This window comes from Propionicimonas sp., assembly GCF_049840635.1.
GTDB lineage: Bacteria > Actinomycetota > Actinomycetes > Propionibacteriales > Propionibacteriaceae > Propionicimonas.
The window spans coordinates 1,372,549-1,603,234 of the sequence record NZ_JASGKL010000005.1 but is presented as its reverse complement, the minus strand read 5'-3'; the positions used below and the strand labels follow the sequence as shown (position 1 = coordinate 1,603,234).

General features: G+C 71.6%; 198 protein-coding genes, 3 tRNA genes and 1 pseudogene (2 of these 202 running past the window's edge). 106 read left to right on the top strand and 96 right to left on the bottom strand.

The window, feature by feature from the left end; translation table 11 throughout:
* The 8 genes from QM779_RS13115 to QM779_RS13080 form a co-directional block, all read right to left on the bottom strand.
* Positions 1-59, bottom strand: partial view of a class II aldolase/adducin family protein gene (locus QM779_RS13115; RefSeq protein WP_428535919.1) — the beginning only. Its footprint begins 625 nt before the window's first position; the window shows 59 of its 684 coding nt (coding positions 1-59); its start codon is at positions 57-59; its stop codon lies off the left edge, out of view.
* Positions 52-558, bottom strand: coding sequence for a hypothetical protein (locus QM779_RS13110; RefSeq protein ID WP_428535917.1), 507 nt, complete (start codon positions 556-558; stop codon positions 52-54). The genes QM779_RS13115 and QM779_RS13110 overlap by 8 nt, the downstream gene beginning before the upstream one ends.
* Positions 551-1,930 carry a PTS galactitol transporter subunit IIC gene (locus tag QM779_RS13105; protein WP_428535915.1) on the bottom strand — a complete coding sequence of 460 codons (1,380 nt, stop codon included), beginning with the start codon at positions 1,928-1,930 and terminating at the stop codon, positions 551-553. The genes QM779_RS13110 and QM779_RS13105 overlap by 8 nt, the downstream gene beginning before the upstream one ends.
* 115 nt (positions 1,931-2,045) lie before the next feature.
* Positions 2,046-2,330: a PTS sugar transporter subunit IIB gene (locus QM779_RS13100; protein WP_428535913.1), complete on the bottom strand. Its 285-nt coding sequence runs from the start codon at positions 2,328-2,330 to the stop codon at positions 2,046-2,048.
* A 44-nt stretch (positions 2,331-2,374) separates the two neighbouring features.
* A complete protein-coding gene (locus tag QM779_RS13095) occupies positions 2,375-2,830 on the bottom strand; it encodes a PTS sugar transporter subunit IIA (protein WP_428535911.1) in 456 nt (151 codons plus the stop codon).
* Complete coding sequence (locus tag QM779_RS13090) at positions 2,817-3,704, bottom strand: GntR family transcriptional regulator (protein ID WP_428535909.1); 888 nt, start codon at positions 3,702-3,704, stop codon at positions 2,817-2,819. The genes QM779_RS13095 and QM779_RS13090 overlap by 14 nt, the downstream gene beginning before the upstream one ends.
* 493 nt (positions 3,705-4,197) lie before the next feature.
* A complete protein-coding gene (locus QM779_RS13085) occupies positions 4,198-4,347 on the bottom strand; it encodes a GPGG-motif small membrane protein (protein ID WP_415153692.1) in 150 nt (49 codons plus the stop codon).
* 24 nt (positions 4,348-4,371) lie between these two features.
* Positions 4,372-4,545 carry a CsbD family protein gene (locus tag QM779_RS13080; protein ID WP_428535907.1) on the bottom strand — a complete coding sequence of 58 codons (174 nt, stop codon included), beginning with the start codon at positions 4,543-4,545 and terminating at the stop codon, positions 4,372-4,374.
* A gap of 83 nt (positions 4,546-4,628) precedes the next feature.
* On the opposite strand from QM779_RS13080, the gene QM779_RS13075 reads away from it, so the two are divergent.
* Positions 4,629-7,346 (top strand): ATP-binding protein, encoded by a 2,718-nt coding sequence (locus tag QM779_RS13075; RefSeq protein ID WP_428535905.1) that lies wholly within the window; start codon positions 4,629-4,631, stop codon positions 7,344-7,346.
* 129 nt (positions 7,347-7,475) lie between these two features.
* On the opposite strand, the gene QM779_RS13070 is transcribed toward QM779_RS13075, so the two are convergent.
* The 3 genes from QM779_RS13070 to QM779_RS13060 form a co-directional block, all read right to left on the bottom strand.
* On the bottom strand, positions 7,476-8,282 hold the full coding sequence (locus QM779_RS13070; RefSeq protein ID WP_428535903.1) for a sigma-70 family RNA polymerase sigma factor: 807 nt from the start codon (positions 8,280-8,282) through the stop codon (positions 7,476-7,478).
* A gap of 294 nt (positions 8,283-8,576) precedes the next feature.
* Positions 8,577-9,080: a DNA starvation/stationary phase protection protein Dps gene (gene dps, locus QM779_RS13065; protein ID WP_428535901.1), complete on the bottom strand. Its 504-nt coding sequence runs from the start codon at positions 9,078-9,080 to the stop codon at positions 8,577-8,579.
* Between the two features lie 122 nt (positions 9,081-9,202).
* Entirely contained in the window at positions 9,203-9,697 is a 495-nt protein-coding gene (locus tag QM779_RS13060; RefSeq protein ID WP_428535899.1) for a DUF456 domain-containing protein, read from the bottom strand.
* Between the two features lie 257 nt (positions 9,698-9,954).
* On the opposite strand from QM779_RS13060, the gene cobT reads away from it, so the two are divergent.
* Positions 9,955-11,001, top strand: coding sequence for a nicotinate-nucleotide--dimethylbenzimidazole phosphoribosyltransferase (cobT, locus tag QM779_RS13055; RefSeq protein WP_428535897.1), 1,047 nt, complete (start codon positions 9,955-9,957; stop codon positions 10,999-11,001).
* Positions 10,998-11,777: an adenosylcobinamide-GDP ribazoletransferase gene (locus QM779_RS13050; protein ID WP_428535895.1), complete on the top strand. Its 780-nt coding sequence runs from the start codon at positions 10,998-11,000 to the stop codon at positions 11,775-11,777. Before cobT ends, QM779_RS13050 begins: the two co-directional genes overlap by 4 nt.
* Positions 11,778-11,927: 150 nt before the next feature.
* Here QM779_RS13050 and QM779_RS13045 read toward each other — a convergent pair whose 3' ends face one another.
* Both QM779_RS13045 and QM779_RS13040 read right to left on the bottom strand, forming a co-directional pair.
* On the bottom strand, positions 11,928-12,710 hold the full coding sequence (locus tag QM779_RS13045; protein WP_428535893.1) for a class I SAM-dependent methyltransferase: 783 nt from the start codon (positions 12,708-12,710) through the stop codon (positions 11,928-11,930).
* Positions 12,707-13,342 carry a TetR/AcrR family transcriptional regulator C-terminal domain-containing protein gene (locus QM779_RS13040; RefSeq protein WP_428535891.1) on the bottom strand — a complete coding sequence of 212 codons (636 nt, stop codon included), beginning with the start codon at positions 13,340-13,342 and terminating at the stop codon, positions 12,707-12,709. Before QM779_RS13040 ends, QM779_RS13045 begins: the two co-directional genes overlap by 4 nt.
* 64 nt (positions 13,343-13,406) lie before the next feature.
* Here QM779_RS13040 and QM779_RS13035 point away from each other — a divergent pair, with 64 nt between their 5' ends.
* Positions 13,407-14,351, top strand: a complete 945-nt coding sequence (locus tag QM779_RS13035; protein WP_428535889.1) for a zinc-binding alcohol dehydrogenase family protein — start codon at positions 13,407-13,409, stop codon at positions 14,349-14,351.
* Positions 14,352-14,369: 18 nt separating this feature from the next.
* Here the strand turns inward: QM779_RS13035 and QM779_RS13030 are convergent, their stop codons facing one another.
* Positions 14,370-14,903 carry a bifunctional adenosylcobinamide kinase/adenosylcobinamide-phosphate guanylyltransferase gene (locus QM779_RS13030; RefSeq protein WP_428535887.1) on the bottom strand — a complete coding sequence of 178 codons (534 nt, stop codon included), beginning with the start codon at positions 14,901-14,903 and terminating at the stop codon, positions 14,370-14,372.
* A gap of 27 nt (positions 14,904-14,930) precedes the next feature.
* Between QM779_RS13030 and glsA the strand changes: the two genes are divergently transcribed.
* The gene (gene glsA, locus QM779_RS13025; RefSeq protein ID WP_428535885.1) at positions 14,931-15,902 is read left to right on the top strand and encodes a glutaminase A; all 972 of its coding nucleotides are present in this window, start codon (positions 14,931-14,933) and stop codon (positions 15,900-15,902) included.
* Positions 15,903-16,507: 605 nt separating this feature from the next.
* Here the strand turns inward: glsA and QM779_RS13020 are convergent.
* The 4 genes from QM779_RS13020 to QM779_RS13005 all read right to left on the bottom strand — a co-directional run bounded on the left by QM779_RS13020 (position 16,508) and on the right by QM779_RS13005 (position 20,237).
* Complete coding sequence (locus QM779_RS13020; protein WP_428535883.1) at positions 16,508-17,242, bottom strand: phosphotransferase; 735 nt, start codon at positions 17,240-17,242, stop codon at positions 16,508-16,510.
* 34 nt (positions 17,243-17,276) lie between these two features.
* Complete coding sequence (locus tag QM779_RS13015) at positions 17,277-18,524, bottom strand: aminotransferase class I/II-fold pyridoxal phosphate-dependent enzyme (protein ID WP_428535881.1); 1,248 nt, start codon at positions 18,522-18,524, stop codon at positions 17,277-17,279.
* Between the two features lie 70 nt (positions 18,525-18,594).
* Complete coding sequence (locus QM779_RS13010) at positions 18,595-19,572, bottom strand: L-lactate dehydrogenase (RefSeq protein WP_428535879.1); 978 nt, start codon at positions 19,570-19,572, stop codon at positions 18,595-18,597.
* A 17-nt stretch (positions 19,573-19,589) separates the two neighbouring features.
* Positions 19,590-20,237, bottom strand: coding sequence for a TetR/AcrR family transcriptional regulator (locus QM779_RS13005; RefSeq protein WP_428535877.1), 648 nt, complete (start codon positions 20,235-20,237; stop codon positions 19,590-19,592).
* Between the two features lie 122 nt (positions 20,238-20,359).
* On the opposite strand from QM779_RS13005, the gene QM779_RS13000 reads away from it, so the two are divergent.
* Together QM779_RS13000 and QM779_RS12995 are read left to right on the top strand one after the other, a co-directional pair.
* The gene (locus QM779_RS13000) at positions 20,360-23,131 is read left to right on the top strand and encodes an MMPL family transporter (protein WP_428535875.1); all 2,772 of its coding nucleotides are present in this window, start codon (positions 20,360-20,362) and stop codon (positions 23,129-23,131) included.
* Positions 23,128-25,161, top strand: a complete 2,034-nt coding sequence (locus QM779_RS12995) for a YhgE/Pip family protein (protein ID WP_428535873.1) — start codon at positions 23,128-23,130, stop codon at positions 25,159-25,161. The genes QM779_RS13000 and QM779_RS12995 overlap by 4 nt, the downstream gene beginning before the upstream one ends.
* 239 nt (positions 25,162-25,400) lie before the next feature.
* Here QM779_RS12995 and QM779_RS12990 read toward each other — a convergent pair whose 3' ends face one another.
* From QM779_RS12990 to QM779_RS12980, 3 genes are all read right to left on the bottom strand, one after another.
* Positions 25,401-26,282 (bottom strand): lysophospholipid acyltransferase family protein, encoded by an 882-nt coding sequence (locus tag QM779_RS12990; protein WP_428535871.1) that lies wholly within the window; start codon positions 26,280-26,282, stop codon positions 25,401-25,403.
* Positions 26,283-26,335: 53 nt separating this feature from the next.
* The gene (locus tag QM779_RS12985) at positions 26,336-26,980 is read right to left on the bottom strand and encodes an RNA polymerase sigma factor (RefSeq protein ID WP_428535869.1); all 645 of its coding nucleotides are present in this window, start codon (positions 26,978-26,980) and stop codon (positions 26,336-26,338) included.
* A gap of 290 nt (positions 26,981-27,270) precedes the next feature.
* Positions 27,271-27,681 (bottom strand): hypothetical protein, encoded by a 411-nt coding sequence (locus QM779_RS12980; protein ID WP_428535867.1) that lies wholly within the window; start codon positions 27,679-27,681, stop codon positions 27,271-27,273.
* Positions 27,682-27,754: 73 nt separating this feature from the next.
* On the opposite strand from QM779_RS12980, the gene QM779_RS12975 reads away from it, so the two are divergent.
* Both QM779_RS12975 and QM779_RS12970 read left to right on the top strand, forming a co-directional pair.
* Positions 27,755-28,774, top strand: a complete 1,020-nt coding sequence (locus QM779_RS12975; RefSeq protein ID WP_428535865.1) for an LCP family protein — start codon at positions 27,755-27,757, stop codon at positions 28,772-28,774.
* Between the two features lie 19 nt (positions 28,775-28,793).
* Positions 28,794-28,946: a hypothetical protein gene (locus QM779_RS12970; RefSeq protein ID WP_428535864.1), complete on the top strand. Its 153-nt coding sequence runs from the start codon at positions 28,794-28,796 to the stop codon at positions 28,944-28,946.
* A gap of 26 nt (positions 28,947-28,972) precedes the next feature.
* On the opposite strand, the gene QM779_RS12965 is transcribed toward QM779_RS12970, so the two are convergent.
* A complete protein-coding gene (locus QM779_RS12965; protein WP_428535862.1) occupies positions 28,973-29,383 on the bottom strand; it encodes a hypothetical protein in 411 nt (136 codons plus the stop codon).
* Between the two features lie 164 nt (positions 29,384-29,547).
* Here QM779_RS12965 and QM779_RS12960 point away from each other — a divergent pair, with 164 nt between their 5' ends.
* On the top strand, positions 29,548-30,414 hold the full coding sequence (locus QM779_RS12960) for an EamA family transporter (protein WP_428535860.1): 867 nt from the start codon (positions 29,548-29,550) through the stop codon (positions 30,412-30,414).
* Between the two features lie 93 nt (positions 30,415-30,507).
* Here QM779_RS12960 and QM779_RS12955 read toward each other — a convergent pair.
* Positions 30,508-30,580: transfer RNA gene (locus tag QM779_RS12955), tRNA-Ala, on the bottom strand.
* A gap of 209 nt (positions 30,581-30,789) precedes the next feature.
* On the opposite strand from QM779_RS12955, the gene QM779_RS12950 reads away from it, so the two are divergent.
* The 7 genes from QM779_RS12950 to QM779_RS12920 all read left to right on the top strand — a co-directional run bounded on the left by QM779_RS12950 (position 30,790) and on the right by QM779_RS12920 (position 40,077).
* On the top strand, positions 30,790-31,209 hold the full coding sequence (locus tag QM779_RS12950) for a DUF5318 family protein (RefSeq protein ID WP_428535858.1): 420 nt from the start codon (positions 30,790-30,792) through the stop codon (positions 31,207-31,209).
* Positions 31,202-33,391 (top strand): transglycosylase domain-containing protein, encoded by a 2,190-nt coding sequence (locus tag QM779_RS12945; RefSeq protein ID WP_428535856.1) that lies wholly within the window; start codon positions 31,202-31,204, stop codon positions 33,389-33,391. Before QM779_RS12950 ends, QM779_RS12945 begins: the two co-directional genes overlap by 8 nt.
* 77 nt (positions 33,392-33,468) lie before the next feature.
* On the top strand, positions 33,469-34,818 hold the full coding sequence (locus QM779_RS12940) for a glycosyltransferase family 87 protein (protein ID WP_428535854.1): 1,350 nt from the start codon (positions 33,469-33,471) through the stop codon (positions 34,816-34,818).
* Positions 34,819-34,825: 7 nt separating this feature from the next.
* Positions 34,826-35,965, top strand: a complete 1,140-nt coding sequence (locus QM779_RS12935; protein WP_428535852.1) for a mannosyltransferase family protein — start codon at positions 34,826-34,828, stop codon at positions 35,963-35,965.
* A 543-nt stretch (positions 35,966-36,508) separates the two neighbouring features.
* Positions 36,509-37,633, top strand: coding sequence for a thiamine pyrophosphate-dependent dehydrogenase E1 component subunit alpha (locus QM779_RS12930; RefSeq protein ID WP_428535850.1), 1,125 nt, complete (start codon positions 36,509-36,511; stop codon positions 37,631-37,633).
* Positions 37,633-38,652: an alpha-ketoacid dehydrogenase subunit beta gene (locus QM779_RS12925; RefSeq protein WP_428535848.1), complete on the top strand. Its 1,020-nt coding sequence runs from the start codon at positions 37,633-37,635 to the stop codon at positions 38,650-38,652. The genes QM779_RS12930 and QM779_RS12925 overlap by 1 nt, the downstream gene beginning before the upstream one ends.
* 9 nt (positions 38,653-38,661) lie before the next feature.
* Entirely contained in the window at positions 38,662-40,077 is a 1,416-nt protein-coding gene (locus QM779_RS12920) for a dihydrolipoamide acetyltransferase family protein (protein ID WP_428535846.1), read from the top strand.
* Positions 40,078-40,227: 150 nt separating this feature from the next.
* On the opposite strand, the gene QM779_RS12915 is transcribed toward QM779_RS12920, so the two are convergent.
* The 6 genes from QM779_RS12915 to QM779_RS12890 form a co-directional block, all read right to left on the bottom strand.
* Positions 40,228-41,670, bottom strand: coding sequence for a sulfatase family protein (locus QM779_RS12915; protein WP_428535844.1), 1,443 nt, complete (start codon positions 41,668-41,670; stop codon positions 40,228-40,230).
* Positions 41,671-42,462, bottom strand: a complete 792-nt coding sequence (locus QM779_RS12910) for an ABC transporter ATP-binding protein (protein ID WP_428535842.1) — start codon at positions 42,460-42,462, stop codon at positions 41,671-41,673.
* Positions 42,459-43,271: an ABC transporter permease gene (locus QM779_RS12905; RefSeq protein ID WP_428535840.1), complete on the bottom strand. Its 813-nt coding sequence runs from the start codon at positions 43,269-43,271 to the stop codon at positions 42,459-42,461. Before QM779_RS12905 ends, QM779_RS12910 begins: the two co-directional genes overlap by 4 nt.
* Positions 43,268-44,107, bottom strand: a complete 840-nt coding sequence (locus tag QM779_RS12900; protein WP_428535838.1) for an ABC transporter permease — start codon at positions 44,105-44,107, stop codon at positions 43,268-43,270. The genes QM779_RS12905 and QM779_RS12900 overlap by 4 nt, the downstream gene beginning before the upstream one ends.
* Complete coding sequence (locus QM779_RS12895; protein WP_428535836.1) at positions 44,104-45,111, bottom strand: ABC transporter substrate-binding protein; 1,008 nt, start codon at positions 45,109-45,111, stop codon at positions 44,104-44,106. Before QM779_RS12895 ends, QM779_RS12900 begins: the two co-directional genes overlap by 4 nt.
* A gap of 309 nt (positions 45,112-45,420) precedes the next feature.
* Complete coding sequence (locus QM779_RS12890; protein ID WP_428535834.1) at positions 45,421-46,692, bottom strand: anaerobic sulfatase maturase; 1,272 nt, start codon at positions 46,690-46,692, stop codon at positions 45,421-45,423.
* A gap of 243 nt (positions 46,693-46,935) precedes the next feature.
* On the opposite strand from QM779_RS12890, the gene QM779_RS12885 reads away from it, so the two are divergent.
* Together QM779_RS12885 and alr are read left to right on the top strand one after the other, a co-directional pair.
* Positions 46,936-47,775 carry a sulfurtransferase gene (locus QM779_RS12885; RefSeq protein WP_428535832.1) on the top strand — a complete coding sequence of 280 codons (840 nt, stop codon included), beginning with the start codon at positions 46,936-46,938 and terminating at the stop codon, positions 47,773-47,775.
* Positions 47,772-48,911 (top strand): alanine racemase, encoded by a 1,140-nt coding sequence (gene alr / locus QM779_RS12880; protein WP_428535830.1) that lies wholly within the window; start codon positions 47,772-47,774, stop codon positions 48,909-48,911. Before QM779_RS12885 ends, alr begins: the two co-directional genes overlap by 4 nt.
* Positions 48,912-48,924: 13 nt before the next feature.
* Here alr and QM779_RS12875 read toward each other — a convergent pair whose 3' ends face one another.
* Entirely contained in the window at positions 48,925-49,608 is a 684-nt protein-coding gene (locus tag QM779_RS12875; protein WP_428535828.1) for a hypothetical protein, read from the bottom strand.
* Positions 49,609-49,744: 136 nt separating this feature from the next.
* Between QM779_RS12875 and aat the strand changes: the two genes are divergently transcribed.
* The 18 genes from aat (at position 49,745) to QM779_RS12785 (ending at position 67,903) form a co-directional block, all read left to right on the top strand.
* Positions 49,745-50,437, top strand: a complete 693-nt coding sequence (gene aat / locus QM779_RS12870) for a leucyl/phenylalanyl-tRNA--protein transferase (protein WP_428535826.1) — start codon at positions 49,745-49,747, stop codon at positions 50,435-50,437.
* On the top strand, positions 50,430-51,293 hold the full coding sequence (locus tag QM779_RS12865) for an Fpg/Nei family DNA glycosylase (RefSeq protein WP_428535824.1): 864 nt from the start codon (positions 50,430-50,432) through the stop codon (positions 51,291-51,293). Before aat ends, QM779_RS12865 begins: the two co-directional genes overlap by 8 nt.
* Before the next feature lie 136 nt (positions 51,294-51,429).
* Complete coding sequence (locus QM779_RS12860; RefSeq protein WP_428535822.1) at positions 51,430-52,281, top strand: hypothetical protein; 852 nt, start codon at positions 51,430-51,432, stop codon at positions 52,279-52,281.
* Between the two features lie 637 nt (positions 52,282-52,918).
* The gene (gene mptB / locus QM779_RS12855) at positions 52,919-54,526 is read left to right on the top strand and encodes a polyprenol phosphomannose-dependent alpha 1,6 mannosyltransferase MptB (protein ID WP_428535820.1); all 1,608 of its coding nucleotides are present in this window, start codon (positions 52,919-52,921) and stop codon (positions 54,524-54,526) included.
* A gap of 4 nt (positions 54,527-54,530) precedes the next feature.
* A complete protein-coding gene (gene pheA / locus QM779_RS12850) occupies positions 54,531-55,445 on the top strand; it encodes a prephenate dehydratase (protein WP_428535818.1) in 915 nt (304 codons plus the stop codon).
* 55 nt (positions 55,446-55,500) lie between these two features.
* Positions 55,501-56,775 (top strand): serine--tRNA ligase, encoded by a 1,275-nt coding sequence (gene serS / locus QM779_RS12845; protein WP_428535816.1) that lies wholly within the window; start codon positions 55,501-55,503, stop codon positions 56,773-56,775.
* A gap of 86 nt (positions 56,776-56,861) precedes the next feature.
* Positions 56,862-57,533 (top strand): response regulator transcription factor, encoded by a 672-nt coding sequence (locus QM779_RS12840; RefSeq protein ID WP_428535814.1) that lies wholly within the window; start codon positions 56,862-56,864, stop codon positions 57,531-57,533.
* Positions 57,534-57,604: 71 nt separating this feature from the next.
* Complete coding sequence (locus tag QM779_RS12835) at positions 57,605-58,630, top strand: sensor histidine kinase (RefSeq protein WP_428535812.1); 1,026 nt, start codon at positions 57,605-57,607, stop codon at positions 58,628-58,630.
* A gap of 60 nt (positions 58,631-58,690) precedes the next feature.
* Positions 58,691-59,497, top strand: a complete 807-nt coding sequence (locus QM779_RS12830) for an ABC transporter ATP-binding protein (protein WP_428535810.1) — start codon at positions 58,691-58,693, stop codon at positions 59,495-59,497.
* Positions 59,497-60,330 (top strand): ABC transporter permease, encoded by an 834-nt coding sequence (locus QM779_RS12825; protein WP_428535808.1) that lies wholly within the window; start codon positions 59,497-59,499, stop codon positions 60,328-60,330. The genes QM779_RS12830 and QM779_RS12825 overlap by 1 nt, the downstream gene beginning before the upstream one ends.
* A 151-nt stretch (positions 60,331-60,481) precedes the next feature.
* Entirely contained in the window at positions 60,482-61,333 is an 852-nt protein-coding gene (locus tag QM779_RS12820; RefSeq protein WP_428535806.1) for an HAD family hydrolase, read from the top strand.
* Positions 61,334-61,370: 37 nt separating this feature from the next.
* Positions 61,371-61,952, top strand: coding sequence for a GNAT family N-acetyltransferase (locus QM779_RS12815; protein ID WP_428535804.1), 582 nt, complete (start codon positions 61,371-61,373; stop codon positions 61,950-61,952).
* Positions 61,953-62,003: 51 nt separating this feature from the next.
* Positions 62,004-63,341 (top strand): DUF4921 family protein, encoded by a 1,338-nt coding sequence (locus QM779_RS12810; RefSeq protein WP_428535802.1) that lies wholly within the window; start codon positions 62,004-62,006, stop codon positions 63,339-63,341.
* Positions 63,342-63,475: 134 nt separating this feature from the next.
* Positions 63,476-64,303, top strand: coding sequence for an aldo/keto reductase (locus tag QM779_RS12805; protein ID WP_428535800.1), 828 nt, complete (start codon positions 63,476-63,478; stop codon positions 64,301-64,303).
* Between the two features lie 152 nt (positions 64,304-64,455).
* The gene (locus QM779_RS12800; protein WP_428535798.1) at positions 64,456-65,376 is read left to right on the top strand and encodes an ABC transporter ATP-binding protein; all 921 of its coding nucleotides are present in this window, start codon (positions 64,456-64,458) and stop codon (positions 65,374-65,376) included.
* A gap of 67 nt (positions 65,377-65,443) precedes the next feature.
* Positions 65,444-66,298 (top strand): ABC transporter permease, encoded by an 855-nt coding sequence (locus QM779_RS12795; protein WP_428535796.1) that lies wholly within the window; start codon positions 65,444-65,446, stop codon positions 66,296-66,298.
* Positions 66,295-67,125 carry an ABC transporter permease gene (locus QM779_RS12790; RefSeq protein WP_428535794.1) on the top strand — a complete coding sequence of 277 codons (831 nt, stop codon included), beginning with the start codon at positions 66,295-66,297 and terminating at the stop codon, positions 67,123-67,125. The genes QM779_RS12795 and QM779_RS12790 overlap by 4 nt, the downstream gene beginning before the upstream one ends.
* Positions 67,126-67,165: 40 nt before the next feature.
* Positions 67,166-67,903, top strand: a complete 738-nt coding sequence (locus QM779_RS12785; protein WP_428535792.1) for a 5'-methylthioadenosine/adenosylhomocysteine nucleosidase — start codon at positions 67,166-67,168, stop codon at positions 67,901-67,903.
* A gap of 186 nt (positions 67,904-68,089) precedes the next feature.
* Here the strand turns inward: QM779_RS12785 and QM779_RS12780 are convergent, their stop codons facing one another.
* The 3 genes from QM779_RS12780 to QM779_RS12770 form a co-directional block, all read right to left on the bottom strand.
* Complete coding sequence (locus QM779_RS12780) at positions 68,090-69,334, bottom strand: endo-1,4-beta-xylanase (RefSeq protein ID WP_428535790.1); 1,245 nt, start codon at positions 69,332-69,334, stop codon at positions 68,090-68,092.
* Positions 69,335-69,364: 30 nt separating this feature from the next.
* Positions 69,365-70,405 carry an L-glyceraldehyde 3-phosphate reductase gene (mgrA, locus tag QM779_RS12775; protein ID WP_428535788.1) on the bottom strand — a complete coding sequence of 347 codons (1,041 nt, stop codon included), beginning with the start codon at positions 70,403-70,405 and terminating at the stop codon, positions 69,365-69,367.
* 542 nt (positions 70,406-70,947) lie between these two features.
* A complete protein-coding gene (locus QM779_RS12770) occupies positions 70,948-72,321 on the bottom strand; it encodes an L-serine ammonia-lyase (protein ID WP_428535786.1) in 1,374 nt (457 codons plus the stop codon).
* 787 nt (positions 72,322-73,108) lie between these two features.
* Between QM779_RS12770 and QM779_RS12765 the strand changes: the two genes are divergently transcribed.
* From QM779_RS12765 to QM779_RS12755, 3 genes are read left to right on the top strand one after another with little or no spacing between them, the layout of a single operon-like run.
* Positions 73,109-74,308, top strand: coding sequence for a CynX/NimT family MFS transporter (locus QM779_RS12765; protein WP_428535784.1), 1,200 nt, complete (start codon positions 73,109-73,111; stop codon positions 74,306-74,308).
* Between the two features lie 33 nt (positions 74,309-74,341).
* Entirely contained in the window at positions 74,342-75,520 is a 1,179-nt protein-coding gene (locus QM779_RS12760) for a DUF2207 family protein (RefSeq protein WP_428535782.1), read from the top strand.
* A gap of 36 nt (positions 75,521-75,556) precedes the next feature.
* Positions 75,557-76,186 (top strand): GNAT family N-acetyltransferase, encoded by a 630-nt coding sequence (locus tag QM779_RS12755; RefSeq protein ID WP_428535780.1) that lies wholly within the window; start codon positions 75,557-75,559, stop codon positions 76,184-76,186.
* A gap of 39 nt (positions 76,187-76,225) precedes the next feature.
* On the opposite strand, the gene QM779_RS12750 is transcribed toward QM779_RS12755, so the two are convergent.
* The 3 genes from QM779_RS12750 to QM779_RS12740 all read right to left on the bottom strand — a co-directional run bounded on the left by QM779_RS12750 (position 76,226) and on the right by QM779_RS12740 (position 79,035).
* Positions 76,226-77,137 carry a phosphotransferase family protein gene (locus tag QM779_RS12750; RefSeq protein WP_428535778.1) on the bottom strand — a complete coding sequence of 304 codons (912 nt, stop codon included), beginning with the start codon at positions 77,135-77,137 and terminating at the stop codon, positions 76,226-76,228.
* Positions 77,138-77,209: 72 nt separating this feature from the next.
* A complete protein-coding gene (locus tag QM779_RS12745) occupies positions 77,210-77,701 on the bottom strand; it encodes a DinB family protein (protein WP_428535776.1) in 492 nt (163 codons plus the stop codon).
* 80 nt (positions 77,702-77,781) lie between these two features.
* Entirely contained in the window at positions 77,782-79,035 is a 1,254-nt protein-coding gene (locus tag QM779_RS12740) for an MFS transporter (RefSeq protein ID WP_428535774.1), read from the bottom strand.
* Positions 79,036-79,310: 275 nt separating this feature from the next.
* Here QM779_RS12740 and QM779_RS12735 point away from each other — a divergent pair, with 275 nt between their 5' ends.
* Complete coding sequence (locus QM779_RS12735) at positions 79,311-79,607, top strand: antibiotic biosynthesis monooxygenase (protein ID WP_428535772.1); 297 nt, start codon at positions 79,311-79,313, stop codon at positions 79,605-79,607.
* Positions 79,608-79,688: 81 nt separating this feature from the next.
* Here QM779_RS12735 and efeB read toward each other — a convergent pair whose 3' ends face one another.
* The 5 genes from efeB to QM779_RS12710 all read right to left on the bottom strand — a co-directional run bounded on the left by efeB (position 79,689) and on the right by QM779_RS12710 (position 85,478).
* The gene (gene efeB, locus QM779_RS12730) at positions 79,689-81,023 is read right to left on the bottom strand and encodes an iron uptake transporter deferrochelatase/peroxidase subunit (protein ID WP_428535770.1); all 1,335 of its coding nucleotides are present in this window, start codon (positions 81,021-81,023) and stop codon (positions 79,689-79,691) included.
* Positions 81,020-82,288: an iron uptake system protein EfeO gene (gene efeO, locus QM779_RS12725; RefSeq protein ID WP_428535768.1), complete on the bottom strand. Its 1,269-nt coding sequence runs from the start codon at positions 82,286-82,288 to the stop codon at positions 81,020-81,022. The genes efeB and efeO overlap by 4 nt, the downstream gene beginning before the upstream one ends.
* Positions 82,278-83,876 (bottom strand): iron uptake transporter permease EfeU, encoded by a 1,599-nt coding sequence (gene efeU / locus QM779_RS12720; RefSeq protein ID WP_428535766.1) that lies wholly within the window; start codon positions 83,874-83,876, stop codon positions 82,278-82,280. Before efeU ends, efeO begins: the two co-directional genes overlap by 11 nt.
* Before the next feature lie 298 nt (positions 83,877-84,174).
* Positions 84,175-84,798, bottom strand: a complete 624-nt coding sequence (locus QM779_RS12715; protein ID WP_428535764.1) for an MBL fold metallo-hydrolase — start codon at positions 84,796-84,798, stop codon at positions 84,175-84,177.
* Positions 84,795-85,478 (bottom strand): ion channel, encoded by a 684-nt coding sequence (locus QM779_RS12710; RefSeq protein ID WP_428535762.1) that lies wholly within the window; start codon positions 85,476-85,478, stop codon positions 84,795-84,797. The genes QM779_RS12715 and QM779_RS12710 overlap by 4 nt, the downstream gene beginning before the upstream one ends.
* Before the next feature lie 471 nt (positions 85,479-85,949).
* Here QM779_RS12710 and QM779_RS12705 point away from each other — a divergent pair, with 471 nt between their 5' ends.
* The gene (locus QM779_RS12705; protein WP_428535760.1) at positions 85,950-86,321 is read left to right on the top strand and encodes an ArsR/SmtB family transcription factor; all 372 of its coding nucleotides are present in this window, start codon (positions 85,950-85,952) and stop codon (positions 86,319-86,321) included.
* Between the two features lie 33 nt (positions 86,322-86,354).
* The gene (locus tag QM779_RS12700; RefSeq protein WP_428535758.1) at positions 86,355-88,052 is read left to right on the top strand and encodes a SulP family inorganic anion transporter; all 1,698 of its coding nucleotides are present in this window, start codon (positions 86,355-86,357) and stop codon (positions 88,050-88,052) included.
* A gap of 118 nt (positions 88,053-88,170) precedes the next feature.
* Here QM779_RS12700 and QM779_RS12695 read toward each other — a convergent pair whose 3' ends face one another.
* The 3 genes from QM779_RS12695 to QM779_RS12685 all read right to left on the bottom strand — a co-directional run bounded on the left by QM779_RS12695 (position 88,171) and on the right by QM779_RS12685 (position 96,787).
* Positions 88,171-90,459, bottom strand: a complete 2,289-nt coding sequence (locus tag QM779_RS12695) for a bifunctional metallophosphatase/5'-nucleotidase (RefSeq protein ID WP_428535756.1) — start codon at positions 90,457-90,459, stop codon at positions 88,171-88,173.
* Positions 90,460-90,818: 359 nt separating this feature from the next.
* Positions 90,819-91,739: an Fpg/Nei family DNA glycosylase gene (locus tag QM779_RS12690; protein ID WP_428535754.1), complete on the bottom strand. Its 921-nt coding sequence runs from the start codon at positions 91,737-91,739 to the stop codon at positions 90,819-90,821.
* 2 nt (positions 91,740-91,741) lie between these two features.
* Positions 91,742-96,787 carry an Lhr family ATP-dependent helicase gene (locus tag QM779_RS12685; protein ID WP_428535752.1) on the bottom strand — a complete coding sequence of 1,682 codons (5,046 nt, stop codon included), beginning with the start codon at positions 96,785-96,787 and terminating at the stop codon, positions 91,742-91,744.
* 83 nt (positions 96,788-96,870) lie between these two features.
* Between QM779_RS12685 and QM779_RS12680 the strand changes: the two genes are divergently transcribed.
* Positions 96,871-97,125, top strand: coding sequence for a type II toxin-antitoxin system VapB family antitoxin (locus QM779_RS12680; RefSeq protein WP_428535750.1), 255 nt, complete (start codon positions 96,871-96,873; stop codon positions 97,123-97,125).
* Positions 97,122-97,508 (top strand): type II toxin-antitoxin system VapC family toxin, encoded by a 387-nt coding sequence (locus tag QM779_RS12675; protein WP_428535748.1) that lies wholly within the window; start codon positions 97,122-97,124, stop codon positions 97,506-97,508. Before QM779_RS12680 ends, QM779_RS12675 begins: the two co-directional genes overlap by 4 nt.
* Here QM779_RS12675 and QM779_RS12670 read toward each other — a convergent pair.
* The gene (locus tag QM779_RS12670; RefSeq protein WP_428535746.1) at positions 97,499-101,104 is read right to left on the bottom strand and encodes an efflux RND transporter permease subunit; all 3,606 of its coding nucleotides are present in this window, start codon (positions 101,102-101,104) and stop codon (positions 97,499-97,501) included. The genes QM779_RS12675 and QM779_RS12670 overlap by 10 nt on opposite strands.
* 109 nt (positions 101,105-101,213) lie before the next feature.
* Between QM779_RS12670 and QM779_RS12665 the strand changes: the two genes are divergently transcribed.
* Positions 101,214-101,696, top strand: a complete 483-nt coding sequence (locus QM779_RS12665) for a MarR family winged helix-turn-helix transcriptional regulator (RefSeq protein WP_428535744.1) — start codon at positions 101,214-101,216, stop codon at positions 101,694-101,696.
* Between the two features lie 389 nt (positions 101,697-102,085).
* Positions 102,086-102,517, top strand: a complete 432-nt coding sequence (locus tag QM779_RS12660; RefSeq protein WP_428535742.1) for an OsmC family protein — start codon at positions 102,086-102,088, stop codon at positions 102,515-102,517.
* A 483-nt stretch (positions 102,518-103,000) separates the two neighbouring features.
* Here the strand turns inward: QM779_RS12660 and QM779_RS12655 are convergent, their stop codons facing one another.
* Positions 103,001-104,002: an aldose epimerase family protein gene (locus tag QM779_RS12655; RefSeq protein ID WP_428535740.1), complete on the bottom strand. Its 1,002-nt coding sequence runs from the start codon at positions 104,000-104,002 to the stop codon at positions 103,001-103,003.
* A 46-nt stretch (positions 104,003-104,048) separates the two neighbouring features.
* Positions 104,049-105,323 carry a multidrug effflux MFS transporter gene (locus QM779_RS12650; protein ID WP_428535738.1) on the bottom strand — a complete coding sequence of 425 codons (1,275 nt, stop codon included), beginning with the start codon at positions 105,321-105,323 and terminating at the stop codon, positions 104,049-104,051.
* A 356-nt stretch (positions 105,324-105,679) separates the two neighbouring features.
* Here QM779_RS12650 and QM779_RS12645 point away from each other — a divergent pair, with 356 nt between their 5' ends.
* The 4 genes from QM779_RS12645 (at position 105,680) to QM779_RS12630 (ending at position 109,522) form a co-directional block, all read left to right on the top strand.
* Positions 105,680-106,897 carry a glycosyltransferase gene (locus QM779_RS12645; RefSeq protein ID WP_428535736.1) on the top strand — a complete coding sequence of 406 codons (1,218 nt, stop codon included), beginning with the start codon at positions 105,680-105,682 and terminating at the stop codon, positions 106,895-106,897.
* The gene (locus QM779_RS12640) at positions 106,890-107,669 is read left to right on the top strand and encodes a PIG-L family deacetylase (protein WP_428535734.1); all 780 of its coding nucleotides are present in this window, start codon (positions 106,890-106,892) and stop codon (positions 107,667-107,669) included. The genes QM779_RS12645 and QM779_RS12640 overlap by 8 nt, the downstream gene beginning before the upstream one ends.
* A gap of 81 nt (positions 107,670-107,750) precedes the next feature.
* Positions 107,751-109,055: an FAD-dependent oxidoreductase gene (locus tag QM779_RS12635; protein WP_428535732.1), complete on the top strand. Its 1,305-nt coding sequence runs from the start codon at positions 107,751-107,753 to the stop codon at positions 109,053-109,055.
* Between the two features lie 164 nt (positions 109,056-109,219).
* Complete coding sequence (locus QM779_RS12630; RefSeq protein ID WP_428535730.1) at positions 109,220-109,522, top strand: Dabb family protein; 303 nt, start codon at positions 109,220-109,222, stop codon at positions 109,520-109,522.
* Here the strand turns inward: QM779_RS12630 and QM779_RS12625 are convergent.
* The gene (locus QM779_RS12625) at positions 109,510-110,094 is read right to left on the bottom strand and encodes a TetR/AcrR family transcriptional regulator (RefSeq protein WP_428535728.1); all 585 of its coding nucleotides are present in this window, start codon (positions 110,092-110,094) and stop codon (positions 109,510-109,512) included. The two genes, QM779_RS12630 and QM779_RS12625, sit on opposite strands and share 13 nt — an antisense overlap.
* Before the next feature lie 117 nt (positions 110,095-110,211).
* Here QM779_RS12625 and QM779_RS12620 point away from each other — a divergent pair, with 117 nt between their 5' ends.
* The 6 genes from QM779_RS12620 (at position 110,212) to QM779_RS12595 (ending at position 116,413) form a co-directional block, all read left to right on the top strand.
* Positions 110,212-110,409 carry a hypothetical protein gene (locus tag QM779_RS12620; RefSeq protein WP_428535726.1) on the top strand — a complete coding sequence of 66 codons (198 nt, stop codon included), beginning with the start codon at positions 110,212-110,214 and terminating at the stop codon, positions 110,407-110,409.
* A gap of 158 nt (positions 110,410-110,567) precedes the next feature.
* Complete coding sequence (locus QM779_RS12615; protein WP_428535724.1) at positions 110,568-111,731, top strand: DUF3048 domain-containing protein; 1,164 nt, start codon at positions 110,568-110,570, stop codon at positions 111,729-111,731.
* 73 nt (positions 111,732-111,804) lie between these two features.
* Positions 111,805-113,610, top strand: a complete 1,806-nt coding sequence (locus QM779_RS12610; RefSeq protein ID WP_428535722.1) for an ABC transporter ATP-binding protein — start codon at positions 111,805-111,807, stop codon at positions 113,608-113,610.
* Between the two features lie 66 nt (positions 113,611-113,676).
* Complete coding sequence (locus QM779_RS12605; RefSeq protein WP_428535720.1) at positions 113,677-114,195, top strand: GNAT family N-acetyltransferase; 519 nt, start codon at positions 113,677-113,679, stop codon at positions 114,193-114,195.
* A 78-nt stretch (positions 114,196-114,273) separates the two neighbouring features.
* Positions 114,274-115,428, top strand: coding sequence for an MGDG synthase family glycosyltransferase (locus tag QM779_RS12600; RefSeq protein ID WP_428535718.1), 1,155 nt, complete (start codon positions 114,274-114,276; stop codon positions 115,426-115,428).
* Between the two features lie 157 nt (positions 115,429-115,585).
* Complete coding sequence (locus QM779_RS12595; protein WP_428535716.1) at positions 115,586-116,413, top strand: hypothetical protein; 828 nt, start codon at positions 115,586-115,588, stop codon at positions 116,411-116,413.
* 1,205 nt (positions 116,414-117,618) lie between these two features.
* On the opposite strand, the gene QM779_RS12590 is transcribed toward QM779_RS12595, so the two are convergent.
* Entirely contained in the window at positions 117,619-117,999 is a 381-nt protein-coding gene (locus QM779_RS12590) for a globin (protein WP_428535714.1), read from the bottom strand.
* An 80-nt stretch (positions 118,000-118,079) separates the two neighbouring features.
* On the opposite strand from QM779_RS12590, the gene QM779_RS12585 reads away from it, so the two are divergent.
* Entirely contained in the window at positions 118,080-118,934 is an 855-nt protein-coding gene (locus tag QM779_RS12585; protein ID WP_428535712.1) for a polysaccharide deacetylase family protein, read from the top strand.
* Between the two features lie 47 nt (positions 118,935-118,981).
* Complete coding sequence (locus QM779_RS12580; protein ID WP_428535710.1) at positions 118,982-119,524, top strand: YcxB family protein; 543 nt, start codon at positions 118,982-118,984, stop codon at positions 119,522-119,524.
* A 13-nt stretch (positions 119,525-119,537) separates the two neighbouring features.
* Here QM779_RS12580 and QM779_RS12575 read toward each other — a convergent pair whose 3' ends face one another.
* The 6 genes from QM779_RS12575 to QM779_RS12550 all read right to left on the bottom strand — a co-directional run bounded on the left by QM779_RS12575 (position 119,538) and on the right by QM779_RS12550 (position 124,515).
* On the bottom strand, positions 119,538-120,182 hold the full coding sequence (locus QM779_RS12575) for an IMPACT family protein (protein ID WP_428535708.1): 645 nt from the start codon (positions 120,180-120,182) through the stop codon (positions 119,538-119,540).
* Positions 120,179-121,555, bottom strand: a complete 1,377-nt coding sequence (locus QM779_RS12570; RefSeq protein WP_428535706.1) for a cryptochrome/photolyase family protein — start codon at positions 121,553-121,555, stop codon at positions 120,179-120,181. Before QM779_RS12570 ends, QM779_RS12575 begins: the two co-directional genes overlap by 4 nt.
* Before the next feature lie 32 nt (positions 121,556-121,587).
* Complete coding sequence (locus QM779_RS12565) at positions 121,588-122,340, bottom strand: FAD:protein FMN transferase (RefSeq protein ID WP_428535704.1); 753 nt, start codon at positions 122,338-122,340, stop codon at positions 121,588-121,590.
* Positions 122,341-122,586: a hypothetical protein gene (locus tag QM779_RS12560; RefSeq protein ID WP_428535702.1), complete on the bottom strand. Its 246-nt coding sequence runs from the start codon at positions 122,584-122,586 to the stop codon at positions 122,341-122,343.
* Between the two features lie 243 nt (positions 122,587-122,829).
* Positions 122,830-123,570: a Crp/Fnr family transcriptional regulator gene (locus QM779_RS12555; RefSeq protein WP_428535700.1), complete on the bottom strand. Its 741-nt coding sequence runs from the start codon at positions 123,568-123,570 to the stop codon at positions 122,830-122,832.
* Between the two features lie 534 nt (positions 123,571-124,104).
* Positions 124,105-124,515 (bottom strand): DUF2752 domain-containing protein, encoded by a 411-nt coding sequence (locus tag QM779_RS12550; RefSeq protein ID WP_428535698.1) that lies wholly within the window; start codon positions 124,513-124,515, stop codon positions 124,105-124,107.
* A gap of 76 nt (positions 124,516-124,591) precedes the next feature.
* Between QM779_RS12550 and QM779_RS12545 the strand changes: the two genes are divergently transcribed.
* Complete coding sequence (locus tag QM779_RS12545; protein ID WP_428535696.1) at positions 124,592-125,551, top strand: RDD family protein; 960 nt, start codon at positions 124,592-124,594, stop codon at positions 125,549-125,551.
* 654 nt (positions 125,552-126,205) lie between these two features.
* Here the strand turns inward: QM779_RS12545 and QM779_RS12540 are convergent.
* The 3 genes and pseudogenes from QM779_RS12540 to QM779_RS12530 all read right to left on the bottom strand — a co-directional run.
* Entirely contained in the window at positions 126,206-126,886 is a 681-nt protein-coding gene (locus QM779_RS12540; RefSeq protein WP_428535694.1) for a response regulator, read from the bottom strand.
* Positions 126,864-128,273, bottom strand: a complete 1,410-nt coding sequence (locus QM779_RS12535) for a sensor histidine kinase (RefSeq protein WP_428535692.1) — start codon at positions 128,271-128,273, stop codon at positions 126,864-126,866. Before QM779_RS12535 ends, QM779_RS12540 begins: the two co-directional genes overlap by 23 nt.
* A 200-nt stretch (positions 128,274-128,473) precedes the next feature.
* A pseudogene (locus QM779_RS12530) lies at positions 128,474-130,372 on the bottom strand (amino acid permease); the annotation flags it as partial.
* A gap of 324 nt (positions 130,373-130,696) precedes the next feature.
* Between QM779_RS12530 and tdh the strand changes: the two are divergent.
* Entirely contained in the window at positions 130,697-131,734 is a 1,038-nt protein-coding gene (gene tdh / locus QM779_RS12525) for an L-threonine 3-dehydrogenase (RefSeq protein ID WP_428535690.1), read from the top strand.
* A 52-nt stretch (positions 131,735-131,786) separates the two neighbouring features.
* On the opposite strand, the gene QM779_RS12520 is transcribed toward tdh, so the two are convergent.
* Entirely contained in the window at positions 131,787-133,073 is a 1,287-nt protein-coding gene (locus QM779_RS12520; protein WP_428535688.1) for an MFS transporter, read from the bottom strand.
* 82 nt (positions 133,074-133,155) lie between these two features.
* Here QM779_RS12520 and QM779_RS12515 point away from each other — a divergent pair, with 82 nt between their 5' ends.
* Positions 133,156-134,349, top strand: coding sequence for a glycine C-acetyltransferase (locus QM779_RS12515; RefSeq protein ID WP_428535686.1), 1,194 nt, complete (start codon positions 133,156-133,158; stop codon positions 134,347-134,349).
* A 45-nt stretch (positions 134,350-134,394) separates the two neighbouring features.
* Here QM779_RS12515 and QM779_RS12510 read toward each other — a convergent pair whose 3' ends face one another.
* A complete protein-coding gene (locus tag QM779_RS12510) occupies positions 134,395-135,054 on the bottom strand; it encodes a response regulator (RefSeq protein WP_428535684.1) in 660 nt (219 codons plus the stop codon).
* A gap of 39 nt (positions 135,055-135,093) precedes the next feature.
* The gene (locus QM779_RS12505) at positions 135,094-136,293 is read right to left on the bottom strand and encodes a sensor histidine kinase (RefSeq protein ID WP_428535682.1); all 1,200 of its coding nucleotides are present in this window, start codon (positions 136,291-136,293) and stop codon (positions 135,094-135,096) included.
* A 132-nt stretch (positions 136,294-136,425) separates the two neighbouring features.
* On the opposite strand from QM779_RS12505, the gene QM779_RS12500 reads away from it, so the two are divergent.
* From QM779_RS12500 to QM779_RS12490, 3 genes are all read left to right on the top strand, one after another.
* The gene (locus tag QM779_RS12500) at positions 136,426-137,124 is read left to right on the top strand and encodes an ABC transporter ATP-binding protein (RefSeq protein WP_428535680.1); all 699 of its coding nucleotides are present in this window, start codon (positions 136,426-136,428) and stop codon (positions 137,122-137,124) included.
* Complete coding sequence (locus QM779_RS12495; RefSeq protein WP_428535678.1) at positions 137,124-138,503, top strand: hypothetical protein; 1,380 nt, start codon at positions 137,124-137,126, stop codon at positions 138,501-138,503. The genes QM779_RS12500 and QM779_RS12495 overlap by 1 nt, the downstream gene beginning before the upstream one ends.
* A gap of 221 nt (positions 138,504-138,724) precedes the next feature.
* Positions 138,725-139,705: a TerC family protein gene (locus QM779_RS12490; protein ID WP_428535676.1), complete on the top strand. Its 981-nt coding sequence runs from the start codon at positions 138,725-138,727 to the stop codon at positions 139,703-139,705.
* 33 nt (positions 139,706-139,738) lie between these two features.
* Here the strand turns inward: QM779_RS12490 and QM779_RS12485 are convergent, their stop codons facing one another.
* Positions 139,739-140,668, bottom strand: coding sequence for a rhomboid family intramembrane serine protease (locus QM779_RS12485; protein WP_428535674.1), 930 nt, complete (start codon positions 140,666-140,668; stop codon positions 139,739-139,741).
* 82 nt (positions 140,669-140,750) lie between these two features.
* Between QM779_RS12485 and QM779_RS12480 the strand changes: the two genes are divergently transcribed.
* Positions 140,751-141,749, top strand: a complete 999-nt coding sequence (locus QM779_RS12480; RefSeq protein ID WP_428535672.1) for a patatin-like phospholipase family protein — start codon at positions 140,751-140,753, stop codon at positions 141,747-141,749.
* 127 nt (positions 141,750-141,876) lie between these two features.
* Here QM779_RS12480 and QM779_RS12475 read toward each other — a convergent pair whose 3' ends face one another.
* The 3 genes from QM779_RS12475 to QM779_RS12465 all read right to left on the bottom strand — a co-directional run bounded on the left by QM779_RS12475 (position 141,877) and on the right by QM779_RS12465 (position 144,014).
* The gene (locus QM779_RS12475) at positions 141,877-142,581 is read right to left on the bottom strand and encodes a DinB family protein (RefSeq protein WP_428535670.1); all 705 of its coding nucleotides are present in this window, start codon (positions 142,579-142,581) and stop codon (positions 141,877-141,879) included.
* A gap of 44 nt (positions 142,582-142,625) precedes the next feature.
* A complete protein-coding gene (locus tag QM779_RS12470) occupies positions 142,626-143,153 on the bottom strand; it encodes a DUF2199 domain-containing protein (protein ID WP_428535668.1) in 528 nt (175 codons plus the stop codon).
* A 96-nt stretch (positions 143,154-143,249) separates the two neighbouring features.
* Positions 143,250-144,014, bottom strand: coding sequence for a VOC family protein (locus QM779_RS12465; RefSeq protein WP_428535666.1), 765 nt, complete (start codon positions 144,012-144,014; stop codon positions 143,250-143,252).
* 81 nt (positions 144,015-144,095) lie between these two features.
* Between QM779_RS12465 and QM779_RS12460 the strand changes: the two genes are divergently transcribed.
* Positions 144,096-145,607, top strand: coding sequence for an Hsp70 family protein (locus QM779_RS12460; protein WP_428535664.1), 1,512 nt, complete (start codon positions 144,096-144,098; stop codon positions 145,605-145,607).
* 424 nt (positions 145,608-146,031) lie between these two features.
* Positions 146,032-146,988: a hypothetical protein gene (locus QM779_RS12455; protein ID WP_428535662.1), complete on the top strand. Its 957-nt coding sequence runs from the start codon at positions 146,032-146,034 to the stop codon at positions 146,986-146,988.
* A gap of 202 nt (positions 146,989-147,190) precedes the next feature.
* On the opposite strand, the gene QM779_RS12450 is transcribed toward QM779_RS12455, so the two are convergent.
* The 4 genes from QM779_RS12450 to QM779_RS12435 form a co-directional block, all read right to left on the bottom strand.
* Positions 147,191-149,383, bottom strand: coding sequence for a glycosyl hydrolase family 65 protein (locus tag QM779_RS12450; protein WP_428535660.1), 2,193 nt, complete (start codon positions 149,381-149,383; stop codon positions 147,191-147,193).
* Between the two features lie 779 nt (positions 149,384-150,162).
* A complete protein-coding gene (locus QM779_RS12445) occupies positions 150,163-151,062 on the bottom strand; it encodes a transglutaminase family protein (protein ID WP_428535658.1) in 900 nt (299 codons plus the stop codon).
* Positions 151,062-153,551: a circularly permuted type 2 ATP-grasp protein gene (locus QM779_RS12440; RefSeq protein ID WP_428535656.1), complete on the bottom strand. Its 2,490-nt coding sequence runs from the start codon at positions 153,549-153,551 to the stop codon at positions 151,062-151,064. Before QM779_RS12440 ends, QM779_RS12445 begins: the two co-directional genes overlap by 1 nt.
* Positions 153,552-153,651: 100 nt before the next feature.
* The gene (locus QM779_RS12435; protein WP_428535654.1) at positions 153,652-154,275 is read right to left on the bottom strand and encodes a hypothetical protein; all 624 of its coding nucleotides are present in this window, start codon (positions 154,273-154,275) and stop codon (positions 153,652-153,654) included.
* Between the two features lie 668 nt (positions 154,276-154,943).
* Here QM779_RS12435 and QM779_RS12430 point away from each other — a divergent pair.
* The 3 genes from QM779_RS12430 to QM779_RS12420 all read left to right on the top strand — a co-directional run bounded on the left by QM779_RS12430 (position 154,944) and on the right by QM779_RS12420 (position 160,748).
* A complete protein-coding gene (locus QM779_RS12430; RefSeq protein WP_428535652.1) occupies positions 154,944-155,780 on the top strand; it encodes a patatin-like phospholipase family protein in 837 nt (278 codons plus the stop codon).
* Between the two features lie 141 nt (positions 155,781-155,921).
* Positions 155,922-157,259, top strand: a complete 1,338-nt coding sequence (locus QM779_RS12425) for a polysaccharide pyruvyl transferase family protein (protein ID WP_428535650.1) — start codon at positions 155,922-155,924, stop codon at positions 157,257-157,259.
* Between the two features lie 102 nt (positions 157,260-157,361).
* Positions 157,362-160,748: a pyruvate carboxylase gene (locus tag QM779_RS12420; protein ID WP_428535648.1), complete on the top strand. Its 3,387-nt coding sequence runs from the start codon at positions 157,362-157,364 to the stop codon at positions 160,746-160,748.
* A gap of 113 nt (positions 160,749-160,861) precedes the next feature.
* Here the strand turns inward: QM779_RS12420 and QM779_RS12415 are convergent, their stop codons facing one another.
* Both QM779_RS12415 and QM779_RS12410 read right to left on the bottom strand, forming a co-directional pair.
* Positions 160,862-162,289: a DUF2252 domain-containing protein gene (locus QM779_RS12415; RefSeq protein WP_428535646.1), complete on the bottom strand. Its 1,428-nt coding sequence runs from the start codon at positions 162,287-162,289 to the stop codon at positions 160,862-160,864.
* 94 nt (positions 162,290-162,383) lie between these two features.
* Positions 162,384-162,764: a DUF5684 domain-containing protein gene (locus tag QM779_RS12410; protein WP_428535644.1), complete on the bottom strand. Its 381-nt coding sequence runs from the start codon at positions 162,762-162,764 to the stop codon at positions 162,384-162,386.
* 165 nt (positions 162,765-162,929) lie between these two features.
* On the opposite strand from QM779_RS12410, the gene folP reads away from it, so the two are divergent.
* Entirely contained in the window at positions 162,930-163,850 is a 921-nt protein-coding gene (folP, locus tag QM779_RS12405; protein ID WP_428535642.1) for a dihydropteroate synthase, read from the top strand.
* Positions 163,851-164,060: 210 nt separating this feature from the next.
* On the opposite strand, the gene QM779_RS12400 is transcribed toward folP, so the two are convergent.
* A complete protein-coding gene (locus QM779_RS12400) occupies positions 164,061-164,633 on the bottom strand; it encodes a TetR/AcrR family transcriptional regulator (protein ID WP_428535640.1) in 573 nt (190 codons plus the stop codon).
* Between the two features lie 55 nt (positions 164,634-164,688).
* On the opposite strand from QM779_RS12400, the gene QM779_RS12395 reads away from it, so the two are divergent.
* The 4 genes from QM779_RS12395 (at position 164,689) to pdxH (ending at position 168,832) form a co-directional block, all read left to right on the top strand.
* Positions 164,689-166,344 carry an FAD-dependent oxidoreductase gene (locus QM779_RS12395; protein WP_428535638.1) on the top strand — a complete coding sequence of 552 codons (1,656 nt, stop codon included), beginning with the start codon at positions 164,689-164,691 and terminating at the stop codon, positions 166,342-166,344.
* Between the two features lie 32 nt (positions 166,345-166,376).
* On the top strand, positions 166,377-167,189 hold the full coding sequence (locus QM779_RS12390) for an SDR family NAD(P)-dependent oxidoreductase (RefSeq protein ID WP_428535636.1): 813 nt from the start codon (positions 166,377-166,379) through the stop codon (positions 167,187-167,189).
* A 102-nt stretch (positions 167,190-167,291) separates the two neighbouring features.
* Positions 167,292-168,170, top strand: coding sequence for a transglutaminase-like domain-containing protein (locus tag QM779_RS12385; RefSeq protein WP_428535634.1), 879 nt, complete (start codon positions 167,292-167,294; stop codon positions 168,168-168,170).
* A gap of 29 nt (positions 168,171-168,199) precedes the next feature.
* Entirely contained in the window at positions 168,200-168,832 is a 633-nt protein-coding gene (pdxH, locus tag QM779_RS12380) for a pyridoxamine 5'-phosphate oxidase (protein WP_428535632.1), read from the top strand.
* On the opposite strand, the gene QM779_RS12375 is transcribed toward pdxH, so the two are convergent.
* Complete coding sequence (locus QM779_RS12375; RefSeq protein WP_428535630.1) at positions 168,810-169,919, bottom strand: YcxB family protein; 1,110 nt, start codon at positions 169,917-169,919, stop codon at positions 168,810-168,812. The genes pdxH and QM779_RS12375 overlap by 23 nt on opposite strands.
* Positions 169,920-169,994: 75 nt before the next feature.
* On the opposite strand from QM779_RS12375, the gene QM779_RS12370 reads away from it, so the two are divergent.
* Positions 169,995-171,173, top strand: coding sequence for a PLP-dependent aminotransferase family protein (locus tag QM779_RS12370; protein ID WP_428535628.1), 1,179 nt, complete (start codon positions 169,995-169,997; stop codon positions 171,171-171,173).
* Positions 171,174-171,264: 91 nt separating this feature from the next.
* Positions 171,265-171,837, top strand: a complete 573-nt coding sequence (locus QM779_RS12365; RefSeq protein ID WP_428535626.1) for an NADPH-dependent F420 reductase — start codon at positions 171,265-171,267, stop codon at positions 171,835-171,837.
* 859 nt (positions 171,838-172,696) lie between these two features.
* On the opposite strand, the gene QM779_RS12360 is transcribed toward QM779_RS12365, so the two are convergent.
* From QM779_RS12360 to ilvD, 3 genes are all read right to left on the bottom strand, one after another.
* Positions 172,697-173,242: a YcxB family protein gene (locus tag QM779_RS12360; RefSeq protein ID WP_428535624.1), complete on the bottom strand. Its 546-nt coding sequence runs from the start codon at positions 173,240-173,242 to the stop codon at positions 172,697-172,699.
* 78 nt (positions 173,243-173,320) lie between these two features.
* Entirely contained in the window at positions 173,321-173,938 is a 618-nt protein-coding gene (locus tag QM779_RS12355) for an HAD-IA family hydrolase (RefSeq protein WP_428535622.1), read from the bottom strand.
* Positions 173,939-174,017: 79 nt separating this feature from the next.
* Positions 174,018-175,901, bottom strand: coding sequence for a dihydroxy-acid dehydratase (ilvD, locus tag QM779_RS12350; RefSeq protein WP_428535620.1), 1,884 nt, complete (start codon positions 175,899-175,901; stop codon positions 174,018-174,020).
* A gap of 328 nt (positions 175,902-176,229) precedes the next feature.
* On the opposite strand from ilvD, the gene QM779_RS12345 reads away from it, so the two are divergent.
* Positions 176,230-177,474, top strand: coding sequence for a TolB family protein (locus QM779_RS12345; protein WP_428535618.1), 1,245 nt, complete (start codon positions 176,230-176,232; stop codon positions 177,472-177,474).
* Positions 177,475-177,669: 195 nt separating this feature from the next.
* On the opposite strand, the gene QM779_RS12340 is transcribed toward QM779_RS12345, so the two are convergent.
* The gene (locus QM779_RS12340; RefSeq protein ID WP_428535616.1) at positions 177,670-178,491 is read right to left on the bottom strand and encodes a PhzF family phenazine biosynthesis protein; all 822 of its coding nucleotides are present in this window, start codon (positions 178,489-178,491) and stop codon (positions 177,670-177,672) included.
* Between the two features lie 14 nt (positions 178,492-178,505).
* Positions 178,506-179,633, bottom strand: coding sequence for a 6-phosphofructokinase (locus QM779_RS12335; protein ID WP_428535614.1), 1,128 nt, complete (start codon positions 179,631-179,633; stop codon positions 178,506-178,508).
* A gap of 117 nt (positions 179,634-179,750) precedes the next feature.
* On the opposite strand from QM779_RS12335, the gene QM779_RS12330 reads away from it, so the two are divergent.
* Positions 179,751-180,413, top strand: coding sequence for a hypothetical protein (locus QM779_RS12330; RefSeq protein ID WP_428535612.1), 663 nt, complete (start codon positions 179,751-179,753; stop codon positions 180,411-180,413).
* A 209-nt stretch (positions 180,414-180,622) separates the two neighbouring features.
* On the opposite strand, the gene QM779_RS12325 is transcribed toward QM779_RS12330, so the two are convergent.
* On the bottom strand, positions 180,623-181,063 hold the full coding sequence (locus QM779_RS12325; protein ID WP_428535610.1) for a DUF2231 domain-containing protein: 441 nt from the start codon (positions 181,061-181,063) through the stop codon (positions 180,623-180,625).
* 160 nt (positions 181,064-181,223) lie between these two features.
* Between QM779_RS12325 and QM779_RS12320 the strand changes: the two genes are divergently transcribed.
* From QM779_RS12320 to QM779_RS12310, 3 genes are all read left to right on the top strand, one after another.
* Positions 181,224-181,616, top strand: coding sequence for a hypothetical protein (locus QM779_RS12320; protein WP_428535608.1), 393 nt, complete (start codon positions 181,224-181,226; stop codon positions 181,614-181,616).
* A 133-nt stretch (positions 181,617-181,749) separates the two neighbouring features.
* Complete coding sequence (locus QM779_RS12315; RefSeq protein WP_428535606.1) at positions 181,750-182,610, top strand: hypothetical protein; 861 nt, start codon at positions 181,750-181,752, stop codon at positions 182,608-182,610.
* A complete protein-coding gene (locus tag QM779_RS12310; protein WP_428535604.1) occupies positions 182,564-183,814 on the top strand; it encodes a M3 family metallopeptidase in 1,251 nt (416 codons plus the stop codon). Before QM779_RS12315 ends, QM779_RS12310 begins: the two co-directional genes overlap by 47 nt.
* Before the next feature lie 128 nt (positions 183,815-183,942).
* Here the strand turns inward: QM779_RS12310 and QM779_RS12305 are convergent, their stop codons facing one another.
* Together QM779_RS12305 and QM779_RS12300 are read right to left on the bottom strand one after the other, a co-directional pair.
* Entirely contained in the window at positions 183,943-184,683 is a 741-nt protein-coding gene (locus tag QM779_RS12305) for a transposase (RefSeq protein WP_428535602.1), read from the bottom strand.
* 340 nt (positions 184,684-185,023) lie between these two features.
* Positions 185,024-185,632, bottom strand: coding sequence for a TetR/AcrR family transcriptional regulator (locus QM779_RS12300; protein WP_428535600.1), 609 nt, complete (start codon positions 185,630-185,632; stop codon positions 185,024-185,026).
* Between the two features lie 48 nt (positions 185,633-185,680).
* On the opposite strand from QM779_RS12300, the gene QM779_RS12295 reads away from it, so the two are divergent.
* Positions 185,681-187,165: an MFS transporter gene (locus QM779_RS12295; RefSeq protein ID WP_428535598.1), complete on the top strand. Its 1,485-nt coding sequence runs from the start codon at positions 185,681-185,683 to the stop codon at positions 187,163-187,165.
* Here the strand turns inward: QM779_RS12295 and QM779_RS12290 are convergent.
* From QM779_RS12290 to QM779_RS12275, 4 genes are read right to left on the bottom strand one after another with little or no spacing between them, the layout of a single operon-like run.
* Complete coding sequence (locus tag QM779_RS12290; protein ID WP_428535596.1) at positions 187,147-188,631, bottom strand: glycoside hydrolase family 43 protein; 1,485 nt, start codon at positions 188,629-188,631, stop codon at positions 187,147-187,149. The two genes, QM779_RS12295 and QM779_RS12290, sit on opposite strands and share 19 nt — an antisense overlap.
* A 2-nt stretch (positions 188,632-188,633) precedes the next feature.
* Positions 188,634-190,910, bottom strand: coding sequence for an alpha-xylosidase (gene yicI, locus QM779_RS12285; RefSeq protein WP_428535594.1), 2,277 nt, complete (start codon positions 190,908-190,910; stop codon positions 188,634-188,636).
* Entirely contained in the window at positions 190,907-191,263 is a 357-nt protein-coding gene (locus tag QM779_RS12280; RefSeq protein ID WP_428535592.1) for a Beta-galactosidase C-terminal domain, read from the bottom strand. Before QM779_RS12280 ends, yicI begins: the two co-directional genes overlap by 4 nt.
* A 13-nt stretch (positions 191,264-191,276) precedes the next feature.
* Positions 191,277-193,337 carry a beta-galactosidase gene (locus QM779_RS12275; protein ID WP_428535590.1) on the bottom strand — a complete coding sequence of 687 codons (2,061 nt, stop codon included), beginning with the start codon at positions 193,335-193,337 and terminating at the stop codon, positions 191,277-191,279.
* Positions 193,338-193,445: 108 nt separating this feature from the next.
* Between QM779_RS12275 and QM779_RS12270 the strand changes: the two genes are divergently transcribed.
* The 3 genes from QM779_RS12270 to QM779_RS12260 are packed head-to-tail and all read left to right on the top strand — an operon-like array spanning position 193,446 to position 197,582.
* Positions 193,446-195,932, top strand: a complete 2,487-nt coding sequence (locus QM779_RS12270; RefSeq protein WP_428535588.1) for a glycosyl hydrolase family 95 catalytic domain-containing protein — start codon at positions 193,446-193,448, stop codon at positions 195,930-195,932.
* A complete protein-coding gene (locus QM779_RS12265; protein ID WP_428535586.1) occupies positions 195,932-196,909 on the top strand; it encodes a LacI family DNA-binding transcriptional regulator in 978 nt (325 codons plus the stop codon). Before QM779_RS12270 ends, QM779_RS12265 begins: the two co-directional genes overlap by 1 nt.
* A gap of 52 nt (positions 196,910-196,961) precedes the next feature.
* Positions 196,962-197,582, top strand: coding sequence for a DUF624 domain-containing protein (locus QM779_RS12260; protein WP_428535584.1), 621 nt, complete (start codon positions 196,962-196,964; stop codon positions 197,580-197,582).
* Between the two features lie 789 nt (positions 197,583-198,371).
* On the opposite strand, the gene QM779_RS12255 is transcribed toward QM779_RS12260, so the two are convergent.
* From QM779_RS12255 to QM779_RS12245, 3 genes are read right to left on the bottom strand one after another with little or no spacing between them, the layout of a single operon-like run.
* Positions 198,372-200,159 (bottom strand): hypothetical protein, encoded by a 1,788-nt coding sequence (locus QM779_RS12255; RefSeq protein WP_428535582.1) that lies wholly within the window; start codon positions 200,157-200,159, stop codon positions 198,372-198,374.
* 46 nt (positions 200,160-200,205) lie between these two features.
* On the bottom strand, positions 200,206-201,150 hold the full coding sequence (locus QM779_RS12250) for a carbohydrate ABC transporter permease (RefSeq protein ID WP_428535580.1): 945 nt from the start codon (positions 201,148-201,150) through the stop codon (positions 200,206-200,208).
* An 8-nt stretch (positions 201,151-201,158) separates the two neighbouring features.
* The gene (locus QM779_RS12245) at positions 201,159-202,127 is read right to left on the bottom strand and encodes an ABC transporter permease (RefSeq protein ID WP_428535578.1); all 969 of its coding nucleotides are present in this window, start codon (positions 202,125-202,127) and stop codon (positions 201,159-201,161) included.
* A 274-nt stretch (positions 202,128-202,401) separates the two neighbouring features.
* Between QM779_RS12245 and QM779_RS12240 the strand changes: the two genes are divergently transcribed.
* The gene (locus tag QM779_RS12240; RefSeq protein WP_428535576.1) at positions 202,402-205,158 is read left to right on the top strand and encodes a glycoside hydrolase family 3 C-terminal domain-containing protein; all 2,757 of its coding nucleotides are present in this window, start codon (positions 202,402-202,404) and stop codon (positions 205,156-205,158) included.
* A 25-nt stretch (positions 205,159-205,183) separates the two neighbouring features.
* A complete protein-coding gene (locus QM779_RS12235; protein WP_428535574.1) occupies positions 205,184-206,206 on the top strand; it encodes a LacI family DNA-binding transcriptional regulator in 1,023 nt (340 codons plus the stop codon).
* Here QM779_RS12235 and thrC read toward each other — a convergent pair.
* Positions 206,203-207,639, bottom strand: coding sequence for a threonine synthase (thrC, locus tag QM779_RS12230; protein ID WP_428535572.1), 1,437 nt, complete (start codon positions 207,637-207,639; stop codon positions 206,203-206,205). The genes QM779_RS12235 and thrC overlap by 4 nt on opposite strands.
* A gap of 140 nt (positions 207,640-207,779) precedes the next feature.
* Here thrC and QM779_RS12225 point away from each other — a divergent pair, with 140 nt between their 5' ends.
* From QM779_RS12225 to QM779_RS12200, 6 genes are all read left to right on the top strand, one after another.
* Complete coding sequence (locus QM779_RS12225) at positions 207,780-209,213, top strand: hypothetical protein (RefSeq protein ID WP_428535570.1); 1,434 nt, start codon at positions 207,780-207,782, stop codon at positions 209,211-209,213.
* Positions 209,210-210,316: a DivIVA domain-containing protein gene (locus tag QM779_RS12220; protein ID WP_428535568.1), complete on the top strand. Its 1,107-nt coding sequence runs from the start codon at positions 209,210-209,212 to the stop codon at positions 210,314-210,316. Before QM779_RS12225 ends, QM779_RS12220 begins: the two co-directional genes overlap by 4 nt.
* A complete protein-coding gene (locus QM779_RS12215) occupies positions 210,313-211,323 on the top strand; it encodes an aldo/keto reductase family protein (RefSeq protein WP_428535566.1) in 1,011 nt (336 codons plus the stop codon). Before QM779_RS12220 ends, QM779_RS12215 begins: the two co-directional genes overlap by 4 nt.
* 56 nt (positions 211,324-211,379) lie before the next feature.
* Positions 211,380-212,900 carry a serine hydrolase domain-containing protein gene (locus QM779_RS12210; RefSeq protein WP_428535564.1) on the top strand — a complete coding sequence of 507 codons (1,521 nt, stop codon included), beginning with the start codon at positions 211,380-211,382 and terminating at the stop codon, positions 212,898-212,900.
* 8 nt (positions 212,901-212,908) lie between these two features.
* The gene (locus QM779_RS12205) at positions 212,909-213,304 is read left to right on the top strand and encodes a hypothetical protein (protein ID WP_428535562.1); all 396 of its coding nucleotides are present in this window, start codon (positions 212,909-212,911) and stop codon (positions 213,302-213,304) included.
* Positions 213,305-213,426: 122 nt separating this feature from the next.
* Positions 213,427-214,155, top strand: coding sequence for a PIG-L deacetylase family protein (locus QM779_RS12200; protein ID WP_428535560.1), 729 nt, complete (start codon positions 213,427-213,429; stop codon positions 214,153-214,155).
* Positions 214,156-214,251: 96 nt separating this feature from the next.
* Here QM779_RS12200 and QM779_RS12195 read toward each other — a convergent pair whose 3' ends face one another.
* The 3 genes from QM779_RS12195 to QM779_RS12185 are packed head-to-tail and all read right to left on the bottom strand — an operon-like array spanning position 214,252 to position 216,448.
* Positions 214,252-214,587, bottom strand: a complete 336-nt coding sequence (locus tag QM779_RS12195) for a gamma-glutamylcyclotransferase family protein (RefSeq protein ID WP_428535558.1) — start codon at positions 214,585-214,587, stop codon at positions 214,252-214,254.
* Position 214,588: 1 nt separating this feature from the next.
* Positions 214,589-215,320: a glutamine amidotransferase gene (locus QM779_RS12190; RefSeq protein ID WP_428535556.1), complete on the bottom strand. Its 732-nt coding sequence runs from the start codon at positions 215,318-215,320 to the stop codon at positions 214,589-214,591.
* A 9-nt stretch (positions 215,321-215,329) separates the two neighbouring features.
* Complete coding sequence (locus tag QM779_RS12185; RefSeq protein ID WP_428535554.1) at positions 215,330-216,448, bottom strand: glutamate--cysteine ligase; 1,119 nt, start codon at positions 216,446-216,448, stop codon at positions 215,330-215,332.
* Positions 216,449-216,553: 105 nt separating this feature from the next.
* Between QM779_RS12185 and QM779_RS12180 the strand changes: the two genes are divergently transcribed.
* From QM779_RS12180 to QM779_RS12170, 3 genes are all read left to right on the top strand, one after another.
* Entirely contained in the window at positions 216,554-218,407 is a 1,854-nt protein-coding gene (locus QM779_RS12180; RefSeq protein WP_428535552.1) for an ABC transporter transmembrane domain-containing protein, read from the top strand.
* On the top strand, positions 218,404-220,476 hold the full coding sequence (locus QM779_RS12175) for an ABC transporter ATP-binding protein (protein ID WP_428535550.1): 2,073 nt from the start codon (positions 218,404-218,406) through the stop codon (positions 220,474-220,476). Before QM779_RS12180 ends, QM779_RS12175 begins: the two co-directional genes overlap by 4 nt.
* Before the next feature lie 397 nt (positions 220,477-220,873).
* Positions 220,874-221,359, top strand: coding sequence for a beta-class carbonic anhydrase (locus QM779_RS12170; RefSeq protein ID WP_428535548.1), 486 nt, complete (start codon positions 220,874-220,876; stop codon positions 221,357-221,359).
* A gap of 190 nt (positions 221,360-221,549) precedes the next feature.
* Here QM779_RS12170 and QM779_RS12165 read toward each other — a convergent pair whose 3' ends face one another.
* Entirely contained in the window at positions 221,550-222,521 is a 972-nt protein-coding gene (locus QM779_RS12165; RefSeq protein ID WP_428535546.1) for an NAD(P)H-quinone oxidoreductase, read from the bottom strand.
* 117 nt (positions 222,522-222,638) lie between these two features.
* Between QM779_RS12165 and QM779_RS12160 the strand changes: the two genes are divergently transcribed.
* Together QM779_RS12160 and QM779_RS12155 are read left to right on the top strand one after the other, a co-directional pair.
* Positions 222,639-222,723, top strand: a tRNA-Ser gene (locus tag QM779_RS12160).
* A gap of 38 nt (positions 222,724-222,761) precedes the next feature.
* The gene (locus QM779_RS12155) at positions 222,762-223,190 is read left to right on the top strand and encodes a hypothetical protein (protein ID WP_428535544.1); all 429 of its coding nucleotides are present in this window, start codon (positions 222,762-222,764) and stop codon (positions 223,188-223,190) included.
* 119 nt (positions 223,191-223,309) lie between these two features.
* On the opposite strand, the gene QM779_RS12150 is transcribed toward QM779_RS12155, so the two are convergent.
* Positions 223,310-224,752 (bottom strand): LCP family protein, encoded by a 1,443-nt coding sequence (locus tag QM779_RS12150; protein ID WP_428535542.1) that lies wholly within the window; start codon positions 224,750-224,752, stop codon positions 223,310-223,312.
* 287 nt (positions 224,753-225,039) lie between these two features.
* Here QM779_RS12150 and QM779_RS12145 point away from each other — a divergent pair.
* From QM779_RS12145 to QM779_RS12125, 5 genes are all read left to right on the top strand, one after another.
* Positions 225,040-225,133, top strand: a tRNA-Ser gene (locus tag QM779_RS12145).
* A gap of 527 nt (positions 225,134-225,660) precedes the next feature.
* A complete protein-coding gene (locus tag QM779_RS12140; RefSeq protein WP_428535540.1) occupies positions 225,661-226,317 on the top strand; it encodes a DUF5343 domain-containing protein in 657 nt (218 codons plus the stop codon).
* On the top strand, positions 226,314-226,895 hold the full coding sequence (locus QM779_RS12135) for a Swt1 family HEPN domain-containing protein (protein ID WP_428535538.1): 582 nt from the start codon (positions 226,314-226,316) through the stop codon (positions 226,893-226,895). The genes QM779_RS12140 and QM779_RS12135 overlap by 4 nt, the downstream gene beginning before the upstream one ends.
* Before the next feature lie 304 nt (positions 226,896-227,199).
* The gene (locus QM779_RS12130; protein WP_428535536.1) at positions 227,200-227,454 is read left to right on the top strand and encodes an addiction module protein; all 255 of its coding nucleotides are present in this window, start codon (positions 227,200-227,202) and stop codon (positions 227,452-227,454) included.
* Positions 227,451-227,780, top strand: a complete 330-nt coding sequence (locus QM779_RS12125; RefSeq protein WP_428535534.1) for a type II toxin-antitoxin system RelE/ParE family toxin — start codon at positions 227,451-227,453, stop codon at positions 227,778-227,780. Before QM779_RS12130 ends, QM779_RS12125 begins: the two co-directional genes overlap by 4 nt.
* A 328-nt stretch (positions 227,781-228,108) precedes the next feature.
* Here QM779_RS12125 and QM779_RS12120 read toward each other — a convergent pair whose 3' ends face one another.
* Positions 228,109-228,975: an SDR family oxidoreductase gene (locus QM779_RS12120; protein ID WP_428535532.1), complete on the bottom strand. Its 867-nt coding sequence runs from the start codon at positions 228,973-228,975 to the stop codon at positions 228,109-228,111.
* A 49-nt stretch (positions 228,976-229,024) separates the two neighbouring features.
* Here QM779_RS12120 and QM779_RS12115 point away from each other — a divergent pair, with 49 nt between their 5' ends.
* The gene (locus tag QM779_RS12115; RefSeq protein ID WP_428535530.1) at positions 229,025-229,648 is read left to right on the top strand and encodes a TetR/AcrR family transcriptional regulator; all 624 of its coding nucleotides are present in this window, start codon (positions 229,025-229,027) and stop codon (positions 229,646-229,648) included.
* Positions 229,649-229,690: 42 nt separating this feature from the next.
* Here the strand turns inward: QM779_RS12115 and QM779_RS12110 are convergent, their stop codons facing one another.
* Positions 229,691-230,686 carry the 3' portion of an AbgT family transporter gene (locus tag QM779_RS12110; RefSeq protein ID WP_428535528.1) on the bottom strand. The gene runs 657 nt beyond the window's last position, so only the last 996 of its 1,653 coding nucleotides appear in the window; its start codon lies off the right edge, out of view — the gene reads right to left on this strand; its stop codon occupies positions 229,691-229,693.

Genomic DNA, 230,686 nt, shown 5'->3' with positions numbered 1-230,686 from the left:
CCGTAGCGGTCGAGCATCCGCCCGGTGCTGATCACCTCCTCCTTCTGCTGCTCATGCATGCCGCGTGCCTTCTGCCGGGGTGTAGCCGGGCAGCCCTGCGCGCACCTGGAGCGAGTCGGGATGGAGCCGCATGTCGATGGCACGGATGCCTGCGACCAGGTCGTCGCTGTCGGAGTACGCCTTCCACTCGATCCAGTACTTCTGTTCGCGTCCGCCCTTCTGCTGCAACCGGAGGTACACGGTGTCGCTCGCACGGAACTCGCGGACGCGGAACTCCGCCAGGTCGGCGACGGCGTACGCGCGGGACTTCCGCGCGTCCGAGAACACCAGCTTGTCCTCGGTGATCTCGATCGTCCTCGGCACGCTGCCGGTGAGCAGGAGCCGCAGTGCCGCGTACGTGCCGACCACGAGCGGGATCAGCCACAGGGTCGACCACGCGCCGCCGTTGATCAGCCGCTCCACCGACACGACGGCGACGATCGCAGCGAGGATGCCCTCCGCGTAGACGCGGGACGCGTAGAGCGACGAGTTGTGGGTGAACACGGTCTGCTCAGGCATCGGCGCCCACCTCGGCCAGCTCGCGCAGCTCGCGCGCCTCCCTCAGGATCCGGACGCGGTTCCAGAAGGCCAGGCCGAGGGCGATGACACCCACGATGACCAGGCCGAAGATCCCGAGGTCCTGCAGCCGCACGATCGCCCAGGTGAGCGGATTCGCGCCGTCGCAGATGCTGGAGATCATCGTGGCACCGTCCGGCATGGTGAAGTTGGCGTCGATCGCGGCCTGGGTGAACAGGGGCGCGAGGTTGGACGAGATCAGCAGGCCGACGGCCAGCACGATCACGCCGATCACCAGCGCGCGGAAGCCGTTGCCGCGCACGAGCGGGGTGATCAGCACGAACATCCACGGGATCACCGCCAGGTCGGCGAACGGCAGGACGGTGTTGCCGGGCAGGATGACGGCGAGGAACACGGCCACCGGCACCAGGATCAGCGACACCGACAGGGTGATCGGGTGACCGACACCGACCGCGGAGTCGAGGCCGATGTAGATCTTGCCGCGGTTGCGGAACTTCTTGCTGATCAGGTCGGACGCTGCGTCGGAGATCGGCAGCAGGCCCTCCATCAGCAGTGCGGCCATCTTCGGGATCAGGACGAGGACTGCTCCCATCGTGATGCCGAGCACCAGCACACCCTTCACGTCATACCCGGCAACGATGCCGATGATGAGGCCGAGTGCGGTGCCGATGATGATCGGCTCGCCGAAGACACCGAAGCGGCGCTGCGCCTTCTCCATGTTGATGTTGATGTCGCGGACGCCCGGGATCATCTCGAACAGCTTGTTGAAGACCCAGGCGATCGGGGCGTAGGCAGCGGAGAATCCGTGGGGGAGGGAGATGCCCGGCATGTCGAGGCTCTTCTGCACGTGGGGTGCGGTGACGTCACCGATCACCATGATGATGATCATGTTCAGGACGGCGGCGACCACGCCGATGACCTGGCTGCCGGTGAGGATCGCGACCAGCGCGCCCGTGAACGCGAAGTGCCAGTAGTCCCAGATGTCGATGTCGACGGTCTGGGTCGTGTTGGTGAGGAGCATCACGACGTTCACGAGCAGGCCGACCGGGATGATCACCAGGCCGACGGTGGACGCGAACGCGATGGCGGCCGCGGCGGGCCAGCCCACGTCGATCACCGAGAGCTTGAGGCCGTAGTGCTCGACCATCGCCTGGACGGCCGGGCCGAGGTTCTCCGACATGGCTCCGATGACGAGGTTCAGGCCGATGAAGCCGACGCCGACCGTGAGGCCCGCTCGCAGCGACCGGCCGAAGCCCGCTCGCAGGAACAGGCCGAAGATCAGGATGATGATGGGCATCATCACCGATGCCCCCAGGTCCTTGATGAATTCGAATACGCTCAGGAAGGTGTCCATGGTCCTACAACTGCCTCGCTTTCAGGTGTGAGTTGGTGTTTCAGGGTGTGCTGCAGTAGGGAAAGGGCGGCGCTGACGACGCCGACCCGGTGGACTATCGCGGTGGACGGTGAATTCAGGCGTCCATGAGGCCGAGGATCTCGGCCACCGTCTCCTCGGTGCCGATGCCGGTCAGGAACGAGACCGCGCGGACGAAGGGGATCTTCAGGTTGTCCGGTTTGAGGGTGGTGGAGATCACGAAGTCGTTGCCGGGGGCCTTCGCCACGACCTCGGCGATCTTGCACTGCTCGATCTTGTACTGACCCTTGTAGCCGCGTTCATCCAGCTGTTTCTCGATCTTGAACCGCACGGCCGTGGACGTGACGATCCCGGACCCGCAGGCGAGCAGGATTCGCTTCATGTGGTTCCCCTTCCTGTCTTCGGTGTTGGTTGTGGACGCGGTGGTCAACGCAGGCCGGCTCTGGCGAACGTCTCGACCACCTCGAGCGGTGAGGTCGTGGTGCGGAGGGTGTCGATGCTGGTCCGGTCCTGGATCAACTCGACGAGCTTCTGGAGCATGGGGATCTGGTCCTCGGTCTTGTGGAGCGCGAGCATGATCACCAGCGAGACCTCGGCCGTGGCGGTGTCGTCGCCCATCTGCCGGAAGGTGACCGGGTTCTGCAGCGACATGAAGCCGAGTTGGTCGGTCCTGACGTGCTCGGCGTCGGTGTGGGGGATGGCCACGGCGATGTCGCCGAGGTCCAGTCCTGTGGGGTAGCGCTGTTCGCGGTCCAGCACGGCGTCGGGGAAGCTGGCCAGGACGAGGTCGCGGGAGACGAACTCGCCGGCCAGGCGCCGCAGGGCCTCGTCCCGGTCGGACGCCGCGTCCTGGAGCAGGACGATCGATTCACTGAAATACATGACGCTCCTTCGCGCTCGCGCGACGTCGGTGGACGCCGCCGGGACTGGCGACGGTTCGGAGGGGGACGTCCGCGAGGTCGGGACCGCGGGGAGCCTCCCAGGCGCCGGCGGGCTCGATGCTGTCGGCGCACAGCCGCAGCCGGTCGGTGCGGACGAGCGCACGGGACGCGGCCACGGGACGTTCGCCGTCTCCGAACGCGACCGCCTCGACGATCGCGATCGGCCGGCCCTCCTCGATCTCCAGCAGCGGGGACGTGTGGTGGTCGGTCGAGGCCGCCTCGATGGTGCGTCGGACGTGCGTGATCTTCACGCCCGCCACGGAGCCGAGCTTCTCGAAGAGGCTGGCGCGCGGGTCCCTGAGGTCGGCGAGGAGGCCGATGAACCACCGGGGAAGGTAGTCGGTGACGAGCACGGCGGGCTGCCCGCGCAGGAACCGGAGCCGCTCGAGCGCGAACCCCTCCTCGCCCACGTTGCACTCGAGCAGGCGGACGGCCCAGGGGGGAAGGGTCTCGATGCGTCCCTTCAGCACGATCGACTCCAGCGGGCTCTTGCCGTGCAGGTTGACCCCGCCCAGGACGCTGGCCGTCGTCGGGAGCACCCAGTTGGGCGAGCCGGCCAGACCGGCGACGTAGGTGCCGGATCCCCGTCGGGAGTAGACGAGCCCGGCCGACCGGAGGTGGTCGATCGCTGTGCGGACGCTGGTCCGGGAGGCCCCGAACTGTTCGCACAGCTGCGGTTCGCTGGGGAGTCGGGTCCCCTCGATCCAGGTGTCCTCGCGGATCAGGCGCTCGATCTGCCCGCAGATCTGGAGCCAGACCGGCGTGGAACTGGCCCTGTCGAGCGGTGTCCACACGACGGTGTTGACAGCATCCATTGCTGACTCCTCCTTGAGGTCCCGCTCACCATACGAAGTCCTGTCTTGGTCGGGTAGAGACAACTTGAAGTCTCTGGAACGACCGTCAATGAAACGACACTAGTACCGTTTGACTAGGTATGACTCGTGTTCCACCGCGCCGGACGGCCCGCTCTGCGCAGCCGTCGGGGAGGTCCGCGGGAGGGTACCTGGCCCAAGTTGTCCCTGCCGCACTGGTCCGCGCCGGTGGGGATCCGGGGTCAAGCCCGGAATGACAGGGATCGCGCGGTGCCGCGCTTTTCTTGTCTTCCCGGGCTTGACCCGGGATCTCTGGGAGAGTGCCGTCCGCAGAGGCATTGCGTGGCGGCGGCCCTTCGTGACGCTCGCTTCGCTCGCTCCTCAGGGACCGTTTCGTTGTGACTCCCGCACCGGACGACCGCTGCGACGCAGGAACCGCCGTCCCCTGCGATGGGGACGGCGGTTCGGGGGTGGGTCTGTGGGGACGGGGAGGGGCCTAGTTGACGTGGAAGATGCTCACGCCTCCGGGGCCGACGATGAGTCCGACCACGATCAGGACGATCCCCCAGAGGATCTGCTTTCGAACGATGGCGAAGATGCCGGAGATGACCAGCACCGCGGCCAGGATCCAGAGCAGTAGAGCCATGTGTACCTCCTGTTGTCTGTCGAACTACTTCTTGAAAGCGTCCTTGACGTTCTCGCCGGCTTCCTTGACGTTCGCGCCGGCCTGGTCGAGCTTGCCCTCGGCCTCGAGCTTCTCGTTCCCGGTGAGCTTGCCCCAGCCCTCCTCGACCTTCCCCTTGGCTTCCTGCGCAGCGTTCTTGACCTTGTCGTCGATGCCCATGGATTCCTCCTGACCTGTCGTGATGTGCATGATGGGGTTACCCGGTCGGGAACGGCCGCAAACGTGGAAGTGGGGGACGCAGGGTGAGTGACGCCGAACGCGCGGACGCAGCGGCGCTGCGGCTGGGCATCCTGGCCCGGCTGGCCGACGCCGTCGGACTGGCCGAATCGCTCGAACAGGTGGCGCAGCGCGGTGTGGCCGTCCTCCGCCAGAACGACGCCGACCACGCCGCGGTCTGGTTGCTCGAGGTCCTGCACCCCGGCTACGGGGACACTGCGGCGACCGTGCTCGCGGACGCGCCCGTCGCCGATCCCGGCCACGTCCACGCGCGGGACGCGCACGCGCTGGCGATCGCCACCGTCGGATCGGGACGCCCGGAGGCGCACCCGCTGGCCGGCCCGGACCTCGTCGAGCTCTACGCCCAGCCGGTCGTCGAGCCGGGCCAGACGTCCCCGTCCCTCGTGCTCGTCGTCGGGTCAACCCAGCCGCTCAGCGGCGACGCGGGCTTCGCCGACTACCTGGAGCTCGCCGCGGCCCTGTTCGGCGCCGGCTACGGCGGGTTGCGCGAACTCGCCCAGGAGCGGCAGCAGTCGGAGAGCCTGCGAGAGCTGGACGCGGCGAAGTCGGCGTTCCTCGCCAACGTCAGCCACGAGCTGCGCACCCCGCTGGCCCTGATCGCCGCTCCCCTCGACGACGTGTTGCAGGCCGGCGATGCCTCTGCGGCGGCGAGGGACCGGCTCACGATGGTCCGCGCCCAGGTGGTCCGGCTGACCCGGATGGTCGACGCGATGCTCGACTTCAGCCGGATCGAGGCCGGACGGATCGCCCCCAACGTCGTCGAACTCGACGTCCCCGCGCTGCTGCGGACGATCGTCGCGGCGTTCGGCCCGGCGATCGAGCGCGCGGGGCTGCGCTTCGACGTGGAGATCCCCGACCTCCCGCACACGGCACTCCTCGACCAGGACATGCTCGAGCGGATCGTGCTCAACCTGCTCTCCAACGCGCTGAAGTACACCCCGCGCGGCTCGGTCACCCTCACCCTGGTGCCGGTGCGCGACGGGTTCGAGATCGCCGTCACCGACACCGGGATCGGGATCGCGGTCCGCGACCAGGAGCGCGTCTTCGCCCGGTTCGAGCAACTCCCGCGGCACTCGCGCGCCCGCAGCAGCGAGGGCGCCGGGATCGGGCTCGCCATGGTGAAGGAGCTCAGTGAACTCCTCGGCGGCCGCGTCGACCTCCGCTCCGCGCCCTCGCGCGGCAGCACGTTCACGATCCGGCTGCCGTACCGCGTGCCCGAGGTCGCGCTCGCCCTGGAGGGCGTCCGTTCGGTCACCCCCCGCGGTGTGGCCGCCTTCCTCGCCGACGTCGAGAGCTGGGACCCCGCGCCCTCGGCTGTCGCGCCCGCGCCGGTGGTCGCGCCCGGGGAGCGTCCGCTGCTGCTCGTGGTCGAGGACAGCGCGGACCTGAGCCGCTACCTGCGCGAGGCGCTGTCCGACACCTACGAGGTGTCGGTGGCAGCGGACGGTCTGCAGGCACTGGCCATGGCGCGCCAGCGGCGTCCCGATGCGATCCTCTCCGACGTGATGATGCCCGGGCTGGACGGGTTCGGGCTGGTCGCGGAGGTGCGCGCCGACCCACAGTTGCGGGACCTCCCGGTCGTGCTGCTGTCCGCCCGCGCCGGGCTCGAGGCGTCCACGACGGGCCTCGCACAGGGCGCCGACGACTACGTGGTGAAGCCCTTCGACCTCGCCGACCTGCGGGCGCGGCTGGCCAGCAACATCCGGCGGGCGGCCGACCGCTCGGCGGACGCGAGCTGGCGTCGGGCCATCATCCGGTCGCTGCACGAGGCGGTGGTGATCTCCGACACCGACGGACTCGTCACCGAGTTCAACGACGCGTTCCGTCGCCTGGTCGGCTGGAGCATGGCCGACGGTCCGTTCAGCCCGCCGTACCCGTGGTGGCCGGACCCCGAGACCGATCCGGACGCCTTCGAGAGGATCCAGCAGGCCAACCGTGAACTCTTCGACGACGGGGTGATGGAGGGCGAGTTCCAGCTGCGCCACCGCAGCGGACGGACGGTGTGGGCGTCGTACAACGGCAGCGTGGTGGAGCTGCCGGGACGCGGCCGCGCCGCCGTGCTGAAGACGCTCAGGGACGTGACGCGCGACCACGCCGCGCGTGTGCGCAGGCAGGACGCGGCGCGGATCAGCGCGGAGTTCACGACCGCCGATTCGCTCGAACAGCTGGTCGGCATCGCGGTCGACGGGCTGCACGCGCTGTTCGACGGGGACTCGACCGTGCAGGTGGCCGGGCCGGGCGTCGTCCAGACGTTCACCGCGTCCGGACCCATCGAGCTGGACGGTCTGCCGGCCGCGATCGCCGCGCGCCTGGCCGGGACGGACGCTGCGGAGCCGGGCGAGCCCGGCGGCGTCGTCCAGGGCATCCTGCTGGTTCCGCCCAGCACGCTCGGCGGGACGCGTGCGTGGGTGCAGTTCGGGGAGCCGCGTGCGGTCGCGGCGGACGAGCAGATCGTCGCCGACATGCTCGCCGGGGCGTTCGCGCTGGCCGTGGACCGCGTCCTGACCGTCGGCGAACTCGCCGACAAGCAGGCGAACCTCGAGCGTGCGATCGAGAGCCATCGACTGATCGGCCAGGCCGTCGGCGTCCTCGTCGAGAGGCACCGGCTGACGCCGTCACAGGCGTTCCAGTCGCTGCGCCGCGCGTCCCAGGACCGCAACATCCGGATCAGGGACCTCGCCGAACGCGTCCTGGAGACCGGCCTCGACCCCGACGCCGCCTGACGCCGCTGCCGTCCGGGTTGGCGCGTAACCGGGGACGGTTCCCGATTTCCCGCCAGGGTGCCCCGGGGACGGGTCGGTTGCCGCAGAGGGGGAGCGGCAGGAGGGGGATGACCCATCCCCGGGACGGACTCAGCCGGCGAGCGGCTCATCCTCGGTGAGAGCGTCGCGGGCGCGATCCAGGCTGCGCCGCAGGATGCGCGACACCTGCATCTGGGAGACGCCGAGCCGGCGTCCGATCTCGGACTGGGTGCAGCCGTCCTCGAACCGCCACTTCAGCACCTGCTGCTCGCGGCCGCTCAGCCCGGACAGCGCGCGCTGGAGAGCGATCCGGTCGACCAGGCGATCGGTGTCGGCCTCCTCGGCGAGCGTGGCCCCGAAGGTCATCTCGCCGTCGGCGTCCAGCGGCGCGTCCAGCGACCACGGGCGGTAGCTGCCGTCGGCGGCCGTCGCCTCCCGGACCAGCTGGGCGTCGACGCCCAGCTCGGTGACGAGTTCGGCCGTGCTGGCCCGCCGGCCGAGCCGCTGCTCGAGCTGCTGGCCGTGCTGGCTGGCCCTGGCGCGGAGCTCCTGGATCCGGCGCGGGGGTCGCACCACCCAGCAATGGTCCCGGAAGTACCGCTTGATCTCGCCGGTGATGGTCGGGACGGCGAAGGCCACGAAGCTGCGTCCCTCTGCGGGACGGAAGCGCCTCACGGCCAGGACGAGGGCGACCCTGGCGACCTGGACGAGGTCGTCGCGATCGGCCCCGCGATGGGCGTAGCGGTTGGCGAGGGCGTCGCACAGGCCGAGGTTCAGCTCGACGAGTTCCTCGGTGATGGCTGCACGCTCGGATTCCTCGGTGCAGGCGGTCAGGAGCTCCAGCAACGCATCGGTGCGGAGTTCGCGGGACGAGGGAACAGCGGTGACGCTGGAGGTGGTCATGGGGCCACGTGCCATCGTCGTCTCCTTCTCTGAAGGACGCCAGGAGTCGGCACGTGGTTTGACCGCTCAAGACTGAATCCCACGCTGGCAGAGGGAAAGCGCCGGGTCAATGGCCTTTCGTCGGGCTTTCCGCCTGCTCGCGCAGAAATCCGACCGCGGTCCTACGCAATTGCGCTCACCCCGCGAGAGCGCAGGTTGTCCGAAAATGCCGAAACGCCGCCGTCCCCGCAGGCCCGAAATGGGACCTGCGGGGACGGCGGCGAATTGGCGCCCGGTCACCCCGCCATTGCGGCGGGGGACCGGTGTCGGTCAGGACGGAATGGTGCCCGCGGCACTCTCCAGGTGGGCCCGGACGAACCACTGGAACTTCTCCAGGCCGCCGGTCTGCCCGATCAGGAGGTCCTGCGTGACGAGGTCGAGGTCCTCGACGTCAGCGATCGCCTGGCGGTTCTCGGCGATCACCCGGTCGTACTCCTGGTCGAGAGCGGCCAGGTGGTCGGGAACGAGCGCCCGGTCCAGCGGGTAGTCGTCCCAGTCGCGCGTGCGGGTGATCTCGGCCACGGTCCCGCGCGGGGCGAAGCCGAGCGCTGCGATGCGCTCCGCGACCGCGTCCGCGTTCAGCCGGACCTCGTCGACCTGCGGGTCGATCATCTCGTGGACGCCGATGAAGCTCGGGCCGACCACGTTCCAGTGCACGTGCTTGAGGGTGAGCGAGAGGTCGTTGTAGCTGTTCAGGCGCTCCTGCAGGATCTCCACGACCTGCTTCGCCTTCTCCTGGCTGAGACCCGGAAGGGTGAACTTGCTCTTGGCCATACGTGTGCTCCTTCGTTCGCGTTCCGCGCTTCCCCGTGGCCATTACCCCGGGGCGGACGGACGTACTCGACGTTACCGACAACCGCGTCCCCCGGGGCGGCATTCCCCGGGTTCGAAGAGCCTCAGACGCCGTTCAGGACGGCACCCAGCCACGTCCCGGCCGCGGCCAGCGCCAGCGCCAGCTCGCCGATCATGCCCAGCCCGGTCGCCTTGAGCGCCACGAGTGCCGACGTCCACGCCCGGGACGCCGGACTCGGGTCGCCGATGCGGTGGATCCGGACGTACTCGGCGACGAACAGGCCCAGCGGGAAGAACAGCAGCAGGCCGACGACGGGCACGACGAAGAAGCCGATGATGCCGGCGATCCCTGCGACGACGAGCGAACTGCCCGGCACTCCCGCCGCGCGGGTGCGGTGCGTGGTCAGGTACCAGGTCAGCGTCATCCCGCCGGCCAGCAGGACCAGGCAGATCGCGGTGATGAGCCACGCCGCGGGCGTCCCGGTCACCACACCCCAGGCGAGGATCGCGAGGGCGATCAGGATCGTTCCCGGCAGGACCGGGATGACGATCCCGAGCAGGCCGACGACGACCGCGATGCCGACGATCGCGTTGAGCACGGCGCCTCCTCCCGTCCGGTGGACCCGGGTCTGCCGCCCAGTGTGCCAACCCCGTCCCAACCTGCCCGCCCCACCACTCGGCCCGGGGAACGAGGGGACGGTTCTTTCGTTCCCGGCACGAAGGAACCGTCCCCGCGTACCCCCCGCCGTCCATGGTCTGGTCGTCGGGGCGATCGGACGCGGGAGTGGCACCGGACGTCCTAGGGTGGAACGGCGGTGCCGCGGTGGCACCGGAACCCTCGCAGGAAGCTGTCCCGATGCCGTCCGACACGTCCCCCCGCACCCGCGTTGCCGCCCCGAGCGACGCCGCCTTCGCCGCAGCCCGGCAGCTGAGCGACGGCCAGGCCAAGCCCCTCGGCGCGCTGGGCGACCTCGAGACGCTGGCCGCCTGGGTGGCGTCCTGCCAGGGCACCTGCCCGCCGCGCCAGCTCGACGACGTGCGCGTGGTCGTGTTCGCCGGCGACCACGGGATCGCCACGGACGGGGTGTCCGCCTACCCGGTCGAGATCACCCCCGCGATGGTCTACGGGATCGCCGGGGGTCACGCCGGCGTCTCCGCGCTCGCCGCGGCGAACGACGTGACGGTGTCCATCTACGACCTCGGCGTCGCCGTCGACTTCCCGGACCTGCCCGACGAGGTCAGCCGCTTCAAGGTGCGCCGTTCGTCCGGTGCCATCCACCTCGAAGACGCGCTCACGCGCGCGCAGGTCGAGGCCGCCCTGGCCGCGGGCGACACGATCGCGGCCGAGCAGATCGCGGTCGGCGCCCAGCTGCTGATCTCCGGCGACCTCGGCATCGGCAACACCACGATCGCCGCCGCGCTGATCGCCGCCACGCTCGGCGTCCCTCCGGCCGCGGTGACCGGACGTGGCACTGGCATCGACGACAGCACGCTGGTCCACAAGACCGCGCTGATCGAGGCCGCGCTGTCCCGGGCCGGTGACCGGGTCGCCGACCCGGTCGAGAGGCTGGCAGCGCTCGGCGCCGCCGACTTCGCCGCCGCGGTCGGGTTCATCTCGGGGGCGGCGCGCCGCGGCGTCCCGGTCCTGCTCGACGGGGTGATCGCGGTCGCGGAGGCCCTCGTCGCCGAGGACTACGCGCCCGGCACGAAGGCCTGGCTGCAGGCCGGCCACCGTTCGACCGAGCCCGGCCAGGCGCTCGCGCTCGACCGGCTCGGCCTGAAGCCCCTCGTGGACTTCTCGATGCGCCTCGGCGAGGGCAGCGGCGCGGTGCTCGCGGTGCCGATGATCCGCTCGGCGGTCGCCGCGCTCACCGGGATCGCGCAGCTGTCCGACCTGACGTGAGCGCTCTCGCGGGGCTGCGGCTGTCGGTCGGCCTGCTGACGGTCGTGCCGGTCCGCCCGCCCGCGCAGCTCGGACGCCCCGAGGCGCGCGCGGCGATGCTGCTCGCGCCGGTGGCCGTCCTCCCGGTCGCGCTCGCGTCCGCCTTGGTCGGGTGGGGCGCGATGGTGGTGGGGCTGCCGTCCGCGCTGGCGGGAGTGCTCGTCGTCGCTGGGCTCGCTCTCGGCACCCGGGCCATGCACGCGGACGGACTGGCCGACACCACCGACGCGCTCGGCTCCGGAAAGGACGCCGAGGGTGCGCTGGCGATCATGAAGCGCGGCGACATCGGGCCGATGGGGACGGTGGCGCTGGTGCTTTCGCTCGGCGCGCAGGCGATCGCGTCCGGGGTGGTCCTGGAACGTCCGTGGGGCTGGGTGCTGCTGGTCGTGCTGCTCTGCCTGTCGCGAGCGGCACTCGTGCTCGGCTGCGCGATCGGGGTGCCGGCCGCGCGACCCGGAGGACTGGGCGCGCTGGTGGCAGGCAGCGTGCCGGTGCCGGCCGCGGTCGCGGTCTGGCTACTGGGCGCGGCGGCCCTCTGCGGAGCCGCCTTCCTGACCGGAATGCCCTGGTGGCAGCCGGTGCTCGCGTGGGCGCTCGCGCTGCTGGCCTGCCTGTGGCTTCTGCGCCGCTGCGTCCGCCGCTTCGGAGGGATCACGGGCGACGTCCTCGGCGCCCTCGTCGAGGTGGCCGCCAGCGTCCTGCTCGTGGTGCTGGCGGCGTCTCCGCTGCAGGGGTGATCGTCCGGGGGCGCGGCGGCCCAACGCGGGCGCTCGCTGGCGCTCGCTCCTCAGGGACCGTTCGGGGTGGCGGCACTCGTCCCAACGCTCCCTGAGGAGCGTTCGCGAGGGACGAGCGAACGTGTCACGAAGGGCGTCCGCCACCTTCGCTCAGGTGCGGGTTGCGACGAGGGCGAGGCACGTCCAGGCGACTCGGACGGTGCCGCCGCCGGCGTCGATCGTCGCCGCCACCCGATCCAGGACGGCGGCCTGCTGCGCGGCGTCCAGGCGGGTCATCGCGCCGCTCGTGCGGAGCTGGTCGAGCCACTCGTCGCGGGAGTAGTCCACCTCCCAGTCCGCGCTCCACTGCTCTGGGTCGGTGAACCGCCCTTCGGCGCGGATCCCGTCCGCCGCCCGGTCGAGCACCGGCTGGTAGGACGCGGCGCCGCCCGCCCGTCCCCGCAGGTCGAACGGCGCGTCCGGCACCACGTCGGCGAACGCGTCGGCGAAGGCGGCCGCGACCGCCGCGTCCGGGGTGGCCACGTTCCACAACGGCGCCAGCAGGCCACCCGGGCGCAGGACGTCGGCCGCCTTCGTCGCCCCGGCGCCCGGGTCGATCCAGTGCCAGGCCGTGCCGGCGAGGACGCCGTCGAACGACCGCCCTTCGGGGTTCCAGTCCTCGAAGCGCGCGACGTCGACATCCACCCCGCTGTCGCGCGCGAACGCAGCCATCCGCGCGTCCGGCTCGACGCCCCGGACGAGGCACCCCGCGGCCGCGAGTTGGCGGGCCAGGATGCCCGTCCCGCTGCCGACGTCCAGCACCTCGGTGCCCGGGAGCGCCGCGATCACCCGCGCCAGCAGGTCGGCCGGGTACTCGGGGCGGGCGCGGTCGTACCGGGCGGGGTCGACGCCGAAGGACTCGGCCATCCCCCGGGCCTCGTGCGGCTGGCTCATCCGTCCTCCTTCGTCCCGTAGCGCGCGGCGACGCCCGCGAGCACGACGTCGAGGTACGCCTCGAACCGTTCGGTGGGGTCCTTGACCAGGTGGCGACCGGACTCCCGCACCAGGGGGGCGTCGTCGCCCAGGGCCGCGTCCCGCTCGGCCAGCGGGTAGCGGCCACTCGTCCGCTCCTGCTCCTCGATCACGAAGCCGACGACGAAGGCCGTCACCAGCTGGGCGGCCGCGATCCCGTGTTCGAGGCTGATCCCGGACGCGACCAGGTGCTCCAGCCACGGCTCCTGCGCGCGCAGGACGTCCGGGTCGGTGAGCTTGGTGCCGCTGAACGTCCGGGCGCCGTCGCGGTGGGCGAGGTACTCCCTGCGCAGCACCCGCGCGTACGCGGCGAGGCCCTCCGACCAGGACGCGCCCAGCGACTCGTCGGCGAGTGCGCGGGCGACGCGGCGGCTGATCTCCGTGCCCATCTCGTCGAGGATCTCCTGCTTGCTCGACATGTGCCAGTAGAGGGCGGGGGCCTTCACCCCGAGGCGGTGCGCGAGCGCCCGGGCGGTCACCCCGTCGATGCCCTGCTCGTCGAGGAGGTCGAGTGCCGTCTGCACGATGAGTTCGCGGCTGATGCCCTTGGCCACGTTGACAGCTTAACAGCGTTAAGGCACTCTGGAGAACGTACCTGAACTTAGTTAAGGAGCTGTCATGAGAGCAGTCGTGATGACCGCGCCGGGCGCGGACCCGACCGGAGGAACCTTCGCCGAGCCGGAGCCGCGGCCCGGCGAGGACGTCCTCGAACTCGTCGGCGCGGGGGTGCACCAGGTCGTCCGCTCCCGGGCGTCCGGCGCGCACTACAGCAGCGCAGGCCTGTTCCCGAACGTCCCCGGGGTGGACGCCGTCGCGCGGACCGCCGACGGCCGGCTGGTCTACACCGGCTGGATCCGGCCGCCGTGGGGGACGATGGCCGAACGGATGGCCGCGAGGGCGGGGATCGACCTGCCCGAGGGCGCCGACCCCCTCGCCGTCGCCGCCGGGGTCAACCCGGCCATGTCGGGCTGGTTCCCGCTGGCGAAGCGGCACCAGGAGGCCGGCGGTCTCGGCACCGTCCTCGTCATCGGCGCGACCGGGATGTCGGGCCGTCTCGCCGTGCAGTCGGCGTTCGCGCTCGGGGCCGATCGGGTCGTCGCGGCGGGACGGGACGCAGGGCGGCTGGAGGAGGTCGCCGCGCTCGGTGCCGTCCCGGTGTCGCTGAGCGGTGATGCCGCGTCCGCGCTGGCCGACGCACTGGCGGGGGAGCGTCCGTCGATCGTCCTGGACTACGTGTGGGGCCCCGCGGCGGAGGCCGCGTTCGACGCGCTGAACCGGTCCGGCTTCGACGAGGACGGGGGCATCGAGACGGTGTACACCCAGATCGGTGGGCTGGCCGGACGCCTGGCCGCCGTGCCCGCCGACCTGCTCCGCAGCCGGCCGATCCGGATCGTCGGAAGCGGGATCGGTGCGGTGTCGAACGAGGAGCTGCTCGCCGGCCTGCCGGGCCTGATCGGGCTGATCGCCGACGGCACCCTCCGCGTCCCGTACACCCCGTTCGCGATCGAGGACGCGGCCGCGGCGTGGGCGCACACCGGCGACCGCGCGGTCATCGTCCCTTGATCCGGACTCGCGGCCGGGTCAGAGCGTGAGCGGGCGGCCGGCGACCAGGAGGACGACCTGGTCGCAGGCCGCGCCGATCGCCTGGTTGATCCGGCCGAGGTTGTCGGCGAACAGGCGTCCGGCGCGGTACTCCGAGACCAGGCCCCAACCGACCTCGTTGGTGACCAGGACCACATCGTGCGGGTGGGTGCGGACGGCGTCGGCCAGCGCGTCGGTCTCGTCGGCGAGCCTTGAAAGCCACGCGTTGTCGTCGGCGTCCCACGCCTGCCAGCTGTCCAGCAGGCGGGTCAGCCACGTGCCGAGGCAGTCGACGAGGACCGGTCCATCGGCTGCGGCGAGTTCGCCGGCGAGGGCGAGGGTCTCGACCGTCCGCCACGCACCGGGACGGCGCAGTCGGTGGGCGGCCACGCGCGCTGCCCACTCGGCGTCCCTCGCCGGGTCGGCGGGGTAGCCGGGGGTGAGGTAGGTGACCGGCGCGGCCGCGTCCATGAGGCACTCGGCATAGCGGGACTTCCCGCTCCGGACGCCGCCGGTGACCAGCACGTGAGTCATGCGTCGAACCCTACTAACCTCTCAGCCGTGACCGACGCCTTCGTCTCCACCGGGCACCTCGCCCCCACCGCGGACGTGAGCCGCATCATCCACGCCACCTGGGCGGAGGCGAACGCCGACACCGGCGGCGCGAACTCCGCGGTGTACCCCGCGCTCGCCGCCGCCGACCCCGAGCAGTTCGGGCTGTGCGTCGTCGGCACGGACGGACGCGTCTTCGACTGCGGCGACGCCTACACGGGCTTCTCGCTGATGAGTGTCGCGAAGCCGTTCACGTTCGGGCTCGTCTGCGCGGCATTGGGCGCCGAGCGCGCCCGTGCCGAGCTGGGGGTGAACGCCACCGGCCAGGCGTTCAACGCCGTGGAGCCGGTGCTGGCCGCGTCCGGGGGGCGCACCAACCCGATGGTGAACGCGGGCGCGATCGCCACCTGCAGCCGGGTTCCCGGGAACGGCGTGGATGAGCAGTGGACGCACCTGCTGGCCGGCCTGTCCGCGTTCGCCGGCCGTGACCTCGCGCTGGACCAAGAGCTGTACGAGAACGTCAACGGGACGAACCTGCGCAACCGGGAGATCACGGCGGCGCTCGCTGGGCAGGGCGCGCTGGCGTCCGAGCCCGACGACGCGCTCGAGCTGTACACGCGGCAGAGCTGCCTCGTGGTCACCGCCCACGACCTCGCGGTGATGGGGGCCACGCTCGCCGACGGCGGCGTGAACCCGGTGACGCGGGTGGAGGTCGTGCCGGGGGACCTGTGCCACTACGTGCTGGCGGTGATGGCGACCGCGGGCATGTACGAGCACTCCGGCGACTGGCTCTACGACGTCGGCCTGCCCGGGAAGTCGGGGATCGGCGGCGGCATCGTCACGGTCTCGCCCGGCAAGGGTGGCCTGGGCAGCTTCTCGCCGCGGCTGGACGCCGCGGGCAACAGCGTCCGCGGCGTCCGGGCCGCCGCACGACTGGCCAGAGAGCTCGGCCTGGGCCTGTTCGCGTCCCGCGCGGAGTAGGGCGCGCCGGCCCGGGAGGAATCGCCCACGATTCCCCGATCCGGAGCGACATCCCCCGTGCCCCGGGAGTCCGTGTGATCGCCGCGGGTGAGCGTCCCAGAGATCCCGGCCTTCGCCGGGATGACAAGGGAGGCGTCATCCCGGGCTTGACCCGGGATCTCCGTGTTCGTCCGGGTGGATGTTCGGGCTGCTCTGCGGTTCTGCGCCGCGGATCGTCCGACCGAAGCTGTGTGGGCGCCGGTGGCGCTTCTGTGGTGCGATTTGGCGGGGTCCGGGTGTGGGTTGGCCCGGGTTCTTGTCATCCCGGGCTTGACCCGGGATCTCGGTGTTCGTGCGACCGGATGTTCGGGCTGCCCTGCGGTTCTGCGCCGCGGATCGTCCGACCGTGGCCCTGGGGGGCGCCGGTGGCGCTTCTGTGGTGCGATTTGGCGGGGTCCGGGTGTGGGTCGGCCCGGGTTCTTGTCATCCCGGGCTTGATCCGGGATCTCGGTGTTCGTGCGGGTGGATGATCGGGCTGCCCTGCGGATTCGCGCTGCAGTGGGGCTGATGGTGGCTGTGCGGGCGACCGTGGCGCTTCTGTGGGGCGATTCCGCAGCGCGGTCGCCTCAGAGGACGCCCGACGTGATCCGCGCGGCGTCGTCGCGGTAGCCGCGGGCGTGCTCGGCGAGCTCGGGGTTCGCCAGCCGCACGGACGCCTCGTCGCTGAAATCGGCGAGCGCGTGCAGGCGCTCGACCACCACGGGGAGCAGGTCGTCCGCGCTGAGCGGGGAACCGTACGTGGCGAGCAGGCGTTCCAGACGCTCCCGGCGAGCCTCGCCCGGCGGCTCAGCCGGATCGGTCCACCCGGTCAGCGGCACCAGCCGATACGCGAGATAGGACAGGTCCCACGCCCGGGGCCCCGGCGTCGCGTAGTCGAAGTCGATCACGCCGGCCAGCCGGCCATGAACGAAGACCAGGTTGTACGGCGCGAAGTCGTTGTGGCAGACCACCTCGGCGGGCTCACGGACGGGCGCCCGCCAGCCGTCCCTCACCCCGGCCAGCGGGAGCGACGCGTCGTGCAACCGGCGCAGCAGCCTCGCGGCGTCGTCCAGCACCTCCGCCGACCACACCCACGCCGGCATCGGATACGCGGGCACCACACCGGCGACGAAGCTGAGCCGCTCCCGCCCGTCGTCAGTGAACCCGAGCGGACGCGGCGTCCCCGCGATCCCCGCGGACGCGTACAGCTCGAGCAACCGGTGCACGTTCGGCGTCCACGGGCCCGCGACCCGACGCACCTCGTCGCCGAGCCGCGTCACGGGCCCCATGTTGCCGCCGGCCAGCGGCTGTTCGGCCTCCATGCCCCGGATGCTACGACGCCTGCGAGCGCCGCGCTCACGCCAGGCCGGCGCGGTACTCCTCGGTCGCCAGCCGGACGCAGGCCGCAGCCACCCGCATGGCCGTGCGCACCTCCACGACCGGCGGACGCGTCGGCGCCAGCCGGATGTTGCGGTTCTCCGGGTCCTTCCCGCCGGGATAGGTCGCGCCGGCCGGCGTCAGCGAGACGCCCGCGGCGTTGGCGAGTTCGACCACGCGGGCCGCCACCGGTTCTGTGGTGAACAGCGAACTGAAGTAGCCCCCGCGCGGGGTGGTCCAGGTGGCGTAGGCGCCGTCGGTGCCGAGTTCGGCGCCGAGGACCTCGTCGACCACGGCGAACTTGGGCGCGATCAACGCGGCGTGCGCGCGCATCAGGCCGTCCAGCCCGCCCGGGTAGCCCTCGAGGAAGCGGACGTGCCGCGCCTGCTCGACCTTGTTCGGGCCGATGCTCTGCGCGGCCAGGTAGCGGGTCAGCCAGGCGATGTTGTCGACCGAGCTGCCGACGAATCCCAGCCCGCCACTGGCGTAGGTGACCTTGCTCGTGCTGCCGAACACGAACGCGCGGTCCGGGTGCCCGGCGGCCGCGCACAGGCCGACGAACTCGACCGTCGCGGCCGGCTCACCGAGGTGATGGGCGCGGTAGGCGTCGTCGGCGAAGATCGTGAAGTCCGGTGCCGCGGCGTCGAGGGACGCCAGCTGCGCGGCCTTCGCCGGGCTGATCGTCTCGCCACCGGGGTTGGAGTAGGTGGGCACGAACAGGACGCCCTTCACCGCGGGGTCGGACGCGGCCGCGGCGATCGCGTCCACGTCCGGGCCGTCGGCCTGCATCGCCACCGTGACCAGCTCGAAGCCCAGCGTGGTGAGCAGTTCGAAGTGCCGGTCGTAGCCGGGCGTGGTCACGACCATTCGGGGCCGCTCGTGCACCCACCCGCGCTGCGAGGACCGGACGCCGTGCAGCAGCGCGAACCCGAGCACCAGCCCCTGCAGCTCCAGCGAGGAGTTGTTCCAGACCACCACGTTCGCCGCGTCCAGCCCGAGGTACCGCCCGAAGAGCGCCCGTGCGCTCGGCAGGCCGGCCACCCCGCCGGGGTAGTTGCGCAGGTCGAGCCCGTCCTGGGTCGTGGCGCCCGGCGCGACCGCCGACAGCAGCCCGTCGGACAGGTCGAAGTCCGCGCCCGAGGGTTGCCCGCGCTGGAGGTTCAGCTTCAGCCCGAGTGCCGCGAGTTCCTGGTGGGCTGCCTGGGCAGCGGCGAGCGCCGTGGTCATTACGTCTCCCTGGTCGACGAGGGTCGGGTGGCGCGAAAGGAGAACCGTCCCCGGTTCAGCGCCAGATGGGTCAGTAGCCGATGGCCTGCAGCGTGGCCCTGATCGCCGCCGCCGACTTGTTCAGCATGCCGATCTCGTGGGCGTCCATCGGGAACTCGTAGACTCGCTCGATCCCCATCGGGCCGACCAGGCTCGGCACCGACAGCGCGATGCCGGAGATGCCGCGATAGTCGGTCAGGACGCTGGAGAGCGGCCAGATCTTGTGCTGGTCGCCGAGGATCGCCTCGGCCAGCCGCGCGCCGGCCAGCCCGATCGCGTAGTTCGTCGCGCCCTTGCCCTCGATGATCGAGTAGGCGGCGTGGACGGTGTCGTACGCGATCTGCGCGAGCTCCTCCTCGCTGAACAGCTTCTGCCCCGACTCGTCCGTCCAGTCCCGGATCGGGATCTGCGCGATCGACGCCGACGACCAGATCGGGAACTCGGTGTCGCCGTGCTCGCCGAACATCGCGGCGTGCACGTTCGACAGTGACACCCCGGCCCGCTGCGCGATCGCCCAGCGCAGCCGGGACGTGTCCAGCAGGGTGCCGGTGGAGAGGACGCGGCTGACCGGCAGCCCGCTGACCTTCTGCGCAACGACGGTGAGCACGTCGCAGGGGTTGGTGACCAGGACGAGGACCGCGTTCGGGGCGTGCTCGAGCAATTCGGGGACGAGCTTGGACATGATCCCCGCGTTCACCCCGGCCAGGTCGAGGCGGGTCTGGCCCGGCTTCTGCCGGGCGCCCGCGGTGATGATGATCACCGAGGAGTCCTTCACGACCTTGATGTCCGCACCGCCGGTGACGATCGACGTGGGCGTGAACTGGGTGCCGTGGGCGAGGTCGCGGACCTCCGCGTCCACCTTCTTGGCGTCGATGTCGTACAGCGCGATCTGGCGCGCCGAACCGCGGATCAGCGCGGCGTAGGCGATCGAGGTGCCGACCGAGCCGGCGCCCACCACCGTGAGCTTCGAGTTGGCGAGGTTCAGGCTTTCGACGGACTCTGCGGTCATGGCACAGAGCCTAGTGCTCAGTGCGCTCCCGGGAGGGCGGGGGCGGGATCGTCCGGGACGACCACGACAGCGCGGACGAGGCGCTCCATGCCGTCGCGCCAGACGTGGTCGGTGTCGGGCGCCCCGGTCAGGATCGCGTCGATCCGGGTGCGCTCGCAGTAGGCGTCGAGGGTGAGCAGCAGCTGGTCGATCGGGATCAGCAGCCGGGCGCCGTGCCGTTCCAGCGCGTGTGCGAGGTCGGCGACCGCGAGCTGGATGGCGGTGCCCTCGACATCCAGCAGGGCCGGACGGAAACTCGGGTGGCGGAACGCGTACTGGCGCAGTTCCGCCCGGACCAGCACCCAGTTGTCGTCGAGCGTGGTCCCGATGTCGACGACCGCGACGACCCGCGCGATGACCTCCTCCAGCAGGGCCGCGCTGACCGGCGCGTCCGGGATCATCCCGAGGGCACGGCGCGTGGTGTCCAGGAGTTGCTGGCCGCGCTGGCGGACGATCTCGAGGCAGAGGTCCTCCTTGCTCTCGAAGTTCGAGTAGAAGGCCCCGCGCGTGAAACCGGCACGCTCGCAGATCTCCTCGACGCTCGCACCCTCGATGCTCTTCTCCGCGAACAGCGCCGTGGCCGCGTCGATGAGCAGGTCGCGGGTGTGCTGGCGGCGGCTGCTCACTGTTCCCGTGGTGATGGCACACCTCCTCGTCGCCTCGCCGTCCGTTCGATACAGCAGTGTATCGGATGCGCTTCCGTATCGGATACAGTTCTGTATCGCGTCTTGTCGCGAAAGGGGATCAGGTGTCGTCGTTCCTGTATCGGATCGGTCGGGCGAGCTATCGGCGTCGCGGACGCGTCCTCGCCGGGTGGCTGGTGGTGCTGGCGCTGCTGGGCACGCTGGCCGCGACGCTCGGCGGCGCCTTCAACGACACCTTCGAGATCCCCGGCGCCGAGTCGACGACCGCGCTGGCAGAGCTCAAGGTCACCTTCCCCGAGGCCGCGGACGCGACGGCCACGGTCCTGATCACCACCCCTGAGGGCAAGCTGCTCACCGACAAGGACGTGAGGAAGGCCGTCGAGGACTGGTCGGATTCCCTGGAGGACATCCCCTGGGTGAACGGCGTGATCGGCCCCTACAGCGACTACGTGGACGGGCTGATCAGCGCCGACGACACCAGCGGACGGGTCATGGTTCGTGTCGAGGGCACGTCCTCCACGTTCACCGACGCCCAACGCGAGGAACTCACCACCGCCGTCGAGACCCTCGAACAGACCCTCCCCGGCTCGCGGGTGCTGATCGGTGGCGAGGTCTTCTCCATCCACGTCCCCCACATCACCGTGGTCGAGGCGCTCGGCCTGGTGGTGGCCCTGGTCGTCCTGTTGATCACGCTCGGTTCGGTGATCGCGTCGATGATGCCGATCGGGACGGCGATCGCCGGCGTCGGCATCGGCGTCCTCGTCGTGCAGGTCGCCGCCGGGGTGATCACGATCAGCTCGACCACCCTGATGCTGGCGATCATGCTGGGCCTGGCGGTCGGCATCGACTACGCCCTGTTCATCCTGTCGCGGCACCGCGACCAGCTCGCGGCGGGCATGGAGCCGGAGGAGTCGGCGGCCCGCGCGATCGGGACGGCCGGGTCCGCGGTGGTCTTCGCCGGCCTCACGGTGATCATCGCCCTGATCGGCCTGAGCATCTCCCGCGTCCCCTTCCTCGCCGTGATGGGCATCTTCGCCGCCGTCACGGTCGCCTTCGAGGTGCTCCTCGCCCTCACCCTGCTGCCGGCGTTCCTCGGTTTCGCCGGCGAGCGGCTGCGTCCGAAGCCCAAGCGCTCCCGTCGGGGGCCCGACGCGGTCGCAGCGTCCGCCGGGTCTGAGACGGCGGCCAACCCCGCCGCGCCGGCCGCTGCGGAGCAGGAGCAGGGGAGGAAGCGGTTCAACCCGTCCGCCTGGTGGGTGGGCGTGGTCACGAAGTGGCCGATCGTCACGATCGTGCTGGTCCTCGTCGGGCTGGGCGGGCTCGCGCTGCCGACCAAGGACCTCTACCTGGCGCTGCCCACGTCCGGACGCTCCCTGCCCGGCACGCAGGACCGCGAGACGTTCGACGAGATCTCGCGCATCTTCGGCGTCGGCTTCAACGGACCCCTGATCATCACCGGCTCGATCGTCGAGTCCGACGAGCCGCTCGACATCATGGACTGCCTGCGCGACGACATCACGCAGATCCCCGGGGTTCGGATGGTCGCGTCCGCCACCCCCAACGAGAACGCCGACACCGGCATGGTCCAGGTCATCCCCACCACGGGTCCGGACGACCCGGCGACCGCCGACCTCGTCCAGGAACTGCGCAACCGCCACGACTACTGGCAGCAGACCTGCGGGATCGACACGGCCATCACGGGCTTCACCGCCGTCCAGATCGACGTGACCAACCAGCTGTGGGGAGCACTGCTCCCGTTCGGCATCTTCGTCGTCGGCCTGTCGCTGGTGCTGCTGACGATGGTGTTCCGCTCGATCTGGGTGCCGATCAAGGCCGCTGCGGGCTACCTGCTCAGCGTGGGCGGCGCGTTCGGCGCGACCACCCTGGTATTCAACCAGGGCTGGTTCAAGGAGGTGATCAACCTGCCCGAGGCGGGCCCGGTGATCAGCTTCCTGCCGATCATCCTGATGGGCCTGCTGTTCGGCCTGGCGATGGACTACGAGGTGTTCCTCGTCTCGCGGATGCGTGAGGAGTTCGTCCACGGCAACACCGAGCGCTCGGTCGAGGACGGGTTCATCCACTCCTCGAAGGTCGTCGTCGCTGCCGCGCTGATCATGTTCAGCGTGTTCGCGTTCTTCGTGCCGGCCGGCGAGGGTGCGATCAAGCCGATCGCCTTCGCGCTCGCCGTGGGCGTGGCCCTGGACGCGTTCGTCGTCCGGATGACGCTGGTGCCCGCGGTGATGAAGCTGCTCGGACGCCACGCGTGGTGGCTGCCTTCGTGGCTCGACGCCCGGCTGCCGTCTTTCGACATCGAGGGTGAGTCCCTCACCCGCCAGGTGCACCTCGCCGATTGGCCCGCCGCTGGTGACAGCGCGGCGATCGTCGGCGAGGGGCTCACCGCAGAGGTGGGGGAGCGGACGCTGTTCGCCGACCTCGCGGTCCGGGTCGAGCCCGGCCAGGTGCTGGTCGTCGAGGGCGAGCACGCGCCGCGCCGCGCGCTCCTGCTCGCGCTGGCCGGCCGCGTCCGGCTCACCGGCGGAAACCTGAAGGTGCTCGGCCACGTCCTGCCGGAAGAGGCGCCGGTCGTGCGCAACCGGATCCCGGTCCTCGGCGCGTCCGTGTCCCACTTCGGGCGGGTGCTGAAGAAGCAGGCCGGCGGTGTCGTGGTCGTGGACGGGGCGGACGAGCTCTCCGACACCCAGGACCGGTCGTTGCGCCGCGCGCTGGCCGCGTCCGCCGAAGCCGCGGGGGAGGGGGAGCCGGTGACGTGGGTCCTCGGCGTCCTGCCCGGCTCTGATCTCGAGGCCCAGCTGCCGGTGCCGTTCCAGGTACTGAAGCTGGCATCCCACCTCGCTCTGGAAGGAACGAACCGATGAACGTCGAACGCCTGGACTCCCGTCCCGTGCGCTGGTACACGGTGCTGGGGCTGGTGCTGGTGCCGCTGCTGGTCGCCGGTGGTTTCCTGCTCGCCGGGGTGAACGCGGACAGCCGCCTGCACACCGTGCAGGCCGCGGTCGTGAACCTCGACGAGGCGGTGACGATCGACGGGCAGTACACGCCGCTGGGTCGCCAGCTCACCGCCAACCTGGTCGACTCCGACCGGACCGAGAACCTCACCTGGGTGCTCCAGAACGAGACGAACGCGCGCGCAGGGCTGGCCACCGGCGAGTACGCGGCGATGGTGATCATCCCGAAGAACTTCTCGGCCGCGGCGACCTCGTTCTCCGACAACGACGGTGACACCGCCGAGCAGGCGACGATCCAGGTGTACACGTCCCCGGTGGCAGGCGTGGCGGACGCGACGCTGGGTCGGCTGGTGGCCAGCGAGGCCGCGTCCATGCTGAACTCGACGCTCACCGAGGCCTACCTGAAGCAGATCTACATCGGCTTCAACGAGACCGGCAAGCAGTTCGTCACGCTGGCCGACGGGTCGGACCAGTTGGCGGACGGGGCCCAGAAGCTGGCCGACGGGATCAGCAAGGCGTCCGACGGCACGCAGGAGCTGTACAAGGGACAGCGCCAGCTGGCCGATGGGCTGGGCGAGATGGCCGACAAGACCGCGTCCATGCCGAAGCAGATCCGCAAGCTCGCCGACGGCGTCAGTGACTACGTGGACGGCGTGAACACGCTCGTCGACTCCTCGGTGGCCGGCCAGCAGACGATGATCTCGACGGTCAAGCAGTTCGAGGACGGGGCCGACCAGATGGCGACCTCGTTCGGGAACTTCGGCTCGAACACCCAGCTCGTCCAGGGAGCCACCCAGGCGGCGGAGGCCGCGGCGGGGCAGGTGTCCTGCCCCACCTTCAGCGCCGACGAGGCCACCCAGACCGCGATGTGCCAGGGCTTCAAGGCCGGGCTCACCGCGGGGACGGACGTCGGCGCGAACGTGGGCGTCAACGCTGCCGGCCAGGCTGCGCAACAGGGCGTCGAGCAGTTCGGGGCGGGACTCACCCAGTTCCGTCAGGGCCTCGAGGCCGCGGCGAACGACAAGGACACCGCCGCCCAACTCGCCCAGCTGAAGGCCGGCGGCAAGAAGCTGGCGTCCGGGACCGACGAGCTGGCCGACAGCATGCCGGCGCTGGTGAAGGGCATCGCCAAGAGCGCGGACGGGGCGAGCCAGCTCGCCGACGGCGTCGACGCGCTCGGAGCCGGCTTGATCGCGGCGTCCGACGGCGGCCAGAAGCTGGCCGACGGCATGCGCGAGATGGCGGACGGGATCGCCGACGGCAAGGACCAGCTGCCCAGCTACAGCAAGTCCGACCGGGAGAACCTCTCCACGGTGGTCGCCGCCCCGATCGACACGTCGTCGCTGAACGGTCTTGCGAACGCCAACGTGGGCTGGATCAGCCTGCTGCTGGTGCTCGCGCTGTGGCTCGGAGCGATGGCCACGTGGTCGGTGGTGAAGGCGATCGGCACCGGGCTGCTGAACTCCGCGGAGTCGACGGCCGTCCTGATCGCCCGTGCGCTGGTGCCGGGCCTGGTGATCGTCGGCGTCCAGGCCGTGGTGGTCGCGGCGCTCGCCCAGTTCGGGCTCGACCTCTCCCCGCAGAAGTGGCTGGCCGTGACCGGCGTCCTGCTGCTCGCGGGCGCGACCTTCGTGGTGGTGAACCACGCGCTGGTCGCGTGGCTGGGCGGCATCGGACGCCTGATCGCGCTGCTGTTCGCCGTCCTGACGACCGCATCCGCGCTGGTGGGGGCCGCGCCGGAGGTGTTCGCGACGCTGCGGGGCTTCTCGCCGCTGACGCCCGCGTTGGACTCGATCCGGGCCATCGTCACGGAGTCGAGCGGAGCCACCACGTCGGCCTTCGTCCTGGTGGGCTGGCTCATCCTCGGGTTGACCGCGAGCGCCGTCGCCGTCGCCCGCCGCCGCACGACGACGCTGGCCGCCGTCCTCGCCGCCGCCTGACCGGCCGCGCTGCCGTCCCGGGCTTGGGTGGCTGCTGTCATCGCGGTTGGCAGTTGTCGTCATCCCGGGCTTGACCCGGGATCTCCGGGACGGTGCTGACTGCACGTCAGGGATCGGGTCGGTCCCGCCACAAACGCTCCCGAAAGAAGCAAACGCTCCCGAAATCTCGGGAGCTTCTGCGAGTTTCGGGAGCGTTTGTGAGTGAAGCGGACGAGAGGGGGCAGGACGCGGGGTCGGTGCTAGCCCTGCTGGTGGGACTCGACGGGCTCGGCCGGCTCGACGGGGTCGGGGGGCTGGAGCGGGGCGACGCCGGTGCCGACCTCGGCCTGGCGGGACGCGGCCGCGCGCTCGGCCTGCGCTGCGGCGGCGCGGAGGGCGACGGCGCGGGCGAAGTCGGCCTGCGTGGGCATGCCGTAGGCGCGCGCCGTGGTGTCGTGCATCTCCACCACGTAGCGGTGCAGGCGCTCGGAGAACTGGTGGGCGATCTCGCCGGGGGCGGCGCGGAGCGGCCGTCCGAACACCACGTGGACGTGCGGACGCCCCGGCACGGGCACGTTCGCCCCGTACGGCATCGCCGCGTACGCGCCGACCAGCGCGATCGGCAGCACGGGCACGTTGCGGGAGATGCTCAGCGCGGCAGCGCCCGGGGTGAAGTTCGCCATCGCGCCGGTGCGCGACCTCGTCCCCTCGGGAAAGATCAGGATCGGCACGCCCTCGCTGACCAGCCGCGCGGCGAGGCCGCGCAGGCCGGTGCGGTTCGCGTGCCCCTGGCGTTGCACGGGGAACGAGTTGAAGAACAGCGTCGTGGGCAGCGCGGTGTACCAGTTGCTGAAGAAGTAGTCGCCGGCGGTCGCTGCAGCGAGGTTCTTCGACAGCCGCCGCGGCAGTGCGCCGTAGATGAGCGGCGCGTCGAGGTGGCTGGAGTGGTTCGCAACCACGACGAACGGCTCCCTCAGCCCCTCCAGGTTCCGCACGCCGTGCTCGTGCACGGTGAGCGCGGACCAGATGTACGGCTTCATGATCAGGTGCTGCGCGATGAACCGGGCGGACCCCGGTCCCGCGGACGTGTACCTGCTCAGCTTCGGCTCAGCCACCCGAATCCTTCCGTGTAACCCGGCCATTGTGCCGCACCAGGGATCCGGGACGCACTGTCTCAGCCGCCCGCGCGCCGATTTCAGGCAGGCTCGGCGAGCAACTCCGCGTGGCGGGCGAGCCGGCGCAGGGCGTGCGAGCAGCGCCAGCGGACGGCCTCGGGCGTGGTTCCCAGTTCGCCCGCCGCCTGCGCGCTCGTGCGGCCGGCGACGTACACCGTCCACAGCACGCGATGCGTGTCGGCGTCGATCAGACCGAGGTTCCGTGCATCCCGCAGCGTCGCCGTGGCGTCGGCCTCCGCGAGCGGAGCCGGGGGATCGAGGCCGTCGACCGGGGGCGGGAAGGGACGCCGCGCGAGGCTGCGCCGCATCGCCCAGGCGAGGTTGGCGGCGATGGCGCGCGGGCGCCGGTCCAGCGGGTACTCGGCGATCGCCAGCCACAGCTCGGCGATCACGTCCGGGATGCTCCCCGCTCGTCCTGCGCACAGCAGCACCGCCTTGCCCAGCATCGACTGCAGCACGACGCGATGGGCGAGGCCGTCGCCGGCCGCGCCGAGCCGCAGCAGGGCGGCCAGGACGCTGTCGGGGCTCGCGCGGACCAGTCCGAGCACGGCGCCGACGTTCGCAGCCGCGGCCAGCGCGGGTTCCCCGGCCCAGTCCCCGATCGGGCGGGCGGCGAGGTCACGCCACTCGTCGTCCAGTGCTGCCAGTGACCGGTGTGCGTCCATGCCGGACAGCGTCGCGAACCGGTGTTGCCCACAGTGTTGCCCGACAGGGGCACGGTGTTGTCCGCCGTCCACCGGGGTGTGGTCCGCCGCGAATCCTGTGTGGCTGCTGAGCGGCTCTCGGGGCTTTCTAACGATTCGGCAACGACGCCTCCCCGCAGGCGGTTGAAACGTGCGAAAAGTCGTACGATGGTGACGTACTCATCCAGGGGGTTGACGGCCCGACCGTCATCACGTTCGCCCAGGGGGACGCTCGGATATCCAGCGTCCCCCTGGTGCCGTTCAGGGGCGCGTCAGCGGCTGGTGTACTCGGCGAAGGCGCGTTCCAGGAACTCGGCCAGGTCGCCGGTCTCGCCGTCCCGGCCCCCTCGTCCGATCACGAGCGTCGGGTCGCTCGGCTGCGGTGTCACCCCGGTGAACCGGGCCAGCGCGGATCCCGTGGTGATCAGCTGGTAGTAGCGGCCGTCGGGTGCGACGGCGAGTGTCCGCGCGCGGTTCAGGTACCAGCCGACCAGAGGGGTCTTCACCCTCGTCCCGTTCAGCAGGGTGGCCTGCAGCGGCTCGGGCGCGGCGCCGGCCTCGCCGAGGCGGGCGACAAACGCGTCCAGCTGGGTCTGCGCGGCCCTCGCCTCCGCCTGCGCGGACGCCTGTGCCAGCTCGTGCCTTCGACGCGCGTCCGCCTGGCGCCGGCTCTCCTCAGCCATGCTGCACAGGGTAGTGCCGGTGCGGTGGGGTTGGCCCGGGCTCCTAGGCTGGGCGCGGATGTCAGGAGGTGAGATGGAGCCGAACGGACCGACGGAGTCGACCGGTCGCGGTCTCGTCGACCGCCTGGCGATCGGCGCCCTCCTCGGCGTCCTCGTCGTCTCGATCGGTGGCGTCGCGCTGCTCACCGTGTACCTGAACAGGCTCGGGGACGCCGTCGCGGGCCTGCAGCGGGTGGACCCCCTCGCCTCCTACGCCGGCCGCCCCAGCGCGGTCGGCGTGGACGGGGTGGACGCGGTGAACTACCTGCTGACGACGACCGATGAGGCGGGCACGCTCGAGGCTGTCGTCATCGTCCACCTGTCCTCCTCCCGGCGCGACCTGACCATGGTCGCGCTCCCGTCCGACCTCCTCGTCGACGACGGCAGCGGGGCCACGACGCTCGCCGCGAGCTTCGTCCGGGACCCGCTGCAGACGGCACGGGCGGTCGAGTCGTTGACCGGGGCCCGTATGGACCACCAGGCGCACCTCGACCTCGACGGGTTCGCGGGCGTGGTCGACAGCCTCGGCGGCATCGCGATCAACGGCGCGGCACTCAACGGCGAGCAGGTGGTCTCCCTGCTGAACTCCGCCCCCGACGCGTTGACGCGGTCGGTGCGCACGGCCGACCTGCTGCAGGCGGCGTTCGCCAGGGCCAGCCTCAGCTCGACGATCGCCGACCCGACCCGGTTCGACAAGGTGATGGACGCCCTCACGCCCTGCCTCACGGTGGACTCTGCGCTGACCAGTGACGAGATCAGGGGGACGATCGTCGAATCCCGCGTGCGGGCGGACCGGATCGCCACCTGGTCGCTGGCCACCACCGCGACGAACGCCGGGGCAGAACCGGACGACGTGGCGCTGGCCGCCCTCCGGACGGCGTTCGCCGAGGACGCGTTCGCGGCGACGCAGGCCCCCGCGACGACCCGGTCCGCCGCGTCCGCCACGGGGTCGCCGAGCCCCACGGCCGTCGTGCCCACGGTCAGTACCTCGCCGCAGCCGACCGGCACCCCTGACCAGCGGATCGCGACCACGACGACCAGCAGCCCGCGCTGAGGCCGGTAAGGTCGGCCGGGTGAGGACACGGTGCAGGGGGCGGCTCGCCTCGGGGCTGTTCGGGACGCTGTTGCTGGTGGGCGCCGGTGGGGCGCTCGTCTGGTGGTTCCGTTACGCGGCCGATCGTCCCGCAGCCAGGGCCTGGGCCGAAGGGACGGACGCCCTGCGCTGACCGGCCCGCATCGCCGGCGGCCAGGATCACTCCAGGAAGTCGTCCCCGGTGCCCGGCTGGGCGGTGAGGACCTCGCGCAGGGCCTCCCCGACGGCGATGGCGTGGTCCTCGGGATCCTCCATCGAGCTCAGGCGTGCGTGCAGCTCGGGGTCGGTGGACGCCGTCCACAGGAGGAGGTCGAACACCTCGAACTCGATCTCGACCGGGTCGCCGTGCTCGTCGAAGGCCAGCCGGAGTTCAAGGCTGGCCGGAGGCCAGGCGTCGCCGTAGGACTCCTCGATCCCCAGGCCCCGGAAGCTTCGGATGAACGACTCGGGCTCGGCCTCGAAGACGACCTCGGTCACGCCCTCGTCCGCGTCCGTCACCGAATCGAACTCGAAACCGAACGGCGCCAGCTCGTCGATGAGGGCGTCGACGTACTCGTCCTGGATCCGCATGGCGCAACGTTAGTCGAGGGCGGGCCCCCAGCGACCCCCGTGGCCGGGACGCACACGACCTTCACAGGATCGGCGCGGACGCGCGGCACCGCCGTACCCGCGGGAGGTCGTGGGGATCCCTTCTGGCCGGATTCCGAGGGTCGCAGGGACGTAGGGTGTGTCGGATGTGGCTCGCCTTCGCCCTCGGCTCGGCGTTCTTCGCCGGGCTGACCGCGATCCTGGCGAAGGTGGGGGTGCGGCACACCCCGTCCCACCTGGTCACCGCGATCCGCACCGGGGTGGTGCTGGTGTTCGCGTGGCTGGTGGTGTTCCTCGTCGGCTCGCAGGCCACGATCTGGCAGCTCGGGGGCGGCACGATCGGGTTCCTGGTGCTGTCGGGCCTCGCCACGGGCGCGTCCTGGCTGTGCTATTTCCGGGCGCTGCAGCTGGGTGACGTGAACAAGGTCGCGCCGATCGACAAGTCCAGCGTCATCCTGACCGTCCTGTTCGCGATCGTGCTGCTGGGCGAGACCCAGGACCTGGCCACGCGGCTGGCCGGCATCGCCGTGATCGGTGTCGGCACCTTCCTGATGGTCGAGCGGCGAAGGGACGTGGGGAGCGGCAAGGCGCCACGGCGGACGTGGCTGCTCTACGCCGTCGCCTCCGCGGTGTTCGCCGCGCTGACCGCGATCCTGGGCAAGATCGGCATCACGGACGTGGAGTCCAACCTCGGCACGGCCATCCGGACCGGTGTGGTGCTCGTGATGGCGTGGGTCGTGGTGCTGGTGGCGGGCGAGCACCGCCGGATGCGGGAGGTGCCGCGGCGCGACCTGACCTTCATCCTGCTGTCCGGCGTCGCGACGGGGGCGTCGTGGCTGTGCTTCTACCGGGCGTTGCAGGAGGGCCCGGCCAGCCTCGTCGTCCCGATCGACAAGCTCAGCATCGTGGTGACCGTCGCCCTCGCCGCCCTGGTCCTGCACGAGCGGCTGACCCGCCGCGCCCTCGTCGGGCTGGTCCTGATCGTCGCGGGCACGCTGGTGATGCTGGTCTGAGTGGGGCGGATCGGTCAGCCGTTGTACGTGCCACGGGCGCGGACAAAGCCCGTCGATGTTCTCAGAACGCGGGCCTGACAAGGGGCGACGGGGTGGAGCATAGGGGACTCGAACCCCTGACCCCCTGCTTGCAAAGCAGGTGCTCTACCAACTGAGCTAATGCCCCTCGCGGCGTCATTCTCGCATCCCGCGCGGGTCGCGCCCAAACCCGGCGCCGTCGGGGGCCGACTGCGGATCTGCGCTCCAGATGCGCTCACCCTCGCCGCTTCGGGCCCTCGATGGCATCCACCGCGCAAATCCTCCGGGGAGGTGTTCGGGCGGCGCCCCCGCGCCGCTGAATCGCCCGATTGGGATGGGGCATCTACGCTTGAACCCATGTGGTCCAGGCGGGAAGAGGTCGACTACGCCCTGCAGCGGCGCAACACGCTGCAGGCGCTGCGGCGTCCCCAACGATCGCTCGAGGGCAGCGACGTGTGCGACGCCGACCCCCTGCTGCTGCGGGCGGCGATGCACCACGGCGAGGAGTCGACGGTGCCGTGCCCGATCTGCGAGGCGCCCCGCCTGCTGAACCTGAACTACGTGTTCGGTGAGCAGCTCGGGCAGTACTCCGGACGCATCAAGTCCACGCCCGAACTCGAGGAGATGCAGGGCGAGTACGGCGAGTTCACCGTGCGCGTCGTCGAGGTGTGCACCGACTGCGGCTGGAACCACATGATCTCCTCCTACCTCCTCGGCGACGGCGTCAAGCGCCGCCCCCCTCGCCGCCAGTCCACCGTCGAGGACATCTATGGCTGACCCCAAGCGATCCGCGGGCCCGCGGAGCGCCCCGAAGGCGAAGACGACCCGGAAGGGGAGGAAGAAGACCAGCCTGTGGGTGCGCATCCCCCTGTGGATCCTCTCCCTCGTGCTCGTCGTCGGCGTGATCGGCGCCGGCGTGGTCGCCTACGCCTACACCTCGATCAAGCTGCCCGACCCCAACTCCGACTTCAGCACCAACACGACCTTCGTGTACTACAACGACGGCAAGACCAAGATCGGGTCCTTCCAGGTCCAGAACCGGCAGTCGATCAGCTACGAGGACATGCCGCAGCACGTGAAGGACGCGATCGTCGCCGCGGAGAACCGCACCTTCTGGACCGACCCCGGCATCTCCCCCACCGGCCTGCTCCGCGCGGCGCTCGGCCTCGTCGGGCTGTCACCGGCGGACGCGACGGCCACCGGCGGCGGCTCCACGATCACGCAGCAGTACATCAAGGTGATGTACCTGTCGTCCGAGCGCAGTTTCACCCGCAAGGCGAAGGAACTCCTGCTCGCGACCAAGATGGGCCAGGAGCTCAGCAAGCAGGACATCCTCGAGGGCTACCTGAACACCGTCTACTTCGGACGCGGCGCGTACGGCATCGAGGCGGCCGCGCAGGCCTACTTCAAGGTGTCCGCGGCCAAGCTCACTCTGGCCCAGTCCGTCGCGCTGGCCGCCATCGTGAACTCGCCGGGCAACCTTGACCCCGCCAACGGTGACCAGCAGGCCGCCGACCTCCTCGAGCGGTACCAGTACACGCTCAACGGCATGGTCGACATGGGTGCGATCACCGCGTCCGAGCGCGCCGAGATCTACGACAAGCTCCCCAAGTTCCCCAAGGTCGCCAAGGACTCGGCCTTCGGTGGCCCGAAGGGCTTCCTCCTCACCATGGTCAAGAACGAACTGCTGGCGAAGGGCTTCACCGAGGAGCAGATCAACGGCGGCGGCCTCAAGGTCGTCACCACCTTCGACGCCACCGCGCAGGACGCCGCCGTCGAGGCCGCGCAGAAGATGACCCTGCAGGCCGCGGGCAGCAAGAAGGCGGCCAAGAACCTGCACGCGGGACTCGCGTCCATCGACAACGCGACCGGCGGGGTGCTCGCGCTGTACGGCGGCCCCGATTTCCTGGAGAGCCAGTGGAACTGGGCCACCAACCCCCGTCCGACGGGCTCGACCTTCAAGACCTACGCGTTCGCCACCGCGCTGGCGAACGGCTGGACCTTCAACGACAAGCTCAACGGCAGTTCCTTCACGCCGAAGGGCGACTCCGTCCCCGTCCGCAACGCCGACGGCAACTTCGGCATGATCACCATGCAGTACGCGCTCACCCACTCGGTGAACTCCGCGTTCGTCGACCTCGTCACGCAGATCGAGGACGGGCCGTCGCAGGTGCAGCGGATGGCCGAGGCCGCCGGCGTCCCCGAGGGCGGCCACTGGGACCTCAGCAACCGGATCGCGCTCGGCAACACCGAGGTCAGCCCGCTGAACCAGGCCGCCGCCTACTCCACCTTCGCCAACCAGGGCCTGCGCAGGGACGCGCACGTCGTCAAGGAGGTCTTCGAGTCCAACGGCGACCAGAGCTACGCCGCCGACACCGAGGGCAGCCAGACCATCGACATGGACGTCGCGATCGACACCACCCAGGCGCTCACGAAGGTGACCCAGGACGGCACCGGCTCGCGGGCGGCCTACCTCGGCTACCCGGTCGCCGGCAAGACCGGGACGGTCGGCTACGGCGTGGAGAAGAAGACCGCCTACGGCACCACGACCGTCCGGGAGACCAGGGCGGCGTGGTTCGTCGGGTACACCGCGCAGGTCACCACCGCGGTCATGTACGTGAAGGGCAAGCAGGGGACGGGCGACCTCGGCTCGGGCTTCTACGGCGCCACGTGGCCGCTGTCGACCTGGCTGGAGTACATGAAGGTCGCGATGGAGGGAAAGGACAAGGTCGCCTTCGAGCCGGCCACCACTCGCACGTCCACACAGTCGCCCACGCCGAAGAAGACGCACACGTCCACGGCGACGGCGTCCGCCACCGCCTCGGCGACCGACTCGCCGAGCGCCACCGACACCCCGACCACCGAGCCGTCGACCGAGCCGACCACGACCGAGCCGACGACCGAGCCGACCAAGTCGAGCGAGCCGAAGCCGACGAGCTCGTCCAGCGGGGGCCCGTAACGCGTGCCCGGTCGGCGTTTGCTCCTCGCGGGTCGTCGCTCGCTCCTCGTCCCGGCTTCTCGTCCTAGGATCGCGGCGTGACCAGCCCCGTACCGGCCCTGTCGAGGGTCCTCGGCGGTCCGATGGGTCGGCACGCCCGTCCCGGAGGGACGTGGTTCTCCCCTGCGCCGTTCGCGTTCCTGACCCTCACCCTTTCCTGGCTCATCGTGATGATCAGGCAGGTGCCCTGCCGGAGCAGCAGCGACCAGTACCTGCCGTGGATGTGCTACTCCGACATCCCGATCCTCTACTACTGGCGCGGGCTGAAGGACGGCCTGGTCCCCTTCCTCCAGACCGACCTCGAGTACCCGGTGCTGACCGGCGCCTTCATGGAGTTCTGTCGCCGCCTGGTGGTGTTCCTGGGTGGGAAGAGCGAGCCCGGGCTGAGCAGCGAGGACGTCACCCACGCCACGAACCTGTTCTTCGGGATCAACGCGGTGCTGCTGTTCGTGCTGATGGGTGTGCTGATCTGGGCGCACCTGCAGATGAGCAGGCCGTGGGACGCGCTGATGATCGCTGCGTCCCCCGCGATCCTGACCGCCGGCCTGGTCAACTGGGACGCGCTCGTCCTCGCGATGACCGCGCTCGCGATGCTGGCGTGGTCGCGGAGGAAGCCGTTCTGGGCGGGCTTCTGGCTGGGACTGGGGATCGCGGCGAAGCTCTACCCCGTGCTGCTGCTGGTGCCGCTCACCGTGCTGTGCTTCCGGTCGAACCGGTTCAAGGCCCTCGCCCTCACCTACGTCGGCACGGTCGCGTCCTGGGTGGCGGTGAACCTGCCGGTCTACCTCGCCGCTCCCGAGGGATGGCTGAACTTCTGGACGTTCAACGCCGATCGCGGCGGCGACCTCGGCTCGGTCTGGTACGCGCTGAGCCTGATCGGCATCGACATCGCCTCGGTGTCCCGGCTGGAGGCCGGGCTGATGGTGGCCGGCACGGTCGTCATCTGCGCGCTGCTGCTGCTCGCGCCGCGGCGTCCCCGCTTCGCCCAGGGCGCGTTCCTGATCGTCACCCTCTTCCTCGTGGTGAACAAGGTGTACTCGCCGCAGTACGTCCTGTGGCTGCTGCCGCTGCTCGTCCTGGCCCGGCCGCGGTGGGTGGACTGGATCGCCTTCTCGATCGCGGAGACCGCCTATTTCGCGGCCGTGTGGGGCCACCTGGACAGCCAGTTGACCAACGGCGCGGGCGACCACCGCCTCTACGTGCTGGCGATCTTCGTACGGATCGGGGTCCAGCTGTGGATCTGCGCCCGGGTGGTGCGCGACATGTTCGACCCCAGCCGCGACATCGTGCGGGCCGGCGGGCTCGACGACCCGGACGGCGGCGTCCTGGACGAGGCGCCGGACGCGACGTGGGTGACGCGACTCACCCGCGGCCCGGTCTCGTCATGAGCAGGCCGTGAGCACGTCGGGCACGCGCGTGGCGTCCCGCCGCCCCGGTCGGCCGTCCCGGCGGCGGGCCCAGACGACGGCCGATGCCCGCCTCGTCGTCCAGGCGTGGTTCGGGACCCGGCTCGTGATCTTCTTCATCGCAGCGTGGGTGATGGTGTACGACCACCGCAGCGCGTCCGACGTGTTCGGCAACTGGGACGTCGTGCACTACCTCGGGATCGCGGCCAACGGCTACGCGGAGGCGAACTCGATCGCGTTCTTCCCGGGCTGGCCGCTGCTGGTGCGGCTGGCGGCCACGACCGGGGTGCCGGCGCTGGTGGTCGGCATCCTGCTGGCCCTGGTGGCGTCCGGCTTCGCCACGGCGGCCCTGTACCGGCTCGGCGGGGCGCCGGCTGCGATCGCGTGGCTGCTCGCGCCGACGGCGGTGTTCACGGTGGTGCCCTACACGGAGGCGGTGTTCTGCGCCGCGGCGTTCTGGGCGTGGGAGCGGGCGACGGCGAAGCAGTGGGGTGCGGCAGCCGTGCTGGCCGCGGTCGCGGCGTCCGTCCGGGTGTCCGGGGTGTTCCTGATCGCTGCGCTCGCCGTCCTCGCGCTCACGCAGGCAGGGGCTGTGCGGGACCGCGGCCGACGACTGCTCTGGCTGGCGATCCCGGTCGCTGTGGTCGCCGCCTACCTCGGCTACCTGTACGTGGTCACGGGCAGCTGGACGGCGTGGCTGGACGCGCAGGAGGCCGGCTGGGCACGCGGGTTCGCCTGGCCGTGGGAGTCCTTGAAGCACACGCTGGCCGTCCTCGAGCCGGGCGCGTACGCCGACCACCCGGAATGGCACTGGGTGTTCCTCGCCGAGATCATCAGCATGGCCGTCGGGCTCCTGGTCACGATCGTCTGCCTCGTACGTCGCCGCTGGGGCGAGGCGACCTGGGTCGGTCTCCAGGTGGTCGCGTTCGGCACGTCGTACTGGTTCATGAGCGTGAACAGGGCCGTCCTGCTGTGGTTCCCGTTGTGGACCGAACTCGGCCGCCTCGTCCCGACGAAGGGACGCCCTCCGGCGTGGCGCGCCGCCCTCATCGGCGTGGTGGTCGTGGTGGCGCTGGTGGTCCAGGCCGCCTGGGCCTGGCTCTTCTACACCGGCCGCTGGGCCAGCTGACCGCCGCCGGGTGTTGTCCTCCCGGGTTTGACCCGGGATCTCGGTGGTCGTGGTGGCGGGTACGTCGTCGAGATCCCGGCTTTCGCCGGGATGACAGGGGGCGGGTGCCGCGTGCCGCGTGTTTGTCATCCCGGGCTTGACCCGGGATCTCGGTGTACGTGCGCGCACCGCTCGACGGGGCGCGTGCCCGAGATCCCGGCTTTCGCCGGGATGACAGGTGGGGTGGAGTGCGCCGGGCGTTGTCATCCCGGGCTTGACCGGGGATCTCGGTGTGGGTGATGGCTGGTTGTCGTCGGAGATCCCGGCTTTCGCCGGGATGACAGGTGGGGTGGAGTGCGCCGCGCGTTGTCATCCCGGGCTTGACCCGGGATCTCGGTGTCCGTGGGGGCTGGTCGTCGTCGAGATCCCGGCTATCGCCGGGATGACAGGTGGGCGGGTGGTGGCCGGGATGACAGGGGCGGGCCGGAGGAGTACTGATTGACACCTATGGTTACGTAACCGTAAGTTAAGGGTCTGCCGGTGTCCCTTCGACCAGGAGTTCCCTTGACCGAGCCCACAGGCACGAACCGCGAACCGTCGGTGGCCGACGTACCCGTCCAGCTCCTCGACCCCACCGGACGCCGCGTGGACCACCCGGACTTCGCCTTCCCCGGCACCGACGCCGAGATCGCCGCCCACCTGCGCGACATGGTGCTCACCCGCCGCATCGACACCGAGGCGACCGCCCTGCAGCGCAAGGGCGAGTTGGGCCTGTGGCCGCCGTCGCTGGGGCACGAGGCCGCGCAGATCGGCTCCGTCCGCGCCACCCGCGACCCCGACCTGGTGGTGCCGTACTACCGCGAGCACGGCGTCGCCTGGTGCAAGGGCGTCGACCCCGTCGACATCCTCTCGACCTTCCGCGGCACCGGATCGATGGACTGGCCGTCCCGCCCCGACAACCTCCACCTCTACTCGTTCGTGATCGGCACCCAGACCCTGCACGCCGTGGGGATGGCGATGGCGCTCCAGCGGGACGGGCTGGTCGGAAACGACGACCCGGCGGCGAACGCGGCCGCGATCGTCTACTTCGGCGACGGCTCCACCAGCCAGGGGGACGTGAACGAGGCCTTCGTCTTCGCCGCCTCCTGCGACGCCCCGGTCGTGTTCTTCTGCGTGAACAACCAGTACGCGATCAGCGAGCCCACCGTCCTGCAGGCCCGCGTCCCGCTCTACCGGCGCGCGCAGGGCTTCGGCTTCCCGGGCGTCCGCGTGGACGGCAACGACGTCCTCGCCGTCCAGGCCGTCACCGAATGGGCGCTCGACCACGCCCGCCGCGGCCTCGGCCCCGTCCTGGTCGAGGCGTACACCTACCGGATGGGCGCCCACACCACGTCCGACGACCCCACCAAGTACCGCCTCGACGCCGAGGTGGAGGAGTGGCTGGCCAAGGACCCGATCGAGCGGGTCAGGACCTACCTCCTGGCGACGGGGGCGATCGACCAGGCCTGGCTGGACGGGCTCGCTGCCGAGTCGGACGCCCTCGCCGAGCGCCTGCGCGCGGGGTGCGTCGCCCTCCCGGAGCCGGACCTCGCCGACTATTTCGGACTCGTCCACGCCCGCACCACCGAACACCTGCTCGCCCAGCGCGAGGCGTACCTCGCCTACGAGTCGTCCTTCGAGGAGGCCTGATGAGCACCCAGACCGAGGCGGCGCCCGCCGTCGAGCAGGCGACCAGGACGCTCACGATGGTCAAGGCCATCAACGCCGGCCTGCGCCGTGCGCTGGCCGAGAACCCGAAGGTGCTGCTCGCCGGCGAGGACATCGGCCCGCTCGGTGGCGTCTTCCGTGCGACCGAGGGACTCCAGGCCGAGTTCGGCCCGGACCGGGTGATCGACTCCCCGCTCGCCGAATCGGGCATCGTGGGGACGGCGATCGGCCTGGCCCTGCGCGGCTACCGTCCGGTCGTCGAGATCCAGTTCGACGGCTTCGTGTTCCCGGCGTTCGACCAGATCGTCACCCAGGTCGCCAAGATGCGGTTCCGCTCGCACGGACGCCTCGGCGTCCCGATGGTGATCCGGATCCCCTACGCCGGCGGCATCGGCGCGATCGAGCACCACAGCGAGTCGCCGGAGGCCTACTTCGCGCACACCCCGGGGCTGAAGGTCGTCACGCCGGCCACGTCCTCGGACGCCTACTGGATGATCCAGCAGGCCATCGCGGACGACGACCCGGTGATCTTCCTCGAGCCCAAGCGGCGGTACCACGAGAAGGGCGAGGTGGACACGGCCGCCGCCCCCGCCCTCGACCTGTACGCCGCGCGGGTCGCGAAGCCCGGCACGGACGCGACCCTGATCGCCTATGGGCCGATGGTCCGCACCTGCCTGGACGCGGCCGCCGCCGCTGCGCAGGACGGCCGCAACCTCGAGGTGATCGACCTCCGCTCGCTCTCCCCGCTCGACGACGCCGTCGTGTTCGCGTCCGTCCGGCGCACCGGGCACGCCGTCGTCGTCCACGAGGCGCCGGGGACGCTGGGCATGGGCGCGGAGCTCGCCGCCCGGATCCAGGAGCAGTGCTTCTACGACCTGCAGGCTCCCGTGCTGCGCGTCACCGGCTACGACCTGCCCTACCCGCCCAGCCGGGTGGAGGACCGCTACCTTCCCGATCTCGACCGCGTCCTCGACGCCGTCGACCGTTCGCTGGCCCACTGAGGAGCGCAGATGCACGAGTTCAAGCTGCCCGACCCCGGCGAGGGCCTGCTCGAGGCCGACATCGTGTCGTGGAAGGTGGCCGTCGGCGACACCGTCGCGGTCAACGACGTCCTCGTCGAGATCGAGACGGCCAAGTCGCTGGTCGAACTGCCCTCGCCGTACGCGGGGGTGATCGCGGAGATCCTCGTCGCCGAGGGCCGCACGGTCGATGTGGGGACGCCGATCATCCGGATCGCCGACACTGCCGACGAGGCCGCCGCGCCCGCGGCGTCCGTGCCCTCGGCGGCGCCGGCGGCCGCCGGTGCGCCGACCAGCGCTCCTGCCGGGGCCGCCCCGGTACCCGCAGGTGAGTCGCGCGAGGCCTTCCTCGTCGGCTACGGCGCCCGGTCGGGAGCGGTGAGCCGGCGCCAGCGGAAGGCCGCGCCGGAGGCCGCCGCGCCGGCCCGTCCCGCCGCGCCCGCAGCCCCGGTTCGCCCGGCTCCCGCCGCTCCGGCCGCCCGGACGGTGTCCGCGCCGAGCCCGGTCTCGGCGTCCAGCTCGGCCTCCGCGCCGAGCCCCGCGTCCGCGTCCAGCCCCTCGCCCGCACCCGCTGCGCCGCGCGCCAAGCCGCCCGTCCGCCGGGTGGCCAGGGACCTCGGGATCGACCTCGCCGCCGTCCAGCCGACCGGGCCCGGGGGGACGGTGACCATCGACGACGTGGTCGCCGCAGCCGGGGGGACGGGGGAGAAGCGGATCCCGCTGAAGGGCGTCCGCAAGCAGATGTTCCGCTCGATGACGGCGTCGCTGGCCGTCCCGCAGGCGACCGCCTTCGTCGAGGTGGACGTGACCGCGACGATGGAGCTGATCGACACCCTCAAGCGCCGCCGCGACTTCACCGGCCTGAAGATCTCGCCGCTGGCGATCTTCGCCAAGGCCGCCTGCCTGGCGATCGAGCGGGTGCCGGAGATCAACTCCAGCTACGACGCCGAACGCGACGAGGTCGTCCTGCACGACGACGTGAACCTCGGGATCGCCGCGGCCACCCCGCGCGGCCTGCTCGTGCCGAACATCAAGGCCGCGGACAAGCTCAACCTGCTCGAACTGACCGCAGCGATCAACGAGCTGGTGCCGCTGGCCCGGACGGGCAAGGTGCCTCCGTCCGCCCTCAGCGGCGGGACGTTCTCGATCACCAACGTCGGTGTGTTCGGGGTGGACGGCGGCACGCCGATCCCCAACACCGGCGAAGCGGCGATCATGTGCCTGGGCACGATCCTGCGCAAGCCGTGGGTGGTCGGCACGGGCGAGAACGAGCACATCGAGCCGCGGAGCGTCTGCACGGTGACGATCACCTTCGACCACCGCCTCGTCGACGGCGAGATGGGCTCGAAGTTCCTCGCCGACGTGTCCACGATCATGTCCGACCCTGCGCTGGCGCTCCTCTTCTGAGGCCGCTCGCCGAGGCGCGTCCTCGGCTCGCCGGCCGACCCCGTCCCACGAGCCCCGCCCGTTGCGTGTGCTCCCGAAGGGCGGCCTTGCTCCCCGAACTCCGGGAGCAAGGCCGCCTTTCGGGAGCAAACCGGGGGTGGGACGGCTGGCTCAGTCGGGACGGCCGGCCGCGTCGGCGGTGTCCCAGGGGCCCTGGCCGGGGTAGCGCAGCAGGCCACGGTCGAACTCGTCCCACACCGCGCGCAGTTCGGCCACGAGTTCGGGGTGCTCGGCGGAGAGGTCGGCCTTCTCGCGGCCGTCGGTCGTGACGTCGAACAGGCGATAGGTCGGCCCCTTGGCGCCGAAGAGGCGGGCGAACCAGCCCTTCGGCTCGCGGTCTACCAGCAGCTTGTAGCGTCCTCGCCGCACCGCACCCTGCTCCCGCGTGCGCCACAGGAGGTCCCGCTGGGGGGCCTCGGCGCCGTCCACCAACCACGACAGCAGGGACGTGCCGTCCAACGGGTGGGTGTCAGCCGGCCGCACGCCGGCCGCCTCCAGGATCGTGGCCGTCCAGTCGAAGGTCGAGTTCGGCAGGTCGCTCACCTGGCCGGCGTTGACGCCGTCCGGCCAGCGCACGATCAGCGGCACCCGGATCCCGCCTTCCTCGAGGTCGCCCTTCTCGCCCACGAACGGCCACAGGAAGGCGTACCGCTCCCCGCCGTTGTCCGAGGCGAAGACGACCACGGTGCTGTCGCGCAGCCCCTGGTCGTCCAGGGCCTGCAGCACCTCGCCCACGCCCGCGTCGAGGGCGGCCACCATCTCCCGGTACTTCGCCAGCGACCCGCCCTCCGGGTGGAACAGGGCCCGCAACGCAGCCATCCGGTCGCCGGGGTTGGTCGGGGTGATGCTCGCGCTCAACTCACGGTCGTCGGGTCCCTCCCACGGCCAGTGCGGTGCGGTGAAGTTCACCTGCAGGTAGAACGGCTGGTCTCCCACCGAGCGGACGTAGTCGGCCGCGTGCCTGCTGACGATCTGCGTGTAGTAGCCGTCCTCCGCGGTCGGCTCCTCCCCGTCCCACAGGTCCGGCAGGCCCGCGGTGTCGTAGTGGCCGAAGTAGTCCACGGCGCCGTCGAGGTTGCCGTAGAAGGTCTCGAAGCCCGCCTTCACCGGGCTGAACCACGGCATCCACCCGCAGTGCCACTTGCCGATCATCGCCGTGCGATAGCCCGCGTCCTTCAGCAGGGAGGGCAGCGTCGGGTGGTCGGCGGGGATGCCGTGTTCGGCGTCTCTCGTGCCCAGCGGCTCCTCGAGGCCGGCGGTGAGGCGGCCGGGGTAGCGACCGGTGTACAGCCCGATCCGGGTGGGGGAGCACGTGGCCGAGGTGGCGTACCCGTGGGTGAAGCGGACGCCGTCGCGGGCGAGCTGGTCGAGCACGGGTGTCTCGTTGTGCAGGGAGCCGTAGCAGCCCAGGTCCCCCCAGCCGAGGTCGTCGGCGAGGATGAAGACCACGTTGGGGCGGGTCGGGCGCGCCCCTCCGCGCGCGGCGAACGCACTTTCCGGCTGCTGCCAGGCCGCGCGGCGGTCGTGCAGGGGCGGGACGGCGGAGACGGTCATTCAGGCACCTTTCACCAGGGCGGGGGCGCGGACGAGGTCGAGCACCTCGCCGCGGAGTTGGGCGAACCGGGGGTCGGACTTGGTCGCGTGCTGTTCGCGTGGTTGGGGCAGCGGGACGTCCACGATCCGGCTCACCACCGAGGGCGGCGGGGTCAGCACCACGACCCGGTCGGACAGGTAGACGGCCTCGTCGACGTCGTGCGTGACGAAGACGATGGTCACCCCGAAGCGGTCACGCAGGGGGAGCACGAGATCCTCCAGGTCCATCCGGGTCTGGGCGTCCACGGACGCGAACGGCTCGTCCATCAGGAGGAGTTCGGGCTCGTAGGCGATCGCGCGGGCGATCGCGACCCGCTGCTGCATGCCGCCGGACAGCTCGCGCGGGTGGGCGCGCTCGCGTCCGCCCAGACCGACCGCGTCGAGGGCCTCGCGCGCCCTGGCGACCGCTTCGGGTCGGGGGAGCCCCTTCGACCGCAACGGGAACGTGACGTTGCCGAGCACGCTGAGCCACGGCAGCAGGGACCGGCTGTAGTCCTGGAAGACGAAGCCGACCTCCTTCGGAGGCTCGCCGTTCACGAGCTGCCCCGCAACCTCCGCGCGCCCCGCGCTCGGCTCGAGCAGGCCGGCGATGATGCGCAGGACGGTCGTCTTGCCCGCGCCCGACGGACCGACGATGGCGACGACCTCGCCGCGCTCGACCTCGAAGCTCACCCCGGAGAGAGCGACGTGGTCGCCCTTCTCGGAGACGTAGGTCTTGTGCAGGCCGCTCACCCGCACGATGGGAGTGCTCACTTGGTTCCTCCAGGACTGGCCAGCGGCAGCCCGAGGCGGGCGGTCAGCCGGCGTTCGACGGCCATGAAGCCGAGGTTGAACAGGACGCCCAGCCCCGCGAGCAGGACGATGCCCGCCCACATCCGCGCGTACGCGAACTCCTGCTGGGCGAGCAGGGTGACGGCCCCGATGCCGTGGGACGCGCCGACCATCTCACCGACGACCATCACCAGCAGTGCGGACGAGAGGCCGACTCGCGCTGCGGCCAGGATGTGGGTGGACGCTGCGGGCACGATCACCTGGAACGTCCGCCGGAGCCGGGGGATCCGGTAGACCCGGACGAGGTCGAGCAGGACGGGATCCGTGCTGCGCACGCCGTCCGCGGTGTTGATCACCGCGACGAAGAACACCGAGAGGGCGATCACGGCCTGCTGCATCTGGGCGCCGACGCCGAACACGATCAGGAACACCGGGAGCAGCGCTACTGTCGGCAGGGTGAGTCCGAACGACACCAGCGGCTGGATGATGGCGCGTGCGACGGGGACCCGGCCGAGGACCAGCCCCACCACGAGGCCGAGGGTGAGCCCGGAGACGTAGCCCACCGCGAGGTTCGCGAGGCTGGGCAGCACGTCGCGCGTGAGGCCCTCGCCGAACCACAGCTCGTTCGCTGCGGCCGCGATCGTCCCGAGTGGGGGGAAGTACGGGTTGCGGCCGGACGTGGCCACGGCCTGGTAGCCGGCCAGGGCGAGCGCCGGCACCACGAGGGGGACGAGGACGCGCGCCCACAGCCGGTCGACGACCGGGGTGCGGGGGGTTTCGACGGCGCTCACCGGCCCGCCCTCTCCCACGGCAGCAGGACGTGCTGGAGGCGTCCGAAGACCCACGAGATCAGCAGTCCGACCAGGCCTGTGACGATCGTGATCGCGTAGACGCGCTCGATGTTGTTGCCGCTCTGCGCGACGGCGAGGATGGACCCGAGGCCGCGCTCGCCGCCGACGAGTTCGGTCATGATCGAGACGCCGAACGTGATGCTGGCGGCCAGCCGGAGGCCACTGAGGATGACCGGGGCCGCGGCGGGGATGCGGATCAGGAAGAGGCGGCGAACCGGGTCGATCCGGAAGCTGCGGGCCATGTCCAGCACCATCGGGTCCACGGCGCGGATGCCGTAGCTGGTCTGGATCAGCAGCGGCCACAGCGCACCCTGGAGGACCAGGGCCAGCTTGAAGCCCAGACCGCCACCGATGACGAGGATCGCGATGGGCAGCACCACGATCGGCGGGATGGGGCGCACCGCGTCGATGGTGGCGCCGAAGATCCGGCGCAGCCACGCGCTCTCGGCCAGCGCGAGCCCGAACGGCACCGCGATCAGCAGGGCGAGGAGCAGCCCCAGGCCGGCGGAACCCAGCGTGTGGCCGAGCGTGACCCAGAAGCCGGGCAGGGCGAGCAGGGTCACCATGTCGGCGAGGGTGGCGCTCAGCGTCGGGACGGCAGACGTCCCCAGCAGGCCCGCCCGCACGGTCAGTTCCCAGAGGGCCCCCGCTCCCAGGATCCCGATCAGACCGAGCAGGCCGGTCCTCAGGCCTCCGGACGCGCTGGCGACGCGCGCCCGCCGCGCGGCGCCACCCAGGCGGGCGGCGCCGACGGCGTCGGAGGTGGCAGTGCTCACTGGCCCAGGAAGGTGTTGATGTCGATGTCGGTGGTGATCCAGCCGAACTTCTTCATCGCCGCGAGCAGCGGCTCGAAGTCGGCGGCCGTGACTGACGTGTCGATCTTGTCGAGGCGGATCGTGGCGGCGTCCTCGCTGGACAGGCCGCTGAGCGTGGCGCCGGCGGCCCGGACGTCGTCGAGGTGCTCGTTGCCGTAGGCGATCGACTTCTCCAGCCCGGCGCGGAACCGGCTGATCAGGTCCGCCTTGGAGGTCAGGGTGTTCGCGGAGGTGAAGATCCCGCCGGACGGTGTCCCTTCGGCGAAGGCCGCGGTGGCCGCGTCCCCGAGGTTGCGCACCTTGTTCGACTGCGTCTTCAGCGCCTGGGTGAGGTACGGCTCGAGGGCGAGACCGGCGTCCAGCTTCCCGGAGGCGACGTTGTCGGCGATCTGGTTGAACGGCAGCGGGACGAGCTCGAGGGTGCTCGGGTCACCGCCCTCGGACGCGATCGCCGCCTGGACCCACAGCACGCCGAAGGATCGCGGCGCGTTGGTGCCGAACTTCGTCCCGGCGAGGTCCTTCCACGAGGTGATGGGGGAGTCCTTCGCGACCAGGATGCCGCCGTTGGTGCCCTTCGGACCGATGTCTCCGAGGTGCTCGACCAGGCGGAGGTCCTGACCGCCGGCGAGGGCGACCAGCGGCGGGGCGTAGGCGGTGTAGCCGAGGTCGTACTGCCCGGCCACCAGCCCGGTGATGACGTTGGGGCCGCTGTCCACAGGCGTGACCTCGAGCTGGAGGCCCTCCGCCGAGAAGTAGCCCTGCTGCTCGCCGATGGTGAGGAACCCGAGCTCGAGGGTGGGGACAATGCCGATCTTGACGGTCTGGAGGCCGGCGCCGGCCGGTGAGGCGCTGCTCCTGGTGCCGGACCCGTCGTCCGCGCTGGCTGTCGAGCAGCCGACCAGGGCCAGGGCAGAGAGGGCGAGGGTGCCGCCCAGGAAGTTCCTGCGAGTGAAGCTGTCGGTCATTGGCTGTTCTCTTCCGTACGGGTTCTCGATGCCGGTGCCGAGCGGCGTGGCAGGTAGGACAGTAGCGCGATTACCTATGAATCCCACCAATACACTCGGAAATAGTCCACATCGTGTCGCGCACACGGCGAATACTCGTGCTGGGTGTATTCGTCCGCCCCACCCCGGGCTTCAGCCCGCGGTCTTCTCCGCGTCCGCCACGTCTGTCATCCGGGGCTTGACCGGGTATCTCCGTGGCGCTCGCTGGCGGGCGCGTCCGTGGTCTCCGTCTTCGCGGGGATGACAAGGGGTGGAGTGCCGGGAAGCCGATCAGGCGGGCGGGCTGGGCGGGTTTTGGATCGTCATGATGTCGGCGGGGGTGTGGCCGGTGCGGATGAGGTGGGCCATGGTTTCGATGGTGGGTTGGGTGTGGGTGAAGAAGTGGTAGTAGCCGGCGCACAGGTAGTTGAGGCCGGGTTGGCCGTCGGGGGTGGTGGTGAAGCGGTCTTTGGGGCAGCCGCCGTTGCAGGCCCAGCGGACGGGGCATTGTTGGCATTGGGTGGGCAGGGTGGTGCGTTTGTCGCGGCCGAATTGGCGTTGTTGGGGCAGGGTGACCAGTTCGGTGAGGGTGTGTTGGGCGAGGTTGCCCAGGCGGTAGTCGGGTTCGACGTAGTGGTCGCAGGAGTAGACGTCGCCGGTGTGTTCGGTGGCGATCGCGGTGCCGCATTCGGGGGCGTGGACGCACAGGGAGTACTGGCCGAACACGGCGCCGAGGGTGACGTCGAAGTGTTGGACGAACACGGTCCCGACGTCGCGGGTGACCCATTCGTCGAAGATGGTGGCCAGGAAGGTGCCCCATTGGTGGGGGCGGACGGTGCGGCTGGTGACCTGGTCACCGGTTTGTCGGTACAGGATGTGGTGGCCGGTGGGGTCGCGGTAGCCGTGTTCGGCTTCGGTTTCGTGGCCGGTCTCGACGCGTTCGACGATCGGGATGAACTGCAGGTAGCGGGCGCCGAGCTCGTCGCGGAAGTGGCGGTACACCTGGAGCGGGTGGTCGGCGTTCGCGGTGTTCACGGTGCACAGGATGTTGGTGTCCACCCCGTGCGCGGCGAGGAGGTCCCAGCCGCGGCGGACCTGGGTGTAGGTGCCGCGGCCGGCCTTGTTCACCCGGTAGGCGTCGTGCAGCGGTTCGGGCCCGTCCATCGACAGCCCGACCAGGAACCGGTGCTCGGCCAGGAACTCGGCCCACTCCTGGTCCAGCAGGGTGCCGTTGGTCTGGATCGCGTGCTGCACCCGCTGGCCCGGGCGCCGATACTGCTCGGACAGCCGGACCGCTTCCCGGAAGAACCCCAGCCCGCGCATCGTCGGTTCCCCACCCTGCCAGCCGATCGTCACCTCCCCGTCCGGCTGGGAGTCCAGATACGACCGCACGAACCGCTCCAACACCTCCGCGCTCATCCGCTGCGAATCCTGCCCCCACAACACCTCCTTGGACAGGAAGAAGCAATACGAACAATCCAGATTGCACGCCGCCCCCGTCGGCTTCGCCAACACCGAAAACGGCAACCGCACAGAACGCGGTGAGCGGGTGGTCTCAGGCATGGGCGGCCGTTCGGAGAGTTGAGGGGCGTAGCCGTGGTCCGGGGCGGACGCGGTCGCGTGGCGTCCAGTGTGCCTCAGGAGCACGCGAATCGTCCCACCCGTTGCGTCTGCTCCCGAAAGGCGGCCTTGCTCCCGGAATTCGGGGAGCAAGGCCGTCTTTCGGGAGCAAACCGGGTGGTCACGTCGGGCCGGCGGCGACGGACGGGCCCGGCGGTGAACGAGCGGGGTCCTAGAGTTCTGCGGGTGACCACGCGAGCGGACGTCCTCCTCCCCGTCAGCCACCTCACCGACGCCCTGTCGGCCGGCGCGCAGCTGCTCGACGTCCGCTGGACGCTCGGCGAGCGACCCGGCACCGGCTACGAGCAGTACGTGGCCGGGCACATCCCCGGGGCGCTGTTCCTCGATCTCGAGGGCGTCCTCACCGGACCGCTGGACGACCCGGAGTCGGGCCGCCACCCGCTGCCGGACGCGCACCGGCTCGGCGTCGGCCTGGGCCTGCTGGGGATCGACCCCGCTCGTCCGGTGGTCGTCTACGACGTCCCCGGGTCCTTCGCCGCGGGTCGCGCGTGGTGGGTGCTGCGCTGGGCCGGACTGGACGTCCGCGTGCTCGACGGCGGGCTGACGGCGTGGCTGGCCGCGCGCCAGGACCTCGAGACCGGCGCGCCCGACCTCGCCCCCGCGGCACCGCTCAGACTGACCACCGGCCACCTGCCCACGCTGGACGCGGACGAGGTGGCTGCCTTCGACGGGGTCCTGATCGACGTCCGCGCCCCCGAGCGGTTCCGGGGGGAGGTCGAGCCGATCGACGCCCGTGCCGGCCACATCCCGGGCGCGGTCAACCGGCCGGTCTCCCGCCTGTGGGACGCGGACGGCCTGCTCCCGTCCCGGCACGAACTGGAGGAGCGGCTGGTGCTGCCGCAGGACACCGCGAGCGTGGCGGTCTACTGCGGGTCGGGGGTGTCGGCAGCCCAGACCGTGCTGGCGCTGGCCAGCCTCGGTGTGGACGCCGCCCTCTACGCGCCGTCGTGGTCGGGCTGGTCGAGCGACCCGGAGCGTCCGGTCGAGACCGGGGACGCCCGATGACCGTCGGTGCGTCCAGCGTCGCGACCACCCGCCTCGACCACATCCGGGCCAATCTCGCCGCGATCCGGCAGCGCGTCGGCGACCGCCTGGTGCTCGCCGCGGTGAAGGCGGACGCGTACGGCCACGGCGCCGTCGAGGTGTCGCGCATGATCGAGCGCACGGGCGCGGCCGACTGGCTGGGGGTGGCCACGGTCGGCGAGGGTCTGGAACTGCGCACGGCGGGGATCACCATGCCGATCCTGAAGCTGTCGGTGGCCCGCGGTGAGGAGGTGCGCGCGGCCGTCGCCGCCGGGCTGACCCTCTGCGTGACCGACGCCGCGTCGATCGAGGAGGCGGCCGCGGCCGCGTCCGCCCTGGGCACGACGGCGAGCCTGCACCTGAAGGTCGACACCGGCATGCGGCGGATCGGGTGTGAGCCCGCGGAGGCCCCTGCGCTCGCCCGGCTCGCCGACGCCACGGACGGCGTCCGCCTCGACGGGCTGTTCTCGCACCTGCCGATCTCCGACTCCCCGCGCGGGGCCGCGTTCACGTCCGACCAGATCAGCCTGTTCCGGGAGACCGCGGCGGCGGTGGAGGCCGTGCACGGCCCGCTGCTGAAGCACCTCGCAAACTCCGGGGCGGTGCTCGGCCACCCCGACGCGTGGTTCGACCTCGTCCGCCCCGGGATCATCCTCTACGGCGCGTACCCCGACCCCGAGGCCGAGCGGACGCTCGTCCTGCAGCCCGGTCTGGAGTGGCGCACGCGGGTGACGTTCACCAAGCAGGTCCGCGCGGGCGAGACCGTGGGCTACGGGCGCACGTGGACGGCGCCGCGGGACACGTGGATCGGCACCGTCCCGGTCGGCTACGGGGACGGGTACTCGCGGCTGCTGTCGAACCGTGGCCGGATGCTGGTCGGCGGACGCAGCTACCCGATCGCAGGCCGGGTCTGCATGGACCAGACCATGCTGGACCTCGGCCCGGACACCGACGTGGCCGTCGCCGACGAGGTGGTGCTGGTCGGACGCAGCGGCGCCGAGGAGATCACCGCGTCCGAGATCGCCGAGGTGATGGGCACGATCCCCTACGAGGTGACCTGCCTGATCACCCGCCGGGTCGCCCGCGACGCCGTTCCGCCGGAGCCGATCGCCTCCTGAGCGGTCCACACGGTCACTCGCGGGGGATGGACGCCTGGTGCCGGGCGACGAACTCGCGGCGCGCGTAGCCGGCGAGCCCGAAGGTGAGCCAGCCGTCGACCGCCGCGCCGACGCCGCCGCCGACCAGCGGGATCCGCCGGACCACGACCACGGCGAGGTGCTTGCCGCCCATCCGTCCGGCCAACGAGCCCATCACCCGTTCGCTGATCAGCCGCTCGAGCGCGGGGTCGAACATCGGGGCGGTCGCAATGGCCAGGGGCGAGGTCGGCAGGCGTCCGTCCGCGACGAGCTTGCGGACCTCGTCGTCGCCGAGCATCGCCAGCGTGAGGGCCGCCCGGACGCGCCGGTCGGACACGTCGTAGCCGCGCAGGTGGGCGATCGACCCGATCATGCGGACGCTCAGCACCGCCATCCCCGCGATGTTGGCCGGCAGCCCCACCGGCAGCGTGATCAGGCCGCCGACGCTGGTCACGAAGCCCTGCGCGGACGCCATGCCCACGTGGTAGGTGACGAGCCCGTCGATCGCGGCCTCCCGCTCGCCGCGGGACTGCAGGAACCGGGCAGCGGTGGCCTTCGCGCCGGGGAACGCCGAACTGCCGTCGAGCGCGAAGTCGACGATGCTGCGCAGCAGGCCGCCGGCCACCTCGGGCGTGCGGGTGACCAGTTGCTTGCCGAAGTCGGACGCCGCGTTGGCCATCGGGTTCCTCTCGCTGTCAGGCTCCCAGCGTAGGCGCGCACCGGTGGTGGGGGCATGGGGGCTCTTCCCCCATCCACCCCCGATCCGACCCGGGCCGATCCGGGGCGTTGTCGGGGCAGGCTGGCACAATCGGCACATGGCACGGCGTCCGGGCATCTTCGGGCCGTCGTCGGGCTGGCCCGCGCAGGACATGATCGCGTTCTCGGCGGAGTTCGACGAGGCCCTGGTGCTGGCCGCCTACACCGAGGGCGTCTTCCCGATGCCGCTGCACGAGTCGGGCTTCGGGCAGATGGGCTGGTGGTCGCCGCTGTCCCGCGGCGTGCTCCCGCTGGACGCGCTCCGGGTCACCCGGTCGCTGCGCAAGTCCGCCCGGCACTACACCACCACGGTCGACGCGGCGTTCGCCGACGTGCTCGACCGGTGCGCGGACCCGCGGCGTCCCTTCGGGTGGATCGACGCCGACATCCGCCGCGTCTACACGGCTCTGCACCGGGCCGGGTACGCGCACTCCGTCGAGACCTGGAACGCGGACGGGCGCCTGGTCGGCGGCCTCTACGGGATCTCTCTGGGCGGGATGTTCGCCGGCGAGTCCATGTTCCACGACGCCGAGCTCGGGCGGGACGCGTCCAAGGTCGCTCTCGTGGCTCTGGTCGACGCCCTGTCCGACGAGCACGCGGACGACCGGATCATCGACGTCCAGTGGCAGACCGACCACCTGGCCAGCCTCGGGGTGATCGAGGTGGAGCGCGAGGAGTACCTCGGCCTGCTGGCGGAGTTGTTGACGGTGCCGTCGCCGGTGTGGACGCGAGGAAGGAGGCCGGATGCCTGAACTGCCGGAGGTGGAGGCGCTGCGCGGCTTCCTGACGGGCGCGTGTGTGGGCAAGGTCGTCGCCCGCTCCGAGCTGGTTGCGTTCGCGTGCCTGAAGACGTTCGAACTGCCTTTGAGCGCCCTCAACGGGCTCGAGGTGGACGGGGTCGAGCGCCGCGGCAAGTTCGTCTGCCTCTCCGTCGACGGGCTGTGGCTGGTGTTCCACCTGGCCAGGGGCGGCTGGCTGACCTGGAAGGACGCGATGCCGCAGGCGCCCGCGCGTCCGGGCCGCGGACCGCTGGCGCTGCGGGTGGTGTTCGACGACGACTCCGGCTTCGACCTCACCGAAGCCGGCACCCAGAAGCGGCTCGCCGTGTACGTGGTGAAGACGCTCGAGGACGTCCCCGGCATCGCGACGCTGGGCCCCGACCCGTTGGCGGACGACTTCACGCCCGCGGTGCTGGACGCGATCCTGGCGCGGGCCGGACGCGCGCAGCTGAAGGGGGTCCTGCGCGACCAGCGGATCATCGCCGGCATCGGCAACGCCTACTCCGACGAGATCCTGCACGCCGCCCGGATGAGCCCGTTCAAGCCGTCCAACGGGCTGTCGGACGCCGAGCGGGAGACCCTGTACGCGGCGATCCGCTCCGAACTGGCGGACGCGGTCGCGCGGTCGGCCGGGCTGGCGGCGAAGGAGCTCAAGGGCGACAAGAAGCTGAACCTCCGCGTCCACGGGCGCACCGGCCAGCCCTGCCCGGTGTGCGGCACCACGATCGCGGAGGTGTCGTTCGCCGACAGCTCGCTGCAGTACTGCCCGGGCTGCCAGACCGGAGGGAAGCCGCTGGCCGACCGGCGGCTGTCGCGGCTGCTGAAGTAGCGCGGCGCGACGTGTGAGGTGGCGCGATCTGACGGTGAAGCAGTTTCGCCCGTCCTGCCGGGAGGGGACGTATTGCCCCTGCCGTACGCACCCCGTCCCGGCCTAGGCTGACCCCTGATCGACAAGGGGGGTCATCGTGGACGTCGAGATCGCAGAGGAACGCATCTTCGTCCTCACCGAGCGGTTCAGCCTCGACCACGCCGAGGGCAGGGCCTGGGCGCGACGCGCGGACGCGTTCGGCACCGTCGCCCGGCTCGGCGGCCTGCTGAACCGGTCGGCCTCGGAGGACTACGAGTGCGTGTACCGGGAGCGCCGGCTGCAGCCGTTCTGGCACCTCCACGCCACCGCTGTCGCCGGGTACGAACGAACGCGCACCTACACGGTCGCCGTGTCGCCGAGCGTTCGCAGCGTCCGGATCAGCGGCGAGGACGTGGCGGCCGAAGCCGGCCAGTTCCGCCTGTCCGGCCTGGAGTCGTGCCGCGACGAGACCTCGCGCCAGTACCTGTTCGACGGGCTGTCCCGCGCCGAGAACCCCGCGCTCGCGTCCTACCTGTCCTATCCGGGGACGGTGACGGACGCGGAGGCGCTCGCGGAGGCCGCGCGCGGCGGCATCGTCGTGGTGCCGCCGGAGAACAAGGCGTCCATGCTGGTGCGCGAGGTGATGTCGGCGGCCATCGGCAAGATCGACGCGGACCGGGTGCTGGAGGAGCGGGTCACCGTCGACCTGGTCGACCTCGTCTACCGGCCCGTCTTCGCGTTCCGGTACCGGCACGCCGGCAAGGAGGCCGTGATCGAGTTCGACGGCCTCACCGGTGACATCCGTCCCGACGGCGCCACGTTCGAGCAGTACCTCGGCAAGATCCTCGAGCCCCGCTTCCTGCTGGACGTCGGCGTCGAGGCCGTCAACATCTTCGTCCCGGGCACGCAGCTCGTCCGGATCCTCGCGGAGCAGGGCGTCAAGCAGGCCACCCAACGCCGGGAGGGGTAGGGCCGCTGCGGCGGCGAGCCTCGACCCGGCATCTCCGTCCCGCCCCCTTGTCGTCCGGGGCTTGACCCGGGATCTCCGTCCCGCGCCCTTGTCGTCCGGGGCTTGACCCGGGATCTCCGTCCCGCCCCTGTCGTCCCGGGCTTGACCCGGGATCCCGTGCGGGCGCGGTCGGCTGCGTCGTCGAGATCCCGGCTTTCGCCGGGATGACAGCGTGGGGGCCGCGTCGGTTGCGTCGTGGGTGGCGGCGGCCCGCCCGGCCCTGTCATCCCGGGCTTGACCGGGGATCTCCGTGCGGGCGCGGTCGGCTGTGTCGTCGAGATCCCGGCTTTCGCCGGGATGACGGGTGGGCGGGTCTTGTCGTCCCGGGCTCGACCCGGGATCTCCGGGTGGGTGGGGTCGGCTGTGTCGTTGAGATCCCGGCTTTCGCCGGGATGACAGTGTGGGGGCGCGGTCGGTTGCGTTGTGTGTGGCGGCGGCCCTTCGTGACGGTTCGCTCGCTGCGCTCGCGAACCTCCTCAGGGGCCGTTCAGGTGTCGGTTCGCTCGCGAACCTCTTCGGGCGGGGCAAGGTAACGGTCCGGTCTCGGGTCCGGGCGGGGCCGGATCGGGCGGCGGGCAGCCGGTAGCCTGCTTCTGGGATGAGGTCGAGGCAGGCGATGAGAATCGGGATCGGTGGTGTGGCGGCGCGACTGCGCGCAGTCCTCGCCGCACCCTGGGCCAGGAACGCCCGACTGGGCATCGGGCTGATCATCGCCGGGGCCGTCCTGATCCTCGCGGTCGCGTTCTGCGGCCCGTCCTCCGTCGCCCTCAAGCTCGGGCCACGGGTCAGCTACCTGCCGCCGTGGTACCTGCCGGTCGGCATGGTCGAGCTCAACGAGTGGGTGGCCGTGCCCGTGCTCTGGCTGGCCCTCGCGCTCGGCACGATCGGCCTGTTCATCTGCTGGCGGGCGGTCAACCTCGGCTGGCGTCCGAACAACCGCCGGCTGTTCCTCCTCGGCTCCGTCCTCAGCATCCTGACCTGCCTCGTCCCGCCGATGACGTCCGCCGACGTCCTGATGTACGCCGCGTACGGGCGCCTCCAGGTGCTCGGCCTCGACCCGTACAACATCACCCCCGCGGAGATCTTCCGGCAGGAGTACGACCCCGTCCTGATCTGGACGGAGCGCCCCTGGCAGGACACCCCGAGCGTCTACGGCCCACTGGCGTCGTGGTCGCAGTGGCTGGCCGCGTGGCTGGGCAACGGCAACATGCACGACACCGTCTTCTGGCTGCAGATGTTCGCGCTGCTGCCGTTCCTCGTGATCGGGGCCATCGCGGTCGTCCTCGCCCACGACAACCACAGGATCCAGACGCGGGCGATCCTGTTCACCGTCCTCAACCCGCTGATGATCTGGTCGGTCCTCGCCGGCGCGCACAACGAGGCGTTCACGCTCGTCTTCGCGATCGTGGGGCTGATGTTCATGCGCCGCAGCCCGTTCCTGGCCGGCCTCGGCATCGGGATCGCGGGGACGGTGAAGGTCTCGCTGGTCTTCTACGGCATCGCCATGGCCTGGGGCTACCGGCGCGACTGGCGCAAGCTGTTGCAGCTCGCCGTCGGCGCGGCGATCCCGCTCGCGATCGCGTACGGGCTGGTGGTGCCGCGTGCCCTGCTGGCCGCCGGCCGCAACACCGGCTACATCTCCGCCGGGTCGTGGGCGCCCGCGCTGCAGTGGCTGCTCACGCCCCTGATCGGCGACCTGCCCACCCGCAGCATCATCGGCTGGGCCGGCTGGGTGATGATGGCCATCGTCATCTGGATGCTGTCCCGGGTCATGCCGTGGCGGCACGTCCCCGGCGTCCCCGACGACGAGGACCCGCGCCGAGACCCGCTCACGATCGCCGTCCGGACGGCAGCGATCCTCACCGCCGCCTGGCTGGTGACCTCCCCCTACACGCTCAGCTGGTACGACCTGACCACCTGGGTGCCGCTGGGGCTGATGATGGCGTCGCGGCTGGACGTGATGATGATGTGGCGCGGGTTCTGGCTCTCGGTCGCCTACGTCACCGGACGGTCGGTCCAGTTCAGCGACCAGATGGGCGCCGTCTCCGACTTCGTCCGCAACCAGCTGTGCTCGGGCGCCCAGATCCTCGTCCTCGTCCTGATCGTGCACTGGTGGTGGACGTGGGGTCGCGAGCTGCCGAAGCTCCCCGGCTGGCTGCGGGGGCGGGGACGGACGCGAGAACCGGCCGCCGCGCCACTACGCTGAGCGGGTGCTCGGCTACTTCGGACCCGCGGGGACCTTCACCCACCAGGCGCTGCTGACGATCTCCGCGGACGAGGCGATCGCCTACCCGAGCGTCCCGCAGGCGCTGGACGCGGTGCGCTGCGGCGAGGTCGAGGCAGCGATGGTGCCGATCGAGAACTCGGTCGAGGGCGGGGTGTCCGCGACCCTGGACACCCTGGCCAGCGGTGGCCGGCTGATGATCGCCCGCGAGGTGCTGGTGCCCGTCCAGTTCAACCTCTACGCGCGCCCGGGAACCACCCTCGCCGACGTGCAGCGCGTGATCACCCACCCGCACTCCGCCGCGCAGACCCGGTACTGGACGGCGGCGAACCTGCCGCACGTCGCGGTCACCGAGGGCGGCTCGAACGCCGCGGCCGCGCAGGAGGTGGCCGACCCGGCGTCCCGCTTCGACGCGGCGATCTGCGGGGAGATGGCCGGCGAGCAGTACGGGCTGGTCCCGATCGCGACCGCGATCGCCGACAACCCGTCCGCGGTGACCCGGTTCGTCCTCGTGTCGCGTCCGACCGAGCCACCCGAGCCGACCGGCGCCGACAAGACGACCCTGGTCGCGTACATGCACGCCGACCATTCGGGTGCCCTGCTCGAGATCCTCGAGCAGTTCTCCGGGCGCGGGGTGTCGTTGTGCCGGATCGAGTCGCGTCCGACCAAGACCGGCATGGGCAACTACTGCTTCAGCATCGACGCCGAGGGCCACCTGCGCGACCCGCGCGTCGCCGAGGCGATGCTCGGCCTGCACCGGATCTGTGAGGACGTGATCTTCCTCGGCTCGTACCCGCGGGCCGACGGCGTGCGTCCGGAGGTGGCCCGCGGCTTCACCGACGCCGACTTCGTGGCCGCCCGCGAGTGGTACGCGACCCTCGTCCACCCCGAGGACGACTGACCCTGACCGGGTCGCCAGCGAGGGTGGCGACGGCGGGACGATAGGCTTGGCGACCGTGATCGACCCGAAGCTGCTGCGCACCGACCCTGACCGCATCAAGCGCTCGCAGGAGGCCCGCGGGGAGTCCGCCTCGCTCGTGGACGACCTCGTCGCGGCGGACGAGCGGCGCCGGGCGCTGATCGCGTCCTCGGAGTCGATGCGGGCGGAACAGAAGGAGCTCTCCCGGCAGGTGCCGAAGGCGTCCGTGGAGGAGAAGCCGGCCCTGCTCGCCCGGACGAGGGAGCTCTCCCAGCAGGTGAAGGACGCGGCCGCCGAGGCCGAGGCGGCCAAGCTCACCTTCGACGACCTCATGCTGCGGCTGCCGAACCTCGTCATCGACGGCGTGCCCACCGGCGGCGAGGACGACCTGTACGTCCTGGAGACCGTCGGGACCCCGCGCGACTTCGCCGCCGAGGGGATCGAGGTCAAGGACCACATCGAGATCGCCGAGGGGCTGAAGGCGATCGACATGGAGCGCGGCTCCAAGGTGTCCGGCGCGCGCTTCTACTTCCTCACCGGCGTGGGCGCGCAGCTCGAGTTCGCGCTGCTGAACCTGGCCATGGCGAAGGCCGCCGAGTGGGGCTTCACCCCGATGATCCCGCCGGCGCTGGTGCGTCCGTCCGCCATGGAGGGGACGGGGTTCCTCGGCCAGGCGGCAGAGGACGTGTACTACCTGGAGCGGGACGACCTGTACCTCGTCGGGACGAGCGAGGTCGCGCTGGCCGCCTACCACTCCGAGGAGATCCTGGACGCGACCAGCCTGCCGCGGCAGTACGTCGCGTTCTCGCCCTGCTACCGCCGGGAGGCCGGCTCGTACGGCAAGGACACCAAGGGCATCTTCCGCGTCCACTGGTTCGACAAGGTCGAGATGTTCGTCTACTGCGACCCGGCCGACGCCGAGGCGTGGCACCAGAAGCTGCTCGGCTTCGAGAAGGAGTTCATCAAGCTGCTCGAGATCCCGTTCCAGGTGCTCGACGTCGCGTCCGGCGACCTGGGGCTGTCGGCGGCCCGCAAGTACGACTGCTACGGCTACGTCCCCAGCCAGGGCCGCTACCGCGAGATCACCTCCACCTCGAACTGCACCGAGTTCCAGGCCCGCCGGCTGAACATCCGGATGCGGGACGGGGACAAGGTGAGCTCCCTGGCCACCCTCAACGGGACGCTGTGCTCGATGGCCCGCCCGATCATCATGCTGCTGGAGAACCACCAGCAGGCCGACGGCTCGGTGTACGTGCCGGAGGCGCTGCGGCCCTACCTCGGCGGCCGCGAGTACCTGGCGCCGACCGCCTGACGTCGCCGTCCCGCCACGGACGGGGCGGCGGTTGACGCTGCGTTTACGTGGTCGGCGGATACTGGGCGGCGTCCGAAGGGAGTTCGATGGGTGCCGTCCTGGTCATCGACGACGACCCGCACATCCGCGAGCTCGTGGTCGCGCTGCTCGACCGTGCCGGTTATCCGACCGCGACGGCGGCGGACGGACGGCTCGCGCTGCGCGTCCTCGGCGAGACCCAGGTCGACCTGTGCATCGTCGACGCGATGATGCCGAACCTGGACGGCGTCGAGTTCTGCCGCGCCGCCCGCCGGTACCACCCCGACCTGCCCCTGCTGATGCTGACCGCGAAGGGCCAGCTCGGTGACAAGGCCCGCGGCTTCGACGCCGGCGCCGACGACTACCTGGTCAAGCCGTTCGAGGGCGCGGAGCTGGTCATGCGGGCGAAGGCGCTCCTGCGCCGCTACCGCAAGGTGGTCGAGTCGACCGCGCGTGTCGGACGCCTCGTCCTCGACAACGACAGCCACGTCGCCACGCTGGACGGGCAGCCGGTGGACCTGCCGCTGAAGGAGTTCGCGCTGCTGTTCCTGCTCGCCGCCCACCCGGGACGGACGCTCACCCGCGACTTCATCCTCGACGAGGTGTGGGGCTTCGACTTCGAGGGCAACACCCGCACTCTCGACGTCCACATCAACCGGCTGCGGGACCGCTTCGGGGACGCGAACGGCTTCCGGATCGTCACCGTCCGCGGCCTCGGCTACCGGCTGGAGGAAGGGTGAGCGGCCAGCGGGGACGACCTCGCCGGAGGGAGGGGCGCGAGCCGACCCAGATCGCGCCGTCGCAACTGGAGATGACGCGCAACTTCGTGCTCGGGGCCCTCGCGCTGTCCGCCGGCTGGTGGGTGGCCGAGCTGGTCTTCCGGGTCACGGGTCGACCGCCGGCGCTGCTGGCCTTCTGGGTCTCGATCGTGCTCGGCGTCCTGCTCGCCGGCATTGTCGCGGCGATCATCGGGCGGGCGACCGGCCGGTGGGAGGACGAGCCGGAGCGCGTCTGGGCTGAGTTGCAGGACGCCATCGACCGGATCTCGCACGGCGACTTCTCCGTCCGGATCCGTGCGCCGCGCGGGCGGGGGCTCTCAGAGGTCGTGGAGGCGGTGAACAACATGGCCACGGGACTGGGCAACGTCGAGCAGCAGCGACAGGAGTTCATCTCCAACGTCTCCCACGAGCTCCAGTCGCCGCTGACCTCGATCGGGGGCTTCGCCGCACTCCTTCGCGAGCCGGGCATCGACGAGGAGACCCGGCTCCACTACCTGGACGTGATCACCGCGGAGGCCGGCCGACTGTCCCGGCTGAGCGACAACCTGCTGCGCCTGTCCGCCCTCGACAGCGCCGACGGCATCGAGCGCGCCGAGGTCCGGGTGGACGAGCAGCTCCGCAGCGTCGTGCTGATGCTCGAGCCGCAGTGGGTGGACAAGGGCCTCGACGTCGAGCTGGGCGCGGTGCCGGTGGTGGTCGCGGCGGACGCCGACATGCTGCACCAGGTGTGGATCAACCTCGTCAACAACGCGATCCGGTACACCTCCGCGGGCGGCCGGGTGCGGATCTCCGTCGGGCAGGACGCCGAGGGCTGCCGGGTCACGGTGGCCGACACCGGCGTCGGGATCGACGCCGACGACCTGCCGCGGGTGTTCGAACGGTTCTTCCGCGCCGACAAGGCCCGATCCGGCGAGGGCAGCGGGCTCGGGCTGTCGCTGGTCAAGCGGGTGGTCGACCTGCACGGCGGCACGGTCGCGGTCCGCAGCGAGCCCGGGGTCGGTTCGACGTTCACCGTCACGCTCCCCGTCCCCGTTTACATTCCGTTGTCACGCGGTTGATGGTGGGTTGACCTCCCCTCCGCAGACTGGCGTCAACACGCAGACGCAAGGAGGACGGTCATGGCACCGGTGATCGAGGTCCACGACCTCGTCAAGCAGTACAAGAAGGCGGAGCGCCCCGCAGTCGACGGGGTGAGCTTCAGTGTCGCCGAGGGCGAGTTCTTCGCGTTCCTCGGCCCCAACGGGGCCGGCAAGACGACCACGATCTCGATCCTGACGACGACGCTCAGCCTGACGTCCGGCAGCGTCCGGATCGCCGGGTACGACGTCGAGACCCAGGACCGGCACGTGCGCGAGCACATCGGCGTGATCGCCCAGCGGCCGAGCCTGGACCGCTCGTTGACCGCCGAGGAGAACATCCGCATCCACGCCTGCCTCTACGGCCTGTTCGGCTACCGGCCGACGTACCGGATGATGCCGCCCGCCTACCGCGACCGCGTCGAGATGCTGGCGGAGGTCGTCGGCATGCGGGACTCCCTGTTCACGAAGGTGGGCAAGCTGTCCGGGGGTATGGCGCGCAAGTTCGAGGTCGTCCGCTCGCTGATGCACACCCCGCACGTCCTGTTCCTCGACGAGCCCACCCAGGGCCTGGACGCCGTGGCCCGCCACGATCTGTGGGACTACCTCGACCGCGTCCGCCGCGAGTGGGGGACGACGGTGTTCCTGACCACCCACTACATCGACGAGGCCGAGGCGGCCGACACCGTGTGCCTGATCAACCGGGGACGGATCGCCCTGTGCTATCCGCCGGAGCAGATGAAGGCCGACCTCGGCGCGGCCAGCCTCGAGGACGCCTACGTCGACTTCCTTCGCCGCGACGGCGCCGACCACCTGGACGCCCTCGACCTGGAGCGGGGGGCGGCCTGATGAGCACCGTCACCCTGAATGCCGGCACCGTCCGTCCGCTCACGTCGCGGTTCGCCCGCGAGCTGAACGCCGTCGCGGCCGTCGCCGCCCGCGACATCACGATCACCCTGAAGAGCCCGGGCACGCTGGTGCTGAGCCTGGTCATGCCGCTGATGATGATGGGCATGATCGGCGGCAACCTGATGCAGAACATGACCGGCGGCCTCGGCTTCGACTTCGGCACGTTCATGCTGGTCGGGATGCTGATCAACATGCTGTTCATGATGACCACGATGGGCATGGTCACCCTGGTCGACGACAGCGACGACAACTACTCCGCCGAACTGCTGGTCTCCCCCGTCTCGCGGTACTCGATCGTGATCGGGAAGATCCTCGGGTCGTCGCTCGCCGCCATCGTCTCCTGCCTGGGTGTGCTCGTGGTCGGCCTGGTGATGGGCATCACCCTGGCGCCCTGGCAGCTGCTGGCCCTGCTCGCGCTGGCCCCGCTGATGTGCCTGTCCGGCGGTGCCCTGGCGATGATCGTGATGGGCACGATCAAGAGCAACAAGATGGCCAACATGGCGGTGATGATGATCACGATGCCGCAGATGTTCCTGTCCGGGGTGATCATCCCGATCGGCAACTCGTCCGGCGTCCTGTGGCTGCTCAGCCGGATCCTGCCGATGACCTACTGCGTCGACCTGGGTCGTGCGGTGGTGTACGCCGGGACGCCGGACTACGCCTCCGTCGTCCTGTTCAACCCGGTGGTCAGCCTGTTCGCGATCGTCGCCCTGACCGCGATCTGCCTGGTCGTCGGCACCTGGCTCTACGCCCGCTCGGAGAAGGACCGCTGACCTCCTCGCAGGTCGGGGGAACGCTGGGGACGGTTCCTATCGTGCCGCGGACGCGAAAGCGGCACGATAGGAACCGTCCCCAGCGTGCCGCGCGAGGTGTTCGCGGCGGGTTCACCTCGTTGTCACCGGGGCGCGCTACCCTCGAAGACATATGAACAACAGTGAACTGGCGGCCTGGAGGCCGCGAGTGGTGGCACTGGACATCGACGGGACGCTCGTCGATCACGAGGGAGTGCTACCCACCGAAGTACGCCGATCGGTTCGGCGAGTCACGGCGGCCGGGGTTCCGGTCGTCCTCACGACGGGACGCAGCTGGCATGCCACGCGTCCGGTCTTCGAACAGCTGGGGCTCCCTTCGGGGCCGGCTGTGTCCTCCAACGGCGCGGTGACGGTCGCGTTCCCGCCGTTCGAATTGCGCAACGTCATCACCTTCAACCCGGCCGACGTCATCGAGCGAGTCCTGCGTGAGCACCCGAGCGCGGCGATCGCCGCGGAGGTGGTCGGAGAGGGCTACCGGGTCACCCGGCAGTTCCCGGACGGCGACCTCACCGGCACGATCGAGGCGGTGACCGTAGACGAACTCGCCGGTAGCGACGTCTCCCGGATCATCGTGCGCGACCCGGAGTCCTCCGACACCGAGTTCATCGAGCTCGCCGGACGCCTCGGGCTGCACGGCGTGAGCTACTCGGTCGGCTGGAGCGCCTGGCTCGACATCGCCCCCGCGGGCGTCAACAAGGCCACCGCGCTGGCCGAGGTGGTGGCCGACCTCGGCTTCACTGCCGCGGACGTGCTGGCCATCGGCGACGGCCGCAACGACATCGAGATGCTGGGCTGGGCCGGACGCGGAGTCGCCGTCGGCGACGCCTGCGCCGAGGTCCGGGCGGCCGCCGACCACGTCACCGGCTGCTTCGCCGAGCGCGGGACCGCGCAGGAGCTCGACCGCTGGTTCGGCGTCCGGCGCGCGAGTCGGCGCGTCCCGGAGCCGAGCCGGCTCGCGTCCTGAGCCACGGGCCGGCGTCCGCTCCCCCTAGGGTGGGGGCGTGGACGCCGGGTTCCTGACACCGCGACTCTCCGTCCGTCGGTTCCTGCCCACGGACGGGCCCGGCCTGCACGCGTACCTCTCCCGCCCGGAGGCGGTGGCGTTCGAGCCCTACCCGGTGCAGTCGGCGGACGCCTGCGAACGGCTGGCCGCCGAGCGTGCGCGGGACCCCGACTTCTGGGCCGTCTGTCTTGGCGACGTCCTCATCGGCAACCTCTACCTGCATCCCGAGGAGCCGGTGGCCTGGCGGACCTGGGAACTCGGGTACGTCTTCCACCCCGACCACTGGGGACGTGGCTACGCACACGAGTCGGCGGCCGCGCTGCTCGACCGATGTTTCGCGCAGGGTGCGCACCGTGTCGTCGCCCATTGCGACCCGGCCAACCCGGCGTCGTGGCGGTTGCTGGAACGGCTCGGCCTGCGCAGGGAGGGCCACCTGCGCCAGAACGCGAGCTTCGCCTCCGACGCCGAGGGCCGACCGGTGTGGAAGGACACGTACCCGTACGCGGTGCTCGCCTCCGAGTGGCCGCAGTCCGCCGACCGGGTCCGGACGCACGGCCACGCGGCCCCGCTCTCGCCCTGACGCGTCGCCGGAGCACTACCCTGAATCGGTACAACGAGGGAGGGGGTCGACGTGGTGCAGCCGTACCTGCGTGAGCCGGAGTTCATCACGCAGCTGAAGGACGGCACGGTCAAGCAGCTGAACCCGTTCAGCGGCACCGAGGTGTGGACGGTGGCCGGGCGCGGCAACCGTCCGCTCGGCGTCGCGCTGCCCGACCCGGTGCCGCTCGACCCCGCCCAGCACGGCCGGCACTGCGCGTTCTGCGAGCGGCGCTACCTGGACACCCCGCCGGAGAAGTCCCGGGTCATCCGCCACGACGACGGCGGCTGGGAGACTCGCTACCGCACGTCCGCCGACCAGCTCGAGGCGACCGTCGCCGAGTTCCGCCGCGTCCCCAACCTGTTCGAGATCCTCTCCTACGACTACTGGCACCTGAACTACGGCTACGAACTCCCCTCCCGGGTGCGGGAGCGCAAGACCGCCTACCTCGCCTCGGACGCCGGCCGTGACCACGTGCTCGCCGTGGTCCGCGCCAAGCTGAAGGCGGGCGGACGCAGCGACGCCGTCATTGACGCGATGGGCGTCGAGGGGCAGCTGGAGGCGGCGTCCGGCTTCTTCGGCGGCGGGCACGACGTGATCGTCGCCCGCCGGCACTTCGTGGACGGGGCCACCGACAACACCCAGCTGGCGTCCTCCGGGACGCTGACGCCGGAGGAGCACGAGCACTTCATGGCGTTCACCGTGGAGTCGACCGCCGCGCTGTTCGACCTCAACCGGTACGCCCGGTACGTGGCGGTGTTCCAGAACTGGCTGCGTCCGGCCGGGGCGTCGTTCGACCACCTGCACAAGCAACTCGTGGCGATCGACGAGCGCGGCACGCAGCACGAGCAGGCGATGGAGCGGCTGCGGGCCAACGCCAACATCTACAACGAGTACGGGGTGAACTACGCCGCGTACAAGAACCTTGTGATCGCGGAGAACGACCACGCGATCGCGTTCGCGGGCTTCGGCCACCGCTACCCGACGATCGAGATCTACTCCAAGTCCGAGGCCCCCGACCCGTGGAACCACACCCCGGAGGAACTCCGGGCGATGTCGGACATGGTGCACGCCATGCACGCCGCGTCCGGGGTGGCGGTGCCGTGCAACGAGGAGTGGCACTACCGTCCGGTCGACTCCGACCTGCCGATGCCGTGGCGCGTGATGCTGAAGTGGCGGGTCTCGACCGTGGCCGGCTTCGAGGGCGCGACGAAGATCTACCTCAACACCATCGACCCCTACGCGCTGCGCGACCGGATCGTGCCGCAGCTGTACGCGCTGCGCGACGAGGGACGCATCGCGGCCATGAAGATCGCCACCGAGGCGCCGTGCCGTCCCAACCCGCTGCGGTACCGCGCCAACCGGACGTAGGGCCGGCTGACTGCGTGACGCGATCCGGCCACCGACGCCCCGGGATGCGCCATCAGGGACAGGTGGGACGCAAGGAGTGGCGGGATCGCGTCACGAGGTTTGGGGACGCGGACGGCGCGCGCTAGCGTCGAGCCATGACCCACACCCTGAACGACGGCCACACCCTGCCCGCGATCGGCTTCGGCACGTTCCCGCTGCGCGGTGAGAGCGGGGTCGCGGCGATGGTCAGCGCGCTCCACCAGGGCTACCGGCTGATCGACTCGGCGGTGAACTACGAGAACGAGGGCGCGGTCGGCGAGGCGATCCGGCGCTCGGGGGTGCCGCGGGACGAGGTGCTGGTCACGTCCAAGCTGCCCGGACGCCACCACGCCTACGCCGAGGCGAAGACCTGCGTGCACGAGTCGCTGTACCGGATGCAGCTCGACCACATCGACCTGTACCTGATCCACTGGCCGAACCCGGGCGTGGACAAGTACGTCGAGGCGTGGCAGGCGCTCGTCGACCTGCAGCGGGAGGGCGTCCTGCGCTCGATCGGCGTGAGCAACTTCCTTCCCGAGCACCTCGACCGGATCATCGCAGAGACCGGGGTGACGCCGGCGGTCAACCAGGTCGAGCTGCACCCGTACTTCCCGCAGGTGCTCCAGCGCCAGGTGGACGCGGAGCGCGGCATCCTCACCGAGGCCTGGAGCCCGCTCGGACGCGCCGGCGAGGTCATGCACGACCCGGTCGTGACCGGCATCGCTCAGGCCCATGGCCGCACGCCCGTCCAGGTGGTGCTGCGCTGGCACGTGCAGCTGGGGACGCTCCCGCTGCCGAAGGCCGCGTCCGCCGGCCGCCAGCTGGAGAACCTGTCCGTGTTCGACTTCACGCTCACCGAGGCGGAGGTCGCCGCGATCACCGCGCTGGGCCGCCCCGACGGCCGCCTCTTCGACGCCGACCCCGCCGTCCACGAGGAGTTCTGAGCGGCGCGAAACCAGAACCGTCCCCCCTTCCGCGCCAACCTCGTCCCGGGGTGGCGCGAAACCGGGGACGGTTCTCCTTCCGCGCCAGGGTCGGCGTCCGCCGGGGTTCGTCCCCGTTCACCGGTGTCGGTGGCGGCGGTTAGGGTGACCGGGTGCCTGTGATCGAAGCGCGAGAGCTCACCAAGACCTTCGGCGATCTGCGCGCGGTGGACGCGATCTCGTTCGAGGTGGCGCCGGGGGAGTCGTTCGGGCTGCTCGGGCCGAACGGCGCGGGAAAGTCCACCACGATGCGGATGATCGGTGGCACCAGCCTGCGCACGTCCGGGACGCTGCTCGTCAACGGGCTCGATCCCGAGGTGCATGGGCCCGAGGTCCGCGCGGGCCTCGGCGTCGTCCCCCAGACCGACAACCTCGACAACGAGCTGCGGGCCCGCGACAACCTGATCATGTACGGGCGCTACTTCGGGCTGCCGTACGACTGCCTGCGTCCCAAGGCGGACGAGCTGCTCGCCTTCGCCCAGCTCACCGACAAGGCGAAGGAGAAGGTCGACAACCTGTCCGGCGGCATGAAGCGACGGCTCACGATCGCAAGGGCGCTGGTCAACGAGCCCCGCATCCTGTTGCTGGACGAGCCCACCACCGGCCTCGACCCGCAGGCCCGGCACATCCTGTGGGACCGGCTGTTCCGGCTGAAGGAGCAGGGCGTCACCCTGATCGTCACCACCCACTTCATGGACGAGGCCGAGCAGCTGTGCGACCGACTGATCGTGATGGACCACGGCCGGATCGTCGCCGAGGGCAGCCCGTCCGACCTGATCCGGCAGTACTCGACCCGGGAGGTGGTCGAGCTCCGGTTCGGGTCCGACCGCAACGCCGCCCTGGTCGAGCGGCTGGCCGGCTTCGCTGAACGCCTCGAGCCGCTGCCTGACCGCGTCCTGCTGTACACGGCGGACGGGGAGGCGACGCTGGAGGCCATTCGTCGCGACGGCATGGTCCCGGTCACCTCGCTGGTGCGGCGTTCGTCCCTCGAGGACGTGTTCCTCCGGCTGACCGGACGGAGCCTCGTTGACTGATCCTCGGGGTTCGTCCCCCACGCCTGGCCACGAACCCGCCGCCTCCGTTCCGGGGCGGTCGGGGCTGTTGTCGTCCGACTTCGTCGACAGCAACGCGCTCGCCTACTCCGGCCGCGCGCTCCGCCCCGACCGGCAGGCCGCCCGCGCCCGCCGGTGGGGGTGGTGGTACCAGGCCGAGTGGCGGCTGGCCGGCATGAAGGCCTACTGGTCGTCCGCCCTCGGCTACGCCGTGCTCACCCCGATCCTGTACCTGGTCGCGATGGGCATCGGCCTGGGCACCCTGGTGGACGCGGGGTCCGGCGGGGTCGAGGGGGTGCCGTACCTCACCTTCGTCGCGCCCGGCCTGCTGGTCAGCAGCGTGGTGATGGCCGCCGCCGGCGAGACCACCTTCCCCGTGGTCGACGGCTTCAAGTGGGGCAAGCTCTACTACGCGCGCAGTGCGACGGCCGCGTCCGCCGCCCAGGTCGCGATCGGCGAGATCGTGGCGATCGCCCTCAAGTTCGCCGGCATCTCCCTGGTCTTCTGGCTGGTGCTGCTGGTCTCCGGCGTGGTCGGGCCCGGATCGTGGCCGATCGTCCTGGTCGCCGTGCTGGCCGGGCTGTCCTTCGGGACGCCGCTGATGGCCTACGCGTCCACGATCGAGAACGAGGGCTACCAGTTCGCCATGGTGCAGCGGTTCATCATCAACCCGATGTTCCTGTTCGCCGGCACCTTCTTCCCGCTGGAGTCGATGCCGGTGTTCCTGCGCTGGATCGGCTGGATCTCGCCGATGTGGCACGGCACCCAGATCGCGCGGCTACTCGCGTTCGGCCTGGCCGTGCCCTGGTGGATGGTGGTCGTGCACCTCGCCTTCCTGCTGGCGCTGACCGTCGGGGGCACGGTCGTCGCTGTCCGGAACTTCACCCGGAGGCTGGCCCGATGAGCGCCGCGTCCGAGGGGGTCCGGCGTCGGCGTCCGATGTCGGCGTGGATCGCGTCGAACTCGTCGGGCAACACGGGGGCGGTGATCGAGCGCGGGTTCGCGGTGATCCGGTCGCAGAACTGGCTCGTGATGGTCTCCGGCTTCTTCGAGCCGGTGTTCTACCTGCTCGCGATGGGCTACGGGTTGGGTGGGCTGATCGGGACGGTGGCCGGGCCGGACGGGCGTCCGATCGCCTACGCCGCGTACATCGCGCCCGCGCTGCTGGCCACGTCCGCGATGAACGGGGCGATCTACGACTCGACGTGGAACGTGTTCTTCAAGCTGAAGTTCGCCAAGCTCTACCAGGGCATGCTCGCCACGTCGCTGGGGCCGCTCGACGTGGCGGCCGGCGAAATCTTCATGGCGCTGTTCCGCGGCTTCCTGTACGCGCTGGGGTTCACGATCGTGATCGCGGTGATGGGGCTGGCGACGTCGTGGTGGGCGCTGGCGATGATCCCGGTCGCGCTGCTGATCGCGCTCGGGTTCGCCGCCCTCGGCATGGCCCTGACCAGCTACTTCGAGACCTTCCAGCAGATGGACTGGATCAACATCGCGCTGCTGCCGATGTTCATGTTCAGCTCCACGCTGTTCCCGATCACGGTGTTCCCCGAGCCCGTGCAGTGGTTCGTGATGGCGATGCCGCTGTGGCACGGCGTGGAGCTGATGCGGCAACTGTCGGTGGGCCACTTCGAGGCCTCGACCGCCGTGCACCTCGGATACTTTCTGGTGATGTCGTTGCTCGGAATCGGCTTCACCACCCGGAGGCTTCGCGCATTGTTCCTCCGGTGAAGCAGACTGTGGTCGCAGGACCACGCGCGAGGAGGCCGGAATGATCGCGATCGTTGCCGCACTGCCCGATGAGCTGGCCGCGATCCGGACGGCGGCCTCCCTGGAGGCGCCGCTCAGCACGCGCCGGGTGGCCGGGCGGGACTTCCACACCGGCCGGCTGTGCGGACGCGACGTCGTGCTCGCGCTGTCCGGGGTCGGCAAGGTCGCGGCCGCCTCGACGGCGACGCTGCTGGCCCAGGAGGTGTCGGCCGTGATCATGGTCGGCACCGCGGGCGGGCTCGGGGCGTCCGTCGGACCCGGGGACGTGGTGGTCGCGTCCGAACTCATCCAGCACGACCTCGACGCGCGCCCGCTGTGGGAGCGCTGGGTGGTGCCGTCCCTGGACATCGCGCGGATCCCCGCCGACCGGGCACTGACGGGCGCGCTCGCCGCGGCGGCAGAAGTGGTGGTCGGACAGCACCGTCCCGAGCTCGCCGCGCTGGGCCTGGGTGACCCGCACTGGCACCTCGGGCTGGTCGCGTCGGGGGACGTGTTCGTCGCGACGAGCGAGCTGTCGGACGCGCTGCGCCGCGACCTCCCCGACGTCCTCGCCGTGGAGATGGAGGGCGCGGCGATCGCCCAGGTGTGCCACACGGCCGGCGTCCCGTTCGCCGTCGCCCGCACGATCTCCGACAGCGCCGACGCCGACGCCCTCGTCGACTTCCCGAAGTTCCTGCGGGAGGTCGCCGCCCCGTACGCGCGCGACCTCGTCCTCACCGCGCTGCCCTGGTGCCCCTGACGGCACGACCGGAACCGTCCCCTCGTGCCGGGTACGCCGGGACGGTTCCTTCGTGCCCGGCACGATGGGGACGGTTCCTGGCGTGCCGCGTTCTGGCGGGGAAGTAGAACCGTCCCCGGTTTCGCGCCAACCCGTTGCGGCACGATGGGGACGGTTCCTGGCGTGCCGCGCTCGCGGCGGCCCGGCTCAGGGAAGCGGGTGGACCTCCACGTCGACGTCGGCGGCGGGCGTCAGCGTGAAGCCAGTCGCATGGCCGTCGAGCGTGGCCTCGTAGTCGCCGGCGAACCCGCGGACGCCGACCTGGCCGGCCGCGTCCGTGCGCAGGCGGGTCGGTGGCAGCCACCACTCGCCCTTGATCAGGTCCCGCAGCGCCGCGAACGAGGGCTTCGGTGAGCCGTCCGCACGGACGAGCCCGATCGGGGCGGCGAGCCAGGCGCCGGCGTCCGTGATGCCCCAGTAGGTGATCGCCTCCACCGACGGCTGCGCCACCAGGCAGCGGTAGTGCCGGACGAGCTCGTCGGCCTGCCGCACCTCCCCGTCCGGCGTGCTGGGCCACGACTCGACGACGTAGTCGTTGAGGTCCACGATGTCCGGCGGCATCAGGTGGCCCGACACCAGGGACGTCTCGGTGAAGTGCAGCGGGAGCCCGAACCGGGAGAACCGTTCGACGACCTCCTGCACCTGCTCCTCGCCGCGGTAGCCCTGGTGCATGTGGGTCTGCAGTCCGATCGCGTCAATGCCCACCCCGGCCTCGAGGAGGCCCTCGATCAGGCGCTCGTAGGCACTCGACAGGTCGAAGTCGTTGATCAGCAGGGTCGCGGACGGGTCGGCGGCGCGCGCCTCCTCGAACGCCAGCCGGACCGTCGCGATCCGTCCCTTCGACCTCGCCAGCGGCGTGATCGCGTTCTCCTCCGCCGTGAAGACCGGCATGATCACGACCTCGTTGATCGCATCCCACGCGCCGACATACTCGCGGAACGCGGTGACCTCGCGGCGGATCCGCTCGCGCAGGAGCGGCTCGACCTCGGCCGACGGGCGGCCGAGCAGCCAGCGGGGCTGGACGGTGTGCCACACCAGCGGGTGGCCCTTCAGCCGGACGCCGCGGTCGGCGAACCACGCGGCGGTCGCGAGCAGGTCGCCGGTGCGGGTCGCCCCCTCCTCGGGCTCGAACGTGCCCCAGTAAAACGGCAGCGTCGCGGTGTTGAACAGCTCCAGCCAGCGGTCGGCGAGCGCGGCGTCCCCGTCCGCACCCCTCCCGTTCGCCAGGTCGATGAGGTCGAACCCGATGTTGCCGAACGCGAACGCGTGCCGCAGCTGGGCCACCTCCACCTCGGTGTCGGCCACCGGTGCCCCGTCGGCGGCGGTCACCGTCAGGACGGCCGACCCCAGCCGGTGCGCGGACGTGGTGTCGGGGCAGGTCGCGAGCTGCATCGTGCTCCTCTCGGGAGTGGGCCGGGACGGTTACGCGGTGCTCGGACCGGCCCAGAGGTTGATGCCGCCCTCGGTGGCGTAGCGGTCGATCAGGGCGAGCTCGTCGGCGGTGAAGGAGAGGTTCGCCACCGCCCCGACGCTGTCCTCCAGCTGCTTCACGCTGGACGCGCCGATCAGCGCCGACGCCACCCGCTCGTCCCTCAGCACCCACGCGATCGCCAGCTGCGCGAGCGTCTGGCCGCGTCCGGACGCCAACTCGTTCAGCGCGCGGATGTGGGTGAGGTTCTGCTCGGTGAGCAGGTCGGGCGACAACGACTTGCCCTGCGCGGCCCGGGAGCCGGCCGGCACGCCGTCGAGGTACTTGTCGGTCAGCATGCCCTGCGCGAGCGGCGAGAACGCGATCGCGCCGAGCCCCGTGTCCCCGAGGGCGTCGAGCAGGTCCTCCTCGACCCAGCGGTTCAGCATCGAGTACGAAGGCTGGTGGATCACCAGCGGCGTGCCCAGTTCGCGGGCGATCGCGACGGCCTCGCGCGTCCGCTCACCCGAGTAGGAAGAGATGCCGACGTAGAGCGCCTTGCCCTGCCGGACGGCCGCGTCCAGCGCCTGGATCGTCTCCTCCATGGGTGTGGTCGGGTCGTAGTGGTGGTGGTAGAAGAGGTCGACGTAGTCCAGTCCCATCCTGGCCAGCGACTGGTCGAGGGAGGCCAGCAGGTACTTGCGGGAGCCGAGGTCGCCGTAGGGTCCGGGCCACATGTCCCAGCCGGCCTTGGTGGAGATGACCAGCTCGTCGCGGTACGGACGGAAGTCCTCGCGGAAGTGGCGTCCGAAGTTCGTCTCGGCCGAGCCGTAGGGCGGCCCGTAGTTGTTGGCGAGGTCGAAGTGGGTCACACCCAGCTCGAACGCCCGGCGCAGCGTCGCCCGCTGGGTGGCGAACGGGACGTCGTCGCCGAAGTTGTGCCACAGCCCGAGCGAGACCGCCGGCAGCTTCAGCCCGCTGCGGCCCACCGTCCGGTAGGGCATGCGTCCGTCGTAGCGGGCCGGATCGGGAACGTACGTGTCCAGGATGGGCATCGGTGACCTTTCTGTCGCTCCCGCCGATCCTACGGCCGCGCCGCGCCAGCCTTTCGCCGCCGCGTCCCGCCCGGTCTGCGACCCACCGCGCATCCGGGATGGCCAGAGCCGGCCCGGCCCACACCCGGACCCTGCGAAATCGCACCGCAGGAGCGCCGCCGTCGCCAGTGGTGCCACGATCAGAGCATCGGCGGCGCAGAACCGCAGGGCAGTTCGAACATCCACCCGCACGGACGCGGAGATCCCGGGTCAAGCCCGGGATGACGCATCGCCCCGGCACCCCCAGGGCCGGGCTGACGCATCGCCCTTGGCGCCAAGCCCGGGGATCCCCACTCTGCGCCCGAGAAGTCACTCTGCGCCCGAAAGATCGCGCGCAGGGTGGTGGTTTCGCGAGCAGAGTGCGCTGGGGACGGGCGGTCAGGCGGACGGTGGACAGGGGGCCGGCCGGGGAGTCGGGATGGTCGGGGAGTCGGGATGGTGGGACGGGGCTCAGCGGCGCGGAACGGTCGAAGGAGATCGGGACGCGTGCCAGGGGTGTCGCGTCAGCACTCGATCACGTTGAGGGCGAGGCCGCCGCGGGCGGTCTCCTTGTACTTCACGCTCATGTCGGCGCCGGTCTCGCGCATCGTCTTCAGCACCGAGTCCAGGCTGACGATGTGCCGGCCGTCGCCCCGCAGCGCGGTCCGGGCCGCCGTGACCGCTTTCACCGCCGCGATCGCGTTGCGCTCGATGCACGGGATCTGGACGAGGCCGCCCACGGGGTCGCAGGTCAGGCCGAGGTTGTGTTCCATGCCGATCTCCGCGGCGTTCTCGACCTGTTCCGGCGTGCCGCCCAGCACGCACGAGAATCCGGCCGCCGCCATCGAGCAGGCCGCGCCGATCTCGCCCTGGCAGCCGACCTCCGCGCCGCTGATGGACGCGAGCTCCTTGATCACCACGCCGATCGCTCCCGCCGTCAGCAGGAACCGGACCACCCCGTCGTCGCTGCAGCCGTGGACGAAATTGCGGTAATACATCAACACCGCCGGTACTACGCCCGCCGCACCGTTGGTCGGGGCGGTGACGACGCGTCCACCGGACGCGTTCTCCTCGTTCACCGCCAGCGCGTAGAGCGTGATCCAGTCCATGCCCCGGAGCGGGTCGGTCGTGTCGGCCTCGAGCTGGAGGCGGCGCAGCAGTTCGGGCGCCCGCCGCCGCACCTTCAGTCCGCCCGGAAGGACGCCCTCGGTGACCAGTCCGTGCTGGACGCATTCCTGCATCACCGCCCAGATGTGCAGCAGGCCGGCGTCGATCTCCGCGTCCGTCCGCCACGTGCGCTCGTTCTCGCGCATGAGCCGCGCCACCGAGAACCCGGTCGTCGCGCAGTGGGAGAGGAGCTCCGCGCCCGTGCGGAACGGGAACGGCAGGACGGTGGTGTCCGGAACCACCCGGTCGGGGCCGGTCTGGGACTCGTCGAGCACGAAGCCACCGCCGACCGAGTAGTACGTGCGCCGGGCCAGTTCCAGGCCCGCGGCGTCGCAGGCGGTGAACACCATCCCGTTCGCGTGGACGGGCAGCGAGCGGCGCCCGTACAGGACGACATCCTCGTCCGGGTCGAAGGGGATCTCGGGGCCCCCGGCGAGCGCGAGGCGGTGCGTCCGGCGGATCTCGGCCACCAGCGGACGCACCGAGGGAGGATCGACGGTCTCCGGGTGGTGGCCGGCCAGCCCGAGCACCACGGCCGGGACGCTGCCGTGCCCCTTGCCGGTCGCCCCGAGCGACCCGAACAGCTCGACCCGCACGGTGGCGACGCGCGGCAGGACACCGTCGGCGGCGAGGGCTGCGACGAAGCGCCCGGCCGCCTTCATCGGGCCGACGGTATGGGACGACGAGGGCCCGATGCCCACCCGGAGCAGGTCGAAGACGCTCAGCGCCATGCGTCGAGGGTAGTACGCGCGGCCCGACGCGGCTCTTGTCGTCGAGGGCCATGGTCTGGATGCTGGCGGTGGACGTGGGGTGTGGCGTTGGGTGGCTGGGTGGCGGTGGGTGCCTTGGGAGATCCCGGGTCACGCCCGGGATGACGGTGGGGGGTGGGTGCTCGCCGTCTGCGGCTCTGGGCTGGGCATGGGGCGGGGATCCGGTGCCCGGGTCCTGTCATCCCGGGCTTGACCCGGGATCTCGTGCGCTGCCCAGCTGTCGTCGAGGGCCCGTGTTCGTGGTCGAGGGCCATCGTTCGTGTCGAGGGCCATGGTCTGGGCGCTGGCTGTGGACGTGAGGGGTGGCTCTCGGCGCTCGGGTGGCTGGGGTGTCGGTGGGTGCTTTGGGAGATCCCGGGTCACGCCCGGGATGACGGTGGGGGGTGGGTGCTCGCCGTCTGCGGCTCTGGGCTGGGCATGGGGCGGGGATCCGGTGCCCGGGTCCTGTCATCCCGGGCTTGACCCGGGATCTCGTGCGCTGCCCAGCTGTCGTCGAGGGCCCGTGTTCGTGGTCGAGGGCCATCGTTCGTGTCGAGGGCCATGGTCTGGACGCTGGCTGTGGACGTGAGGGGTGGCTCTCGGCGTCGGGCGGGCCACCCGGGTGCCCCATGGACGCGGGCCACCGCGGCTCGGCGACGGTGGGAGCATGGCGGGTGCCGGACGCGCGTCCGTCCGGTTCCGTCCCGACCCCGAGGGAAGCGTGCCGCCAGGATCCCCCCGCCGCAGCCTGCTCTGGCGTCTCATCCCGGTGGCAGCACTGCTCGCGCTCACTCTCGTCCTGCGGGCGCCGGTGACGATCGTCTCCCCCGTCCTGGGCGAGGTGCGTGCCGACCTCGGTCTGGACGCGGCCACCGCCGGCCTGCTGACCAGCGTCCCGGTCTTCTGCTTCGGGCTGCTCACCCCCGCGGCGTCCCGCCTGCTGCGCAGCACCGGCATCAACCACGGTGCCCTGTATTGCCTGGGCGCCATCATCGCCGGCTCGATCCTGCGCTCGGCCGGCGGCGTAGCGACCGTGTTCGCCGGCACCGTGCTGCTCGGCGTCGGCATGACGATCGGCAACCTCGTCGTCCCCATGCTGATTGGACGCCAGTTCCGCCACCGCGCCGAACTCCTCAGCAGCGCCTACACGGCCACGGTGAACATCGCTGTCACCACGACCATGGCCGCGGCCGTCCCCTTGGCCACGGCGCTCGGCTGGCGGTGGGCGATCGCCCTGCCCGGCGTGGCGCTGGGGACGCTGGCCCTGCTGCTGTGGCTGCTCGTCTACCCTCCGGGCGTCCGCGGCGCCCACCCTGCCGTCCGCCGCCGGGCCGGCCTGCCCGATCCCGCGCCCGCGGCGCCCGCGTCCGGCCCGTCGTCGGCGTCGACACGGCTGCCGCCCCCGCTGCGCAGGCTGACGATCCTGCTCACGGTCGCGTTCTCCGCCCACACTCTGGCCTACTACGCGGTGACCGCCTGGCTGCCGTCCGCGCTCGCCGAGCTGCGAGGCATGACCGCGTTGCAGGCCGGAGCAGCGGCGAGCCTGTTCCAGGCCGCGGGGGTGATCGGCCCGATGATGGTCCCCGTCCTGGCCGGACCGGCGCGCTGGTCGAGCCGCCGGATCCTCGTCGCGGTGGCGCTCGGGTGGGCGTCCCTGCCCGCGGGCATGCTGCTCGCTCCCGCGCTGTGGCCGGTGTGGAGCGTCGCCGCCGGTATGGCCCAGGGGGCATTCTTCGCCGCGATCATGGCCGTGCTGATCCGTCGCTCGCGGACCGTGGACGAGAACCGTCGGGCGGTGGCGAGCATGCAGACGTTCGGCTACTGCGTCGCCGCCGTCGGCCCGGTCCTGGTGGGCTGGCTGCACCAACAGGTGGCCGGCTGGACCGCGCCCTTCCTGGTCATGCTCGCCATGGTCGTCGTGATGGGCGTCGCGTCGATCGCCGCGGTCCGCGCACCGGCGACGGACTGACCTCGACGCCTCCGGTCGGGGAGGATGGGACGCGTGGGAGTGCTTCTCGGGATCGCGTTCGTCGTGATGGGCGTCCTGGTGGTGATGTGGGTGCGGCGCAGCCATCGCGACGAGGTGTTCGCCGGACTCACGCCCGGCCTGCTGCCGGCACCCGGTCAGGTCGTCCGGCGCGTCCGGGTGGACGGACGCGAGCGCGGGCCGATCGCCGTCCGGTTCACCCCGCCGGACGGGGTCTCGCCCGGGCTGGCGGGGACCGTCCTCGACAACACGGTGAACCCTGTCGACATCTCCGCCACGTTGATCGACCTCGCCGTCCGGGGCTGGTTCCGGTTGAAGCCGCTGGACGGTGACCAGCAGCCCGCGACGCCGGAGCGCAGGGCCAAGCGGACGGCCAAGGACTGGGAGCTGCGCCGCCGCGACCCGGCGCCGGCCGACGTCCTGTCGCCCGCGGAGCGCCAGGTGATCGGCGGCCTGTTCGCCCGCGGCCCGGTGATCACGTTGTCCGAGGTCCGCCGGTCGCACGGCGCGGTGCTGCGGCAGGCGGTCGTCGAGCTCTACCGGGAGACGGTCGACCGGGGCTGGTTCGCCGCGCACCCCCGCGGGCGCGCGAAGGGGTGGTGGACGGCCGGCGGCGTCCTGGTCGTGCTCGGCCTGCTCGGCATGGTGGTCAGCTTCTGGGCGGGGGACGCGTGGGTGGCCGGGCTGGGCCTGGCGATCGCCGGTGGCGTCCTGATCGTGGGGACGCAGGCCCTGCGCACGCCGACGACCGCCGAGGGCAGCGCCGTCCGCGCCCAGACGGAGGGGTTCCGGCTCTACCTCGGCACGGCGGAGGCCGGCCAGCTGGCCGCAGACGCCGCCGCCGACGTCTACACCCGGTACCTCCCGTACGCGATGGTGTTCGGCGTTGTCGCGCACTGGAACGCCGTGTTCGCACAGGCCCTCCGCGACTCCGGGACGCCCGGCGACCTGGCCGCGCAGTTCAGCTGGATCGACCTGCCGCTGGGCATGCTGGACGTGCTGGCGTCCGGCGTCGACCTCGGCGGCGATGCCGCGGGACTGCTCGACGGTGTGGACCTCGACGCCGGCGGCATCCTCGACGGCCTGGGCGACCTCACGGACGGCACCGCCGGCTTCGCCGACTCGATCGGTGACCTGCTCGGTGGCCTGGGCGACGGCTGCGACCTCGCCGACGGCTGCGGCTGCGACTTCTGAGGCCGCGTCGCGACGCCGCTCGCCTACGATGGCGGGATGCCGAAACTGCCCCAGGGTGCGTGGCTGTCCGGACGCTTCGTCCGGTTGAGCCCCGTCATCGAGTCCGACCTGCCCGCGCTGGCGGGGATCCTGGCTGACCCCGCCGTCTACTCCTCCGGCTACGTGATGCGGCACCGTCCGACCACCGACGAGGAGGCGCTCGAGCTGGCCCGCGCGCAGTACCTCGACCCGCCGTCCTGCGACGGCGAGGGACGCGGCCGCGTGGCGTACGCCGTCCGGCTGGTGGAGGACTCACCGCTCGGTGCGGCGGGCACGCTCGTCGGCACGTCGTCGCTCGGCGAGGCGTTCCTCGCCCACGAGCGGCTGCACCTCGGCTGGACGATGTATGCGCGGCTCGTGTGGGGGACCGTGGTGAATCCCGAGACGAAGTACCTGCTGCTGAAGCACTGCTTCGAGGACCTCGGCTACGGGCGGGTGAAGATCCAGACGGACGCGGTCAACACGCGCTCCGCCTCTGCGATCGCCCGCCTCGGCGCCACCCGTGAGGGCGTCCTGCGTCGCCACCTGCGCCGTGAGGACGGCAGCTTCCGCGACACCGTCGTGTTCAGCGTGACGGTCGACGACTGGCCAAGGGTCAGCGAAGGACTCCTCGCCCGCCGGTCCTGACCCCGGTCGCCGGACGCAACCGAGCCGGCCCGGCTCCGGTCAGAGGCGGCGGCAGGCGTCGAGCAGGAGCGCGGCGGTGTCCTCGCTCTGGGGCGTCCGGACAGCCTGGACGGCGGCGACCAGCATGGCCGCCCGGGCGGGAACCGCGAGGGACGGCCACGGGTCGCCGTCAACAGGGACGGCCGGGCCTCCTGCCTCCCGGTAGGACGCGAGGAACGCCTGCCACGACTCGTCGTCGAGCAGGCCGGTCGCCCAGAACGCCGCGGGACGGGCGAGGTCCCACGCCGGGTCGCCGACGCCGAAATCGTCCACGTCCAGCAGCTTCCAGCTGCGCCGCAGCGGCGTGTGGCCGAGCTGGCCGAGGTGGAAGTCCCCATGGGCGAGGGTCACCTGCCGCGGGGTCGCGAGCCGGCCGTCGAGGTCGTCGCCGACGTCGACCAGCCAGGCCAGGTCCGTCCGCCCCGACTCGCGCAGATACGCGACCGAACGGGCCAGCCGGGAGTGCCCGCCCAGCCGAGGGAGGCCGTCGATCAGGGGCATGCGGTGCAGCCGCGCGAGCAGCTGGCCCACGTCCGACCACGGCGGTCGGTCGATCGTCGACAGCACGGTGACGCGCGGCCAGATCGTCGCGAGCCGGTCGCCCGGAGCCATCAGCGGGCCGTAGCGGAGCGGCTGGATCCACAGCCGGTCCATGTCGGTGGCGCCGATCCCGTGCAGGCGCCGGGCGAGCCGCTCGCGATCGGTGCGCTCGCCGTGCAGCTTCACGATGACGCCCGCGCAGATGTAGACCTGCGAGTGGTCGGGGGCGACCGGACGCGTCGGCAGCCCGCGCGTGATCAGCGGCACCACGGGCGTGGTCGGCCCGATCCGGGGGTCCTGCTCGGCGGCGGTGGCGCGGATCCAGTCGGCCAGGTGCGGGGTCAGCCCAGCGGACGCCTCCGCAGTGGCCATGCGCACCCCTTCGTCCGATCGTGGCAGCAGGGGAACACTACCCGTCCGCCCGCCGAACGTCGTGCCCCGGGGTCAGCCCATCGTCTTCTGCCCGTCGATGGCCTCGCGGATGATGTCGGCGTGGCCGGCGTGCTGCGCGGTCTCGGCGAGGATGTGCAGCAGGACGCGACGGGCCGTCCACGTCGTGCCGGGCTCGAACCACGGCTCGTCGGGAAGCGGCCGGGCCTCGTTGAGGTCAGGCAATGCCCGGACGGCGGCCTCGGTCTCGGCCGCGCACTGCTGGTAGTCGTCGATGATGGCCTCGAGCGTCTCGTCCGGGCCCATGTGGTGGCCCTGCCACCAGTCGCCGGCCGCCTCGGCCATGTCGCCGCCGGTCATGAACGCGATCCAGCCGCGCTCGGTGGCAGCGACGTGCTTGATGATGCCGCCGATGTGCAGCTCGCTGACGGTCGAGGTCAGCCTGGCCTGGTCATCGGTGAGCCGCAGGGCCGTGAACAGCAGGAAACCGCGGTGGCGGTCGAGCGCGGCCAGCAGGTCGGCGCGTTCGGTGTCGAGCTCGGACATGGTGGAACCTCCTCACCCGACACGCTACGCGACCCCACCGACACCGCACAGGGGCCGGCCGTGCGGGCCGTCCGTCCGGCTCAGGCGGCTTCGACCACCTCGACCGGCAGCGGTGCGGGACGCGAACGCAGCCGGCGCACCTCGGGGAACGCCAGGGCGAACAGGGTGGTGGCGATGCTGACCACACCCGTCCCGATCAGGGCGGCATGGACGCCGAAGGCCGCGGCGGCCGGTCCGGCGAGCAGCAGGCCGATCGGCCCCAGCATCAGCGAACCGAGCGCGTCGTAGGAGGCCACCCGGGACAGCGACTCCGCCGGCACCTCGTGCTGCATGGTCGTCATCCACAGCACGCCGAACAGGTCGAAACCGATCCCCATCACGAAGGCCGCGGCGACGACCGTCCACAGCGGGGCGCTCACCCCGAGCAGCAGCTGCGGGGCTGCCGCAGAGAACGTGAGCAACGTCGCGACGAAGATCGGACGCCGCGGCCGCCACACCATCGCGATGCCGACGCCGAGGATCGCCCCGAGGGCCTCGCCGGCGAGGACGTACGTCCAGCCCGCGGCCCCACCGAGTTCGGCCTGCGCGACCACCGGGCCGAGGACGCCCTGCGACGCCTGGAGCACCATCAGCATGACCGCCCACTGGAGCACGCAGACGAACAGCCACTGCCGGCTGCGGAACTCGCCCCAGCCGTCCCTCAGCTGGCGCAGCGGGCTCTCCTCGCCGCGCGCGAGGGCGCTCGTCCGGGGCAGGAAGCTCGACAGCGTCGCAGCGACGAGGTAGAGCGTGCCAGCGACCACCATCGCCCAGCCGCCGCCGAGCCACACCACGACCGCGCCGCTGGCGACCAGGCCGGCGAACCGGGCGGCGCTGGCACCCATGGACAGCCAGGCGTTGCCCTGCTGGAGGAGGTGGACGGGAACGAGGTCGGGGATGATCCCGGTCAGCGCGGGGTAGACGGCCGAGCCGGCCATGCCCGCGAACGCCGCGGCCACGCAGAGCAGCCACAGCGGGGTGTGGCCGGTCAGCATCATCACGCCGATCGATCCCCAGGCCGCTGCAGCGACCAGTTGTCCCCACCGCAGGACGAGGGCGCGCGGGTAGCGGTCGGCGACCACGCCGCCGACCAGCATGAACACCACGAGCGGGATCGTCTGGCTCGCCAGCACGATCGACAGCGTCCCCGCGTCCGCCCCGGGCAGGCCGAGGATCCCGAACGCGAGGGCCACCGGTGCGAACGCCATGCCCAGCATCGAGATGGTGCGGGCGGCCAGCAGCACCATGAAGGGCTGGTTCGCGACGAGTTCGCGGCTCTGGCTGGAGGCGGGCATGGCGGTTCCTGTGGATGACGGCGGAGTCGGGATGGTCCGGACGCGGATTCGCGCCGGGCAGCCTTCGATGATCGCACCGCGGAGGGTGTGGGGGCAACTCCGCCGTCCGGGTCTGGTGTGCCGGCGGTGACGCGATCCCGCCGCGGGAGCGGCAGGGCGTGACGGCGGAGCAGGGTGGGACGCCACGAGTGGCGGGATCGCGTCAGCGGGTGGGCGGCACGGGCGTGGCGATGAGGGGCTGTCCGCAGTTGCCGTCGGGTCGGCATGATGGGGCCATGCTGATCGTGCACGTCTTCGTCCACGTGGTTCCCGAAGGGGTGGACGCGTTCATCGAGGCCACGCGGGCCAATGCGGCGGCGTCCCTGCTCGAGGCGGGAATCGCCCGCTTCGACGTCGTCCAGGCCCTCGACGACCCGACCCGGTTCGTCCTCGTGGAGGCCTACCGCACCGAGGACGCCGCCGCCGCCCACAAGGAGACCGCCCACTACGCGACCTGGCGGGACGCCGTCGCGGACCTCATGGCGGAGCCGCGTAGTTCAGTGAAGTACCGCGACATCGCCTTCCCCACCTGAGGCATCGCCCGCGGCCCTTCGTGACGACTCGCTCGCTGCGCTCACGAGTCTCCTCAGGGACCGTCGGGAGGGGGCAGGCGCCTACTCGAAGAGGGCCTGGCCGATGTAGCCGCCGGTCTTCGGGGCGGGCGGGATCGCGAAGACGCCGGAGCCGACGTGCTGGATGTACTCGTTCAGCAGGTCGAAGCGGCCGAGCTTCTCCTGCAGGGTGACGAAGTGCGCGGGGTCGTTCTGGTAGGAGATGAACAGCAGCCCGGCGTCCAGCAGGCCCTGGTCGTTGAGGCCGTCGGTGTAGTTGTAGCCGCGACGGAGGATCTTCATCCCGCCGTTGTTCTCGGGAGCGGCCAACGCCACGTGGGAGGACGCGTCGATCAGCGTCGCGCCGTCCCCGTCCAGCTTGGCGAAGTCGGGGGTGTCGAACTCCTTCGCGCCGCTCAGCGGCGCGCCCTCGTTCTTCGTGCGGCCGAACACGCGCTGCTGGTCGGAGACCCGGTCGGCGTCCCAGTTCTCGATGGTCATCCGGATCTTGCGGACCACCTGGTACGTGCCGCCGGTCATCCAGTCGGCGTCCTTCAGCCAGACGAACTCGTCGAAGTCGGCGTCGCCGCTGACGTTGCGCGTCCCGTCCTTGAACCCGAACAGGTTGCGCGGCGTGGTCTGCCCTGTGCCGGCGCTCGCCCGCCCGAACCCCATCACCACCCAGCGGGTCTGGGCGGTCGTCGTCACCATCCGGGCGAGGTTGCGGACGGCGTGGTAGGCCACCTGGTGGTCGTCCGAGCACACCTGCAGGGACAGGTCGCCGCCGGTCAGCTCCGCCTGGAGGCTCTCGCCGGGGATCCGGGGCAGGTCGGCCAGCAGCGCCGGACGCTTGTCCGCGAGCCCGAACCGGTCGTCGAACACGCCCGGGCCCAGCCCCACCGTGACGGTGAGGGACGCTGGTTCGAGGCCGTACGCCTCTCCGGTGTCGATCCCCACCGCGTCCGGACGCGGCGGCTCGACCACCCCGATCGTCTTGCCCTGGACCAGCTGGGCGATCGCCGCCGTCCAGCGCGCGAGCAGCACCTGCAGGTCCTGGGCGGTGGCCGACGGGTTCAGGTCGAACGTCATGAACAGCGCGTGCCGCTGCGGCGGCGTCCGGATCCCCGACTGGTTGCCCTGGTCGTAGAACGGCACGGACTTCGTCAGGTCGACGCTGTCGACCTCTTCCGACTGCGCACCGCCGGGCGCCGTCGACGCGCCGCCGAGGGAGTAGGCGGCCGCGGTGCCGGCCGCGCCCACGAGGGCTCCGGCCACCGCTCCGCCCGCGGCCCCGGCGAACAGCCGCCGGCGGGAGACCCCGCCGGCCGGCTGGCCGGGCTCCGGTGCGGCCGGCTCCTCCGGGAGGGGTACGGCCGCGGGATCAGGCCCCTCGCTCACTTCGCGGTCGCCACCTTCTCCGCGATCTTCTGCAGCGGCTGCTGCAGCGCGAGGACGGCCTGGCTCAGGCCCTTCGCGTACTTCGTCCGGTTCTCCTTCGTCCACGAGATGTAGCCCCCGGGAGCGGAGCTGTCGCGGTAGGCGTCCAGCGCGGTGTCGACGGCGGCGAACTGGGTCGCGACCTGGTCGGTGAGGTCGGCGTCGATCTTCTCCAGGCCCGGCTGGAGGTTCGCGAAGGCCTGCTTGGCGCCCTCCACGTTGTACGCGAAGTCGACCAGGTCGATGTGGCTGTAGGACTCCTCCTCGCCGGTGATCTTGTTCGCCTGCACCTCCTCCAGCAGGCTGGCCGCGCCGTTGGCGAGGTCCTCCGGCTTGTAGGTGAGGCCCTTCACGAGGGTGACGAGTTTGCCGACGTTCGTGACCAGGTCGGACGCGTACTTCTTCGTCTTCGCGGTGATCTCACCGCTCTTGTAGAGGTCGCGCTCGATCGCGTGGAAGCCGCTCCAGCCCACCTTGGGGTCGAGGCTGGACGCCCGCATGTCGATCAGGTAGTCGAGGTTGCCGGAGTTGTCGTCCACCTTGAACCCGTCGAGCACGAAGCCCTCGACGTCGGACTCGATCTTCTCGTAGAAGGGACGCGCCTTCACGTACGCGGCCTTCGCCGCGTCCAGGTCGCCGGAGTCGATCGCGCTCTTCAGCGTGCCGACGGCGGTCTGCATCTCCTCGGCCTGCGCGACCACCCAGGCCGCGTAGTCGGACGCGCCCTGCTTCAGCAGCTGCGCGGTGGTGCCGCTGGGCGCCTCGGCCGCCGTGCCGGTGACGGTGAAGTCCTGGGACTCCGGGTCGGCGCCGGGGCAGTAGACCTTGTAGGTGCCGCCGTCCAGCGTCACGGTGAAGCTGGACGCGGGCAGGCCGGGGGCGAGGTTCTCCTTCTCACCGACGATCTTGAGGTCGCTCTGCAGCTCGATCTCTGTGATCGCCGTCGAACTGACGTTGGTGACCGTGAACGTGATCGGGCCCGCGGCCGCGGAGGTGTAGTCGAGCGTGCACTTGTCGGTGCCGTCGTTGGTCAGGCTGATCGCCACCTGGGCGGCGCCGTTGCTGACCGGCGCGGCGCCGTCAGTGGCGGCGGCGGCGCTGGCCGTCGTGCTGGCCGGCGCGGACGCGGACGGGGTGGTGGCGGCGGGGGTGCTGCAGGCGGCGAGGCCGACCGACAGCACGGCCACCGCCCCGACACTCAGCAGGCGGGTGGTTCTAGGCGACATGGAGGTTCCTCTCGGGTTCGTTGACGGGTGCCACCACCGACGGGGCGGGGGGCGGGGCGGCCAGGCGCTGTTGGTCGCGCCGGGCCTGGATCAGGACGAGCAGTGCGGCCACGACGAGCAGCGCAGGGAACGTCCGTCCCCAGAACTGCCGCTCGACACGGTCGGTGCGAACCGTCGCGGCGGCGCTCGCGACCGCCTGGACGTGGTCGGCGGCGACGCTGAGGTCGCTGGCGGCGACGTTCGTACCGCCGGGGAGCGTGCCCGAGATGGTGAACGTGCGCGCCGAGCCGAGGCCGCCGCCGGAGACGGTGACCGCCGTGGTCTCCGACTGCGTGAAGTCGAGCACCTGACCGGACGCGAGCCACAGCTGGCGCTGGCCGGACGTCGTCCAGGTCGCCTCGAACGGTCCGGTCGCCTGCTGCGGGTTGACGCCTACGGGCAGCCGGCCGCCGTTCAGGGTGGCGAGCTCCTCGAGGGTGAGGGTGGCCGGCAGGCCGGTCGTGGCGGGGTCGAGGCTCTCGGTGTACTGCACGGCGTCGGGGACCCGGGCGTGGTTGACGTTCTCCCCACCGGTGAGCGCCATCGTGCTGGTTCCGGACGCGGTCTGGACGGTGGCCGTCCCCGCCTGCACGTCGACGGTGCCGGCCGACTGGCCCGCGGCGTCCACCAGGGGCGCGGCGCCGAGGGCCGGCATGCTGGCGGGCCCGATCGCCAGGGCCAGCGCTGCGGCGATGACGACCATCCCGGCGGCGATGCCGTAGCGCAGTTTCACGGCGGCCGCCGCGGACGGACGCAGCCGGCGCGGCCAGTACAGGTACAGCGCCATCGGGACCAGGTAGGAGAACCAGCCGACCACCTGGATCAGGCGGGGGTCCTGCGGGATGCCGAGGACGCCGGTGAACAGGGCGCCGCGGACCGAGCCGGTCGGGGCGAGCCAGGTCAGGTCGACGGTGCGCTGCTGGCCCGCGTCCAGCCAGCCCGCCTCGTGCGCTGCCCCGAGGGTGCTGACGACGAGGCCGGCGGCGACGAGGACGAGGAAGGCGCCGGTGATCTGGAAGAAGCGGCCGAGGTTCAGCTTCACGCTGCCGCGGTACAGCCCGTACCCGATCGCGGTCGCCCCGATCAGGCCGAGGGCTGCGCCGAGCGCGGCGGCGCCCGCGTCCGTGGAGGCGGAGAAGGTGGCCAGCAGGAAGACGGAGGTCTCGAAGCCCTCCTTCAGCACGGCGAGGAAGGCCATCAGTGCGAGCGCCCGGGTGGAGCCGCTGCCGAGCGCCTCGCCGGCCTCGGCCTCCAGTTCCTTCTTCATGCCGCGGGAGTGGGTGCTCATCCACAGCACCATGCCGGTGACGAACACGATAGCGACGACCCCGATGATCGTCTCCATGCCCTCCTGTGCGGCCTGGGGCAGCTGGGCCTCGACGAGGTGCAGGCCGACGCCGACGCCGAGGCTGAGCAGGATCGCGGCGACCACCCCGACCACCATCGGGGTCAGCGAACGGCCGTTGCGCTTGAGGAAGGCGGCGATGATGCCGACGATCAGCGCTGCCTCGAGGCCCTCGCGCAGGCCGATCACGAAGGTGGCAAGCACGCTCGTCTCCGTACGTCGTCTCACGTCGGGCCACGGGATGAGGCGCGGTTCCGGCGGGTTAGGTTTGCCTAACCTCAGGTCAGGCTAGCCCTGCCCGACAGTAGTCCGCGAGGATTTCCGCAAAATGGGACGCGCGGAAATCGTTTCCGGTTCCGGACGCGCTGCCGGACCCCGCCGCGTCCGCCGCTCTCCGGCCGGTCACCCACAAACGCTCCCGAAACGCGCAAACGCTCCCGAAAGTCCGGGAGCTTCTGCGGGTTTCGGGAGCGTTTGTGCGGGTGGGACGGGGTCCGCCCGCTCAGCGGCGGCGCACCGGGTCGGAGTGGCCGCAGCAGTACCAGTCGACGTCGAGGGCGCCGAGCCGGGCGACGTCCGAGAGCCCCTGCCGCACGCTCGTCTGCAGGAACGCGGGCGGCGGGACGGGGCGTCCGTCCTTGAGCTGGAACGAGTCTCCGACGAACAGGACGTCGTCTGCGCGGAACGAGTGGTGGCCGGGCGTGTGCCCGGGGGTGTGCAGGGCGACCAGGCCGGGCCAGAGCTCGACGTCCCCCTCGATGAGGTGCAGCCGTCCGGGGAGCTCGGGCTGGCCGAGGACGGCCATCGCCTGCCGGAAGGGCGTGGGTGGGACGGAGGCTGCGCCGGTCAGGACGGCCGCGTCCTCCGCGCCGAGCCAGGTGCGGGCGCCCGTCCGTCGTTGCCACTCGGCGGCGGCCGCAGCGTGGTCGGCGTCGTAGTGGGTGAGCAGGATGTCGGTCACCTCGTACGGCGAACGTCCCGCGGCGCGGAGTTCGCGGGCCACGCGGTTGAGGCCGGCCGTCATCCCCGGATCGACGATCGCGACGTGGCTGCCGGCGTCCAGCCAGTAGCAGTGGGCGCCGACCGCTGAGGTGAGCCAGTGGGTGCTGCGGGTGAGTTGCTTCATGCGTCCTTCCGGCGGCGTCCGAGGGTGAGTCCGACGATGCGGGACACGGCGACCGCCAGGTACAGCATGCCCGCGATCTGCTGGACCATCACCACCGAGCGGGCGACGGGCTTGACCGGCACCACGTCCGACAGGCCGGTGCTGCTCATCGTGGTGGTCGAGAGGAACAACAGTTCCATCCAGGAGCGCTGCCCTTCCGGGTCGACGGCGGCGGTGAACGAGCCGGGGACCAGGGTCTGGACGACGGAGTAGGCGTACGCCCACAGCCAGATCGCGACCGTGAAGGTGGCGCCGATGGCCCAGATCTCGTCGTTGGTCACCGTCTCGTCGTCGAACATGTACCTGAGCAGGCCGACCAGGGTGTACCCGTAGAACGCGACGTGGACGATGTCGGACGCGAGGTGCCAGCCCGTGGTGCCGCCGGTGGCCCAGTCGATCACCGTGAGGATCACCGCGGGGATCCCGATCAGGACACCGAGCCAGGTGTAGGTGGGGGTGGCGCGGACGACGCCGAGCGCGAGCACCACGACCAGCATCCCGAAGAGGGTGAGCGTGAGGCGTCCCAGCGAGTTGGCGGGGCTGTCGTCGACGAACGCGTACAGCAGGATGCCCAGCAGCTGCACGACGAGCAGCGCCGCGGAGGGGTTCCTCCGCACGAACAGCCAGGCCCGGCGCGCCATGCGCACACCCTAACCGTCCCGGTTTCCGTGTTGCTGTGGCCGCGGGCATGGACGCGGAGGTCCCGGGTCAAGCCCGGGATGACGGGGGCGTGCCTGTTTCCGTCATCCCGGCGGAGGCCGGGACCTCGTTGTTGTGGCTGTCGGCGTGGACGCGGAGGTCCCGGGTCAAGCCTGGGATGACGGGGGCGATCGCATTTTGCCTGTCATCCCAGCGGAGGCGGGGATCTCGTTGTTGTGGCCGCGGGCATGGACGCGGAGATCCCGGGTCAAGCCTGGGATGACAGGGGCGTCCGCGTCCCGAGCCCTCGAGCGGCTCACCGAGCCCGCTACCCCCACTCTGCGCGCGAAAGCACCACCTTGCGCGCGATATTTCGCGCGCAGAGTGGCTTTACGCGCGCAGAGTGGGGACGAGGAGGACGCCGGGGTGGGACGGGGCGGCGCGGGTCGGCGATTTCACGATATTGTGAAACCGTGAAGCCTGCCGACGAGCCGCTCTACGAGATCAAGGCCAACTTGTTCCGGGCCCTCGCGCACCCGATCCGCATCCGGGTGCTGGAACTGCTCGTGGCGGCGGAGACCGCCGCACCCGGGGCGGGCGAGGTCACGGTGACCGCGTTGCTCGCGGACATCGACGCGTCCCCGTCCCACCTATCCGGGCACCTCGGCGTCCTGCGCCAGTACGGCGTGGTCACGTCGCGGCGAGTCGGCTCGCACGTCTACTACCGGACCGCGCACCCCGCCGTCGTCGACCTGCTGACCAGCGCCCGACGGTTCCTGCTCGACTCGCTGGAGGCCTCAGGCGACCAGCTCGCCGCCGCGTCCGCCCTGCCCCCGCTGCCCTGACGGCGGACCCTCACCATCGACCCGAACGGCTCCATGTCCGACACCGCAACGCCCCGTCCCGCCCTGATCCCCCCGCACATCCGCAGCCACCTGGTCGGGCTGCTGCCCGGTCGCGCCGACCTCACCCCGCTGCGGACGAGCTGGCGGCGCGACCTCATCGCCGGCGTCACGGTCGGCGTCGTCGCGCTCCCGCTCGCGCTCGCGTTCGGCGTCAGCTCGGGGATGGGCGCCGCCGCCGGGCTGGTCACGGCGATCGTCGCCGGCCTCGTCGCGGCGGTGTTCGGCGGCTCGAACGTCCAGGTGTCCGGGCCCACCGGGGCCATGGCCGTCGTCCTCGCGCCCATCGTCGCCCAGTACGGAACGCAGGCCGTCGTGGCGGTCTCCGTGATCGCGGGCGTGATGCTGGTCGCCGCGGGCGCGCTGCGGCTGGGCCGCGTCGTCGTCTACATCCCCTGGCCGGTGATCGAGGGCTTCACGGCCGGCATCGCGCTGATCATCGCCCTCCAGCAGGTGCCGCTCGCCCTGGACGCCGCGTCCACGCCGGGGGAGAAGACCCTGCAGGCCGCCGTTGACGCCGTCCGCGCAGCCGACTGGACGCACGCGTGGCTGCCCCTGTCGGTCACCCTCGGCGTCGTCCTCGTGATCGAGGTGCTCCGGCGGGTCTCCCGGTCGGTCCCCGGCGCCCTGATCGCCGTGGTCGTCGCGACGGTCGTCGCCGAGGTCGCCGGTCTGGACGTCAGCAGGATCGGTGCGCTGCCCGACCACCTGCCGCTGCCCTCGGTCCCCGGCATTGATCTGGGGATCCTGCACGAGCTCGCCGCCCCCGCCGTCGCGGTCGCCGTCCTCGCCGCCATCGAGTCGCTGCTGTCGGCCCGCGTCGCCGCCGGCATGGCGCCCACCGGACGCGTCCTGCCCGACCGCGAGGTCTTCGGCCAGGGGCTCGCGTCGATCGCGTCCGGCCTCTTCGGGGGCATGCCGGCCACCGGGGCGATCGCGCGGACGGCCGTCAACGTCCGCGCCGGTGCCCGGTCGCGGCTGGCCGCCATCACCCACTCGCTGCTGCTGGCCGGCGTGGTCGCGGTCGGGGCCGGACTGGCGTCGCGGATCCCGCTGTCGGCGCTGGCCGGCGTCCTGATCGCCACCACCCTGCACATGGTGGACGTGCGCGAGGTCCGCGCTCTGCTGAAGGTCGGACGCAGCACGGCGGCCACCTTCGTCGTGACCATCGCCTGCACGGTGCTGCTCGACCTGATCACCGCGGTCGAGATCGGCATCGTGCTGGCGGCGTTCTTCGCGTTGCGGGCGCTGGCCAACACGACCCACGTCGACCGCGAGGAACTACCCGGCTGGCCCGCGCCGGGGGACGAACACATCGCGCTCCTGCGGGTGAACGGCTCGGTCTTCTTCGGCGCCGCCGACCGGATCATGGACGACATCGCCGACATCGACGCGTGGGTGGTCGTGCTGCGGCTGTCGAAGGTCGAGCTGCTCGACCCGACCGGCGCGCACCGCCTCGCCGAGATCGTCCAGCTGCTGGAGGCGCGCGGTGTCACCGTCCTGATCAAGGGGCTGCGGACCAAGCACGAGCGGATGGCCGCGCGCGCGGGCGTCCTCGAGGCGCTTCGCACCCGCGAGCACCAGTTCGACGACCTCGAGATCGCCGTCGCCCACGCCCGCAGCCACGTCGCCCGCCAGCTTGCCGGCCAGCCCGTCCCCCGCCGCCGCCGCTGAGCCCCGGGCGACGGCAGGGATCGGTGGCTGGCAATCCGGGACGGTGCTCCTTTCGCGCCACCGCAGCGGGCTGGCGCGAAAGGAGAACCGTCCCCGGTTTCGCGCCGGGGACGCAGGGTCAGGCGATGGTGAGCGTCAGCACCTTCAGGTCGGTCGGCTGGGCCACGGGGGACGTGACGAGCTTGGCCGTCGCGACCACCGTGCTGCGGCCGTACCGCTTCAGCGCCGACTTCGGGATCGTGATCGACTTCGTGCCGTAGTTCCCGGGCCGCAGGGTGGTCCTCGCCACCACGCGGTCGCCGACGTACACCTTGACGGTCCCGGTGACCCACACGCCCGTGCCGAGCGGGGCCGTCTGGACGCGGAACTTCACCGGCGTCCCCTTCTTCACCGTCCGGCTCTCGGCCAACCCGTAGACCTTCGGCTCCGCCTTCTCGATCGTGACCGGGATCCGCACGACGGTGCCGGAGGGCTTCGCCGTCACGACCACCTTCCCCGTGTTCGGCAGTGTGACGTCGAACGCCGCCGCCCCATCCGTCACCGGGACGTTCCTCGCGACGGTCTTCCCGCCGACCTTCACCGTCAGCTTCGTGTTCGCCGGGGCGCCGAGCGAGGTCAGGTCCAGCCCGGAGAGCGAGATCGGGTACTCGTCGCCGACCGCGGCGGTGGATGCGGCCTGCACCTGCACCGCGTGCTTGTCGAACGACGGCGTCACCGGGGACGTCTTCGTCAGGTACGCGATCCAGGCCTGGTAGTCGACCAGCCCCGAGTCCTTCGTGTCGGTGCCCGCTGCGAAGGTGGTGAAGTTGTCGCCGCCGGCCAGCAGGAAGCTGAACGAGCCGACCCGGTAGGTGCCGGCGTCGGTGACCCGCGTGCCGTTCACCCAGATCCCCGTGATCCGCGAACCCGCGTCCGCCGACGCGTCGTAGGTGTAGCGGACGTTCTTCGACATCCCCAGCTGGAGGTAGGGACGGGTCGACCCCGTCGGCTGCCACTGCTGCTCCAGCACCGCCTTCAACTGCGCGCCGGTCAGCGTGGTCGTCCACAGGTTGTTCACGAACGGCAGTACGGAGTTGGCCATCGCGTAGGTGATCACGCCCTTCTTGCGGGTCTCCGTCGCTCCAGGCGTGTACAGCAGCTCTGCCCGCAGCCCGCCGGGGTTCACGAGCGCGATCTGGGCGCCGCCGCTGGCCGCCGGTTTGAGGGTCTTCAGCAGGGCGTCGGCGACGAGGTTGCCCATCGCGGACTCCTTCGACCGGTCGTCCCTGGTGCCGCCGGCGTACTTCCCGTTGACGTAGCTGCCGCCGCTGAAGGCGGTGGTGACGTCGGCCTTGAGCCGACCGATCTTCTTGTTGCCGACCGTGTCCGCGTAGGCGAGCGCGGCGGTGACCACGTCCTGGACCGCCTGGGCCCTCGGGTAGGTGCTGGCCAGCCCGGCGGCCGCGTCGGTGCTGCGCGGGATCAGCGACTGGGTGTGGCTGAGCACCTCGCCCGTCCCGGGGTCCACGCTGAGCAGGACCTGCCCCACGTTGGTGGCGTACGAGCCCGTCTGCACCACCGGACGCGTCCCGCCGCCGGTGACCGGCGCGTCCCACGCGTACGTCTGGTGGGTGTGGCCGGTGAAGATGACCGACACCTTCGCCGAGGTGTCCTCGACGATGTGGGCGAACACCGTGCTCTTGCCGAGCTCGGTGTTCAGGTCGATCGTGGCGGACGCGCTGTCCGGCGCCCCTTCGTGGTACTCGGCCACCAGGACCTGCGCCTCACCGTTCGCCGCATTGCCGTCGGTGAGCTGGGCCGCGACCCGGTTCACCGCCTCGACCGGGTCGCCGAAGGTGAGGCCCTTGATGCCGAGGGAGGACACGAGCGACGGCGTCTCCTGCGTGACCGCGCCGATCACGCCGACCGTGACACCCCCCACCGTGTAGAGGCCGTACCCGGGCAGGACGGGGGTGGTCGTCCCCGTGGTGTAGACGTTCGCGCCGAGGTAGTCCCACTTCGCGTTCGCCCCGCCGTCGATCACCCGGTCGGTGAGGTCGGCGAAGCCCTGGTCGAACTCGTGGTTGCCGACCGCGGACGCCGCCAGGTCGAGCGCGTTCAGGACGTCGATGGTCGGCTGGTCGTCCTGGGTGGCGGACGCGAACAGCGACGCGCCGATGTTGTCGCCGGCCGACAGCAGCAGGGTGTTGGCGTCGCCGTACTGCGCGCGGGACTTCTCGATCGTGCCGGCGAACTGGACCGTGGTGTCCTTCGCGATCCGGCCGTGGAAGTCGTTGATGTTCAACAGGTTGATGGTGACCGGGTCGGCGGCGTGTGCTGCCGGGGCCGAGAGCGGGCCGATGGCCAGGCCGGCGCCGAGGATGGCGGCGAGGACGAGGCGGACGGGGCGCGGGTGTGGAATGGGCAACGCTTCTCCTTGGTCAAGAGGGTGGTCTGTGGGGAGAACCGAACTCGGCGTCCGCGTCGTCGCGGAACCTGTAAACCAACGTAGCCCAGGTGCCCTGCCGGAGTGAATGGCTCGGGGCCCACCCACCGACACCCGCGCCGGCTCTTCCATGCCGGGCGTCCGCCGGACCCGCCGCGCTCTGACCGTCTGCACAAACGCTCCCCAAACACGCAAACGCTCCCGAAATTTCGGTGGCTTCTGCGAGTTTCGGGAGCGTCTGGCGCGGGCGGGACGAGTGGGACGTCCGGGATGGGCGCGGGCTGGCTCGTGCCGGAGCCCGTGCTCGTTCCGGGCTCCGCGCACGGGCCCCGCGGGGGTCGTCAGCGGGGCTCGCGGCGTCCCCTGCGACCCCCGCGGGCGCCGAGCGGGGCGATCGGACGTCCGTCGTCGGTGGGGGCGAGGCCGCCCTGGCAGGTGGGGCACGAGAACAGGACGCGCTCGCGCGTCGGCGGGCCGATCGGCGCGACCCGGATCGTCGTGCCGCAGCGCCGGCAGGGGCGTCCCGAGCGGCCGTGGACCCAGGTGTTATCGCCCGGTCTGCTCGACCCCGTGGACGACTGCCGGCCGCTCGCGGTGGCGGCGGTCATCAGCCGGCGCGCCCGCTCCACCACCCGGGTGATCACCGATGCGTCGACGTGCTCGGCCCAGGGGTTGACCCGTTCGAGGAACAGCGACTCGGCCGCCCACATCGTGCCGATCCCGGCCAGGTTGCGCTGGTCGAGCAGGGCGGCGCCGATGGTGGTGTCGCTGGACGCCAGGTTCGCGACGGCCGTCGAGACGTCGAAGTCCGCGGCGAGGATGTCCGGACCGAGGTGGCCGACCAGCGTGTGCTCCTCGCTCGTGCGGACGAGGTCGAGCACGCCCAGGCGCAGGCCGATCGCCGTCCACTCCTGCGTGATGAGGGCGGCGCGGACGTCGGGGTGGCGCAGCCAGGTGGCGGCGGCCCTTCGTGACGGGCGCTCGTTCCTCGCGCCCTCCTCAGGGACCGTGTCGTGGGTCAGGGAGTCGGTGTGCTCGATGCGCCACTGGCCCTCCATCTTCAGGTGCGAGTGCAGCGTCCAGCCGGAGTCGAGGCGGAGGAGGATGTGTTTGCCGCGCGGGACGACCCCGGACACGGTCATGCCGGTCAGGTCGGCCGTGGCGAGGCTGGGCCAGCGAAGTTCGGCGGCGACCAGGACGCGCCCGGCGAGCGCCTCGTGCAGTCGCGCGCAGGTGCGGAAGACGGTGTCGCCCTCGGGCACGGCTACCTCCGCAGCCTCAGGCCGCGCGGCGTGAGCCCGAACCCAGCGGACGCGAGCGCCAGCGCGAGCGGGGAGTCGGAGCCGAGCACGGACTCCCCGTCCACGCGCTCGACGGTGAGCTTGCCCAGCGCGCCGGCGTGCACGGCGCCGGCGAGGGCCACCGCCGCGGGTTCCAGCAGAGCCGGATCGTCGGACCACGACAGCAGGGTGCGTCCCCCGCGTTCGACGTAGAGGACGAGCCGGCCGTCGACGAGCACGACCAGCGCGCCGGCCTTGCGGCCGGGCAGGTGGCCGCGCGACTCCGCGTCCGGTCGGTTCGGCCAGGCCAGCGCGGCGCCGTACGGGTTCGCCGGGTCGGCGGCGGCCAGCACGAGCGCGGGTCCGGCAACACCCTCATCGAGCGGACGGGCGAGCGCGCGCAGCCGGTCGACCGCACCCGTCCCGCCGAACTGCGCGGCGCCGAGGCCCTCCACGAAGTAGCCGCGGCGGACGCGTCCGGTCTCCTCCGCCGCCGCGAGCACCCGGTACACGCCGGCGAACCCGCCGGGCACGTCCTCGGCGGCGGCGCTGCCCCTGGTCACCACGCCGTAGCGGTCGAGCAGGAGTTCCGCGCGGGCGAAGGCGCGAGAGGTGGGATCGGGCTCCGCGGCAGGCAGCGCCGACCAGCGCCCGGCCGCTTCCGGCGGCCCCGTGCGGCGGGGGAGCGGCGCCCGGGGGAGCCGGCCGTAGCGCCCGGCGCCGATCCGTCCGCGGGCAGGGACGGGAGCGCGCGAGCGGTGGGCGCCGTGACCCTGGCCGAGCAGCGCGCGCAGCGGGGCGACGGTGTCGTTGCCGAGGCGTCCGGCCCAGACGAGGTTCCACAGGGCCGTGCTGAGGTCGTCGTCGGTGACGCCCAGCTGGTCGGCCAGTGGACGGAAGAACCAGCCGCCGGCGCCGATCGCGTCCAGCACGGCGGCGCTGAGGTCGTCGGGGACGGGCTGCGGCTCGGCCAGTGTCAGCGGGGCGAGCTCGGCGGGATGCAGGGAGACCCAGCCGTCCGAGCCCGCCAGGGCGCCATGCCCCTGCCACAGCACCTCGCCGGCGGAGGTGAGCTCGTCGAGCATGGCGGGGCGGTAGTCGCGCACCCGGGCCGGCAGGACCAGCGACTCCAGCGCGCTGGCCGGCACCGGCACCCCGGCCAACTGCTCGACCGCTCGGAGGACGCCGTCCACCCCGCGCAGCTCACCCACCCCCTGCCAGGCGGGCAGGAAGCGCGCGAAATCCGTGGCCGAGACCGGCTCGACCGCCTCCCGCAGCGCGGCCAGCGATCGCCGCCGCAGCAACCGCAGCACGCGCGCGTCGCAGAACTGCTCGCCGGCGAGCGCGGGGTGTGGTGGTGACGCGCCTTCGCTGGTGGTCCCGGGGGCGAGCTCTGGCGAGGAGCGACGCTCGTCAACGGTCCCTGAGGAGCCGTGCCTCGAGCCTGCGAGGGGCACGGCGTCGCGAAGGGCCGCCGCCACCGTGTCCGCGGCCCTTCGTGACGTCCCGCGGTTCGCGAGCTCACCGCGGGCCTCCTCAGGGACCGTTGTGACGCCATCGTTCGCGGGCTCACCGCTGGCCTCCCCAGGGGCCGGGAGGACACCACTCGACGGCGGCAGCCACCCGACAGGCCGCAGGTCGCCCTCGACGAGGCGGCCGGACGCGACCAGGCGACGCAGCACGTCCCTCGCGACGGAGGCACCGATGCCCAGCCATGCCGCCACTTCGCCCGTGGTGAAGACGGTGTGGCTCCGCGCGTAGCGCGCGAGCAGGTCGCCGAGCGGATCGGGGACGGGCTCGAGCAGCGCCTGCGGCACTCCCGGCGGGAGTGGGACGCCGAGGGCGTCGCGGAGCCGGCCGGCGTCCTCGACCACTGCCCAGCGTGGGCCCCGCGCGCCGGGCAGTTCGAGCACGCGGCGCTGGTGGACGAGGTCGGCCAGCCACGTCCGCGCCCGGTCGGGCTGGTCGCAGCGAGCGGCGACCGCGTCCGTGCCGAGCGGGCCGAGCTCGCGCAGGATGTCGGTGAGGTCATCCGCGTCCCTTGCGCGGCGTCCCGGATCCAGGTGCTGGAGCTCCCGCTCGGTGCGCGTGAGGGCATCGGGGTCGAGGAGTTCGGCCAGCGAGAGCCCCTCGGTGGTGCCGAGCAGCTCGGCGAGCAGCGACGGGTCGAGCGCGAGCGCCGCGGCCCTGCGCTCGGCCAGGGGCGAGTCGCCCTCGTACAGGAACTGCGCCACATAGCCGAACATCAGGGACGAGGCGAACGGCGAAGGGTGCGGCGTCTCGACCGCGACGGTGGCGATCCTCCGCGACCGGACGCCGCGCAGCAGCTCGATCAGCCCGGGGACGTCGAACACGTCGTTCACGCACTCCCGGACCGCCTCCAGCACGATCGGGAAGCTCGGGTACTGGCTGGCCACCTCCAGCAGCTGGGACGCGCGAAGCCGCTGCTGCCACAGCGCCTGGCGCTGCCCGGGCCGGCGCTTGGGCAGCAGCAGCGCCCTGCCCGCGCACTCCCGGAACCGGGACGCGAACAGCGCGGACCCGCCGATCTCCTGCGTGACCACCGCGGCGACCTCGTCGGGGTCGGGGAAGAGGATGTCCAGGAGTTCGTCCATGGGTCCGGACGGACTGTGGCGGTGGCCCTTCGTGACGCTCGCTGGCGCTCGCTCCTCAGGGACCGTGGAGGGGCGGTGGCCCTTCGTGACGCTCGCTGGCGCTCGCTCCTCAGGGACCGTGGAGGTGGGGTCACGAAGGGCGTCGTCCGGTTCCTCGCCCAGCCAGTCGGTGTCGGGGAGGCGGAAGACGAGGCCGTCGTCGGCGTGCATGGCCTGGACGTCCACGCCGTAGCGCTCGCGGAGGCGGGCGGCGACCACCAGCGCCCAAGGGGCGTGCACCTGCGCGCCGTACGGGGAGTGCACGACCACTCGCCAGTCGCCGATCTCGTCGCGAAAGCGCTCGACGACGAGCTGCCGGTCGTGCGGCAGCCGGCCGATCGCCTCGGTCTGTTCGGCGAGGTACCCGAGCAGGTTGTCGGCCGCCCACTCGTCGAGCCCCGCGTCCTCCGCGCGGGCGCGGGCCTTTTCCGGGCTCAGCGCACCGATCTCACGGACGAACGCGCCGACCGCCTCGCCCAGCTCCGCCGGCCGGCCGAGCGTGTCGCCCTTCCAGAACGGCAGCCGCGCAGGCACCCCCGGCGCTGGGGTGACCAGCACCCGGTCATGGGTGATGTCCTCGATCCGCCAGCTCGAGGTGCCGAGCGCGAACACGTCCCCGACCCGCGACTCGTAGACCATCTCCTCGTCGAGCTCGCCGACCCGCCGTCCCGCCCCGTCCCCGGCGAGGAACACCCCGTACAGCCCGCGGTCGGGGATCGTGCCGCCGCTGGTCACCGCCAGCCGCTGGGCACCGCGGCGTCCGGTCAGCGTTCCGGTGGCGCGGTCCCACACCAGCCGCGGACGCAGCTCGGCGAACTCGTCGGACGGGTACCGCCCGCTGAGCATGTCGAGGACCGACTCCAGCACCCCGCGGGTGAGCCCGGAGAAGGGGGCCGCGCGACGGACCAGCGCCTCCAGATCGGCGACCGACCAGTCGTCCAGCGCGACCATCGCCACGACCTGCTGGGCGAGCACGTCGAGCGGGTTCGCCGGAACGCGCAGCGCCTCGATCGCTCCGGCGCGCATGCGCTCGGTGATCACGGCGGTCTGGACGAGGTCGCCGCGGAACTTGGGGAACAGGACGCCGTGCGAGGTCGCGCCGACCTGGTGGCCCGCGCGTCCGACCCGCTGCAGTCCGGACGCGACCGACGGCGGCGCCTCGACCTGGATGACGAGGTCGACCGCGCCCATGTCGATGCCCAGTTCGAGCGAGGACGTGGCGACGACCGCGGGCAGCCGTCCCGCCTTGAGGTCCTCCTCGATCAGCTGGCGCTGTTCCCTGCTGACCGACCCGTGGTGTGCCCGAGCGAGCACCGGCGGCGCCCCCTGCCCGATCGCGGACTGCGCCATCTTCTCCGCGGGTGCCCGAGTGCCGACCCGTCCGCCTTCGTCATCCCGGGCGTGACCCGGGATCTCGTTGTCCCGGCTGTCGTCGACGCCCGCCTCAAGGCGCTCCAGCCAGAGCTCGTTCAGCCGGGCGGTGAGGCGCTCGGCGAGGCGGCGGGAGTTGACGAAGACCAGCGTCGAGGAGTGGGCGGCGATCTGGTCGACGATCCGCTCCTCGACGTGCGGCCACACCGACGTGCGCTCGGGGTCTCCGGCGGCGGCACCGGACAGGTTGCCGGTCGGCTGCCCGATCGCGCCGAGGTCGGGGACGGGGACGACGACCTCCAGGTCCCAGCGCTTCTCGCTCGGCGGGGCGACGATCGCGACGTCGCGCCCGCCGGCCAGGAAGCGCGCGACCTCCTCCACCGGGCGCACGGTCGCCGACAGCCCGATCCGCTGCGCTGGCCGCTCGAGGAGGGCGTCCAGACGCTCGAGGCTGAGCGCGAGGTGGGCGCCGCGCTTGGTGCCGGCGACGGCGTGCACCTCGTCCACGATCACGGTCTCGATGCCACTCAACGCCTCCCGCGCGGCCGAGGTGAGCAGGAGGAACAGCGACTCGGGGGTGGTGATCAGGATGTCGGCGGGCTCCCTGGCGAACGCGCGGCGCTCGTCGGCGGGGGTGTCGCCCGAACGGACGGCGACCCGAACGTCCGGCCGGGCAAGGCCGAGACGGGTGGCGGCGTGCCCGATGCCCACCAGCGGCGAGCGGAGGTTGCGCTCCACGTCCACCGCCAGCGCCTTCAGCGGTGAGATGTACAGCACCCGGCAGCGTTTCCGCTTGTCCGGGACAGGTTCGCTGGCCAGCCGGTCGAGCGCCCACAGGAAGGCCGACAGCGTCTTGCCCGAGCCGGTCGGCGCGACGACGAGGGTGTGTTGCCCGGAGGAGATCGCGTCCCAGGCGCCTGCCTGCGCGGCCGTGGGCGCGGCGAAGCTGCTCCGGAACCACTCCCTGGTGGCAGGAGAGAACCGCTCCAACACGTCCGCCGTCATGGTGCGACCACTCTGCCACTCCGCTCCGACACGAACGACGGATCTTCCTTCGCAGAAAGAATTCTTCCTCTTATGGTTGACGCATGGCGCTGAACATCAAGGATCCGGCCACCGATGCGCTCGCCCGCGAACTCGCGGCCCGGACCGGGGAGAGCATCACCGAGGCGATCCGGGTCGCGATGAGCGAGCGGCTGGCCCGGCTGCGCCGGCAGGAGTCGATGGCGTCCCGGACGGGCGAGTTGCAGCGCTACATCGACCGCGGGCGGCAGCGTCCGACCCTCGACGGCCGCTCGGCGGAGGCGATTCTCGGCTACGACGAGGACGGGCTCCCGCGGTGATCGTCGACACGTCCGCACTGGTGGCGGTGGTCCTGGGCGAACCGGACGCCGAGGCACACCTGAAGGCCTTGGCCGGCGCGGCGTCCCTCGCGCTCTCGGCCGCGACCCTCACCGAGGCGCTGATCGTGACCGAGGCGCGACAGGGTCGCGAGGCGGCCACGGACCTGCTCGCCCTGCTCGCCGAACTGGAGGCGGAGGTCGTCAGTCTGGACGAGGCACAGGCAGAGCGGGCGGCAGCCGCCTGGCGCCGGTTCGGGACGGGACGGCATCCGGCCGGCCTGAACTACGGCGACACCTTCAGCTACGCGCTGGCGATGACCCGCGGCGAGCCCCTGCTCTTCAAGGGCGGGGACTTCGCCGCGACCGACGTGCCTCAGGCCTGAGCCCCGCCCTCCGCCACGACGTCGTCCGTCGTTCCGCCGGTGGCGGCCTTCTTTGCAGCCCTGCGGTCGGCCCGCTTCTCCCGCCAGGTCTCCAGCAGGTCGTAGAGCACCGGGACGAGGATGAGCGTCAGCAGGGTGGACGAGACCAGGCCGCCGATCACGACGATCGCCAGCGGCTTGGAGATGAACACACCGCCCCCGGTCAGCCCGAGGCTCATCGGGACCAGCGCGAACACCGTGGCCAGCGCGGTCATGATGATCGGACGCACGCGCAGCCGCGCACCGGCCTGGATCGACTCGTCCACGCCCAGCCCGGCCTTGCGTTTCTGGTTGATCAGGTCGATCAGCACGATCGCGTTCGTCACCACGATGCCGATCAGCATCAGCAGGCCGATCATGCTCGGCACGCCCAGCGCGGTGTCGGTGACCAGCGACAGCCCCAGCGCGCCGGTCGCGGCGAACGGGATCGAGACCAGCAGCACCAGCGGCTGCAGCAGCGACCCGAACGTCGCCACCATGATCAGGTAGACGACCGCGATCGCGACGAGCATGGCCAGCCCCAGCTGCTGGAACGACTCGGTCTGCTGCTGCGACACCCCGCCGATCCGGACGGTGATCCCGTCGGGCAGGTCGAGCGTGGCGATGCCCTCCTCGAGCCGGGTCGTGGTCGCGCCGAGGTCGGAGGACTCCGAGCTCGCGCTCAGCGTCGCGGCCCGCGTCCCGTCGACCCGGGTGATCATCGCCGCGGCCTGCACGACCTCGACGTCGGCCACCCTGCTCAGCGGGATCGGGTCGGCGGTCGCCTTCGCCGCGTCCTTGGACGCGTCGCTGATCGCCTGCTGCTTGTCCTGAGCCTCGAGGGTCTTCTCCCTGGACGTGGCCAGCGCGTCCAGCTGCTTGTCGATCGACGTCACGCCCGACTTGGCGGACGCGAGCGCGCTGCTCAGCTGGGCGAGGGCGGACGCGGTCGCGGACAGCTGCTGCGAGATCGTGAAGATGCCGGAGGCGATCGGCGCGCAGGCCGGGTCGGTCGGGTCCGCCTGGCACTTCGCGGGGATCGCGGCGAGCTGCTTCTGCAGGCTCGCCAGCTTCTTCTTCGTCGCGTTCACCTGCTTGTTGAGGGTCTTGATGGCCTTCTTCGCCTGCGTCCGGCTCTTCTCCAGCGCCTTGACCTGGTCGTTGTAGGCGTCGGTCGACTGCCGCTTGGAGTCCTTGCTCAGCTTCTCGGAGTCCTTGCTCACCTTGTCGGCGGCGTCGGACTTCGCGTTCGCGTTCATCAGCTGGGTCACCGGAAGGGTGATCTCGCGCAGCTCGTCCACGCTCTTCACGGGCGTCTGCGAGCGCACGTACACGTTCAGGGTGGTGTCGCCCTGCGCCATCGTCCCGATCAGCTGCCCGCGCACGGCCCTCGCCACCGCCTGGCCGATCGATGCCTGCGTCATGCCGTGCTCGGCCGCGGCCTTCTCGTCGATGTTCACCTTCAGCATGTCGCGGGCGTCGGTGAGGTCGCTGGTCACGTTGGTGAGGCCGGGGACGGTCTTCATCATCGCGAGCACCTGGTCGCTGCCCGCCTTCAGCGCGTCCGGGTCGCTGCCCTCGACGTACAGCACGACGCCGGTGGACGAGGACGACCCGCTGCCGATCGACACCTCGACGGTGCCCACGCTCGCACCGAGGTCGGCGATCTCCTCGCGCAGCCGGGTGGCGGTGTCAGTGGCCGAGGCCCCGGAGTTCAGGGGGACGGTGAAGGTGGCCTGGTTGGTGTCGGCCTGGCTGCCCATGAACACTCCGGTGGAGCCGCCGATGCTGGTCGAGTACGCCTGCACGGCGGGGCTCGCCGCGAGCAGCGCCTCGATCTTCTGTGCGGCCTCGTCGGTCTCGGCCAGGCCGGTGCCCGACGGCAGCTTCTGCGAGATCGACAGCGATTCCGTCCCGGTGTTGCCGATGAAGTCGGTCTTCAGCCGGGGTGCCAGCGCGAGCGTGCCCGCGAAGATCAGGACGGCGAGGCCGAGCGTGATCCAGCGGCGGTGCAGCGTCCAGTTGAGGACAGGGAGGTACGCCCGCTGCAACCAGGTGTCCTTCTCCTCCGAGCCCGCGGATGCCGCGATCCTCGCCTGCTGCTTCGCGGTCGGCCGCATGAACCACGAGGCCAGCGTCGGCACGACGGTGAGCGCGACGAACAGGGACGCGAGCAGCGCGACCGTCACCGCGACCGCGAATGGCCGGAAGATCGCGCCCGCCTGGCCGCCGACCAGCCCGATCGGAAGGAATACCGCGACCGTGGTCAGGGTCGAGCTGGTGACGGCGCCGGCCACCTCCTTCACGGCGTTGGTGATCGACGTGCGTCCGAACTCGCCGTAGCCCTGGTGCCGCTTGATGTTCTCGATCACCACGATGGAGTCGTCGACGACGCGTCCGACCGCCACGGTGAGGGCGGCCAGGGTGAGGATGTTCAGCGTGTAGCCGCCCACCCACAGGCCGACCAGGGCGATCAGCAGCGACAGCGGGATCGAGATCGCGGTGATGATCGTGGGCCGGATCGAGCCGAGGAAGACCATGATCACCAGCACGGCCATGGCCAGGCCGATGCCGCCCTCGACGCTCAGGTCGCGGATCGAGTCGGTGATGTAGGGCGCCTGGTCGAAGACGGTGGCGAACTCCGCGCCGTTGCCGAGCTGCTGCGTCAGGCCGGGCAGGGCGGCGTTCACCTCGTTCGCGACGGTGACGGTGTTCGCGTCCGGGTTCTTCGTGACCATCAGGGTGAGCGAGGTCTTGCCGTTGACGCGGGAGATGCTGGTGGTCTCGACCGGCTGCTCCTTCACGGTCGCGACCTTCGACAGGGCGACCGGACCGTCCGTCCCCTGCAGCATGAGCGCGCCGACCTGCTCGGCACTGGAAAGGGTGACGCCGGTCTGCACGTCGTAGTTGGTGGTGTCGGTGCGCATCGTGCCGGACGGGTAGGCACTCGAGGCCGCGGCGAAGTACTGCGCGATGGTGGTCGGGTCGACGCCGTACTTGGTGACCTTGGCCTGGGAGTACGTGATCACGATCTCGTGCTGCTGCTGGCCGGAGACCGACACGTCCCGGACGCCGGCGAGGGCACGGAGGTCAGGCGCGATCTCCTCCGTCACCTTCGTGGACAGGGCGGCGAGGTCGTCGTTGGAGGAGAGCGCGAGGATCACGACCGGGATGTCGTCGGTCCCGCCGGTGATCACGGTCGGGTCGACGTTGCTGGGCAGGGTGGCGGAGATCGAGTCTATGGCGCTGCGCAGCTTGTTCGACATGTCGTCGACGTCCAGCCCGTAGTCCCACTGGACGGTCACCTGGGAGACGCCGCTGGAGCTCTTGGAGGTGACGGACGTGACGCCGGCGACGCCCTTCACCGCGGACTCGATCGGCTTGGACACCTGTGCCTCGACCACGTCCGGGGACGCGCCGGCGTAGGCGCTGATGATGCTCGCGCGAGGGACGTCGATGGACGGGATCAGCTCCTGCTTGAGCGTGCCGGCGGCGTACACGCCGAGCCCGATCGTGAGCAGCGCGAGCAGAAGGACCACCGTGCGGTGGGCGAGGCTGAGCCTCGTCAGACGAACCACGTGTTCTCCCCTGGGACGGCCCTGCGGAGACAGGGCACTGTGTGGTCGCTGTGAGCGACATCCGTTAGCATAGCTCTAACTATTTCTGCGGAAGGAAGCGGTGTCGGGGGTGCGATCGCTACCGGAGCTCGGGCTCGACGACGAGCGCGCGGCACTGGCTGACGAGCTGTTCGCGCTGAACCTGCGCGTCCATGACCGCGCGATGGGGCTGGTCGGCATGCCGGCGCCGCCGGACCTGACCATGCAGCAGTTGCGGGTGCTCGGGCACGTCGCCCAGCAGCCGGGGATCTCGGGCAACGAGTTGGGCCGCCTGCTGGGGGTCAGTGCGCCGACGGCGAGCGGGCTGGTGGAGCGGCTGGTCGAGAAGGGGCTGGTTTCTCGCGTCGACGACGCCGACGACCGCCGCGTCCGCCGGCTGCACGCGACCGAGGCCGGGCTGGACGTGATGCGCGACATGGACTCGATGTTCGGCCGCGCCCTCGGCGTGGTCCTGACCCTGCTGTCCGCCGCCGACCTCACCCTGCTCTGCCAGGGGTCGCGGGCGATGCTGGACGCCCTCGACCGCGCCCACGCCCTGCAGTCTGGCGGGTAGTCGGGGACGGTTCTACTTCCACGCCAGCTGAGGGCGGTTGCGGTGGTCCGGTGTCCGTCTGGTCCCGGTTGTCACGCGACACGCCGACGACACGCCGGAGCGTCTGGAATTGGTCGAAGAAGTCGTTGAAAACCTCTTGCGGACGCCTTTCCGCAGGGCTAGAAATGTTCTTACCAAATCACTTCGGTGGTGCGGTGATCGGGAGCAGGAAGGCGGTCTCCCGGCGGGCTCGTCCCGCTGGAACCCTTGGTGATGCAGGGGTCGGACCGGCTGGTGGTTCCCGGTGTGACGAGGACATCACGCCGAGTCGTTGAGGGCCCCGGTGACTCATACTCCCCGGGGCCCTCGCCTTTACCCGGACGTGGTTCCCCGGCCCCGATACTGGACGTGTGACCGAGAACCTGCGCAGCGTCGAAATCGTCCGTACCGGCCCCCGCTCCTACGAGGCGGTGAACGTCCGCGGTGGGCGAATCAGCTTCGGGGAGGGCCAGGACACGAGCTTCACCCCCGTCGAGCTCCTCCTCGCGGCCGCGGTGGGCTGCAGCGCCATCGACGTCGACTACATCACCGGCCGGCGCGCCGAGCCGGAGACCTTCGAAGCGACGGCTTCCGCCCCAAAACTGAGCGATGACAAGGGAAATCACCTGGGGGTGGTGACCATCGACTTCCGAATCACGTTCCCGCAGGGGCCGGACGGAGATCGCGCCAGGGAGGTCCTCACTCGGTCAGTGGCGCAGTCACGGGATCGGCTGTGCACCGTGTCGAGGACGATCCAGTTGCCCACCGCGGTCGACTACCGCATCGACGGGGAGTCACTGTAGGGAGGCCCGCCCGAACGGCGCTGCTCCAACGCGGCACCGGTGTCGGACCGGGACGAACGGCGAGATCGCCCGTCCCGGCCGGCTGCCCCCGGAATCAACGGCGAGGGCCCCGGGGAGTATGAGTCACCGGGGCCCTCAACGACTCGGCGTGATGTCCTCGTCACACCGGGAACCACCAGCCGGTCCGACCCCTGCATCACCAAGGGTTCCAGCGGGACGAGCCCGCCGGGAGACCGCCTTCCTGCTCCCGATCACCGCACCACCGAAGTGATTTGGTAAGAACATTTCTAGCCCTGCGGAAAGGCGTCCGCAAGAGGTTTTCAACGACTTCTTCGACCAATTCCAGACGCTCCGGCGTGTCGTCGGCGTGTCGCGTGACAACCGGGACCAGACGGACACCGGACCACCGCAACCGCCCTCAGCTGGCGTGGAAGTAGAACCGTCCCCGACTACCCGCCAGACTGCACGCGGGGCCGAAGGCCGTCAGGCGCCGACGATCAGCCAGCGGGTGGTGGCCACGTACTCCTCGCCGGGGCGCAGCGTCGTGCTCGGGAACGCGGGCTGGTTCGGGGAGTCCGGGTAGTGCTGCGTCTCCAGCGCGACTCCGGGCCGACGGTCGTACGGGCGTCCGGACGTGCCGATCTGGGAGCCGTCGAAGTGCTCGCCGCCGTACACCTGGATCGCCGGCTGGTCGCTCTCGACGACGAGCGTGAGGCCGTCCGGACCGGACAGTCGGCAGTGCTCACGCAGGCCGAAGCCGTCCACCACGAAGTTGTGGTCGAAGCCGCCGTTGCGGGTGATGCCCTCGGCGTCGCCCTGCACGCGGGCCTCCCCGAACGCGCGGCCCCCGCGGAAGTCGGCCGCGGAGCCGGTCACGTCCCGGATCTCGCCGGTGGGGATGCCGTCGTCGCGGTTCGGGGTGTAGCGGGATGCGTGCACGGTGAGCACGTGGTCGTCCGTGTTGCCCGAGCCCTCCCCGGCCATGTTGAAGTAGGGGTGGGTGGTCAGGTTGATGACCGTCGGCGCGTCCGTGGTCGCCCGGTAGGTGACCTTCGCGCCGCCCGGCACCAGCTCGTAGCGCGCGCTCACCCGCAGCGTCCCGGGGTAGCCCTGGTCGCCGTCGGGGCTGGTCAGTGTGAACTCGACCCAGTCGTCGCCCTGCCCCGCCACGGTCCACTCGCGGGCGTGGAAGCCGTCCGGGCCGCCGTGCAGCTGGTTGGCACCCTCGTTCGCCACCAGCGGGTACTCGACCCCGTCCAGGGTGAACGTCGCGTCGGCGATCCGGTTCGCGAACCGGCCCACGGTCATGCCGAGGTAGATGTTGGCGCCTAGGTACCCGTCGAGGTCGGCCGAGCCGAGCACGATGTTGCGCCAGGTGCCGTCGGCGAGCCGGACGTCGAAGCGGCGCAGGGTGGCGCCGAGGGGCAGGAGCTCCAGACGGACCGCGTCGCCGTCGAGCCGGATGAGTGAATCCTCGCTGATCACGGTGATAACGCTATCAGCCGCCCTTCCCGGGGGTAAGCGGGTCGGGTCAGAGGTCCTCGAGGGGCTCGTAGGCCGCCGCGTCCTGCGGGGGCTGAGGGACGGGCGGAGCCACCTTCCGGTGCCGGCTCCAGAGCAGCCAGCCCGCCGTGAGCAGCACCAGCGAGCCGCCGGCCAGGGCGATCAGCGAGAAGCCCAGCGCGGGCGCCACGGCAGCGGAGATCACCGTGTTGCCCAGCAGCGCGACGAAGTTCTGCACCGACGACGCCGACCCGCGGGACTGCGGGAACAGGTCCAGCATGGCGAGGGTCAGGACCGGGAAGGCGAGCGCGATCCCGAAGGTGAGGACGGGCAGCGGAAGGACCGTCCACGGCAGGCCGCGCGTCGCGGGGACGAGGTTGAGGACGAGGTTCACCGCCGCCGCGGAGAGGCTGATCCGGTAGCCGAGGGTCGCCAGCCGGCTGCCGCTGAGGCGACCGGCCATCCGTCCGCTCGCCCAGGAGCCGATCACCATGCCCGAGATCAGGGGGACGAACAGCACCCAGAAGTCCGTCTCGCCCAGCCCGAGAAGGTTCACCACCATGAGCTGGGCGGAGGAGATGTAGAGGAACATTGCGCCGTTGTTGAACATCGCGGTGAAGGCCAGACGGCGTCCGTGCGGATTCCGCCACACCCCGCCCATGTCGCCCAGCAGCCGGCGCACGTCCAGCGGGCTGCGCCGGTCGGCGGGATGGGTCTCCGGCATGAAGAACAGCACCAGGGCCAGCAGCACCGCGCCGATCACGGCCAGCGCCCAGAAGATGCCGCGCCAGCCGCCCCAGCCCAGCATCAGGCCGCCGGCGACGGGGGCGACCGCCGGAGCCAGGCCGAAGATCATCGCGACGTGGCTCATCGTCCGCTGCGCCTGGGCGTCGGCGAACACGTCGCGCACCATCGCGCGGCTGATGATCGAGCCCGCTCCCGCGCTCAGGCCCTGAAGTGCCCGGAAGGCCAGCAGCATGGGCAGGCCCGTCGCGAGCGCACAGCCGATGGACGCGCCGATGTACAGGACGGTCCCGGCGAGGATCACGGGCTTGCGTCCGAGCGCGTCCGACAGGGGGCCGTGGACGAGGCTCATCACGGCGAAGGCGAGCAGGTAGGTGCTCACGACCTGCTGGAGGGCGAGCTCGGAGACACCCCACTCGGCGCCCATCCGGGCGAAGGCGGGGAACATCGTGTCGATCGAGAACGGGCCGACCATGCCGAGGCCGGCCAGGATCACCAGGAACAGCCAGTGCGGTCCGACGTCGATGGTGCCCGAACGGGAGGAGCGTGCGTCGGTCACCGGAGCATCTTGGCACGGCGGCGAGCGGCATCGCGGCAGCAGGCGGTCCTGCGGAATTGCGCACGGGATGGCTCCGTGGGTGCTCCGGTGCGCCGGCAAGGGCAAGCAGCGTGCATTTCCGCAGGACTGCCCGAGCGACGCGGTGGACGTCGACGAGGGGGTGGGGACGGGGCGCTCCCCCGCGTTGGGAGGTGGCCCTGCGGAATTGCGCGCGGGATGGCTCCGGGCGGGGCTCGGGTGGCCGATCAGGGCACAGAGCGAGCATTTCCGCAGGGCTGCCCGAACGACGTCGCATCGACGACCACAGACGTCGAGGTGCGTGCCGGCGCGCAGGGCTTGCGGACTATGCTCCGTGCGTGCCCGCCGCCCTCCGCATCTGCTTCGTGTCCATGCACACGTCCCCGGCCGCGGTGCCGGGCACCGGCGATGCGGGCGGGATGAACGTCGTCGAGCTCGCCCAGGCGGACGCCCTGGCCGCGCTCGGCCACCAGGTGGATCTCGTCACGCGGCGCTCGCACCCGGACGACCCCGACACGGTCGAGCTGCAGCGTGGCGTGACCCTGCACCACGTGGACGCCGGGCCGCGCACGCCGCTGGCCAAGAGCGCGATCGACGACCACATCGGGGAGTTCTCCGCGGGTCTGGCTCGGCTCGCGCCGCCGGACGTCGTCCACTCGCACCACTGGATGTCGGGCGTCGCTGCGCTGCCGGTCGCGCGGACGTGGGGCGTCCCACACGTGCAGAGCTTCCACTCCGTGGCCGCGCCCCCCGGCTCCCCGCTGTCGGCCGGTGAGCCGCCCGAGTCGCCCCGGCGGGTGCCGGGAGAAGCGGCGGTGGCGAAGGAGTCGCAGGCCGTGGTCGCGATCTCCGCCGCGGAGGCCCAGACGGTCATCGACCGCTGCGGTGCCGACCCGGACCGGGTCTCGATCGTGTCCCCAGGGGTCGACCACACGCTGTTCCGTCCGCTCGCCGCGGGGGAGGAGCGCTGGAACGCTACCGGCGGGGAGGACGCGTGGCCGCGCGGCTACGTCCTGATCGCCGCCCGGCTCGAGCCGCTGAAGGGCCCGGACCTCGCCATCCAGGCGGTCGCGGGGCTGGACGCGGAGATCCGTCCGCACCTGGTCGTGGCCGGCGACGCGTCGTCGGCGTTCGCGTCGTATGGGCGCGAGCTGCACGCGATGGTGGCCGACGCAGGGCTGTCGGACGGTGTCACCTTCCTCCCTGCGCAGCCACGCCCCGAGCTCGCCCGGCTGCTGCGCGGGGCCAGGGTGCTGCTCGTCCCCTCGCACTCGGAGACCTTCGGGCTGGTGGCCCTGGAGGCGGCGGCGAGCGGGACGCCGGTGATCGCCGCGTCCGCCGGTGGCCTGCGGGAGGCCGTCGCGCACGGCGTGACCGGCCAGCTGATGGACTCGCGGCGGCCGGAGGACTGGTCGCTCGCCCTCACCCGCCTGTTGATGGTGCCCGGGCTGCTCGCGCGGATGGGTGCGGTCTCCCGCGTCCACGCCCGCCGGTTCGACTGGGGGTGGGCGGCCCAGCGCCTGGTCGCCGTCTACCGGCAGCTGCTCGATGACTGACCCGCTGCCCGGTCCGGGCGCCCGGATCGCCTTCCTGCACGCCCACCCCGACGACGAGACCCTCGCCACCGGCGTCCTGCTCGCGCACCTCGTCGGGCGGGGCGACGAGGTGGCGGTGGTGACGGCGACGCGCGGCGAGCAGGGCGAGGTGGTGCCCGGTCCGCTGTCGGCGCTGGCCGGGACGCCTGAACTGGTCGCGCACCGGGAGGGCGAGCTGGCCGGCGCACTGGCCGAGTTGGGCGTCCGCGACCACGTGTTCCTGGGGACGCCGCCCGCGCGCGTCCCGGGGCTGCCCCCGCGGCGCTACGCCGACTCGGGCATGCGCTGGCTGGACGCGGCGGAGACCCTCGCCGGTCCCGGGGAGTCGGCCGGCCCGGACAGCCTCACCTCTGCCCCCGTCACGGACGCCGCCGCCGACCTGGCCGCCTTCCTGGAGGCCTGGGACGCAGATCTTCTGGTCGGCTACGACGTGCACGGGGGTTACGGGCATCCCGATCATGTGGCGTGTCACCACATCGCGCGCGCCGCGTCCGCCCTGACCGGGGTGCCGCTGGCGTACGTCGTCTCCGAGCCGCTGCTCCCCGTCGACGGCGCCGTGGAGCTCGCGCTGCCGCAGTACCGGGAGCCCGTCCGACGGGCACTGGTGCACTACGCCAGCCAGCTCACCGTGGACGGCGCGGAGGTCGTCCACGTGGGCGGCCAGCGGCAGCCGATCGTCACGACCGTGCACCTCCTCGGCCCGCAGGCGTCGCCGATTCGCGAAGGGTCTTGACGAGCGACGCGAGGCGACCGCGAGAATCAGGGCCACGGGGCTGCGGCCCGCGGTGGGTCTGACGAGTCGGCGGAGGGTCACGTGGACGAGGCACGCAGGGTCGCGATCGTCGGTGCGGGGCCGGCGGGGCTGTTCACCGCCGCCGCGCTGCTGGCCCAGTCACCGGACCTCTCGATCGACATCTTCGACCGGCTGCCGACGCCGTTCGGGCTGCTCCGCTACGGCGTCGCCCCCGACCACGCCAGCATCAAGGCGGTCGCGACCACGCTCGCGCGGGTGTTCGACGCGCCCGGCGTCCGGTTCCTCGGCCTGGTGGAGGTCGGCCGCGACGTGACCCCGGACGAGCTGCACGCGGCGTACGACGCGGTGGTGTACGCCGTGGGCGCCGCGGACGACCGGCACCTGGGGATCCCCGGCGAGGACCTGCCCGGCAGCCGGTCGGCCCGCCAGTTCGTCGCCTGGTACTCCGGTCATCCGGACGCCGAGCCGCAGCCGCTGGCCGGGGTGCGGGACGCGGTCGTGATCGGCGTGGGCAACGTGGCCGTGGACGTGGCGCGGATCCTCCTGAAGGACCCCGCGGCGCTGAGCGCCACCGATATGCCCGACGCCGTGCTGGCCGAGTTGCAGCGGGCGGAGATCGAACATGTGTGGCTGGTCGGACGCCGCGGTCCCGAGCACGCGAGTTTCACCACCCCCGAGCTGCGGGAGCTGCTCGAGACCCCCGGCATCGGGGTGACGTTGGACGGGGTCGATCCTGCGGCGATCGACCCGGAGACGCTGGAGCGCCACGCCAGGGCGAACGTGGCCGCGATCGCCGCGGCGGTGGCGGCGTCCCCGCAGGTGGCGCCACGTTGGCTGCACCTTGCGTTCTGGCACCGTCCGGCCGTGCTGCGGGGCGAGGACCGCGTCCGCGCGGTCCGGCTCGAGCCGACCGCTCCCGGGGCCGGGGGCGACGGGCTGGAGGTGGCGGCGGACCTCGTCCTGCGCTCGATCGGGTACCGCGGCGTGCCCGTCCCCGGGCTGCCGTTCGACGACGGCCGGATCCCGAACCTGGAGGGCAGGGCGCTCGAGCTGGACGGCTCCGCGCGTCCGGGCGAGTATGCGGTGGGCTGGATCAAGCGGGGTCCGGTCGGGCTGATCGGCAGCAACAAGAAGGACGCGGCCGAGACCGCCGCCCACGTCCTGGAGGACCTCGCGACCCTGCCGCGGCGCCGGCTCACCGACCTGGCCGCCCGCCTCGCCGCCCGCGGGGTGACGCCGAGCACGTTCGCGGACTGGCGCCGGATCGACGCCGCCGAGATCGACCGCGGTGGGATTCGCGGCCGCGAGCGGACGAAGATCGAGGCGTGGCACGACCTGCTCGACCTCGTCCGCCCCGACGCCTGACCGCGTCCGCCACCCCGGCACCACGCACCGCGGCACGCTAGGAACCGTCCCCATCGATCCCCCGGCACGATGGGGACGGTTCCTAACGTGCCGTCCTGGCGGTCCTGGCACGATGGGGACGGTTCCTGCCGTGCCATCCGGGCGGCCCTGCGTAGGCTGGCCCCGTGATCAAGCACATCGTGATGTGGAACTTCGCCGACGAGGCCGAGGGGCAGGAGAAGGAGAGCAACCTCGCCGACGTGCGGGACCGGCTCGCGGGCCTGAGGAACCTCGTGCCGGGCATCGTCGAGCTCGAGCCGGTGATCCCCGTCGACCCGTTCGAGCACAGTTACGACCTCGTCCTGTACTCGGTCTTCGACTCCCCTGAGGCCCTCAAGGCCTACGCGACCCACCCCGAACACGTGCAGGTCGCGACCTTCATCCGGTCGGTGGCCACCGACCGGGTCTGCGTCGACTACGAGGTCTGAGCGGACGCGGCCCGCAGCAGGCCGCGCACCGTCCGTTGCGCCAGGCCCGCCGCGGCGTCGAGGTCGGTGAAGAAGCCGACCACGTTCATGGACGCGGCGCCGTGCGCGACGACCATGAACTGCGGGACGAAGTCGACGGCCGCCCTGCTGTCGCCGCCGGTGGCGTCGATGGCACGGAGCAGGACGAGGTCGCTGACCTCGCGCCCTGCGTTGCGCAGTGCCTCGTCGTGGACGCCCCGCAGCTCGGGCGCATAGACGACGTCGAAGCCGGTCCGCCGGGTGGCGGCGAAACGCACGTAGGCCGCCGCGGCAGCCGCGACCGCCTCCACCGGGTCGTCGCCGGCCGCGTCCACGGCTTCGCGCATGACCTCGCCGAGGTCGAGCGCGGCCTTCGTCGCCACGGCCACCACGAAGTCCTGGCGGCTGGGGAAGTGGCGGTACGGCGCCGCCGCGCTGACCCCGGTGCGCCGCGCCGCTTCCGCCACGGACAGCGCGGGCAGCCCGCCCTCCGCGACCAGTGCCGTGCCGGCGTCGATCAGCGCGGCCCTGAGGTCCCCGTGGTGGTAGCCCATGCCGGACCAGCTCCCTTCCTCGACCCGATGTAAGGCCGATCATACATTTCCTATTGACCTCCATGTTAGCTCCCTCTTACAATGTAAGAGATCACTAACACGGAAGGACCTCCCACCATGAGCACGATGCCCTGGGGAACGATGAACAACTGGATCCGGATCGAGGCCGAGCAGCGCAATGCCTGGACGCGGCTGCGCGTGCAGGACCTCCGCAGCGCGCAGGTCGCCCGCGAACCGCGTCCGGCACTGGCAGGGGTGACCCCGCTCGCCGCCCCGGCCCCGTTGACAGAGGAGTGCCCGCAGGCCGCTGCCTGAGCCGCCCGTCCGAACCCCGACCCGAGCCTGTGAATCCGGCATGAGTCCCGGCCGGACGTGAGTGTTGGCCGGAGTGCCTTCTCCCCGGCCCTACCATTGGGCGGGGAGCGATCGGACTCCCGGCTGCCGCGGCGGCCATCAGCACGACGGAGGAATGCATGGAACCGGTGAGTCGTCGCGCAGCGATGCTGGGCGCTGCAGGGGTCGCGGGCGCCGCTCTGGTGGGCTGCTCGACCAAGGCGCCCGCACAGACCCAGACCTCCTCCGGCGCGAGCACGCCCACGGAGAGCGCGTCGGCGAGCCCGACCGCGACGGTCGACACCACTCCCCGCTGGCCGCTGACCGGCAAGGTCCTGAAGAATGCGGACGACGCCAAGCGCATCGCCGTGGCGGTGAAGGTGCCGGACAACCAGGGCGAGCATCCCCAGATGGGTCTCGACAAGGCCGACATCGTCTACGTCGAGCTGGACGGTTACCCCGCGGCCGTGGGGCAGTCCGGGACGCGCCTGGTCCCCATCTTCCACACGCAGTACGCGGACGCGGTGAACCCCGTCCGCTCGATCCGCCCGGTGGACATCCCGATGCTGAGCCCCATCACCGCGATCATCGGCAACACGGGCGCCTACCCGTGGGTGCTGGACTACGCGAAGGAGTTCGCGGAGTACATCGTGTGGAACAAGTCCTACATGGCCACCAAGGGCACCGGCTCGTACAGCATCCTCGCCAATCGCGTCCGCACCCTGAACGGTGTGACCTACTACGACCGCGCGGTCGCCTGCCATCCCAAGGAACTCGCCGCACAGACCAAGAAGTTCGCCGACGGACCGCAGCAGATGTACTTCCCCTGGGCGGCCAGCGACGACGAGGTGAGCACCGCGGTCTCGGGTGAGGACGCGTCCTTCATCAGCGTGCCCTGGAAGAAGGGCAACACCTACCCGATGAGCTACACGTGGAGTGAGAAGCAGGGCCGCTACCTCCGCTCGATGCCCTGGGGCAAGCACGTCCTCGCCGACGGCACCCGGGTCTCCTGCGACAACGTCCTGGTGATCAAGGCCAAGCAGGTGTTCGGCAAGATCTACGCCAGCGGCAAGATCAAGACCTCGGGGCCGTACCACATGGAGCCCATCCACAAGATCATCAACGAGCAGGGCACGTTCTACTACGCGCAGGGCGGCAAGTACGTCAAGGGCACGTGGACGAAGGGTGAGGTGAACGAGGTCTTCCAGTTCACCCTGGACGACGGCAGCCCGTTGAAGATGGCGCCCGGCCAGACCTTCGTCGAACTCCCCAACACGACGTCGAAGATCACGATCAAGGGGTAGCCCACCCGATCCTCCCGACGCCCACGCCGGCGCCGGAGTCGGTGGTGTCCGTGCCGGGGGATAGGGTCGCCCGGTGCGATCAATGGTCCGGATCCTCGGCGTCGCCCGAGAACTGCTGCCCGCCTACGCGGCGATCGTCGTCGCCGGCGTCCTCGTGGCCGCCACAGGCCTGGCCGTCCCGTTCATCGTCGCGGCGGCCACGGACGAGGTCGTCGCGTCCATGGCCGGCCGGGGTGGTGGGGTGCCCGCGGTCGTGTGGCTGGCCTTCCTGCTGCTGGTGGTCGACCTGGCCAACACCCTGATCACCAACGTGGGCGGCTACCTGGGCGACGTGATGGCGGTGCGGCTGCGCTCGATCCTGTCCCGCAACTACTTCGAGAAGCTGCTGCGCCTCCCGCAGCGCTACTTCGACTCCGAGCTGACCGGGACGATCATCTCCCGGCTCCAGCGCTCGATCACCGAGACGGCGAACTTCCTGAACATGTTCGCCAACAACTTCCTGCCGATGCTGATCACGCTGTTCGCCGGGCTGGCGATCATCGCGTGGTACTCGTGGTGGCTGGCGCTGCTGCTCGTCGCCGTCTACCCCATCTTCACCTGGCTGACCGCGATCACGTCGAAGCGCTGGCAACGGCTGGAGATCGCGAAGAACACGGAGTTCGACGTGGCCGGCGGCCGGTTCGCCGAGGTCGTCGGCCAGATCCGGGTCGTGAAGAGCTTCGTCGCCGAGGCCAGGGAGCTCGCGCACTTCGGCGGGCGCTACGACACCGCGATCGCGCTCACCCGTGAGCAGTCCGCCTACTGGCACCGCATGGACGTGCTCCGCCGCGGCGCGCTGAACCTGATCTTCTTCGCCATCTACGCGATCATCTTCAGCCTGACGATCACGGGGCAGTTCACGCTCGGCGTGATGGTGCTGTTGATCCAGCTGGTCAACCTCGCGCGCCAGCCCGTGCAGGGGATGAGCTTCCTGGTCGACTCCTCCCAGCGGGCCATCACGGGCTGCCGCGACTACTTCCTGGTCATGGACGAGCCGGTCGAGACCGGCGACGCCGTCGACGCCGTGTCGACGCCGCGTCCCCACGAACCCCGGACGCCGGTCGGCGCACCGATCGTCGAGTTCAGGGACGCCCACTTCGGCTACGCGGGGGACGCGGAGGTGCTGAAGGGGGTCACGTTCAGCGTCGACCGCGGTGAGCGGGTGGCGTTCGTGGGCGAGTCGGGCGTGGGCAAGACCACGCTGGCGAGCCTGCTGCTGGGGCTGTACCCGCTCACGTCGGGCGAACTGGTGGTGGACGGGCGTTCCGCGGACACGATCGCCCTGCCCGAGCTCCGCGCGCAGGTCGGGGTCGTGTTCCAGGACCCGTCCCTGTTCTCGGGGACGATCAGGGAGAACATCGCCTACGGGCGTCCGGAGGCGCGCGAGGACGAGATCGAGGAGGCGGCCCGGCGCGCGCACGCGCACGCCTTCATCACGGCGTTGCCGGGCGGGTACGACGCCGAGATCGGTGAGCGCGGCATCAAGCTCTCCGGCGGCCAGAAGCAGCGGATCGCCGTTGCCCGCGCCCTGCTGAAGGACGCGCCCGTCCTCGTGCTGGACGAGGCCACCAGTTCTCTGGATTCCAAGGCCGAGCGGCTCGTCCAGGACGGCCTGGAGGAGTTGATGGCCGACCGGACGACGCTGATCATCGCCCACCGCCTGAGCACGATCAGTTCGGTCGACCGCATCGTCACGCTGCGCGAGGGCCGCATCGACGAGATCGGCACCCCCGCAGAACTCGCCACGACCGGCGGCATCTACGCCGAGCTCCTCGCGCTCCAGGGGGCGGCGACGAAGGCGGGCCGCAAGCAGCTCCAGCGCTACGAGATCCTCGGCTGAAGAAGGGGCCTCTCCTGCTGCCTCTGGACGGTCCGGCAACACGGGCCCACGTGGCAGGATTCTCCGGTGACCAGGACGCGACTGCTCCAGCCCGCCGACGCGTCGGCGCTCGCCGGGGTGCTCGTCCGGACGCGGGCCTTCCTCGAGCCGTGGGAGCCGGTGCGTCCGGACAGCTACTTCACCCTCGCCGGCCAGCAGGAGGCGGTCGCTGACTCGCTGCGCCGCCATGCGGAGGGGACGATGCACGCGAGGGTGATCCTCGACGACGCCAACGCGGTGGTGGGCCGGATCAACCTGAACAACATCGTCCGGGGCGCCTTCCAGTCGGCCAGCGTCGGCTACTGGCTGGCCGAGGAGGCGGGCGGCCGCGGCTACGCCACGCAGGCCGTGGCCGAGGTCGTCGACGTGGCCTTCGGCGAGTTGCAGTTGCACCGGCTCGAGGCGGGCACGATTCCCGACAACCTCCGCTCGCAGGCGGTGCTGCGCCGCAACGGGTTCACCCAGTTCGGCCACGCGCCCTCCTACCTGCAGATCGCCGGCCGCTACACCGACCACCTGCTGTTCCAGAAGCTCGCTCCCCAGTGACCGACCGGCCGGACCGCGTCCGCTGTGTCATGCTGTCTGGACGCAGGGCTGTGGGTGGCCCTCCCGGACGGAGCACGAATGACTGAACAGCTCGGGTCGTCCGAGTCGAGCCCCAGGAAGCGCATCCTGTTCCTGTTCTCCGACACCGGCGGCGGCCACCGCTCCGCGACCGAAGCGATGATCGAGGCGCTCGAGGACGAGTTCCCCGGCCGCTTCGACACCCGGATGGTCGACTTCTTCCGCGACTACTACCCCAGCCCGCTGCGGTTCGCCCCCGAGATCTACCCGCCGATGTCGCGGCTACCGCAGGCGTGGGGGTTCACGTTCAAGGCCTTCGACACCCGCGGACGCGCGAAGGCGGTCACCCAGATCTCCTACCCCTACGTGCGCAGGGGCGCCCGGCGGCTGCTGCACGAGAACCCTGCCGACCTGATCGTCTCCGTCCACCCACTGGTGAACACCCACCTGATGCGGGCGATGCGGCACTCGCCGCGTCCGTTCATCACCGTCGTGACCGACCTCGTCACCGCCCACGCCCTGTGGTACGACCGCCGCGCCGACCTCGTCGTGGTCCCCACCGAGGAGGCGAGGCAGAACGCGATCGGCTTCGGGATCGCCGAGGGCAACCTGCGTGTGATCGGGCTGCCGGTCGCCGGGCGCTTCTCGGACCCGCAGGGCGACCGCGACGAATGGCGACGACGGATGGGGTGGCGGACGGACCTGCCGGTGATCCTTCTCGTGGGTGGCGGGGACGGGATGGGCCCCCTGAAGCGGGTCGCGAAGGCGATCAACGACGCCCGGTTGGACGCGACGCTGGTCGTGGTCTGCGGCCGCAACGCCGAGCTGAAGGCCGACCTGGAGGCGGTCGACTGGAAGATGCCGGCCCACATCTACGGGTTCACCACCGAGATGCCGCAGTTCATGGCCGCCTCGGACATGCTGGTCACCAAGGCCGGTCCCGGCACGATCAGCGAGGCGTTCATCAGCGGCCTCCCGCTCGCCCTGTACGCGCGGCTGCCCGGCCAGGAGGACGGCAACGTCCGCTACGTCGAGCACCTGCAGGCGGGGGTCTGGACGCCGCGTCCGCGTGAAGTGGTCGACGCGGTCCGGCGGTGGGTGGAGGACCCGGACGCGCGGGCGGCGGCGTCCGCGGCGAGCCGGAGGGCTGCCAAGCCCGAGGCGGCACGTCAGATCGCCCGGCTGATCGCCGACCAGGTCGGCATCACGTCCTGAGCCGGCGGATCCCCTGTCCAGAATGGGCACTTGGCAAGGGATTTCTCCGTTCCTGAGTCGTGATCCTGAGCCTCGCTCAGCCCGCTCACAGATCGCGTTGGGGTCGGTTCGCTACCCTCGCTGAGGAAGATCTTCGAGGGATGTGACGCAGGTAGTGGTGGAAGAGAAGCAGGAAGAGGCCGAGGAGAAGGAACCGATCAAGGTCAACTTCTCCCTGCCCCAGATCGTCGGCGGCGCGCTCGCGGCGTCCACGGCTGCGGTGATCGGCTCCCAGCTCGGCACCGCCGGAACGGTCTTCGGCGCCGCGGTCGCCAGCATCATCGGCGGCGTGGCGGGCACGCTGTACAGCGCGGGGATCGATCGCACCCACCGGAAGGTGAGCGACGCGATCCAGCGCGGGTACGAGAAGGTGCGGGGCGACGAGCACTATGACCCGGACGCGACGCAGGGACTGGCCGCGGACGGGAGCGAGCCGCCGTCGTCGGCGCGTCCCTCGCCCGACAGCGTGCCGACCCAGGTGCTCGCGGACGTGGAGGACAGCATCTTCCGCAGCGAGTCCGACCACACCCGGGCGGACCTGGCCCCGGTCCCGGCCGCGACAGTGCCGGCGAAGAAGAGCCACAAGCGGCTGTGGCAGGTGATGGCGCTGACCGCGGGGGCGATGTTCCTGGTCAGCCTCGCCGTGATCACCGTGGTCGAGCTGGGCCTGGGCAGGGCGCTGGACGGCCAGGGCGGCACGACGGTGTCCCAGGTGGTGAAGCCCTCGGCGAAGAGCACGCCGTCCCCGACGGCGACGGTCACGGAGACGCCGACCCCGACGGCGACGGTCACGGAGACGCCGACCGCAACGTCCACTCCGACGGCGACGGAGACCCCGACCCAGGACCCGACGACCGAGGCCCCGACCCCGGCCGCCAGCGCGACGACCACCGCGACCGCCACCTCCCAGCCCGTCGGCGCCGCCACCCCGACCACCGACGACTGATTCCGTCCCCGCGCCGGGGCGCGGGGATCCCGGGTCGACAGCCCGCCCCACCTGTCATCCCGGCGAAGGCCGGGATCTGGGGAACCCGCCTGACCGCACGTGCCGTCGTCGGAGCGCGGAGATCCCGGGTCAAGCCCGGGATGACGGTGGCGGCTTCCCGTCCACGCTGAGGTGGACGCCTCTGCCGTGAGTTCACCACCGATCGGTCCACCTTGTGGTGGACGGTGGGACTGTCCGCGTTGTGGTGGACCGTTGTGCGGCGTAGTCACGCGAAAGCGTCCACCTTGTCGTGGGCGCACCACCGGCGGCCCTTCGTGACGTGCTGCGTCCATGGGCGCGGAGATCCCGGGTCAAGCCCGGGATGACGGTGGCGGGGTTGGGCGGATGGCCTTCACGGTCCCTGAGGAGCGAGCGCAGCGAGTGTCACGAAGGGCCGCCGTCTGCGTGGGCAGGCCGGCGCGGGACCCCGGGGCCGTCCCGGATGACGCGCCGGCGGCTTTCCGTCCACGCTGAGGTGGACGCCTCTGCCGTGAGTTCACCACCGATCGGTCCACCTTGTGGTGGATGGTGGGACTGTCCGCGTTGTGGTGGACCGTTGTGCGGCGTAGTCACGCGAAAGCGTCCACCTTGTCGTGGGCGCACCACCGGCGGCCCTTCGTGACGTGCTGCGGGTTCGTTCCTCACCCGCAGCACTCCTCAGGGGCCGTGACGTGGTGCGTCCATGAGCGCGGAGATCCCGGGTCAAGCCCGGGATGACGGTGGCGGGGTTGGGCGGATGGCCTTCACGGTCCCTGAGGAGCGAGCGCAGCGAGTGTCACGAAGGGCCGCCGTCTGCGTGGGCAGGCCGGCGCGGGACCCCGGGGCCGTCCCGGATGACGCGCCGGCGGCTTTCCGTCCACGCTGAGGTGGACGCCTTTGCCGTGAGTTCACCACCGATCGGTCCACCTTGTGGTGGATGGTGGGACTGTCCGCGTTGTGGTGGACCGTTGTGCGGCGTAGTCACGCGAAAGCGTCCACCTTGTCGTGGGCGCACCACCGGCGGCCCTTCGTGACGTGCTGCGGGTTCGTTCCTCACCCGCAGCACTCCTCAGGGGCCGTGTGCGGCTCCACCCCGCCTGTCATCCCGGCGAAGGCCGGGATCTCGGGGAGGCGCTCGCCGCACCCGCAGCACTCCCCAGGGGCCGTGGCGTGGTGCCGTGGGCGACTCAGAAGGTGTTCACCATGAAGGCGGCGGCTCGGGTGACGTACTCGCCGAACTCGGTGCGCTCGGGCTCGGCGAGGCCGAGGCTGTCGAGGGCGGCGTTCATGTGGGCCAGCCAGCGGTCGCGCATGTCGGGGGTGACCGCGTACGGCGCGTGCCGGATCCGCAGCCTCGGGTGGCCGCGGGTCTCCGAGTACGTGTGGGGGCCGCCCCAGTACTGCTCGAGGAACAGGCGCAGGCGCTCCTCCGCCGGCCCGAGGTCCTCCTCGGGATACAGCGCGCGCAACGGCGGGTCGGAGGCCACGCCGCGGTAGAACTCGGCCACCAGCCGGACGAAGGTTTCGTGTCCGCCGACGCGGTCGTACAGCGGGACCTCGGGTTCCATCGGTCCATTCTGCACGGCGCGAGGGCGTCCGTGGATGGGCCGGCTTGGTCGGGGCGACCAGCTCGGGTTACCGTCAAAGGGTGAGCGGAGGGGTGAGGCTGGTGTGCGTCCTCGCCGCCGTGGCGGTGCTCGGGGCGATCGCCGCTCCGGTGCCGTCCGCGCTGGCGCAGCCGCCGCGCACCGGGCCCGCGACCCCGAGCACTGCGCAGGACGTGGCCGCTCTCCGGCTGCCCTCAGAAGGTGGCGCCGCCGTGACGGACGGCAAGGGTGGGTCGGACGGGGCGCCCGGGCCGAAGGCCGGGGGGAAGGGCACCGCGACCGGCCACCCCGACTGCTCGAAGCTGAAGTGCGTGGCGCTCACCATGGACGACGGCCCGGTCGCGAACACCTCGAAGGTGCTCGACCTGCTGCGGAAGAAGAAGGTCCACGCCACGTTCTTCGTCCTCGGCCAGAACGCCCGGCTGCACCCGGGCCTGGTCCGGAGGATGCTCGCCGAGGGCCACGCGGTCGGCAACCACTCCTGGAACCACCCCCAGTTCTGGAAGATGAGCCGCGCGGCGATCGCCCGCCAGCTGGACCGGACGGACGCGCTCCTGAAGCGGATCACCGGCAAGAAGCCCCGCCTCGTCCGGCCCCCGTACGGCGAGGTCGACGCGCGGGTGCGCCGCATCGCGACGGCCGGCGGGCAGTCGCTGGTCCTGTGGGACGTCGACCCCGACGACTGGAGGGACCACGACGCCGACCTGGTCGTCCGCCGGGTGCTCCACCACGCGCGCCGCGGCTCGATCATCCTCACCCACGACGTGTGGCCCACCACGCGGCACGCCTACGCGCGGATCATCGACGGCCTGGAGGAGCGGGGCTTCACCCTCGTCACCGTCCCCCAGCTGCTGGGCAGCAAGGCCAAGCCGGGACGCGTCTTCCTGCGCCAGTAAGGTCGAGCCGCTAGGCTGCCGCTCCGGGAACGGAAGGACGGGACACCGTGGGCTGGTTCGGCTTCGTGCTCACCAACGACGACTACGTCGCGTTCACCCGGCACGCGTACTCCGAGCTGCCGGGGTACAGCGCCATCAACCGCAGGGCGCGGATCGGGATGGCCCTGCTGCCGTTGGTCTTCGCCGTGGTCTTCCTCGTGCTGCTCGACGACCCTCTGACAGCGATCGTCGGGGTCGCTTTCGCGACGATGGTCTGGTTCGGCTGGCCGTGGGCAGTCCGGCACTCCGTGACGACGCAACTGCGGCAGGTCGCGACCGTGGGCGACCTCGGCTATGTCGGTCCGGTCCGGCTCGGCTGGGACGCGAACCGCGTCTGGCAGGACTTCGCCGGGGGCGGCTGCTACGCGGACTGGTCCCGGATCAGGCAGGTTGACGAGACCCCCGACCACCTCTTCCTCGTGCTCGGCGAGACGGACGCGATGATCGTTCCGCGACGGGCCGGGGCCGGGGTGGACGCGCTCGCAGCCTTCGCCCGCACGCAGGTGGCGATGCGGCCGCCGTTGGGGCGGGTCGCACCAGGTCGACGCTGAGGCGGCGCTCCGCTCAGGGCAGGTCGACGATTCGCTCGGCGCCTCGGACGGGGACGAGTGCGCCGGCCGAGAATGCCGCGGCGTCCTCGGTGAGCGAGGCCAGCGCCGCGGGAGGGACGAGGACGGCGAAGCGCGCCACGTCCGCCCAGGCCGGCTCGCCCAGGACGGCTCCGTGGCCGGACGCCCAGTCGCGCAGCCAGTTCTCGAACCGTCCGGCGTCGCCGTGCGGTACGTCGATGCCGACCTCGACGAGCACTTCCCTGCGGACGATCGCTGCCACGTCCAGCGCGCCGGACACCGCGGACGAGTACGCGCGGACCAGCCCTCCCACCCCCAGCAGGACGCCGCCGAAGTAGCGGGTGACGACCGCGACCACGTCGGTCATGCCGCGCTGGCGCAGCACCTCCAGCATCGGCACGCCGGCGGTCCCGGACGGCTCCCCGTCGTCGGAGGACCGCTGCTGCTCGGCGTGGTGCCCCACGACGAGCGCCACGCAGTGGTGGCGGGCGTCCCAGTACTGCCGACGCAGGGCGGCGATCGCCGCCTCCGCGTCAGCGACGGAAGCCACCGGCTGCAGCGTCGCGATGAACCGCGACTTCTTCACCACCAGCTCGTGCTCGACCCGCCCCGCGATCGTCGAAGGGAGGGTCGTGGTCACCCGCCGAGCGTATCCGCCCGCGCCTGCCGGTACCGCTCCAGCGACTCCAGGCGCTCGGCCGCGTGGTCGACGATCCGCTCGGGGTAGCCGTGGGCGTACCCGTCCACCGCCTCCCACGGACGGTGCGCGAGCGCGCCCGGCAGGTGCTGAAGCTCGGGCACCCAGCGCCGCACGTAGTCGCCGGACGGGTCGAACCGCTCGCCCTGGCTGACCGGGTTGAACACGCGGAAGTACGGGGCTGCGTCCGTCCCCGTCCCGGCCACCCACTGCCAGCCGTGCGTGTTGGACGCGAGGTCGCCGTCGATGAGGTGGTCGAGGAAGTGCGCGGCGCCGTGCGGCCACCACACGTGCAGGTCCTTGGCGAGGAAGCTCGCCGTGACCATCCGGACGCGGTTGTGCATCCAGCCGCTGGCGAGCAGCTGGCGCATGCCGGCGTCGACGAACGGGAACCCCGTCCGCCCTTCACGCCAGGCGTCGAAGCCGGTGCCGGGCTCGTCGTAGGGGAGGTGCAGCGCGTGCAGGTCGGCGGCCAGCGAATCGGGACGGCGGTGGAGCACGTCGGCGTAGAACTCGCGCCAGGCCAGCTCGGCGACGAACCGTTCCGCGCCGGCGCCCGCGTGTCCGGCGAGGTCGGCGAGCAGCGTCCGCGGGTGGACCACCCCGAACTTCAGGTACGGCGACAACCCGGACGTGCCGGCCAGGTCGGGGCGGTCCCGGTCGCCGTCGTACCGGTCGAGTGCCTCGGAGAGGAACTCGGCCCAGCGGTCGAGCGCGGCCTCCTCACCGGCCGGTGGCAGGGGGACGGGGCAGGCGGCCCGTGCCTCGTCCACCAGCGCCCACGCTCGTGGGTCGCCGGGCACCCGGACCAGGTCGAGGTCGGCGGGCTCAGTGGCAGGGCCTCGCCAGCCGTGCTCCCGCCAGGCCCGCAGGAACGGCGTGAACACGCGAAAGCCCTCGCCGGACCGGTTCACCACCCTTCCGGGCGTCACGGCGTACGGCGAGCCGGTCTCGACCCAGCCGACACCCGCCTCGGCCAGCAGCGAACGCACCGCGGCGTCCCGGGCCGCCCCGTCCGGCCCGGTCTCGGTGGACACGTGCACCGCGGTGGCGCCGGTCTCCGCGGCCAGGGCGGGGATCATCGCGCGGGGATCACCGACGCGCAGGCAGAGGCGTCCGTCGTAGGCGGTGTCGAGGGCGCGCAGGGTGGCGGCCAGCCAGCCGCGGCGCACCGGGCCGGCCTGCTCGAGCAGCCCGGGATCGAGCACGAAAACCGGAACGACCGGTCCGCTCGCCGCCGCGGTCGCGAGGGCGGGATGGTCCGCGCGGCGCAGGTCCCTGCGCAGCCAGAGCAGCGTTCGTCCGGTGGTCGGCATGTTCGGGCCATCGTAGGCGGTGGCGGGTGAGGTCAGGCGCTCCCGCGGTGCCGGGGCCAGCCGTTGGTCTGCACGACCACGCCACCGGTGTGCACCAGCCGCGCGGGAAGTTCGCGCTGGGTGAGCCAGCGCGGCGCGCTGTCGCCGAGGGCGATGGCGGCGCGAGCGGCCGCGTTCGCCCGCTCGCAGGTGCGTCCGGCGACCGTGGCCATTCGCCAGGTTCCGGCCGCCGACGTCGCGGTCGAGAGGCCGCCGGGCCAGCCCATCGCGATCACGGGACGCCCGGCGGCGCTGGGCTGGTGGTCGTCGATCTCGACCTGCCAGCCGCCGTCGGGGACGTCACCGCGGACGGCGATGTCGCCGCCGAGGTTGACGAGGCAGCCGATGCCCAGCTCGGTCTCGCAGGCGTCGGCGATCCAGTCGGCCGCCCACGCGCGGACGCCGGTGCCGAGATCGAGCCGGACGCCCTCGGGGATCACGACGGTCGGGGCGTCGGCGTCGAGGTCCACGTCCCGCCATTCCGGCGATGGCCCGACCAGCCCGTCGGTCAGCTCGGCCGTCCGCAGACTCGCGGCGAGGACGCGGGCGAGCAGTGGGCTCAGCTTCTGTGGCCGGCCGGGGACGAGCGCGGCGAGCTCGGTGTCGGTGCGCGTGGGCGAGCACGCCGCCTCCAGTTCGCGGACGCGGGCTCTGGCTTCGTCCGCCACGTCGGGCAGGTCGTCCTCGTGGACGGTGAGCACCTCGAACCACGTGCCGAACGCGTCCCAGTTGGCGGCGGCGACCATCTACGCGCCGCCGGTACGGGTGTGGACCCTGCCGGAGCCGGACCGCAGCCGCGCGGCCTCCGCGGTGGTCGTCGCGACCGTACCGGTGTGCGTGGTGACGACCGTCGTGGTCGCGGCCGCCGCGGCGGGAGCGAGGGTGAACCAGCCGGCGACGCCGCCGAAAGTCGCGCCCAGCAGCCCGAGTCCCACCCCAGCGACCCGCGCAGCCTGGGTTCCGCGACGGCGGTCCTCGTCCGGCTGGCTCATGCGTTCAGTCTCGCGAGCGGTCATGTGTTCCGCCTGTGCGCCGGCTGGGGCTGTGCTTTCGGCGCGCCCGACGATGCTCGAAGCGGTGGCCGGGAGGAATTGCCCACTTTGTGGCTGTTTCCGCGGTGTGTGGGGGCAGTTTCGGGGCACAGGAGGGGCGATTCCTCTCAGCGGCGCCGGAAGGCTCCGCGCTGCACGCCGACGAACGGCCGCCGGGTGTCCGGCCGGCCGGCTCGAACCAGGTCAGGCCAGGGCGCTGCCGTGCAGGACGACGGGCGCGACGCCCACGTCCTGGGTGGTGATCGTGGGGAGGGCGTCGCCGCGGACGCGCTTGACGATCCGACTCAGGGCCACATCGGTGATGTTCAGGAAGCTCGCCAGGTCGCGCTGGGTGACCCGCTGGACGAGGCCGGGGTGCTCCCGCAGCAGGCTGCGGTAGCGCTGCTCGGGCGTGCTGCGCAGCCAGGCCGCGTCCGCCTGCAGCGTGGTGGCGTGCATGAGCGCGATCGTCATCGTCAGCCGCGCCCACTGCAGGTACTGGGTGGAGAGGTGCTCGATCACCCGGTAGCTCGCCCGCAGCAGCAGGCTGTGCTCGATCGCGGTCACCGTGTGGACGGTCTCGGCGGCGACGGCGGCGCGCAGGCTCTCCGAGCGGGGATGCAGTCCGCGGCTCGCCACCCGCCGGACCCCTTCGCTGCCGAGGGCCGACATGGAGGCGAGGACGTCGCCCTCCTCGGGGAAGAACACGGTGGTCAGCCGGTCGCCCTCGCAGGGCATCTGCGCCTTGAACAGGCCGCGCTGCACGAAGTAGATGTACGGGTGGTGCTCGCCGACGCTGAACAGGACCGTGCCGGGCTCCACCCGCACCACCCGCACGTTGCTGGCGAAGAGGTCCCACTGGGGGAGTTCGCAGCCCGCGTAGGCCTCGAGGAGGAGCCGAAGGCTCCGCATCGCGTGACCGGTGGCCGCGCCGTCGACGCTCATCGGAACCTCCTCGTCCGGCAGGGGGCTGCCGCAGCAAGAATCTGCCATTCGGGGCCCGACCGGCGCAATTGACCTGGGTCAATGCCTGCCGTACGAGCTTTGATACAGGTTAGCCCCCGGTTGGCCCGCCGCGCTGGCCGTCTGAGAGGTTTCCCCCATGCCTGGTTGTGCTGGGGGGCGCCACCAGGCGCGAGGGGAGATCCGCACGGTCGGAGCCGCCTGGCGGCGGACCGGCCTGCGAGGTCCCGGGGACTGAGGGGTCCTGCGTCCCGGGCCGATTCCTCTCGCGGCCGTGTCAGAGCCGCGCGCCGGGCGTCCGGTGTCTGCGACGAAGGGCACGGCCACCCCGAACTTCCGCCCCAGGCCGCGCCCACGGGTGCGCCGGGGCGGACGCCCGGCGTGTGTCGACGGCAGTGGGTGGCGGCCCGTTGCGCGTCGGCCGGCGTCGGGCCGGCGGACCAGCCCGGCTCCCCGTCAGGGCGGGTCCGCGGGTGGACGCCCGGGCCCCGGTCCGGGCGTTCGTCCTTTCCGGCGTCAGCCGAGGGGGACGAGGTTCCTCACGACGGCGAACCCGATCGCGACCACACCGAGCCCGATGTACCACCGGCGCTGGTCGAGCCGGCGTCCGGGCAGTCGGACGGTAGGGCCACCGAGGGCCTCCACGAGCCAGCCCACGGAGGCGAGCGCCAGCCCGACGAGCAGGAGGAAGACGAACGGGTTCGCCCGCCACGCCGCGGCGACGTCCCCGTGCAGCAGGGACGCGCCCAGGGTGGTCGACCCGCAGAACGGGCACAGGGTGTGGGTCAGCGCGCGCCACGGGCACGGGACGCCCACGCCGGCCACCGCGTAGGCGCCGCTGAGCGTCAGACCGACGGCACCGAACACGGCGACGGATCGCAGCCGCAGGCGGGCGGCGGCCGCGCGGGAAGCGTCGGCATTCGGCACGCCGCCATTATCGACCCATATCCAGAGCCACCCCTCCCGCCCTAGGATCGGCCCATCAGTCCACCGAGGAGAGAGAATGTCGGACCAGAACCCGAACACCCCGGACCCGAGCGACGCAGTTCCGGGCTACGAGCCGCCTGCGACCCCGGAGCCGGCTGCGCCCGCCACCCCGCCGACGTACACCCCGCCGAGCGCCACCGAGCCGCCGGCGTACACCCCGCCCGCTGAACCACCTGCCTACACCCCGCCCGCCGAGCCGCCGGCGTACACCCCGCCCTCGAGCACGGGCGGCTACGAGCCGCCGGCCTCCGCGGGCTACCCGCCGCCGCCCAGCACGGGGGGTTATGAGCCGCCCGCGTCCGCCCCGTCTGCAGGGGGCTACGAGCCGCCCGCGTCCGGTGGGTACAGCGCTCCCGCCACCGGCGGGTACGGCGCCCCGGCCTCCGGTGGCTACACCCAGCCGCCGGCCGGCGGTGGGTTCCCCGAGCCGCCCGGTCCCGGTTCCTTCCCGCCTCCGCCGGGGTATGGCCAGCAGCCGGCCTACGACCCGAACGCCTACCCCGGAGCGGGCGGCGGTTACCCCGTCGCACCCGTCCCGGGGGGCGCTCCCGGCGGGCTGGCCGACTGGCCCAAGCGCGCGCTGGGCGGCCTGGTCGACTACGTCGCCGCGGGGGTGGTGATCGCGATCATCGTGAACATCCTGAGCAACGTCTCGTCCGGACTCGGCACGGTGGTCAACATCATCCTGTCGGTCGGCTGGATGTGCTACCTGGGTTACAAGAGCGGCACCACGGGCGTGACCTTCGGACGCAGCCTCGCCAAGACGAAGCTGGTCGCGGAGAGCGGCCAGCCGCTCGGAGTCACGAACGGCATCATCCGCCAGTTCGCGCACATCATCGACTCGATCATCTGCTACATCGGCTGGCTGTTCCCGCTGTGGGACGCCAAGAAGCAGACGCTCGCCGACAAGATCATGAAGACCGTCGTGATCGACAACTCCGCCGACCCGAACGCCAGCACCTACAACTGGCAGTGACGGCCGGCTCCTGAGGAGCAGCCACAAACGCCACCAGACACGCAGAAGCCGCCGAGCATTCGGCGGCTTCTGTGCGTCGTCCACCGACGGCACGAAGGAACCGTCCCCCCGTGCCGGATCCGGGGGGACGGTTCCTTCGTGCCGGGCCCGCGGGGACGGACCTTGCCACCGTGGATCGTTGGGGACGGTTCCTGGCGTGCCGCCGCTGGCGTCCGTCCTCGCCGGGCCGGCCTGCGGAAGGTGCTCGGCCGCCCCTGGCCCTGTGGCGCGAAAGGCGAACCGTCCCCGGTCTCGCGCCGGACGGTGTGCGCCACCCATCGTCGGTGAGGGCCACCGTTCCCGTCGAGAGCCCTTGTCCGGACAGGCGCGCTCGGCACGAACGGTGGCCCTCGTTCGTGGACGGTGGCTGTCGGCGTTCGGGCGGCAGGATAGGAACCGTCCCCGGCGGTTCACGGGCGCTGGCTGTCGGGGTCTGGGCGGCACGATAGGAACCGTCCCCGGCGGTTCACGGGCGCTGGCTGTCGGGGTCTGGGCGGCACGATAGGAACCGTCCCCAGCGGTTCACGGGGGCGGGCCGGTCCGCGGATCGCGGTCAGGAGCCGCCGGCCCGTTGGCGCGAGAGGAGAACCGTCCCCGGTTTCGCGCCAGGCCGGCTCAGGGCTCGAAGCGGTAGCCGACGCCGGGTTCGGTGATGAAGTGGCGGGGGGTGCCGGGGGCGTCCTCCAGCTTGCGGCGGAGCTGCGCGAAGTAGACCCGCAGGTAGTTGGTCTCCTTCTCGTAGCCGGGGCCCCACACCTCGGCCAGTAGTTGCGCGCCCGACACCAGCGCCCCCGGACGCCGCAGCAGCGCCTCGACCAGGTGCCACTCCGTCGGCGTCAGGCGCACCTCCGCCCCGTCCTTGGTCGCCCGCTTGGCCGCCAGGTCGAGGGTGAAGGACGCGGTGGTCACCACCGGCCCCGCCGCGAGCTCGTGGACGTCCGAGCGCCGCAGCGCCGCGCGCACCCTGGCCACCAGCTCGTCCATCCCGAACGGCTTGGTGACGTAATCGTCGGCGCCGGCGTCCAGCGCCCGCACCTTCTGCGCCTGGCTGTCGCGCGCCGACAACACGATCACGGGGACGGTCGACCAGCCGCGCAGTCCGGCGATCACCTCGACGCCGTCGATGTCGGGCAGCCCGAGGTCGACGATCACCAGGTCGGGCGCGTCCGCAGCCGCGGCGCGCAACGCTGCCGTGCCGGTGCCGACGGCTTCCACCTCGTACGACCGCGCCTTCAGGTTGATGACCAGCGCCCTGCGCAGCGCGGGCTCGTCCTCAACGATCAGCAGCCGCGGCATCGGCCACCTCCAGGGTCACGGTCATGGTCAGGCCCCCACCGGGGGTCTCGGACGGGGTGAGGGTACCGCCCATCGCCTCGGTGAAACCGCGCGCGATCGCCAGCCCCAGCCCGACCCCGGTCGTCGCCCGGTCGCCGAAGTGCTGGAAGGGGGCGAAGATCTCGGCGAACCGCTCGGGGGAGACCCCGGGGCCGTGGTCGACCACCCGGACCGCCACGTGCCCGTCCTCCGGCTCCGCGGAGACGAGTACCTTCTCGCCCTCCGGCAGCAGCCGGTCGGCGTTCGCGACCAGGTTCGACAGGACGCGCTCGAGCAGCCCCGCGTCCGCGCGGATCAGCGGCAGGTCCTCGGGGATCGCGAGCTCCACGCGTCCCTCGCCCAGCCGGACGACGCCGGCCAGCACCTCCAGCAGCGCGGTCGGCCTCGGGTGGACGACCAGCGCTCCCGCCCGCAAGCGGCTCGCGTCCAGAAGGTTCGCGATGATGTCGTTGAGGCGGCGGGCGTGCTCCTCGATGGTCTCCAGCAGTTCGGCCTGGTCCGCCGGGTCGAGCGTGATGTCGGTCTGGCGCAGGGTGGACGCGGCGGCCGTGATCGCGGCCAGCGGGTTGCGCAGGTCGTGGCCGACGGCCGCCAGCAAGCTCGCCCGCAGCTCGTCGATGCGGCCCAGCTCCTCCGCGCGGCGGGCCTGGCCGGCCAGCTGGCGGGTGCGCCACAGGCGTCCGGCGGCCAGGGCGAGCGAACTGAGCAGCCCCCGGTCCTCGCCCAGCCGCTCCGGCCCGCTGAGTTCCAGCACCAGCCGTTCGCCGGCCGGCACCGTGATCACCGTGTCGTCGGGTTCGGGTGTGCCGGACGCGGCGAGCGTCCGTCCGTCCTCGGTGAGGCTCACCGCGTGCATGCCGTACAGCGCCCTGGCGTCGGCCAGCGCCAGCTCGACCGACTCCGGCTCGTGCTCGCGGTTGCCGACCTCGGCCAGCAGTTCGGCCTCCAGCCGCGCGCGCTCGGCACGTCCGCGTGATCGGGCGCCGACCTCGGTCACCACCCCGACCAGCGCGGCCACGGCGGAGAAGATGAGCAGGTCGACCAGCTCGTTGCCGTTCGCGACCAGCAGACTGCCGTACGGGCGGGTGAAGAAGAAGTTGGCCAGGCCGAGGCTGATCGCTGTCGCGGCCAGGGCCGGCAGCACCCCGCCCACGACGGACGCGGCCACCGTGACGAGCACGAACAGCAGCAACACCGTGTCCAGGCCGAGTCGGTCGCGGATGCCCAGCAGCGCCAGGGTGAGCAGCGGCGAGCCGAGCCCGGCCACACCGAAGCCGTACAGCTGGCGGCGCCGGGACAGCCGCGTCCCGAGACCGCTGACCGGTCCGGTGCCGAGGTGCTGGCTCACCTCTGAGAGCTTGCCAGACTCCGATCGCGTCCGCGTCCCACCGGCGTCGTGTCAGCGCCACCGAGGGTGGTCACGCCCGCAGGCTGGGACACCACGGCGGAGGACGAGGTCCGAGAGGCCGTGGGACGGGCGTCCGCCGGACGCGGCGCCGGCGGCACGGCGATCTCCGCGTCCGCGCCCGGCCGGGCGAGGCTGTACGGCGCGGCGGACGACAGCTGGTACGGCACGCTGGTGACCATCACGCCGGGCATGTAGAGCAGCCGTGTCTTCAGGCGCAGGGCGCTCTGGTTGTGCAGCACCTGCTCCCACCAGTGGCCGACGACGTACTCGGGGATGAACACCTGGACCACGTCGCGCGGGCCGACGTGGATCTTCGACAGGTAGTCGAGGACCGGCTCGGTGAGGTCGCGGAACGCCGACTGCACAACGGTCAGCGGGACGGGGATCTCGCGGGCCTCCCACTCCTCGACCAGCTTTCGGGTGCGTGCCGGGCTGGTGTCGACCCGCAGCGCGGTGATCGTGCTGGGACGGATCGCGCGGGCGAAGGCGAGCGCCTTCAGCGACGGCTCGTTGACCTGGCTGATCAGCACGACGGCGTGGATCCGGCTCGGCAGGGTGATCCCGGCGGCCCGCGGCGCGAGCTGGTGGGAGACCCGCCGGTAGTGGCGGTGGATCCTGACCATCACGAAGAACAGCACCGGGATGGCGATCACGACCAGGTAGGCGCCGTGGGTGAACTTGGTGAAGAGGACGATCACGAGCACGACGGCGGTGGCGACGGCGCCGACGGCGTTGACCAGCAGCGATCCGACCAGCTTCGGCGTCCAGCCCTGCTCGACGGCGCGGCGGCGCCAGTAGACGACCATCCCCGACTGGCTGAGGGTGAACGAGACGAACACGCCGAGGATGTAGAGCTGGATCAGCCGGGTGACCGAGCCGTCGAAGACGACGATCAGGCCGCCGGCGATCGAGGCGAGGATGAGGATGCCGTTGCTGAAGACCAGGCGGTCGCCGCGGCGTCCGAGCTGCTTGGGCATGTAGCGGTCCTCGGCGAGGATGGACGCCAGGATCGGGAACCCGTTGAACGCGGTGTTGGCCGCGAGCACCAGGATCAGGGTGGTGAAGCCCTGGACGGCGAAGAAGCCGAGGCTGTTGTTTCCGAACACGGCTGCGGAGAGCTGGGCCAGCACCGTCCGCTGCTCGTAGCCGGCCGGGACGTTGGTGAGCTGGTCGACGCTGTCGGCGATGTGGATGCGCGACCAGGTGCTGAGCACCGAGATGCCCAGCATCATGGCGATGCTCAGCCCGCCCATGGCGAGCAGGGTCAGGGACGCGTTGTGGGCTTTCGGCTTGCGAAAGGTGGGGACGCCGTTGCTGACGGCCTCGACGCCGGTCAGCGAGGTGCAGCCGGACGCGAACGCGCGCAGCAGCAGGAGGATCAGCGCGGCGCCGGCCGGGCTGACGCTGGTGAAGCCGAGGTCGGCGGATTCCGCGACCGGGGTGTGGCCGTTCAAGGCGTTCCAGAAGCCGACGCCCAGCATGACGAAGACGCTGAGGATGAAGCCGTAGGTGGGGATCGCGAACATCGTCCCCGACTCGCGCACGCCGCGCAGGTTCATCAGGGTCAGGACGAGGATGAACGCCAGGCACAGCCCGACGCTGTACGGCCGCAGGTTCGGGAAGGCGGAGACGAAGTTCTCCACGCCGGACGCGACCGAGACCGCCACCGTCATCACGTAGTCGACCATCAGGGCGGCCGCCGCGACGAGGGAGGCGTTGCGTCCGAGGTTCGCCCGGGAGACGGCGTAGGCGCCGCCGCCGTCGGGGTAGGCGTGGCAGGTCTGGCGGTAGCTCAGGGTGACCAGGGCGAGCAGCGACACGACCGCGACCGCCACCCACGGGGTGAGCAGCAGCATGGACGCCCCGCCGAGGGCCAGGACGAGGATGATCTCCTGCGTGGCGTAGGCGTTGGACGAGATCGGGTCCGAGCAGTAGACGGGCAGGGCGAGGCGCTTGGGCAGCAGCGTCTCGCCCATCTGGTTGGAGCGCATCGGGTTGCCGACGAGCAGCCGCTTGGGCAGCCGGAACGGAGTGGTCACCCCTCCAGCCAAGCCGCACGCCCCTCGGCCTTCCACTTCCTTGACGCGTCCTTGACGCCCCCGCCCCCGACCTTGACGCGTCCTTAGCGGTGGCGGGATCTGCCGGCAGTTTGCGCCTTTCGGCACCGATTGGGCCCGGCGACGACCCCGCGTCTCCGGATCTGCGCCTTTCGGCCCCTCACCGGTCCAGTCACGCGAACGTGTTCGGGGCCGAAAGGCGCATTCCGTCGTCCGGGCGGGATGAAGTCGAATGATCAGGGGCCGAAAGCCGCGCTTCGGGTCGACGCGCGGTCGTGATCGGCGAACGAGGGCTAGGTTGGCCGCGTGCGCGCGTTGGTGAAGACGGCCCCCGGGCCGGGCCTCGAACTGGTGGACGTCCCTGAGCCGGAGTGCGGGCCCGCGGACGTGAAGCTGCGGGTGCTGCGGGCGGGGCTGTGCGGCACCGACCTGCACCTGGAGGGCTGGGACGACTGGGCGGCGTCCACCGTCATCGCGCCGCTGACCATCGGGCACGAGTTCTACGGGGAGGTCGTCGAGGTCGGGCACGAGGTCACCGGGGTGAAGCCCGGCGACCGCGCGTCCGGCGAGGGCCACATCGTCTGCGGGCGCTGCCGCAACTGCCGCGCCGGTCGCCGGCACGTGTGCATCCACACCGTCGGGCTGGGCGTGAACACCGACGGCTGCTTCGCCGACTACGTCGTGATCCCCGCCGCCAACGTCTGGCTCCAGCCGGACGCGATCGACGCCGAGCTCGGCGCGATCTTCGACCCCCTCGGCAATGCCACCCACACGTCTCTGCAGTGGCCGGTCGTCGGTGAGGACGTGCTCGTCACCGGGGCCGGCCCGATCGGGGTGATGGCGGCAGCGATCGTGCGGCACGCCGGGGCGAAGCACGTCGTCGTCACCGACGTCTCCGACTACCGGCTCGGGCTGGCCGCGGCGGTCGGCGCCGACCTGTGCGTGAACGTCGCCCGGACCCGGATCGCCAACGCGCAGGCGCAACTCGCCATGCTGGAGGGCTTCGACATCGGTCTGGAGATGTCCGGCGCGCCGTCCGCCGTCGCCGAGATGCTGGCCAACCTCAACCACGGCGCCAAGGTCGCCATGCTCGGCCTGCCGAATGACCCCTACCCGATCGACTGGGGACGCGTGATCACCCACATGATCACCATCAAGGGCATCTACGGACGCGAGATGTTCGAGACCTGGTACCTGATGAGCTCGATGCTGGCCACCTCGCCCGCCCTCGCGGACGCCGTCCGCTCTGTGATCACCCACCGCTTCCCGGCCGAGCAGTGGGCGGACGCCTTCGCGACCGCACGCAGTGGCGAGTGCGGCAAGGTCATCCTGAACTGGGAGTGAGCCCCCGGGTCAGGCCCGGGGTGACCCGTTGTTCGCGTGTCGTTCGGACGCATCAGTCCGTGGCGGGCTCCGTCCGCCCGTGGGAGAGCGGGTCGGCCTGGTCGCGGGCCGCGCGGATCGCCCGACGTCCGGACGGGAGGGCGAGCGCCACCGCTGCGGCGACGAAGGTGACCAGCCCGGACGCGACCAGCACAAACTCCACCGAGCGGACGTCGGCGAGCGGCCCGAACACGGCCATCCCGACCGGCATGGCGGTCGCCGACACGATCCCGAAGAAGCCGAACACCCGGCCCTGCCGCTCGGGCTCGACGGTCTCCTGCAGCACCGTCATCGACGGGGTGGAGAAGGCCGGGACGGCCACGCCGACCAGAAACATGAAGCCGTAGAACACCCACAGGTTCGTGGACAGGCCCATCCCGATCGACAGCGCTCCGAACGAGATCGACGCGCCGATGATCAGCGTCATCCGGCTGAACCGCTTGCCCCAGAGGCCGATGGTGGCGCCGGCCAGCATCATGCCGGTCGAGAAGGACAGCTCGAGCACGGTGAGCTTCCACACCTCCTCGCCGAAGGTGCGCGCCACCATCAGCGGGGTGAGGAAGGACGGGGCCGCGGCCAGCACCATCACCACGGCGTACAGGCCCAGCAGCCACCGGATCAGTGGGTGGCCGACGACGTAGCGGAAGCCCTCGGCCAGGTCGGTGACGTACCCGACGGGCGCCGACTCCGTCCGGGCCACCCTGGAGACAGGGACGAGCGCCAGCAGGCCGATGCCGATGGCCGCGGTGGCGACGTCGATCGACAGGATGCCGGCCAGCGGCAGCGTGGCGTAGAGCAGCGCAGCGACCGGCGGACCGACGAGCATCATGCCGGCCTGGATGGTCTGGCTGAGCCCGTTGATCGCCAGCAGCCGGTCGGCCGGCACCAGTTGCGGCACGAGCGCTCCGACCGCGGGGGTCTGGATACCCGCGCCGACCGACCGGACGGCCAGCGCGAGGTAGATCAGCCACAGGTCCGCCTGGCCGGCGAACATCAGCAGGGCCAGCGTGAGGGTGGCGGCGGCGATCGCCGCGTCCGCCCCCATGATCAGGAACTTGCGGTTGTGCCGGTCGGCCCACACCCCGCCGAAGATCGACACGACCGCCTGCGGCAGGAAGCCGAAGATCGTGGACAGGGCGAGGACGGTACCGTCCTTCGTCGTCAGCGTGAGGTACCACATCACGGCGTACTGGACGAGCATCGACCCGAACAGCGACACCATCTGGCCGCTGAGGAACAGGGCGACGTCGCGGCGCCAGCCGGGACGTGCCGTGGGTGCGACGGCCGGTTCCGTGGACATCCCGCCATTGTGCGTGCCGGCTCTGACATCCGGTACCCCGGCCCGCGATGGGCCGCGTCGCCGGACGCGTAGGCTCGGGGCCATGGACGCGAAGCTTCGGGCCGAGCTGGCCACCACCCTCGCCGGCATCCGGCAGGACGGGCTGTACAAGACCGAACGGAAGCTGACCACCCCGCAGTCGGCCCACGTGGAGACCGTCCAGGGCGACGTCCTCAACTTCTGCGCGAACAACTACCTCGGCCTCGCCGACCACCCGGCCGTGATCGCCGCGGCGAAGCAGGCGCTCGACGAGTGGCGCTTCGGAATGGCGTCCGTCCGGTTCATCTGCGGGACGCAGACCCTGCACACCCGGCTGGAGCGCCGGCTCTCGGAGTTCCTCGGCACCGAGGACACGATCCTGTTCTCGTCCTGCTTCGACGCCAACGGCGGGGTGTTCGAGGTGCTCTTCGACGAGCAGGACGTGATCATCTCCGACGAGCTGAACCACGCGTCCCTGATCGACGGCATCCGGCTCAGCAAGGCCCGCCGCGCCCGCTACCGCAACGCCGAACTCGCCGACCTGGAGGAGCGGCTGAAGGAGTCCGCCGGCGCCCGGCGGACCGTGGTCGTCACCGACGGCGTGTTCAGCATGGACGGGTCGTACGCGCCGCTGGAGGGCATCTGCGAGCTGGCCGATGAGTACGGCGCCCTCGTGCTGGTGGACGACTCGCACGCGGTCGGCTTCGTCGGTGCCCACGGCCGTGGGACGCCGGAGCTGTTCGGCGTCGAGGACGAGGTCGACATCATCACCGGCACCCTCGGCAAGGCGCTCGGCGGTGCGTCCGGCGGCTACGTCAGCGGGCCGCGCGAGGTCGTCGACCTGCTGCGGCAGCGGGCGCGCCCCTACCTGTTCTCCAACTCGGTCGCGCCGGCGGTCGTGGCCGGCTCGCTCGCCGCGCTCGACATCGCCGCCGGCTCGGCCGAGGCCCGCGAGCGGCTCGCCGCCAACGCTGCCCTGTTCCGCGAGCTGATGGACGCCGCCGGTTTCGACCTGCTCCCCGGCAGCCACCCGATCGTCCCGGTGATGTTCCCCGGCGAGGAAGGGGCGCGAACCGCCGCCGCGATCGCCGACCGGATGCTCACCGAGGGCGTCTACGTGATCGCCTTCAGCTACCCGGTGGTGCCGAAGGGACGCGCGCGCATCCGCGTCCAGCTGTCGGCCGCCCACTCCGAGGCCGACGTCCGCGCCTGCGTCCGCGCCTTCACGACGGCCCGGCACGCCGTCGTCGGAGCCTGACCCGTCCCGGGTACGCCCCCGGGAACGGGTCCCCGGGGGAGGCGTTCACCGGTTGAGGTAGGCGAGCACGGCGCGGACGCGACGGTTCTCCTCGTTCGGCCCCAGGTCGAGCTTGGCGAAGATGTTCGCGATGTGCTTGGCCACGGCCGCCGCCGTGACCACCAGCCGGTCGGCGATCTGGGAGTTCGACTCGCCGTTGGCCATCAGGGACAGCACCTCGAGCTCCCGCGGGGTCAGCCGGCCGAGCACCGGGTCGCCACGACGTGCGTTGAGCAGTTGGCCGACGACCTCCGGGTCGACGACCACCCCGCCGGCGGCGACGAGTTCCGCCGAGCGCAGGAAGTCGGCAACCCGTCCGACCCTCTCCTTGAGCAGGTAGCCGAGTCCGGCCGGTGCCGGCGAGTCCAGCAGGGTGGCCGCGTAGGCAGGGGCGACGTACTGGCTCAGCATCAGCACGGGGAGCTGGGGATAGGCCTCCCGCAGCTGGACCGCAGCGCGCAGCCCGTCGTCGGTCATCGACGGCGGCATCCGCACGTCCGAGATGACCAGGTCGGGCAGCGTGGAGCCGGCGGCGAGTCGCCGGCACTGGGCGACCAGCTCCGGGGCGTCGGCCGCCTCGGCGACCACCCTGTGGCCGGCACGCTCGAGCAGCCCGACCAGGCCGGCGCGGATCAGCTCGGCGTCGTCGGCAACGAGCAGTCGCATGGCACCTCCCGACCGAAGGTTACCGGTGCGGTCGCGCCCTCAGCCCGGGTTGGGGAACTCCGCCCGCAGCGTGGTCGGCCCGCCGGGGGGACTGCTCAGCCAGCAGGCACCGCCGAGCGCGCGGGTCCGCTCCAGCTGCCCGCTGAGGCCGTGACCGGGACGGACCCGGGCGCCCCCGCGGCCGTCGTCGTACACCTCGACCTGCACCGGGTTGCCCAGCGCCAGCCGGACGGTCACCCGGGTGGCGCCGGCGTGTTTGGTCACGTTGGTGAACGCCTCGCTGACCAGGTAGTACACCGCCGCCGACAGCTGTTCGGCCGGTTCCCTGCCGTCACCGGTCACCTCGACGCGAGCCGGCACCGGTTGCCGAGCGGCCAGTTCCCGGACGGCCGCGACCAGCCCGCGATCGGTGAGCAGCTGGGGGTGGATGCCCCGGACGGTCTCCCTCAGTGACGTCACCGCGGCCTCCACCGAGGCCTGCGCGGCCCCGATCGCACGCCGCGCGTCCTCCGTCCGGTGCTGGTCGAGGGCATACTCCGCCTCGCCGAGCTGCATGCTGAGCAGGACCAGGTGCTGCTGCGCGCCGTCGTGCAGGTCGCGTTCGATGCGGCGCCGTTCGGTGGCGAACACGTCCACCAGCTCACGCCGGGACGTCGTCAGGTCGTCGACCTGCTGGCGGAGGTCGGAGTGTGGACGCAACTGGAGGTCGACGATGGTCGCCTGTGCTGCGGCCAGCGCCCAGGCCACGTAGAGACCGACCAGCAGCACCACCAGAAGCCCGCCGCCGACGAGACCGATCTCGACGGGTTGTGCGCCCTCACCGAGCACCCGGCCCAGCGTGAGCGCGAGCCCGATCACCAGGACTGCCAGGATCGAGCCGGGCACCGCATCCACGAGGGCGAACAGGACGGTGATGCCCCAGACCGCGAGGTTCCCGTCGGAGAACCCGCGGGGATCCCACGGGTGCCGGACCCGGCTCCGAGGCAGGGGCGCCAACCGGGGCAGCCCCAGCACGACCAGTCGGGCCCGCTCGACGTTCGCGGTCGCCCAGGTGACGAGCGGAAGGACGAGGATGCCGAGGATGGCTGCGAGCAGTGCCAGCGCACCGCCCACGATCGAGGTGAAGCAGTACAGGACCGAGCGCCACCCCAGTGGGCTGACCAGCATTCGCAGCGGGTTGCGCGGCGGGGTCAGGCGTGCCCGGAGGTCGCTGTCCGCGGAACCGGTGGCAGGGGTCACGCAGCCAACGATAGACAGGGTCGGCCGCGTCCCCGATGGAGCGGGGACGAGTGCGTGGTAGTGCTGGCTCCACCCCCGGGTGTCTGCTGGGCGCCCGTGTGCCCGCGCCAGGTGGGCGGTTGGCTGGGACCCATGAACCAGTCCTGCGAACCAACCCTCAGCGCACGGTCCCTCTCCCGATCCTTCGGCGACGTCGTGGCCCTCGACCAGGTCTCCCTCGACATCCCGGCGGGGCAGTCGGTGTCGGTGATGGGGCCCTCCGGCTCGGGCAAGTCCACCCTCCTGCACTGCCTGGCCGGCATCCTGCGTCCCGACTCCGGTGAGGTCAGTCTGGGCGACGAGCCGGTGTCCCTCTCCTCGGACGCGGCCCGCAGCAGGCTGCGCCTGGAGCGGATGGGCTTCGTCTTCCAGGACGGCCAGTTGCTGCCGGAGCTGAACGCGCTGGAGAACGTGGCGCTGCCGCTGCTGCTCCAGGGTGTTGCCCGCGCCGAGGCCCTGGGGCGCTCGGCGGGGGTGCTCGCCCGGCTCGGACTGTCCGGGCTGGAGAAGCGCCGTCCCGGAGAGCTGTCGGGTGGGCAGGCGCACCGGGTCGCCATCGCCAGGGCACTGGTCGGGAACCCGGCCGTGGTGATGGCGGACGAGCCGACCGGCGCCCTGGACCAGGCCACCGGGGCCGAGACCATGCGGGTGCTGGTCGCGGCCACGAGGGCGGTGGGAGCGAGCCTGGTGGTGGTCACCCACGATCCGGGGGTGGCCGCCTGGTGCGAGCGTCACGTCGAGATCGTCGACGGCCGCCTCGCCGCCGACCATCGCCTCGGGACGGCAGCCTGATGACCACGCTGCAATTGGCCCCGCTCCTGCTCCGCGGACGCGTGAAGGCCGGGCGCGGCCTGGTCGACCTGCTCAGTGTCGCGGCCTTCACCGTGAGCAGCTGGCTGCTGTTCACGGTGGTCGCCGGGCTGAACGTGTTCGTGAACCGCCAGGACCGACCGCCGCAGGCGTTCCTCGCCGCGCTGGGCGACGAGGCCGCCGCCGGCGCGCAGCAGCTGCCGGTGTGGACCTTCATGGCCGCCGGAGCCACGGTGCTGCTGGTGGTTCCCGTGCTCACCCTCGGTGCGGCGGCCGCCCGGATGGGCGCCCTCGGACGCGACCAGCGCCTGTCCACCCTGCGCCTGCTCGGCGCGACCGGCACCCAGGTGCTGGCGCTCAGCGTGCTGGAGACGGTGTCGACGGCTCTGGCGGGGGTCGTGCTCGGTCTGGTCGGCTACCTGGTCACGGTGCCACTGTGGGCAGCGGTCAGGTTCCAGGCGACACCGCTGGCGGCCGCCGAGATGCTCCTGCCGGCCTGGGCGATCGCCGCGATCGCCGTCGGGCTGCTGGGACTGGCAGCGATCAGTGCGGTGAGCGGCCTGGCCCGCCTGCGGATCTCCCCTCTGGGAGTGGCCCGGCGGGCGCCCCGTCCGGCGCTCAAGGTGTGGCGACTGCTGCTCCTGCCGCTGGTGCTGGTCCTCTGGCTGGTGGTCGCACCGATGCTCCAGATCACCCGGGAGTTCGCGATCAGCACCGTCGTGATCGTGGCGGCGCTGGCGATCTTCATGGGTGTGATCAACCTGATCGGTCCGTGGCTGTTGCAGCTGCTCGGGTGGCTGATGGCACGCTCGGGACGTCCGTCGGTGCTGATCGCGGGACGCCGGCTCCTCGCCGACCCCCGGGGCGCCTGGCGGTCGGTCGCAGGGCTGGCCTTCGTCGGCTTCATGGGCGGCACCCTGGTCAGCATCCCGGACTTCGGGGCGGCCAGCGCCGATCCGCTGGTCGCGATCCTCGCCGACGATGTGCGTACCGGCACCTACCTCACCCTGGCGATCGCGTTCGTGGTGGCGGCGGCGTCCACGCTGCTGAACCAGGCATCGGCGGTGCTCGACCGGCGGGCGGAGCTCCAGCAGCTGGGCAACCTGGGCGTCCCGCTGAGCCTCCACGACCGGACCAGGGCGGTCGAGGTGGTCGCCCCCGCCGCGCTGGCCGCGCTCGGATCCGGGGGGCTGGCGGTGTTCTTCTTCGCGCTGCTGCCGCGCGCCGGCGCCGAACAGCTGGGGGTGGCCGCCTTCGCCGCTGCCCTGCTCGCCGGCATCGCCCTGGTCTGGGCCGCCGGAGAGGCCTGCCGGCCGCTGGTGAAGGCCGCGGTCGCCGCCACCGCGCCCCGTCCCGACTGATCCGTGTCCCCACACCCGGTCCAGACGCGGTGCCCGGTGGGGGAATTGCGCACGCCACGGAATTGTCGACAATCGACGGGCGCCCGTAGACTCGCCGGCGAGGGGAGTACTTCCCAAGCCGCTCGGGGTCAGTTCGGACGCGCCATCGCGACCTCCCGGGTGCACCTGCACGGCAGGTGAAGGAGACCTCACGCATCATTGTCGTGAGAGAGGTTCCCGCGTTGTTCCACCCCCTGGAGATCGCGATCGGCTCCCCCGAGCTGTGGGCGATCAGCATCGCCGGCGTCCTGGCGCTGTTCGTCCTCGACTTCATCCTGACCCGCAAGCCGCACGAGGTCTCCATGAAGGAGGCGCTCGGCTGGTCGGGGTTCTACATCGCCCTCCCGCTGGCCTTCGGCGTCTGGATCTGGACGACCTTCGGCGGCGAGCGCGGTCTGGAGTTCTACGCCGGCTACCTCGTCGAGAAGTCGCTCAGCGTCGACAACCTGTTCGTCTTCATGCTGCTGCTGTCGTCCTTCGCCGTCCCGCGGGAACTTCAGCAGCGCGTCCTGCTGATCGGCGTGGCCGGCGCCCTCGTCCTGCGCGGAGTCTTCATCGCGCTCGGGGCGGCGATGCTCGCCCACTTCGCGTGGGCGTTCCTCGTGTTCGGCGCGATCCTGCTCGCCACCGCGGTGAAGGTGCTGCGGGACACGCTGAACCCCGGCGAGCACGAGATCGACCCGGGCAACCTGCCGATCGTGCGGCTCGTCCGCCGCTTCTTCCCCGTGACGGACGGCTACCGCGGCCCGCGGATGAGCGTCGTCGAGGACGGCCGCCGCGCGCTCACCCCGTTCGCGCTGGCCACGCTCGCCATCCTCGGCACCGATGTCGTGTTCGCCGTCGACTCCGTCCCCGCGGTGTTCGGAATCACGGGGGACGCCTACCTCGTCTTCGTCACCAACGCCTTCGCCCTGCTCGGCCTGCGGGCGCTGTACTTCGTGCTGGAGGGGGCTCTTGGCGCCCTCGCCCACCTCGGCTACGGGCTGGCGGCGATCCTCGCCTTCATCGGCGTGAAGCTGGTCCTGCACTGGGCACACGGCGTCTGGCCGGGCGTGCCGGTGGTGGAGACGCTGCCGTCCCTGGCCGTGATCGTGGGCATCCTGGCGATCGTCATCACCACCAGCCTGCTCGCCAACCGGAAGGCGCAGCGCCAGGACGCCTGAGCGCTCGACCCGAGGGTCGTCGCCCGGACGCGGTCAGCCGAGCTGCGCGACCCGGACGGCGATCAGCACCAGGAGCACGACCAGGACGCCGGCCAGACCGAGCCACTGCGTCCGCGTCCGGTCCTTGCGGGGCGCGTACACGATGATCGCCGCGGCCAGCGCGCCGCCGATCAGGCCGCCGATGTGGCCCTGCCACGAGATGCCGTTGCCCATGAAGGTGAACGCGATGTTGATGCCCAGCCAGACCAGGATGTTGCGGACGTCGCCGTGCACCTTGTGCGCGATCACCAGCAGCGCGCCGAGCAGCCCGAAGATCGCCCCGGACGCGCCGAGCGTCTGCGACTGGGGGTCGGACAGCCACAGCACCGCGGTGGAGCCGGCCAGCGCGGCCAGCAGGTAGACCGCGAGGAACCGCGCGCGCCCGAGCGCCCGCTCCAGGGTGGGGCCGAGGAACCACAGCGCGAGCATGTTGAAGCCGATGTGCAGGGGTTCGACGTGGGTGAAGGCGCTGGTCAGCAGCTGCCACCAGTCGCCCTGCGCGACCCCGGGCTGCCAGCTGCCGTCGCTGAGCATCGTGCACACCGACTGGGTGGCGTTCGGGTAGTAGGAGCCCGGCTGGCCGAGCGAGTTGCAGCGTCCGGACGGGAGCAGGGCGAGCTGGTCGCCCAGCTTGCTGCCCGATCCGCCGGTGAGCAGGATCGCCACCCAGATGGCGGCGTTGATCGCGATCAGCGTGATGGTCGTCGCGGCGGGGTTCGTGGAGCGGAGGCCGCCGTAGGAGCCCTCGTTCTGCCGGGTGTCCCTCGCACCCGCCGCCACGCACTCGGGGCACTGGAAGCCCACGGCCGCGGAGATCATGCAGTCGCCGCAGATGGGGCGTCCGCACCGCTGGCACCGGATGTAGGTGGGACGGTCCGGGTGTCGGTAGCAGCCGTAGGCCACCGGCTGCTGCGGTGCACTCATGCGGGATCCCTCATGCGCTGCAATCTACCCGCGGGCACCACCGGGCACGGCGCACGGTGACGCGGTTGCCGATAATGGGGACATGACGGGCAAGCGGGTGGCACTGGTCCTCGGTTCGGGCGGCGCGCGAGGGTACGCGCACATCGGCGTGCTGGACGTGCTGGCCGAGCGCGGGTACGAGGTGGTGGCGGTCGCCGGCACGTCCATGGGCGCCCTGGTCGGCGGCCTGCACGCGGCGGGCAAGCTCGCGGACTACACCGAGTGGGTCACCACGCTCTCGCAGCGGGACGTGATCCGGCTGCTCGACCCGACCCTGGCCGGCGCCGGCGCGATCCGGCTCGAACGGGTGCTGTCCCGGATGAGCGAGATGCTCGACGGGGCGCTGATCGAGGACCTGCCGATCCCGTACACGGCGGTCGCCACGGACATCGGCGCGCGACGCGAGGTGTGGTTCGCGTCCGGCCCGGTCGACGTCGCGATTCGGGCGTCCGTGGCGATGCCCGGCGTGATCACCCCGATCATGGTCAACGGCCGCCTGCTGGTGGACGGCGGCGTGCTCAACCCCGTCCCCATGGACCCGGTGATCGGGGTGGACGCGGACTTCACGCTCGCGGTGTCGCTGAGCGGGGAGAAGACGCGCGGCACCTCCTGGGGCCCGGCGAAGGAGACCTCGGCGCCGCGTCCGCCGAACGAGTGGCTGGACCGGTTCCTGAAGGGGGCGGCGGGGATCTGGGAGAACGACGTGGTGGCGTCCTTCCTGGCCCGGTTCTCGCGCACCCACGAGGACGCGGCGGCGATCGAGCCCGTCGCACCGGCCTACGAGCCGCCGCCCGCCGGTCTGGGGATCACCGACGTCACCTCGATGTCGCTGGACACGATGAGCGCCCTGATCACCCGCTTCCGGCTGGCCACGCTGCCGCCCGACGTCCTCGTCACCGTCCCCGGCGATGCGGCGAGGACGATGGATTTCCACCGCGCCCAGGAGCTGATCGACCTCGGTCGGACTCTCGCCGCGTCCGCCCTCGACGACGCCTTCGCCGAGGAGCCGGCGCCGCTCGCGCCGGAGCCCGAATCACCCTGAGCCGTCCGCCGGTGCCCTCAGGTTGCGTGCCTGCGGCAGGCGCGGGATCCCGGGTCAAGCCCGGGATGACAGTGGTGGGGTTGTGCTCCATCCTTCCGTCATCCCGGGCTTGACCCGGAATCTCCGGTCAGGCGTCGACGTCGTGGAGGTGGTGGACGAGGTCGTGGAGCATGTAGCGGCCCAGGGTGTCGAGCGTGAAGACCGAGCCGTTGCTGCGGGTGCCGGGACGCGACCACTCCTCCTCGGCGACGTCGGTCCAGGCGGCGGCGTTCGCGTCCGCCGCTGCGGCGAGCTCGGACGCGACGGTGGCCGGGTCCTGCTCCCAGTAGCGGTCCTCGAGCGCGGTCGCGTCCTGGTCCCAGTTCGCGAACCGCGGGTCGTCCTCGGTGCGGATCAGCCGGTTGCGCTCGGTGAAGATCCGCAGCACGTCGCGGACGTGGCAGCCGTACTCCAGCGGCGACCACACCAGCGGGTCCGGGCGTTGCCGCACGCCCTCGCGCGCCAGCACGTCCTGCCACGGCGCGGTGGCCGCCAGGACGAGGCCGGGCAGCTCGTGCGCGTCCACGTCGGCGGCGAGGAAGCCGCACTCTGCGCAGGGACGTTCCAGCACGAACGTCCAGTCCTTGTCGTCGGGCTCGGGGACGGCGGGTGTCTGCATCGGCTCAGGATAGGCGGGGCCGGGCATCCGCAGCACCACCGTGCCCGCATCGAGGTCGAGCGGCTCCGGTCCCGTCCCGCCCTGCTCGGAGTCGACGACCAGCATCTTCTCCACGTCGAGGTACTCCCGCGCGTGCCGGTAGCCGGGGTTGAAGATGCCGAAAAGGTCGCTCATCCGGGCTCTCCGTGGGTTGGTGGCGAGAAGTGTCCCATACCCACTCAACGCGCGAGGAGCTCGGCGAACTCCGCGACGCGGTGCAGGGCGATCCCGTCCCGCTGCTCGGCGGCCAGCGGGTGCTGCGATCCCGACGACACCATCAGCAGCGGCGCCATCCCCGGGTCGCGGGTGTAGATCGTGAGCTGGAGCCCGCGGGTGGGCTGCTCGTAGGGCAGTTCGGTGGCCAGCCGGCCCGAGAGCGGAGCGCTCGCCGCCCGGTTCGGGTCGCTCCAGTTCCGCGCGATGCACTCCATCGAGGACTCGTCGACCTCGGTCCACACCGACCACACGAACACGTCCGGGTCGGGGTCCACGACCGGGAGCTGGATGTGCCCGCGGATGAAGTGCCTCGTCGTGCCGTGGTCGGGGAGGATGCACACGTCAGGGGTGAGCTCGGCCTCCATCCGCTCGCCCGCGCTGACGGCCAGCCAGTCGTCCGGCGCCGACGTGCCGAGCACGCGGGTGAGGTCGCGGTGGACCCGGCGGCAGACGGCGCAGGGCCGGTTCGACCCACTCAGCACCGGGACCATGGCGACAATCCTCCACCCGGCGGCGGGGACGCGTGGGGAAAGGCCCGAATTGCTCCCTGTGGGGGTCGGTGGGGTTCGGCGGGCCGGCGTGTGGGGTCAGCCGCCCGGCGTGAGCAGGTACAACCTCTCGCCGTCCGGCCCGAGGACGCCGGCCAGCCGGCCCCAGGTGAAGTCGAACGGTTCGTCGACGACCCGGCCGCCGAGGTCGGGGATGCGCGGGACGAGCTCGTCGACGTCCGCCACCTGGAAGCAGACGGTCCAGGTGGACGGGCTCGCGTCCAGCTGCCCGATGCCCCCGGCCGGACGCGTTCCGCCCGGGGTGTTGAACATCGAGTACCGCATCGCGTCGGAGGAGGCGTCGGTGTAGCTGAGGCCGAACACGTCCGCGTAGAACCGCTGGGCGGCGTCGAGGTCGGTCGTCATCAAGTCCATCCACAGCGGGGCGCCGGGCTCGTCGACGAGCTCGAACCCGGGGTGGGTGCCGGCCTCCCAGGCGCTGAAGGCGGCGCCGGTCGGGTCCTGGCAATGGGCCATCCGGCCGAGGTCGCCGACCCGGGCCGTACCGCCGACGGCGCTCCCTCCGGCGGCGGTGACAGCAGCGCTGGTGGCGTCGACGTCATCGGTGGCGAGGTAGACGCCCCAGCGCGGGGCGTCCGTCCATCCGGGCTGCGGCAGCGAGAGCCCCGCGACCCGGACGCCGCCGGCGAGGGCGCTGTGGTAGCCGCCGAACTCCGGCGCCGGTTCGGTGAACGTCCACCCCAGCGCCCCGCCGTAGAAGCGGTGCGAGCGCTCGGGGTCGGTGACGACCAGGTCGACCCAGCAGGGGGTTCCGGCGGGCCAGTGTTCGGTGCGTACGGGCATGCCCCGACCATAGGCGGAGGTGGTGTCCGCGTCGAGGGTCCGGGTGGAGGTCGGGTCGGCGTCCGGGTTAGGTTGGCTGGCATGAAGCTGGGCGTCGACTTCGGAACCACCCGCACGATCGTCGCCGTGGCGGACCGCGGCAACTACCCCGTGGTCGCGTTCGAGGACGCGTCCGGTGATCTGCACGAGTTCTTCCCGTCCGTCGTCGCGCTGCGGGGGACGACGCTGCTGTACGGGTTCGACGCGCTCGCCGCCGCCAGGGAGGGCGCCCCGTCCCTGCGCTCGGTGAAGCGCCTCCTCGGCGCTCCGGAGGTCGCGGCCGACACCCCGGTCGGGATCGGTGGCGCCACGTTCGGGCTGCTCGACGTCCTGACCGGCTTCCTCGGCGCCCTCCGTGCGGCGCTGGGCGATGCGTCCAACATCGGGGCGGAGTTCCGCGCGGCCGGGGAGTGCCCGACCGTGGTGTCGGTGCCCGCGCACGCGCACGGGGCGCAGCGGTTCCTCACCCTGGAGGCGTTCCGCAGGGCGGGGTTCGAGGTGGCCGGACTGGTGAACGAGCCGTCCGCGGCCGGGTTCGAGTACACCCACCGGCAGGGACGGACGCTGAACTCGAAGCGCAACCAGGTGCTGGTCTACGACCTGGGCGGCGGCACGTTCGACGCGTCGCTGGTCGAGGTCGCGGGCGTGCGCCACGACGTGATCGGCTCGGTCGGGGTGAACCGGCTCGGCGGCGACGACTTCGACCAGGTGCTGGCCGAACTGGCGCTGGACGCGGCCGGCCGCCCCGCGCTCGACGAGGTGGGCCGGCAGCGCGTGCGGGACGAGTGCCGCGAGGCCAAGGAACGGCTCACCCCGCAGGCGAAGCGGATCACGGTCGAGGTGGCGGGCGAGCCGGTGACCGTCGCCGTGGAGGACTTCTACGCCGCGGCGTCCGGGCTGGTGAACGCGAGCCTGGAGGCGATGGCGCCGCTGGTCGGGGCGCTGGACGACGAGGTGGAGACGATCGGCGGCCAGGTGGCCGGCATCTACCTGGTCGGCGGGGGCAGCGGGCTGCCGCTGGTGCCCCGGCTGCTGCGGGAGCGGTTCGGCCGCCGCGTCCATCGCTCGCCGTACCCGGCGGCGTCCACGGCGATCGGGTTGGCGATCGCCGCCGACCCCGCGTCCGGCTACGCGCTGACCGACCGGCTCTGGCGGGGGTTCGGGGTGTTCCGCGAACGCGCGGGGGGACGCGGCGTCCGCCTCGACCAGCTGGTCGACCGCAACACCGCGCTGCCCACCCACGGCGAGCTCAGCGTCACGAGGCGCTACCGGGCCGCGCACAACGTGGGCTGGTACCGCTTCGTCGAGTACGCCGACCTCACGCCCGACGGCGAGCCGCGCGGCGACCTCGCGCCGTTCGCAGAGGTGCGGTTCCCGTTCGACCCGGCGTTGCAGGGACGCTACGTCCTCGACGCCGTGCCGGTGGAGCGCTGGGACCACGGCCCGCTGGTCGAGGAGTCCTACCGGGTCGACCCGAACGGCATCGTCAGCGTCCGCATCTCCGACCTCGACACCGGCTACAGCCAGGTCTACGGCCTGGGCCGGGGCGAGTAGCGCGCCTTCCGCTCGCCTGTCACCCCGGGCTCGACCCGGGATCTGCGTGTGGGTGCCGACGGCGCGGGACGGTGAGGAGCGGGTCGTCCTCTCGTCTTGTCGTCCCGGGCTTGACCGGGGATCTGCGTGTGGGTGCCGACGGCTCGGGACGGTGAGGAGCGGGTCGTCCTCTCGTCTTGTCGTCCCGGGCTTGACCGGGGATCTGCGTGTGGATGCCGACGGCTCGGGACGGTGAGACCCGGCTTTCAGCGGGGATGACGGGTGGGGTGGCGCCGCGCGTCCGGCCCTTGCACGGCTGACTCCGCGACCTCCGGGGCGCGCCCGACAAAGGTTTTCCACAGTTCTGGCCCAGTCGGGAGCGTCGTCCACAGGCGGGGAGGCCGGGGCTTCCCGAACGGCCAATCGCGAGGCAGGCTGGACGGCCATGCGCACTCCTGAACCCTGGCCGCTCCCTCTGCAGCCGACGTCCCGGACCGATTTGGGCAGGGTGAGCGACGAGATGGTCTCGACCCAGCTTCGCCGCGGTGCCCTGCTGCGGTTGCGCAGGGGCGTGTACGTGGCGGCAGGCGCGTGGCCGGACGATCCGGCGGAGCAGCACCTGCTCCTGGCCCGGGCCGAAGTGGCCGCCTGCGCGGACGCGGTGCTCTGCCGCCAGAGCGCTGCCGTCGCCTGGGGGTTGCCGTCCCCCGACCTCCGGCCGTGGCACGTCCGCCCTGTCGCCGTGGCGCTCCCGGCCGACAGCGGGTACCGGACCCGGACCACGGCCGCGGAGTACCACGCCCTCCGGCTCCGGACGTGCGACGTGGAGAGGGACGCCGCGGGCTACCGCGTGACCAGCCTGGCCAGGACGGCGGTCGACCTCGCCGCAGGTCTCCCGCTGCCCGAGGCGCTGGTGATCCTGGATGCGGTCACCAGGCAGCTGTGCGCGCGCCTCGTCCCCACCCCGCGCCGGCGGGACTTCACGAACCCGCGGCTGGTGGGCGCGGCGAGGGAGGTGGTCGCCGACGCGGCGCGGGCGGCCCACCGCACCGGCCTGTTGCCGGCCATCGCCGTCGCGGAGCCGTGCCGGGAGTCACCGGCAGAGTCGCTGTCCGCCGGGCACTTCCGGCTCGCAGGGCTTCCCGTCCCGGTCTGCCAGGCTGCACTGAGGACTCCGGCGGGGCTGCGTTTCCCCGACTTCTACTGGGATGAGCACCGGCTGATCGGCGAGTGCGACGGAGCGGTGAAGTACGCAGAGGGCAGCGCGGCCTATCTGGAGGAGAAGGTGCGCGAGCAGCTGTTCCTCGACCTCGACTTCGGGGTGGTCCGCTGGCTGGCGAAGGAGATCTACGTCCGCCCGGGCGAGGTCGTCGCGCGCGTGGCCAGGCGGATGGGGCTGTGACCGCGAGGTTGCCCGGGTTATGGGCCTGGTCAGGTCGACCTGCGGTGCCGACCGCGAGGTTGCCCGGCTAATGCACGGTTCGTGGCGCGTGATAAGCCGGGAAACCTCGCGGTCACGAACGAGCCGCGGCGAGGCAGCCCTGATAAGCCGGGAAACCTCGCGGTGTCGCGGGGGACGGGTGCCTCAGCGCGCGGTGGCCGACTCAGTGGTCATTCAGCAGCTCGACGACCTGGCGGACGCCGCGGTGGCGGAAGGCGAAGCGGAGCCGCCGCCAGGTGTCGGGGAGGCGCGGCTCGACCGTCCAGCCGTCCTCGGTGACGCGCAGGCCGGCGAAGCCGAGCACCACCGCCTGCCACAGGCCGCCGGCGGAGGCGCCGTGGATCCCGTCGGACGCGTTGCCGCGGACGTCGTCGAGGTCCGCCCGCGCCGCGCGGAGGAAGTGGGCGTACGCGGCGGCGGGGTCGCCGGCCCTGGTCGCGATCACGCTGCTCACCGCGGGGCCGAGGCTCGACCCCTGCTCGTGGTCGGTGCGCGGGTCGTAGTAGTGGTAGTTGGCCGACAGCGACTCGCCGTCGAACAGGTTCGGTAGCTGGAACGCCAGCATCAGCACGTCGGGCTGCTTGACCGTTCGCGTCCGCTGGACGCCCTCGGGGCCGTGCAGCACCTGCATGGACAGCTGGCGCGAAGGGCTGCGCAGCTTGGCGTAGTCGACGTCGTCGAGGTCGAAGTAGCCGGCGAACTGCTCCAGCACGCCGTCCCGGACGCGGGGCGCCGCCAGGTGGTCGGCCACCCGTGCCCATTGCTCGCGCTCGGCGGGCCCGATCGCGAGTTCGGTGGCCAGCCGCGCCGCCTGGCCGGGCGCGGTGCGTTCCAGCCAGGCGAGCACCGCCTCCGCCGTGCGCAGGTGCCAGGCCGCCAGCAGGTTGGTGTAGGCGTTGTCGTCCACGTGCTCGTGATACTCGTCCGGCCCGACGACGTCGCGGAGGTGGTAGGTGCCGTCCGCGTCCGGTCGGGCCAGGGACGCCCAGAAGCGCGCGCCGTCGAGGACGACCTCCGCGCCCTGTTCGCGGACGAACGCGTCGTCGCCGGTCACCGTCCAGTACTGGACGATGGCCAGGGCGATGTCGGCGGTGATGTGCACCTCGAGGTCCCCCGACCAGACCCGCATCCGCGCGCCTCCGGCAGCGACCGACTCGATCCACGGCGGCGTGACCTCGGCGCCGGAGCCTGCGCTCTCCCACGGGAACTGGGCCCCGCTGCGCCCGGCCGCCGCCGCCTTCGCCCTCGCGCCGGCCAGCCGCCGGCACCGGTAGGCGAGCATGTTCCTCGCGACGTCGGGCTGGGTGAACGTGAACACCGGAAGCATGAACGACTCGGTGTCCCAGAAGACGTGGTGCCGGTAGCCGTAGCCGGAGAGCGTCTTCGCCCCGATGCTGGCGTCCTCGGTGAAGCGCGGCGCGGCAGCATTGAGCTGGAACAGGTTGTAGCGGACGGAGAGTTGCGCCTCCGGGTCGCCGTCGATCTCCACGTCACAGTCCGCCCAGACCTGCGACCACGCCTCGCCGGACGCGGCCAGCGCCGCCGGCCAGCCGAGCGCGTCCAGGCGGTCGGCCACGTCGCGCGCCGCGTTGAGCGGGAGTTCGGTGTCGAGCGCGGGGACGATCCCGACGCTGCGGACGATCTCGACCTGCTCGCCGGCCCGCAGCGTCAGCCGGTAGTCCAGCGCCGGCTGGCCGTCCGCGTCCCCCGCGGTCAGCTCCGCGGGAGCGGAGAGTCGCGGGCGCACGACGACCCCGAGCGGGACGCCGGTGGCCCTGGTGACGGTGACGAGCGTGAGCCCGTCCTCGCCCGCAGACTGGCCGACCACCCGCCAGTGCAGGCGTCCGGTGTTCTCGACGTGGGCGCTCGCGCTCACCCGCAGGCGGAGGTCGGCCACCCCCGCGGAGAGCTCGACGGTGGTGCGGAGCATCGCGCCGTACGGCTCGACGAGGCTGATGAACCGTTCGTGCCGGACCAGGAGGTCCACGCCGGGCGCGACCGGCCAGTCGAACGCGCGGCTGAGGAGGCCGGTGCGCAGGTCGAGCGTCCGCCAGCCGCCGGTGGCGTCCTCGTGGCGGACGCGGCGGTCGTCCAGCCACAGGTCGAGGCCCCACCAGCGAGGCAGGTTGGCCAGTTCGGTGGCGTGGACGTCCATGTCGTCCCAGACCCGGTGCATGAACGAGCCGGGATTCTCCTGCGGGTGGCCCTCCTCGAGCGTGCCGCGGAGGCTGAGGTTGCCGTTGCCGATGGTGAAGACCGTTTCGCGGTGCCCCATCCGGCCGGGGTCGAACCCGTTCGTGCCGACCACCCAGCCGGCGGCGGCCTGGTCTGCGATCGGGGTTCCGGCTCCGGTCATGGCGCGCTCCTCGCACACGGGCCGGTGCGGGGTTCACCGGCCGTCGCCTCCATCCCAACAGTAGGCGGCAACCGTCCCGAGCAGGACGCGCCGTGGTAGCGATACCCACCTGCCGGTGAGGCGAGCCCGCACGACAGACCGTCCAGTCCGGTCCAGCAGGGGGGATGGGTCGGACGGTGCGGTCGGTGTCGGGTGGAGATCCCGGGTCAAGCCCGGGATGACTCAAGCAGCGGACGGTGCCCGCCCTACTTCTGTCATCCCGGCGAAAGCCGGGATCTCGGGGACGAGGCCGTCGGGCACGGACATGGAGATCCCGGGTCAAGCCCGGGATGACGGTGGGGTGTGGTGGGACGGTGCGGTCGGTGTCGGGCAGAGGTCCCGGGTCAAGCCCGGGATGACTCAAGCAGCGGACAGTGCCCGCCCTACTTCTGTCATCCCGGCGAAAGCCGGGATCTCGGGGACGAGGCCGTCGGGCGCTGACACGGAGATCCCGGGTCAAGCCCGGGATGACGGTGGGGTGTGGTGGGACGGTGCGGTCGGTGTCGGGTGGAGATGCCGGGTCAAGCCCGGGATGACTCAAGCAGCGGACAGTGCCCGCCCTACTTCTGTCATCCCGGCGAAAGCCGGGATCTCGGGGACGAGGCCGTCGGGCACGGACACGGAGATCCCGGGTCAAGCCCGGGATGACGGTGATGGGTGGGTGGGACGGTGCGGTCGGTGTCGGGTGGAGATCCCGGGTCGAGCCCGGGATGACAGTGGTGGGCGGGGTTGGGGCGGACTCAGGCGTCGAGGGGGAGCGGGTCGACGTCCACCTCGACGGCGAGGTCGGAGGTGCCGGCCTCGGTGAACACCACGCCGCGCAGCGGCGACACGTCCGAGAAGTCCCTGCCCCAGGCGGTGACGATGTAGCGGGAGTCGGCGAAGTGGTTGTTCGTCGGGTCGAGGTCGAGCCACGTCCCGCCCGGCGTCAGCACGGACGCCCACGCGTGGGTGGCGTCGGCGCCCCGGAGCTTCTCCTTGCCCGCCGCGGGCACCGTCTCCAGGTAGCCGCTCACGTAGCGCGCCGGCAGCCCCACCGCGCGCAGGCAGCCGACCGCCAGGTGCGCGAAGTCCTGGCAGACGCCCTTGCGCAGGTCGAGGAGTTCGCCCAGCGTCGTCCGCACCGACGTCGAGCCCTGCCGGTAGTCGAAGTCGCCGAAGATGCGGTGGACGAGCGCGTCCACGGCCTGTCCGAGCGGCCGGTCCGCGACCAGTTCGGACGCGGCGTACGCGCGTACTTTCGGCCCGATCCCGACCAGCGGCGACGGCAGCGTGAACTCGGCCAGCTCGACGGCGTCGAGGGACGCGGCCAGCTCCGTGGCGGCCGAGGCGACCGTCCAGCCGTCCAGTGCGGCCAGGTTCGGCTCGGGCCAGTCGACGTCGACCACGCTCGTCGCCGCCACCGTCAGCTCCAGCGTGGGCTCCCGGGTCTCCAGGTAGACGGAGTGGTTCCCGAAGTAGTCGAGGTGGCTGGCCACCAGGTCCGACGGCGGCGTCGCGACCACCTCGGACGCGACCACCCGCTGCGTGGGCGTCTCCCGCAGCTGCAGGACGCCGCGGTTGTAGCAGGCCTCCAGCACCTCGTCGTAGGTGTAGCGGGTGATGTGCCGTACCCGGTAGCGGTGGCGTCCGTAGACCATCAGCCCACCTGCCTCGGGGTCGACCAGGTCTCCGCGGTCCGCCGGGTGGCCTGGCGCACGAAGTGCCGCGCGGCGATCCGTTCGCCCAGACCCTCCAGCGCGCCGGCGAGCTGGTGCAGTCGTTCGCCGGCGTCGTCGGGGGGCGCGGCGGCGAGCGCGTCGATGTCGGCGAGCATCGCGTCCACCTGGGCGGCGAGCCGTTCGTCCCCCACCATCCGCAGGTCGGCGGCCAGCGCGGCCAGCGAGTACGCGACCGAGCGCGGGTTGGCCGGGTCGTGGATGAGCAGCTGTCGGACGGACTCCGCCGCGGTCGCCGGGCCGGTGCCGGACGCGGCCCGCCGCCGATGCGTGATGATGCTCTCCCCCGAGCGCAGCACGGCGTCCGCGACCAGGTCGGCGGTCGGCCCGGGCGCCGGCTCCAGCATCGTGTGCCGGAGCAGCGAGACCGTGTGCCGGGCCCGCTCCAGCCGGCTGCCCGCGTCCAGGAACGCCCACGACGAGTCGCGGACCATGCTCTGCGCCATGATCCCGGCGTAGGCCAGCAGCGACTCCAGCACGTCGGCGAGCAGCGGCTGCAGCGCGTCGTCCTCGTCCGGCGGGGACGCGAGCGTCCGCTCCAGCCTGCTGAACACGCTCCAGATGTCCACGCTCATCAGGTCGCGGACCTCCTGCGCCTCCGACGTCAGCCGCCGCGCGGCGTGGTGGACGCCGCCGCGGGCGCGCGGGTCCAGGGCGACCCGGGTCAGGTAGCCGAGCGACGATTCCGCGTACCAGCGCTCGATCCGGGTGATCCGGGCGACCGCGTCCACGAGCCGGGCGGCCGCGGCCGAGCCCCACGTGCCGGGCCGTGAGCTGAAGTCCTCGGCGAGGTCGTCGGCCACCTTGACCAGCCGCGCCGTCCCTTCCGCGCGCTCGGCGAAGCGTCCGATCGTCATCAGCGTGTGCGCGACCCGGGGCGGGACCGCCGACTCCCTGGCGAGAGTGAGGCGCGGCCGGACGCGCTCGGGCTCCACGCCCTCGACGGCCGACGCCGGCACCCAGACGTCCTTCGCCAGTGTTCCGGCCAGGCTGGAGACGGTGTGTTCGCTGGTACTCGCGGCCACCCGGCCGAGGCCGCCGGGCAGGAACTCGTAGTCGTCGCCGGAGGCCACGCCGAAGCTGCGCAGCACGAACCGGCGTGGCTCCAGCCCGGTCGGCGTGACGACCGGGGCCGTGGACAGCTCGATCGGTTCCTGCCCGCACCACGCCCACGGCTCCTCGCGGATCTGCCGGGCCAGGTCGTCCCGCTCGGTGGCGCTGAGCAGCCAGCCGTAGCGGACGGCGGGTCCGCCGGTGCGGGCGACCGGCTTGACCACCAGCCGCTCCAGGTTGGCCAGGACGTGGCCGAGCTCGGCCTCCTGCCCGCACCACCACGTGGCCGGGGAGTCCAGCAGCAGGTCCTCGCCCAGCAGCGCGTGGGCGACCGGACGCAGGTGCGCGATCAGCGCGGGGTTGTCCAGGACGCCGGCGCCGACCGGGTTCACGACGGTGACGGCCCCGCGGCGGGCGGTCTCGACCATGCCGGGCAGGCCGACCTCGGAGTTGCCGCGGAACTCGAGCGGGTCGGCCAGCAGCGCGTCCACCCTGCGCAGGATCACGTCGACCGGGTCGAGGTTGTCGCCGGCGCGCAGCCAGACGCGTCCCTTGCTGACCACGAGGTCGTCGGCCTCGGCGAGCGGGAACCCGAGCATGGCGGCGAGGAAGCCCTGGTCGTAGCTGGTCTCGCTGGCCGAGCCGGGCGACAGCAGGACGACGCGTGGCGTCTCGGAACCGCCGGGCGCGGCGTCCAGCAGGGCGCCGGTCATGGCGTGGAAGAAGCCGCGCAGCCGGGCGAGGTCGCTCGAGCGGTGCAGCCCGGCCAGCACGCGGCTGACGATCCGCCGCGTCGCCATCGCGTAGCCGGCGCCGGCGGGGGCCTGGGTGCGGTCGGAGATCACCCGCCAGGTGCCGGACGCGTCCCTGCCGAGGTCGGTGGCGGTGAGGACGAGCTGGCGCCGGCTGGCCGCGGGGATGCGATCGGCCGGACGCGTGAAGCCCGGGTGGGCGAGGATCGCGGCGGGCGGCAGTACCCGGTCACGAAGGAGGGTCCGGTCGGAGTACAGGTCGGCGAGGACCGCGTCCAACAGCACGGCGCGCTGGGTGAGGCCGCGTTCCAGCGACGTCCAGTCGGCGGCGTCCAGCGGCAGCGGGAGCGGGTCGACCAACCAGGGCTCGCGGACGCCGGAGTCGGCCGCGCCGTACGTGATGCCCTCGTCGGACACCAGCCCGGCGGCCTCGGCGCGGGCGGCGAGCAGCCCGGCCAGGCCCATCGCGTCGATGGTCGCAGCGAGGCCCTCGGTGTGGGTGCGCGGGCCGTCCCCGTCCACGAGTTCGTCGGTGCGCGAGCGGGCGGGGTGGGACAGGTAGGCGTCGAGCAGGGGGCTGGGGAGCTCGGACGCCGACGCGGACATGGCGACACGATACCGACGCCCCCGTGCGGCCCCGTCCGCTGTTCGGGACGAGCCCGGGATGAGGCCCCGGAGCGGCCCGAACGAGCGGGCCGTCCGGGGCTCACCCGATCAGGGTCACCCCCGCCAGGGCAACCCTGAAGCCCTTCCGCGTGGCCGTGTTCGCGCAGGTCACGCCGCTCTTCTCGCTGAGGCAGACGTAGTCACCCCTGGCCAGCTTGCGCCCGTAGGGAAGCACGGCGAGGGACTGGTGGTCGTAGGTGACCTTCGGGAGGCCGGTTCCCTTCCACCAGCCGACGTTCTCGCCGGTGGTCTGCGGGAGCGCCTCCACACCCCCGCTGCAGAAGTACCCGGCCGTCGTGCCGATGGAGACTCCGGTGACGTCGAGGTCCTCGCCGGGGCAGACCGTGGCGGACGCGGGCACCGCCTTCATCGACATGCCGGACGGGAAATGGCACAGCGCGTGGTCGGCGCCGACCGAGCACCAGATCCGTCCGGACGGGCTGGCGAAGTCGGCGGTGGGGAACGCGTCGGCGTCGATCGCGCCGTCGGCGTCAGGGAGGGAGAGGCTGGTCGCCGAGCCGCTGGACGAGGGAGTGGCGCTGGCCGGGACCGATACGGGCGTCGGGGTGATCACCCGGATCGGTGTCGGCGTCCACGTCGACGCAGGGGAGCAGCCGGTGAGCAGGACCAGCACGAGGACGCAGCCGAGCCGGACTCGCACCATCGCCGCCCACCGTTCCTGTCGCCTGTGCCGGACAGTCTCGCGCGCCGCGTCCCGCCCCGTCCCTGAAAGCGAACGAAAGAATTCCTGAGCCGGAGGGCGGCACGATGGGGACGGTTCCGAACGTGCCGCGCGACCACCGGCACCGGTCCTCGTTGTGGGTGTCGTCGGGGGGTGGGGTGGGGGGCGCTGCCCTTTCGTGTCATCCCGGGCTTGACCCGGGATCTCCGGGTTGGTGCCGTCGGGTTCGTCGGCGAGATCCCGGCTTTCGCCGGGATGACAGGGGTGGGGTGGGTGGCGCTGCCCTTTCGTGTCATCCCGGGCTTGACCCGGGATCTTTGGGTTGGTGCCGTCGGGTTCGTCGGTGAGATCCCGGCTTTCGCCGGGATGACAGGGGTGGGGTGGGTGGCGCTGCCCTTTCGTGTCATCCCGGGCTTGACCCGGGATCTTTGGGTTGGTGCCGTCGGGTTCGTCGGTGAGATCCCGGCTTTCGCCGGGATGACAGGGGGGTGGCGTGGATGACCGGGGGGTGGGGTGGGTGGCGCTGCCCTTTCCTGTCTTCCCGGGCTTGACCCGGGATCTCCGTGTTGGTGGGAGTGGCTGAGTTCTCGCATCCCGGCGTTCCGCCGGGACGACAGGGTGCCGCGCCGGCGGCGCGGCAGAATCGGGGGATGGGACGTCGGCGGGCGCTGGTGCTGGGCAGCGGAGGGCTCACCGGGCTGGCGTGGCAGGTGGGCGTGCTGTCCGGGCTGGCGGACGCGGGCGTCCGGCTGGACGCGGACCTGGTCGTCGGGACGTCGGCCGGCGCGCTGCTCGGAGCCCACCTCGCGTCGGGGATGAGCATCGACGACCTGGTGCCCCGGCTGCACGCGTGGTCCGGACGGGCCGGCTCGATCGGCTGGCGGGCGGCGTCCGCCCTGCTGGCCGCGCAGGTGTACCCCAGCCGCCGGCACGCCCTCGCCTGGCTGGGCCGGCGCGCGGCGAGGGACTGGACGCCGGAGCGCTCGGACGCGTGGGTGCGGACGGTCGCCGCCGACCTGGCCGGACGCGACTGGCCCGCGCCCCTGGTCGTGGTGGCCACCGACGCCGCGACCGGACGCCCGGCGTTCCTCAGCTCCCGACAGCCCGCCGATCTCGCCACCGCCGTCGCGGCGAGCTGTGCGATGCCGGGTGTCCTGCCCGCCGTCCGGATCGACGGCCACCTGTTCCTCGACGGCGGCCTGCGCTCCCCGGCGAACCTCGACGTCGCGGGCTCGGCGGACGTCGTTGTCGCGCTCGCCCCGCTCACGGGCTCCGTCCGGGCCCACCGCCGCCCTGTCGACCAGGCCGCCCAGCTGCGACGCGCCGGCGTCGAGACCGTCCTGCTCACCCCGGACGCCGACGGCCGCCGCGCCATCGGGTTCGACGTGCTGGCTCCCGACCGCGCCTCGGCCGCCCTGGCCGAGGGCCGTCGCCTCGGCGAGCGCCACGCCGCCGAGGTCGCCACCGCGTGGGCAGCCGGGGACTGAACGCGAACCCGAGCCGGCCCGCGTTCACCACCCCCTCATCCGGCGTTGGCCGACGCGTTCCGCAGCGCGCGGACGCGGTTCACCCGGACGGGGGAGGATCCGCGGAAGGCGTGTGCGAGGACGCCACGAGCGGAGGACCCCGTGCAGCAGCTGTTCCACTTCGACCTGAAGCCGCGGAGCAACTACGGCGACAGCATCCTGTTCGAGCTGGTCAGGCTGCTGTTCGACGGCTATTCGGGCCGGCACGGCTTCCTCGTCACCAGTTCGGCGAACCTTCGCCACCGGGTCAGCCCGGGGCTGGTCGCCCAGATCAACGCCGCCCACGACGCGGTCGTGCTCGGCGGCGGCGGGCTGATGCTGCGCAGCACCAACGAGAACCGGCTGTCGGGCTGGCAGTGGAAGATGCCGCTCGAACAGCTGCGGGCCCTCACCGTCCCGCTGGTCGTGTTCGCGGTCGGGTACAACCGGTTCGAGGGCGAGCCCGAGTTCGATCCCGTGTTCACCGCGCACCTGTCCGAGACCGTCGCCCGTTCGGCCTTCTTCGGGCTCCGCAACCACGGCTCGATCGAGAGGGTCCGCCACTACCTGCCCGCCGACCTGCACGACCGGCTGCTGTTCCAGCCGTGCCCGACCACCGTCGCGTCCCACCTCGTGCCGGACCTGCACGTGCCCGACCTGCGGCCCGAGCGCAGGGTGGGCTTCCAGGTCACCTTCGAGGCCCGCAACGAGCTGGCGGGCTACGACGGGGACGACATCTTCGACGAGCTCCTCAGGGTCGCCCGCGAGCTGCGCCGACGCGGGTTCGCCCTCGACGTGATCTCGCACCATCCGGGCGATCGGCGGTTCCACGAGTTCCTCGCCGCCCACGGCGTCACCGCGCGGCTGATCGCCCTCGACGGCATCGAACGCGACATCCACGACGGCCTCGCCTACTACGGGCGGCTGCCGCTGACCATCGGCATGCGCGGGCACGGCCAGATGATCCCGTTCGGGATGGGCAACGGCATCATCTCGGTAGCTGCGCGGGACAAGCTGCGCTGGTTCGCCGACGACATCGGACACCCGGAACTCGCGGTCGACCCCCGCGGCCAGGGGTGGTCGGGACGCGTCCTCGACCTGGTCGACGACTGGTTCGGTGACTTCGCCGCCCGCCGCGACGAGTTCGCCCACGTCCGGGAACGGCTGTGGCAGACCTGCCTGGACAACCTCGCCCTGATCAGCGCGACGATCGACAGCAGGCCCGGCGAGCGCGGCTACGTCCCGTTCACCCCGTACGAGCGGGAGCTGGCGCTGAACACGTTCGCCGCGTCCCGGCAGTGCGACCGGGAGGCCGAGCGCATGGTCCGCCTCCGGGACGAACTGCGGGCGACCCGCGCTCGTGCGGAAGCGGCGGAGGCCCGGCTCGCCCGGCTCGAGGCGCAGGTCTCTCGGTTGCCGTTCTCCCGGACCCTGCGCAGGCTGGGCCAGCGGCTCGCCTGACCGGCGGGGCCGCCGTCGCGACCGAATCTGGACGCGGGCGCGTGTCGCTCGCCTCCTGACGGGGAATACAGTTTGCGGACGCCCACACGACAGGGAGGCTCGATGTTCCGCAAGATCCTGGTCGCGAACCGGGGTGAGATCGCCGTGAGGGCTTTCCGCGCCGCCACCGAGCTGGGGGTGGGCACCGTCGCGGTGTTCCCCTACGAGGACCGTCACGCCGAGTACCGGCTGAAGGCGGACGAGTCGTACGAGATCGGCGAGAAGGGCCACCCCGTCCGCGCCTACCTCGATGTGGCGGGCGTGATCGAGGCCGCCCGGCACGCCGGCGTGGACGCGATCTACCCCGGTTACGGCTTCCTCTCGGAGAACCCCGACCTCGCACAGGCGTGTGAGGAGGCCGGGATCACGTTCATCGGCCCCTCCCACGAGGTGCTCGAACTGACCGGCAACAAGGCCCGCGCGATCGCCGCGGCCCGCGAGGCAGGGCTGCCCACGCTGCAGGGCTCCGAGCCCAGCGACGACGTCGACACCCTCGTCGCCGCGTCGGCAGAGGTTGGCTTCCCCGTCTTCGTGAAGGCCGTCAGCGGCGGTGGCGGACGCGGCATGCGTCGCGTCGACGACCCCGAGAAGCTCCCCGCAGCCCTCGCCGAGGCGATGCGCGAGGCGGAGTCGGCGTTCGGCGACGCCCGGATGTACCTCGAGCAGGCCGTGGTGAAGCCGCGGCACATCGAGGTGCAGGTGCTGGGCGACGCGACCGGCGAGGTGATCCACCTGTACGAGCGGGACTGCTCGGTGCAGCGGCGCCACCAGAAGGTGGTCGAGCTCGCGCCCGCGCCGAACCTCGACCCGGACCTGCGCGCGCGGATCTGCGACGACGCCGTCCGGTTCGCCCGGCACATCGGCTACGTCAACGCCGGCACGGTCGAGTTCCTCCTCGGCGAGGACGGACGCTACGTGTTCATCGAGATGAACCCCCGCATTCAGGTCGAGCACACCGTGACCGAGGAGGTCACCAACGTCGACCTGGTCAGCTCCCAGGTCCGGATCGCCGCGGGGGAGACGCTGGCCGATCTCGGCCTCAGCCAGGACGCGATCACCGTCCGCGGCGCGGCGCTGCAGTGCCGGATCACGACCGAGGACCCGGAGAACGGGTTCCGTCCCGACACCGGCACCATCTCGGTGTACCGGACGCCCGGCGGCGCCGGCGTCCGCCTCGACGGCGGCGTGGTGTTCGCCGGCGCGACCGTCGGTGCCCACTTCGACTCGATGCTGGTCAAGCTGACCTGCCGTGGCACCGACCTGCGTTCGGCGGCGCGCCGCGCCTACCGGGCGCTGAGCGAGTTCCGCGTCCGCGGCGTGTCGACGAACATCCCGTTCCTCGAGGCGGTGATCTCCGATCCCGACTTCCTGGCCGGCCGCACGAACACCAGCTTCATCGACGCCCGTCCCTACCTCCTGCACTACCACATCCCCGCCGACCGGGGCACGAAGCTGCTCACCTACCTCGCCGAGGTCAGCGTGAACAAGCCGAACGGGAAGGCGCGCACGACGCTGCGTCCGCAGGAGAAGCTGCCGGTCCTCGGCAGGGACGTGGCCGCGGCGCCGCCGCCGTCCGGCTCGCGCCAGCGGCTGCTGGAGGTGGGCCCGGCGGCGTGGGCGGCCGAGTTGCGCGCGCAGACCCCGGTCGCGGTGACCGACACGACCTTCCGGGACGCGCACCAGTCGCTGCTGGCGACCCGCGTCCGCACCCGCGACCTGCTGCACGTCGCCCCGGTGATCGCCCGGACGCTGCCGCAGCTGCTCAGCGTGGAGGCGTGGGGCGGCGCGACCTACGACGTGGCGCTGCGGTTCCTCAAGGAGGATCCGTGGGACCGGCTGGACGCGCTGCACGCCGCGATGCCGAACATCCCGCTGCAGATGCTGCTGCGCGGCCGCAACACGGTCGGGTACACGCCGTATCCGCTGGCGGTGACGCGGTCGTTCGTGCACGAGGCGGCGCGGTCGGGGCTGGACGTGTTCCGCATCTTCGACGCGCTGAACAACGTCGACCAGATCCGTCCGGCCGTCGAGGCGGTGCTCGAGACCGACCACGCGGTCGCGGAGGCGGCGCTGTGCTACACGGGCAACATGACCAGCCCGGGCGAGAAGCTCTACACGCTGGACTACTACCTGAAGCTCGCCGAGCAGCTCGTCGCCGCGGGCGCACACGTCCTCGCGATCAAGGACATGGCCGGCCTGCTGCGGGCACCGGCGGCGGCGAAGCTGGTCACCGCGCTGCGGTCGAACTTCGACCTGCCGGTGCACCTGCACACCCACGACACGGCCGGCGGCCAGCTGGGCACGCTGCTCTCCGCGATCGGCGCCGGGGTGGACGCGGTGGACGTCGCGGCCGCGTCCATGGCGGGCACGACGTCGCAGGTGTCGATGTCGGCGCTGGTGGCCGCGCTGGAGGACACCGAGCGGGACACCGGGCTGTCACTGGAGGCGGTCGAGGCGCTGGAGCCGTACTGGGAGGCCGTGCGCCGGCTGTACGCGCCGTTCGAGTCGGGCCTGCCCGGGCCGACCGGGCGCGTCTACCACCACGAGATCCCCGGCGGGCAGCTGTCGAACCTGCGCCAGCAGGCGATCGCGCTCGGGCTGGGGAACCGGTTCGAGGCGATCGAGGACATGTACGCCGCGGCCAATCGGATCCTCGGCAACATCGTCAAGGTGACGCCGTCGTCCAAGGTGGTCGGCGACCTGGCGCTGGCCCTGGTCGGACGCGGCGCCGACCCGTCCGACTTCGAGCAGCACCCGGAGAAGTACGACATCCCCGACTCGGTGATCGGCTTCCTGAACGGCGACCTCGGTGACCCGCCCGGCGGCTGGCCGGAGCCGTTCCGGACGAAGGCGCTCGCGGGCAGGACCACGAAGCCGGTGGTGACGGAGCTGTCGGAGGCGGACGCCGCCGACCTGGCGTCCACGCCACGGCGGACGTTGAACCGGCTGCTGTTCCCGGGGCCGCTGCGGGACTACGAGGACGCGGTCGAGGCGTACTCGGAGCTGTCGGTGATGCCGACGACCGAGTTCCTGCACGGCGTGCGGCAGGGCCAGGAGGTCGAGGTCGAGATCGAGCGGGGCAAGTCGCTGCTGCTGGGCATCTCGGCGATCGGCGACGCGGACGACCGCGGCATGCGGCAGGTGATCTGCACGGTGAACGGCCAGATGCGGGTGATCTCCGTCCGCGACGAGTCGGTCACGTCCACCGTGGCCACCGCGGAGCGCGCGAACACGTCCGACCCCGGCCAGGTGCCGGCGCCGTTCGCCGGTGTGGTGACGCTGATCGTGAAGGTCGGCGACGAGGTCACCGCCGGCCAGCAGGTCGCCACCATCGAGGCCATGAAGATGGAGGCGGCGATCACCACCCCGGTCGCCGGCACCGTCAAGCGGGTCGCGATCGGCCACGCCCAGGCCGTCGAGGGAGGCGACCTCCTCCTCGAGATCGGCTGACGGCCGCCGTCCCGGGGTTCCGGACACGGGACGCCGGAGATCCCGGGTCAAGCCCGGGATGACAGGAGGCTGTGTACGCCGCGGCACGCTGGGGACGGTTCCTGTCGTGCCGCTCAGCCGGGACGGAACGCGCTCGCCATGTACGCGTCGTCGGCCATCGGGAGCTTGCCGGCCTTCGCGGCCGTGACGAGCGTCGCCCAGTCGGCCTCGGTCTGGTCGGCGTAGAGGCGGGCGAACCGGGCCAGTGCCACGCCCGCCGCGTCCCCGTCCCCGAGGTACCCCGAGATCATGGACGCGCCGGACGTGCGCGCGTGGCCTTTCGCCAGCAGCCGTCCGACGATGCCCGCGTAGTCGCTCAGCGCGTCCTCGCGGATCGCGTTCAGCGGCACCGTCCCCTTCATGTTCCGGAACTGCCGGACGTAGTACTCGCGCCCCTCGATCGTCGTCCAGCCCAGCAGCGGGTCGCTCACCGTCTGCAGCGCCTGCTGGTACTCCACGACACGCTGGCCCTGGTGCGCGTGCCACGCCTCCTCGCCGTGCACGAACCGCGCCAGCACCGAGCGCCGCGCCTGCTTGAGCTGCAGGAACAGCACGTCGTCCGGGCTCGAGCCGACGAGCAGCACCACGTACGCGCGCAGCCCCACCGAGCCGACGCCCACCACCCGGTGCGCCACGTCCTCGACCGTGTAGCCGGCCACCACCCGCCGCCAGTGGGGGGCGAGCGTGGTGAGGTAGTCGTCCAGCCCGGCGCCGACCGCGGACGCGTCCTCGCTCTCGACGGCGGTGGTGATCGGCGGCTCGGGGATGATCCGGCGGTGCCCGTCCACCTCCTCGGTGAGCTTGGGCAGGACGCGGTCGCTGGTGCGGCGGCGCGCGGTCTTCGCCGCCCGCTTGATCTCCTCCCTCAGCGTCCGCTCCTGCACGGAGTCCTTGAGGTGGGACACGTCCAGCCGGTTGTACGAGCGCGCGAGCAGCGGCAGCGTCGCGAGCTTGTCGACCTCCGCGGCGTACTCGACCACGCACGAGTGGGCGGACGCCGCGCACGCGTCCTCGCTGTAACCGTTCTCGCGTCCGGCCACCCACACGCTGGCGACGAGCCGGCGCAGGTCCCACTCCCAGGCGCCCGGGTGCGCCTCGTCGAAGTCGTTCAGGTCGATCACCTGCGCGCCCTCCGGCGACCGGTAGAAGCCGAAGTTGCCCAGGTGCGCGTCCCCGCAGATCACCGGGTGGATGCCGGTCGACGGCAGGGACGCGACGTCCGCGGCCATCACCACCGCCGACCCGCGGTAGAAGCCGTACGGCGTGGTGGCCATCCGGGCGACCCGGATGCCGACGAGGTCGGCGACGCGTCCCACGTGGCTCATCGCGATCAGGGCGATCGGGTCGAAGCGGGCGGGTGTCGCCGTCCACTCACCGAGGAGGTCGTACGGCACCTTCTCCCGCAACGAGCGGCCCAGCGCGAACCGATCCTCGCGGCTCGGCGGCGCCTGGCGGACCGAGCCGAACCCCGGCACGTTCGTGGGGAGCACCCTCTGCGTCATCGCATCCTCCTGGGTGCCATCCTCGCGCGGGAGCCGGTCCGCCGCTACCTCCCACCGTCACGCTGGAGCGCCGGCAGGCCAGGACGCGTCCGCGTCAGGCGATCCGGGAGCGGTCGTACGTGGCGCTGCCGAAGCCGAGGATGAGCAGCCCGATGGTGGGCAGGATCACCATCAGGAAGATCGACCAGAGCGGGCTCTTCCCGAAGGCGATGCCGATCCGGTACTGGACCACGATCAGCAGGATGACGTTGACCAGCGGGACCAGCAGCAGCAGGAACAGCCACGGGTTGAAGCCGGCGACCCGGAACTGCACGTAGACGTCGTAGAACGGGATGATGGCCGCCCAGCCGTGCTCGCCGGCCTTGGTGAACAGCTTCCACAGCGCGATCAGGGTGATCAGCCCGATCACGATCGAGACGAGGATGACGGGCAGCGAGAGCAGCGCCTGGGCTGCGGAGTCGGAGTCGGGGCGCACAGGGTCCTCCTGGGTTCGGGTGGCGCCAGCGTAGTGGCGGGAGATCGTGGGGACGGGGACGGTCCGGGTTCACGGCGACGTGTCTCGCGGGGGTCGTCACCCGTGCTTTCGGGACACTCTGTCGCAGGGACTGGACGGTGAACGCGGACGCGGCAGAGTGGGGGCGTGAGCGAAACCTGGCCGAGCCCTCCCGTCCCCACCCCGCCGCTCGTGCTGCGCGGACGCCGGTTCGACGCGTCCGCGCCCGCCGTGATGGGGATCGTGAACCGGACGCCGGACTCGTTCTACGCCGCGGCCCGGTTCACCGACCTCGGGCCCGGGCTGGACGCGGTCGACCGGCTGGTGGCCGAGGGTGCCGACATCGTCGACGTCGGCGGGGTGCGGGCGGGCCAGGAGGGCGAGGTGGTCAGCGCGGCGGCGGAGGTCGACCGGGTCCGGCCGTTCCTGCTGGCCGTCCGCGAGCGGCACCCCGACCTGGTGATCAGCCTCGACACGTGGCGCGCGGAGGTCGCGTCCGCCTGCGCGGAGGCCGGGGTCGACCTCGTCAACGACACCTGGGCCGGCGCGGACCCGGAACTCGTCCACGTGGCCGCGGAGCTCGGCGCCGGCTACGTGGTCTCCCACACCGGCGGTCTGCCGCCGCGCACCGACCCGGTCGACATCAGCTACGGCCCGGACCCCGACGACGTCGTCCGTGACGTCGTCGCCACGCTCGCCGCGGGGGCGGCCCGGGCGGTGGCGGCGGGCGTCCCGGCGGAGCGGGTGCTGGTCGACCCCACCCTCGACTTCGGCAAGACCACCCGCCACTCGCTGCGCGTCCTGCGGGCGACCGGGGCGGTGGCTGCGCTGGGCTACCCGGTGCTGCAGGCGTTGTCGCGCAAGGACTTCGTCGGGGAGACGCTCGACCTGCCGGTCGACGAGCGGCTGTTCGGGACGCTGGGCGCCACCGCGGTCGCCGGCTGGCTGGGGACGGTGGTGTTCCGCGCCCACGACGTCTCGGCGACCCGGCAGGTGGTCGACATGGTGGCCTCGATCCGCGGCGACCGTCCGCCCGTGCTCTCGGTCCGCGGCGAGCCGGTGCGCTGACCGCAGACGGGGGTCGCTGGGGGAGGTGCTCGGATTTGCCCACTCGATGCGACTCCACCCCTCGCGTGGCCAGGTTTTCGGGATCGAGTGCGCAATTCCGACGCCCACGAGCACGGTGGCGCGTATTCGGGGACGGTTCTTGTTTCGCGCCAGACGCCGGTGGCCGGGCGTGGTGGCGCGTAAGGAGAACCGTCCCCGGTTTCGCGCCGGTCAGTCCAGGTCGGCCAGGCGTGGATCGATCAGGGCGAGGGCGCGGCGGACGGCGTCCATCGTGTCGGCGGGGTCGAGCTGGGCGATCACGACCCCGTGGAGCATGTGCTCGACCAGCAGGATGTCGCCGGGCGTCCACGCGGGGTCGGCGAGGCCGGCGGCCTGCGCGCGGGCGAGCGGCTCGGCGACCAGCGCGATCAGGCGCTCCTCGCTCACGTCGGACGGGAGCTGCGTGCGGGCGTCGATGACCATCTCCACGAAGGCGCTGGACGCGACCGAGTAGGCGACGATGCGCCGCCACAGCACCCCGAAGCAGTCCGGCCCCGGCGTGGCGGCCGCGAGCTGCTCGAGCTCGACGAAGTTGTCCTTGAAGACCGCCCCCGCCAGCGCTCCGCGGTCCGGGAAGTGCCGGTAGAGCACCCCCTGGCCCACGCCGGCGGCCTTCGCGATCGCGTTGAGTGGCACGTGGTAGCCCTGCTCGGCGAACAGCCGGCGCGCCGCGGCGAGGATCGCGGCCCGATTCTCCGCCGCAGCGGCGGGTCCCCTGTTGTGCGGGGTTGCGTGGGCGGGCATGCTGGAGAGTCTAGAACCGGACACGGATGTCCGGTTGTGAGGATACGGAGATGACATGACCGACCAGTGGGACGAAGCCGTCGACCTGATCGTCGCCGGAACCGGCGTGGCTGCGCTCGCCACGGCCGTCACGGCGGCCGACGCCGGGCTCAAGGTGCTGATGCTCGAGAGCACCGACCGGTGGGGCGGCAGCAGTTCGATGTCGGGCGGCGGCCTGTGGCTGCCCAACAACCCGCTCATGAAGCGCGACGGCGTGGCCGACTCCCGCGAGGAGGCCCTGGCCTACCTCGAGGAGACCGTGGGCGATGCGGGCCCGGCCACCTCGCGCAAGCGCAAGGAGGCGTTCGTGGACGGGATCGGCGGCTTCGTCGAACTCGCCGAGCGCCACGGCGTCCAGTTCGCGCGCTCGACCGACTACCCGGACTACTACCCGGAGCTCCCGGGCGGGAAGATCGGCCGTGCGATCGAGGTCGAGCCGTTCGACGTCCGCCGGATCGGCGACTGGTGGCAGACCTCGCGCGGCAACGGCTCCGGCGTCCCGGCCCCGGTGAAGACCGACGACTTCTGGCTGCTGTCGAGGGCGTGGTCGACGCCGGGCGGCTTCACCCGCGGCGCGCGGGTCGTCTTCCGGACGCTCGGCACCGCGCTGCGCGGCAAGAAGGCCGTCGGGATGGGCTCTGCCGTGACCGCGGCGCTGATGGAGGTCGCCCTGCGCCTCGGCGTGCAGGTCCGGCTGTCGTCCCCTGTGACCGAACTCGTGGTCAGCGAGGGACGCGTGACCGGCGTCCGCACCACCAAGGACGGACAGACCACGGCGATCCGCGCCGAGCGCGGCGTGATGCTCGCCGGCGGCGGCTTCGACCACAACGCCGAGTGGCGCGAGCGCTACCAGGGCGTGGACGGGGCGGACTCGTCCGGATCCCGCGGCAACGTCGGCACGGCGATCGAGGTCGCCCGTGAGATCGGCGCGGCTGTCGACCTGATGGACGACGCCTGGTGGGGCGGGTCGATCCCGCCGGTCACGCCGGAGGGGTCCGCGGCCTTCCTCGTCAGTGAGCGGTCGATGCCGTTCACGATCATCGTGGACGGGGCCGGCGAACGGTTCGCGAACGAGTCCGAGTCCTACGTCGACCTCGGCCACCACATGCTCGAGCACTCGAAGAGCGTCCCCGGCTCCTACTGGATGGTCTCGGACGCGCGGCACGCCCGCCGCTACCTGCGCTCGTACGCGCTCGACCCGCGGGCGAACAAGGCGATGGCCGAGGCCGGGATCATGGTCAAGGCGCCGACGCTGGCCGACCTCGCGCTGCGGATCGGGGTGGACCCGGCCCGCCTGGCCGCGACGGTCGAGCGGTTCAACGGCTTCGCCCGCTCCGGCATCGACGCGGACTTCGCCCGGGGCAACTCCGCCTACGACCGCTACTACGGCGACCCGCTGGTGCGGCCGAACCCGAACCTCGGCCCGCTGGAGAAGGGCCCGTTCGAGGCCGTCCGGGTCGTGCCGGGTGACCTCGGGACGAAGGGCGGCCTGGTCACCGACGAGAACGCCCGCGTGCTGCGCGAGGACGGCTCGGTGATCGATGGCCTCTACGCGGCGGGCAACAACTCCGCGTCCGTGATGGGACGCACGTACCCCGGCCCCGGCTCGACCCTCGGGCCGGCGTCGGTGTTCGGCCACCTCGCCGGATTGCACGCGGCCGGCAAGCTCTGAGTACTACAAGGAACTACGAGTAGGAAGAAGCGATGGAGATCGCAGGAAAGGTGTTCGTCGTCACCGGCGGCGGCAACGGCATGGGACGCGAGGTGGTCCTCGGGCTCCTGGCGCGCGGGGCACGGGTGGCGGCCGTCGACCTGAGCGCCGAACGGCTCGCGGGCACGGTCGAGCGGGCCGGACGCGACGCGGACCGGCTCACCACGCATGTGGTGAACGTCACCGACGCCGAGGCGGTGAAGGCGCTGCCGGCCGCGGTGGTCGAGGCCCACGGCCAGATCGACGGGGTGCTCAACGTGGCCGGCATCATCCAGAAGTTCGTGCCGTTCGCCGAGCTGGACCAGGCGGAGATCGAACGGGTGCTGACCGTGAACTTCTGGGGCGTGGTGAATATGGTGCAGGCGTTCCTGCCCTACCTGTTGAAGCGTCCGGCCGCCGCGCTGGTGAACGTGTCCAGCATGGGCGCGTTCATCCCCGTCCCGGGCCAGACGATCTACGGGGCGTCCAAGGCGGCGGTGAAGCTGCTCACCGAAGGCCTGCACGCCGAGTTGCGTGGGGGCCCGGTGCGGGTGACGGTGGTGTTCCCCGGGGCGGTCGCGACCAGCATCACCGAGAACAGCGGGGTGCGGGCGCCCGCGGTGGCCGGCGCGAACGAGAACGCGGCGAACCAGAAGGTGCTGCCGCCGAAGGACGCGGCCGAGATCATCATCAAGGGGATGGAGAAGGGCTCCTACCGGGTGCTGGTCGGACGCGACGCGCAGGTCATGGACTGGTTCACCCGGCTCGTCCCCGAGCGCGCGATGACCCAGATCGCCGACCGGATGGCCGGCCTGCTGCAGCGCTGACGGCGTCACGGTGCACCGTTTCTGACCGTGTTCGGTTCGAAACGGTGCACCGAAACCCGCTGGACGCTGTTGGTCCGGCCGGGAGTCAGGCAGGCTCGTCCCATGGCTGATGACCTCGACCGGTGGCGGCGGCAGTCGCCCTACTCCGACCCGGGCCGGTACGCGGGCCTGCTGCTCGACGTCGCTGACGACGTGGAGTCGCTGTGCGCGGCGTCCCGGAACACGATCGTCCACTACCGGGCGGAGTTCCCGGACCTGCCTCCGGAGCGCCAGGGCGAGATCGACAGCCGCTGGCTGGAGCGCATCCTCGCGCTCGACCAGGACCGGCACCCGGAGCCGCTCACCGTGCCGCGCGAACCCACGTCCCGGGTCGCCGGGTGCTGCCGCGACCACTCGCTCCTGCTCGTCGGCGCGCTGCGGGCGCGAGGGGTCCCGGCGCGCAACGTGGTCGGTTTCGCCGGCTACTTCGCGCCGCCGTTCCACCACGACCACGTCGTGGTCGAGTACTGGGACGGGGAGTGGTGGGTTCGCACGGACCCCGAACTCACGCAACCCGGCTTCGCCTTCGACGTCCGCGACATGCCCCGCGGGGAGGGCGCTCCGTTCGAGACGGCGGCCGAGGTCTGGCTGGGGCACAGGGCAGGCCGCCTCGATGCCGCCACCTACGGGGTGGAGCCGTCGCTCCCCGAGCTGTGCGGCCCGGAGTTCGTCGGCGAGTACGTGGTGTTCCAGCTCGCCCACCGCTACGGGGACGAGCTGCTGCTGTGGGACATGTGGGCGGGCCCGCTCGACCCGGAGGTGGTGGATGAACTCGCCACGCTGCTGGTGCGCGCCGACGCCGGCGACGCCGCGGCGGAGGCGGAGCTGGCCGAGCGTTACGCGTCCGAGGCGGCGCTGCGGCCGGGCCCGACGGTCACCCGGACATCGCCGTACGGCTACCCGCCGGTGAGCGAGTCGCTGGTCCGGCCGTCGCCCGGCTGAGTGTCGGAGCCGCGGCCTAGGCTGTCCGCGTGGACCTGAAGGGCATGCGGAAGAGCTACGAGCGCGGCGAGCTGGACGAGGCGGACGCGGGCAGCGCCCCGCTGGCGCTGTTCCAGCGCTGGCTCGGCGACGCGGTGGCGGCGAAGGTGCCCGAGCCCAGCGCGATGACGCTGGCCACGGTGGGCGAGGACGGACGCCCGTCCACGCGGGTGGTGCTGCTGAAGTCGGCCGACGAGCGCGGGCTGGTGCTCTACACGAACTACCGCAGCAGGAAGGGCCGCGAGCTGGAGGCCCACCCGTTCGCGGCGGTCCAGTTCCACTGGCCGGAGCTCGAGCGCGTGGTCCGTGTCGAGGGACGCGTCGAGCACACGACGGACGAGGAGTCGGATGCCTATTTCGCCGTCCGCCCGCTGGACTCGCGGATCGGCGCGTGGGCGTCCCCGCAGAGCGAGGTGATCCCCAACCGCGCCGTCCTGCTCGCCAACGCGGCGAAGGCGTCGGCCACCTATGGCCTGAACCCGCCGCGCCCGCCGTACTGGGGCGGCTACCGCCTCGTCCCCGACACGTGGGAGTTCTGGCAGGGACGGAAGTCCCGCCTGCACGACCGCGTCCGGTTCCGGCTCGACGGCGGCGTCTGGGTCAGGGAGCGCCTGGCGCCCTAGTCGCCGGCGCGTCGCCCCGCGCGTGGGAACGGACGAAACCCAGCAGCGACGCGGCCGGGTGCCCGAGCCGCCGCGGAACGGCGAACGTGGCTGACGGGAGGACCAGGAGCCCGTGGTCGTCGGTGTCGATCAGGCCCACCTGGTGCCAGGGGACCCGGCGGGTCACGGCGGCATCCGCGACGGTGATGCCGTCGCCGTCGACCCAGATCTGCCGCACTTGCCCCCTCGCCGCGAGCTGCCGCCGGGCGAGCGCGTCGACGGTGGCGGAGAGGTCGGTGTACTTGCTGAGTTGGCGAAGCAGGGGGTCGCGGCTCCGGGGGTCGCCGAGGAGCGCAGCCCGCACGTCATCGATGGTCGCGACGTAGGACAGCGCCGGCACGCCGGGGGGCTCGGATGTCGCGACGGCAGGGGCAGGGAGCGACGTGCTGAACGCGCTCAGCGGCACCACTCCGGTCGGCGGCACCCAACGCGCGGCCGCGGCGGGTTCCGCCCCGAAGGCGCGGGGCTGCGCCGGCTGCGTCCCGGGCGCTGCGAGCCGTCCGGACTTTCGCTCGTCGATACGGTCGCGGGCCAGCGCAGCCAGCTCGGCCACCCGTCCCGGGTCGGCGCGACGCGGGACGATGGTCGTCCGCAGGTCGCTGCGGGTGAGGTAGACGTACTGGGCGGTCTCGTCCACCACCTGCAGCGCGGACCACGCCACGCGATCGCTGGCTCCGTTCTGGGCGAGGGTGAACCCGTCGGCGTCGACCGTCAGCGTGAGGGGCGTGGGCTGTGCGCGGTTCCGGGACAGCCGGGACCGGATCCGCCGGCGTGCGCGCGTGAGCAGCCAGCGATGGGTGAGCCGCGCCGTGAAAGGTCGCACCAGGAACCATGCGCCCGTCCCGATCGCTGCGGCGACGAGGGTGGCGTGCCAGTCACCCCGCCCGGCCGCCAGCACCATCACGGTGGGGAGCAGCAGGCCGATCCCGAAGGCGATTCCGGCCCGCCGGATGAGCCGGCGCTCCTGTGCGGCCAGTTGGCCGAAGTGCTCGAGTCCCCAGAGCTGGAACGCCGCCCTGTCGTCCGGGGTCACGGTGTAGGTCAGCACGGCCGCAGGCTAGCGTCCCCGGCCGGGGCTCGGACGCGGAACCGGTGGATCGGCCCGGAGTGGGACGATCCGGGGATGACTTTCCAGCTGGCCTCCCGCTTCGCGGGCGTGACGAGTTCCCCCGTCCGCGACATCCTCTCGGTCGTGGGGCGCGGGGACGTCATCTCCTTCGCCGGCGGGATCCCGGACGGGTCGCTGTTCGAGGTGGACGACTTCCGGGCGGCCTTCGACCACGTCCTCGCCCACTCCGGACGCCGGGCGCTGCAGTACGCGACGACGCACGGCGAGCCCGAACTGCTCGAACAACTCGCCGCGCGGGTGTCGCGCCGGCTGCCGACGACGCCCGACCAGCTGCAGGTGACCAGCGGTTCGCAGGAGGGGATCTTCCTCGTCGGGCAGGTGCTGCTCGACCCGGGTGACGTGGTGCTGGTCGAGCAGCCCACCTACCTGGCCGCAGTCCAGGCGCTCGCGCTCGCCGGGGCGCGGCTCGTGGCCGTCCCCACCGACGAACACGGCGTCCTGCCCGACGCGCTGGAGGCCGCGATCGCCGCCCACCGTCCCAAGTTCGCCTACCTGATCCCCACCTTCCAGAACCCGACCGGGCGCTCAATGCCCGCCGATCGGCGCCGCGAGGTCGCCGAGGTGCTGGTGCGGACGGGCGTCCCGCTGCTCGAGGACGACCCGTACGGCGAGCTGCGCTTCGAGGGGGAGGCCGCCCCGCCGCTGGCGAGCCTGCCGGGCATGGCGGAGCAGACGGTGCTGCTGAACTCCGCGTCCAAGATCATGGCGCCGGGGGTGCGGATCGGCTGGCTGCGCGCCGAGGGGCCGATCCTGCGCTCGCTCGAGGTCGCCAAGCAGGCCGTCGGGCTCCAGAGCGCGGTCACCGACCAGTTGGCCGTCGCGCACTACCTCGCCACGTGTGATCTGGACGCGCACATCGCGCGGGTGGTCGCGGTGTACCGCGAGCGCAGGGACGCGATGGCGGACGGGCTCGCCGCGAGGCTGCCGGACGGCGCCGACGTGACCCGTCCGGAGGGCGGCATGTTTCTCTGGGTGCGGCTGGGCGGCAGCGTGGACACCGCCGTGCACCTGCCGGCCGCCGTCGGCGCAGGAGTCGCGTACGTGCCGGGGTGGCCGTTCTTCGCGTCCGATCCGGACCGGTCGACGATGCGGTTGTCGTACGTGACCAACTCGCCCGAGGTGATCAGCGAGGGGCTCGACCGGTTGGCGGCATCGCTGGGCTGGGCGGGGTGAGCGGGAGCCGGCGACCGAAAGTAGTTGCGGATTGAACTACCCGGGTCTACAGTTGTAGTTGAAAGCGAAACTACTTCACGGGAGAACGGCAATGGCCACCTTCACGATCATCGGAACCGGCAACATGGGCAAGGCCATCGGCGGCATCCTGGCCGACGGCGGCAGCGACGTCAGCTACGTCACGCACGACCAAGTCGGCACCGCGCCGCTGGGCGACGTCGTCGTCCTCGCCGTGCCCTACCCGGCGCTGGCCGGCATCGTCGAGGCGTACGGGAGCCAGTTCGACGGCAAGGTGCTCGTCGACATCACCAACCCCCTGAACTTCGCGACCTTCGACTCGCTGGTGGTTCCCGAGGGCAGCTCCGCCGCCGCCGAGCTGCAGAAGACGCTGCCGTCGGCGAAGGTCCTGAAGGCCTTCAACACGTCCTTCGCTGCCACGCTGGCGACCGGCCAGGTCGGTGGCGTCCCCACCACCGTCCTCGTCGCCGGCGACGACGACGCCGCCAAGAAGGTGCTGGTGGACGCCGTCGTCGCCGGCGGCGTGAAGGCCGTCGACGCCGGCTCGCTCGCCCGCGCGCACGAACTCGAGGCCCTCGGCTTCCTCCAGCTCACCCTCGCCGTCTCCGAGAAGGTCGCCTGGACCGGCGGCTTCGCGCTGGTCTGATCGCCGCGCCGCCGCTTCCGTCCACCTTGTCGTGGACGAAAGCGGGCGACTACGCCGCGCAACCGTCCACCACAGAGTGGACGGTGCCGCGCCAGCCCTCAAGGTGGACGGAAACGGGCGACTACGCCGCACTTCCGTCCACTTCAAGGTGGACGGTGCGCGAGTGCCGTCGCACGGTCGAGGTGGCTGGCTTCGCTGTCATCCCGGGCTTGACCCGGGATCTCCGGTTCAGGTGCCGACACCGTGGACGCGGAGATCCCGGCTTTCGCCGGGATGACAGTGGTGGTGGACGCCGTCCGTCCACTTCAAGGTGGACGGAAGCGGGCGACTACGCCGCACAACCGTCCACCACAAAGGGGACGGTGCCGCGTCGGCCCTCAGGGTGGACGAAAGCGGGCGACTACGCCGCGCAACCGTCCACCACAGAGTGGACGGTGCCGCATCAGCCCTCAAGGTGGACGGAAACGGGCGACTATGCCGCACTTCCGTCCACGACAAGGTGGACGGTGCGCGAGTGCCGGCGCACGGTCGAGTTGGCTGGCTTCGCTGTCATCCCGGGCTTGACCCGGGATCTCCGGTTCAGGTGCCGACACCGTGGACGCAGAGATCCCGGCTTTCGCCGGGATGACAGTGGTGGTGGAGGCCGTCCGTCCACTTCAAGGTGGACGATAACGGGCGACTACGCCGCACAACCGTCCACCACAGAGTGGACGGTGCCGCGTCAGGCCTCAAGGTGGACGGAATCGGGCGACTACGCCGCACTTCCGTCCACTTCAAGGTGGACGGTGCGCGAGTGCCGGCGCGCGATCGATGGTGGCTGGGTTCGCTGTCATCCCGGGCTTGACCCGGGATCTCGACGTCAGCGCCCCGGCGTGAGATGTGCGCGGAGGGCGGCCACCAACTCGTCGACGCCGGCTCGCCGCGGGATGACGTGGGCGGCGTCCGGTCCGGTGAGGACGAACACGTGGTCGTCAGTCTCGACCACTCGCTCGATGGACGCCCAGTCGACGTGCACCACCCGTTCTCCGGACGCGATGTTCAGTCCGTCCTCGTCGAGCCAGGCCCGGCGCGCCGCGCCGGTGCGCTCCAGCGCGACCCAGGCCCGGCTGAGCGCTCGGCGGTGCAGCAGCCAGTCGGCCAGCCGGCCGCCCCGCCACTCCCACCAGCCGACCGCGACGCCCACCGCGATGTCGAGCAGTTCGGTCAGTCCGGCGAGCGGGAGTTGCAGGTTCAGCAGCAGCGGCAGCGTCGAGATCGCGAACACGACGAGGTACGCCGCCGTCCCCGCGACCCAGGCCGCTGCCATCCGGTACCGGCGTCGTCGTGAGTGGTCCGTGCCGGGCTGGCCCGCCCGCCAGGCCGTGAACGCCGCCAGGTCGGACGGGGTCAGCGTGTACTCGAGCACGGACCTGAGGCTACCGGCCGCCGAACCCGCGATCCGAACCCGTCGAGGACAACGCACCCACGCAACCGACCGCAGGCCTTACAGGCCGGGGACGCCGAGCTCCTTCAACCGGCAACGCAGGTGGCCGTAGGTGTCGGTGCCCGCGAACTGGACGGCGCGCAATCCGGCGCGCTGCGCGCCACGGACGTTGACCTCCATGTCGTCGACGAACACCGCCTCGTCCGGCGCGATGCCCAGGGCGTCGACGATGTAGGTGTAGTAGGCCGGATCGGGCTTGGCCAGTCCCACCTCGAAGGACGGGAACTGGTGGTCGAAGTGGTCGGCGTACGGCAGGTTCGCCTGCATCCAGCCGCCCCGGTAGCTCTGCTGGTTGGTGGCCAGCGCCGTGATCACCCCGGCCGCGCGGACGCGATCGACCAGCCGCATCATGAACTCGTCCACGTCGATCCGGCACCACACCTCGACGATGTCGTCCGCGGTCGCGTCCCTCCCCTCGCTCTCCAGCAGCGTGGTGAGGAGCTCCTTGAGGTCCGCCTTGCCGGTCAGCGTCCCCTTCTCGAGCCGGAACGCCGCCTCGATGAACCGGGGTCCTCCGAGCCGCGTCATCTCGTCCAGCCACCCGGCGCGCGGGTACTGCGTGACGCCGTCGGCGTCGAGCAGCAGGGCGCGGACGGGTCGCCTGACCGGGGAGTTCACGCTTCCATCCTTATCACGCCGGCCCGGGTGGACCGAGTGAGGGACCGTCCCTGGTCCGGACGCGGGATCCGGGGCGCGCTCAGCCGACCGGATCCGGGACGGGACGCGCCACCGGCTGCGTGATCTGCTCGACCGCCCGGGCTGCGCCCTTGTCAGCGCTCAGGGCCATCGCGGCGTAGGCCTGGAGGGCCTTCGACACCCAGCGGTCGCGGTTGCGCGGCTGCCAGCCGACCTCGTCCTGCCGGGCGCGCCGCTCGGCGAGGGTCCCCTCATCGACCAGCAGCGTCAGCGAACGGTCGGGGATGGAGATCTCGATCAGGTCGCCGTCCTCGATCAGGCCGATCGCGCCGCCGGCCGCCGCCTCGGGCGAGATGTGACCGATGCACAGGCCCGACGAGCCGCCGGAGAACCGTCCGTCCGTGATCAGCGCGCACTGCGGCCCGAGCCCCAGTCCCTTCAGGTACGAGGTCGGGTACAGCATCTCCTGCATGCCCGGCCCGCCCTTGGGCCCCTCGTAGCGGACCACCACCACGTCGCCGGGCTGGACGCGCTTGCCCAGGATCGCCTCGACGGCCTCCTCCTGGCTCTCGGTGACGATCGCGGTGCCGCGGAACGTCCACTGCGCCTCGGGGACGCCGGCGGTCTTCACGATCGCGCCGTCGACCGCGATGTTGCCCTTCAGCACCGCCAGGCCGCCGTCGGCGGTGTACGCGTGCCCGACCGAGCGGATGCAGCCGGCCTCCGCGTCCGTGTCGAGTTCCGCCCACCGGTTGGTCGAGCTGAACGCCTCCGTCGTGCGGACGCCGCCCGGCGCGGCGTACCACAGGTCACTCGCCTGCGCGGACGCCTTGCCGCCGCGGATGTCCCACTCGTCCAGCCACTCGGCCAGGGAGTCGGAGTGGACGGCGTGCACGGTCTCGTCCAGCAGGCCGCCGCGGCGGAGCTCGCCCAGGATCGCCGGCATGCCGCCGGCCCGGTGCACGTCCTCCATGTAGTAGTTCGTCGTGTTCGGCGCCACCTTGCACAGGCAGGGCGTCACCCGCGACAGCGCGTCGATGTCGTCCATCGTGAAGTCGACGCCCGCCTCGTGCGCCGCGGCGAGGATGTGCAGCACCGTGTTCGTCGAGCCGCCCATCGCCACGTCCAGCCGCATCGCGTTGGAGAAGGCGCCCTTCGTGGCGATCGAGCGCGGCAGCACCGACTCGTCGTCCTCGCCGTAGTAGCGGTTCGCCAGCCGGACGGCCAGCCGCCCGGCCTCCTCGAACAGCCCCTTGCGGGCGGACGCGGTTGCCAGCGTCGAGCCGTTGCCCGGCAGCGACAGGCCCAGCGCCTCGGTGAGGCAGTTCATCGAGTTCGCCGTGAACATGCCCGAACACGACCCGCAGGTCGGGCAGGCGTTCTGCTCGATCGACAGCAGCTGCGCGTCGGAGACCTTCTCGTCGACCGCCTTGTACATCGCGTCGATCAGGTCGAGACGCGGCTGCGCGACCCCGTCCTCGATGTGCGCGGTACCGGCCTCCATCGGGCCGCCGCTGACGAACACCGTCGGGATGTTCAGCCGCAGGGCGGCCAGCAGCATGCCGGGGGTGATCTTGTCGCAGTTGGAGATGCAGACCAGGGCGTCCGCGCAGTGCGCGTTCACCATGTACTCCACCGAGTCGGCGATCAGCTCGCGGCTGGGCAGCGAGTAGAGCATGCCGCCGTGGCCCATCGCGATGCCGTCGTCGACCGCGATCGTATTGAACTCGCGGCCGACACCGCCGGCCTCCGCCACGGCCTCCGCGACGAGCGCACCCATGTTGCGCAGGTGGACGTGGCCGGGTACGAACTGCGTGAACGAGTTGGCGATCGCGACGATCGGCTTGCCGAAGTCGGATTCGACCATGCCGGTCGCGCGCCAGAGGGCGCGGGCGCCGGCCATGTTGCGGCCGTGGGTCACGGTGCGGGAACGCAGTGCGGGCATGGGAGGACCTCGATTCGTCTACAACCCAACCAGCGTAGTCCGCGCGCTATTCCCCGGTGCAGGGTCTCGCCCGGGGTGCGGACGTGCGGGACCGCGGGGCGTCGGAATTGCGCACTCGATGGCCTGGCGAACCCCTTCTGGGGCCGTCCCGGGCAACGACAGCGCAATTCCGACGGTCGTCCGTGGTCGGTGCCGGATAGCCGTCGCCCTGATACCTCCCCGGGGGTGGCAGTCCCTCCACCGGGCGTCACCCTGTCGGGGTATTTCGGTCCACAGGGTTCGGGGTTAGCCTCGTGGGATCGGATCGCGGTGCAGTGAGGGGTCACGAGTGGCACGCGGCAAGCCGGGCGGATGGTTCCGTCCCCTCGTGGCGGGGGGCCTGTTGGTCACCGTCGCGTGGTCGGCGTGCCCGGGCCTCGCCTCTGCGGACTGGCTCGGCAACGAACGCATGGTCACAGCGGGCGGCACAACCGAGCAGTGGCCGCAGTTGTCCGGGTCCCGGGTCGTCTACACCGCGGTGGACTCCTCCTCGGGCCAGGACGTCCGCGTCCGTGACCTCGCGACCGGTGCCGACCGCGTCCTGACCCCCGACCACTCCGCCACCGGGCGGGCCGCGATCTCAGGCAGCAGGGTGGTCTGGACCGACGCCACCGGCGTCCGCTACGTCAACCTCGACGCCGCGGACGCCCCTCTGCTCCTCGCCGCCGGCGCCACCGACCCGTCCATCGCGGGGACGCGGGTCTGCTACACCGCGGCCGACCGCATCCATGTCTACAACCTGCGCACCGGCGCCGACCGGGTGGTGTCGCCCGCCACGGCGAGTGCGGCCACCTGCGACATCTCCGGCGACGTCGTCGTCTGGGCGGACGACCGCACGGGCGCCGCGCAGGTGTACGCCCTCGACCTGGCCACCGACGTCGAGACGCCCGTGACCAGCACGCCGTCACAGCCTTCCGGTCCCAGGGTGGACGACGGGCTGGTGGTCTGGCAGGACGGGGACGGCGTCTACGCCCTCGACCTCGCCACGCAGGAGCGCACGACGGTCGCGACCGCGGCGGGCGCGCGGTCGACCCCCGAGGTGTCGGACGGTCGCATCGTCTGGGCGGACGGACGGTTCGGCCACGGCGACACCGAGGTGTTCCTCTACGACGTCGCCAGCGGCGTGGAGGTCCAGGTCACCCGCGGCGACGGCTGGACCGGCTCCCCGACCATCTCCGGCACCCGGGTCCTCTACGCCGACGCCGTGGCGGGCGGCACCCGGCTCGTCCAGCGGTCGATCACGCCGCCCCGGCTGGTCGTCGGACTCGGTGCGATCGACGAGACCGGCGGGAAGGGCGTCACGGGCCGGCTCACCGGCACCGGCGCCGTCCCCGTCGTGGGCGTCGACGTGACGCTGGAGTCCTCGCCGGACGGCAGCACGTGGACGGACGCGGCGACCGTCGTCACCGCCGGTGACGGCAGTTTCGAGTTCGCCCTCCCCGCCGGTCAGGACGCCACCCACCTGCGCGTCCGCTTCGCCAGCACCCCCGACTTCGCCCCCGCCGTGTCCCGCGAGCTGGTCGACGCCGGCTGAGCCGGTCGCGGCCCGGACAGACAGATCCCGGTCGCCTCTTGTCATCGCGGGCTTGACCCGGGATCTGGTCGTCCAGGTCGCCTCTTGTCATCGCGGGCTTGACCCGGGATCTGGTCGTCCAGGTCGCCTCTTGTCATCCCGGGCTTGACCCGGGATCTCGCCTTCCCGCCACCAGTGATCTGGGCGTCTCGCCCCTCAGAGCTCGACGTCGCCGCTGATCACCGTGCGGGTGCGTCCGCCGATCCAGAGGTCGACGCCGTCGTCGTCGACGAACACCTCGCCGTGGCGGCCGACCTGCGAACCCTGCGTCGCGACATAACGGGCGGGCACCTCCCCGCGTCCGCGCAGCCACTGGGCGACGGCGGCGTTGAGGCTGCCGGTCACCGGGTCCTCGTCGTGGGCGAGGAAGCCCCGCACCTCGTAGGCGTAGCCGTCGTCGCTGCGTCCGACCAGGCCGAGGTGGTCGTGGCGGCCGAGCTGGGTGCGGTCGACCCAGGCGGCGCGGACGGCGGCCGCGTCCTCGAACTCGACCATCATCCAGGGCGGCCCGTTGTCGCCCCACTCGTGCGCGACCCACTCCGACCTGCTGCTGCCGAGCGCCGCCTCGGCCACCGCCAGGTGTCCCTCGTCCAGCGGCCCGGTGCGCCGCCGCGGAGGAGCGGCGAACGCGAGGCGGTCGGCGTCCCTGCGCACGCGGACGAGGCCCACGCCGCACTCCTGGACGACCTCGTCGGCCCGCCGCGGCACCCCGCCGGCCGTCAGCCACGCGTGGGCGCTGCCGAGGGTCGGGTGGCCGGCGAAGGGCAGTTCCCCGTCGACGGTGAAGATGCGGACGCGGTAGTCGGCGCCCGGAGCGGTCGGAGGCAGCAGGAACGTGGTCTCCGACAGGTTCGTCCACGCCGCGAACGCCTGCATCGCCGCGTCGTCGAGCCCGGCCGCGTCGTGCACGACGGCCAGCGGGTTCCCGGTCACGCCGCCGTCGCCGAACACGTCGACCTGGGTGAAGCGGCGTCCCATCCCTGCGTCCCCGGTCAGTCGCCGAGGCCGGTGCCGAGCTTGCGGGCCGTCTGCACCCACTCGTGGTCGGCGGGGACGAGCTTGAGCTGGCCGGCGACCTCCTCGAGCGGGACGAGCTCCGTCCCCTCGCCGCGGGCGGCCACCATCACGCCGTAGTGGCCCTCCTCGACGGCGGCGGCCGCCGCGGTGCCGAGCCGGGACGCGAGCAGCCGGTCGGCGGCGCACGGGATACCCCCGCGCTGCACGTAGCCGAGGATCGAGACCCGGGACTCCAGGCCGGTGGCGGCCTCCAGCTCACGGGCGAGCTTGAAGGTGTGCTCGCGCTGCGCGTCCTCGACGTTGGCCAGGTGCGCGCGGGCCGCGCGAGCCGCCTCGGGCGTCTTCGCCGCCCGCACCAGCAGCTGGGCCGCCTCGTAGTCGGCGGCATCCTGCATGTCGCGGGCGCCCTCGGCGACCGCGACGACGCTGAAGGTGCTGCCGCGGTTCAGCCGGTGCTTGATGGTCTCCGCGACGCTGTCGACCGAGTACGGGATCTCGGGCAGCAGGATGATGTCGGCGCCGCCGGCGATGCCCGCGCCGAGGGTCAACCAGCCGGCGCGGTGGCCCATGATCTCGGTGAGGATGATCCGGTGGTGGCTGTGCGCGGTGCTGTGCAGCCGGTCGACGGCCTCGGTCGCGATCTCCATCGCGGTCGCGAAGCCGAACGTGGTGTCGGTGCGGGCGATGTCGTTGTCGATGGTCTTGGGCAGCGTGACCACGTTGAGGCCCGCTTCGGCGAGGCGCATCGCGTTCTTCGCCGTCCCCCCGCCGCCGAGCAGGACGAGCGTGTCGACGCCCTCCTTCGCACAGTTCTCCACGACCCGGGGACGCATGTCGACGGACTCCCCGTCCACGACCATCCGGTGCACCTTGTCCCGGCTGGTGCCCAGGATCGTCCCGCCGATCGTGAGGATGCCGGACAACGCCCCCGAATCGAGGACGGAGTAGCGGTTGTCGACCAGGCCGCGGATCCCGTCCCGGTAGCCCAGGAGCTCCCAGCCGTTCCGGATCGCCGCCTTCCCGAAGCCACGGATGGCCGCGTTGAGGCCGGGGCTGTCGCCGCCCGCCGTGAGGATGCCGATCCGCCTCTTCGCCTGCGTCATCTCAACCCCCGGGGTGTCGGTCTGGAACGGCTTCAGGTTAACGGGTGGCGGGCGTGGCGGCGATGGGTCGGTTGCTGGCAGGGTGGGGGTGCGAGCACGAAACGACAGGGGGACCCGATGCGCACTCGTCCGGCACGGCTGCTGATCGCGCTGCTCGGTCTCGGGCTCGTTGGTTGCGCGGCCACCCCGCCTGCGACGACTCCCGGTTCGTCGTCCCCCTCGCCGGTGGTGACGACGGCGTCCGCCACCCCCTCGCTCACTGCGACGCCCACGCCCACGCCGACGACGAGCGCGTCCAGCACGCCGGCGGAGCAGGACGACATCCAGCTCCGGGGCGACGGGATCGGCGCCTACGCGTTCGGGGCCAAGGAGGTTGACGTCACCGCGCTGCTGGAGGCGACGCTCGGGGACGCCGACGAGAGCAACCAGGGCATCAAGTGCGAGCTGGACGAGTCCAGCCCGTGGGCGAGGACGGTCTCGTGGGGCACCTTCTGGGTGGAGTACGACGCGAAGGACGGGTCGAAGAAATCCCCCCGGACGCTGGCCGCGTGGGGCGTGAGCGAGGGCGCCACGCTCGCTGAGGGGATGTCGGTGCAGGACGACGTGCCGCTCGACCTCACGTTCAGCGAGCTGAAGGCGAAGTACCCGGAAGGGAAGACGAAGGACCTCGGCCTGGGCGACGGCAGCAAGCGCTTCATCCTCCCGAACAAGATCTTCTTCGTGGGCGCCGGCAACAAGCCCGACCACATGCAGGCCGGCGCCTTCAGCACCTGCGAGTAGCCCGGCGCCGCTCCGGCTGCGACCGTGGCGACCGGACGGACGCGGAGATCCCGGGTCAAGCCCGGGATGACGTGGTGGCTGGTGTTCCACGGTCCCTGAGGAGCAGGGGTCGGGTGGGTGGCTGGTGTCCACGGTCCCTGAGGAGCCGGGGTGAGGAACGAGCCCCGGCGTCACGAAGGGCCGCCGTCAGGTACTCACGCCCTCAGCGCTCAGGCGTTCGAGCCCCACACCGCCTCGGCCCCGGCGTGGCCGACGACGACGATGATCGCGATGCTGGCCAGGGCGGACACCACCGAGAGCAGGGCGGCGGTGATCAGGAAGGGCCGGCTCTTGCCGCGTCCGGCAAGGACCAGCGGCAGGGACGTGACGGCGAGCGCCACGGCGGGCCACGGCGCGAGCAGGCCCCACGTCACGTGAACCCCGAGCCAGCCGGGACCCGCCTGGGTGCCGCCGTTCAGCGACTCCCCGGACAGGCGGGCGAGCACGACGGACCCGGCGGCGACGAAGGAACCGAGCACCACGAGCGAGCCGTAGCGCTTGCGGGCGCGGGCCGACACCGCGATCAGCAGGGTGCCGAGCGCGGCCAGCGGCAGCAGCACGACGGCCGCGTGGACGACCAGGACGTGCAGTGGCAATCCGAAGATGGTCATGGTTGATTCTTCAACCAGTCGGAGGCGCACCACAAGGGGAACCCGATATTCACAGCCTCCGCACAGGCCGGTCCAGAGGAACCGTCCCCACGTGCCCTCGTGGCCGCGGACGCTCCCGGAAGCGCGCGTGCGGGACGCCGGCCGGACTACCGTGGGGCTCGTGCCAACGACCTCCGCCGCGCCGTCCCCCGGCCCCACGTCTGTGCGCCGGGCCCGGACGCGGCTCCTCGCCGTGGTCCTGTTGGGCGTGCTGGCCGCGCTGTACGTCGCCCTGGCGGTGCGGCTCTACTTCTTCCCGTCGTTCGACGCCGTCATCAGCGGCCTGTTCGGGGTGTTCCTCGCCCTCGTCGCGGGCGCGTACCTGCTGCTCACCCGGGCCGTCGTCCGGCAGTCGCGGGTGGGGCACGTCCTCGCGATCGTCGTGTGCGCGGTGGCCGCCGTCCTCGGCCTCACCGTCGACATGAGCTGGCTGGACTGGGGCGTCCTCGCCGCCAACGTGGTGGCGTTCGTCCTCCTGCTCGGCTGCGTCCCTCGTCGTCGCGACGCCGCCTGACGCTATCCTGCCATTCGGTGGCGCCCACGAGACGTCCGGAGTCACCATCGGGTCGTCGAGTGGCGGGATCGCGTCACGCTCCTGCCGGGCCGAGGCCCGCCGTGGCTCCCCGCGGCGTGTCAGGATGGACGGCATGTCGCTGGATCCCACGAACCCGTTCGTCTCCCCGTCCACCCTGCCGTTCGAGCTGCCCGACTTCGCCGCCATCACCGACGCCGACTACCAGCCGGCGATCGAGGCGGGCATGGCGGAACACCTCGCCGAACTCGCGGCGATCGCCGCTGATCCCGAGCCGGCCACGGTCGCGAACGTGATCGAGGCGTGGGAGTCGTCCGGACGCCTGCTCGCCCGGTCGCTGAGCGCGTTCTTCACCAAGCAGCCTGCCGACACGAACGAGGTCCTGGACGCCGTCGAGGAGGCGGTGGCCCCGCAGTTGGCCGCGCACAGCGATGCGATCCATCTCGACCGCACGCTGTACGACAGGGTGGCGGCGCTGGCGCGCCGCGTCGAGGCCGGGGAGGTCGAGCTCGACCCTGCGTCCGCCTACTGGCTGGAGCGCAAGCTGCTCGCCTTCGAACGGAACGGCGTCAACCTCGCCGAGGCGGAACAGGTCCGGCTCCGCGCGCTCAACCATCGCCTCGCCGAGCTCCAGTCGGCGTTCGGACGCGAGGCGCTGGCCGGCCTGAACGCCGGCGCCGTCCTGGTCAGCGACGTCGCGGAACTGGACGGCCTCAGCCCGGCAGAGGTCTCGGGCGCCAGGGACCGCGCGGCCGACCGCGGCCACGACGGCGGCTGGCTGATCGAGCTCGACAACACCTCGGGCCAGCGGCCACTGGACGTCCTGAAGAACCGGGACCTGCGCCACCGGCTCCACCTCGCCTCGGTCTCGCGAGGCTGGGGTGGCGAGCATGACACGCGGGCGCTCGTGGTCGAGATGGCCCGGCTGCGTGCCGAACGGGCGCTGCTGCTGGGGTTCCCCAACCACGCCTCCTGACGTCGCCGCGGACGCGTGCGCGCGGACGGGCGAGGCGGTCTGGGACCTGCTGACGAGGCTCGCCCCGCCCGCCGTCGCCAACGCGCGGGCCGAGGCGGCCGAGATGGAGGAGGTCTGGCGCCGGATCGAGCCGGACGCGCCGCTGGCCGCCTGGGACTGGCAGTTCGTCGCCGAACTGGTCCGCACCGAGCGGTACAGCCTGGACGCGAGCCTGCTGCGTCCCTACCTCGAACTGGAGCGGGTGCTGCACGATGGCGTCTTCGCGGCGGCGAACGGCCTGTACGGGATCACGTTCACCGAGCGCGTCGACCTGATCGGGTACAACGATGAAGTACGAGTGTTCGAGGTGAAGGACGCTGACGGCACGCCGATCGGCCTGTTCGCGGCCGACTTCTACACCCGTCCCGGCAAGCAGGGCGGGGCGTGGATGAACAACATGGTCGACCAGAACCACCTACTGGACCAGCTGCCGGTCGTGATGAACAACTCGAACCTCGTCAAGCCGCCGGCAGGGGAGCCGACCCTGATGACGTGGGACGACGTGATCACGCTGTTCCACGAGTTCGGGCACGCGCTGCACGGGCTGCTGTCGGACACGCGGTACGCGTCCCAGTCGGGCACCGAGACGCCGCGCGACTTCGTCGAGTACCCGTCGCAGGTGAACGAGATGTGGGCGCTGGATCCCGAGATCCTGCCGAAGTACGCGATCCACCACGCGACCGGCGAGCCGATGCCTGCGGCCTGGGTGGAGACGCTGCGGACGTCGACGCTCTTCCAGCAGGGCTTCAAGACGACCGAGTACCTCGGCGCCGCGCTGCTCGACCAGGTCTGGCACCGGACGCCGCTGGACGAGCTGCCCACCGATCCGGAGCAGGTGGAGGCGTTCGAGCACGCGGCGCTGGCGTCCGTCGGGCTGGACTACGACCTGGTGCCCCCGCGGTACCGGACGACGTACTTCCGGCACACCTTCGAGGGTGGCTACGACGCGGGCTACTACTCCTACATCTGGTCCGAGGTGCTGGACGCGGACACCGCGGCGTTCATGACAGCCAGCGGCGGCCTGACCCGCGAGAACGGCGAACGGTTCCGTCGCCACCTGCTCGCGAAGGGCGGCTCGGTGGACGCGATGGACAGCTTCCGCGACTACCGCGGCCAGGACCCCGACCTCGTCCACCTGCTCCGCCGCCGCGGCCTCGACGCCTGACCCCCCGGCACGCTGGGGACGGTTCCTATCGTGCCGCGTACGCGGTCAGCCCGCTCTCTTCCGCGTCACTTGGCACGCTGGGGACGGTTCCTGTCGTGCCGCCTGACTGTCGTCCTGATGTCCGGCCGTCAATCCGAGCCCACGGGGCCGCCCGTCATGCTGATGTGCAGCCGGCGGACGTTGGACTTGCTCATCCCCGTGATCCGGGCGAGTTGGCCGTAGCTGATCGACCGCGTTCGCAGCTCGCAGATGGCGCGCCGGCGATCCGGTTTGGGGAGGATGGCGAAGTCCTCCGGGCCGTCAGCACCGCAGCTTGCCCGGAGCAGTTCGGACGCCTCCTCGTCGGTGAGGTCGACGTGATCATCAGGGAAGACCTCCCAGATCGGGATCGTGGCGTCCGGCTCACGCATCAAGGCCTCCAGTGCGCCCGGTGGCAGAAGCTGCACCAGCGCGTCCTCGTCCACCAAGGCGGACGGCCTGCCGGCGAGACGTCGACTGCTCCACGGATAGTCCTCGCTTCGTGTCACGAGGCCTGACGCCACGGGGTTGGCCCAGACGTATCGGATCAGGGTGGCCAGGTAGGAGTCGGTCTCGACGGGACGGCTCCCGAATCGGTCCTGGAAGAGGTGTCCCACCCGTCCGTACCGGTAGTTGAACCAGCCCGCGTAGCGGACCGCGAGGCGTTTGACCACCAGTCCGATCGGTTCGTCGCGGGCGAGCAGCACGAGGTGGACGTGGTTGGGCATCAGGCAGTATGCGAGAACCCGGCACCCCGAGATCGTCTGAACGGTGGACAGCATGTCGAGGAACCGCAGGTAGTCGGCGTCCTCGAGGAAGATCGCGTCCCGGTTCACTCCTCGTAGCGTCACGTGATAGATCCCCGACTCGGCGAGTTGTCGAGCATGTCTGGGCACGGCTCACCTCCATCTGTGAAGGCTGAGCGTAAGTCGGTGGGAAGTGGTCGGCGATGGTCACGGGACGATCTGTGGATAACTCGGGGTGCCACGTCCGGCTGTGGACGACGGAGCCGCCGCGTCCGCGGAGCTCGGTGATCGATCGATTCGGGCGGTGCGGCGTCCTCCTGAGGGCAAAGCGGCACGTTAGGAACCGTCCCCATCGTGCCGCGCGGGTGATGTGGCACGTTAGGAACCGTCCCCATCGTGCCGCGCGGGTGATGTGGCACGTTAGGAACCGTCCCCAGCGTGCCGGTCAGGGGGTGAGGCCGTGGCGGAGCGTGTCGAAGAGGGACTCGAAGCGGGCCCGGTGGGCGTCGACGACGTCCTCGGTCCGTGCGCCGGCGAGGAGGCGGCGGGCGGTGGCGACCATGACCGTGCGGTAGCCGGCCATGAACAGCGCGGCGAGCAGCGCCGGGTCGCCGTCGAAGGACGCATCGCGCTCGAGCTCGTCGGCCAGCGTCCGCTCCAGCTCGTCGGCGATCTCCCTGGCCCGTGACACCAGCGCGGGCGAGTCGGCCACCGTCCGGAAGAACGGGACGGAGCGGTGGTCCACCCCGGACAGCGCGTGCCCCGAATCCACCAGGCCCAGCGTCATCGTCCGCAGGGACGCCAGCGCGTCCGTCCCCTCCGGACGGTCGCGGACCGCGGCGCGCAGCAGCTCGCCCGCGTCGAACGCCCGGTCGAGGAACAGGTCCTCCTTGCGCGGGAAGTGGTTGAACACCGTCACGCTCGACACGCCGGCCGCCCGGGCGACCTCGGCCACGGTCACCTCGTCGAAGCCCCGCTCCAGGAACATCCCGGACGCGATCCCCGCGATCCTGCGCCGCGTCTCCGGCCCGCCGCGCGCTCCGGTCCTCGGCATCCATCCCCACTTCTTGTGTCACTAAAGATAGTCAGTTAAGCTACTCGCGTGTCCCAGCCCACCGACATTCTCCCCGAGACCGGCCCCCGCCGTCGTCCTCCCCGATCCCTGAAGGAGGCGTGGGTGGCCCTCGCCGGGCTGTCCGCCGTCTTCCTGTTCGAGATGCTCGACAACTCGATCCTCAACGTCGCCCTGCCCACCATCGGACGCGAGCTGCACGCCTCGACCACCGCCCTGCAGTGGGTCACCAGCGCCTACGCGGTCGTGTTCGGCGGCCTGATGCTGGTCTTCGGCGCCGTCGCAGACCGGTGCGGACGCCGCCGCGTCATGCTGGTCGGCCTCGTCCTGCTCGGTGCCGCGAGTCTCGCCACCGCCTTCGTCGCCACCGCCGGCCAGCTGATCGCCGTCCGCGTCGCGATGGGCGTCGCCGCGGCCATGACCACGCCCGGCTCGATGGCGCTCGCCTTCCGGCTCTTCGACGACGACGACCTCCGGGTGCGCGCGATCACCGTCATCTCGACGGTCGGTCTCGCCGGCCTCGCGATCGGCCCCACGGCCGGCGGGCTCGTCCTGGCGGTCGCCCCGTGGCAGGTCCTGCTGCTCGTGAACGTCCCGGTCGCCCTGCTCGCGATCATCGGGATCCGGTTCGGGGTCGCCGCGGACGCCCCGTCCGAACTCCACCGCGACCCCGTGGACGTCGCCGGCGCCGTGCTCGGCACGCTCGCCATCGTCCTCGCGCTCGTCACGCCCACACTGTTCGTCGAGGAGGGCGCCGGCGCGTGGCTCCCATGGGTGGGCACCGGTGCGACCGTGCTGGCCCTGGCTGCCTTCGTCGTCCGTGAGCGGACGGCCCGGCACCCGCTCCTCGACCTCCAGCTGGTCGGCCACCCGCTGGTGTCCAGCGGCCTCGCCTACAAGGCCGCGGCGAGCCTCGCGACGGCGGGCCTGGGCTACCTGGTCACCCTCCAGCTCCAGCTCGACTGGGGCTGGCCGCCCGCGCTCGCCGCGCTCGGCATGCTTCCCCAGGTCGTCGTCCTCCTCGCCGGCAGCGCCTTCGTCACGCCGTTCCTGCGGAAGGTCGGCTTCGAGCGCGCGGCCTGGCTGAGCGCGCTCGCCGTCGTCGCCGGCCTCGCGGTCTACGCCGTGCTCGGCACGCTGGGCTACGGCTGGGTCGCGCTCGCCCTCGTCCTCGTCGCGGCCGGGCTCCGTGTGGTGGGCGTGGTCGCGGGGACGAACGTGCTGCGCGGCCTCCCCGCCAACCGCTCCACGATCGGAGCCGCCCTCACCGACACGGCGAGCGAGGTGACCTCCGCCGTCGGGATCGCCGTCGCAGGGACGATCCTCGCCGCCCTGTTCACCGGCAGCGTGGCCACGTCCGGCTGGACGCCGCAGCAGACGGCCGAGTTCCGGCTGTCGGTCGTGGTCGCGGGCCTCGTCCTCACCGCGGTCGCCGCGGCCCTCGTGAGTTGGGGAATGCTGCGCGCCCGGAAAGCCACGGCGGACGCGGCCGATCCTCAGCTCTCCGGCGAGTAGCCGAACCCGGTCACGCGCACCGCGCCGCCGACGGCCCGCACCCCGATCGTGCGGCCGGTGAAGCCGCCGGCCACCTCGGTGGAGAGCAGCCGCCCGTCGATCCGCCCGACCTCGACCACGCCGTCGTCGTCCCGGACGCGGAGCACCACGTCGTCCGGCCCGCCACTCGAGGACGGGACGACGGACGCGACCTCGAGGACCGCGGACGATCCCGCCGCTCCCGTCCCTCCCGGCGCGGCGACGCGGCCGAGCTCGTGGCGCAGCCCGGCCACGCACACCTCGGCCACCGCCTCGTCCCGTTCGCGGCGGACCTCCGCCCAGTAGTCCGTGGCCAGGTGCACCTGCAGCGCAGGGACGCCGCCCTCACCGCGCACCTCCGCCCAGGCCGTCCACGCCGCGTCGCGCGCCCGGACGCAGAGCACCGGCCCGGAGAAGCCGTCGGCGTCGGCGGGCGCCAGCACGATCCCGGGCTCGCCCGGCGTGACCAGACTCGTGGACAACCCCCGCGGGGAGACCCAGCGCGGGTGCAGCGCGGGCTGCTCGAACCGGTCGACGAAGCCGTGGTCGGCGGCGGGTACCGGGTACCGGCCCTCGTCGACCACCGGCCAGCCGTCCACCCAGTCGACGCCGGCGAGGAACGTCTCGCGTCCGTTCACGTGGAAGCCGGGCGTCGCGCCGCGCGGCCGCGCGCCCAGGTAGCACAGCGCCCACTCCCCGTCGGGGGTCTGCACCAGGTCGGCGTGACCGGTGTTCTGGACGGGGTGGGTCGTGCTGCGGTGGCTGAGGACCGGGTTGCCCGGGCACGCCTCCCACGGACCGTCGAGCGACGTCGCGCGGGCGACGCTCACGCAGTGGCCGCGCTCGGTGCCGCCCTCGGCGATCAGGAGGTAGTAGTGGTCGCCGCGACGGAACAGGTGCGGCCCCTCGGGATACGCCAGCCCCGACCCCTGCCACACCCTGCGGACCTCGCCGAGCTGCGCACCCGTCGCCGGGTCAACCGGGGCGGAGAGCAGCCCAGCGGCGCCGTCCACCTCGCCCGACCAGGTCAGGTGGCAGGTGCCGTCGACGTCCCAGAACAGGTCCGGATCGATGCCGACGGCCCAGCCGGTGCGGACGGGGCGGCTCCACGGCCCGGTCGCGGCGGGCGCCCTGGTGATCAGGTGGCCGCCGCCGTAGGAGCCCACGTCGGAGGTGATCAGGTAGAACGCGCCGTCGTGGTGCCGGAGGGTGGGCGCGAAGACGCCGCCGCTGGACGGGCTGCCGGACAGGTCGAGGTGCGCGGGGTCGGTGTAGACGTGGCCGATCGGCTCCCAGGTGACCAGGTCCTCGCTGGCGTGCAGTGGCACGGCCGGGAAGTACTCGAAGCTGGAGTGGGCCAGGTAATAGGTGTGGTCGACCCGGCAGATGCTGGGGTCGGGGAAGAACCCGGCGACGATCGGGACGCTCCCTGCCGGTCCGTCCGGCACGGTCACTCCCCGCCGAGCCGCACGGACGCCCGCCCGCCAGCGGGCGTCTGGACCTCGGCGCCCACCCTCACCTGCCAGGGCGTCGCGGCGTCCGAGCGCACCTCGAGGACGCCGTCGCGGACCGCCCAGACGAACGTCGCCGCCACCTCGCGGCCGTCCGCGGTGGGGACGGAGAACTCGCCGGCAGAACCCTCGGCGGGCTCGAAGAACTCCAGCACGACGCCGTCGGCGTACTCGTAGTCGGGACGGTCGGTCCGCGCGCCCCAGGCGACCACCGAACCCGGCCGCGCCAGCAACGGCAAGCTGTCCAGCTCGTGGGTCTCCGCGACCCAACGGCCGCCGACCACCTTCTCGCCGTCCGAGACCCGCGTCCACGTGCCCGACGGCAGCCAGTACTCGACCGCGCCGTCGGTGCTGAACACCGGGGCGACCAGCAGCGCGTCCCCGAGCATGTACTGGGTGTCGGCCAGCGCCGCAGAGCGGTCGGACGGGAACTCCAGCACCATCGGACGCATCACCGGCACGCCCTCGGCGTGCGCGACCCGTCCGAGCCCGGCCAGGTAGGGCATCAGCCGGTACTTCAGGTGTGTGAACTTCCGGGTGACCTCGACGGCCTCCTCGTCGAACGCCCACGGCACCCGGTAGGAGTCCGACCCGTGCAGCCGGCTGTGCGAGGACAGCAGCCCGAACGCCACCCAGCGCTTGAACACCGTCGGGTCGGGCGTCCCCTCGAAGCCGCCGATGTCGTGGCTCCAGAACCCGAAGCCGGACGCGGCCAGCGACAGCCCGCCGCGCAGCGACTCGGCCATCGCGACGAACGTCGACTCGCAGTCACCGCCCCAGTGGACGGGGAAGCTCTGCCCGCCGGAGGTGGCGGACCGGGCGAACACGACCGCGTCCCCTTCGCCCCTGGCCTCGGTGAGCACCTCGAACACGGCCTCGTTGTAGAGCTGCGTGTAGTAGTTGTGCATCCGCTGCGGGTTCGAGCCGTCGTGCCAGACCACATCGGTGGGGATCCGCTCACCGAAGTCGGTCTTGAACGCGTCCACCCCCTGCCCCACGAGGCGCCGAAGCTGGTCCTGGAACCAGGCCTTCGCGTCCGGGTTGGTGAAGTCGACCAGGCCCATGCCGGCCTGCCACATGTCCCACTGCCACACGTCCCCGGACGGCGTCCGGACCAGGTAGCCGAGCCGCTTGCCCTCCTCGAACAGGTGCGAGCGCTGAGCGATGTAGGGGTTGATCCACACCGAGATCTTCAGGCCGCGGTCGTGCAGCCGGGCCAGCATGCCCTCGGGGTCGGGGAACGTGGCCGGGTCCCAGACGAAGTCGCACCAGTGGAATTGCCGCATCCAGAAGCAGTCGAAGTGGAACACCGACAGCGGCAGGTCGCGCCGGGCCATCTCCTCGACGAAGCCCGAGACGGTCGCCTCGTCGTAGTCGGTGGTGAAGGACGTCGACAGCCACAGCCCGTACGACCACGTCGGCACCTGCGCCGGACGTCCGGTCAGCGCGGTGTAGCGGCGCAGGATCTCCTTCGGCGTCGGCCCGTAGATGACGAAGTAGCTCAGCGACTCGCCCGGCACCGAGAACTGGCAGCGCGAGACGACCTCGGTGCCGATCTCGAACGAGACCCGCTCGGGGTGGTTCACGAACACGCCGTAGCCGGCGTCGGTCAGGTAGAACGGGACGTTCTTGTACGCCTGGTCGGACGCGGTCCCGCCGTCCTCGTTCCAGATGTCGATCGACTGGCCGTTCTTCACGAACGTGCCGAACCGCTCGCCGAGCCCGTAGACGTGGGCGCCGATGCCGAGGCTGAGCTGCTCGAAGAAGAAGGTGTCGGCGTCCGCGTTGGTCACCGAGCCCATGCTGCGCTCGACCGAGGAGGTGAGGACGCGGTCGCCGGCCAGGAAGTCGACCTGCCAGCCCGCTTCGGTGGACACCCGGGCGGTCAGCGGGCCGGACGTGAACGTGGCCGGCCGGCCGGGGGCGTCCGGGGAGGTGATCCCGACCTTCGGGGTGCAGCGCCTCAGTGGGAAGGCGGGGACCTGCTCGCGGCCGCCGGCGTGGTGGGTGGCGGTGACCTCGATCACACCCTCCAGGGGCGAGCGGTAGGTGACCGTGAGCATCGGGCAGTTGAGGGTGTCGCCGCGACCCGACTGCGGACGGGTGGCCGCGTAGACGGTGAGCGCATCGTCGGTCGCGACCACGTCGGTCACCTGCCGGGGGCGCAGCACGGACATCCCCGGGAGGACCTGCCAGTAGCCGTCGGTGAACTTCATTTCTGCCCTTCTTCGAGGATCAGGCTGCCGAGTGGCGCGAGGGCGATCAGGCCCTCGAGTCGCTCGCCGGTGAGCGCGTCGGTGCAGGCGCGGGTCAGCGCCACGGTCCGCGGCTCGTCGGCGAGGTTGGTGACGAAGGTGGTGGTGCCGCGCCGGGCGGCCTCGATGCCGTCGATCGGGAGCGTGAACGGTCCGTCGAACGGGGGGACGCCCGCCGCCTCCAGGCAGCCGGCGACCCAGGCGTCCAGGAACGCTTCGTCCGGGACGGTGGCGAGGTAGCGCATCCGCCCGTCCGCGGACGCGAGCGCCGCCGGGTGCCCGGCGAGCTCCCCGTCCCCGAAGGAGGCCAGCACGACGGCTCTCCTGTCATCCCGGGCTTGACCCGGGATTCTCGTCTTCCGGTTGGTCGGTGGGGGAGATCCCGGCTTTCGCCGGGATGACAGATGAGTCTGTGTCATCCCGGGCTTGACCCGGGATCTCGTGGTCTGAGGACGCGACCGCCCGATCGCTGTCATCCCGGGCTTGACCCGGGATCTCGTCGTCCGGTTGGTCGGTGGGGGAGATCCCGGCTTTCGCCGGGATGACAGATGAGTCTGTGTCATCCCGGGCTTGACCCGGGATCTCGTGGTCCAGGTGGTCCGTCGGAGAGATCCCGGCTTTCGCCGGGATGACGGACAGACCCGCGTCATCCCGGGCTTGACCCGGGATCTCGTCGTCCAGGTGGTCCGTCGGAGAGACCCCGGCTTTCGCCGGGATGACGGTGGCGGGGTGGATCTCGTCGTCCGGGGACGTCACCAGCGGGAACCACTCGCCCCACACGCTCGCGTGGCCGCTCAACTCGCCGACCAGGGACGTGCCGGCCTCCGGCAGCGGCCACCACTCCTCGCCGCCGGCGCCGAGCAGGTCGGTGAAGCCGACAGGGAAGCGTCCCGTGCGGACGGTGGCGTTCGCGTCCACGACCGCGGAGAAAGAGCCGAGCGCGAGCGTCCCCCCGCGCGAGACGAACGCCCGCAGGTTGGCGGTCGCGGCGTCGTCCAGCAGAAACAGCTGCGGTCCGAGCAGCAGGTCGTAGCCGGCCAGGTCGGCGGCGGGGTGGACGATGTCGACCGCGAGGCCCCGACGCCACAAGGGGCGGTACCACGCCCGCAACTGCGGCAGGACGCGAAGCAACTCGCTCGGCAGCCCACGCTCCTCGGCCGCCCACCAGCTCGACCAGTCGAACAGGATCCCGACCCGCGTCGGCACGGGCTCACCCGCGACAGCCAGCCTCGCCAGGTCCGCCCCCAGCCGGACGACCGACCGGTGCAGCCGGGTGTCGGTGCCGGCGTGCGGCACCAGCGCGGAGTGGAACCGCTCCGCCCCCGCCCGCGAGGCCCGCCACTGGAAACTGAGCACCCCGTCGCTGCCGTGGGCGACCGCGCGGAACGCGTCCGCGCGCATCCGGCCCTCCGACTTCGGCAGGTTGTGCGGACGCCAGCTGACCGCGGAGGTGGCCTGCTCGATCAGCAGCCACGGTCCGCCGGCCACCGAACGGGTCAGGTCGTGGGTGAGCGCGGCGATCACGGGCGAGTCGGGGTCGCCCGGGTCGGGGTAGGAGTCGTCGGAGACGACGTCGAGGTGCGACGCCCACGCGAACGCGTCCACGTCCCGGTAGAACCCCATGAAGTTCGTGGTGACCGGACGCCGCAGCAAGTCCCCGGCGCGGATGAGCGCGGCCTGCTCGTCGAACAGCGCGAGCAGGGCGTCCGAGCAGTAGCGGCGCCAGTCGAGCACGTGGGCCGGGTTGACCACGTAGACGGCCTCGCGCGGCGGCAGCACCTCCGCCCAGTCGCTGAACTGCTGGCTCCACACGGCCGTTCCCCAGGCCTCGTTGAGCGCCTCCAGCGTGCCGTAACGCTGCTTCACCCAGGCGCGAAACGCGTCCGCGCAGGAGTCGCAGTAGCAGACCTGGCCGAACTCGTTGCCGACGTGCCACAGCTGCACGGCGGGGTGCTCGGCGTAGTGGGCGACCAGGTCGGTGACGAGGGACGCGGCCGCGGCCCGGTAGGCCGTCGATGAAGGGCAGAAGTGGTTGCGAGACCCGGGCGAGAGCCGGACGCCGGCCGCGGTCAGCGGCAGCGTCTCCGGGTGGGCGAGGGACAGCCAGCGCGGCGGGCTCGCCGTGGGCGTGGCCAGGTCGACCGCGATGCCCTTCGACCAGAGCAGGTCGATGATCCGGTCCAGCCAGCCGAACTCGCGGCGTCCGGCGGACGGCTCGAGGGCGCTCCAGCTGAACACCCCGACGGTGACCAGGTTCACGCCCGCCGCGACCATCGCCTCGACGTCTTCGGCCCAGATGGCCTCGTCCCACTGCTCGGGGTTGTAGTCGCCGCCGAACAGGAGGCAGGGGTCGCCGGCGCGCGAGGTCTGCGGCAGCAGCGCGACCATGGGCCCACCTCCTCGTACAGCCAATCGAAGCGCTTCAACACTATCTGATTCCGTGACTTGATACAGTCCCTTCCACGAGGACATTTTGGTCAGCGAGGGGAGGCCGTCGTGGTGGACGAATCCGCGCTTGCTCCGTCGCTCCGCGCCGTCCCCGTCGGTGATGGCGAGTCACTCCTGTGGTATCGGCAGCCCGCCGAAGAGTTCATCGAAGCGCTTCCCATCGGGAACGGCCTCATCGGGGCCATGACCTACGGACGCCTCGGCGGCGACCTCCTCCGGCTGAACGAGGGATCCGCGTGGTCGGGCGGTCCCGGCTCGGCCGCGGTGCCCGACCTCGACGCAGCAGCGGGGGCGGCGCTGCTGGCCCGCGCCCGTGGTCTGGTCGACGCCGGCGACCCCGTCGCGGCGGAGGAGCACCTGCGGGCGTTCCAGGCCGGCCACTCACAGGCGTTCCTCCCGTTCGCCGACCTGGCGATCGCCGCGCTCGACGCCGACGCGTCCGCGCCGCAGGACGGAGGCCCGCAGCGCTGGCTGGACCTGCGCGAGGCGACCGCCGGCCACCGCTACGTCGTGGCCGGGTCGGAGGTCCACCACCGCACGTTCGCCAGCCACCCCGACCGCGTCCTCGTCCACACCGTCGACGTGCGGTCCAGCGACGGATCACCCCGCCCCACCCGGTTCGCCGTCTGCGCGGAGCCCCGCCTGCGCGCAGCCGACGGACTTGCCTGGTCGATCGAGGGCGGAGTGGCCCGCGGCTACCTCGAACAGCTGCTGCCGAGCGACGTCAGCCCCGACCACGAGGTGCGCACCGGCAACGTCCGCTACTCGCCGGCCTCCCGGCACGGCGGGCTGGCGCTCGCCGTCGTCGCCTCCCCGGACGCGGAACTGGCCCTCGACCCCGACGACCACAGCCGCGTGCTCATCGCGGACGCGACCGCACTGTTCGTCGTCGTCGCCACCGGGACGACCCTGGCCGGCGGCCTGCCCCACGCCGACGCGGCGCCCGACCGGGACGCGCTGCGTGCGCTGCTGGCCGGGCGGGTCGGGCTGGCCTGCGAACACGGCGTTGGCGCCCTGCACGAGCGGCACGTCGACGACCACCGGGCGCTCTGGAACCGCTCGCGACTCCACTTCGAGGCGGCCGCGCCGGCGCTGCCCACCGACGAGCGGCTCGCCCTCAGCGCAGAGCGCGGCGGCGACCTCGGGATGCTGCCGCTGCTGTACGGCTACGGCCGCTACCTGCTGATCGCGTCCTCGCGCCCGGGCGGCTTCCCCGCCCACCTGCAGGGCCTCTGGAACATCGAGCCGGTGCCGCCGTGGAGCAGCAACTACACGATCAACATCAACACCCAGATGAACTACTGGGCGGCCCTGCCGACCGGGCTGGCCGAGTGTGCGGAGCCGCTGCTGGACCTGATCGAACTGCTGGCCGACACCGGACGCGCCGCCGCAGCGGTCTACGGCGCGTCCGGCTGGGTCGCGCACCACAACACCGACCCCTGGGGACAGGCGGCCGCGGTCGGCGCCGGCATCGGGGACGCCTGCTGGTCGGCGTGGCCGATGGGCGGGGTCTGGTTGTGCCGGCACGTCGCCGACCACGTCCGCCACACCGGGGACGCGGCCCTCGCCCGGCGCTTCCTCCCGGTCGTCGAGGGCGCCTGCCGGTTCGCGTCCGACTGGATCACCAGGGACGCCGACGGCTCACCGCGCACGTCACCGGCCACCTCGCCGGAGAACCACTACGTCACCCCTGACGGCCTGGTGGCCGCCGTCGCCACGTCCACAACGATGGACGTCGCGCTGCTCCGCGACCTCGCGCGTACCGCCGCCCTGCTGCACGACCTGGCGCGGAACGGGGACGGTTCTGTTTCACGCCATCCCGACGCCGACTGGCTGCCCGCGTTCACCGACCTGGTCGCCGCCCTGCCCGACCCGCACATCGGCCCGGACGGAGAGGTCGGCGAGTTCGCGGGCACGTTCGCCGAGTTCGAGCCCCACCACCGGCACACCTCGCACCTGGTCGGCATCCACCCGCTGGGCAGCTGGACGCCGGAGAGCACCCCCGAACTGTGGGCGGCGGCGAAGCGTTCGCTGGACCGGCGCGGACCCGGCTCGACGGGCTGGTCGCTGGCGTGGCACCTGTGCCTGTCCGCCCGCCTCGGGGACGCCGACCGAGCCGCCGAGTCGCTGCGCCGCGCGGTGCGTCCGCCCGCCGACGACGGCCCACACAGCGGCGGCCTGTGCCCGAACCTGTTCAGCACGCACCCGCCGTTCCAGATCGACGGCAGCTTCGGCCTGGTCGCAGGGCTGGTCGAGCTCCTCGCGCAGTGGGAGCCGGGCCGCCTCACTCTGCTGCCCGCCGTCCCCTCCGACTGGCCGGACGGGTCGGTCACCGGACTGCACGGCCCCGACGGCTGGACGCTCGACCTGCGCTGGCAAGGGCGGACGCCCGTCGAAGCACGGCTGACCCACGACGGCCGCTCGGGCGCCGAGGGCGTCGACGTGCGGTGGCCGGGCGGACGTTCCAGCGTCCGGGTCGAGCCCGGTCGAACCACTATCCTGACCACCACCAACGCATTCGGAAGTGAGGGCTGATGGCGACCATCGAGGACGTCGCCCGGCTCGCCGGAGTCTCCACGTCCACCGTGTCCTACACGCTCAGCGGCAAGCGGGCGATCTCGGCCCGGACAAAGGCCCGGGTGCAGAAGGCGATCACCGACCTCGACTACCGCCCGCACGAGGCCGCGCGGGCGCTCGCGTCCTCGCGGTCGAACATCCTGGGCCTGATGGCGCCGCTGCGCACGGCCGTGAACGTCAACGTGATCATGGAGTTCGTCGCCGGCGTGGCCGAGCGGGCGCGCGAGTTCGACTACGACGTGCTGCTGCTGACCAAGGACGACCAGGACGCGATCCCGCGGGTGGCGTCCGGGTCGATGGTGGACGGGCTGATCCTGATGGACATCGAGGCGAAGGACGCCCGCATCCCGATCGCCGCGCAGGTGCGCCAGCCGGTGGTGCTGATCGGTGGCCCCGACGACCCGCAGGGCCTCAGTTGCGTCGACTTCGACTTCGAGGCGGCCGCGCGGCTCGCCGTCCGCCGGCTCGTCGGAGCGGGGCACCGCCGGATCGCGCTCGTCGGACCGTCGGAGCAGGTGCTGGCGCGCGGCACGTCGTACGCCGTCCGGCTGCACCGGGGCTATCGCGACCAGTGCGCGAGCGCGGGCGTACCGAGCCTGATCCTCCCCGGCGACGGCGACCCCGCCGCGGCGGCAGGGGTGGTGGACCGGCTGTTCGATGCCGAGCCGCAGCTGACCGGACTGGTCGTGCACAACGAGTCCGCGCTGCCGTTCATCCTGGACGCGCTGGCCGACAGGGACCCGTCGACGCCGGTGGAGGTGCTGGCGATCTGCCCCGCCGACCTGGCCGCCGGGTACCGCTCGCTCACGGACTTCATCGACATCCCGGCCCACCTGATCGCGCAGACCGCCGTGGACATGCTGCTGGACCGACTGTCGGGGGACGTGAGTCCGGAGACCCGCCTGATCGCGCCGCGGCTGGCCGTCCGGAACTGAGGCGGCCGGTGCCGGGCCGTCGCGTCCGGCCGCGGCAGGAGAGGATCGTGCCATGCAGGTGAACCCGGACAACCGGACCTTCCAGGGCATCACGACCCTGCTGTCGTTCATCGCCCTGAATGTCATCTACCTGCTGTGCTGTGTCCCGGTCGTCACGATCGGGGTGGCCACCAGCGCGCTGTACGAGGTGACGTTCCGCTACGCCGACGAGGAGAGCGGCAACCTGCTCAAGGACTACTTCGTCGCGCTGAAGCGGAACCTCGTGCAGGCGAGCGTGGTGTTCCTGGCGCTGGCCGTCCCGCTCGCCCTGATGGTGTTCGCGGCGGTGTTCTGGTCGTCGCTGAACAGCACGGTGTCGTGGGCGGCGTCGGCGCTCGCCGGCCTCGCCGCGGCCTACCTGTTCGCGGCGATCCTCCACGGGATGGCGCTGGTCGCGTCCTTCCACAACACCACCCGGCAGACCCTGAAGAACGCCATGCTGCTGCCGATCGTGGTCCCGCTGAGGACGCTGTGGATCGTGCTGGTGCCGCTGACCTGCTTCGCGCTGATGGTGGTCGTCCCCGCCTTCACCTTCATCGTCGCGACGCTCGGCTTCTCCGTCGGCGCGTACGGCACCGCGTTCCTCTTCCGTCCGGTCTTCCGCCGCTTCTCCGAAGCCGGCGCCACCGACTGAGCTCTCGCCGGAGCCGCTGGGTCGCTACACGGACGGACGCCGGGATCTCCGGACGGACCCTCGGCAAGGACGCGGAGATCCCGGGTCAAGCCCGGGATGACAGGGGGCGGGTTGGGTGTTTCACGGTTCCTGAGGAGGGTCCGTGAGGGACGAGCGGGCGCGTCACGAAGGGCCGCCGGCCTGGTCAGGGGCCGCCGGTTGTCGCTCCGGTCGAGGGCCTCCGTTCGGCGTTGAGGGCCTCTGTTCGCGTCGAGGGCTCTTGTCTGGGCGGGGGCTTTCGACGGGAGCGGTGGCTCTCGAGCCGGAAGGGTGGCTCTCGGTGGGGGTGGGGTGGGTGTTTCACGGTCCCTGAGGAGGGTCCGTGAGGGACGAGCGGGCGCGTCACGAAGGGCCGCCGGCCTGGTCAGGGGCCGCCGGTTGTCGCTCCGGTCGAGGGCCTCCGTTCGGCGTTGAGGGCCTCTGTTCGCGTCGAGGGCTCTTGTCTGGGCGGGGGCTTTCGACGGGAGCGGTGGCTCTCGAGCCGGAAGGGTGGCTCTCGGTGGGGGTGGGGTGGGTGTTTCACGGTCCCTGAGGAGGGTCCGTGAGGGACGAGCGGGCGCGTCACGAAGGGCCGCCGGCCCGGTCAGGGGCCGCCGTTGTCATCCCGGCGAAAGCCGGGATCTCGGCGGCTGTGGGGTCAGCCTCGTCCCGGAGATGCCGGGTCAAGCCCGGCATGACAGGGAGCGCAGAAGCTGCGGACGCAGCAGGGGCCCGGGAAGATCCCGGGCCCCTGTCGCGGTCAGCGGGTGGTCAGCCGAAGTCCTTCACGACAGCGAGGCGGGCGTCGTTCTGGGACTTGGCGTTGGCCATGTCCACCTCGAGGACCTTGGCGTAGCCGAGGCCGTCCACGGTCTTGCCGAGCTCGTCGATGAGCGAGTTGAAGGACGAGTCGTCCTTCGCGAAGCTCGCCTTCCACGAGTACTCCACGATCGAGGCCTTGATCTGGTTGCGCAGCGTCTGGATCTCGGAGTCGTCGGTCGGGGTGGTGAAGCCGGCGCCGGGGGCGACGAGCAGCTTGTTGTTGTCCTTCAGGTAGCCCATCGTGGTCTTGGCGTTGCCCATGTGCGAGCTCCAGTCCTTGGTCAGCGGGTTCTCCTGCGTGGCCTGGAAGGTCTCCCACATCTTGTAGCTGAACGGGTAGCCGGTGTCCGGATCGGTGTCGATCGGCAGCACGGCGGTGAAGTTCAGCCAGGACGCACCGTCGGTGTAGGTGCCGCCACCCCACTCGGTGGGGACGTCGGCGCCTGCGCCGGCCAGCGCCTTCATGCCGAAGTCGTTGAGCTCCGGCTTCTTGTCCGCGTTGAGGTCCCACGTCAGCGTCCGGGGGCCCGCGGCACCCTGGGTCTGGCTGTTGTTGGTGTACGTGCCCTCGGAGGAGTAGATCCAGTTGGCGAACGCTGCGATCCGCTCGGGGTCCTTGGCCTTCGAGCCGATGGTCAGGATCTGCGTCCCGCCATAGACGGCCGCGCCGTAGGAGAAGACCAGCATGTCGGCCAGCGGCGCGATCATGAAGCCCTTGCCGTCGGCCATGTTGTCGGTGGTGTTGAACGCCGCCTGGCCCTGCCACGGCCAGAACGAGAACAGCACCTGGCCCTTCTGGATCTTCGAGAACACCGTGTCGTAGTTCTGCGTGGTCGAGTCGGGATCCAGCATGCCCATCTGGTTGGCCTTGTTGAAGAACTTCAGGCTGCGCACGTAGGCCGAGTTCGGGTCGACGATGCTCTGGTAGTCCGAGCCGTCCGCCTTCGCCAGCACGAAGCCCATCTCGTCGTAGCCGTAGAAGCAGGCCGGCTGCTTGCCCGCCGTCATCATGTTGCCGTCCCAGTCCTTGAACAGCGACAGGGCGTAGACCTTCTTGCCGTTGGCCGCGGTGGGCTGCGCCTGCTGCATCTGCTGCAGCACCGGCAGCAGGTCCTCCAAGGTGCCGATCGCGGGGTAGCCGACCTTGGCGTACAGGTCCCAGCGCAGCATCGGGCCGAAGGTCGGGTCGATGCCCTCGGACGGGTCGGTCGGCTTCAGGCCGGAGACCTGCAGCGGGAAGCCGTAGGTGCCGTCCTTGCCGTCGTTCAGCTTGGTCGTGGCCCGGTCGAAGCGGGAGACGTTGGTCATGCTGCCGAAGTACGGCGTCGAGTCGAGCAGCAGCCCGCCGTCGGTCAGCTCGTCGAACTTCTGGCCCTTGTCGGTGATGATCAGGTCGCCGAGGTTCCCCGCCGCGACGCGGGTGTTGTACAGGGTGTCACCGCCGCCGGCCACGTTCGGGGCGATGATGTTCAGCTTCATGTTGAACCGGTCGTGGACGATCTTCGCGAACCAGCCCGGCTGGACGCCCATCTTGTTGGCCAGGCCGTCGAAGACGTCGATCGTGATCTCGTCCGACCAGGAGGTCGGGAAGGCGGAGACCGCCGACGCGCTCGGTGAGGCGGCGCCCCCGCCCGAGGTGCAGGCGCTGAGCAGGGGGGCCACGGCCGCAGCCGCTGTGGCGCCGGCGGCCAGGCCGAGGAAGCGCCGTCGGGTGAACGGCGAGGCGGTGGGGACCATGGGTCGGGTTCCTTTCATTGGTGGGTGACTGCGTTGTCGTTCCGGCTCAGCCCTTGACGGCGCCGAGCATGATGCCCTTCACGAAGAAGCGCTGGAAGAGGGGGTAGATGAACAGGATCGGCGCCACCGCGAGCACGGCGACGGTCACCTGGATGGACGTGGCGGTCTGGGACGTGGCCGCCGACGCCACCGAGCCGATGTTGCCGCCCGCCTGTTGCGCGGCCAGCGCGAGGCTCGCGGCCTGGCTGATGTACATGTAGAGCACGAACTGCAGGGTGTAGAGGCTCTGGTCGGTGACGTAGATCAGGGTGTCCTGGAAGCTGTTCCACTGGGTCACGGCGGAGAAGATCGCCACCGTCGCCAGGATCGGGGTCATGCTCGGCAGCATGATCCGGAAGAAGATCTGGAAGACGTTCGCCCCGTCCACCTCGGCCGCCTCCTGCAGGGACGCGGGCAGCGACTCGACGTAGGTCTTGACCAGGATGATGTTGAAGGGCGCGACGACGAACGGGAGGATGTAGACCCAGAAGTTGTTGGTCAGGCCGAGCGTCTTCATGATCAGGAAGATCGGGATGATGCCGGCGTTGAAGTACATCGTGATGACGATCAGCCGGTACCAGAGCTGGCGCTTCCACATCCGCTGCTGGGTGAACATGAACCCGAGGAAGGCGGACGCGAACACCGTCGCCACCGTCCCGAGCACCGTCCGCGCCACCGACACCATCGCGGCCGCGGGCAGCCCGGGCAGCTTGAACACCTCGAGGTAGTTCTGCAGGTGGAACCCGATCGGCCACCAGCGGACGTCGCCCTGGGCGGACAGGTCGTTGGCGCTGACCGAGTTGATCAGCAGGAAGTAGAACGGGTAGGCGCAGATCACGGCGAACGCGAGGAAGACCAGCCCGGTCACGATCGTGAACACGACCCCGCCGACGGTGTACCGGGGCCGGCGACGACGCTCCGGTGCCCGGACGGCTGCTGCAGTGGTGGCCATCGCGTCCCCTAGATGATCGAGGTCCCGCGGACGCGCTTGGCGATCGCGTTGACGGTGAGCAGGAGGATGACCCAGACGACGCTCTTGAGCATGCTGATCGCGGTCGCCAGCGAGAGGCTGTTGCCCGTCATGCCGACGTTGTAGACATACAGGTCCAGCACCTGGATGTACGTCTTGTTGAACGCGTTCTGGAACACGTAGTACTGCTCCATGCCGTTGTTCAGGATGTTCGCCACCGACAGCAGCAGCAGCACCAGGTAGGTGGGCATGAGTTCCGGCACCGTGATGTGCCACATGGTCTGGAAGCGGCCCGCCCCGTCCACCTTCGCCGACTCGTACAGCGAGGGGTCGATGCCCGAGATGGACGCGAGGTAGAGGATCGCGCCCCACCCGAGGGTCTTCCAGACGCCCCAGGCCAGCATCGTGAGCCAGACGTTCTGGTCGGTGTCGAGGAACTTGATCGGCGCGGTGACCAGGCCCGAGTCGATCAGGATCGAGTTGACCAGGCCGGTCGAGGAGAACATCGAGAACGCGATCATGTAGACCAGCACCCACGAGATGAAGTTCGGCAGCGTGGTGAGGGTCTGGACGGCGTTCTTGAACCAGGGCGCCTTGATCTCGTTGAGGAAGACGGCGAAGCCGAGCGGCAGGATCGACGACGCGATGCCCAGCAGGCTCATCCCGAGCGTGTTCGCCATCACCTGGATGATCTGCCGGACCTGCGTCTCCGAGCCGACCAGCAGCTGGAACCACATCAGGCCGACGAACTTGCTGCCGGCCAGGCCGCGCGCCGGGCGGTAGTCGAAGAGGGCGTACACCCAGCCGGCCAGCGGCAGGTAGTTGAACAGGAGGACCAGGACCAGGAACGGGACGATCGCGACGAACATCCACACGGACTTCTTGCCCCGACCGCGTCGGGGGGCGGGCGACTCGACCTCAGCGATGGTCGCCACGGCCTGCGGCGGGGTGGCGGTCACCGTGGCGTCCCTCCGGGGACGGTGCGCCCACGGCCACCGGTCCTTCGAGTTGCTCGGTCCACTGCCACTCCCTCGTGCTGCGTCCAACGGATCGACACCATAGTCGAAACGCTTCGCTAAGAACGCTAGCAAAACTCGGGCCGGATTGGCAGTGCTGTTGCAGGAATGTGATCTGCCGTGCCTACTCCTGCCCGCGCCGAGAGGCCGTAGGCTGGACCCGACGGGGGCCGACGAGGGCCCGAGCAAGTCGAATCGCTTCGAAAGGCGGACGTGAATGGCCATCGACGAGGATGCCTTCTCCGGGCAGGTGGACCGCGTGCTCGGCGCACTGGACCCCGGCGAGCGGATCGCCCTGCTGCACCAGCACACGCCGCCCGTCCCACGGCTCGGCCTGACTGCCTTCCACACCGGGGCGGAGGCGCTGCACGGTGTCGCCTGGGTCGGCACCGCGACCCACTTCCCGCAGCCGGTGGCGCTCGCCTGCACGTGGGACCCGGAACTCACCGAACGCGTCGGAGCCGTGGTCGGCACCGAGCTGCTCGCGATGCGGGCGAACGGGGTGGGCGTCAGCCGCAACGTGTGGGCGCCGGTGGTGAACCCGCTGCGACACCCCCGCTGGGGACGCAACGAGGAGGGCTACTCCGAGGATCCGCACCTGACCGCCGACCTGGCCACCGGCTACGCGCGCGGCATGCGGGGGCCGGACGGGCAGAACTGGCGGGTGGTGCCGACCCTGAAGCACTTCGCCGGCTACAGCAACGAGACCGACCGGGCGGTGTCCTCGTCCCAGCTGCCTCCGCGGGTGTTCCACGAGTACGAGCTCCCCGCCTTCGCCGGCCCGGCCCGTGCGGCCGCCGTCGGCGCGGTGATGCTGTCCTACAACCTGATCAACGGCCGGCCCGCCCACCTGTGTGCGGACCTGCTCGCCGAGCTGCGCGCGCTGGCCGGCGTCGAACTGCTCGCCGTGTCCGACGCGTACGCCCCGGCCAACCTCTGGCAGTGCGAGCGGTACTACCCGGACCGCACGAGCGCCTACGCCGCCGCGCTGCGGGCCGGGCTGGACTCGTTCACGGTGGACGACGCGAACCCCGTCCCAACGCTGGAGGCCCTCCACGCGGCGCTCGAGGCGGGCCTGATCGACGCGGCCGACATCGATCGCGCCGCACGCAGGGTGCTGCTGGTCCGGGCCCGGACCGGGGAGCTCGCCGACGATCCGGAGGCCCCCGGCGTCCTCGACACCCCGGAGCACCGTGCACTGGCCAGGGAGGCCGCCGGCCGCGGCGTCGTCGTCCTGGCCAACGACGGCGTGCTGCCGCTGGCCGACCTCGACCGCGTCGCCGTGATCGGCCCCCTGGCCACGCGCGTGCTCCCGGACTGGTACTCCGGGACGCCGCCCTACCGGGTGACGGTCGCCGACGCCGCGCGGGAGCTCGCCGGGGACGCGGTCGTCGTCGACGGCTCGGACCGCATCACCCTGCGCGCCCCCGACGGCGCCTACCTCGTCACCGCCCCGGACGGCGCGGTGCTCGCGTCCGGGACCACCCCGACGGCGTGGGACGTCACCGACTGGGGCCACGGCACGTGCACGCTGGCGTCCGCGGACACCGGCCTGCTGTGGACGGCGCCCGGCGAGCGCGGCGTGTGCGCCACCGCCCCCGCACCGCAGGGCTGGGAGGTGCAGGAGTCGTTCCGGTTCGACCGCTTCGACGACGGGACGGTGGCGGTGCAGCACCTCGGCTCGGGCCGCTGGCTGCGCGTCGAGGTCTACGGGGGACGCGTGGTCGCCGGGGCGCTCACGATCGGGGAGGCGACCCGGTTCACGTGGGACCTGCTCCGGGACGGGATCGCGGAGGCGGCCGCTGCGGCCGCCGCGTGCCCGACCGTCCTGTGCGTGCTCGGGAACGACCCGCACCTGCTCGGCAGGGAGGCCGCCGACCGTCCCGACCTCGCGCTCCCCGAACGCATGGCCGCGCTGTGGCGCGCCGCGCGTGCGGCCAACCCGCGCAGCGTCCTCGTGCTGGTGTCCAGCTACCCCTACGTGCTGGACGCGTCCGCCCGCGAGGCGGCGGCGATCGTCTGGACGGGCCACGCCGGGCAGGAACAGGGTCACGGGATCCTCGACGTGCTCACCGGAGCGGTGGAGCCCAGCGGGCGGCTCGCGCAGACCTGGTGGGCCGACGAGGCGGACGCCGGCGACCTGTTCGACTACGACATCCTCGGCTCGTCGATGACCTACTGGTACAACGCGGCGACCCCGCTGTACGCGTTCGGGCACGGGCTCACCTACTCGTCCGTGGCCTACCGCGCGCTCTCGGTCGCCGTCGGGCCGGACGGTGTCGAGGCGTCGGTGACGGTGGAGAACACCGGCGCCCGCGAAGCGACCGAGGTCGTGCAGGTCTACACCAGCGCTCCCGACCACCGGCTGCGGGTGCCGCGCCGGCTGGGTGGCTACGCGCGCGTCCGGCTGGCGCCGGGGGAGAGTCGCACGGTGACGATCCGGGTGCCGCTCGACCGGTTCCAGGTCTGGGACGTGGCCTCGGACCGGTTCCTGCTCGAGCCGGGGACGTACCGCCTCACGGCCGGCCCGGACGCCGACACCGCCGCGCTGGTCGCGTCCGTGGAGTTCGACGGACAGCCGCACCCCGGCCGGACGCTGCCACTGCGCGCCGAGGCCTTCGACGAGTGCGTGGGCACCCGGCTGGAGGAGGAGACCCTCGAGGCCGGCACGGTCGCGACGGCGCCCGGCGGCACCGGCGCGTTGGAGTTCCGCGACGTGACCGCGCTGCCCGCCGAGCTGGTGGCGCGGGTCGCCCGTACGGCCGAGGGGCCGGCGGCAGTCGGGGTCCAGCTGCGGGCCGGCGGCGCGACGGCCTGGTCGGACGAGGTGGTCGCCGAGGTCCCTGCGCGGCTCGGCCGGCACGAGTTCGCGGAGGTCGCCCTGGTCGTCCCTGCGGCGTGGGCCGACGGCGGGGACGTCCGGGTGCAGTTGCGCGGTCCCGTCCGCGTGGCCGAACTGGCCGGGCTGCCGTGACCCCCGGGGAGGGGAGGGAACGGCGATGGTGACCATCACCGACGTCGCCCGCTACGCGGGGGTGTCGGTCTCGACCGTGTCCTACGCCCTGTCCGGCAGCCGGCCGGTGCGGCCGGAGACCCGGGCGCGGGTGCGGGCGGCGATGCGCGAGCTCGGCTACCGCCCCAGCACGTCCGCGCAGTCGCTGGCCAGCCGGCGCCGCGGCGTCCTCGCCCTGCTCTACCCGATGGTCGACCGTGGGGTCGGCGGCACCGGGGGCGAGTTCGTCCAGGGGATCGCCGGCCGTGCGCGGGACCTCGGCTACCAGCTGGTCGTGTGGCCCTTCCGCTCGAGCGACCGCAGGGAGGTGCTCGAACTGCTCGGACGCGGCATGGCCGACGGCGTGGTCGTGATGGAGGTGGAGGCGGGCGACGCGCGCGTCCAGGCGCTGGAGGCCGCCGGCGTGCCCTACGTGATGGTCGGCCGCACCACGGACGCCGAGGATCGTCCCAGCATCGACATCGATATCGCCGCAGCGCTGGTTGACGCCGTCGACCTGCTCGCTGGCCTCGGCCACACGGAGATCGCCTTCCTCGGCCACTCCTCCGCGAGCCTTGCCGCCGGCTACGGACCGAGCGCGCGGGCGGCGGCGGCCTACACGGCGCAGCTGGCCGCGCGGGGCCTGCGTCCGCTCCTCCTCCCGTGCGAGGACTCCCCGGAGGCCGGCCGCCGTGCGGCGGCGGCGCTGCTGTCCGCCGAACCGGCGGTGACCGCGGTGATTACGATGAACGAGCTGGCGACCTTCGGCCTCCTCGCCGGGCTGCGGAGCGGCGGTGTGGCGGTGCCCGAGCGGATGTCGGTCCTCGGGGTGGTCACCTCGCCGGGGGTGGGCGCCCTCAGCGAGCCGCCGCTGACCACGCTGCACGCGATGGGGGAGCAGGTGGGGGCGCTCGCCGTGGACCGACTGGTCTGCCAGCTCGACCCGGACGCCGACCCGGCGCCGAACCGGCTGGTCCGGTGCGTCCTCGTGCCCGGGGGGAGCGTGGCGCCCGCCCCGGTGCTCGGCTAGCGGCCCACCCGCTCGGCGATCAGCGCCTTCAGGGCCTCCACGTCGTTGGGCAGGTCGATCACATGGCGGGGCAGGTCCTCGATGCCGGCGAACCGTTCGGGGCGCTCGGGCTCGCGTCCGACCGCCTCCAGGATCGTGGCGGAGAACTTCACCGGAAGCGCGGTCTCGGTTACCACCATCGGGGTGCCGGGACGGACGAAGCTGCGCGCCACGTACACGCCGTCGGCGGTGTGCGGGTCGAGCAGCACCCCGTCGGCGGCGTCGACCGCGGCGATGGTCGCCAGCCGGTCGGCGTGGGTCGAGGACGCGGAGACGAACCCGAACCGCTCCTGCAGGCCCGCGAACTCCGGGGTGCCGGACAGGTCGAAGAACCCGTCGCGCGGCAGCCGGACGGCGAACAGGTCGCGGACGCGGTCGCCGTCGCGTCCGAGCAGGTCGAAGACGAACCGCTCGAAGTTGGACGCCTTCGAGATGTCCATGCTCGGCGAGGACGTGGCGTGCGTCTCCGCTGCCGACCGCACCCGGTACACGCCGGTGCGGAAGAACTCGTCGAGGACGTTGTTCTCGTTGGTGGCCAGCACCAGCCGCCCGATCGGCACCCCCATCATCCGGGCGACGTGGCCCGCCATGATGTTGCCGAAGTTGCCCGTGGGGACGCAGACGTCCACCACCTCGTCGTCCGCGGAGGTCACCCGCAGCCAGGCCGCGACGTAGTACACGACCTGCGCGACCAGCCGCGCCCAGTTGATCGAGTTGACGGCGCCCAGGCTGTACCGCTGCTTGAACGCCAGGTCGGACGCGACCAGCTTGACCAGGTCCTGGCAGTCGTCGAACACGCCGGCCACGGCGACGTTGACGATCGCGGGGTCGTCGATGCCGAACATCTGCGCCTGCTGGAACGGGCTCATCCGGCCGGCGGGGGTGAGCATGAACACCCGGACCCGCGGCAACCCGCGCATCGCGTACTCGGCGGCGGAGCCGGTGTCGCCGCTCGTCGCGCCGAGGATGTTCAGCTCCTGGCCGCGCCGCTCCAGCTCGTACTCGAACAGCTGGCCGAGCAGCTGCATGGCCATGTCCTTGAAGGCCGCGGTCGGGCCGTCCGACAGGTGCGCGAGCCACAGGCCCCCGTCCAGCTCGCTCACCGGCACGATCGCCGGCGTCGCGAACACGGTGTCGTTGTAGGCCCGCGCGCAGATCCCGGCCAGGTCGTCGGACGGGATGTCGCCGACGAACGGCGTCAGCACGGCGTGCGCGAGGGCCGCGTACCCCTCCTCGGCGAGCAGCGTGCGCCACCGGGCGAGGGTGGCCGCGTCCACCTGCGGGTAGGACTCGGGCAGGTACAGTCCGCCGTCGGGGGCCAGCCCCTCGAGCAGGATGTCGCTGAAGCCCGGACGGGGATCGTCGGGCAGGCCTCGGGTGGACACGTAACGCACCCGAGAACTCTACCCAAAGCCCTCCGCTCTCCCGGGCCGGCGGGGCGAGCGGGCGGAAGACTAGACCCATGGTGAAGACACAGCTCGCGACACTCCGGGCCGGGTTGCGTTTTGCGTTGTCACCCTTGGATCATGGCTAGGTGCTCGATCCCGCCGTGCGTCCCCCCACTCAGCCGGCCGGTAGCGAGTTGACCAGACAGGCGACCGAGATTCTGACGCAGGCGCAGAACCTGGCTGATCAGCTGCGCACCGAGGCCCAGGCCGAGGCCGATGCCGTGCGCGCGGAGACCGCCCGCAACCGGGAGCTCAACGACCAGCTTGCCCGCGAGGTGGCCGACCACAGGGCCGCGGCGGAGCAGGCGATGACCAGCGCGGCCGCCCGTCTCGAGGAGGCCAGGCAGGACGCGGTCATGCTCCTGTCCGACGCCACCGAGCAGTCCGGACTGATCACCCAGACCGCAGAGCGGACCGCGGCGGAGGTGGTCGCTTCGGCTCGCGCCGAGGCCGACAGGATTATCCAGGACGCGAAGATCAAGGCCGCGACGATGGCCAACACCGCCAAGCGCACCGAGGACGAGGTGCGCCAGCGCCTGGACGCCAGGGTGACCGCGGTGGACGCCGAACTCACCGACCGGCGCAGGGCGCTGGAGTCGGAGGAGGCGCAGCGCAGGGACCTGCTGGACGCGGAGCTCGCCGGCCTGCGCGGCCACGTCACCGACGAGCTGGCCCGGTTGCGTGCCGAGCTGGAGGAGGAGTCCGGGACGCGCAGGGCGAAGCTGGCCTCCGACCGGGAGCGCTTCGAGGCGGAGGCCGCCGACCAGAAGGCGGCCGCGCAGGCCGAGCGCGAGGCGCTGGCCGCCGACGCGCAGGCGAAGGCGGACGAGCAGCTGGCCGCGGCCGCCGCGCACGTCGCCTGGACCGAGCAGGCGATGGCAGAGCTGCGGGCGAGCGTGGCCGCGGAGGCAGAGGCCGCCCGACGCCAGCACCACAACGAACTGGCCGAGCATGCCCGCGGCGTCCGCCAGCAGGTCGAACTCGCCCTCACCACGACCACGCACCGCAACCAGGCGGCGGTGTCGGAGGCGAACGCGGTCGCCGAGGACCTGACCGGCAGGGCCCGCGCGGTGCTGGACGCGGCCGAGCGCGACGCCGTGAACACCCGGCGGCAGGCGGCGGAGGACGCCGACCGGCAGCGGGCGGCGACCGAGGCCGAGGTGCGTGCCCAGCTGGAGCGGGCCGAACGCCGGCTGGCCGAGGCGGAGGCGGGGGCGAAGCTCGTCCGCGAGCGCACGGCCGCCGACCTTGAGAAGCTGCAGCGCGACACCTACGAGGCCACCAGGGCGTCCAGGGACGAGGCGGTCACGCTGCTCGCCAACGCCCGCACCGAGGCCGACGCCATCCGCAGCGACGCCAGGGCGATGCTCGACCGAGCCCGCGCCGAGGTCGCGCAACTGGCCCGCCGCCGTGACGACATCAACGCCCAGCTCGGGCACCTGTCCGGGGTGATCGAGGCGCTCGCCGTCTCCGAACGTCCCGCCCCCTCAACCCAGCAAGGAATGGAAGAAGGATCATGACCCAGCAGAACGCAGCCTTCCGCACCGTCATGCGCGGCTACGACCCGAGCGAGGTCGACCGTGCCCTCGCTGATGTCCAGAAGGCCCTCGAGCAGGCGAGGGCCGAGGCGGGCAGCGGCGCCGTGGCGTCCACCAAGCTCACCTCCCAGGTCGCGCAGCTGGAGGAGCAGGCCAACTCCTACCGCGCCCGGATCGCCGCCCTCGAGCAGGAGCAGCGCGAGACCGTCGCCCCGTCCTTCACCGACCTGGGCAGCCGGATCGGCAAGATGCTGAAGCTGGCCGAGGACGAGGCCGCAGAACTGCGTGCGAAGGCGAAGGCCGAGGCCGAGAAGCTGGTCGCCGAAGCGACGGCGGCCGCCGAGGCGGCCCGCACCGCGGCCGAGCGTTACGCCGCCGACGTCACCAACAAGGCGGACGCGACGTCCACCCACACGCTGGAGGCGGCCAAGCGCCAGTCCGACGAGATCCTCGACTACGCCGACCGCGAGGCCACCGCCCGCCGCGAGGAGGCCGAGGCCGTCTACGAGCACCAGCGCGCCCGTGCCGCCGCTGCCGCCGCCGACTTCGAGAAGACCCTCGCCGAGCGCAGGGACAAGGCGGCCGACGAGTTCGCCGCGCAGATGCAGGCCAACGAGCAGGCCATCGCCCGCGCCCAGGAGCGGCAGGCGGCCATCGAGGCCGAGGCCGACCGGACCCTCGCCGAGGCGAAGGCCCAGGCCGACGCCCACCTCAAGGGCGCCCGCGACGAGGCCGGCCAGCACGTCGACGCGGCCCGGCTGGCCGCGGAGAAGATCCGCCGCGAGTCCGAGCGCGAGCTGCAGGCCGCCACGGCCCGCAGGGACGCGATCACCGCGCAGCTCACCAACGTCCGCCAGATGCTCGCCACCCTCGGCGGGGCGGCCATCGTGAACCCGCTGGCCGATCCCGAGGACGCCGAGCCGGCCCCCGCCGAGGCGGCGGAGGCCCAGGCCGAGCCCGAGGCCGCACCCGAGGCCGAGGCTGCGACCGAGGTCGAGGCGGTCGCCGAGGACGCCGGCGACGCCGAGCAGGAGGAGTCCGACGCGGAGGCCGAGGACAAGGTCGAGCAGGAGTCGAACGCGTGAAGTACCGCTACCTCGGCAACTCCGGCCTGAAGGTCTCGGAGATCTGCTTCGGCAACTGGCTGACCCACGGGTCCCAGGTCGAGAACGAGACCGCGCTGAAGTGCATCCGGGCCGCGCTCGACGCGGGGATCACCAGCTTCGACACCGCGGACGTCTACGCGAACACGGCGGCGGAGAAGGTGCTCGGCGACGGGCTGAAGGGCGAGCGGCGCGAGTCCCTGGAGATCTTCACCAAGGTGTACTGGCCGACCGGACCGAAGGGCCCGAACGACGTCGGGCTGTCCCGCAAGCACATCATGGAGTCGATCAACGGCTCGCTGAAGCGGCTGCGGACCGACTACGTCGACCTGTACCAGGCCCACCGCTACGACGTGGAGACGCCGCTGGAGGAGACCATGCAGGCCTTCGCCGACGTGGTCCGGCAGGGCAAGGCGCTCTACATCGGCGTCAGCGAGTGGGACGCGAACCAGATCCGCGAGGCGCACGGGATGGCGAAGGAGCTGGGCTTCCAACTCGTCTCCAACCAGCCCCAGTACTCGATGCTGTGGCGGGTGATCGAGGAGTGGGTGGTGCCCACCTCCACCGAGCTCGGCCTGTCCCAGGTCTGCTGGTCGCCGGTCGCGCAGGGCGTCCTGACCGGCAAGTACCTGCCCGGCCAGCCGGTGCCGAAGAACTCGCGCGCGACCGACACGAAGGGCGGCGCGACCATGATCCAGCGGTTCATGGACGACACCGTCCTGGAGCGGGTGCAGGCGCTGCGTCCGATCGCCGACGAGCTGGACCTGACGATGGCGCAGCTCGCCGTGGCGTGGGTGCTGCAGAACCCGAACGTGGCGTGCGCGATCATCGGCGCGTCCCGTCCGCGCCAGGTGAACGAGAACGTGGCCGCGTCCGGCGTCGTGCTGACGCCGGCGGTGATGTCGCGGATCGACGACGCGCTGGGCGACGTCGTGGTGCGCAACCCGATGCTGACCGCGGAGAACAGCCCGAAGGGACGCCCCAGCTGACCGGTCTCGCCGAGGCGCTCGACGCCCGTCCCGAGCTGGAGCTCCACGCGCTCCTGGTGCTGCGGGACGGCACGTGCGTGCTCGAGCAGTACTGGCAGCCGTGGGTCGCGTCCGACCGGCCGCTGGTCTACTCGGTCAGCAAGACGTTCACGGCGACAGCGGTCGGGCTGGCGATCGGCGAGGGCCGGTTCGGCCTGGCCGACCGCGTGGTCGACCTCCTGCCCGAGGCCGCCTCGGACGACCCCGACGTGGCGGGGATCACCGTCCACCACCTGCTGAGCATGTCGACAGGGCACACCGACGACACGCTGCTGGTGATGATGGAACGGCAGCCGGAGGAGTGGGCGCGCGCGTTCCTCTCGATCCGGCCCGAGCGCCCGGTGGGGTCGTGGCACGTCTACAACAACGGCGCGTCCTTCCTGCTCGGCGAGCTGGTGCGCCGCCACACCGGCGAGGACCTGCTGGACTACCTGCGTCCGCGCGTGCTGGAGCCGCTGGGGATCGACGCCACCTGGGATCGTGACCCGCTGGGCCGCTGCCTGGGCTGGTCGGGCCTGCACGTCGACCTCCGCGGGCTGGCCGCGCTCGGCGAACTGCTGCGCTGCGACGGGGTGTGGCAGGGACGCCGACTGCTCCCGGAAGGCTGGGTCGCCCGTGCGACGGCGAACCACATTCCGACGATCTCCGACGGCGCGGACTGGAACCACGGGTACGGCTACCAGGTCTGGATGGGCCGCGAGGGCTTCCGCCTGGACGGTGCCTACGGCCAGTTCGCCTTCGTCCTGCCCGAGCGGGGCCTCGTTGTTGCGGTCCAGTCCGCGCAGCTGGACACGCAGTGCCTGATCGACACCGTCTGGGCCCACCTGGACGAGCTCCCGGAAGAGCCGCTGCCGGACGAGCAGACGGACGCCCTTCGTGACGCTGCCGGCTCGTTCCTCGCCGTCAGCTCCTCAGGGAGCGTTGCTTCCACAGGGGAGGACCTGGCCCCGTCCACGTTCCCTGAGGAGCCCGCGAGGAACGAGGGTGCCCTTTCCACGGTCCCTGAGGAGCGGGCAGGTGAGGAACGAACCTGGCCGCGTCACGAAGGGGCCGCCGTCACGACGTCGCTCGAAGGCGCCACCGCGCTCCCCGTCCCCGCCGACTCCGGCGCCGGCTCGTCGTGGAGCACCGCCGGCCGCGTCCCCACCGACCCCGCACTGTTCAGCCCCGGTGACGAGGTCGGCCCGCCGGCCGACGTCGCCGACCCCACCGCCACGCGCACGGCCGACGGCTTCCGGCTCACGCTGGTGGCCGAGGGCCGCCCGGTCGAGTTGACCGCCGTCCCCGGACGCTGGGCGCGCCAGTCCCTCGCAGTTCCCGGCGAGGCGACGGCGGAGAACGCCGCTCCCAGCGACGCGGAGGTGCCGGTGGCAGTGGCCGCCGGCGTCGATGCGGCGGGCGACCTCCACGTCCACCTCGTGTTCACCGACACCCCGCACACCCTGCGGCTGCGCCTCGGTGCGGACGGGACGGCGGCGCAGGGCTGGTCCGTGAACCCGCTCCAGGGCCCCAGCCTGGCGAACATGCGGGCACACTGAGGCCGGCCATGTTCAAGATCGTCGTCTTCCTGCTGATCCTGGTGGTCCTCGGCTTCCTCTTCGTCCGCGTGTTCGTACCGTTCGTCCGCCGGACGGTGGGCCAGCCCGCGTCCCCGACGATCGTTCCCGGTGAGGTCGTGGCCGACCCGACGCCGGGCACGTTCCCGGTGACGATGGGCCGTGGCTACGACCCCGAGGACGTCGAGGAGCTGTTCGAGAAGGTGTACCGGCTCGCCGAGACCCCGTCCGGAAGGGTCGAGGCGCTGGAGGCCGTGCGGTCGACCCGCTTCCACCTCGCCCGCAAGGGCGGCTACGAGACGGTCTTCGTCGATGACCGCCTGGACGCGATCGCCGACGCCCTCACCAGCGGCCGCGCGCTCCCGCCGCGCCCCGGCCTCCGCTGACCGTCCGGCGCGTAACCGGGGACGGTTCTTGTTTCGCGCCACCGGCCTCGCCACCTCGCTCTTCCGGCGCGTAAGTAGAACCGTCCCCGGTTTCGCGCCACCGACTCAACTACGGTGGGGCGATGGAGACTCCGACGATCGAACTGTTGCCCGACGCCGACTTCCAGCGGGTGCTGTGTGTGGTCGCGCACCCGGACGACGTCGAGTACGGGACGTCCGCAGCCGTGGCCTCGTGGACGGCGCGCGGCGTTGAGGTGGCCTACCTCCTGCTGACCGGCGGCGAGGCGGGCATGCAGCGGCCGCCCGAGGAGACGCTCCGGGTCCGGGCGGGCGAGCAGCGCGCGGCCTGCGACGCGGTCGGCGTCCGTGACCTGACCGTGCTCGGCTTCCCGGACGGGATGCTGGTGTACTCGCTCGACCTGCGCCGGGCGATCGCGCGGCAGATCCGCACGTTCCGGCCGGACGTCGTCGTGACCGGGTCCTGGGAGGTGGAGGCGCCGTGGGGCCTCAACCAGGCCGACCACCGCGCCGCCGGGCTGTGCTGTCTGGACGCTGTCCGTGACGCCGACAACACGTGGGTCTTCCCCGAACTCGCCGCGGACGAGGGCCTGCCCAAGTGGGGAGCCACCTGGCTGCTGGTCTCCGGCGACGCCCGTCCCACGCACGGCATGGACGTCTCCGGCGAGCCCCTGGAGCGCGCGATCACGTCCCTGGAGGCGCACGAGGCCTACCTCGCCGACCTGCCCGGCCACCCCGCCCCCCGCGACCTGCTCACCGGCTTCACTTCCGACGCGGGCACGCTCCTCGGCGTCCCGAACGCCGTCCTGTTCCGCGCCCACAAGCTGACGTGAGTCCGCGGGCGCGGTGACGTGATCCCGCCACTCTCCGCGTCCCACGAGTGCGCTCGCGTCCCGATTCCGGGCTTCCGCGGCAGGATCGCGTCAGCGCTACTTCGCCACGTACAGCCACGCCGCCACCCCGGACGCCAGCACGACCGGGACGCGCACGTAGTCGGCGGACTCGTAGACGTCGGTCGCGGCCAGCTCGGTGGCGGTCAGGGAGAAGCGGGTGCCGGCGACGGCGTGGGACGGGTCGCCGGTGGGCACGGCGACCGGGTGCTCGGCGATGCCGGAGAGGGCGACCACCTCCGGGTTCGAGATGGCGAGGTACTGGAGCGTCCACCCGACCAGCTGGTCGTCCTCGCCGTCGAGGAGGCGCCCGTACGTGCCCCGCTGGACGTCAGCCAGCCGCAGCGTGCCGTACGAGAACACCCACTCCGTCATGTCAGTCGGACGCGTAACGGCTGACGAAGTTGCGCAGCACCAGGTGCTGCTCGCCGCTCACGCCGGACGCGTGGGCCATCGCGATCAGGTCGTCCAGCTCGGCGGGGTCGAAGTAGCCGGCGTGCTGGTAGATCCGCATCCGCGCGGTGAGGTCGTCGGCGTCCAGCTCGGGGTGGAACTGGGTGACGTACACGTTCGTCCCCACCCGGTACATCTGGACGGGGCAGTCCGCCCCGGTGGCGAGCAGGACCACGCCCGGGGGCGTGCCGTTGCAGGCCTCCTTGTGCCCGACGAACGCCTCGAAGGCGTCGCCGATCCCGGCCAGCAGGGGGTCCTCCCTGCCGTCCGCCGTCAGCGTGACCTCGATCGGGCCGACCGGCTCGCTGTGCGTGCGGTCGATGGTGCCGCCGAGGTGGGTGCTCACCGTTCCCACGCCGTAGCACATGCCGAGGAACGGGTAGTCGGTGTCGACGATCTCCTCCACCAGCGCAGCGAGGTCGGCCTCCACCCGCCGCTGCAGGTCGGTCTTCTGCGCGTCCGAGATGTTGAACGAGCTGCCCCCGAGGATCGCGCCCGAGTACTGCGAAAGGTCGAGCGGCGGCAGCGGCTTCGACTCCACCCGGATGTGCTCGAGCTGGTCCGCGGCCAGCCCGGTGTGACGCAGCACCGAGCGGTACTCGGCGGCGGCGGCCTCGTTGTGGTCACGCGTGGCCAGCAGCAGGAACGGCTTCACGGCGTCAGGTTACCGATCGAACGGCGTCGCACGTCCGGTCTCGGCCAGCAGGAGGTCCAGCGCGGCCCGGGGTTCGCCGGCCGCGCGCTGTCGCTCGTAGCTCGCGCCCCGCTCGGCGAGGTCGGACGCGAACCGCAGCTCGGCCTCGCAGCCGAGGTCCCGCGCCACCGGCTCCAGGCGCTCCAGCCACTGCGCGAGCCCCTCCCGCAGCGGTACCGGACGCTGCCGCCGCGGCGTGATCACCTCCGCGTCCATCCCGTACCGCGCGGCGCGCCACTTGTTCTCCCTGACCAGCCACGGCGGCAGCGACTCATACGTCGCGTCGGCGGCCAGGCTCCGGGAGGCGTGCTCGGCGAAGCACTGGGTGAGCGCGGCCACGCAGCCGAGCTCTGCGAGCGTCGGCACCGAGTCGCCGGTGCGGTTCTCCACCGTCCCGAACCGCGGCGAGGGCCGGACGTCCCACCGGATCTCGCCGGGGACGGTGATCATGCCGCTGCGGGCGAGGTCCTCGGCGTACTCCTCGAACTCCGCCCAGCCGCTCATCGGCCACGGCAGGCCGTTGGTGGGCAGCTGCTGGAACAGCATCGTGCGCTGGGACGCGTAGCCGGTGTCCTCGCCCTCCCAGTACGGCGACGAGCAGGTCACGGCGAGCAGGTACGGGTAGAACCGCGCGAGCGCGCTGGTGATCGGCAGCGCCTTGTCGCGGTGGTCGACGCCGACGTGCACGTGCGTCCCGCAGATCGCCATCTGGCGTCCCCACCAGGCGTTGCGCTCGGCGACCACGTCGTAGCGTTCCCCGCTGAACCGAGGTTGAGCGGACGCACGGCTGAACGGGTGCGTCCCCGCGCCGACCAGCCCCACGCCGAGTCCAGACGCCTCGCGCCGGGCGAGGTCGAGGCTGGCAGCGATGTCGGCGACCGCGTCCCCCACGACCCGGTGGACGCCTGAGACGAGCTCGACCATCTCCTGGAGGTACTCCTTGCGGACCGGCGCGTCCTCGCCGCCCCCGCACGCCTCGATCAGCTGCGGGGCCGCCGGGGTGAGCTCGCCGGAGGCCAGGTCCACGAGCGCGAGCTCCCACTCGATGCCCACGCTCGACTGCTCGGACGGCGCGAAGTCGACCCGCATGCGGCTCCTCGGTAGTCGGTGCGCCCCGATTCTATGAGCGCGATCAGTCCGGAGTTGGCCGGGGTGGCTGACACGGCCCGCCTGTGAGCGTAATGTTGGTCGGCTATGCATGACTTCCCTCCCTCCGTCGACGCCTACACGCCGGCGGAGACGTCCCGGCCCGACACCCGCAGCCCCGCCAGGTTCCTGGCGTGGGTGCTGTGGGTGCAGTGGGACGTGGTCGCAGGGATGTCGCTGGCGAGCGTGATCTGGTTCCTTCCCGGCGCGCTCAGCCCGCTGCTGCTGGGCAAGGCGATCGACTCCGGGATCCTGCGCGGCGACGTGCCGGCCGTCCTCGGCTGGTCGGGCCTGCTGACCCTCGTGATCCTGGTCGGCGCCGCCGCGGGGATCACCCAGCACACCCTCGTCGTCCGCGGTTGGCTGATCTCCCTGTACGGCACGCAGAAGCTGGTGATCCGCAAGACCACCCAGCTGGGCCACGTGCTCGGCCGGCGGCTGCCGACCGGCGAGGTGCTGAGCATCTCGTCCTCGGACTCCGACATCTTCGGCCAGACCGTCGAGATCGTGTCCCGGTCGATCGGCGCACTGGGGGCCTTCGTGCTGGTCTGCGTGCTGATGTTCACCACGTCGCCGCCGCTGGGCTGGGTCGTGGTGATCGCCGCCCCGCTGCTGGTGGGCGCGGCGTCGCCGGTGCTGCGTCCGCTGAACCGCGCGCAGACGGCCGAGCGGACGCAGAACTCCGAGCTCACCTCGATGGCGACCGACATCGTCTCCGGCCTGCGGATCCTGCGCGGCATCGGCGGCGAGCGGACGTTCGGCAGCAACTACGCGTCCCAGTCCCAGAAAGTGCGCCACCTTGGCGTCGCCACCGGCACCTGGCAGGCGGTGACCGAGACGATCAGCGTGCTCCTGTCGGGGCTGCTGCTGGTGGTGCTGGTGTGGCTGGGCTCGCACGAGATGCTGGCGGGCGAGCTCACGGTGGGCCAGCTGATCTCGTTCGTCGGCTACGCGCTGTTCATGGTGTGGCCGCTGCAGACCTTCTTCGAGTTCGCCCAGAAGTGGGTGCAGGGGCTGGTGTCGGCGCGCAAAACCATCACCCTGCTCTCGCCCGAGCCCCCGTTCGCCGAGGGGACGGCGGTGCTCGCGGAGCGTCCGCGGTTGCTCGACGCCGCGTCCGGAGTGGCCGTCGAGCCGGGCCGCTACCTGGCCGTGGTCAGCGCCGTCCCCGACGACTCGGCTGCGCTGGCCGACCGGCTGGGCCGCTACCTGCCCGGCACGCACCTCGAGCCGGACGCGGACGACGAGGAGGAGTTGAAGGGACGCGCCGCGCGGCGTCGGCGGGCCGAGAAGGAGGCCCGGCGGGCGGCCATCGCCGCGGCGGACGCCGAGATCGCTGGCAGGGACTGGGGCGTCAGCGCGGACGGGCTGGACTACCGGCACCTTCCGCTGGCGTCGCTGCGGGAGACGGTCGTGGTGAGCGACACCAGCAGCCAGCTGTTCGCGGGGACGCTGCAGGAGGCGGTCGACCCGTGGGCGTCCCACACCCGCGAGCAGGCGGAGGCCGCGCTCCACACCGCCGCGGCCGAGGACGTGCGCGCCGGCCTGCCCGGCGGCTGGCAGGGCCGGGTGGACGAGCTGGGCCGCGGCCTTTCCGGCGGCCAGCGCCAGCGGGTGGTGCTGGCCCGAGCGCTGCTGCGCGATCCGGAGGTGCTCGTGCTGGTGGAGCCCACGTCCGCGGTCGACGCGCACACGGAGGCGGCGATCGCCGGCCGGCTGGCCGCGCACCGACGCGGTCGCACGACGGTCGTGATGACCGCGTCCCCGCTGCTGCTGCACCACGCCGACGAGGTGTCCCTGCTGGTGGAGGGACGTGAGGTCGCCCGCGGCACGCACACGGCGCTGCTGGCGGACCCCCGCTACCGCGACGTCGTCGGCCGAGGCATGGAGGAGGGCGAATGAGCGACGATCGAACGATCGATGAGCGCGCGGACGCCCTTCGTGACGCTGTCGGCTCGTCCCTCGCAGCCAGCTCCTCAGGGAGCGTCTCGTCAACGGTCCCTGAGGATCGGGCAGGTGAGGAACGAACCTGGCCGCGTCACGAAGGGACCACCGTCCCCGACGACACGTGGCTCGACCACCCCGCCGACGCTGCGATCCCGCCCGAGCTCGTCCCCGACCACGACGCGCCCTGGCAGAGGCGCGCGAGGGGCCTGCGGGACCGGTTCCTGCTGCGCCGCGAGCGTGCCCGCGTGGTCTACGCCGACTCCCGGCACCCCGAGCGCGGCCTGCCGGTGGCAGGCAACCAGGCCGCCTGGGCGTTCGTGAAGCGCCTGCTCGGCACTCGCAAGGGCCTGCTGGCGGTCGTCCTGTTGACCAACACCGCTGCGGCGGTCGCCGGGCTGGTCGCGCCCCGCATGCTCGGCAACCTCGTGGACGCCGTCGCGGGCGGCACGGCGGGGGTCGCGGACGTGGACCCGATCATCCTCGGCGTGGTCGTGGTGGTCGTCGTCCAGGCGATCCTGGTGATGATCGCGCGGCGCGCGTCCACCGTGCTCGGCTACGACCTGCTGGCCGCGGCCCGCGAGGAGGTCGTGGACACCGTGCTGCGGCTGCCGCTGGGGAAGGTCGAGCAGGCGTCCAGTGGCGACCTGCTGACGCGGATCACGTCCGACGTGGGCAAGATGAGCCGCTCGGTGCGCTGGGCGTTCCCGCAGCTGGTGATGTCGGCGGTGCTGGTGGTGGCGACGCTGTTCGCGCTCGTGCTGAACTCGGCGTTCCTCGCCCTGTCGGTGGCCGGGTCGCTGGTGGTGCTGTGGTTCGCCACCCGCTACTACCTGCGCTGGGCGGGAGCGGGCTACATCACCGAATCGGCGACCTATTCGCAGATCAACTCCTCGACGACGGAGACCGTCGAGGGGGCCCGGACGGTGGAGGCGCTCGGGCTGGGCGCGCGGCGGATCGCGATCAGCGACCACGACGTGGCCGAGAGCGCGCAGGCCGAGCGGTACACGATGACGCTGCGGAACCTGTACTTCATCTTCCTCGACGTCTCGTACAACCTGCCGCTGGTCGGCGTCGTCCTGCTCGGGACGTGGGGCTACGCCGAGGGCTGGGTGACGCTGGGCCAGATCACGACGGCCGCCATCTACGTGCAGGGCCTGGTCGAGCCGATGGACCGGCTGATCCAGGTGTTCGACACCCTCCAGGTGGGCCTGGCCGCGACGACGCGCCTGCTGGGCGTGGCCGAGGTGCCGGAGGACCGGGTCGCGGGCGAGGAGGTCCCCGACGGGACGGACGTGGTCGGTTCGGACCTGCGCTTCGCGTACCGCCCGGGGACGGACGTCCTGCACGGCATCGACCTCGACCTGCAACCGGGGGAGCGGTTGGCGATCGTCGGTCCGTCCGGCTCGGGCAAGTCGACGCTCGGCCGGCTTCTCGCGGGGATCAACGGCCCCCGGACCGGCGAGGTGGACATCGGCGGGGTGGACGTGATGACCCTGCCGCTGGACGTGCTGCGCACCGAGGTGGCGTTGGTGACGCAGGAGCACCACGTGTTCGTCGGCAGCGTGCGCGACAACATCGTGCTGGCGCGCGACCAGCAGCTGGCCGGCGACCAGGTGGACGCCGCGGTCGTCGAGGCGCTGCGGGCGGTCGACGCGCTGGACTGGGTGGAGCGGTTGCCGCAGGGGCTGGACACGGTGCTGGGGCACGGACGCGTCCATCTGACCCCGGCGCAGGCGCAGCAGGTGGCGCTGGCGCGGCTGATGCTGGCCGACCCGCACACCCTGGTGCTCGACGAGGCGACGTCGCTGATCGACCCGCGCACCGCTCGCCACCTGGAGGGCTCGATGGCAGCACTGCTGGAGGACCGGACGGTGATCGCGATCGCGCACCGCCTGCACACCGCCCACGACGCCGACCGGATCGCCGTCGTGATCGACGGCCGGATCGCCGAGCTCGGTTCGCACGACGAGCTCCTCGCCCTCGACGGCGAGTACGCCCGCCTCTGGCACACCTGGCGCAGCTGACCCGAGCGGTCCCTGCCATCCCGGTCGTGACCCGGGATCTCCGTGTGGGTGCCGTCGGCCGTGTGCCCGAATCCCGGCTTTCGCCGGGATGACGGAGGGGTCGGGGTTGTCATCCCGGGCTTGACCCGGGATCTCGGTGTCGAGCCCGTCTCATCCGCCGACGAAACCGTTGACCGTTGACCGTTCAACGGTCGACGGCCTACGGTCGTCGGCATGTGCTCCACGCTCACCGTCGGCCGCCGATGTCGGCGTGCCCTCTGACCTGAGCAGCACCAGCGCCGCGCCGGCAGCACCGGGCGGTCCCGCGCACTGACGAACCCGTCACCCACGCCACCCATCCGCCACCCGGCACGGGAGGCCCCGTCCTACCCGCCATTCCCTGTCCGGAGGTACCACCATGTCCGTCACCGACGAATACCTGTCCCACAACGCCGAGTACGCCGCGTCCTTCTCGGGCCCGCTGCCGCTGCCGCCGTCCCGCCATGTCGCCGTGGTGGCCTGCATGGACGCGCGGCTCAACGTCTACGCGCTCCTCGGCCTCGGGGACGGGGAGGCGCACGTCATCCGCAATGCGGGCGGCGTCGTGACCGACGACGAGATCCGCTCGCTGGCGATCAGCCAGCGGCTGCTCGGCACGACCGAGATCATCCTGATCCACCACACGGACTGCGGGATGCTCACGTTCACCGACGACGAGTTCAAGGCGGGCATCCAGGCCGAGACCGGGATCAAGCCCGAATGGGCCGCCGAGTCGTTCACCGACCTCGACGTCGACGTCCGCCAGTCGATCGCCCGAATCACGGCGAGCCCGTTCATCGTCCACAAGGACGCGATCCGCGGCTTCGTCTTCGACGTGGCCACCGGCCTGCTCCGCGAGGTCTGACCCGGCACGAGGGGACGGTTCTTTCGTGCCGGGTGCGAAAGAACCGTCCCCCGTGCCAACCGTCCGCGCGGCCGGCCCCCTCACAAACGCTCCCGAAACACGCAGAAGCTCCCGAAATTTCGGGAGCTTCTGCGAAGTCCGGGAGCGTCTGTGCCGGGGAGAGGTGTCCGGGCCCAGCGCCGGGGCGCTCCTACAGCGTCAGGATCACCTTGCCGGTGTTCTCGCCGGACTCCAGCCGGCGGTGGGCCTCGGCGACGGCCTCGAGCGGGAACCGGGTCTCGGGCGCGAGCCGGATCTCGCCCGACTCGACCAGCGGCCAGACCCGTTCGGCCACGGCGGCGCAGATGGCCGCCTTCTGCTCGACCGGACGCCCGCGCAGGCTGGTCGCGGTCACGGTGGCGCGCCTGGTTAGCAGGAGGTTCAGGTCGAGGGTGCCCTTGCGTCCGCCCTGCAGGCCGATCACGACGAGGCGTCCGTCCGTGGCGAGGCTGGCGACGTTGGCCTCCAGGTACTTGGCGCCCATCACGTCCAGGATCACGTCCGCGCCGCGGCCACCGGTCGCGTCCCTCACGGCGGCGGGCCAGTCGTCGTGGTAGTCGATCGCCACGTCCGCGCCGAGCTCGCGGCACAGCGCGAGCTTCTCCGCCGACCCGGCCGTGGTCAGGACGCGGGCGCCGAGCGCGCGGGCGTACTGGAGAGCGAACGTGCCGATGCCGCCGGCGCCGCCGTGGACCAGGACCGTCTCGCCGGCGGAGAGGTGGACGTGGTCGAAGTTGGAGACCACGGTGGCGGCGACCTCGACCAGCCCTGCGACGCTGACCAGGTCGACGCCGCGTGGTGGCGCGATCACCTGGCCGGCAGGGACGAGGACGTACTCGGCGTAGCCGCCGCCGGCGAGGATCGCCGCGCACGCGTCCCCGACCGTCCACCCGGTGACGTCGGCGCCGACCTGGTCCACTGTGCCGGACACCTCGAGCCCGATCACCTCGCTGGTTCCCGGCGGCGGCGGGTAGTGGCCCTGGCGCTGGAGCAGGTCAGCCCGGTTCACGCCCGCGGCGACGACCCTGATGACGATCTGCCCGGGGCCCGCGGTCGGCCTTGCTGCGTCCGCGACGGCCAGGTTCTCGGGTCCGCCGGGTTCGGTGACGGTGATGGTGCGCATGGTTCCAGCTTCCCACGGTCGCTCTCGCCAGGATCTCACCCGGTGGTGGATAATCGGCCCGCGGGAGGGTGACGAGGGACGCGACGCACAGCCGCTGTGACTAGGATGAGCCGATCCGGCGAGGTCGCATAGTGGACTAGTGCAGCCGCCTTGAAAGCGGCCGAGCTTCACGGCTCCGTGGGTTCGAATCCCACCCTCGCCGCGCAGCACGCCGACGGAGGGGAACGAGTGCCTGCTTCCATGCACCAGGTGCGACAGCGTCCGCCGCTGCGCGCGCTCGCGCTCGCCGCGGTGATGATGCTGGTGGGCGTTCTGGTCATCCTGATGGCGGAGCTGCTCGAGTCGAACGTCTGGCTGCTCGCCGCGGGCCTGATCGTCGTCGGCGCCGGCCTCGGGCTGTTCGGGGCCTCGGTGTGGGTGGCGCGGGCGACGCGCGTCCACGCCGTACTCGACGAGGACGGCTACGTCCTCCAGGGACGGGAGGCGACCGAGTCCGGGCTCTGGGCTGATGTCGTGCGGGTGACCCGCGGCGTCGACCGGATCTCGATCCACCACAAGGACGGGACCCGCGTGCAGCTCGTCGTCGCGCGCGGCGCCATGGCCGATCTCGACGCCCTCGGCGAGGACATCAGCCGCCGTCTGGACGCGAACCGCGGCTACGGCGCCTGAGCCGCCGTCCCTGCTGCCCGTTCCCCCGCCCCCGAATTCTCGCGTTTGCTCCCGAAAGGCGGCCTTGCTCCCCGGATTCCGGGAGCAAGGCCGCCTTTCGGGAGCAAGGAGGAGCCGGGTCAGCTCTCCGGGTGGTACGCGCAGATCTGCTCGAGGTCGTCGCTCTTGGCCTTGTTCGTCGCCTTCTTGGTGGGCGTGGCCGACGCGGAGGCGGTGGACGAAGCCGTGGCTGACGGCGACGCGGTCTCCTCGATCCCTGCGGCGGTCTCCTTGAGCGCCTTCTGGACCTTCTTGCGCACCGCGGTCCAGTCGGGATCGGGGCTGCTGAAGCCGGAGGACGGATCGAACACGATGCTGCGCAGCTTGGTGCCCTTCACCTTGACGCCCAGGTCGACCAGGTCGGTCAGGAGCGAGCGCGGCACGTCGGTGGTGATGGTCTTCTCGCCGGCGGCGGCGATGGACTGGAAGTTCGCCAGCACGGTCGCGGGCGTGGTCTGCTGCACGACCGCGTTGATCACGCAACGCTGGCGTTCCATGCGCTTGTAGTCGTCGAGGCCGTAGCGACCGCGGGCGTACCACAGGGCGTCGTGGCCCATCAGGTGCTGGTTGGGGCCGGGCTTGAGGTAGCCGTCGGGCGCGATGCCGGCGTCGGTCTGGCCGCCGATCGGGATCTTGTAGTTGATGTTGACCGTGATGCCGCCAATGGCGTTGATGAAGTCCTTGAACCCGTCCATGTTGACCTTGACGTAGTAGTCGATGTCGAGGCCGAGGGCGTAGCCGACGGAGACCTTCATCACGCTCGCGCCGAAGTCCTTGGTCTTGCCCAGGACGTCGTGGGGGACCACGGTCGGCACGACGCGGTACATCGCGTTCAGCAGGTACTGCGACCGGGTGTACAGGTCGGTGCTGCCGGACGTGAAGCCGTTCGGGTAGTACTTCGAGAGGGGCGAGTCCTTCGGGAAGGGCATCTTCTCGGTGTTGCGGGGCAGCGTGAACAGGGTGGTCGCGCCGGTGTGGGTGTCGATGGACGCGACGATCACGGTGTCGGTCCGGTCGCCCTCGGACGCCGCGCGGCCGGTGCCGGAGTCGCCGCCGATGATCAGGATGTTGAGCCGGTCCTTGTCCTTCCAGGGGTCCGCGGCATTGATCGTGGGCTGGGTGGAGTTCGGGGTCTCGTCGGTGCCGATCACGCTGTCGAGCAGGCTGCCGGTCGTCCAGGCGAGGTTGGCGCCGACGGCCATCGGAGCCGCGACGACGAAGGAGAGGACGCCCACGACGGCCGCGCCGGCTGCGCGCTGGCCGGTGGACGGGTTGGCCGGACGCAGCACGAGGTGGCTGATCCCGATCACCGCGACCCAGGCGACGGCAACGACGACCAGGCCGATCGCGATGCCCTGCAGCGCGCCCGGGGCGAGGACGGTGCTCTCGACCAGGTTCCGGTTCGTGAAGTAGAGGCCGGCGAGCCCGCCGATGACCACGACGAACAGACCCATCAGGATGCCGCCGGCGACCCGCCGTCCGGCTCGCCACAGGCCGAGGCCGGGGATGACGGCACCGAGCACCGTCCACCCGAGGGAACCAGAGAAGCTCCGGCCGTCTGCGGCGCGTCGTGCGGGGCCGGCGGTACTTCCCGCCTCCGGTTCCGCGGCGCGGCGTGCGCCGTCGGGCGCTGAAGGATCTTGGGTCAAAGGGGTTCCTTACTACAGAAGAAGAGCCGGATCAAGGTTACCGGGTCCGGCCAAATCGATTTTCCGTGCCCGGGGACGACCCCTCGCGACTCGAACGGCGGGCCGGTAACGGCCCCGCTTTGCTCCGTCGGATCGGCGCCTTGTAGGCTGGCCCACGGTCTGGAGGTGTCGCCTAGTCCGGTCTATGGCGCCCGCCTGCTAAGCGGGTTTCGGGCTTAAACCCGATCCGGGGTTCAAATCCCCGCACCTCCGCCATGACAAGGGTGAACGCCCCTCCCGAGCAAGTCTCGGGAGGGGCGTTCCTTGCTCGCGGAGGGGCTTAGTCTCAGTTCTTGGTCTCAGTTGGCGGTCACCGGCGGACGTGCGCGAAGAGTGCCGGGCGCCAGTGAACGCCAGCGGACAGCTCGATCTGGTGTTCACGGGTGGTCCGGGTGCGTCTGCCCTGTTCGAATCGATGATGAGCAACGACATGTGTTTCGCGGAGAGTCCTGGTCGCTCCGCTGGAGTCAGGGCCTGGGAGTACGCTCGCTCATCCCGACCCGCGCCCGCTCGCTGGGGATGCGCAGGTGATACGACCGGATCTGCCGAGGAGCGGATGTTGGGCTTTCAACGTCCCACTACCGAGGCGACCGCATGCGCATAGGTATGCCTCGCCTAGCGACGCAATGTCCGACTCCGCCGGCTGGGGCAGAGGTCAGGAAAGCGGAGCCCGTCTCGATGCCAGAGAGCGACTATTTGTCTTCGCCTCGAAGATGCATGTGCTGGCACATACACTCACATGTATGAGTCTTCCAACGGCCTATCTCACGTCGTTCAAGAACCTCCCGGCGATCTTGAAGGCGATACAGGGAGCCCAAGCGCCCGAACGCTTCACCCAGAAGTTCCTTGAGGGTCTTGGCTTCCCCAGCTCTAATGACCGCACGGTGATAAACGTCTTGAAGGCTCTAGGCTTCCTCGATGAATCCGGCCTCCCCCAGCGGCGGTATCACGCGTACCTCGATCAGACACAGTCCGCCCTGGTTCTCGCGGCCGGCCTGCGGGACGCCTACGCCGATCTCTTCCGGGTGAACAAGAACGCCCACACCATGTCGACCAACGACGTGAAGAACAAGATGAAGACTCTCTCCGAGGGGGCGTTCACGGATCGGGTGCTAACTCAGATGGCCGGGACCTTCACCACGTTGGTGAAGGAGGCTGACTTCTCTACCCCGTCCTCGACAGATCAGGTCGAGAAGCTCGACGGCGCCAATGATGGCAACGACAACAACGGAAGCGGAGACCAGAACACCGGGCAGATGCGGCTACCTCCACCAGCGCCAGCGAAGGATTCTCCGATCTTCGGAAGCCTGACCTACAACATCAATCTTCACCTGCCAGAGTCGCGCGACCCTGCCGTGTACAACGCGCTCTTCAAGGCCTTGCGCGATCACCTCCGATGAGCGCGACGGACGGCCTGTACGACTTTGTCTACCGTGCCATGCTCACTGAAGAAGCGCTCGACAGCGCGGGCCGAAATCGTAGGTCCGTTGATGCCGCACAATCCCAGGCGATAGCGGAGGCCCTGAGTCTCGAACTCCTGGAGGTTGAGGACCTCGAGGGTGCGCGACAAATGGCCATCGTGTATACCGCGATCGCCGCGTTCGAGAGTTCGGCTCGGAGGTTCGTGACCCGCGTTCTGATGGATGCGTTCGGTGAGGAGTGGTGGGAGAAGGGGGTTTCCGAGAAGATACGCAAGTTCGCCGAATCCCGCCGCGACGAGGAGGAGAAGACCAAGTGGCATGGCGTGCGAGGCGACTCGCTTCTCGACTACACGGAACTCGGCCACATCCCGAACATCTTGCAGCAGAACTGGGACCTCTTCGAACCGTACGTGCGGCGTATCGATTGGGCGACGTCGCTATTCGCGACGCTAGAACGGTCGCGCAACGTGATCATGCACAGCGGCTCGCTCGCCCTCCCCGACGTGGAGCGGGTGGGGATGAGTATGCGCGACTGGAACAAGCAGGTCGGCCTCTAGTTTCGCCTTGGAACCGCCAAACACCCCAGCACGCGTTCCCTGCCATCGGACATCCGACTCTGCCGCTGATCGCGATGCTGGCTTGAGCGGCCGTTCTGCCGGTGCAAGACACTCGGCTCCTCCCAATCGGTTTGCCCGAGAGGCCTGAAGATGGGCTCGGTCGTCGCCCCCTTTCGACCACCCGACTTGAGGTGCGTCGATCGGATGGAGTGGTGGTCGGACGCGACTTCCCGGCCGCACCCCTGGCCGTCGAACACCGCGGTCGTCTGGGGTCGGTGTCAGGGCCGCGTCGTAGACTCTTCTCATGGCACAGGAGGTCGTGGACGTTGAGCGGGCGCTGTTGGCGCTGCCTCCGCATGACCGCGCGGCGGTGGTGCACGCAGCCTTGATCAGCCTGGACGGTGGCGCCTCCGACGACTCCCAGGACGATATCGACACCGCATGGCGCGAAGAGGTCGCCGGCCGTCTTGCTGACGCGCTCGAGGGTGGGGCCGAGCTGGGATCTTTCGAGGCGACGCGCGCCCGGTTCGCTGCGAAGTACCCAGCTGCCGCCCAGTGACGTCAATCCACCCCGAACACCCGGAGGCAGCCGCGGAGCTGTTCGCTGCCGCGGAGCATCTCGAACTGATCGAGCCCGGCCTCGGTCACGCCCTGTTCGGCGTCGTCGCCGAGGCAATCGCCTCGATTGAGCAGTACCCGGACGGCTGGCCGCCGCTGGCTGGCTGGGACTCCGAACCGGTCGTGCGGAGCAAGGCGACGGAGCGGTTTCACTATCGGGTGGTCTACTTCGTCCGGGACGGTGAGCCGGTCATTCTGGCCTACGCCCATGAGAGGCAACGTCCCGGCTACTGGAAGCAGCGCTTCAGCGATATCGCCGACGACTGAAGGAATCGAACGTCGCCGACGGCGAAACCGATGATGCGTAGTCTCAGTTCTCGTCTCATTTGCTCGCGTCCGCTCCCGTTCGTCGCTTTCCGCAAGTCCCGCGAAACGGCTAGTCCCGGTCATGTCCGGACGTACTGGAACGGTCGCTCGCCCTACTGCTAAGCGGGTTTCGGGCTTAAGCCCGATCCGGGGTTCACACCCCCGCACCTCCGCCATGACAAGGGTGAACGCCCCTCCCGAGCAAGTCTCGGGAGGGTCGTTTCCTGTGTCCGCGGCCGGATATCCATGTGGGGGGTGAGTTCAGGTGCAGAAGCTGCGGCGTCCCGGGTCACTCCGGGGCGGCGTGGGCGAGCAGGCGACGCTCGTTGGCCGCGAGGGCGTGATCGAGCATCCCATCGGAGAGCAGGCGTGAGAGCAGGGTGAACGTCGCGCCGTCGCGTCCGATCGTGTATCGGGTCCGGGGGCGCTTGGTCGTTGCCACGTCGGCGATGACCTTGCCCGCTCTCTCGGCAGGCATTCCGCTGCGGCCGAACTCGGTGGCCTGCGCGAAGAAGGCCTTCATGACGTCGGTGTAGCGTCCCCGACTCTCCGTGCTCGTGGAGTCGAGGAGGTCGTTCGCGGTGCGAGTTCCCGTCGCACCCATCTCGGTCCTGACCGCACCGGGCTGCACGACCACCACGCTGACCCCCTGGCGGGCGACCTCTCGGCGGAGTGCGTCGCTCATCGCCTCGACGGCGAACTTGGTCGCGCTGTAGGCGCCGAAGGCGGGGACCACAATCCTGCCGCCGGTCGAGCTGATGTTCACGATCCGGCCACGGCTGGCGCGAAGCTCCGGCAACAATGCCTGGATCATCGCGATGTGCCCGAAGAGATTCACCTCGAACATCGTCCGCCACACCGGCAGCGGCAGCGTCTCGACGGGCGCGTTGGCGGCCATCCCCGCGTTGTTGATCAGGGCGCGGAGCGGTCGCGCGTCCTCGTGGACGCGTTTCGCGAGCGCAGCCACGTGCTCCGGATTCGTGATGTCCAGCATGACCGGCTCGATGCCCTCGCCGCGGATGAGCCCTGCTGCCTGCTCGTTCCGGACACCGGCAAGGACGTGGTAGCCGCGACGGGCGAGTTCCCGGGCGGTCGCAGCCCCCATGCCGGTCGAGGCGCCACTCACAACGACGAGTTCCTCATGTGACATTGTCATATGGGCACGGTAGCGCTCTCACCTGACAACGTCAACTAGAATCACGACCGTGACCTCACGCTCCGACTCCGCCGCCGCGACGAGGCGCGCACTCCTGGACGTCACGGCGGAACTGCTCGACGAAGGCGGGCCGGACGCGGTGACGCTGCGGGCGGTGGGTGCTCGAGCGGGAGTGTCCCGAGGCGCTCCCTACGGTCACTTCGCCGACAAGGACGAGTTGCTGACGGCGGTGGCGATCGCCAGCTGGCAGCGTCTCGCCGTCCAGCTCGCCGCGCTGCGCGCGGACGCCGAGCTGGCGCCGCACCAGCGACTCACCAGCGCACTCCTGGCGATGCTCGAGATCGCCCGGTCGCATCCACATCTGCACGCTCTGATGTTTCGCGTTCCGAAAGGCGATCCTGCGGCCCTCGCCACGGCCGCGCTCACGTCGCAGGATGAGTTCCTGCCCATGGTCGCCGCAGTCGCGGGCGAGCATCGCGCCAGACCGCTCGGCGCGCTCCTGCTCAGCGGGACGTTGGGGGTGGCAGGTATGGAGCGAGCAGGCCAGCTGGAGACGGAGAAGTGGCAGGTCACCGGGGACGAGCTGGTCGCCTTGCTCACGGATCTCGTGCGGACCTCCGGTGGCGCTGTTACTTCTGGAGCGGTCCTGCCGAGCTCAGTGGCTCTTGGTTGAGACGCGCGACAGCGTCGCCGTGGGGTGGGCGATCCGCCTCGATCAGGGCAGGTTCACGGGGGCGCCGGGGCCCCAGGGGATGCCGAGGCCGAACCAGACGGCGTACAGCACCGTCCAGCTCACGAGGATCGCGCCGGCGTAGGGCAGCATCAGGGAGATGATCGTGCCGATGCCGGCGTCCTTCTTGTAGCGCTGCGCGACGGTCACCATGAACGGCAGGTACACCATCAGCGGGGTGAGCACGTTCACCGGGGAGTCACCGACCCGGTAGGCGGCGAGCAGGGTCTGCGGGGCCACGCCGAGCTGGGCGAAGATCGGGATGAAGACCGGGGCGAAGATCACCCACTTGGGCACGAGGCCCGGCAGGATGAAGTCGAGCACCACGATCACCAGGATGAACGCGAGCAGCAGGACGATCGCCGGCACGTTGGCCTGGGTGAGCACCTCGGCGGCGGACACCGCGGCCACGGTGGGCAGGTTCGACCAGTTGAAGAGGGCGATGAACTGGGCGATCATCAGGAACATCAACAGCAGGCCGCCGAGGCTGGCGAACGTCTTGGTGATCGCCGCCACTGCAGCGTTGCCGCCCTGCAGCGTCTTCGCTCCCCGTCCGTAGCCGAGCCCTGCGACCATGAACGCCAGCGAGATCACGAACACCAGGGACGCCATGAACGGCGTGTTGCCGATGATGTTCCCGGTCGCCGGATCGCGCAGCGGCGCGCCCGGCGGCAGCGTCAGCGCCAGCACGATCAGGGCGAACACTCCCACCCAGATTCCGGCCGTGCGCAGGCCCTTCGCCTCGGCGGCCTCGTCCACCTCCTCGTCGGCGTGGAAACTGCCGTCGGCGCCCTCGAAGGTCCCCAGGCGTTTCTGGGTGATCTTCACCGTGACCAGCCACACCACCGCAGCCATCACGATCGAGGAGACGATCGAGAAGTAGAAGTTCTGCGTGATCTCCAGCGCAGGCATGTTCAGGCTGGTCAGCACAGAGTTGGTGACCTCTGTGAGCATGGCGTCGGACGGGGTCAGCAGGAGGTT

Excerpts from the sequence above, each read along its gene's own strand:
- QM779_RS13110 (WP_428535917.1), bottom strand. The coding sequence starts at position 558 with ATGCCTGAGCAGACCGTGTTCACCCACAACTCGTCGCTCTACGCGTCC.
- QM779_RS13105 (WP_428535915.1), bottom strand. The coding sequence starts at position 1,930 with ATGGACACCTTCCTGAGCGTATTCGAATTCATCAAGGACCTGGGGGCA.
- QM779_RS13100 (WP_428535913.1), bottom strand. The coding sequence starts at position 2,330 with ATGAAGCGAATCCTGCTCGCCTGCGGGTCCGGGATCGTCACGTCCACG.
- QM779_RS13095 (WP_428535911.1), bottom strand. The coding sequence starts at position 2,830 with ATGTATTTCAGTGAATCGATCGTCCTGCTCCAGGACGCGGCGTCCGAC.
- QM779_RS13090 (WP_428535909.1), bottom strand. The coding sequence starts at position 3,704 with ATGGATGCTGTCAACACCGTCGTGTGGACACCGCTCGACAGGGCCAGT.
- QM779_RS13085 (WP_415153692.1), bottom strand. The coding sequence starts at position 4,347 with ATGGCTCTACTGCTCTGGATCCTGGCCGCGGTGCTGGTCATCTCCGGC.
- QM779_RS13080 (WP_428535907.1), bottom strand. The coding sequence starts at position 4,545 with ATGGGCATCGACGACAAGGTCAAGAACGCTGCGCAGGAAGCCAAGGGG.
- QM779_RS13070 (WP_428535903.1), bottom strand. The coding sequence starts at position 8,282 with ATGGCACGTGGCCCCATGACCACCTCCAGCGTCACCGCTGTTCCCTCG.
- dps (WP_428535901.1), bottom strand. The coding sequence starts at position 9,080 with ATGGCCAAGAGCAAGTTCACCCTTCCGGGTCTCAGCCAGGAGAAGGCG.
- cobT (WP_428535897.1), top strand. The coding sequence starts at position 9,955 with ATGCCGTCCGACACGTCCCCCCGCACCCGCGTTGCCGCCCCGAGCGAC.
- QM779_RS13045 (WP_428535893.1), bottom strand. The coding sequence starts at position 12,710 with ATGAGCCAGCCGCACGAGGCCCGGGGGATGGCCGAGTCCTTCGGCGTC.
- QM779_RS13035 (WP_428535889.1), top strand. The coding sequence starts at position 13,407 with ATGAGAGCAGTCGTGATGACCGCGCCGGGCGCGGACCCGACCGGAGGA.
- QM779_RS13030 (WP_428535887.1), bottom strand. The coding sequence starts at position 14,903 with ATGACTCACGTGCTGGTCACCGGCGGCGTCCGGAGCGGGAAGTCCCGC.
- QM779_RS13020 (WP_428535883.1), bottom strand. The coding sequence starts at position 17,242 with ATGGAGGCCGAACAGCCGCTGGCCGGCGGCAACATGGGGCCCGTGACG.
- QM779_RS13015 (WP_428535881.1), bottom strand. The coding sequence starts at position 18,524 with ATGACCACGGCGCTCGCCGCTGCCCAGGCAGCCCACCAGGAACTCGCG.
- QM779_RS13010 (WP_428535879.1), bottom strand. The coding sequence starts at position 19,572 with ATGACCGCAGAGTCCGTCGAAAGCCTGAACCTCGCCAACTCGAAGCTC.
- QM779_RS12995 (WP_428535873.1), top strand. The coding sequence starts at position 23,128 with ATGAACGTCGAACGCCTGGACTCCCGTCCCGTGCGCTGGTACACGGTG.
- QM779_RS12990 (WP_428535871.1), bottom strand. The coding sequence starts at position 26,282 with ATGGCCGGGTTACACGGAAGGATTCGGGTGGCTGAGCCGAAGCTGAGC.
- QM779_RS12985 (WP_428535869.1), bottom strand. The coding sequence starts at position 26,980 with ATGGACGCACACCGGTCACTGGCAGCACTGGACGACGAGTGGCGTGAC.
- QM779_RS12980 (WP_428535867.1), bottom strand. The coding sequence starts at position 27,681 with ATGGCTGAGGAGAGCCGGCGCCAGGCGGACGCGCGTCGAAGGCACGAG.
- QM779_RS12975 (WP_428535865.1), top strand. The coding sequence starts at position 27,755 with ATGGAGCCGAACGGACCGACGGAGTCGACCGGTCGCGGTCTCGTCGAC.
- QM779_RS12965 (WP_428535862.1), bottom strand. The coding sequence starts at position 29,383 with ATGCGGATCCAGGACGAGTACGTCGACGCCCTCATCGACGAGCTGGCG.
- QM779_RS12960 (WP_428535860.1), top strand. The coding sequence starts at position 29,548 with ATGTGGCTCGCCTTCGCCCTCGGCTCGGCGTTCTTCGCCGGGCTGACC.
- QM779_RS12950 (WP_428535858.1), top strand. The coding sequence starts at position 30,790 with ATGTGGTCCAGGCGGGAAGAGGTCGACTACGCCCTGCAGCGGCGCAAC.
- QM779_RS12945 (WP_428535856.1), top strand. The coding sequence starts at position 31,202 with ATGGCTGACCCCAAGCGATCCGCGGGCCCGCGGAGCGCCCCGAAGGCG.
- QM779_RS12925 (WP_428535848.1), top strand. The coding sequence starts at position 37,633 with ATGAGCACCCAGACCGAGGCGGCGCCCGCCGTCGAGCAGGCGACCAGG.
- QM779_RS12920 (WP_428535846.1), top strand. The coding sequence starts at position 38,662 with ATGCACGAGTTCAAGCTGCCCGACCCCGGCGAGGGCCTGCTCGAGGCC.
- QM779_RS12915 (WP_428535844.1), bottom strand. The coding sequence starts at position 41,670 with ATGACCGTCTCCGCCGTCCCGCCCCTGCACGACCGCCGCGCGGCCTGG.
- QM779_RS12895 (WP_428535836.1), bottom strand. The coding sequence starts at position 45,111 with ATGACCGACAGCTTCACTCGCAGGAACTTCCTGGGCGGCACCCTCGCC.
- QM779_RS12890 (WP_428535834.1), bottom strand. The coding sequence starts at position 46,692 with ATGCCTGAGACCACCCGCTCACCGCGTTCTGTGCGGTTGCCGTTTTCG.
- alr (WP_428535830.1), top strand. The coding sequence starts at position 47,772 with ATGACCGTCGGTGCGTCCAGCGTCGCGACCACCCGCCTCGACCACATC.
- QM779_RS12875 (WP_428535828.1), bottom strand. The coding sequence starts at position 49,608 with ATGGCCAACGCGGCGTCCGACTTCGGCAAGCAACTGGTCACCCGCACG.
- aat (WP_428535826.1), top strand. The coding sequence starts at position 49,745 with ATGGCACGGCGTCCGGGCATCTTCGGGCCGTCGTCGGGCTGGCCCGCG.
- QM779_RS12865 (WP_428535824.1), top strand. The coding sequence starts at position 50,430 with ATGCCTGAACTGCCGGAGGTGGAGGCGCTGCGCGGCTTCCTGACGGGC.
- mptB (WP_428535820.1), top strand. The coding sequence starts at position 52,919 with ATGAGGTCGAGGCAGGCGATGAGAATCGGGATCGGTGGTGTGGCGGCG.
- QM779_RS12840 (WP_428535814.1), top strand. The coding sequence starts at position 56,862 with ATGGGTGCCGTCCTGGTCATCGACGACGACCCGCACATCCGCGAGCTC.
- QM779_RS12835 (WP_428535812.1), top strand. The coding sequence starts at position 57,605 with ATGACGCGCAACTTCGTGCTCGGGGCCCTCGCGCTGTCCGCCGGCTGG.
- QM779_RS12830 (WP_428535810.1), top strand. The coding sequence starts at position 58,691 with ATGGCACCGGTGATCGAGGTCCACGACCTCGTCAAGCAGTACAAGAAG.
- QM779_RS12825 (WP_428535808.1), top strand. The coding sequence starts at position 59,497 with ATGAGCACCGTCACCCTGAATGCCGGCACCGTCCGTCCGCTCACGTCG.
- QM779_RS12820 (WP_428535806.1), top strand. The coding sequence starts at position 60,482 with ATGAACAACAGTGAACTGGCGGCCTGGAGGCCGCGAGTGGTGGCACTG.
- QM779_RS12805 (WP_428535800.1), top strand. The coding sequence starts at position 63,476 with ATGACCCACACCCTGAACGACGGCCACACCCTGCCCGCGATCGGCTTC.
- QM779_RS12790 (WP_428535794.1), top strand. The coding sequence starts at position 66,295 with ATGAGCGCCGCGTCCGAGGGGGTCCGGCGTCGGCGTCCGATGTCGGCG.
- QM779_RS12785 (WP_428535792.1), top strand. The coding sequence starts at position 67,166 with ATGATCGCGATCGTTGCCGCACTGCCCGATGAGCTGGCCGCGATCCGG.
- QM779_RS12780 (WP_428535790.1), bottom strand. The coding sequence starts at position 69,334 with ATGCAGCTCGCGACCTGCCCCGACACCACGTCCGCGCACCGGCTGGGG.
- mgrA (WP_428535788.1), bottom strand. The coding sequence starts at position 70,405 with ATGCCCATCCTGGACACGTACGTTCCCGATCCGGCCCGCTACGACGGA.
- QM779_RS12770 (WP_428535786.1), bottom strand. The coding sequence starts at position 72,321 with ATGGCGCTGAGCGTCTTCGACCTGCTCCGGGTGGGCATCGGGCCCTCG.
- QM779_RS12755 (WP_428535780.1), top strand. The coding sequence starts at position 75,557 with ATGCCGAAACTGCCCCAGGGTGCGTGGCTGTCCGGACGCTTCGTCCGG.
- QM779_RS12750 (WP_428535778.1), bottom strand. The coding sequence starts at position 77,137 with ATGGCCACTGCGGAGGCGTCCGCTGGGCTGACCCCGCACCTGGCCGAC.
- QM779_RS12745 (WP_428535776.1), bottom strand. The coding sequence starts at position 77,701 with ATGTCCGAGCTCGACACCGAACGCGCCGACCTGCTGGCCGCGCTCGAC.
- QM779_RS12740 (WP_428535774.1), bottom strand. The coding sequence starts at position 79,035 with ATGCCCGCCTCCAGCCAGAGCCGCGAACTCGTCGCGAACCAGCCCTTC.
- QM779_RS12735 (WP_428535772.1), top strand. The coding sequence starts at position 79,311 with ATGCTGATCGTGCACGTCTTCGTCCACGTGGTTCCCGAAGGGGTGGAC.
- efeO (WP_428535768.1), bottom strand. The coding sequence starts at position 82,288 with ATGTCGCCTAGAACCACCCGCCTGCTGAGTGTCGGGGCGGTGGCCGTG.
- QM779_RS12715 (WP_428535764.1), bottom strand. The coding sequence starts at position 84,798 with ATGAAGCAACTCACCCGCAGCACCCACTGGCTCACCTCAGCGGTCGGC.
- QM779_RS12710 (WP_428535762.1), bottom strand. The coding sequence starts at position 85,478 with ATGGCGCGCCGGGCCTGGCTGTTCGTGCGGAGGAACCCCTCCGCGGCG.
- QM779_RS12700 (WP_428535758.1), top strand. The coding sequence starts at position 86,355 with ATGTCCGACACCGCAACGCCCCGTCCCGCCCTGATCCCCCCGCACATC.
- QM779_RS12685 (WP_428535752.1), bottom strand. The coding sequence starts at position 96,787 with ATGACGGCGGACGTGTTGGAGCGGTTCTCTCCTGCCACCAGGGAGTGG.
- QM779_RS12680 (WP_428535750.1), top strand. The coding sequence starts at position 96,871 with ATGGCGCTGAACATCAAGGATCCGGCCACCGATGCGCTCGCCCGCGAA.
- QM779_RS12640 (WP_428535734.1), top strand. The coding sequence starts at position 106,890 with ATGACTGACCCGCTGCCCGGTCCGGGCGCCCGGATCGCCTTCCTGCAC.
- QM779_RS12625 (WP_428535728.1), bottom strand. The coding sequence starts at position 110,094 with ATGGGCTACCACCACGGGGACCTCAGGGCCGCGCTGATCGACGCCGGC.
- QM779_RS12620 (WP_428535726.1), top strand. The coding sequence starts at position 110,212 with ATGAGCACGATGCCCTGGGGAACGATGAACAACTGGATCCGGATCGAG.
- QM779_RS12615 (WP_428535724.1), top strand. The coding sequence starts at position 110,568 with ATGGAACCGGTGAGTCGTCGCGCAGCGATGCTGGGCGCTGCAGGGGTC.
- QM779_RS12600 (WP_428535718.1), top strand. The coding sequence starts at position 114,274 with ATGACTGAACAGCTCGGGTCGTCCGAGTCGAGCCCCAGGAAGCGCATC.
- QM779_RS12590 (WP_428535714.1), bottom strand. The coding sequence starts at position 117,999 with ATGGAACCCGAGGTCCCGCTGTACGACCGCGTCGGCGGACACGAAACC.
- QM779_RS12570 (WP_428535706.1), bottom strand. The coding sequence starts at position 121,555 with ATGCCGACCACCGGACGAACGCTGCTCTGGCTGCGCAGGGACCTGCGC.
- QM779_RS12565 (WP_428535704.1), bottom strand. The coding sequence starts at position 122,340 with ATGGTCGCCGCCGCCAACTGGGACGCGTTCGGCACGTGGTTCGAGGTG.
- QM779_RS12560 (WP_428535702.1), bottom strand. The coding sequence starts at position 122,586 with ATGAGCCAGCCGGACGAGGACCGCCGTCGCGGAACCCAGGCTGCGCGG.
- QM779_RS12555 (WP_428535700.1), bottom strand. The coding sequence starts at position 123,570 with ATGAGCGTCGACGGCGCGGCCACCGGTCACGCGATGCGGAGCCTTCGG.
- QM779_RS12545 (WP_428535696.1), top strand. The coding sequence starts at position 124,592 with ATGTCGGACCAGAACCCGAACACCCCGGACCCGAGCGACGCAGTTCCG.
- QM779_RS12540 (WP_428535694.1), bottom strand. The coding sequence starts at position 126,886 with ATGCCGCGGCTGCTGATCGTTGAGGACGAGCCCGCGCTGCGCAGGGCG.
- QM779_RS12520 (WP_428535688.1), bottom strand. The coding sequence starts at position 133,073 with ATGTCCACGGAACCGGCCGTCGCACCCACGGCACGTCCCGGCTGGCGC.
- QM779_RS12515 (WP_428535686.1), top strand. The coding sequence starts at position 133,156 with ATGGACGCGAAGCTTCGGGCCGAGCTGGCCACCACCCTCGCCGGCATC.
- QM779_RS12510 (WP_428535684.1), bottom strand. The coding sequence starts at position 135,054 with ATGCGACTGCTCGTTGCCGACGACGCCGAGCTGATCCGCGCCGGCCTG.
- QM779_RS12500 (WP_428535680.1), top strand. The coding sequence starts at position 136,426 with ATGAACCAGTCCTGCGAACCAACCCTCAGCGCACGGTCCCTCTCCCGA.
- QM779_RS12495 (WP_428535678.1), top strand. The coding sequence starts at position 137,124 with ATGACCACGCTGCAATTGGCCCCGCTCCTGCTCCGCGGACGCGTGAAG.
- QM779_RS12485 (WP_428535674.1), bottom strand. The coding sequence starts at position 140,668 with ATGAGTGCACCGCAGCAGCCGGTGGCCTACGGCTGCTACCGACACCCG.
- QM779_RS12480 (WP_428535672.1), top strand. The coding sequence starts at position 140,751 with ATGACGGGCAAGCGGGTGGCACTGGTCCTCGGTTCGGGCGGCGCGCGA.
- QM779_RS12475 (WP_428535670.1), bottom strand. The coding sequence starts at position 142,581 with ATGAGCGACCTTTTCGGCATCTTCAACCCCGGCTACCGGCACGCGCGG.
- QM779_RS12470 (WP_428535668.1), bottom strand. The coding sequence starts at position 143,153 with ATGGTCCCGGTGCTGAGTGGGTCGAACCGGCCCTGCGCCGTCTGCCGC.
- QM779_RS12465 (WP_428535666.1), bottom strand. The coding sequence starts at position 144,014 with ATGCCCGTACGCACCGAACACTGGCCCGCCGGAACCCCCTGCTGGGTC.
- QM779_RS12460 (WP_428535664.1), top strand. The coding sequence starts at position 144,096 with ATGAAGCTGGGCGTCGACTTCGGAACCACCCGCACGATCGTCGCCGTG.
- QM779_RS12455 (WP_428535662.1), top strand. The coding sequence starts at position 146,032 with ATGCGCACTCCTGAACCCTGGCCGCTCCCTCTGCAGCCGACGTCCCGG.
- QM779_RS12450 (WP_428535660.1), bottom strand. The coding sequence starts at position 149,383 with ATGACCGGAGCCGGAACCCCGATCGCAGACCAGGCCGCCGCCGGCTGG.
- QM779_RS12445 (WP_428535658.1), bottom strand. The coding sequence starts at position 151,062 with ATGGTCTACGGACGCCACCGCTACCGGGTACGGCACATCACCCGCTAC.
- QM779_RS12440 (WP_428535656.1), bottom strand. The coding sequence starts at position 153,551 with ATGTCCGCGTCGGCGTCCGAGCTCCCCAGCCCCCTGCTCGACGCCTAC.
- QM779_RS12435 (WP_428535654.1), bottom strand. The coding sequence starts at position 154,275 with ATGGTGCGAGTCCGGCTCGGCTGCGTCCTCGTGCTGGTCCTGCTCACC.
- QM779_RS12430 (WP_428535652.1), top strand. The coding sequence starts at position 154,944 with ATGGGACGTCGGCGGGCGCTGGTGCTGGGCAGCGGAGGGCTCACCGGG.
- QM779_RS12420 (WP_428535648.1), top strand. The coding sequence starts at position 157,362 with ATGTTCCGCAAGATCCTGGTCGCGAACCGGGGTGAGATCGCCGTGAGG.
- QM779_RS12415 (WP_428535646.1), bottom strand. The coding sequence starts at position 162,289 with ATGACGCAGAGGGTGCTCCCCACGAACGTGCCGGGGTTCGGCTCGGTC.
- QM779_RS12400 (WP_428535640.1), bottom strand. The coding sequence starts at position 164,633 with ATGCCCGCCCACGCAACCCCGCACAACAGGGGACCCGCCGCTGCGGCG.
- QM779_RS12395 (WP_428535638.1), top strand. The coding sequence starts at position 164,689 with ATGACCGACCAGTGGGACGAAGCCGTCGACCTGATCGTCGCCGGAACC.
- QM779_RS12390 (WP_428535636.1), top strand. The coding sequence starts at position 166,377 with ATGGAGATCGCAGGAAAGGTGTTCGTCGTCACCGGCGGCGGCAACGGC.
- QM779_RS12385 (WP_428535634.1), top strand. The coding sequence starts at position 167,292 with ATGGCTGATGACCTCGACCGGTGGCGGCGGCAGTCGCCCTACTCCGAC.
- QM779_RS12370 (WP_428535628.1), top strand. The coding sequence starts at position 169,995 with ATGACTTTCCAGCTGGCCTCCCGCTTCGCGGGCGTGACGAGTTCCCCC.
- QM779_RS12365 (WP_428535626.1), top strand. The coding sequence starts at position 171,265 with ATGGCCACCTTCACGATCATCGGAACCGGCAACATGGGCAAGGCCATC.
- ilvD (WP_428535620.1), bottom strand. The coding sequence starts at position 175,901 with ATGCCCGCACTGCGTTCCCGCACCGTGACCCACGGCCGCAACATGGCC.
- QM779_RS12340 (WP_428535616.1), bottom strand. The coding sequence starts at position 178,491 with ATGGGACGCCGCTTCACCCAGGTCGACGTGTTCGGCGACGGCGGCGTG.
- QM779_RS12335 (WP_428535614.1), bottom strand. The coding sequence starts at position 179,633 with ATGACGCAGGCGAAGAGGCGGATCGGCATCCTCACGGCGGGCGGCGAC.
- QM779_RS12330 (WP_428535612.1), top strand. The coding sequence starts at position 179,751 with ATGCGCACTCGTCCGGCACGGCTGCTGATCGCGCTGCTCGGTCTCGGG.
- QM779_RS12325 (WP_428535610.1), bottom strand. The coding sequence starts at position 181,063 with ATGACCATCTTCGGATTGCCACTGCACGTCCTGGTCGTCCACGCGGCC.
- QM779_RS12315 (WP_428535606.1), top strand. The coding sequence starts at position 181,750 with ATGTCGCTGGATCCCACGAACCCGTTCGTCTCCCCGTCCACCCTGCCG.
- QM779_RS12300 (WP_428535600.1), bottom strand. The coding sequence starts at position 185,632 with ATGCCGAGGACCGGAGCGCGCGGCGGGCCGGAGACGCGGCGCAGGATC.
- yicI (WP_428535594.1), bottom strand. The coding sequence starts at position 190,910 with ATGAAGTTCACCGACGGCTACTGGCAGGTCCTCCCGGGGATGTCCGTG.
- QM779_RS12275 (WP_428535590.1), bottom strand. The coding sequence starts at position 193,337 with ATGGTCGCGCTGCTGCCGCAGACCTCGCGCGCCGGCGACCCCTGCCTC.
- QM779_RS12265 (WP_428535586.1), top strand. The coding sequence starts at position 195,932 with ATGGCGACCATCGAGGACGTCGCCCGGCTCGCCGGAGTCTCCACGTCC.
- QM779_RS12260 (WP_428535584.1), top strand. The coding sequence starts at position 196,962 with ATGCAGGTGAACCCGGACAACCGGACCTTCCAGGGCATCACGACCCTG.
- QM779_RS12255 (WP_428535582.1), bottom strand. The coding sequence starts at position 200,159 with ATGGTCCCCACCGCCTCGCCGTTCACCCGACGGCGCTTCCTCGGCCTG.
- QM779_RS12250 (WP_428535580.1), bottom strand. The coding sequence starts at position 201,150 with ATGGCCACCACTGCAGCAGCCGTCCGGGCACCGGAGCGTCGTCGCCGG.
- QM779_RS12240 (WP_428535576.1), top strand. The coding sequence starts at position 202,402 with ATGGCCATCGACGAGGATGCCTTCTCCGGGCAGGTGGACCGCGTGCTC.
- QM779_RS12235 (WP_428535574.1), top strand. The coding sequence starts at position 205,184 with ATGGTGACCATCACCGACGTCGCCCGCTACGCGGGGGTGTCGGTCTCG.
- QM779_RS12220 (WP_428535568.1), top strand. The coding sequence starts at position 209,210 with ATGACCCAGCAGAACGCAGCCTTCCGCACCGTCATGCGCGGCTACGAC.
- QM779_RS12205 (WP_428535562.1), top strand. The coding sequence starts at position 212,909 with ATGTTCAAGATCGTCGTCTTCCTGCTGATCCTGGTGGTCCTCGGCTTC.
- QM779_RS12200 (WP_428535560.1), top strand. The coding sequence starts at position 213,427 with ATGGAGACTCCGACGATCGAACTGTTGCCCGACGCCGACTTCCAGCGG.
- QM779_RS12195 (WP_428535558.1), bottom strand. The coding sequence starts at position 214,587 with ATGACGGAGTGGGTGTTCTCGTACGGCACGCTGCGGCTGGCTGACGTC.
- QM779_RS12185 (WP_428535554.1), bottom strand. The coding sequence starts at position 216,448 with ATGCGGGTCGACTTCGCGCCGTCCGAGCAGTCGAGCGTGGGCATCGAG.
- QM779_RS12180 (WP_428535552.1), top strand. The coding sequence starts at position 216,554 with ATGCATGACTTCCCTCCCTCCGTCGACGCCTACACGCCGGCGGAGACG.
- QM779_RS12175 (WP_428535550.1), top strand. The coding sequence starts at position 218,404 with ATGAGCGACGATCGAACGATCGATGAGCGCGCGGACGCCCTTCGTGAC.
- QM779_RS12170 (WP_428535548.1), top strand. The coding sequence starts at position 220,874 with ATGTCCGTCACCGACGAATACCTGTCCCACAACGCCGAGTACGCCGCG.
- QM779_RS12165 (WP_428535546.1), bottom strand. The coding sequence starts at position 222,521 with ATGCGCACCATCACCGTCACCGAACCCGGCGGACCCGAGAACCTGGCC.
- QM779_RS12155 (WP_428535544.1), top strand. The coding sequence starts at position 222,762 with ATGCACCAGGTGCGACAGCGTCCGCCGCTGCGCGCGCTCGCGCTCGCC.
- QM779_RS12140 (WP_428535540.1), top strand. The coding sequence starts at position 225,661 with ATGAGTCTTCCAACGGCCTATCTCACGTCGTTCAAGAACCTCCCGGCG.
- QM779_RS12135 (WP_428535538.1), top strand. The coding sequence starts at position 226,314 with ATGAGCGCGACGGACGGCCTGTACGACTTTGTCTACCGTGCCATGCTC.
- QM779_RS12130 (WP_428535536.1), top strand. The coding sequence starts at position 227,200 with ATGGCACAGGAGGTCGTGGACGTTGAGCGGGCGCTGTTGGCGCTGCCT.
- QM779_RS12120 (WP_428535532.1), bottom strand. The coding sequence starts at position 228,975 with ATGACAATGTCACATGAGGAACTCGTCGTTGTGAGTGGCGCCTCGACC.